The sequence below is a fragment of the Anaerotruncus colihominis genome, from assembly GCF_010206195.1.
GTDB lineage: Bacteria > Bacillota > Clostridia > Oscillospirales > Ruminococcaceae > Anaerotruncus > Anaerotruncus colihominis_A.
The window spans coordinates 1-200,988 of sequence record NZ_VIQT01000021.1; the positions used below are offsets into that span (position 1 = coordinate 1).

Below are 200,988 nucleotides of genomic sequence, written 5' to 3' on the forward strand. Positions count from 1 at the left end.
GTCTTCATCACAAGGACGGGAAAACCGCTCGACCGCTCCAACATCTGGCGCGATATGAAAGCGCTGTGCAAGCGCGCCGGCGTCAAGGCGGGCAAGGTATTCCCACACAACCTGCGCCATTTATTTGCACGTACCTTTTATTCTCTCGAAAAGGATCTGTCCCGGCTGGCCGACATTCTGGGGCACACGAACGTTTCCACCACACGCATCTATACGGTGGAAAGCGGCGCGGCGCACCGCCGGCAAATAGAACGCCTGGGACTTGTGATCACATAATTTCCGTTATGTTGTATTATGCGGGCTGTTGACTTCATTTAGAAGCTGCTTGCCGTTTCACCAACAAATAAAAAGGATACACACACAGACCGGCCGCAAAATTTCCTCGGCCGGTCTGGAATCTGTGTATGAAAGCTGACATGAAAGGATTTATTTGGAAAAGGGTATTGCTATTTTGACAAGCTATGTAGTATAATGACGATTGCGGGGCCCTGCGGAGCAGGCAAAGTACAACATAACGGAAATTATGTTGTTGACCGCGTTTGGCCGTTTTACCATTTCCAACAGCGTCCCCAGCCAAGCATGAAGCCCGCCCTCCATAACGCTGTATGCGGATGTGCCTGCCACATACCTGAAAACCACTCCTCTCTATCATCTGGCACAGTAAGCATGCCGCGTTTTGAGTTTGGGGTGCGGGCGATTGAACGTCGCCCGCACCCGCTTTCTTTTTTCGTGTACTGTCAAAACTGAACGCTGCACATGATCCAAAACAGCCCTCCGAGCCAGGCATGGTTCATGGTTCGGAGGGTACAACATAACGGAAATTATGTTGTTGACCGCGTTTGGCCGTTTTACCATTTCCAACAGCGTCCCCAGCCAAGCATGAAGCCCGCCCTCCATAACGCTGTATGCGGATGTGCCTGCCACATACCTGAAAACCACTCCTCTCTATCATCTGGCACAGTAAGCATGCCGCGTTTTGAGTTTGGGGTGCGGGCGATTGAACGTCGCCCGCACCCGCTTTCTTTTTTCGTGTACTGTCAAAACTGAACGCTGCACATGATCCAAAACAGCCCTCCGAGCCAGGCATGGTTCGGAGGGCTGTTTTGTTTTTTACAGGCCGGAGCACATATGGGTTCATAGATCCGCTTTGTCTAATATTGATAATTTTTATTACACAAATTGATTTATAATTACATCATTGACAATTTATTATTTTTAAGTTATTATTTTTAACACAAAAATAAAAAATATACCTAAAGTCAATTTTTTAAAGGAGTGTCAGAATTATGGAGCCTAATTTCCAGCACGCAGAACCTTTCCGCATCAAGGTTGTTGAACCCATCAAAAAGAGCACCCGCGCCGAGCGCATAGAGGCGCTCAAGCGCGCCCAGTACAACGCTTTCCGCCTGAAAGCGGAGGATGTGTACATCGATTGCCTCACCGATTCGGGCACATCCGCCATGAGCTCCGAGCAGTGGTCCGCCATGATGCTCGGCGACGAAAGCTATGCCGGCTGCAAGAGCTTTTACAAACTGGAGGCTTCCGCGCGCGATGTGTTCGGCATGCCGCATGTGCAGCCCACCCACCAGGGCCGCGCCGCCGATTATATTATGGCGCAGTATTACGCGAAGCCCGGCAAATTCGCTCTGGGCAACATGCATTTTGACACGTTCCACGGCAACGCCGAATTGATCGGCGCCATCGCGCAGGACTGCGTCATCGATGCGGGGCTCGACGCCTCCAGCGCGGCGGAACCGTTCAAGGGCAACATCGACATCAGCAAGATGCAGAAGATTGTCGACGAACACGGCAAGGATTCCGTCTCCGTGATCATCGTCACTGTCACCTGCAACAACAACGGCGGACAGCCGGTTTCCATGGCCAACATCCGTGCTGTCAGCGAATTCGCCAAAAAATATGGCATCCCGGTTGTGCTCGACAGCGCCCGCCTGGCTGAAAACGCTTACTTTATCAAGACGCGTGAACCCGGTTATGAAAACAAACCGATCAAGGAAATCACCCGGGAGATGTTCTCCTATTGTGAAACTGCCACCATGAGTTCCAAAAAGGACGGCCTTGTGAATATCGGCGGACTGATTGTCACTCGCAACGACGAATTCTTTACATATGCCAATCAGATGGCCATCGTCCATGAGGGCTTCATCACCTACGGCGGCATGTCTGGCCGAGATATGGAGGGCCTGGCCGTCGGCTTGCAGGAGGCCTGCACAGAATCCTATCTGGAATACCGCATCAATCAGGTCAAATATCTGGGCGACCGCCTGAAGGAAAAAGGAATCCCTATCGTGGAGCCGACCGGCGGGCACGGCGTATATGTTGACGGCCGCCGCTTCTTCCCGCATATCCCGCAGCATGAGTTCCCGTCGCAGCGGCTGGTTGTGGCTCTCTTTGAGGAAGCCGGTATCCGCGCCGTGGAAATGGGGGCCTGCGCTTTCGGTTCCAAGGACCCTGTCACCGGCGAGCCGATCTGGCCTTCCCTGGAAACCATGCGCATCTGCGTATCTCGCCGCGTCTACACAAACAGCCATCTTGACTGCATTGTGGATGCATTGGACTATATTTATCAGCACCGCGACTCGTACAAGGGCATGAAGCTGGTCTACGAAGGTCCCATTCTGGCCCTGCGCCACTTCACCGCCGGGTTCGAGCTGCTGTAAACCCTCTCTCTCACCCGCGCCGGGGTTTCAACCCCGGCGCGGCCACCAAAAGAAACAGAACCAAGAAGACCTGCCGGAACAAAGAGCTTACCCGCTTTGTTTGGATGAATACCGTGATGCATCCATCGAACGGCTTGGCGCAAAAAAACCGCCGGAAAGCTGGCACTTTCCGGCGGCGGAACGGGCAGAAAACCGGCGCTGCATCCACTGCCGGAGTTCTGATTTCCAAGAGACCATTATATGCCCGATACCATTGTCTGTCAAGCAGAGAAATATGCAAAGCGGCGCTTCCCCTTTGGATTGCCGCAAGCTCAATTGCTATTTTGTTCCCGCGCTGCGCCGGTCTTCGTGATCCTTATCGTTAAGGATAGGAGGGACGACAATGGGAAAGCCTGAAAACACACCGGCCGCTGGGCAGCGCGAACAATTCGGCAGCCGGATTTCCTTTGTATTGGCGTCGATGGGCGGAGCCATCGGCCTGGGCATCATCTGGAAATTCCCTTATCTGGTCGGCCGCCATGGCGGGGCCGCTTTTATCGTGGTCTATCTGGCGGCGCTTGTTCTGGTCGCGGTCCCTGTTTTGGTCACAGAGTTCACCATCGGGCGCAAAACCGGCACAAGCTATACAAGCGCTTTAAAAAAGCTGCTGCCCAAAAAGAAGTGGTACCTGGTCGGCATCCTGGGCGTCATTGCTCTGACGCTTACCCTGTCTTTTTACTGCGGCATCGCCGGCTGGACAGTGGCATACCTGCTCAAATCCGTCACCGGCGCATACAACGGCATGGCGGCGGACCAGGTGGTTACATTATTCAGCGATTTTACGGCAAATCCCTGGCAGATGCTGCTCTGGCTGGCCGTCATGCTGCTGATCACAACCGTGGTTGTCCTGCGCGGCGTCAAGGGCGGTATTGAAAAGGTCTGCAATATCCTGCTGCCGCTGATGTTTTTGTTTATCATCTTTCTCGCAGTCCGCGCAATTATGCTGCCCGGGGCGGGAGAAGGCATTAAATTTTATCTTCTTCCCGATTTCTCCAGCCTCAACGGTGAGGCGGTTATGGCGGCCATTGGGCAGTCGTTTTTCGCGCTCGGCGTTGGATGCGGAAATCTGGTTGTTTACGGCTCCTATCTGGACCGCAAAAAGACAATTGGCAGCAGCACGCTCATGGTTGTCCTTGGCGACACTGTTGTGGCGATCCTGTTTGGGCTGATTATTTTCCCTGCTGCCGCTGCTTTTAATATCGAAGCGGGCATGGGACCTCCGCTCGTTTTCATCACCCTGCCCGCAATCTTTTCACAGATGAAATTCGGCATGGTATTCGCCACAATCTTTTTCATCATGATGTTTTTTGCCTGCCTGACCTCCACCATCTGCATCATGGAGGCGATTGTGGGCTATCTGGTGGATGAATTTCATCTGAGCCGCAGGTTCTCCTGCTGGATTGTAACAGGTATTGTCTTTGCCATCGGTTCCGTGATGATGATGTCCTATGGTCCGTTGGCCAATGTTTTGATTATGGGGCAGACCATCTTCGATTTCTTCAACGACACCGTCGTCTCAGCGATCCTTCTGCCCCTGGGGGCTCTGCTTATGGTGCTGCTTGCCGGCTGGGTGCTCAAGCCAGGGACGCTTTTGGACGAGGCGAATATAGGCGAAGGGCTGAAAATCAACCGGTATTACACCATCACCATCCGTTATATTGCGCCTGTCGCCATCTTCTTCATGTTTCTCCAGCTCATAGGCGTTATCCGATTTTAATCTGAGCGCCCGGCCCTGCGCCGGGCGCTTAAATTTCGTCCAAATACTGGACAATCCTCTATAATTTTAGTACACTATAATAAAAAGTGGGTATCCCACATAAGAATCTGAGGTGAACCATCAATGGAGCGGAAGGAACATCTGGACGCGATTCTTCCTTTAATGCGTTTTTTTACAGAAATACTTGGTACAAATACAGAGGTTGTCCTTTATGACGTGGAGGACCGCGTGGTCTACCAGGTGCTCAATCCGCTTGACGATGAGATGGTCCCTGGGAGCGAAATGCGTTCCCTGGAACGGACCTTTCTGGAATCCCGCATCTATGAAAAAGAGGAATTCATTGTTGATTACCGCGCCATTTCACGCAGCAAGCACAAGCTGAAATCGGCTACCTTTTTTCTGAAAAACAACCCCGAAAAGAAGCTCCAGGGTATGATCACAGTCAACGTCAACGTCGAACGGCTCGTGGAGCTTCGCGATATCCTGAATGTGATGATTTCCGGCAGCCATCCCTATGAGGCGGAAACAGGCGCCCCCTTCTATAACAGCTTTGAGGTTTCGGTGGAAGGGCTTGTCACCAATACCATCCAGGAGGAACTCGCCCGCTTCGGTGTTGAACCGACCCGCTTGAGTTATCAGGAAAAAATGGAGGTGGTGCACACGCTCGATGAAAAGGGGATCTTTTTGGTCAAGGGAGCCATCGCCGAATTGGCGGCTGCTTTGAAAACAACAGAAACCAGCATCTATCGTTATCTGAGCAAGCTTCAGGAACAGCAGTCATAAATAGTGGGGACAGGCTTCGCCTGTCCCCACTATTTTAATCTCCGTTCATAAGATTGATCTTGCATCTTTGACTGTTTTTTAGTATGATGGTCAATATAAAAACCAATTTAAACAGTTGGTCATTAGGGCTTGTTTGAAAATAGAGGAATTGCCGGGTTGTTCGCAAACAGCAGGAGAACGCAAGGCAAAAAACGCAGGCGTCCTTTCGGATTCCGAGGCTTTTTCACGCAGCATTCACCCCTGTTTATAGAAAAGACAGGTATTTTGATTTTTTAAACAGTCCCTATACAAGGGACCGCAAGCGGATGTCTCCCACCGTTATTCACATTACTATCAGGGAGTCGATCGCCGTTGCCAATCTTACATAATGGGCGTCCGCCCGCAAGAGGGTCACATGGGAAACCAATCCGCAGCCGATAAGCAGCCATTGGCCGCGACCGATCAGCAAAGCCGTATTTCCGCCGCGGCCGTTCAGACCGCCGCAGCGTTGGCTTTGCCGCGGCCTTTTCCATCCCCGCAGTTTCTGCCCAGGCGGCGGAATACTGTGGGGATTTTTTATAGATTGCGAAGTGCAATCTATAAAAAATTGGCCATCCGCGCCGTCCCCGGCGCGGGGCCGCTTGATTAAAATGCGCCTGCCCGCAGAGCGGGCAGTTGATTGCCGCCTGTCCGCGGCAAACGCGGCGAAGGAAACGCTTTAAAAAGGAGGTGCTTCATATGAATCCGATCAGTGAGCTTTATACCGCATTTATGGAAAAGGCGTCTCCCTTTCTCTCAAGGCATTGGCAGCTCTTTGTCATCGCAGCCGGTCTGGTTTTTGTGTTCGGCGGCGTCTTTAACTGGCGATGGACATGGGACCCTACAGGGCATAAGCCTTTTGGACTCCACGCGTTTGCCTATCGCCATTTCGGCGAGAAGGGCGCGCGTGTGAGCACAGCTATTTCCGGAGTGGTCATTGCCGTGTGCGGCGTTGTTTTATGGGCGCTTTTGTAGGGCAGCGGTTCTTCCGCTGATAGGATTACATGTCGCGAACGCATCAGGACGATATGGGAGGAATCAATATGACCTTGATGGAGCAATGTCAGATCTGGAACGAAAACAGCGAATATCAGGCGATCATTGACGCGATCGAGGCGCTGCCGGATGCAAAGCGGACTCCGGAGCTTGACAGCGAGCTTGCCCGCGCCTATAACAATTTGGCGGATGTGGACGACGCGCCGCTTTTTAAAAAGGCAATTTCGCTGCTCAAGCCACATGAGGACTATTTTAAAGGGGATCACTATTGGAACTTCAGGATAGCCTATGCCTACTATTATTTGGATCAGGAAGGCCCGGCGCTCCATTATTTCAAACAGGCCCTGGACGCCCGCCCCGGCGACGAGGATACCGAACAATTCATTGACGACTGCCGTAGGCGGCTGTCCTTGCCGCGTTTTGAAAAGAATTTCCGACAGCGCACAGTTGACGCCTGGAACGCCTTTGTGCACGGCGAAGGTGAATTGCGCCGCCTGATGGATCAGAAGGACCAGGCGGCTATAGCCGGGGAATTAATCGCCAAATGCACAAAGCTTCTTTCCCCTGCCTTCGCGGACGTGAGCTTTGAACTCGGCTATAACGGCAAAAAATATGAGCTGATTCTCACACCGGAAGGCAACCGGGCCAAACTGTTCCAGCTTGTCTATTTTCAACGGCACGCACCGGCCTCGCTTTCAAGCAACTGGAATATACTGGTAGGCCGGCAGCTCTCCCATGGGTTTTACCTGCGCTCGTTCGGATTGGAGGTTTCGGCAAATCAGGTGCAGGCATGGGTGGAAAAGGCCGGAGATGACCGGCCGGTCGTCTCCCTGGAGCTTTATTGTGAAAAGCTGCTGCCTCTGCTTCGGGAGGATGACGGCAAGGTTTGGTGGCTGCTCTCTACCCTGACCGATCAGGTGTTGGGCGAAATCCCGGCAATGGCGCTGATCGACAGCTTTGACGTGCTCGGCGGGCCAAAGGACGCGCCCGGCATCCCGCTTTCAAAGCTTCCACATGCCTTGGAGGACTTGGGACTGTCCCTAAAGCTTGATCCGGAGCAATATCTGGAAAACGCGTATACCGCCTACCGGATGGAGCCGGATCGGGACCCGGACGCAGACTGGCGGATGGATGTATTTGCAGGCGCCACGCGCTGCCCGGCGCTTGTCAATGCGTATCTGAACGGTGAAAGCGGCATGATGGACGATTTTCACCGTGACGGTGCGGTTCCGGGCTTTTTGTGTTATCCGCTGGACTGCTTCGCGGATGAATCTGACCGCAGCAAGCTGATCCTCGATTTCCGCGATGCATTGGAAGCGGCGGTTGCAGAAACGGCCGGCACGGACGCAGCGACCTTCCTGGGCGGGGCTTCCGGTCATTTCTGCGGCTATCTCGATTTCATCGCCTGGGATCTGCCCGCTGTGCTCGACGCGGCCGCCGCATTTTTTAAAGACAGTCCCCTTGAATGGGCCAGCTTCCACACCTTCCGCCGGGATGTGGGCACAATTCGGCTTTTGGATCGCGGCGCAATCGGTGGGGACAGTGCAGAGGACCAAGACGGGGAGGACCTTACGGATCAGCCTGAATCCGACGGCGAGGGCGCAGCCGGTTCCTTTGTGGGCTTTGTGCTTCTGTCGGATGCACAATGGGAAAAGCAGAAATTGATCGACGATCTCAAGGCGGACTGGGGAATCGAGGCGGTCGAGGACGATGAAGGCGGCGAGCTGCACGACGACATGCTCGTCTTTTCCATCGGCGATATTATGGCCGCTGTCAGTATGACGCCTTCGCCTGTACCGGACGGCGAGGCGGAACAGAATGCCGCCAACAACTACATGTGGCCCGGAGCGGTTGATGCAGCCAAAGCGCACAAGGCTCAGATCATGGTAGCCATACTGGGCAAAGACGCCGGCCTGATCGAGCGGGGCAGGCTGTTTGTACAGGTGATGTCCTGCTGTTCCAAGCAGGCCGCAGCCACCGGTTTGTATACCAGCGGAACCGTATTTCAGCCGCGGTTCTATCAGGGCTTCGCGGAGATGATGAAACAGGATGAGCTTCCCATCTTCAATTGGATCTGGTTTGGACTTTATCGGACGGAAAACGGGGTATGCGGCTACACCTATGGAATGCCGGTGTTTGGCAAGGACGAGATGGAGGTGCTAGACGCCGGCGACAGCCCGGAGCAGGTGCGCGACTTTCTGGCCAGCCTGGTTTCCTACGTGCTGGAATACGATGTAGTGTTGCAGGATGGCGAAACCATCGGCTTCTCCGCAAACGACAAGCACACAATCACACGCAGCGAAGGCGTCTCCCTGCCGGGCATGACGCTGAAAATCAGCTATAACGCGGCGGACTGACAGGAGGAAGCCAGCATGGACAAAGAAAATTATACAGAGCCGGAGCAAGCGGGCTTTGACGCTATCTCCAGCGCGGCACGGGCCTTATACCCCGGTCAGGAGGGCGTTTATTACGGCACGCCCATCCCCTATGTCTTGGGCGGCGGCGATCCGCTGGACGGCGTGGAGATCTGGAAAAGCGAGCATGGCGTCCCGCACTGGCATTATATTACATACGGCTTTACCGAGCTGTATGAAAAGGAGAGCTGCGACCCAGATGAAAGCGGCTATGGGTTTGAGCTGACCTTTCGTCTTAGACGAGGCGTGGAGGACTCGCCGCCTGTCTGGCCGGTCAGCTTGCTTCAAAATCTGGCGCGCTATGTGTTCTCCAGCGGCAATGCCTTTGGACCCGGGCATCATATCAACTGCAACGGACCAATCGCCCTGGAAACAGACACGCTGCTTACAGCGCTCGGCTTTTGCGTGGACCCGGAGCTGGGGGCGCTTGACACGCCAAACGGCCATTTTATATTTTTACAGGCAGTGGCGATCACTGAGGATGAGATGGATGCCATGATGTGCTGGAATGGAGAAAAATTCCTGGCCTTGATTGCTCATTTTCTACCCTTGTGCGTTGCCGGCCTCGAACGGGATTCCCTGCTAAGGACGCCGACGTTTTATGACGCATGGCGCGCCGGGATGGAGCGCGACGGCTCCTCCACCGCGTTTTTGCACATGGATGAGCTTGGTCTGGAATGGGCGGACGGCCGCGGAACGCTGCGCATAGGTGCCGGCCATGCAAAAACACTGGCGCACATGCTCAAGGCGCGCGTCGGAAAAGGGCAAACGCTCTTTTTGCAGGGACAGCAAAGATCCGTACAGTTCCAGCCCGGCGCCAGGCCGGCGTTTGTATGCGCAGAGCAGATCCCTAAACTGACGCTGACAGGCGAAGCGTTGGAGGAGCTGTGCGGGCTGCTTACGCCTCATGCGGGAACATACGGCATGAAGGTTATGCCGCTGACGGTTGAGCTTGTCCCAACCCGTATTACGGACAGGGACGGAAATGTAATCAATATCATTGAATAACAAGGAGCATGAAAAATGGACCAGGCTTTTTTCGACCAATTGGAGCAGTGGCACCAGCAGGAGCAGTTCCAACAGATTATCGACGCGATCGAAGCCATCCCTCCAGAACAGCGCGGATATGAATTGACCGGCCTGCTGGCCCGGGCCTATGGAAATATTGGAGCGGCCGGCGAAACAGAACCATATGAAAAGGCCGTCTCCCTGCTGCGCTCTACCAAAGCACAGGGGACGGACGACCCTAACTGGCACTTTCGAATGGGATACGCGCTATATTATCTCAACCGCGAAGAGGAAGCGATCCCCTATTTTCGCAAGGTACTCAGCCTCATCTCCGACGACCCAAAGACACAGGCTTTTGGGGCTGATTGCCGCGAACTGCTGACAGCATGTCATACAGCTGTGGAAACCCGGGAAATCGTCGCCCGCTATGAAAGCGATCCGCTGGATGTACACAATGCTCTCGATTACCTGCTGCGGGTCAGCCTTCATGACTGCCTGGGGTGTGAAAATTCAGTCGAGGGCGACCATATCTGGTGCCCTGACTGGAAACTGACCATCACACCGGAGATCGAACAGATTACAGAGAACGGCATTGTGCTGAATTTTTATCTCTTTGCGCCGCAATGGGGCAAGGAACTGTTCGAATGCTCCGTCGGCATGGGCAGCAGCCCCAAGCAGGCCCTTGGCATGGCCTGCGGCTCGTTTTTATTTTCGTTTATACAGGGCGTCGGCCTGATGGAGCGGCGGGAACAGGCGCTGGAGCTGGAAACCAGCTTTGCCGGCAAACCGCATCGTTGGCGCGCCTACATCAGCGACGTGATTGGCATGGGCGATTCGCCAGATCTTGATAGCCCTTCCCATTACTGGGACATCCTCAGCGAACACATCGCCAAACGTCTTGGCAACCAGAAGCTGTGCTATGTCAAGGTGTACGGCGCTAAATCCGGGGACGACGTGACCGGCGAATGCCGTATTGACGATATCAAAAGCGAGGAGTTAAGCGCCCTGGTGGCTGGGTTGGTTGAGCAATGGGATGTTGAGGGCTTTGCATCCCACAAACAATTTTTCTTCATCCGGCAAGAGGAGGAAACCACCTTGCCAAACGCATATCTTGGCTGGGATGGCCGGGAACGGCTCAAGCACAAGGTGAAAACAGCAGCGCAGATGTTTCATGCCTGCGACAATCAGGAATTGTACGATTCTCTGCCCCAACGGCTGGAAGAAGCCCTGAAGGATCCGACTCTGGCAGCGGAGTGCTATGCCTTTCTGCCGGAAATCTGCGCAGAAAACGCCTTTGATGAAGTTACATATTCCGAGACGATCGATATCTCTGTTGGAGGCCGGCCGGCCGCGACATGCTATAAAAACCAGCTCGCGGATTATTGGCCCCTGCATCACGCGCTCTTTACACTGTTTGAGGAAGGGGCCTTTGGCGAGGAAGCCAATGCCATCTATCAGGAATACATCCGTGTCAGCTCTATTTATAATGCGATCTCCCAGATGCAAAAGAAGGAGACGCATCTCAAGGACGCCAAGTTGACAGCGTTGCTGTACCATGTAGGCGGCGGCTTTGAAATCCGATAGGATCGCGCGCCTGCTGATCTTTAAAGATTTTTTATCAGGAATCACATTGTAGCAAGGCCAGAACTTCGCTCTCATCGCTGGGGTCATTGGTGCCCAGCTCGCCGCGGAAAGCGCGGGCGAGGATGGCTTTTTTGATGAGGCCGATCTGCTCCAGCACCCCTTCGGCGGCTTCCTTGGCCTGCCGCTCTTTGGCAAGGAGATTGTCAAGGATACGGACGATCTCGGTTTGCTCGTCTAAAGAAGCAAATGATAGTGGGATAGTCTTAACTTTTCCTGCGCTCAGATTAAATAGCCCCGCAGTGGTTTTGGCTCGCTCCTGCATAACGGATTTTCCAGCTTGGCTATTTAGATAAGAAAGCACATACTCTGGCAAAACATCTGCTGTTTTATTTCTCATCCGAATAATGTGATTTTGATGAATACAGAGAGGTAATTCATTATGCCACATTGCACAGCGACCGATTTCGTTACCACTACCGTTTCCTTCTACGATAAGGATATCCTTATCCTGTAGTTTGAGTTTTTCAAGTTCTTCCGGAGTCACCTCGAAATACCGTATATCCGAAAGATCAATTTTGTCTCTATACACATTTGCTACTGCCAGATACGGGATTGGATTATCTCTGGGACTACGAGCAGGAGTTTTTTGAATTCCTGAAACGATTTCAAAACATTCTACTAACTTATGCGTTTTCCAACTTTCCATCCCTACGCCGTGTTCTCTCCTCCACTGGGCGGTGAGGTCGCCGGTGAAAGCTTTGTGGAGGATGGCGGCTTTGCGGGTTTCAAAGCTGTCCAACGCATCCTGTGCCTTTTGTTTGGCCTCGTCCAGCTTGGCAAACAGGCTTTCAATGCGGTCAACAATGCGCTGTTGTTCGGGAAGGGGAGGAAGCGGTAAAGGCATCTGCTGAAGGATTTGACTACTCACTTGAGCAAAGGTCGTCCCTGTTGCATTATCATACAAATATTGTTCAAACGCATTAAAAAAATATTTGTAAAACGATCGATCTCCTATACAAGGTCTAATAGCCGCCACGCCTCTGCCAAGGCAATATTCTTTATCCGAATACACAGGCTTTCCTAATGTTGCGCGTATACATAGAATTAAATCCTGATTAGTGGACACTTTAGTTGGCACCTTCGTATAACGCGTTGCCTTGGGATATGCATCACCCATGTCAGCAGCACCACCAATTAAAGGCGTGCATCTGCTGTCATCTGTTGTATCCGCTCCAGAAGGAGATTGCCCCATTATTATTAAAGTAGTGCTATCCAGTCTAACCCAACACCAATTCCCTGGCACCGGATACGGCTGCTCGCTCTCTGGCACCAACGCCGCCTGCAAGCGCTCTTCTGGCGTCAGGGTTTCTTTTTTTCGCCCTCTCGCCATCAGTCCTGCACCTCCAGCGCCCGCAGCTCCTTCACCACGCTCATCAGCAGGTCGACGGCCTCTTCCAGATTGGCGGCGGCCTCCTCGGCGCTGTCCGCCGGGTCGGGCAGGTCGTTGTAGTCCAACACCGAGTCATCCCGGATGAGGCCCAAATCCAGGCTGTTGCCCTTTTCAGCAATCTGCTCCCGGGTAAAGACGCTCCACCGCTCATCCTGCACAGCATGGCGCTCCTCAGCCTTGTAAGCCTTCTCAAAGTCTGCGAAATGTTCCCTTTTTAGCGGTGTGGTCTTGCCGAAGCTGGGCATATTGGTACGCAGATCGTAGAACCAGACCTCCTTCGTGTTGCCCTTGCCGCTCTTGCCCCGGGTAAAGAACAGCACATTGGTTTTGACGCCCTGGGCGTAGAAAATACCGGTGGGCAGGCGGAGAATGGTATGGAGATCACATTTGTCCATCAGGTCACAGCGGATCTTCTCGCCGTCGCCGTCCGCAAAGAGCACATTATCGGGCAGCACCACGGCGGCCCGGGCTTTGCCGCTCTGCTTCAGGCTGCGGTAGATGTGCTGGAGGAAGTTCAGCTGCTTGTTGCTGGTGGGGAAAGTGAAGTCGTCCCGGGTGGCGCGTTCGCCGCCCTTCTTGGTGCCGAAGGGCGGATTGGTGAGCACCAGATCAAAGTCGTGGAGGGCCTTGCCCTGATTGGACAGGGTATCTGCCAGCAAAATCTGGCCGTCGATGTCATGCAGCATGGCGTTCATCAAAGCAAGACGATGGGTATCATGAACCAGCTCGCAGCCGGTAAAGGCCTCGTCCCGTTCGAACCTGGCCTGGTCAGAATCCAGATTGTAAAAGTCGTCGGTGTGCTCCTTTACATACTGATGGGCGGCGATCATAAATCCAAAGGTGCCGCAGGCGGGGTCGTTGCACCGCTCACCGGGCTGGGGCTTCATCAGCCGTGTCATCACGTCGATAAGGACGCGAGGGGTGAAGTATTGACCGGCGCCGGACTTTTTCTCGCTGGCGTTTTTCTCCAGCAGTCCTTCGTACAGGTTGCCCAAACCCTCTTCCCGGGCCGAGTACCAATCCAGGCCGTCGATGGCGGTGATGATTTTTTCCAGGTTCTTGGGCTCGTCGATGTTAGTGGCGGAACCCTGATAGATCTCCCGCACCCGGCCGGTGCAGTTTTCTCCCAGATGAACGAGCAGCTCTTTATAGAACTTCTTCAGTTCAATGCCGCTTTTAGCGGTAAGCTCATTCCAGCGGTATGCGCAGGGGATCTGGCTTTCCGCGCCGGTCTCCTTTGCCATCTTCAAAAACAGGATATAAGTAAGCTCGGTGACATACTGGTGATAGGTAATACCATCGTCCCGCAGCACATTGCAGAGGTTCCAGAGCTTGGATACAATTTCCTGGGTGGTCATGGCCGCTCCTCCTGTGGTAAATATGCGCTCGCGTCTTGAGGCGTAAGCCCATAATAGTAAGTGCCAAAAATCTCTTTCGTTCTCTTTAAAATGTCAGAGTGATTTTCTTTTAATCGAAAAAGCAGATGGTCAATCCGGATACGGCCCAGATAAAACTCCTTTGTATTCCCGTTTATATAAACCATGCCATCTGTAACGCCCACAAAAAAGTCAGAAAGAAAAGCGTCTGGATTTTTTGGATGTCTTTTTTGCGCAATACCGGTTCCCTTAATGTAGTCCCTTTCATGCTCATTGATATTACGCCACTGCCGTATCTCTTCCCGTTGTTCTTTCGAGGCAATTGCATCTAAAAGAGCTTCTAGGGAGGGATCATCTTTTTTCTGCAACGCCCTTTGCAGTTCATCCAAATAACAAATTGTTTGATAGACCGCTGTGATCAGAAACTGTTTTTCCGCCTGTAGCAAACTGCTGATTTCGCCTTGCTCCCAAGGCAATTTCCCCTCAGTGGGCTTTTCACAGACATCTATAAAGCGCAAAAATTGATACAGGCACGCGTTACACCACTGTGCTGTGCGTAATGCCAACTCCCCAATACGTTGATTCCCGCTCTTTATTGGTGTATTCTCTATCAAGCGGTTCTCCCTCCGTCATCGTACAGATACTCGTTGAGTTCCAGCACGATGCTTTCTAACTTATTTTGGAAAATCCGGTCGATTTTCTTAAACCCGCCCTCACCTCTGAATCGGGTGTCCTCATCGAAAACGCCCACATTGAGCACGGATTCCTCCATGAGGTATTTTTCCATGCGGCCGATCCACTTTTGCTCGATAGCCGTGAATTTATGGGCCTTTTTCAGCTTGTCCACCGCCCGGCGGATACGGGCTTCGTGGCTGATGAGGGTAGAGCCGATGGCATACCGGCGAATCAGGCTGATAATGTCCGCCGTCATCTCCTCGTTGGTCAGCTCCGATATGGCGGTGTTAAGCTGCTGGATGGTGAAGCCCTCCCGGTCCAGCGTCAGGCGCAGGTCCTTTAAGCTCGCCCGGGTCAACTCCTTCGGCCGGGTGCAGACGATATTCAGCGCCGCCACCTCGTTGAGATGGGTCTGTACATAGCCGGCAAAGTCGTCCAAATAGTCCTCCGGGCGGCTGCCGGTACCGTAACCACGGGTATGGCTGACCAGTTCATCCGGCGTATCGGAGACGACTACCTGGCGGTCGCCGTTGGCCCGAGGCTCCCCCAGCAGTTCAAACAGGTCCCGATGCGCCAAAATGCGGCTGCGGGCCTGCTGAGGCGGCTCCTGTCCCAGCTGCTGAATAAACCGGCTGGGGTCCATACCGCCGGTCATGCTGACGAAATGCTCCATGGTCTTGCTGTCCAGTTTCTGCTTTTTCCTCTGGAGTTTTGCGATGATCTGGTCGATCTGGTACTCGATCTGTTTTTCCTCTTCCAGCACTTCCAGGCCGTCCAGCAGTTGCCCAAAAGAGACGGACGGATTGGCCGCCAACGGTTTCATGGTGTTAACCGCTTCCAGGGATTCATAGACGCCCACCGGGTCGTAAATCTCAAAATGGGTCTTATGGATCTTGGGGCACAGGCGGGTAGCACGGCCCAACATCTGCTCAAACAGGATGCGGGATTTCACCCGGCGCAGGAACACCAGGTTGGTGATCTCCGGCACATCGATGCCGGTAGTCAGCAGATCCACGGTGACGGCAATGCTGGGATAGCGCTCATTCTTGAACCGCTTGATGGCCTCCTGTACCTTTTTGGGATTGCCGCCGCCCACGCTGCCGGTGATCTTCATGATCGCGTCGTTGTCCACTCCGTATTCAGTGTAGATGTTCTTAAGGATGTCCACGATCATGTCGGCATGCTGATCATCCACGGCATAGATGAGCGTTTTGCCCTGTTCCTCCGGATTCTCCGGGTCGATGTCTTTGGCGATCTCGGCCAGCACCGCCTCGTTAAAAGGGCGGGTGATGACCTTCTTATTGAACTGCTCCACATCGAAGTCGAGTTCATCGTTGAGCAGTTCGCTGTTGGTGATTTCGCCGGTCACCGGGTCGTAGACGGTGACGGTATCGCCGGATTGATAGTGGATGCCCTCATCGCGCAGTCTGGTATGGAGATCGTGGGGCGCGTCGTGATCCACCAGATACCCCTCGATGACCGCTTCCCGATAGGTATACTTGAAGACCGGCTGGCCAAAAATCTTGGTAGTCTGGAGGGCAGGGGTAGCTGTCAGAGCGATTTTCACCGCATCAAAGTACTCGATCACGCTGCGGTATTTGCTCTGGTAGTCCCTCTGATCCCGATAGAGAAGTTCCGTGTCCCCCATCTCCTTGTCCAGAAGGTAGCCCCGGTGGGCCTCATCCACAATGATCAGGTCATAGTCGCTGACCGCAGGCATGGTTTCCCCGTCATTATAGAGAACGCGTTTCACCATCCCCTGTACGGTGGCCACCTGGATGCGGGTCTCCCGCTCGATCTCCTTGTCTTCCAGCCCCTTGATGTTATAGATGTCCGCCAGAGGCATCAGGTCCTCCAGCCTGACCTCTTTGAACACATCCAATGCCTGCTCGCCCAGGGCGGTGCGATCCACCAGGAACAGGATTCGTTTGAAACGGCCGGTCTTCAAAAAACGGTAGATCATGCCCAGCACTGTTCTGGTCTTGCCCGTACCGGTTGCCATAGCCAGCAGGGCCGTATTTTTCCCATCCATGATGGCTTGTTCGGCCGCCTGAATGGCTCGCAGCTGATAATCTCGGAGATTCAGCCCATCTTTATCCCGCAGCAGATCAAAGGCCATCTGCTCCAGTTTCCGATTGCCTGCATCGATATCCTTATCCATCAGCTCCAAAAGATTATCCGGACTCATCCATCCCCGCAGAGCCTTCGGTGCATTGGAGGGCTGGCGGAGATCCAGAAACCAGATACCGGACTTTGTTTTATACTGCTCCAGATATGGCCTGCCATTGGTCGCAAAGGTAAACGGCACTTTATAACTGCCCCAGGTCCCAACCTGGTACTGCCCATCTGCCGCGCGAATATTGCGGGGATAGTCCTTCCCCTGATAATCAATCACGGAGGGAATGTCCTTGTGCTCCGCCTTTGCTTCAATGATACCGACAAATTGCAGGCCTATAAAAAGAGCATAGTCGGCATAGCCATGATTTCCTACTGTGGAGTCCGTAGGCCATTCAGCGATGGCGATGTTCCGACCTTTGGCAGGGAGCGTTCCCTTTGAGAAGCGCAGGTTCTCCGTGTCGGCCTCCCAACCCACCTGCCGCAGCTGCTGGTCGATGAGGAACCGCGTCTCCGCCTCGGTCCTCTGGCGCTGGCTGGCCGTCTGGCTGGCCCGCTTGCGGCGGCTGTCTTTAGAAATCGCTTTTGTCTGTGCGGCTCTTGTCACGGCCTGCTGTGTCAAGCGGGTTTCGGTTTGCTCTTCCGCCGCCTGATCGATGGCCTTTGCCTGCCGCCGCGGAGCAGGCATCACAAATTCATGGTGTTGATAATTCCAGTCGCCATAAGTCTGCATGAACCATTCGCACAGGCTGTGCGCCATAGGCAGAAGCGCCGTTGCATCTGTGACAGAAGCATAATTCTCATGAACCGCCTTATTGCGCGCCTTGCGGAGAACGTGCAGAATATCCACCAGATCCTGTGTCAGCAAGCCCTCACAGTAGAGGGTATCAATCCGCTTTACCGCTGTATGATCGTCTGGAAGTGAAATCCGGTCATAGGTAAACATCAGATTGACGATTGTTTCGCCAATCATCCCCAGCTTCATTAAGCAGGAGTTGGGATCACTGTAACAGTATTCTTCTGCCAACTGGCCAAAGTTGAATAAAACAGGGAAATCTTTCTCTAAAAAACAAAAGTTGCTGTTCATGATATCCCTCCATTCTCTAAAGATAGGGCGTTTACATCTTTTCCCGTTCCCAAAACACCTTCACATTATAATGATTCATAGTGCTTCCTGATTTTTTGAGCCATAAGTTCCCGCCGCTTCTCCAAAAACTCGCCATAACGGCTTTCATCCATATCAAAGACCTCCAGGGGAATGCAGTTCATTTGCAGATTTTTCATCAATATATCCCGATCTGTGATGGAACCACAAGTGATTATCCCGGTATCACACTGGGCCAATGCTTCCCGGAAATACACGGTTGGCGCCTTCCTACCAATAGATTTATTAACCTGTGCATCCAAAAAAGCATAATTTGCAACTTGATTATACTTCCCTCTCTCATACCCCAGCGATTTAAGATATTCTTTGGAGAATACATGGTGGACGTCTGCGGCGGTTAAGAGGAGATCACGAATCTGAAGATTATTGGACAATAGGGAAATATCATTCATCGCAACCTGCGCCGCCAAGTAAACAAGATAGGAAGGATTGTTGGTCGACGTATTGCAGAGATTCTGCGGAACCGCTACTTTCCAAAATGTGTCAGACAATGTTGCCGCTTCAATGTCTTTTAAGGTTGAAAGCACACCGTTTTCATTAATAAGACGAATATCCCGAGCAAAAGCCGACTCAGGCGAGGCGCTATATCGTCCCGTTAACACAGATAATACGTACCATTTTTGTACTGTCCTCTTCACCTCGCCAGGAGATGCTTCTCTCGTTCGGGTAAGTATGAGATACAACGTATACGCAAAGTCTAAAGCCATTTGTGAACTAACCACCTTGCTGGAGACGAACCCTGCACCTCGGAGAGCAGCCATAAACTGCTTGAAATTATACTCGCTGAATACGTTCAGTACGCCCGCTTTCAGTTTTGCATAGGTGTCAGCAGTAATCTCTTCCCGATACTCTTTTGTATCGAAATCCCGGCCCGATAATAGGCTTACAAGATCAGACAATTTAGCGCGGGGAAACTTATGCATAAATGCCACTCGAAGGACATCATCATAATCCGGGTCATAAACATCGTCCCGTTCATCTTTTAGCCATGAAATCTTCGGCCAATACTCGGTAGCAGCGAACGTAGCGTCCTCCCGAGCGATGAACCTGGCAAAAGAGGGGTCTACCGCCAAGTGTGCAAAGTAATCGATAGCCTTACGTAAAGTGTTGCCACCGTATATCTCATCCGAGGCAATTTTAGACATAACAAAGTCGCCTTGGCTTAATGCAGTGCCTTTGGAATTGATACGGATAAATATGTCTGTGACCACATCAATATCCAAGTGCTCTGAAAGCTCAATCACACCAATGGACCGATTCCCAATAGCGCGAAGTTTTGTTATGATTCTGTCCAGCTTCTCTGGTTTCATTTCCGGATTGTCAGTACAATATTGGGTAATAAAAGAAAATACCGAAAAGTCGTTTTTGAATACATCCGCGATGTCCGGTATCCATCGCTTGCTCCTGAGATGGCTGGAGTCCTGTACTGCAAAAATATCCGCATCAGGAGCATCAGAAAATGCCTGAAATGGGTCAAATGCGATTTTGACGCGGTCTTCTTTGTAGCTGCTATTGATAACTGGTATTCCGGCAATAGCAGTCATTAAGGCGGTGACACGTTGTTGTCCGTCAATTAGAATTTTCTTCCCGGCAGAAACACTTCCGTCTTTCAATCGAACATTGGGATTTTTCCAGATAATCAAATAGCCGGTTGGATAGCCTTTATACAGAGAATCCAAAAGGTCCCGTACCTGTGTACGCTTCCAAACAAAAGGGCGCTGAATTTCCGGAACTGCAATGTCTCCCGATGCAATCAAACCTAAAATTGCGCTGACACTCAATGAATTGGGGGTGTACTTCTCTATTTCCATAATGCTTAATCTCCCTTTTCATCATCCAGTATTAAGATTGCGGGTAAAGCAAATCGGGCAAATATGCCCCAGCTGTCTTACGTTATAGTTCCTTCATAATTTCTACAAACTGCTCAAGTTTATAGGCTCCACCAATACCAAAATCCTTTTCTTTATTCTTGGATCGTTCACGTTGTCATTGTAGACCCAGCCCTCGTTGCCTGTGTTGTAGGGCGGATCAATATAAACGCACTTGACCTTCCCCTCGTGCTGGGGCAGCGGGGCTTTGAGCGCCTCCAGATTGTCCCCCCGGATAATCATGTTTTCGCTTTGGTCTGCGTTGTATGTATACTGTTCCTCCAGTACCCGGTAGGGAACCTCCAGGTGATGGTTGACGACTTTATCCTTGCCAATCCATTCAAGTGTGGACATAAATGAATCCTCTCTTACCTGCTGAACTTCTATAACAGTCATTTTTACACAGCAAGCGAATATAGAAAAATTATAGCGCATTGGTATCCAAATAGCAATTCATTTGAAATACCCTCGCTGATTTTTGACGTTCCCACCGCCTTCCTCACAACTGCAATGTACAATTCTGCCACAGAAGCGGGAGGAAACGGTATAGGTAGTTGCGCCGTTCCAGTGTGGCAGGCGGCACGGATTTTTTCCGAAGCTGAAACCGGCTTTGCCGGTTTCCCTGCCGCCTTGCGGCAGACAAGCCCGAGTGGTATAATCAAGAGGAAACAAATGGAATAGAAGTAGGAATGAATATTATGTAAGACCGCAGGGGGGTCAGAAAAGATAGCGAGCGGCAAATCGAAATTTGAGGGGACAATGTATGAAAGATATAAAGCGAAAAGGCGCCAGAACAACAAAGGATATTTCGCCGGAAATTCTAGAAAAGCTAAATCATGGCGAGATAGAAACTGCAAATATTGTAGAATGGTTTGCGATTGACAGGCGGCAATTACTTTCCATTGTGTTGCTGCAAAATAAGAGAGAAATCTATTTGCAGCCTATTTTAGAACACGTCAATCAACTGAAAAAACAGACATCTAACACCATAAGCGAAGCGATTGGAGAGGGGCTTTTTTTGCAGGCTGACAAACATTGCGACAAGGAATGTTTAAAAATAATCGCAAACCATTCCTCCGATTCGGTTCGTAGCTGGGGATGTTTTATGGTGGGAAAGAACAATTCCTTGAGTCTTAGCCAAATGCTTAAGGAAATAGAAGCTTTTGCAAGGGACAGTCATTTTAACGTTAGGGAAGAAGCATGGGTAGCTGTCCGCCCCTCGGTCATTTCTAATCTGCATGAGAGTATTAGCATATTATCAGAGTGGGCATTGGATGAGAATGAATATATTCGGCGTTTTGCAAGCGAGATTACACGTCCCAGAGGCGTTTGGTGTAAACACATTGAGGTATTAAAAACAACTCCTGAACTGGCTTTATCAATTTTAGAACCTCTAAAATCAGACAAATCCAAATATGTTCGGGATAGTGTTGCAAACTGGCTAAATGATGCAAGCAAAACACAACCGGAATTTGTTAGAAATCTCTGTGAAAGATGGAAAGAAGAAAGCAACACGGAGGAAACAAGATACATTATTAAGAAAGCTTTAAGAACGCTTCGTAAATCAGAGGAAGCGGTATAGAGGGAATCATCGTAGAGGAGATATGAAAATGGTGCATATAAGGAAAGCAAAAGAAACAGACCGTAATAATGTGGCGTTATGTATTGCAGAGGGATTTGAAAAGTATTTTTCAATATTATGTAAAGATTATCAAAAAGTGGCGGATGCTATCGCAATGGGATTGAATATAGAAAGATTTTATGTAGCAGATATAAAGGGAAATATTGCGGGAGTGTTGGCAATTTCTGATTGCAATGGCAGAGCCGCAAAAGCAGAAAAAGTATCTTTGAAGAAGCATTTTGGGTTTATTAAAGGAATTATTGGTACTTTTGTTTTGAAAGAAGAATTTGAAAAGCAACTTGAGTATCCTGTTACAACTGGATACATAGAATTTGTAGCAGTACGAAAAAAATACCGCAAACAAGGTATTGCTACAACTATGCTTCAAGAAAGTATGTTGCTTACAAACTATCAAGATTTTGTACTTGATGTTACTGATATAAATAATTACGCTATTAAATGTTATACGAGTATCGGGTTTGAGGAATTTAAGCGTATTCCAGAAAAACACGGTAAACAAAAAGGTTTTAATGAGAGGATTTTTATGCGGTATTGTCGCAATTGATGTAATAATTACATGGTGCTAGCACCATGTAGATACGGCAATCAAGGAGAAAATCTGTGATACCCGTATGATATCTGTTTGCTCTGAAACTGTAAATACGGCGTAAAATATGGATATTATGGCTATGAAAACCCTTAAAAAGCGATTAAAAATTTAACAATTATGTTATAGTTATAGGGAGATAAAATATGCTTAGCAGCTTACCGGTTGCCGGGAAGCTGCTAAGCTGGTCAACTGAGAAGGCCACAGCATAGCCGTGGCCTTCTCAGTACAAAAGACGGGCTATCAGCTTACCGCCGATAGCCCGTCTTTTGTTATCACATTCCGCTTGTCGGCTGCCCAATCTGAATGTTCCTCAATACTTCCTTATCAGGTGTCAACCTTTTGAACTGCGCCCTTTTTTATTTTTATATGTATCCTGTTGCTATCTTTTAATCAAATGGCCCCATGCCTGTCCTGCTGCTTTGGAATCAACCAGATGAATTTTTTCAAAGAACCAGAACAAAGCAGGTTACAATTGGAATTGGAACACATCCTGTGTTCCGTTGTAATCGCGTATAAATTCCTTGCTGTTATGCAGGCGCGTGACAGTGGCAAACGCCTTGCCGTCCTTGAGGTAGTTCAGGGTATAATCAATCGCATACGGCGCATTGGCAAGCGCATTGTCAATCAGATAGCTCGATTCAAAAGCTGTTATATCAAATAAATCGTCATCGCTCATGCCTTCAGAAGTTAGATTGAGAGTAAGAGACACATTATATATATTCTTCTCACTCCCCGCACTTACAGCACATTCATAATATTCGTCGCCTGTGATATCCGCAGACAGATTTTCGCTGATAAACGTATTGATCTCATTGATGGCAGCGTCAGATTTTTGGCCGCAGGCTGCCAGAGAGACGATTGTAAACATGGCCAAAAGCATGGCCAGGAATCGATTTTTCACTGTGATTGCCTCCTCATGGAAAAACGCGGGATGCACGCGCATCCCGCGTCCAATTTATAAATAAAAAATAGTTGTGAAGCAACTATTTTTTTGCGCATCCGCCAGCTCTGTGGGCAGGCGCATTTTAATCAAGCGGCCCCGCGCCGGGGACGGCGCGGATGGCCAATTTTTTATAGATTGCGCAGCGCAATCTATAAAAAATTACATCTCGCTGATTTCAACCGAGGTGATCGCAATATCCTCTTTCGGCTTATTTTCGCCATCGCGCTCGACAGCCGCAATCTTCTCTACAACATCCATGCCCTCGATCACCTGTCCAAACACCGTATCGCGGAAATCGTAATTTGGTACGCCGCCGGCATCCAGATACTTTTGTACCACCGATTCCGGGAATCCGCCGTCGAGCATTTCGTCGGCCAATTCCGTTGTGATCTCACTGTTCTGAACAATGAAGAAGCGGCTTCCATTCTGATTAGGCGCACCGCCGTTGTCCATTGCCACAGCGCCATTAAAATGCCACAGATTCAGACTGTATTCATCAGCGAATGCGCCGCCGGCATTGCTGTCCCCGCCGGTCCCATCGTTGTTCGGGTCGCCTGTCGTCATGCGCACGCCCGGCACGACCTCATAGAATTTGAGTCCGTTATAATATCCCTTTTCCGCCAATGCGATAAAGTTCTCAACCGCTTTTGGAGCCTCGTCGGGATAAAGCGCGATTTTAATATCACCGAGGCTTGTCTTGATGGTCGCGACCTTGCTGCCCGCAGCAGGCGTTTCAAACTGCTTTAAGCTGATCGTTGATTCATCGATCTGCATGTTGTGCCCATAGATTTCAGCTGGTGTGGACGGCATACTCGTTGCCTGTGACGCGCCGGCGGAAGCCGTAGACGAAGCGTCGCCCGCCGGTTCGGGGTTATCCTTACCGCAAGCAGCCAGCATGGAAATCATCAGAGCCGCGCAAAGGAGCATGGCTATTTTTTTCATAACGATTACCTCCGTAATGGATGTGTGATACGACGCCGCGCGGCAGTGCGCGACACCGTCTGTTCCCAAAAATCAGGCGCCGATACTCCTCATATTTTAACATAAATTTGGACGAAATCAATTCGATGCGCCGGATATTCATAGTAAGTTTACTTTTACAGCGTCCGGCAAATTGAAAACGGCGCCGGTTATCACCGGCGCCGTTGTTTAATTTTTACATTGGACTGCACCAATCGATACGAAGCCTCTTTCGGCCGTCGTATGCGATTATCTCGTGTGAATGGGTGTGTGAAAAACTCGTTCCTTTTATCTGCAAGTAACACTCTAAAAACATCACGCTGCGGTTACTGTCACAGCGGATGGGCATATTGGCCCTTGCTTTTGATTACTTCGTGCAAGTCAATCGGTCAGAGTTTCAGAATCCGCGGATTTTTCCGGCCTGCATACGAACCGTCTGGAGAAACAACCGCACGGATATCTATTCTGTTTTATCCCCTTCATTTGCGTCCCGCCAACATTTTCAGCCCTTCACCCGACTGATTATGCCAGCGGTGGGGAGTGCGCCGCTTTGCAGTCTTTCTTTACAATGCTTTGGATAATCCCATTTATGATTGGAACACTTTAATTACAGATTATTTGTCCGCATTGAAACGATCTCGCCTCTTGCGATTAGACATCTTCCTTTCGGTATTCTTTAGATGAGAATAGCCGTTAACAATTCCTGTTTTCCTGGGTTCAAAACTTTGGATTGTCTGAGGAGTTTATATTTTGTCTGGACGAAACCTGCAACCACATGGTCCGAAATTGTCATCTAGAAAGAATCGCTGTCCGGCGCACAGTCCCCCGACGCAAATGAGAAACTGTGTGAATCTTCGTACATGGGAACCACCGCCTTTCTTTCTGTGTTGCCTTTTTGCTTCCCTTCTCTGTACTTTTATTATATGCGCTGTGTCATAAGAAATCAATATATATTTTCAACAAATTAACAATAAATATATGCACAATATGCTGAAAAGAAAGCATTTGACATTTTTGAGCTGATGCATTATCATGTTAATGTAAACAAAATGCGGCACACGCAAAAAGGAGTATATTGCTTATGGCTGATCTGGGAAACGAGGAATACGGGCCGGAGCTGATCACGCTGATCGACGACGAGGGAAATGAACACGAGTTCGAGATCATCGACACCCTTGAGCTTGGGGAGCAGCGTTACATTGCGCTGATTGCCGGCAACGACGGGCCGCAGGGCGATCATGACGACGATGGCGAATTGGTCCTGCTCAAGTCTGTTATGGACGGCGGCGAGGAGTTTCTGGAGGCCATTGAGGACGAAGCTGAATTCGACCAGGTCGCGGCTGTGTTCATGGAGCGCCTGTCCGACAGCTTTGAGTTCACCGAGGGCGAAGACGGCGAATAAAACAGGATTTGTAAAACCTCCCTGCTGTACCCGACAGCCCTGCCCTTTATACTCCAACAACTGTACTTTGGGAGCTTCGTTTTCACGCGCGGAGTGCAGACCTCCCCTCTAAAGGGATGAAGGGAGCTGGAAACGCGTAAGCGGGCGTACCCACCTTGTCGTATGACGGGGGTTTACAGCTGGCAGGGCATCGATATGGCGGGGGTTTGATATGTCAATAAGGGCCGCGGCTGCTTTTAGGCAGCCGCGGCCTTCAGCGTGTCGAGTTTTTCGACACGCTGCTGGACGGGGAACCCGAATCGCTGCGGCTCACAGGCTCGCCTTGCTTACTTGTTTCCCCGCCAGTACCACCCCTCCTCTTGCCAAACCGCCCGCAGAGCGGTTTGGCGCTTCAATGTATTTTTGTCCGGCACATGTCTGGACAAAAATGGATTTTTACAGCAACAGCGCATTGTCAGGCCTGTCGGACTTTTTTGACAGTCAGAGGGCCGCGGCTGCCTGAAAGCAGCCGCGGCCCTTTCGGTTTGCAGAAATTTTTTGGCCGTCTGTCCCTTGTCCTCATCCCACTATCTGATAGCCGCCGGACAGCCCCTTTGTATCGACAAGGTACCGGCGGTAATTGCGCGGGTCGACAAGTACGCGTACCGTTGTACGCCCGTTTAAAAACGGCGCCGGGTCGCTCCACAGATACGCGCTGCGAAACCGATAGATCGTGCGCGTCTCCGCGTCGGTGTAGTGGCATTCGATCACATATGGGACGCGGCCGCAATAGCGCACCCCATATTCGCGGACACAGCCGTCCAACTGTGCATTGACCGGACGCCCGTTTTCAAGCAGCCACCGGTGTAGGCGCGCCCGCCGGGCAATGACAAGCAGTCCGGCCAGGCCGACCAGCAAGGGGATTGCACCGCACAGCAAAAACGGCAGCATTGCGACCACACCCATCCGGAGCGGAGCGGCCAGAATCACGCCCAACACTGAAAACAACAGCCCGACGCCCGAAAAAATCATAAAAAACAGCCGGAGAAATTTTATGAGATCGCGGCGCAAAGCGACGCCCCCTTTTTCATACGGATATATCCAACGCCGCGCTTTCCGCCGGGGCCGTCTCCACAGCGGCCTGTGCTGGTGCAAAGCCGTCCACAGGCGGCAGCGGCGCGGCGGCCTGCGCCGCCGCATTTTCAAAGAATCCGCCGCCTTGCGCAGCCGCACGATCCTTTGCGGTTTCCTTCATCGCATAATTTGCTTCCTCCCTGCGCCGCTTTTTACGCCGGCTGGCCAGCTCGCCGCGCAGGCTTTCCGCCTTTTTCTGTTCCTGCTCTTTTTCAGCGCGGCGCCTTTGGCGCTCCAGCTGGTCCTCCTTGTCAAGATGGCGGATCTTGACGCGGGTGCGCTTCATCAGCTTTTCCATCCGCGCGATCATCCGGTTGGCTCTCGCCTTGTCCTTGCCTTCGCAAAGCGCCGCCGCCATCCGCAAGCTTGCCAGCGCGCGCATAGCCTTCCCCGCGACCTGCTGCACATCAAACCGCGACCGCGCGTTGGCCAGCTCTGTCGCGAGCTGCCCGACCTGATCATCCGGCAGCGAGGCTTTCACCTTTCCTCCGGCGCTGCCGGCGGACGCCTCCGCGCCGGCAGATTGGCCCGCCAGGGTGTCCTTCAGGCGCTCCTGTGCGCCGGCCGCCTGCTGTTCCTGCCCGCTGGCTGCCTGCCGTTCCTGCCCGGCCAGTCCTGCCTGATATGCGTTCTGATAACCGCCTGTCTGCCCGATTCCTGTTACAATCCGCATCGCCGACGCTCCTTCTTACACAAAATCCGATCACATTTCTATAGTAGCGGCCCTTATGTCCTCCCGTTTTTGACTCTTGCCGCAGCAGGGATTGAAGCGCGTACATGCCAGGTTCTATTTATTCGTTACACGCTCACATCCATTGAACTGCCCGAAGAAGGTTTTTTCACAAGCACATTGCCGCTTTTCACCAAATTGGCTTCGACACGTTCTCTTGTAACGCTGTCCAGTATGCCGGGATCAAACGGCTGTCCCGGCGCCCATTTCGGATTTGCCGCCTTGACCGCCGCATACATCGCAGAACGGTATTTGCCTTCATACTGCTGCAACGTCCACGTCCCTTTCGCACGATCCTCTTTCTTTACGCTTAACTGGTATTCTCTGAAAACCTGTGACCTTTTCGTGGTATTTCCATTGGAAATCCCGTTTTCCTGAATAAATTCCCTTTTCACATTGTCGAACATCTTCTGCCGCATTTTGTCAGACACGGGTATCAGCTGCTGCCATGTAGAGCGGTCAACCTTTCCATCTTCCCCATGATACATCCCAGGAACAACAATCCCTCCCGGCCCGACAAAATCCCCGTCAGAATTATAATTCTGCATCACATTTTTCATATAAGCATTCTCGCCGCCGAACAGCTCATACATCAATTTTTCCTCGGGCGACATTCTGGCTACCTCTGCACGATGAGCCACCAGAAAGTCCTTTGCCGCAGCCTTGTACTGTTTACTGTTTGTGTTAATGCCTGTATAAGCAGTATTTCTGCCGGCACCGAATCCACGAATGCCCAATGACATCATATCATTCCTTTCCGGCCTTTGTTTGTCATTTATAATATTCGGATTGAACAAACAGAATAAAAGAGGCTTTGTGAAGAAAATTTGTGCATTGGCGTCGCAGGGCACGGACGATAAATTTAAGCCGCGCCGCCTTATACAGGCGGCGCGGCTTTTTAAGGGAAAACAGTCCGGCGACTATTTCTGTGCACGGTAATAATTGATCAGGCAGCCGGCCAGGATAATGGCGCGCTCGTCGTCGGTCAGATCGCCGAGCGTCAGCTCGAACGGCCTGACGCCGTCTTTGGTAAGCGCATAGGCTGTGATGGAGGCGCGTTTTTCAGCGACCGCACTGCGGATATGCGGGATAAAGATGCTGTCATATTTCTCAAACGGCGGCTCCCCGTCGATCAAAAACGGCAGCATCCCCCAGTTGATCAGATTGGAGCGGTAACGCTTTGTCGCATATTCGCGCGCGATATTCGCCCATCCGCCGAGCACCTTCTGGCAGGAGGCGGCCTGCTCACGCGCAGAGCCGTCGCCGGGCTTGACCGCGTAAACGAGCGAGCCGCGCCCGATGGAGCCGTTGTCCACATTGGCAAAGCCTTCGATTGAGCGGATCACATGGATGGGGCAGGACGGGTCGTTGTCATCGAACGACGCGCCCTTTTCCAGCCGCATCTTCTCCCGCTTCTGCGACGCCTTTGCCCGTTCCACATACGCGGGGTCCTTGCGCGAGAGCGTGAATTCCGCCAGCTTCAGGGGGTTGGAACGGTAGGACGACGTTTCGCCCGACGGGATCAGCTCGTCGGTCGTTGTGACCGGGTCGGTGATATACGCGTCGGCCTCCAAAAACAGATGCTCTGTCAGCGGCGGCATCTCCGGCCAGTCGGCGATGTTCGGTCCAAACTTGAGCGGCAGCTCCGGCTCAGGCTTGCCCCAACCGTCATAGACGCGGTTTTTATAAACCTCACCGTGGAAAAGATAGGTGGGCTTTGTGAATGTCGTGTCAAGGTCGGTCGCAGGCGTGAGCACACCGCCGTTGCGGGCTGTCGCCGCAATGGAACGCGCGTCCATCAGCGCGACCGAAGCGATCTGACCGTTTCCGGGCTTGGAGCCTTCACGGTTTGGGAAGTTGCGCGTCGAATGGCGGATGGAAAGCCCGCCGTTCGCCGGCACGTCGCCCGCGCCGAAGCACGGTCCGCAGAACGCCGTGCGCATCGTCGCGCCCGCCTGCATCAGCTTGGCCGCCGCTCCGTTCTCCACCAGGCTGATATAGACCGGCTGGCTTGACGGATAAACCGACAGCGCGAATTCATCGACGCCGATTGAATGGCCAGCCAAAATATCGGCCGCGTCGCAGATATTGTCATACGTTCCTCCCGCGCAGCCTGCAATAACGCCCTGATCGACGATCAGGCGCCCATCCTTCACCTTGTCGCGCAGCGTAAATTTCAGGCCGGGATTGTCAAGCGCACGCGCGCCGTCCGCCTCGACCTGCGCGAGAATATCCATCAGATTTGCGTTCAGCTCGTCGATCTCATATGCGTTCGACGGATGGAACGGCATGGCGATCATCGGCTTGACCGTGGAAAGATCGACATACACAACGCCGTCGTAATACGCCCCGTCCTTTGGCGCAAGCTGTTTATACGCCTCGGGGCGGCCATGCAGCGCAAAATAATCGGAAATCTGGCCGTCCGTCTCCCAGATGGAGGAAAGGCATGTCGTCTCGGTCGTCATCACGTCGATGCCGCTGCGGTATTCCACGCCAAGATTGGCAATGCCGTCGCCAATAAATTCCATAACCTTGTTTTTGACATAGCCGCGTTTAAACACCGCGCCGATGATCGCGAGCGCCACGTCCTGCGGCCCCACGCCGGGATGCGGCCGGCCGGTCAGATACACGGCCACCACCTGCGGCCGCCTGATGTCATAGGTGCGGTTTAAAAGCTGTTTGACCAGCTCCGGACCACCCTCGCCAACGGCCATTGTGCCAAGCGCGCCATAACGCGTGTGGCTGTCCGAACCGAGGATCATTTTTCCACAGCCGCTCATCATTTCACGCATATACTGATGGATGACCGCCTGATGCGCGGGCACATAAATGCCGCCGTATTTTTTCGCGGCGGACAGCCCGAACATGTGGTCGTCCTCATTGATTGTGCCGCCCACGGCGCACAGGCTGTTGTGGCAGTTGGTCAGCACATACGGCAACGGAAAACGCTCAAGCCCCGACGCGCGCGCCGTCTGGACGATACCGACATACGTGATGTCGTGCGACGCCATCGCGTCAAATTTGATTTTCAGCTCGTCCATGTTTCCGCTGGTATTGTGCGCCTCAAGGATCGACCACGCGATCGTGTTTTTCGCCCCGGCTTCCCGGTCAGCTGTCAGGCCGCGCGCGGCCAGCGCCCCGGCGGCGTTTTCGTCGTCCGGGATAAGCTTCCCGCCGGCGTAGTATGCGCCGGTTTCGTATAATTTTATCATCAAAATACCTCCCGTATAAAATTTTCCAGCTCACAGACAGAATACCGCCTGCATTTTCAGGACTTCTTGTCCCTAAAGCAGCATGATAAACCCGGCCATCAGGGCGGCAGCGGGCCGCGCCCGCGTATCGCACCGGCCATGAAAAAGTAAAATAACCGCTATGCGGTTATTTTACCATATGGACAGGTCCCATGCAATGAATAAGCTGTATACATTTGTGCCAATGCTATATGGGAACAAAATACAACAGGCGCGGCAGGGCGCCGGAGGGGAGGCCGTTCTATGCGGCGGACAGAACAGAACAAGGGGCGCGTATTCCTGCTGACGTTTGCGTTGGCGGCGCTTCTGCTTTCGCTGATTATGGTTGGTACTGTGCTGGCCGTGCAGCCGACCATGCCGCAGAATCATGCCGACGAGCTGCCCGCACAGGAGCCGTCCTACCGCCCGGCCGCTTCCGAAAGCCTGACCATGGCGATTATCGGAAAAAACGCCTCCGGCGGCGCGTCCGATTTTTTGTTGATCCGTTTCAACCCTCAATATGGTCAGGTTCCGCTGGCTATGCTCCCGTCGGAAACGCTCGTCCCTTACCAGGGCGAGACGATGACCCTTGCGCGCGCTTGGGCGCGTGGCGGCGGCGACGGCGTCAAGCAGGCGTTATCAGAACGATTTGGCATCACTGTAGACCGCTATGCCGCTCTGTCGCGCGATATCTTTATCCGCATCGCGGAAAAGACCGGTTCTGTCGTGTTTGAAATGCCCTATGCCGTTTCCTATCACAGCGATGGTTACGACATCAACATCCCGGCCGGACGCCGCCGTCTCGATGGGCGTGATGTCGCCGACCTCTTTGCGGCTCCGGCGCTTGAAGGCGGTCCGGTGGAACGCGCTGCCCTGCTCGGTGAGCTGACCGCCGCGATCGTCAACCAAAACATCGATTCCGCCGGCAAGGATACTTCTCCCGGACTGTTCAAATTTATTGTAAATCTTGTGGATACGGATCTTTCCTATGTCGATTTCGAGCTGCGCCGCGATGCCGCGGATTTCCTTTCCCAGCTCGGCGACATATCGGTTGCCGGCAGCCTGGCTCCCTCCGGCACGCTGATGCCCGAAAGCCTCACCTTCGAGCTGTCCGAGGAATATGTCTCCACCGTGCGCAAATACTTCGGCGCTTCCTCATAACCCCCGCTTTTTTGAAAAAAAGCTCGGCAAAAACTTTCCGGCCTTTTTGAAAAAAGGCCTCGGCGAAAAACTTTAGTCGGCTGCGCCGCGAACAGTGGGGCGGGTTCCGGTATTTTTACAGGCTGCGCCGCGAACAGTGGGGCGGGTTCCGGTATTTTTACAGGCTGCGCCGCGAACAGTGGGGCGGGTTCCGGTATTTTTGCAGGCTGCGCCGCGAACAGTGGGGCAGGTTCCGGTATTTTTACAGGCTGCGCCGCGAACAGTGGGGCGGGTTCCTGTATTCGCGGCGCATTGGAATATTTTATTGGAAAACCTGTTGACATCTTTCCCCTGGTATGCTAAAATAATATCCGTCGCTATGAAGGAGTTGCAGCCGCTGGTGTAGCTCAGTTGGTAGAGCAGCTGATTTGTAATCAGCAGGTCGGGGGTTCAAGTCCGTCCACCAGCTCCATTGTTTTTTCTGTATTTAGACAAGTTCATATGGGAGAGTTCCCGAGTGGCCAAAGGGGGCAGACTGTAAATCTGTTGTCAGTGACTTCGATGGTTCGAATCCATCCTCTCCCACCAAGACACAAAGAAGGATGCCATGCGGCTTTAGCCGCGTGGCATCCTTCTTTGTTGGGAAATCTGAGTGTCGAAATTTTACTGGCGAACAGTATCGCTCTTCCCCATTTCACGAGCAGAGTCCGGTTTCTCTTGCAAAATATAGATAAAATAGGTATAATATATAGTATTTCATATATTTATGATACTGCAAGTATACAATTTTAGAGTATAGAAACTGCCCAGGCATATACAAATCGCCTCACATTTCTTCCAGATGCTGAAGAAGTGATTCTTGAAAAGGTTTTTTCATGAGATTTTGGTCCTTTAAACAACCCTGAAACAAATTGGCAGCGAAAATTTTTCTAAGGCTGTTAATCACATTACCTTTGCTAAGCGCATTGAATTCAAGGACGCCACAAGCGAGACATGGCAGCTGCGATCCATGTGACGGCGCAGTATCTCATATTTGAATTCTGGCTACGGATATCTTGGCTGTTCGGGCGCGTTGCAAGCCGATGCAATGTTGGGAGGAAGATGATATGTCACTGTTTAATAAATCCGCGAATGAAAAACGCCGGCGCGCCGGCCGGCGTGTTGATCCAAAAACATATACGGCGGACGGCACGCCGGTTTACCGCTATGGGGATGCGCGTGAAACAGGCTGGCGGCCGCCTGCGCCGACGCTTTACTGCAAGGAAATCGAAGCGCATATGGACAGCGCCTTTTCAGGACGGCAGGTTCATGTGCTGCATGAACTGATATCGGATTTTATCCATATTGACCTGCATGTGATGCAGCCGGACACGGCCGGCGGATATTTTGTCCTTTATACGACCGGTATGAGCGATTTGCCCATGTCGGTGCCGCGCGATATCCAGGGACGGCAAAACCTGGAGCGTGCGGAGCTGATGATGCTGCTGCCGGGCGATTGGGACATGCAGGCGCTCGGCGGCGATGTGCGGGAAGGCTGCTGGCCTGCGCGCCTGCTCAAATTTCTCGCACGCTTCCCGCATGAATATGATACATGGTTTGGCGCAGGCCATACCATTCCCAATACAGCCGATTATTTACCCTATGCCGAGAATACAGCCCTGAGCGGAACGATCCTGATCGATCAGCCGGCGATTGCCGGCCCGCTTAAGACGCGTGACGGCGTCCATATCAATCTTTATATGGCGCTTCCTCTGTACCGTGAGGAGATGGAGTATAAGCTTAACTATGGATTGGATGCGCTGATGGAGCGCATGGAACGGTTTAAGCCGTTTATACTCGATATTGCGCGCGAGAATGTCTGCGCAGACAGCGTGCCGGAGGGCGTATGATGGATGGCAGAAACCGCGCCGATATAAAACCCGGCGCGCTTGTAGATATCGTTTTGAAAAAGGATCAGCCGACCGGGGCGCTGACGCGCGGCCGTGTGTCTCGGATTCTGACAAACAGCCGCACGCATCCGCATGGGATCAAGGTGATGTTGGCGGATGGCCGTGTCGGCCGCGTACAGGCAATTTTGGACGACGAATAAGGAGGAACGGCAGATGGTTTTATTTTTGGAATATCCCAAGTGCAGCACCTGCCAAAAGGCAAAAAAGTGGCTCGATGAAAACAGCGTGGCCTATACGGCGCGTCATATTGTTGAACAAAATCCGTCCGCCGATGAGCTGCGCGATTGGGCGGGGCGTTCCGGGCTGCCGCTCAAGCGTTTTTTCAATACCAGCGGCCTGCGTTATAAGGCGCTGGTATTAAAGGACAAGCTCCCCAATATGAGCGACGAGGAGCAGTTCGCACTGCTTGCGACAGATGGAATGCTGGTGAAACGTCCGCTTGTGATCGGAGACGGCTTTGTGCTCGCGGGCTTTAAGCCCGCCGAATGGGAGCGGCTCAAGGCATGACGCGCCGCCTGTTTTACGAGGACGCCTATATAAATGCGTTTGACGCTGTTGTAACCGGCTGCGAAATGATCGTTGACGCATGGTCCGTCACGCTTGATCAGACCGCGTTTTATCCCGAAGGCGGCGGCCAGCCCGGCGATACGGGCGTGCTTGGCGGCGTGCGCGTATGCGATACCCAAGATGGGCCGGACGGGGAGATCCGCCATATAACCGACGGGCCGCTTGCCGTCGGAACAGCGGTACACGGCCAGATCGATTGGCCGGCTCGCTTTTCACGTATGCAGCACCATACCGGGGAGCACATCCTTTCAGGATTGCTGCACAGCCTGTACGGTGTTGACAACGTTGGGTTTCATATGGGGCGCGACGCTGTGACGATTGATCTTGGCCGCGAGCTTTCATGGGATGAATTGCTGTGCGCCGAGCGGCTTGCAAATGAGACGGTCTGGCGCGATGTACCAGTGCGGATCGAATATCCGGACGCCGGGGCTCTGGCGGCGCTTGCTTACAGAAGCAAAAAGGCGCTTTCCGGTGCGGTGCGCATTGTAACCGTACCGGACGCCGATATCTGCGCCTGCTGCGGGACGCATACGGCACGCACCGGCGAGATCGGCATGATCAAGCTGTTGACAGCGCAGCGATATAAGGGCGGCACGCGCGTATGGCTCTGCTGCGGCGACCGCGCGCTCGGGGACTATGAAGCGAAGAACGCGTCGGTTCATGCGATATCGGCGCTGCTGTCCGCAAAGCCCGGCGAAGTCGCCGGCGCGGCCGCGCGTATGCGGGGCGAAAACGAGGCGCTCAAGCAGCGGCTTTCCACGCTGCGCAGGCAGCTTTTCGCATACCGTGCGAAAGAGGTTGAGCAGGGCGCGCCCTTCGCCGTTTTGTTTGAGGAGGCGATGGATCCGGCCGATCTGCGTCATCTGTGCATGGCGCTTACCGGCCGCTGCGGCGTGGCCGTCATTCTGGCGGGCGGCGAAGAGGACCGCTGGAACTATGCGGTCGGCAGCGAACAGACGGATGTGCGTCCGCTTGGCACCGCGCTCAACAAAGCGTTTGACGGCCGCGGCGGCGGGAAGCCCGGCCTGGTGCAGGGCGCCCTGACCGGCGCGCGCGCCCCCCTCTCCCGCTTTTTTGAAACTTACCTTTTTTGAAAAAAAGGTAAGCCAAAAAACTTTCCGGCCTTTTTGAAAAAAGGCCTCGGCGAAAAACTTTCCGGCTTTTTTGAAAAAAAGCCTCGGCAAAAAACTTTAGTCGGCTGCGCCGCGAACAGCGGGGCAGGTTCCGGTATTTTTACAGGCTGCGCCGCGAACAGTGGGACGGGCGCTGCATAATCGGATTTTACGCCGCGTCGATCAAAGGTTTTCGCCCGCCTTTTTCAAAAGGCGGTGGGTGAGGACGTGGCAAAGGCCCTGCGGGTCTTTGTCACGGACGAGGGCGAAGCCCTTTACTCCGGGCCGCAGCCCTCATAAAAGCGCGGCCCGCAGGCCGCAAGAGCCTGTTCAGAGGCAGCCCCTTTCGACAGCAAAATCCATGACAGACGCTGTGCGCCTGGCGTGGATTTTTCTGGCGCTAGCTTTTATAAAAAACGTTCCGGCGAAAAACACCAGCCCCGTGCGCAGTATGGAAATGGATGGTCTGATATGAATATACAAATTTATGGGAAGTCGAAATGCTTTGATACAAAAAAGGCTGAGCGGTATTTTAAAGAACGCGGCGTCAAATTCCAAAGCATCGACCTGCCGCGTTACGGCATGAGCCGCGGCGAACTGGATAGTGTGCGCCGCGCGGTCGGTGGGCTAAAGCCGCTGATCGACGAGAAATCAAAGGATTACGACCGCTCGTATGTCGCCTATCTGGCCAGCGAGGAGGCGGTGATCGAAAAGCTGCTCGAGCTGCCGTCCGTACTCAAGACACCGATTGTGCGAAATGGCCGTCAGGCCACGGTCGGGTACTGTCCCGAGATATGGAAAACCTGGGAATAGACATGGCTAAAAGCGGCCGGCATATTCCAGGCGATGAGGGAGGAGTATGATGGCGGATAAATTCAGCGCGCTTCAGGTGGCGCATGATTTCATCGCGCGGCATGTAAAGCCCGGGGACTTCTGCATCGACGCGACCGCGGGCCGTGGACACGATACGGCTTTTCTCTGTTCGCTTGTCGGCGAGTCGGGGCGCGTGCTTGCTTTTGATATTCAGCAGGAGGCGATTGACAGCACAACCGAACTGCTGCATACGCGCGGCTTTGCGGGAATTGGACGCGCCGTGCTCGACAGCCATGCCAATATGGCCGCGTATGCTGCGCCGGAATCGGTGAGCTGCATCACGTTTAATTTTGGATGGCTGCCCGGCGGCGATCATACGATCAATACGCGCGCCGAAAGCAGCATTGCCGCAATTACAGCGGGCCTTGGGCTCTTAAAGCCGCGCGGCGTCATGAGTTTATGCATCTACTATGGACGCGATACGGGCTTTGCCGAGCGCGACGCGCTGATGGAATATTTTAAAACAATCAACCATCGCGCTTTTACCGTTATTACGGCGCAGTTTGCCAACCGGCCGAATTGCCCGCCGATTCCGGTTATGATTATAAAGGATTCATAAACTTACCGTCCAGGCTGCCGGGCGGTCAGTCTCATTTTAATTCAATTGCCCCTTGCCTCTTACATTGTGTCATAGTGTATACTTGCGTTGCGCGCAAAGATTTAAGAAGGAAAGGGGCGGCTTTGTATGTTCAGGATCGGCAAATTTTCCCGTCTGGCGATGATCAGTATCCGTATGCTGCGCCATTACGATAAGCTTGGCCTGCTGCGTCCGGGGTATATCGACCCTGATTCGGGATACCGCTATTATGAGGCGGCACAGCTTTGTACAGCCGGACGTATCCGCGCCTTGCGGGCGCTGGGTTTTGGCCTGGCGGAAACGTCCGAAATTCTGACCCGGTATGGCGACGCGGACAGCCTGCGGCGCTATCTGATGCAGAGCCTTTCCCGCACGCAGGCGCAGGCGCGGGCGCTCGAGGCCCGCGCCGTGCTGCTTGCATCGGCCATCGAACAGGTGGGAAAGGACGAAACGTTTATGAATTATCCGGTTGAATGCAAGAAATTTTCTGTCAGAAAGGCGTACTGCCTGCGGGATATCATCCCGCGTTATGAGGATGAAGGGATTCTTTGGCGGCGTTTGGGCGAACAGGTCCCGGACGGGACATATCAGGCTGTATCGGTATATTTCGACGAGGGCTACCGCGAGTCGGATGTCGATGTACAGGTATGCATGGTTTCGGACGCGGCTGACCCGTCCCATCCGCTTTACCGTGAGCTTGCGGCGGTTGAAGCGGCGTCGACAATGGTGCATGGCCGCCATGATCAGACCTCAGCCGCCTGTGCGGCGCTCGGCGCATGGATCGAAGCGAACGGCCGCCAGATCGGCGGCTGCATGTTCTCAATCTATCATGTCAGCCCTGCGATGGATCAAAATCCTGACAATTGGGTGACGGAAGTCTGCTTCCCTCTCCAGCTCCGGCTTTTTTGAAACTTACCTTTTTTGAAAAAAAGGTAAGCCAAAAAACTTTCCGGCCTTTTTGAAAAAAGGCCTCGGCGAAAAACTTTAATCGGCTGCGCCGCGAACAGTGGGGCGGGTTCCGGTATTTTTACAGGCTGTGCCGCGAACAGCGGGGCGGGTTTCAGATTTTTACGGGCTGCGCCGCGAACAGCGGGGCGGGTTCCGGTATTTTTACAGGCTGCGCCGCAAACAGCGGGACAGGCTCTGCATAATCGGATTTTACGCCGCGTCGATCAAAGGTTTTCGCCCGCCTTTTTTAAAAGGCGGCGGGTGAAGGCGGGAGCCAAAGCTCCTTGCGGGCTTTGGCTCCCGCCGAGGGCAGCGCCCTTTTCTCCGGGCCGCAGCCCTCATAAAAGCGCGGCCCGCAGGCCGCAAGAGCCTGTTCAGAGGCAGAGCCTGGCCCCAGCAAAAGCCATGACAGACGCCGCGTGGCTGGCGTGGCTTTTGCTGGCGCCAGCTTTCCCTCTTTTTTGAAAAAAGCCTCGACAAAAAACTTTCGTCGGCTGTGCCGCGAACAGTGGGGCGGGTTCCGGATTTTTACAGGCTGCGCTGCTGACAGAGAGACATCTGCCGCGGATAAATGAGCGGCGCGCCGGCGGCTCCGGGCAGGCTGAAAGCATATGAGCAGGCAAAAAAGATCAGCTCCATGCCGGTTGGGTATGGGGCTGATCTGAATTTTTTAAAAAAGGGGTGCCCTTATGACGTTTGACGAAAGCGTTTACGCGGCTGTCCGGCTGATTCCGCGCGGCTGCGTGGCCACCTATGGCCAGATCGCCCTGCTGTGCGGCAATCCGCGCGCCTCGCGCGCGGTTGGCTGGGCTTTGCGGCGCAACCCTGCGCCGGGAACGGAGATTCCGTGCCATCGTGTCGTCAACCGCGAAGGCCGGCTTGCGCCGGCATTTGCGTTCGGCGGCCCGCAGGCGCAGCGCGACCTACTCGAGGCGGAGGGCGTCCCGTTTTTTGCGGACGGCCGTGTCGACCTGAATCGGTGCGTATGGTACGGCCCGAAGGAAAGCGGACCTGTTTAAGCCTCAGAGCACGGTCTGCCCGTTGATGACCAGGCGGAATTTAAGCCCCAGTCGTTCGGCCGCCTTGCGGCAGAGCAGCATACGGTCAAGGAAGATTTCGAAATAGTCCATGACGGAGGAAAGCTCCGTATCGATGTAGATTTGGAGCCTGATCGATTTTTTGTCGTCGGAGATTGCCGTCGACGATTCCTCGACAGCGTAGTTGACACGGTCATGGATGTCAAAGGTTGCCATATCGCGGTTACGCACGCGTGTGCGGCGCACATCCGTCTTGTCCGCCAGAATCAGCGCGGCGGCCACGGCGTCCACCGCCACGGCCGTGCCTTCATCGTGGTTGCCGATCGCGCTGATAATAGTGGCGATGTCCTCGGCGTCCGCGCCCATATTGTCCAATAGGCGAAACGCCATGACGGCGCCGCTTTGCGCGTGATCGACGCGGTTGATCACATTGCCGATATCATGCAGATAGCCCGCGATCTGCGCCAGTTCGGCGGTGTGCTCCGGATATCCGAGCGTCAGCAGGATATCGCGCGCCTGCCGCGCCACCTTGCCGACATGAGCGAAACTGTGCTCTGTGAAACCAAGCACCCGCAGCGCGTCGTCGGCCTTGCGTATGTAGGTTTTAATCTGTTCGTTTTCAAAGATCTGCTCAAAGGTAATCATCAGCCTGTCTCCATTTCATTCATCTGTTCCTATTTATTGTATCCCTGCTGCCTGTAAAAAACAATCATCCGCCGCTATCTTTATAAACTTTTTACAATGGGGCCGCCGAAACAGCCCGCCGGGTCCGGTTCCCCAGAAAAAGGTTGTGTTATCCGGAAAATCGTACTATAATAAAATGTATCTTTTGAGTATACGATAGGGAAGTGTTTTCATAATGGGGTACAGTTTCAAAAATGATTACAGCGAGGGCGCGCATCCGCGGGTGCTTGAGGCGCTCACGCGTACAAACGCTGAACAGACCGACGGCTACGGCACAGACGATTACTGCGCGCGCGCCCGCGAGCGGGTGCGGACGCTCTGTAACGCGCCCGAAGCCGCCGTGCATTTTCTTGTGGGAGGCACCCAGGCGAATATGACCGTGATCGCTGCGTCGCTCCGTCCGCACCAGGCGGTGCTGGCCGCACATACGGGCCATATCTGCGTGCATGAAACAGGCGCGATTGAAGCCACGGGACACAAGGCGATCGGCCTGGCTTCACTTGACGGACGCCTGTCTCCAAAGGTGGCGGCCGAGGCGTTTGCCGCGCATCCTGACGAGCATATGGTTCAGCCGAAGATGGTTTACATATCGGATACGACCGAGATCGGCACAACATATACGCTCAGGCAGCTTGAGGAGCTTTCCGCTTTTTGCCGTGCCAACGGGCTTTGGCTGTATTTGGACGGCGCGCGTTTGGCGATGGCGCTGGCCGATGGGCACAGCGGTGTGACGCTGCCGGATCTGGCGCGGCTGTGCGATGTGTTTACAATCGGCGGGACAAAATGCGGCGCTCTGTTCGGCGAGGCGGTTGTCATCACAAATGACGCTCTGAAACCGGATTTTCGCTATCACATCAAGCAGCGCGGCGGCATGCTGGCAAAAGGGCGCCTGCTTGGCCTCCAGTTTGAGGCGCTATTGGCGGACAATCTGTATACAGAGATTGGCGCGCATGCCAACGCGTTGGGCCGCCGCCTGCGCGACCTGTTCACGGAAAACGACTATCCCATGATGAGCGATTCTTTGACAAACCAGCAGTTTGTTGTGCTGCCCGACCGGCTGATTGAGGCGCTTCAGGCTGCGGATTACAGGTTTGAGCTTCAGATGCGCGTCGATGAAACGCATTGTGCAATGCGTTTTGTCACGTCCTGGGCGACGCCGGAAACGGCCGTCGAGCGGTTTGCCGACGATTTTCTGCGTCTGGCGCGCCAGATTGGCGCGTGAACGACGGAGCCGGGCCGCGCGCGCTGCGCGGCGGCCCGCTGGCGAACCTGCTTGCGGTGTGCGCCGTCTTTTTGTGGGGGACGGCGTTTCCGGCGGTCAAGCGCGGGTACGCGCTGTTTTTGCTCGCGCCGGACGATATGGCCGGGCGCATGGTCTTCGCGGGGGAGCGGTTTGTGCTCGCAGGGGCGCTGACGCTTGTCTGCGCGGCTGTGTTTACGGGGCGGCCGCCGTCGCTCCCGCGCGGCCGGTGGGGCGGCGTGGCGCTGCTCGCGCTTGTGCAGACAACGCTGCAATACCTGTTCTTTTACGCCGGCATGGCGCATACCACTGGCACGAAAGGCGCGATTATTGATTCGAGCGCCGCGTTTATCGGCGTGATCCTGGCGCATTTTTTGTGCGCCGGCGAGCGGATGACCGCACGCCGCGCCGCAGGCTGTGTCATTGGATTTCTGGGCGTTGTGCTCGTAAACCTCGGCGCGGACGGTGTGGGCGGCTTTTCGTGGCGCGGCGATGGGCTGATGCTGTTGGCTGCGGCTTCGTTCGCGTTCGGCGGCGTCATCAGCGGCCGTGCGGCGCGCGGCCTGGACCCGGCGGCCGTCACCGGCTGGCAGCTGCTCGGCGGCGGCGCGCTTTTGCTGGCGGGTGGTGCTGCGATGGGCGGGCGCGCAGTCCCGCCATCTGGGGCGGCATGGCTGCTGCTCGGATATCTCGCAATACTGTCGGCTGTGGCGTTCACAATCTGGACGCTTTTGCTCAAATACAACCCGGTCGCTAAAATCAGCATCTACAATTCGCTGACGCCGGTGTTCGGCGCGCTGTGCTCGGCGGTTGTGCTCGGCGAACGGTTTTTCAGCATAAAAAACCTGGCGGCGCTGGCGCTCGTCTGCGGCGGCGTTTATCTGGTCAACTGCGTCCCGGACGGGACGGGAAGGGGGAAAACGGAGCGTGTATGATCTTTTGATCAGCGGCGGCACGGTCGTCGATGGCAGCGGCAGCGCGGCCATGCTGGCCGATGTGGCGGTCCTGGACGGTAAAATCGCGGCGGTCGCGCCGCATATTGAGGGCGGCGCGGCGCGCCTGATCGACGCTGCGGGACGGCTTGTGACGCCGGGGTTTATCGACATTCACCGCCATGCCGATATGCGGCTGTTCTCCCCGGACTTTGGAGAAGCTGAATTGCGTCAGGGCTTGACGACGATCGTCAACGGCAACTGCGGGCTGTCGGCCGCGCCGTGCCCGGCCGCGCGGCGCGATGAAATCCATCGGTTTTTGCAGCCGGTGATCGGCGATATAAACGCGCCCGCGCCGTTTGAAACGTTTGCGGACTATCTGGCGCTTGTGCGCCAAACGCCGCTGCCGCTCAATGTCGGGATGCTGGTGGGAAACGGGACGGTGCGCGCCGCGGTACGCGGCTATGCGCCGGGCGTCCTGACGCCGGGCGAGCTTGCCGCGGCGCGCGGCCTGCTGGAGGACGCGCTTTCCGCCGGCGCGCTCGGCGTGTCGATGGGCATCGTCTACGCGCCTGAATACTGCTACGACGCCGGCGGCTTTGCACAGGTGCTCGCGCCCGTGCGCGGGAGCGGCGTGCCGCTGGTCACGCATGTGCGTGGCGAGGGCGACACGTTTCATCAGTCGCTTGACGAGGTGATCGATGTCGCAAGGCGGCTCGGAGCGCCGCTGCACGTCAGCCATTTCAAATGCATCGGGCGGCGCAATTGGGGGCATGGCATGGCACGTGCGCTAAAAATCCTTGATGAGGCGCGTGAAAGCAGCCTGTGCGTCGACTGTGACGTATATCCGTATACAGCCGGCTCGACGCAGCTTTTGCAGATTTTGCCGCCCTGGTTTCTCGATGGCGGCGCGCCCGCGATCGCGCGCCGCCTGCGCGATCCGGCGCAGGTCGACGCGCTGCGGGAGATTTTTGCAAAGCCTTCCGACCGGTTTGAAAACCTTGTGAATCTGGTTGGCTGGGAGAACATCCGCTGTACCACGTTTACACAGCCGGAGAACCAGGCGTATACCGGCATGAGCGTGGCGGAGATCGCAGCGGCGCGCGGCGAGGACCCGTGCGCCTGCGCCTGCCGCCTGCTTGCCAGTGAGGACTGCCGGGTTTCGATGATCGATTTCATCACCTTTGAGGAGGATATCCGCACGGTGCTGCGGTATCCGTACAGCAATGTGATTTCCGACGCGGTCTATCCGTCCGGCGGGACGCCGCATCCGCGGCTGTACGCGGCGTTCCCAAAGGTGCTGATTGATTATGTGCGCAGGGAGCCGGTGCTCACACTGGAGCAGGCTGTCCACAAGATGACCGCCCGCCCTGCCTCGGTGCTCGGGCTGCGCGGCAAGGGCCTGCTCCGGGAGGGATACGACGCTGATATCAATGTATTTGAACTTGGGTGTCTGGCAGCGGACGCCTCGTATGAGAACCCGGTTGTGTTTGCGCGCGGCTTTGATTACGTATTTGTTGGCGGTGCGGCGGCCGTGGAGCACGACCGGATGACCGGCGCGCGCGCCGGCCGGGTGGTGACGCGGTGAGCGCGCCGAAGGCGCGGGAGCCGCGGCGGCCTGAGCCGCCGCGTATGCCGGCGCTGTCCCCGGCGCCGCCCGGCGCGCTGCGCGGGCTTTGGGCGCACGGGGCGCCGGCCGAGGGGCTGCTGATCACGCAGGCGGCCGATTTGCCGGATGGACAGCCTGACTGCGAATGTACGGGATGCGTCCTGGAGGGCGTTTCGCTTGACGCTTTAGCGCTGCCGGAGGCCTGCTTTGCCGACACGGCGCTGCGCCGGTGCGGCTTTGCGGACGCGCGCCTAGAAAAAGGCGCGTTTACGCGCGTGCGGTTCGAGGGCGCGCGCTTTTCCGGCGCGTCGCTGGCCAAGTCGTTTTTTACGGACGTGTCGTTTATACGCTGCGATTTGTCAAACGCCGATTTGCGCAGCTGCTCCATGACGCGCGTTTCATTTGAGGACTGCCGCCTGACTGGCGCGGACTTTGGAGAAGCGGCGTTTACGGACGCGCTGTTCAGCGGGTGCGCCTGCGGCTATGCGCAGTTTTCGCGCGCGCAGCTTCGGGATACGCGCTTTGAACGGTGCGACTGTGACTGCGCCGCGTTTCATGAGACGCGGTGGCGCACCCTGACGTTTGAAGCGTGCTCGCTCATGGCTGCGGAGCTGTTTAAAACGCCGCTTGAGGGGATGGATTTGACAACCTGTCAAATTGACGGCCTGATCGTCGACCCGCCGAGCCTGCGTGGCGCGGTTGTCACCGCCGAACAGGCGTGCGGCCTGGCGAAGCTGCTGGGCTTGATTATCCGCTGAACAGAAGAACCGGGCGCTTTGGCGGACGGGACCCGGACACAGATCCCAGGGAGGAGATAGCATGGAGGAATTGATTTTATCGCTGCGCGACGTTCACAAGACCTTTGGAACGACCGAGGCGCTGACCGGCGTGAGCCTCGACGTACAGGCGGGCGAATTTTTGACGCTGCTCGGGCCGTCCGGCTGCGGCAAAACGACGACGCTGCGCATCATTGCGGGGCTTGAGGCGCCCGACGGCGGCCGCGTGCTGCTCCAGGGCAGCGACGTGACCGACTGGGAGCCGAACCGGCGCAATGTCAACACAGTGTTTCAAAGCTACGCGCTGTTCCCGCATATGAATGTCGCGCGCAACATTGGATATGGCCTGCGGCTGAAAAAGACGCCAAGGGATGAAATCCGCAGGCGCGTCGACGAGATGCTTTCGCTTGTGCAATTGCCGGGCTATGGCGCGCGGATGCCGTCGCAGCTTTCAGGCGGGCAGCGCCAGCGCGTGGCCATTGCGCGCGCGATTGTCAACGATCCGGCCGTGCTGCTGCTCGACGAGCCGCTCGGCGCGCTCGATCTGCAGCTGCGCCGCCAGATGCAGACGGAGCTGAAGACGCTTCAGAAAAATTTGGGTATCACATTTATCTATATTACGCACGACCAGGAGGAAGCCCTCAATATGAGCGACCGCATCGGCATCATGAACGAGGGGCGCATCCTCCAGCTTGGCACGCCGGATGATATCTATGAGCGCCCGCAGACGCGTTTCGCCGCGGAATTTATCGGGCAGAGCAATATTTTTACCGCGGCCATCACCGGCCGCGACGAGACAGGCGCGCTGACGCTGGCGTTCGCCGGCGGCGTAATCAAAGCGGCCGGCGACGGCGCGCCGGGCGAGCGCGTGACGCTCTCCGTGCGCACCGAACGTATCCGCTTCGGCGAGGAGAGCCGCTACGGCTTCGATTTGACGGGCGTCGTACAGGCGCACAGCTATACAGGCGGAATGCTGCGCACAACACTGCGCCTGGCTGACGGGCAGGAATTGACTGTCAGCGGCATGGGCGGCGGAGGCGACCGGGCCGAGGTGGGCGAAACGGTGCGCATCCATTGGAAGCCGGCTTGTGCCGTGATCGTGGAAAGGGGCGGTCATCCATGAACAAAAGATGCCGGTTCCCGCTGGCGGCTGCGCCGTTTATCCTTTGGACGGCGGTATTTGTGGCGGTGCCGCTGATCTATATCCTGTGCATGAGCTTTATGCGCCGCGCCGACACCTGGGGCGTTGAGGCGGCGTTTACGCTGGAGAGCTATCAAAAACTGCTCGACCCGAATTACTTAAGCGTCTTTGGACGCAGTCTGTGGCTGGCTGTGCTGACAACGCTGCTGACGCTTTTGATCGGCTATCCATTCGCTTATTTTACCGCCGGGCTGCCGCCGAAAAAACGGTCGCTTGCGCTGATGCTTGTGATCGTGCCGTTTTGGACGAATTCGCTTGTGCGTATTTACGGCTGGATGATCCTGCTGCGTGGACAGGGCGTTGTCAATTCGCTTCTGGCTGCACTCGGGCTGATTGACGCTCCGCTCAAGCTATTGTATAATTTTGGTGCGGTGCTGGTTGGCATGGTGTATGCGCTGATTCCGTTTATGATCCTTTCGGTTTACAACGCGGTGGCCAAGCTGGATCCCGCGCTCATTGAGGCGGCGCGCGACCTCGGCGCGGGCCGCTGGCGCGCGTTCTGGACGATCACCGTCCCGATGACGCGTGCGGGCATCATGGCCGGCTGCGTGCTGGTCTTTATCCCATCGATCGGGTTGTTTTTCATTTCCGACCTGCTCGGCGGCTCCAAAACCATGCTGCTTGGCAACCTGATCCGCGACGAGCTGCTCACCGCGCGCAACTGGCCGCTTGGCGCCGCGCTGTCCGTTGTGATGATGGCGGCGACCCTGCTTGTAATCGGCGGTTACCGCCGCCTGTCCGGCGAAAAAAGTCTGGAGGGGATCGTGTGAAAAAGCGTTCAAGGTTCCCCGGGATTTACGTCGTGCTGATTCTGCTGCTGCTGTACCTGCCGATCGCGGTTGTCATCGCTTATTCGTTTAACGATACAAAGCTGTTTCATTGGGCGGGCTTTACATTTTCCTGGTATGGAAAGCTGTTCCGCAACCGCACGCTCATCAACGCGTTCTTGAACAGTCTGGAGCTTGCGCTGGTCAGCAGCGCGTCGGCCGCAGTGCTTGGCACGCTTGGGGCGGTGGGATTGTCCGGCCGCCATTTCAAGGCGCGCGGCGCGCTTGAAAACCTCTCCATGATCCCGATCATGGTGCCGGAGATTATCCTCGGCATGGCGTATCTGTCGTTTTTTACGTTTGTGCGTCTGCCCGCCGGTATGCTCACGTTGGTGCTTGCGCATACGACCTTCTGCGTCCCATACATCTTTATCAACGTCAAGGCGCGCCTGTCGGCGCTCGACCCGTCGATCGGGGAGGCCGCGCGCGATTTGGGCGCGTCGGCGCAGCGCGCCTTTTTCGACATCACGCTGCCGCTGATCGCGCCCGCGATCCTGTCGGGCGCGCTGCTCGCCTTTGCCATGAGCATGGACGATGTGGTGATCAGCTTCTTTGTCACGGGTGCGCAGACAAGCACGCTTCCGCTTGAGATCTACTCAATGCTGCGCATGGGCGTCACCCCTGAAATCAACGCCCTGTGCACCGTCCTGCTCGGCGCCGTCTTTCTCCTCGTCGCACTCTCCGGCCTTCTTAAAAAGAGCTCCCGTTCCCGCTTTTTTGAAAAAAAGCTTGGCAAAAAACTTTAGTCGGCTGCGCCGCGAACAGTGGGGCGGGCGCTGCGTTTATGCAGGCTGCACCTGCCCCAGGGTTGGGTCCATGGGATAGGGGCGGCCCGCCCCTGCCCCGTGAGGCGCGCTGAGGGGCGCTGACGCGGATTTTGCTCCCCTGGCCTTTCCTGGGACAGACAATGTATAAAAACCGGCCGCGCCGCCGCTGCGAATGAAAGATCATTGCGCGTGAAATATAGGAACAGTTCGGCGGCTGGATACGGTTGACAATATGCAATAAAACAGAAGGAGAGAAGAAATGAAAAAGGCAAAACGAATTCTGGCGCTGCTGATGGCGGCGGTATTGGCCTTAGGGCTGGCGGCATGTGGCAAAAAGGCTGACGAGAAGGTCCTCAATATCTTCACCTGGGCCACATATTTTCCGGACGATGTGCTCGCCGAATTTACGGAGCAGACGGGTATCAAGATCAATTACAGCGTGTTCCAGTCGAATGAGGAAATGCTCATGAAAATCCAGCAGGGCGGAGATTACGACCTGGTGCTGGCCAGCGACTATATCATTGATATTGCGCGCAGCCAGGATTTGCTGATGAAGCTGGATAAATCGAAGATCCCCAATTTTAAAAATATCAACCCGGCTTTCCAAGGCAAGTTCTATGATGAAAACAACGAATATACCGTCCCATATTCAGCGGGCATTCCGCTGATCATCTACAATCCCGAGCTGGTCGGCGGTTTGGCGATCACCGGTTATGAGGATCTGTGGAATCCTGCGCTCGCCGACTCGGTTGTTGTGATGGACGACGCGCGCAATGTCATCGGCATCACGCTGAAAACGATGGGCAAGAGCTTTAACGAGACGGACCCGGCCGTACTCGACGAGGCCAAGGAAAAGCTTCTGACCCTGCGCCCAAATATTCGTGCGCTTGATTACAACACGCCGTATAACCTGATGTTAAGCGGAGAGACGTCTGTCGGTTATATGTTTACGTCGCAGGTGCTGACAGTCCTCAACGAGAACCCAAATTTTGAGGTCGTGTTCCCCAAGGAAGGGCTTGGCTTTGGCATCGATTCCTGTTTCATTCCGGCCAAAGCGCCGCACGCCGACAATGCGCACGCGTTTTTAGACTTTATTCTTGACGGCGAACGCTCGGCGCATATCACCGACCAGATTTACTATATCAGTTGTAATTCCGCCGCGACGCCGTATCTGTCCAATCAGGCGCTCGTCATCCCGGACGAGGCGATCTCCGGCGCTGAATTTATCATGGATGTCGGCGGGACAGCCGATCTTTATAACGACATCTGGACCGAATTTAAGCAGAACTAATCACATTTCGCAGAAAAGGCGTCCCCTGTGGGGGATGCCTTTTTTACGCGGCGGAATGAATTGCAACAAATGGAAAATGATTGCATTCGATTGTGCATCAGATACAATATGGCAATGAAAAATTTGTTAAAATTATAAGAACCTTTTGTCTACTAAAACGGTGTTTTTGTAAGAAATGAATGAGTTTCCTGTGAAAATGCCTAGACGTGGTCCTGTGAATCTGATATAATTATAACAATTACGTTGACCGCGCGCGGCCGCGCCGCGCGCAACCAGACTTGAAGGAGGTTTTCAATCGAATGGCGAACACCAAAACCGTGGTCCCGTTCACCGGCACGGCGGAGCAGGAGGCGAAGCTTTGCGAGGTGATCGCGGCTCACAAGGGGCAGAAAGGCGCATTGATGCCCGTGTTGCAGGGCGCGCAGGAAATCTACGGCTATCTGCCCATCGAGGTGCAGAAGATGATTTCCAACGGGCTCGATATCCCGCTGGAGGAGATTTACGGCGTCGCGACGTTTTATTCGCAGTTTACGCTTAACCCCAAGGGGCAATACAAAATTTCCGTCTGCCTGGGCACCGCCTGCTACGTCAAGGGTGCGGGCGATATCTTTAACCGCTTGCAGGAAAAGCTCGGCATCGAAAGCGGTATGTGCACGCCGGACGGCAAGTTCAGCCTGGACGCCTGCCGCTGTATCGGCGCCTGCGGGCTGGCCCCGGTTATGACGATCAATGACGAGGTCTACGGCCGTTTGACTGTGGACGATGTTGACACAATCCTCGCGAAGTACAGGTGAGCTTTGATGCAGGAATTGTCGTTGAATGTGCTGGATATCGCTCAGAACTCGGTGCGCGCCAGCGCCCGGTTGATTGAGATTATGGTTGATGAACAGCCCGGAAGCGATACCATGACGATCACAGTAGCCGACGACGGCTGCGGCATGACGCCCGAACAGGCCACGCATGTGACGGACCCGTTTTTTACAACGCGCACGACACGCAGGGTGGGGCTTGGCGTGCCGTTTCTGAAGATGGCGGCCGAGATGACAGGCGGCGGTCTGACAATTGAAACGGCCCCAGGATGTGGTACAACGGTGCGCGCCGTTTTTGGCCTGACACATATCGACCGTATGCCGCTGGGGGATATCGCCGCGACAATCTGCTCGCTCATCCAATGCAACCCGGAGATCGACTTTACATATACGTATCGCCGCGGCGAGTCCTCGTTTACGGCGGACACGCGCGAATTTTGCGCGGTGCTCGGCGACGTGCCGCTTTCCAATCCGGAGGTGGTCGCGTTTATCGGTTCGTTCATCCGGGAGAACACGCAGGAAATTACGGCGCAGGCGCAGTAGGCGCCGCGCTATGCGAACGGGAGGAAACGCTATTTATGAAAAGCTTGGCGGAGCTTCAGGCTCTCAGGGATAAGGTGAAAAGCAATATGGGTATCCGCGCCGACGACAGCGGCAATACGCGCGTCGTGGTCGGCATGGCCACCTGTGGCATCGCCGCCGGCGCGCGTCCGGTGCTCGCCGCCTTTACGGACGAGGTCGCGCGGCGCGGCGTCTCCAATGTGACAATCGCGCAGACAGGCTGCATCGGAATCTGTCAGTACGAGCCGGTCGTCGAGGTATTCGAGCCTGGCAGGGAAAAGGTTACATACGTCAAAATGACGCCGGAAAAGGCTGCGCGTGTTGTCGCCGAACATCTGATCAACGGCAAGCCTGTGGCGGAATATACCATCGGCGCGATGAATCAATAAAAAAGGAGGATCTGCATCATGTATCGTTCCCATGTGCTGGTCTGCGGGGGTACTGGCTGTACATCCTCCGGCTCAGTCAAAATCATTGAAGAGTTTGAGCGCGAGCTTGCCGCGACAGGTCTGACGGAGGAGGTCAAGGTCGTCAAAACGGGCTGCTTCGGCCTGTGCGCGCTCGGTCCGGTCGTCATCGTCTACCCGGAAGGCTCGTTCTATTCCCGCGTCAAGGCGGAGGATGTCAAGGAGATTGTCGACGAGCACTTGCTCAAGGGGCGCATCGTCAAACGCCTGCTGTACACCGAGACGGTTGCCGAGGATAAGATCAAATCGCTCGACCAGACCGACTTTTATAAAAAACAGATGCGTGTCGCGCTGCGCAACTGCGGCGTCATCGACCCGGAGGACATCAACGAATACATCGCCTACGACGGCTATCAGGCGCTCGGCCGGGTGCTGACCGAAATGACGCCGGACGATGTGATTGAAATCCTCAAAACGTCCGGCTTGCGCGGCCGCGGCGGCGCGGGGTTCCCGACGTGGCTCAAGTGGAACTTTGCCAAGGCGCAGCCCGCCGGCCAGAAATATGTCTGCTGCAACGCCGACGAGGGCGACCCGGGCGCGTTCATGGACCGTTCGGTGCTCGAGGGCGACCCGCACGCCGTGTTGGAGGCCATGACGATTGCCGGTTATACAATTGGTTCCAATCAGGGTTATATTTATGTGCGCGCGGAGTATCCGATCGCCGTCAAGCGCCTTGAGATCGCCATTGCGCAGTCCCGCGAGATGGGATTTTTGGGTAAGGATATCTTCGGCACCGGCTTTGACTTTGACATCGAGCTGCGCCTGGGCGCAGGCGCGTTTGTCTGCGGCGAGGAAACGGCGCTGATGACCTCGATCGAAGGCCATCGCGGCGAGCCGCGTCCGCGTCCCCCGTTCCCGGCGGTCAAGGGCCTGTTCGGCAAGCCGTCCATTCTGAATAACGTTGAGACATGGGCCAACATCCCGCAGATCATCCTCAAGGGACCGGAGTGGTTCGCGTCGATGGGCACCGAAAAGAGCAAGGGCACCAAGGTGTTTGCGCTTGGTGGCAAGATCCACAACACGGGGCTTGTGGAGGTACCGATGGGCACGACGCTGCGCGAGATCATCGAGGAGATCGGCGGCGGCATCCCGAATGGAAAGAAATTCAAGGCCGCGCAGACGGGCGGACCGTCCGGCGGCTGTATCCCCGCGTCGCTCATCGACACGGAGATCGACTATGACAACCTGCTCGCCATCGGCTCGATGATGGGATCGGGCGGCTTGATCGTCATGGACGAGGACAACTGTATGGTGGATATCGCCAAGTTCTTCCTCGAATTTACCGTCGACGAGAGCTGCGGCAAGTGCACGCCGTGCCGGATCGGCACCAAGCGCCTTTATGAGATGCTTGACAAGATCACCCGCGGAAACGCCACGCTTGAGGATCTCGACAAGATGGAGGAGCTGTGCTATTACATCAAGGAAAACGCGCTGTGCGGCCTGGGGCAGACCGCCCCGAACCCGGTGCTGTCCACGCTGCGCTATTTCCGCGACGAATACATCGCACATGTTGTCGACAAGCGGTGCCCGGCAGGCGTCTGCAAGCATTTGCTTCAGTACCGCATTGAAAAGGAAAAGTGCAAGGGCTGTACGCTCTGCGCGCGTCAGTGCCCGGTGGGCGCTATCAGCGGATCGGTTAAAAATCCGCATGTGATCGATCAGACCAAGTGCATCAAGTGCGGGGCCTGCATGGAAAAATGCAAATTCGGCGCGATCGTCAAGAAATAAGAAAGGAGTGTACCAACATGGAAAAAGAAATGGTAAATATAAAGATCAACGGTATGCCCTTCTCTGTGCCGAAGGACAGCACCATCCTGGAAGCCGCGCGGTACGCCGGCATCCAGATCCCGACGCTGTGCTACCTCAAGGAAATCAACGCGATCGGCGCGTGCCGCATCTGCGTTGTCGAGGTCAAGGGGGCGCGTTCGCTTGTGGCGGCGTGCGTGTATCCGGTGGCCGAGGGAATGGAGATCATCACAAACTCCAAGAAGGTTCAGCAGTCGCGTAAAATTACGCTCGAGCTGATTCTTTCCACGCATAAAAAGGAATGTCTCTCCTGCGTGCGCAGCGGCAACTGCGAGCTGCAAAAGCTCTGTCACGACTTCAAGGTTGACGACGAGCACCGTTATGACGGAAACAATCCCGAATGGCCAAAGGACGATTCCGCGGTCCATATGGTCCGTGACGACAACAAGTGCATCCTTTGCCGCCGCTGCGTTGCGGCCTGCGCCAAATGGCAGGGCATTGGCGTCATCGGCCCGAATGAACGCGGCTTCAATACGCATATTGCCTGTGCGTTTGAGCAGAACCTCGACGAGGTCGCCTGCGTAAGCTGCGGCCAGTGTATCGTCGTCTGCCCGACGGGCGCGATCTATGAAAAGGACCAGACGGATGAGGTTTGGGCGGCGCTGAACGACCCGGCCAAGCATGTCGTCGTTCAGACAGCCCCATCCATCCGCGCTACGCTCGGCGAAGCGTTTGGAATGCCGGTCGGTACGAACGTCACCGGCAAAATGGCTGCCGCACTGCGCCGCATCGGCTTTGAAAAGGTGTTTGACACCGATCTTGCCGCTGATATGACGATTGTTGAGGAGGCGCACGAGTTCGTTGAGCGCGTCAAAAACGGCGGTGTCCTGCCGATGATCACGTCCTGTTCGCCGGGCTGGATCAAATACTGTGAGCACTATCATCCCGATATGATCCCCAATCTTTCGACGTGCAAATCGCCGCAGCAGATGTTTGGCGCAACGGTTAAGACCTGGTACGCTGAAAAAATGGGATGGGATAAAAAGGATATCGTTGTTGTGGGCGTTATGCCCTGCACAGCCAAGAAGTTTGAAGTGCAGCGCGACGACGAGGATGCGGCCGGCTCCGGTATCCCGGATGTGGATATCGCGCTGACAACGCGTGAAATCGCGCGCATGATCGACCGTGCGGGCATCCAGTTTACAGAGCTGCCCGATGAGGAGTTCGATTCCCCGATGGGTGAGAGCACCGGCGCCAGCGTTATCTTCGGCGCGACAGGCGGCGTCATGGAGGCGGCGCTGCGCACGGCGGCGGAATGGGTCGGCGGCAAGCCGCTCGAGCAGGTCGAGTTTACCGATGTGCGCGGCACGGCCGGCATCAAGGAGGCCAGCTATCAGATCGGCGATCTGACGGTCAACGTGGCTGTCGTCTCGGGGCTTGCCAACGCGAAAAAGCTGCTTGAGCAGGTCAAGAGCGGTATGAAGAATTATCACTTTATCGAGATCATGGGTTGCCCCGGCGGCTGTGTCAACGGGGGTGGCCAGCCGGTTCAGCCAGCCAGTGTGCGCAATTTCGTCGACCTCAAGTCCATTCGCGCCAAGGCGCTCTATGACGCCGACGAGGCAAAGACCCTGCGTAAGAGCCATGAAAATCCGGCGCTGCTTACAATCTACAAGGAATATTTCGGCGAGTTCGGCAGCCACCTTGCGCACAGAATTCTGCACACGAGCTACACAGAGCGTTCCCGCTTCTAGGCTCCGGCCTTTTTCCGGCCTTTTTGAAAAAAGGCCCCGGCGAAAAACTTCATACCTTTTTTGAAAAAAAGGTATGCCAAAAAACTTTAGCCGGCTGCGCCGCGAATAGTGAGGCAGCGGCTTCTGAAAGGGTTTTTATGCGCCCGGCGGGCGGCAATAGCCGCCCTGCCGGGCGCGAGCCGTTGCGGTTGCGCTTGGAAGGTGCACTGCATAAAGGGGCAGGCCGAATCAGTCCCCCTTGTATGATTAAAAGAACCGCCAGCATAGCTGGCGGCTCTTTTAATCATCAAAAAACAGAGGAGCGCTGGGCGCTCCTCCGTTTTTTGTCCGAAAGGGCAGCGGGCTGCGCCCGCGTATCGCCCTGGCCATAGATGGAAAAAATAATCGCTTTGCGATTATTTTATCATGTCCGCAAAGCGGCATGATAAAATTGGCCATCAGGGCGGCAGCGGGCTGCGCCCGCGTATCGCCCTGGCCATAGATGGAAAAAATAATCGCTTTGCGATTATTTTATCATGTCCGCAAAGCGGCATGATAAAATTGGCCATCAGGGCGGCAGCGGGCTGCGCCCGCGTATCGCCCTGGCCATAGATGGAAAAAATAATCGCTTCGCGATTATTTTTTCATGGCAATGGCCTGTTTCGCCTTGGCGGCGATACCTTCAGGCGTAAGGTCATAGGCTTTCATAACAAGCGGAGCCTTACCGCTGCGGCCGAATTCATCGTTGACGCCGTGCTTAACCACCGGGGTCGGGCAGTTTTCAGAAAGGAATTCGCTGACGGCCGCGCCGAGTCCGCCGATCACATTGTGTTCCTCGGAGGTGACGATACAGCCGGTTTCCTTCGCGGCTTTAAGCACAATTTCCGTGTCAAGCGGTTTGATCGTATGCATATCGATCACGCGCGCGGAGATACCGTCAGCTTTCAGCAGCTCGGCGGCTTTGAGCGCCTCCTGTACCATCATGCCGACCGCGATGATCGTGACATCCTTTCCGCCGGCAAGCTGGACGCCCTTGCCAAGCTCAAAGCGGTAGCCCGGGATCGAATCGGTGACTGTTTCGACCGCAAGACGCCCAAGACGCATATAGGCGGGACCATCATAGTTGAGCAGCGCCTCGACAGCGGCTTCCATTTCATGCCCATCGCACGGACACAGGACCGTCATGCCAGGGATAACACGCATAAGTGCGAAATCTTCGATGCACTGATGTGTCGCGCCGTCCTCACCGACGGACAAGCCGCCGTGCGAACCGATAACTTTGACATTGAGACGCGGATATGCGACCGAATTGCGCACCTGCTCATAAGCGCGGCCGGCGGAGAACATGGCGAAGGAATTGGCAAACGGCATCTTGCCACAGGTGGCCAGACCGGCAGCAATGCCGATCATATCGGCCTCAGCGATGCCGATATTAAAAAACTTGTCAGGAAACGCTTTGGCAAAGCTGTTGGTCATCGTCGCACCGGACAGATCGGCGTCCAAGACAACCAGATTTGGGTTCTCACCAAATTTCACAAGCGCCTTCCCATAAGCGGCGCGCGTAGCAATGACTTCTCCCATGATTAACCCTCCAGACCTTTCAAAGTAGCCTCAAGCTCGGCTTTCGCGGTTTCATACTGCTCGTCATTGGGCGCTTTTCCATGCCAGCCGGCGTTGTTTTCCATAAAGGAAACGCCCTTTCCTTTGACTGTTTTGGCTAAAATCACGGAAGGCTTGCCCTTGCAGGCGGCCGCAGCGTCAAAGGCATCGGAAATAGCCGCGATATCGTGGCCGTCGCATTTGATGACGTTCCAGCCGAACGATTCCCATTTTTTATCGAGCGGCTCGGACGGCATGACATCGGCTGTTTTGCCGTCGATTTGCAGGCCATTGACGTCGACAACGCCGCACAGATTGTCCAAACCGAATTTAGCAGCAGCCATAGCAGCTTCCCAAATCTGGCCTTCCTCGATCTCGCCGTCGCCCATGACCGCATAAACGCGATAATCCTTTTTGTCAATTTTGCCAGAAAGCGCCATGCCGACCGCTACGGAAAGCCCCTGGCCCAAGGAGCCTGTCGACATATCGACGCCCTTGACATAACGCATCTCGGCATGTCCGGAAACATGACCGTCAATACTGCGGAACAGCTTGAGATCATCAACAGGGAAGAAGCCGCGCAGTGCAAGCGTGGGATACAGCGCAGGCGTGCAGTGTCCTTTGGACAACACGAAACGGTCGCGGTCCGGATCCTGTGGGTTTTGAGGGTCAATGTGCATTTTGTCAAAATAAAGAACTGTCAAAACATCCGTAACCGACAGCGAACCGCCGATATGGCCGGACGCCGCGGTATGTACCGCCTCAAGACCAGCAAGCCTGATCTTTGCCGCGGTGATTGTTAATTCCTTGGCGCGAGTTTGCTCCATTTTGCTCATCCTTTCACCTGTTCGGATACGATATTTCCCAGACGCTGCGGCCGGCAACGCCCGCATAAATACCTATCATAATAATAATACAAACAATTTGGATAATCAAGGTGTTTCATCGTTATCTTTTGATGATCGCTGCCGCGCGGCCCGATCGGGCCTGCCTGAAAATAAAAACGGATTTTTTTGATTGGAATCGATTGACAGGGGCGCCGTTATCTGATATAATAAAAATCTATTTGGAATGCTTAGACAGAGGATGGACAAGACACAGTCAGAATGTGTGCTGTTTTCCCGCGTTTTGCTTCCACAGCTTAAAATGCAGCGGTATCGAAGTGGTCATAACGGGGCTGACTCGAAATCAGTTTGCGAGCAATCGCACGAGGGTTCGAATCCCTCCCGCTGCGCCACCAGGCAAGGGCCCAGAGCCATTTCGCGCTCTGGGCCTTTTCCTATATCTAAAACAACTGCCCGTGTCCGGGATGGTTTTAAACTGGGCAGGCTTGCCAAAAAAGAACCGCGATTTTGATACGATAAGTATCAAAATCGCGGTTCTTTCTTTTCGCCTAAAAGTCAGAAAATAAAAGGCATTTGGGTTATCAGTCAGAAGCCAGGACAGGAGCGCCGGGATGCCGGCCTCCCCGCCCTGGCTTTTTTACGTCCATCTGTAAGGCCCATATTGATGATTAGGCCAAATCGTATTGCCCCCTGCGTGACCGTATGCTTGCTGCATTAGCGTTCCTTATTTCCAGCGGCTGCAAAAACCTGCTTGACAAAAGGATGACGCGGTGTTATATTTTAATTGACAACAACTTGTTATACATAAAGGAGGTTAAACCCGTGATACAGCAAATTTCCGATGCCGAACTTGAAATTATGAAAATCGTGTGGGGGAACCCGGAGGGGGTGACGCTCTTTCCCTACATCATGGACGGGCTGGCGGCCAGGGGCAAGCCGTGTCAAAAAAACACCTTGATTGTACTGCTGTCGCGGTTGATGAACAAGGGCTTTTTGAGCGCCAGGAAAATTGGGCGCCGCAATGAATATACCACGCTCGTTTCGGAAACGGAATACCAGACAGCGCAGACGAAAAATTTCCTGGATAAGATTTATGAGGGCAGCGCAAAAGGTCTGGTTTCTAATTTGATTTTGGGCGACTTGCTGGCAGAGGAGGAATATGAGGAATTGAAAAGGCTGCTGGAGAAAGGAAATGAGCAACAATGAACGCAGTTTTGAAAATCTTCCTGTCCATGTCCGTTTCCGGCGGATTGCTTATCCTGCTCCTGCTATTGGGAAAACGATTTTTCAAAGATAAAATCAGCCGGCAATGGCAGTATTATATCTGGCTGGTTGTTGTTTTGCGGCTGCTGCTCCCGTTCGGGCCGGAAGTAAATCTGCTGGGAAAGACCTATGAGGCTGTCGATCAGGCAATATCTCAGGCAGCTCCTTTACCGCCGCGGCAACAGCCCCCGCTAAACGTTCCGGGAGACAATCCCGCTTTCGCTGTTGGGGCGGATCAGCATAATGAAACTGTGAATAGTCCGGCAGAGGATGTAGCAGCAGCCCACTCATTTCAAGCTATTGGGATGCTGCTGATAAATTATATTTGGCTGGTTTGGCTGACGGTTGCGCTGGGCCTGCTGATACGAAAAATAACAATCTATCAGGGCTTTATACGGTATATCAGGGCTGGATTAACCCCGGTTTCTGACATTGAACGGTTAGACCGGCTTTCCATTGCCGCGGAGCAATCAGGCGTCAAAAAGCCGATTGAATTATGTGTCAATCCGTTGGTTTCTTCCCCGCTGCTGATTGGCTTTTTCCATCCATGTATTGTACTGCCAAGCGCAGATATTCCCGAAAAGGATTTTCGCTATATCGTCCTGCATGAACTGACGCACTATAAACGGCGGGATATGTTCTATAAATGGCTGGTTCAAGTTACCGTCTGCCTGCATTGGTTTAATCCCCTTGTACATCTTATGAGCCGGGAGATTACCAAGGCCTGTGAATTTTCCTGTGATGAAGCTGTACTTGCTAAAATGGGAAGCGGCAACGCGCAGGACTATGGGAAAACCCTGCTTGACGCAATGGCGGCAGTGGGAAAATACAAGGAAAATCTTGGGGCTGTCACTTTAAGCGAAAATAAACAGCTTTTGAAAGAGAGGTTGGGCGCTATCATGAAGTTTAAGGAGCCTTCAAAGGCGGTTAAGATTTTGACGATTATGCTGACTTTATTCTTGGCCGCGGGCGCGTCTTTTGTCGGGGTTTATACAGCTGGAACCGCTCAAGCCGCCCCTCTCCCCAATACACCGCTGGATATAACGGGCAGGCCCGCCTTATCACTGGATATCCGCAGTGCCGCCGTCAATGTGTTGGCGGCTCCCCGGGGCAGCAAGATCTATGCTGAGTTTAACGAAGATGTGTATCAGGTTGAGCCTCACATTGATGGACAGCAGGATATCTGGAGCATGTCGATCTCATGCAAGACAAATACAAACAACAATGATGAGACCATCAAACTGTATATTCCCGATATTGCGTATGGGGATGTAACTTTGAACGTGGACAACGGGCATTTGACTTGCGATCTTATCCGGTCTGGAAATATCGTAGGCAACTTCAATATGGCGTCCGTCTTTTTGACCCTGCCAGAGGGCTTCGCTGGCTCGGTGGACGCTACAGCCAACAGTGGGTATTTCCAGCTAATTTCCCAAGATGATTTCAAGAATACCACTACGACTATTACAGATCACGGCAGTTGGGGTGAGATATACAAACCGAAGAATTTCAAGGAAAATGGGAATACGGCCACGTTCACAGATGGCACAGGAAATAATGTAATCCGGGTAACAAGACAAGGCTCCGGCGTGATGGGGATTTATACCTCGAACGCATTTGACACGTCAAGCTTTCCTGATGGATGGAAAAATTTGTGGCGGAACGAATGGCAGGGTAAGCCCTGGGAAGATGATTGGCAGCAAAATACTTGGCAGGAAGATGATACCCCAAAGGTTCCCGCCGCACCTGGCGAGCGGCCTGAAAAAGCGGATGCAGCTTCTACAGACATAGAACGGTATTATGAGGCGGACAGCCTGCCGCTGTTTCAAATCGCTTTTTCCCGATTGGATGAAAGTACGCAAAAGAAATGGCTTGAAAAACTCTATGATGACGGCGACTCTGCATTTTTCTCTGTTGCTGCACAGGGACTTGACGAAAATTCTTCTCTGCTTACTGATTTTGCTGAAAAAGCGTATGCGGAGGAAGAAACAGCGTTTTTCTCCATCTTGACGGACTGCATGGAAGAAGCGGAGCTGGGGCTTTGGCTGGACCGGGCTTTGGAAGATGGGAACTGGGCGTTTCAATCCATGCTCTTTGATAAACTGGGTCGGAACGACGAATTTGACGAACTGGAAGAAAAGCGGGAGAAGGAATGGGACGAAGCGCGGAAAGCGGAATATGGAGCGGTAGGCGTTACGATCAATGGAAAAAACTATTACTACCAAGGGCAGTTAGTCGATATTTTCTTGGACATTGTGCAGCAAAATAAATCTTTCTACGTTTTGAGCATGAACCCCAAAGGAACGGTCAATATCAAAATTCTCCGTGATGCGGACAACAAAATCACAGGCGTTGCCTATATGACCGAGGCGGAGGTAACGCAACTGCTTGAGGACGGATGAAGATGATGTGAACGTTATCCCTGTCAATCGCAGTTCAGACAGGAAATATTCCGCCAGGGCGTGTATGTCTCCCATTGGTACAGCTTCTTAATCCTTGCTGTCGAGCTTGAGGACCGCTGTAAACGCTTCGGGCGGCACGGAGACGGACCCAAGCTGGCGCATCTTCTTTTTGCCTTCCTTCTGTTTTTCAAGCAGCTTCTTTTTGCGCGTGATATCGCCGCCGTAGCATTTGGCGAGCACATCCTTGCGCATGGCGCGTACGGTTTCGCGCGCGATCACCTTGCCGCCAATCGCGGCCTGGATGGGCACTTCGAACAATTGACGCGGGATATTGTCGCGCAGGTTTTCGCAGATGCGCCGCGCGCGCGGATAGGCCTTGTCGGCGTGCGCGATAAACGACAGCGCGTCGACCACTTCGCCGTTTAAGAGAATGTCGAGCTTGACAAGCTTCGAATCGCGGTAACCGCACATCTCGTAATCGAACGACGCATAGCCGCGCGTGCGCGACTTGAGCGCGTCGAAGAAATCGTAGACAATCTCGTTGAGCGGCAGCTCGTAATGCAGCTCGACACGGTCGGCGTCAAGATATTTTGTATCGATGTAAACGCCGCGCCGGTCCTGGCAGAGGTCCATGATGTTGCCGATATAAGCTGTTGGGGTAAAGATGTTCGCTTTGACAAACGGCTCCTGCGCGGCGGTGATCTGCCCAGGATCGGGATAGCTGGCGGGATTGTCGATCGAGATTTCCTCGCCGTTTGAAAGGATCAGCTTATAGACAACGCTCGGCAGCGTTGTGACGATATCGAGGTTGAATTCCCGCTCCAGCCGCTCCTGGATGATTTCCATATGCAAAAGCCCCAAAAATCCGCACCGGAAGCCAAACCCGAGCGCAACGGACGTCTCAGGCTCAAAGGAGAGGGACGCGTCGTTGAGCTGGAGCTTTTCAAGCGCGTCGCGCAGGTCGGGATATTTGGCGCCATCCTGCGGGAAGATGCCAGAAAAGACCATCGGCAGCACCTTGCGGTAGCCGGGCAGCGGCTCGGCCGCGGGATTGGCGGCGTCCGTGACGGTGTCGCCGACAGCTGTGTCGCGCACCGTTTTGATTGACGCGGTGATATATCCGACCTGGCCGGCAAACAGCTCGCCGCGCGGGACAAGGCTGGTCGCGCCCATAACGCCGCATTCCACAACGTCGAATTCCGCTCCGGTGGCCATCATGCGGATGCGCATACCCGGGCGCACGACGCCGTTTTTGACGCGGACATAGACGATAACGCCGCGGTAGGCGTCATAGTAGCTGTCAAAGATGAGCGCCTGAAGCGGCGCGGCCTCGTCGCCGCGCGGCGCGGGGATATCGGACACGACGCGCTCGAGCACCGCGTGGATGTTTTCACCCGTTTTTGCCGAGATGCGCGGCGCGTCCATGCATGGGATACCAATGATGTCCTCGACCTCCTGCGCGACGCGCTCCGGCTCAGCGGCAGGCAGGTCGATTTTGTTGACGACGGGTGTGACTTCAAGGTCGTGCTCGATCGCCAGATACGTGTTGGCGAGCGTCTGCGCCTCGATGCCCTGCGACGCGTCAACAACCAGAATGGCGCCCTCGCACGCGGCGAGCGAACGCGACACCTCGTAGTTGAAATCGACGTGGCCGGGGGTGTCGATCAGATTGAACTGATACTCCCCGCCGTCGTCGGCGCGGTAGGTCAGCGACACGGCGCGCGCCTTGATGGTGATGCCGCGCTCGCGCTCGATGTCCATATTGTCAAGGATCTGATCCTCCATATCGCGCTTTGAAACGGTTTCCGTCAATTCAAGGATGCGGTCGGCAAGCGTGCTCTTGCCGTGATCAATATGCGCGATGATGCAGAAATTCCGGATGTTTTTTCGTTTGTCCATGTTTTCCCGCCGTTTCCGCCACAGGGTGTTTGTTCCGATCAAAACCCCGGGCAACTCAAAATCACTATACTGTTAAATTATAGCATACCAGCCGCCGCCTATGCAATATGGGCGCAGGTTGTATTCATGATAACATGCTGATATCATCGCGATCAAAGAAACACGCGAATGCTTGATAAAATCGGGCTGTAAGAATATAATAGGAACGTTACAGGAAAAAAGAACCGCTGGATGGAGGAAGAATCGATGGACAGCAGGGTCGAACGCTTTTACAATGGATTGAAGGGTAAGAAAATCTCGATGATCGGCATCGGCGTAAGCCATTCCGATCTGATCAGCCGCCTGCGTGACTACGGCGCGAAGGTGACGGCGCATGACCGGCGCGCGCGCAGCGCGGTCGGCGAGGCGATCTGCAACAATTTTGAGGCGCAGGGCATCGCGCTGCGCCTGGGAGAGGATTATCTTGAAAACATCGACGCGGATATTGTGCTACGCACGCCCGGCATGTATTTTCATCAGCCGGTGATCGATGCGCTGCAGCGCGACGGCGTTGTTGTGACAAGCGAAATGGAGCTGTTTTTTGATCTCTGCCCGTGCCGGACCATTGGTATTACAGGCAGCGACGGCAAAACGACGACGACGACGCTGATCGCTGAGATTTTAAAGGAAGGCGGCCGCCGCGCGCACATCGGCGGCAACATTGGGCGTCCGCTGATGCCGATTCTGCGCGATATCCGCGACAATGACTTTGCCGTCGCGGAGTTGTCGAGCTTCCAGCTGATCTCCATGCGTGAAAGCCCCGACGTCGCAGTTGTCACAAACATCAGCCCGAATCACCTTGACGTGCATGGGAACATGCAGGAGTATATCGACGCCAAGCGCAACATTGTGCTGCATCAAAACGCATTTTCACGCACGGTGCTCGGCGTTGACAACGAGCTGGCCGCTTCCTTTGCCGCCGATGTGCGCGGCCGTCTGTTTGAATTTTCTGTCCGGCGCCCTGTGCGCACAGGCGCTTTTCTCGGCGAGGACGGCATCCTATACGCATCGGTCAACGGTGAACGCACAAAGATTATCAATCAAAATGAACTGCGTCTGCCGGGGATGCACAACATCCAGAACTATCTGGCGGCCATCTGTGCCGTGTGGGGTGTGGTCGATATTGAGGCCATCCGCAATGTAGCCATGGAATTCGGCGGTGTGGAGCACCGCATTGAGTTTGTGCGCGAAAGGGACGGCGTGCGCTGGTACAACGACTCGATCGCGACAACGCCGACGCGCACAATCGCGGGGCTTGACAGCTTCAGCCAAAAGCTGATTGTAATAGCGGGCGGATACGATAAAAAGGTGCCGTTCGATCCGATGGTCCCCAAGGTCGTTGAAAAGGTGAAAACGCTTGTCCTCATTGGTGCGACGGCCGACAAAATCGAGGCGGCTGTCCGGGCGGACAGCGGGTTTTCCGCCTCCGGGATGACGATTATCCGCGCCGGCAGCCTTGAGGAGGCGGTCGAACAGGCGGCGGCGGCCGCGCGCGCCGGCGATATTGTATCGTTGTCGCCGGCGTGCGCCAGCTTTGATATGTTCCCAAATTATGAGACGCGTGGACGCCGCTTCAAAGAGCTTGTCAACGCGCTGTAACCAGGAGGGTGCTATGACGACGAATGAACTGCTTTTAACGCTGAGCGGTGCGGCCGGCGTTTCGGGCGCGGAAAACGGCGCGCGGGACGCGGCGCGCCGCCTGCTCGAGCCGCTTGGCCCGTGTGAGACGGCCGCGCTCGGCTCGCTGGTCTGCCGCGTGAGGCCCGTCCCGGAGAGCGGGGCGCATCTGCTGCTGACGGCGCATATGGACAGCATCGGCATGATCGTAACGTTTATTGACGACAACGGATTTTTGCGTGTGGCTGGCTGCGGCGGCGTGGACCGCGCGGCGCTGCCAGCCGCGCAGGTGACGGTTCACACCGCGTCGGGCGCGCTGCCCGGCGTTGTCTGCACCGTGCCGCCGCATCTGACGGAGGATGACGGCGTACTGCCGAAAGTCGACGAGATCAGCGTCGATGTCGGACTTGCAGCCGAGGCGGCGCGTGCCCAAATCGCGCCTGGCGACCGCATAACGTTTGACTGCACGCCGTTTACGACGCCCTCGGGGCTTGTTTGCTCGCGCGCGCTCGACGACCGCGCCGGCTGCGCCGCCGTGATTCTGGCGGCGCAAAAGCTGGCGCGGCAGCCGCTCGCGTGCGGATTGAGTGTCGCGCTGACGGTGATGGAGGAGGTCGGCGGACAGGGGGCGCGCACGGCGGCCAACCTGTTGGCGCCGACGCACGCTGTTGCGGTCGACGTGTCGTTCGGCCACACGCCCGATGCGCCGCGTCCAAAATGCGGCGTTATGGGGGAGGGCCCGATGATCGGCGTATCGCCGATTCTCGATCATACGATGTTCGAGGGGATGAAGGCGTGTGCAAAGCGCCACAGCATCAATTTTCAGGTCGAGGTGATGGGCGGCAATACCGGCACGGACGTTGATGGGGTCGCCGTAGCGGGCGCGGGGGTGCGGTGCGCGCTTGTGTCGATTCCGCTGCGGTACATGCATACGCCTGCTGAATTGATCGACGCGCGTGATGTGGAACAGACCGCCGCGCTGATCGCGGCTTATGTGACGGATGAATTTGGGGGTGCGCGCTAATGCTGTATGAGAATATCGAACGTCTGAGCGCGCTGCCCGGCGTATCCGGGCGTGAGGAGGCTGTGCGCGCAGCTTTATTGGAGCTGCTTGACGGCCGCTGCGACTGTCAGGTTGACGCCTTGGGCAATCTGCTTGCTTTTAAGCGCGGCGCAAAGAAGCCGGCAAACCGCCTGATGCTTTCCGCGCATATGGATGAGGTCGGGTTGATCGTCACCTATATTGAAGACAGCGGCCTTCTGCGGTTTGCGACAGTCGGCGGAATAGACCGCCGTACAGTTGTTGGCAAGACGGTGCGCATTGGAAAGACACGCGGCGTAATCGGTACAAAAGCGACGCATCTGAAATCGGCCGAGGAGCGCGGCAAGGCGGCGGCGCTCGATGCGCTGTGCATCGACGTCGGCGCAAAAACGCGCGACGAGGCGGCGGCGCTTATCAGCCCCGGCGACTGCGCTGTATTTGATTCGCAGTACGCTTTGTTCGGCGACGGTTTCCTGCGCGGCCGCGCGCTGGACGATCGTGTAGGCTGCGCGCTGCTTGTGGAGCTGCTGTTGTCGGAGCAATTGCCATACGATGTACACATCGCCTTCACAGTCCAGGAGGAAACCGGCACGACCGGCGCAAAAACAGCCGCCGCGCAGATTTGTCCCGATATTGCGATTGCGGTTGAGACGACGACAGCCTGCGATATTCCGGGGACGCCGCCGGAAAAGACGGTCTGTTCACTGAAAAAAGGCCCTGTGCTTTCCTTTATGGATCGGGGAACGATTTACGACGCGACGCTGTACGCGCGTGCGATGAAGGAGGCGGCCGCTGCCGGGATCGCTTGTCAACCAAAGCAGGGCGTCTTCGGCGGCAACGAGGCGCGTTCGGTGCAGACAGCGGGAGACGGCGCACGCGTATTGGCGGTGTCCGTCCCGTGCAGATATCTGCACACGCCGTCATGCGTAGCCAATCGTTTCGACATCGACGAGACACTGCGCCTGCTGCGGCTTTTGATTGATGTGTTTGGCGCGTGATCCGTTTTGTAACGCTGGAGCTTGAGGCGCTGTTTTGTGAAAAATCCGCACAGTTTGGTATATTTGGAACAAAAATATACTCGCAGTATCAAACGTATGGCGCACAGAGCGGCATTCTCGATCTGTGGCTGTTGTTTAATGATACGCATGTAACCGGCTGCGTTTCCCGACTCGGCGGTCTGCTGACCGCCGCATGTGCGCCGCAGGCGGACATCGAGGAGCTGGCGGTGTTCCTGCGCGCTGTGGGCGGCCGCGCTGTGGAAGGGACACTGCCGCTGATCGAGAGGGTGCGCGCCGTAACACGCGGCGAACTTCGTTCGTCGCGCGTCATGCGTGCAGACAGCTGTGGCTGCCTGCACGCTCCCGCGCCTTGCGGCGCGGACGGCGCGCCCTGTCCCGCGGACCGCCTCGCCCCAGTCTATGCGCTGCTTTGTGCGGCCGACCCCATATTCGCAGCCAAGGCGGATGAAGCCGCTTGGCTGACGGAGCTTTCGCACAAAACACGGCATGATTTGGCGGAAATTTACATACTAAAAGTAGAAAATACTCTAATATCAACCTCAGGTATTTATTTTAAGGATGCAGACAGTGCGATTCTTGCCGGCGTGGCAACCGCTCCGGCCATGCGTGGGCGCGGTTATGGCCGCCGCCTGGTAGAATATACGGCTGCGGCCGCGTTGGCACAGGGCTTGACACCGTATCTGCTGACGGCGGACGACCGGCTCGGTGCGTTTTATACTGCCTGTGGATTTATGGACGCCGGCCGGTGGGCACGGTTGGAATGGTAAACGGAAAGGATAGTCAAATTTGATCGAACAGTTTTTTAAGATCGATCCACGTCTGCTGGATATCGCAGACGCTGCGCTTGGCGACTGCCGCGCGCCGTTTGAGGCGATCGATGAAACCGCGGAATACAATGCCTGCAAGGTGCTGGCGGCTTTTATTGACAACCGCGTGAGTGAAAGTCATTTTGCAGGAACAACCGGATATGGATACGGCGACCGGGGCCGGGACACGCTCGACGCTGTGCTCGCCCAGATCATGGGGACCGAGGACGCGTTGATCCGTCACAATTTTGTCTCCGGCACGCATGCGATCACAACAGCTTTGTTTGGTGTGCTGCGTCCGGGCGACCGGATGGTGTCGCTGACCGGCGCGCCATATGATACGCTTCAGCCGGTTATTGGGATTGTTCCGGGTGGGCACGGCTCGCTCAGGGAATTTGGGGTGCAGTATGAACAGCTTGATCTGCGCGCGGACGGTATGCCTGACTACGATAGCATCGCACAGGCGGCGCGTGGGGTGCGCGTGGCATATATCCAGCGGTCGCGCGGTTATACGCTGCGAGAATCCCTGCATATCGATGAGATCGGCCGTTTGATTGATGAGGTGCGCGCCGTCAATCCCGATGCGGTTGTCATTGTTGACAACTGCTATGGCGAATTTGTTGAGAAGCGCGAGCCAACGCAGGCCGGCGCCGATTTGATCGTCGGTTCGCTGATTAAAAATCCCGGTGGCGGCATCGCAAAGACGGGGGGGTATATTGCCGGGCGCGCCGATCTGATCGAGCTGTGCGCATGCCGGCTGACAGCGCCGGGCGTCGGCAAAGAGGTCGGCTGCACGCTCGGCGAATTGCGCGGGATGTATATGGGGCTGTTTCATGCGCCGACTGTGACAGCCGCCGCACTGAAAACAGCCGTTTTCGCGGCGGCGCTGTTTGAACGTCTCAGATTCGCGGTCTATCCGTCATACGCCGCGCCGCGCGCCGATATCATCCAAGCGGTGCGGCTTGATACGCCCGCGGGACTAGAGGCGTTCTGCCAGGGCATACAGCGCGGCGCGCCGGTCGATGCATTCGTGACGCCTGAAGCGTGGGACATGCCAGGATATGACAGCCAGGTGATTATGGCGGCCGGAGCGTTTACAATGGGCGCTTCCATCGAGCTGTCAGCCGATGGACCGATGCGCCCGCCGTATGCCGCCTGGATGCAAGGGGGGCTTACCTGGCCAAGTGGAAAAACAGGCGTGCTGTTGGCTGCCCAATCGCTTCTAGAGGCGGGGCAGATCGAGCTGTAATTGGCGTGCGGCGCTGCTTTGGGCAGTTGACAGACAGCGTGTGTGTATGGTATCATAGCCGCAGAACAAACGGTTCTGCCGTTTGCAGGCGGATGCCGTCTAACGGCAGGGGCGCCATAGCCAAACCGGCCGCAGCCGGTTTGACGCCGCGCGAAGCGCGGCGCAGCAAGCCCTATGGGCTTGCCGCTATGGCGCCGTCTACGTTTCGGCTTTTTGTGCGGGCGTGGCGGAATGGCAGACGCGCTGGTCTTAGGAGCCAGTCTTTCGGGGTGTGGGTTCAAGTCCCACCGCCCGCACCACCAGGCAAGGGCCTGGAGCCGTTTCGCGCTCTGGGCCTTTTTCCTATATCTAAAACAACTGCCCGTGTCCGGGGTGGTTCTAAGCTGGGCAGGCTTGCCAACAATAATCGGCACCGCTTTATAGAGCAGTGCCGATTATTAAAAATTTGCTTGGGAGGGTTCTGTATGCCAGATTACAAGGCGATGTATTATCACTTGGCGGGCCGCATGGCAACTGCTATTGATGCATTGGAAGCAACCACCAATGCGTTGGTCGACATTACCGAAAAGCTGAAGCTGGCGCAGCAGACTACGGAGGAAATGTTTATTTCCAGTTCTGACGACGATGTGGATTCCCCGGATAACATTTCAGAGAAAGAGCTGTAATCCGTAAATTCTATAAATATCGTCTACAGCGGCGGGATGTTACGTGTCGTCGCGGACTTTGTATCGAACGGATATCTATGCTATAGTGTTTCGCTATCACACCAGGCAAGGGCCTTGAGCCATTTCGCGCTCTGGGCTTTTTTCTATATCTAAAACAACTGCCCGCGTCCGGGGTGATTCCAAACTGGGCAAAGCAGGATTTCTTGTCCTGCTTTTTATTTTTCCCGCTAAACTGATTTCGAAAGCATATACTCCGGGTTCTGGGATATGTCCATTGGCAATCCCTGTATAACACAAAATCGGGAGCCGACTGGCTCCCGATTTTTCTTAACTTTGAAACGTGCCGGCGAAAACGCTATTCTTCTATTATCAAACAAGTCCTATCCTCCCTAAACCGATACTCAACCTCCGATTTTGACAACTGCACAGCGGAGTTTTATAAAAGAATCCCTATATAGCCGGCGGTTTGAAGCGGTCGCTTTCTTTCTCTGATTGTTTTTGCGTCAATTCGCGTCCTGGGCGCCGGCACGCTTCTTTCCACCATCTATTTTTTTCAGCGCCCTCTTAAACTGGAAGGTAAACAGGACCGCCGTAAAGCTGACTGCAAAAAAATCGGCGACCGGTTCCGCCAGATAGACCGCTGTTGTCCGGTCGGATGTAAAAATCTGCGGCAGCAGGAAGATCAGGGGGAGCAGCAGGACAAATTTGCGCATTACAGCAACAATAATAGAGGCCGGCGCGTTGCCCAGGGCTGTAAATGTCATCTGACAGGCCACCTGAACGCCGAACAACAGAAGGCATGCCGTATAGATGCGAAGCGCCGTCTTTGTAAATTCCAGCAGCGCCGGATCTGTGGTAAACAGGGCGGCGAACACCTGTGGGAAGGCCATAACAAATACCCACAGCAAGGTGGAATAGCAGAGGCTGGCTTTCAAAAGCAGTTTGAAAGCGCCTTTCACCCGTTCTGCGTTCTGTGCGCCGAAATTATAGCTGATGATCGGCTGTGCGCCCTGTCCCAATCCCTGAAGCGGCAGCATGGCGAACTGCATCACGCTGGTCAGAATCGTCATCGCGCCCACGGCGATGTCGCCGCCATAGCGGAGCAGTGAGGAATTAAAGCAGACGGAAATGATGCTTTCACTGGCCTGCATAATAAATACGGACAGGCCAAGCGCCAGGCTTGGCAAAATGATATTGGCCCGCAGACGCAGGTTTTTCAACCTGATTTTTAAGCGCGTCTTTTTTCCGAACAAAAAAGCCAGCACCCAGGCGCACGACATGGCCTGGGAGATAATCGTCGCCAGAGCCGCGCCCCGCACGCCCAACCTCAAGCCGAAAATGAAGATGGGATCGAGGATAATGTTGGCCACAGCTCCAATCAGCACAGAAAGCATCCCCGTCTTGGCAAACCCCTGCGCTGTGATAAACGCGTTCATACCGAGTGTGATCTGCACAAATACGGTTCCTATGGCATAGATGTTCATATAGGCGACGCCATATTCAATTGTGTTCTCACTCGCGCCAAATGCCATCAGAAAATCACGGTTCCACAGCAGCAGCGCCGCTGTCAAAAGAGCCGAGACGGCGATCTGCACAATAAAACAGTTTCCCAAGGTCTGTTCCGCCGATTTTTGGTCGTTCCTGCCCATAAAGATAGACGCCCGCGGCGCGCCGCCATACCCCACGAAGGCGGCGAATGCGGTCACAATCATGATCAGCGGCATACAGACACCCACGCCGGTAAGCGCCAGCGCCCCCACATCGGGGATATGGCCGATGTAAATGCGGTCCACGATGTTGTAAAGCATATTGATAATCTGAGCGGTCACTGTCGGAAGCGCCAGCCGCATCAGAAGCTTCCCTACCGGCTGCGTTCCAAGAAAATCCTTTTCGTCATTCATTTTCTTATCCTCCCTGCCATAGCCTGCCTGGTATTAGCGCTGATCCGGTCGTTGACCCGTTCAAATATTGCGCGCTCATCGCGCGACAGGCCAGCGAAAATCTCATCCTCAAACCGAGCCCAAAGGCGTTCCATCGATTGTATAATCGGTTCAGCGGCCGGCGTCAGAAACAGATGGATGCGCCTGCGGTCCGCCGCGTCCTGTTCCCGCCGGAGCAGGGACCGCTGGATAAGGCTTTCCACCGCCTGGGACACATTTCCCTTGGATAGCATCCGCAGCTCCACAATATCGGCGGCTGTATCCTTACCCGGATTGTTGTGCAGAAAGCTGACGATCGTCGCTTCAATCAGCGCAAGCTTATATTCTCCGCAGATTTCCCGCAGCATGCTCTCGTGCAATTTGATGATCGACCGGATATTTATCAAAAACTCCGCCGTGCGGCTCATCACAGGCGTCCCTCCCCGTAAAATCGTTTTTATTATAACTGTTTTATTTAAAACTGTTTATTAAAGATCTATTATATTCCCGCTATTTCGTTTGTCAAGAGCCGGCCAAAGTTTTTAACAGATTCTTAAAATTCGACCGGCGATATATACATATGTACACGCGCTAACAAAAACTGTATTAGGCGTAGCAGGAAAAACAAAAGGTATGGGTTGCCCGCATTTGGGAGTATGAAATAAAAGAATGGGTGCTGCTGGCCCACGCATCAGCGCCGCAAAGGTTTGACCTTACGCTGCACAATGAGCTGTTGGGGCGCGCTAAATACTCAAAAGATCAATTCGGGATGGTCTGGCTTGATTTTAATATCTACAAGAGCGAAACCGAAGACCATATCAGCCACAATATCCTTGTCAGCTATCTGCCGGAAGGTTTCCGCCCGAAAGATAACACGCTTATCCCGGTTTGGGTCGGCAAGAGCGAAGGCGACAACACAAAAATGATGGGGAACCTGATCCTTTATCCCAGCGGCGAAATCTGGTTCTATGTGGGATATGGCGTCACAGTCCGCAGTTTTACAGCGCAGTGCGGATTTTACATCTGATTATGGCGCGGCCAGATACGTAAGGCTGTTAATAAAGCACGGCGTATTGGCAGCTATATTCCCCGTTTTATAGACCGTCATAGCGCCGTTTGTTCCGATGCTGATTGTCCCGCCGCCTGAGCCGCGCATCCAAAAAGCGATCTCAAGCCGGGACGCAGGCCGGAACCCTTCCGGCAACGTCCCGATCACACTCTCATGCGCAATCTCTTTCGAACTGGTAAAAGACAGGTTTATGACAACCTCCCCATTTTGCTTTTTGTATATGGAATTGTTTGCAAACATGTTAATCCCGGAAGCAAGAGCCACTGTATATCCTTTCGGCCGTTCTGCCGTTGCTATGGGCCGCCACCCTCGCCAGAGGCCGTAGCTTTTACAGTTTTGCCACATAACACGCGTGAGGTTGTCGCAGACGATCAGTATCCCGTAGCCACTGCCTGTCTCCCAATCCTTACGGTCCAGCGCCAGCACAGACACATGGACCGTATTGCCAGCAGGCAGATCCGGCGGATAATTTTTTCCCGCGGGGATTTTTCCTTCATACCGGTATATCCCATTTTGCAGGGTAAAAATATCCACCGTCTCGTCAATATTAACAGGCATTGCTTCCGCCTTATTTGACAATTGCGTCTCTACAGCGGCAAAGTTGCGGTTGAGCATCTCGTTTGCGTCCTGCATCCCCTTGGTAAAAGTCTCAAAACTCATTTTTCCCTCTCTTTCCTGTGTTTAAAGGCGTCCATACAAGCGCATCTCATCCTTGCCCTGTAATTTTTGCCCCCTGCTCCCGGCTGATCCAGCCTGCGGCAACAAATACCTGCACCTGATCCGCGCCGTAAATCCCAAGATCATAATACATCTTGATCTGGTCATACCAATCAAACATGCCGCTTCACCCCTTCCTGCACTTGCAAAAGCTGCATCATCAACATGGAATTGGATTGCTGCAATTGTTTTATAGCAGCCTCCTGCTGCGCCAGTTTCAACGCCATATCGGCAAGTCCCTGTTCTTCCCGGCTCAGTGCCGGAGACGGCGGGGCCGGATACTCCGTCTCCCACACCGTAATTTCTTCATCCGTAGCGGATTCCATCCATTCCGAGCCTTCCCACACCGGCTTGATAAATCCATCCGCGCCAGCATGGGGGCGCATCACGGGCGGCGCTGTATCTATCAGGCGCTCCCCTTCCGAAAGCGTGTAGTACTGGGCTTTCTCTTGTAATTGGCCGGTTTCATCTGGTTCATTGAGCACCAGCACAAACATCTTGTATGCATTCTGCGCATCAACGACACAACAGTGTCTATAATTCATATGATCGACCCCTTTCATTGTCCGGCATATGTGATTACAAATGACAGAGCCGCACCGCCTGTCGATGTCGTAGCGCTAGTTGATATTTGTCCGTTGCCATGTACAAATATCATGACTGCGACCGGCGCGCCGTCCACAAATTTCATTGCTGGCGTTTCAAATGGAGCCGGCGGCCAAAACCCCCTGGGGAGCGTGGCAATTACGTCGCTTCTTTCGATCGCGGAATTTTTTTTTACCGACCCCCATATGGTTACTTCCCCGAATGCGTTACGTTGGTAATATGGCTGCTGATATTTAGTCCATCCCTCCGCCAATGGAAGTTCAAATTTTTGCGGCGCTGATGCGTGGGCCAGCAGCACCCATTCTTTTATTTCATACTCCCAAATGCGGGCGACCCATACCTTTTTTGCTAGGCGCGGTGATGTGACAATCAGTGTCCCAAACGCGCAGCCGCCGTGCTCTATGCCGAAACTTGTAAGAAGCTGGGCGTAAAAATCCCCGGCGTTATAATCCGTCATGGAATACGCCGCGTCGTCCAAATGGGCGTTTACTTCCGCCGTCATGGCGGCGATATGGTAAAGCCCCGCGTGCGGGAGCTGTCGGGGCGATGAGAATTCCGTTATCACAGTCCCGGCGTAATAGTCGGACTGCAATGTTTTAAACTCCCCAAGCGCCGCCTTATTAGACTAAGGCGGCTGTATAGGAGGCGGGAACCTGCCCGCCTCCTTTTTTCTTACAGGGAGACATCGAGATCGACGAGGATATCCTGTACCTGCTCCTTGAGCAGCGCCGGGACATCGTCCAGCGTCTTCTTACCTTTCACGATCAGCGTCGCGTAAACAACTGCCATTATGCATACCTCCTTCCGGCAGAATATTTTTGCGAGAACGAGAAAAAAACTACTCATTTTCGAGCAGCTCTCTCACCTCGGCCTGTAAGGCATTGGGTACGTCCCCGATTGCCTTTAAGCCCTTGCGAATCAGCTCCGCGTATACTTTAGCCATTTACTTCACCTCCCTCCAGTGCCGTCACACGCGCTTGCAGCGCAAGCATGGATTCGTACACTTCGGCCAGCGCGAGCAGGGCGTCCGTGTTCTGCCTGTCCGCTGTCTCATACGCTTCGGCCTGCGCCAGCATGATCGTCGTTGCCTGATCGTCCGCCGCCTCGTATGCCTCAACGAGCGCCATCTGTGTGTCTGTCATCTGCGTCTCCAGAGATGCGATGCGTTCACTTTCGGAAGGCGGCCCAGGAGGCGGGGCGGGGTGCTCCGCTTCCCATGCCTCGATTTCCTCGCTTGTGGCGGATTCTATCCACTCTGAGCCTTCCCAAGCCGGTTTGATAAATCCATCCGCACCGGCATGGGGGCGCATCACAGGCGGCGCTGTATCTATCAGGCGTTCTCCTTCCAAAAGCGTGTAGTACTGAACCCTTTCCTGTATCTCTCCGGTTTCATCCGATTCATTAACTACCAGCACAAGGGTTTTGTATCTGTTTTGTGCGTCAATGACGCAGCAATGTTTGTAATCCATGCTGTCATTCCTTTCTCATAAATGTTCGCCTTGGTCTAATAAGGCGGAGATCGGGAGCCGGCCTTTTTACTCTTTTCCGTTCCAGAGTGGATTTTTTGGTAGTCTGACATACTCAAAAAATCAATTCGGAGAAGTTATACTTAGAGGCGATATTGCAAGAGATGCCGGAGCCCCTTTTACGGCCGGCGACGACTATGTATTTGGCTGTCTGCCGGAAGGATACCGCCCCGGGAATAATGCGGGAGCTTGGATAGTGGTGGGGTTGAGAGCTGCGAACAATACCGCCAGTATATTAGGCTGCATACTTATTAAACAGAACGGTGAAGTATCAATGCACGCACCACGTGATACGACTGCAGAGTCAATCGTGCTTATTACAAGTATTTTCACTGTATAATATTGCTTTAGCCTTACGTATCTGCATAATCAGATGTAAAATCCACATTGCGCCGCAAAGCTGCGGACTTCGATACCATATCCCACATAGAACCAGATTTCGCCGCTGGGATAAAGAATCAGGTTTCCCATCATTTTTGTGTTGTCGCCTTCGCCCTTGCCAGCCCAAACCGGAATAAGCGTGTTATCTTTCGGGCGGAAACCTTCCGGCAGATAGCCAACAAGGATATTGTGGCTGATGTGGTCTTCGGTTTCGCTCTTGTAGATATTAAAATCAAGCCAGACCATCCCGAATTGATCTTTTGAGTATTTAGCACGCCCCAACAGCTCATTGTGCAGCGTAAGGTCAAACCTTTGCGGCGCTGATGCGTGGGCCAGCAGCACCCATTCTTTTATTTCATACTCCCAAATGCGGGCGACCCATACCTTTTTTGCTAGGCGCGGTGATGTGACAATCAGTGTCCCAAACGCGCAGCCGCCGTGCTCTATGCCGAAACTTGTAAGAAGCTGGGCGTAAAAATCCCCGGCGTTATAATCCGTCATGGAATACGCCGCGTCGTCCAAATGGGCGTTTACTTCCGCCGTCATGGCGGCGATATGGTAAAGCCCCGCGTGCGGGAGCTGCCGGGGCGATGAGAATTCCGTTATCACAGTCCCGGCGTAATAGTCGGACTGCAATGTTTTAAACTCCCCAAGCGCCGCCTTATTAGACAATTGCGTCTCTGTAGCGGCAAAATTGCGGTTGAGCATCTCGTTTGCGTCCTGCATCCCCTTGGTAAAAGTCTCAAAGCTCATAAAGTCAATCCCTCCCTATATCAGCCGGATATACAGGCTGTCCGTCTGGTTGTCGGGCCATGTCACCGTGTATTCCCGGTCGTTCATTTTGTGCAGCGTCGGGTTTGTGCCGAGCCGCGCAATGCTTTTTGTCGTCATGACGGTCAGCGACTGGCTGCTGTGATAAACCGCCCGCGCCGGATACTGCGCGGTGTCCGTGCCGCCCAGCGGGCCTTCGTCAAGCCCTGCCACGCCAAGCCCGTATTGCAGCGCGCCGAGCGTCACCTGCGGATACGTCCCAAGCCCGTGATCAATGCGCACCAGCTCGCCTTCTGTCTCCAGCGCCGCGGACAGCCGGTGCAGCGCATCGTCTGTTTTGTCGAACGCCGCTCCAAAGTCGTCCACATTGCATTCGTCATCCTGTTCCGGAATTCGAAGCCCATACCATTTGCTTTCTCTCAAGCAAGCACCTCCTCACGCAGCGCGCGGTGCGTCGTCCCGCGCAGCATCCTGTGCAGCCGCGGCCGGAGCATCCTGTGCGTGTTGTACCGCAGCTCCAGGTCAATGACCATGTTCGCCGGGACAACACGGCTAAGCAGCGCCGCCGCCTCGTCCATCGCCCGTTTTTCCCACAGATATACGCGTACAAACACGCGATACTCCCTATAAATGACTTCCAGCGTGTATCCATCCGGCCCGCAGACGCCGTCCAGCATCAGGCGCAGCGTCCGCTCGGTAAACGGGAGCTGTTCGTTGAGCCGGGCCAGAACCGCCGCCCGCCGCGCTTCCACGCTGTCGGTCCCACGCGGCCGGATACCGAGCATCCTCTCCCACCGCGCAAGCCCCTGCTCGAAGGAAATTCGCCTTATGCAGGCCAAGGCAGTCCCGCTGCGGATCTACGATGCATTTTTCATCCGCCATATGTGCGTTCCCTCCTTCTGTTATACAGCTTCCTCCCAGCCATATACGTTCGGTTCCCACACATTGTTGCCAGCCGTACTGACCCAGTGTTTCCCATTGTACGATACCTTCGCGCCGAGCGGGTAGGTATCGATAGCGCCTACAGGCTGACTCCACTCCGGCCATTCGCCGGTCGGGTCGCCAATCTCTTTCCACTGGCTCGGCGCGGCCTCGGGCGTCCAGGTTTCCTGAGAGGTGTGCGCCTGCAAGCATCGGTAGAGCCTGCCGTTATATTGGCAGATAGCGCCCTCAGCGTAGGCTATAGAGCAGGCCCACATAGAAAATTGTTCAGCATGTTCGGCGATCGTGGTATCGTCAAACGCGCCGTTCTCCGCCATGCGGACGAACATAAGGCTCGCCACTTCCGACGCTTTGGCCCTTGCCAGCGCGGCGCGGTTTTGCTCGGTCGTGTAGAACTCTCCGGCGTGATAGAAATAATAACCGGCTTTGACCTCAGGCGGAACAGCGTCCACCTCAACGAGCGTATGGCTCTCGTTGGCATACCCAAAAGGCGCGGTGGGCCAGAAGGTATCGGAATCGTTGGAATAGATTGCGTCTGCATCTTTCTCGTCGCTCAGGATAACGACGCCGTTGTCCTGCTGGCGCACATAGCTCGGGTGCTTGCAGATTTCCGCAATCAGATTATTAGAGTTAATGATTAGGTACATTGCGCATTCCTCCGTTTTAAACGCAGAAGCCGAAGCAAACGCCACGCGTGTCCCCGATGACCATCTCGTGGGGGGGTGGGGTGCTACCATCGCGGTTCGCATAGCAGAAACCGTTTCCGTTATACACGTCAGGAGAACGCGTCCACCAGGTATTGCCAGACCCTGTACCGTTGGCAAGTCTTTTGGCCCTATTCGCGGCGGTTGCAAAGTAGCTGTACTGCGCGCCCTCATTTCCAGCTGAATAGCCTTTTGCGCCGAAGATTTCCCACACAGAGAAGAGGAACAGCTTCATTGCATTTGTGTTAATAACGGTACTCACCTTACCGGCCGATGTCTTCTTGTTGACCATCTTAATAACGGCCTGCAGGTCAGAGGGCAGGCTGTTTAACAGAGTACTTTGCAGCCACGAGTACATAGTTGAACTGATAAAACTGTTGCGGCCCGAATCAGAACCATTCATCTGGCGGGTCGTCTTCATCAGGTTTTTCAGACCGAAGGTGATACCCGCCTTGCCGCCAGACTGTAAGTCGTCGTGATTAAAGCCCATAATAGCGAGCGTCAGCGTCTCGCCGCCCACGACAATGTCCTTTGTATCGCCGACCTTCCAGATGGAAGACGCCTTGCCTGCCGCGGACGCCTCGGCAATCTGCGCCCAACTGTTCGCCGCAAGCGTAGGGTTATACATCTGCACCGTCACAGCACAGGTCTTATTGGCAGGGGCGTTGTGGTTTGTGCCCGCCGCAACCTTAACCGTAATTGTGGCGCTGCCGGTCGCCTTCGCGGTGACGGTGATTGTAGTACCGTTCACGCTGCAAACGGCAATGCTTGTATTGCCGGAAGTCGCGGTAACAGCGCCGTTGCCGGCGCGGGTAACGACAATGGTACCGGTGAGATTTCCGGAGCCGAGCGACAGACTTGTTTTATTCAGGGACAGACTGCCTGCGGCTTTGGCAATACTCCATGTCACGCTCTTAGCCGTGACTGTGCCGTCGCTCCATCTGTAATTTGCTTTGGGCGTAAAAGCTGCGGTATAACTTCCGGCATTTGTTCCGGAGATCGTACTGCCGATGGTCATTTTATTTGCGTCGTAGCCGTTCCACGACGGGGACTGCGCCGAGCCGGAATAGGTCAGGCTGCCGCTTTGCGTTGGCACGGCAATACTCGCCCGGCCAATGCTCCATGTCACGCTCTTAGCCGTGGTCGTGCCGTCGCTCCACTTGTAGTTTGCTTTGGGCGTAAAGGTTGCGGTATAGGCGCCTGCGTTTACAGCAGTAGTCGTGCCGCCGATGGCCAGGGCGTTCGGGTCGTAGCTGTTCCAGGCCGGAGACAGCGACGCGCCTGTATAGGTTAAGCTGCCGCTTTGCGTCGGAACTGAGTTGATGGTAAAGAGCATATCGGTGACGGCCTGCAAAGCGTCGTCAGCGGTACGCTGGGCGGTCTTCGCCATTCTCGCAGTAACGTCGATTGCGTCCTGAACATTGGTAGCGCCGAGCTTTTCAGTGTCGGTGTAGCCAATATCCCGGGCAGCCGCGCCATGCGGATTCCCGTTCGCCTGGCTATGCTCATAGGCGGTTTTGCCGTGGTCGCCCCGATAAGCGGTATCGCTTGTTTCGCCGAGCTCCAGGTCAGAGCCGGACTCGGGAAGCTGTTCCAGGGGGATTTTTCCAGCCTCGTCAAGATCAGCTTTTTTAAGAAGCGCGCCCTCAAGCAGGTCCATATTTTCGTTGATGTCTGCAATGTCTGCAAAGTCCTCAGGCGCCGGCTTTTTCAGCTTGTATTTTTCTGTATAAGAAGCCATTCAGGGAAGCACCTCCTCTTTGATTTCTCTCCACGTAAACGCATTGAGTGCGCCCCAAGTAAACGGCTTTACTTTTACCCATGTGTTATAGATAATTTCGACCGTAAACGCCATATTGCACGGCAGGACGCGCTCAAGCATTTCACTGATAATTTCCGCCTGCTTTTTTACTGTGAGCGCCACTTTGACGTTGACCGTAAAGACTGATGTAATTACGACTAGCGTGTATCCATCCGGCCCGCAGACGCCGTCCAGCATCAGGCGCAGCGTCCGCTCGGTAAACGGGAGCTGTTCATTGAGCCGGGCCAGAACCGCCGCCCGCCGCGCTTCCACGCTGTCAGTCCCGCGCGGCCGGATTCCAAGCATCCTCTCCCACCGTGCAAGCCCCTGTTCGTTTGCATACCGGACAAACAGCGCGTCCAGCACCGTTTTCCACGCGTCCCACAACCCAGCCACTGCGGGCTGTTCGCCCTCCATGACCGCCTGCATCTCGCGCGTTTGCTGTAGTACCGGTGGAAGATAATCGATCAGTTTCCTATCCAACCACATCACCCCGCACCGGTATCTCATCCGCCCCAAGCGTTTTATTTCCCTGTACGCCGTCAAGCGCCGTATCGCCCACATCGATCACGCCGTCCAATTCCAACAGGCGCGTTTCAATCTGCGACACACGCACAACCAGCGCGTCCGAACCAGCCCACTGCTTTGCAAGCTCCTGGAAATACGCGTCAATTGCCTGCTCCGCATACGGCCTGACATCCTCAAACACCCAGCCCTCCTGCAAGGTCAGGCTGATTTTCACATCGATGCGCGCCGCCGTTACGCCGTCCACCGTCACTGTGTGCCCAATCGGCGCGATGCCGTGCCCCTGCCCGGACGAACCCTTTGGGTCAAGCGCCTCCTGTACCGCATCGATCAGCGTCTGTTTGGGCGGCGCAAAGGTGCTGTCGATGACCACAACGCGCACGCTGCCGCCGCCGTTCCAAACGGGATACACCTTGCAGCCGCCCACGCCGGCAATCGCGCCCACCTTATCCAGATAGTCCTGTACGTTTCCCCCGAACGCCTGCGACCGGAATGACGTAAGGTATCGCTTGCGCAGATGCTCCGTGTCCTCCTCATCCTCGCCGGGGATCAAAAGCTCCACAAGCTGCGCTTTCGTCAGGCCTGCGACGTATTCAATCGGTATCAGCCGCCCCGAAAGCGTGTTGCCGGTTTCGCCCGGCGTCTCGCATTCCAGCCGCGCGTCTGTCTCCGAGATGCTTTCCGTCAGGACATAGTTCAGACCCTCCAGGGAAAAGCGCGTGCCCACCGGCGGCGTCTTATTGAACTGTCCGCGCCACACCGCCGCGGTCGCCGGATACGGATGCATCCCGCGCTCGGCGCACCGCCGAATCAGAAAATCGCGCGACTGTGTGTCCGCGAACGCCTCGTCGAGCACGCTGTCCGCCATGATATACAGATTTGTCAGCTCAACGGCCGCCGGCGCCAGGGCGCTGAACAAAATCGACGCCGTGCGCGTATCCACCTCCGGCCGTCCTTCGACAGCCACGGCCATCATGCGCCGCAGAATCGCTTCATACGTCTGTTCCTCAAACATTCAAACCGCCACCTCCTTGTCCGCCTTTACATCGCCGAAGACCGTCGATACTGTAAAGGTACAGCTCACCTGATTGCGTGAAACTGTAAACGAAAAGCCGTCCACCGCCGTGACCCGGTCGTCCCACATAAGCGCCTCCCGGATACGCCGCTTTAATTCCGACTGTACATAATCGGGCGGCCGGCCGATCAAATCGCCTGTTTCAATCCCGTAATCCCACCCGTAGATCAGGTATTGATACCGCTCGGTCGACAGGATCAGGTAAATCGCCTGCATCATCGCGTCTTTTTCGTCCGTCGTCCCGGCAATCGTCCCCACGCTGGTATTCAGCTTCCAGGTCCGGCTTGCCCGCCGCGTTCCTGTCCTCAAGTTTTCAAATCCGCCTGTTGCCGGCAGCATTCCCCATCACCTCACACGATCCAGTATGTAATACTGCTGCCCGCCCTGCACGCGCAGCAAGGCAACCCTTTCACCGGGCGCAAGCCCCATCAGCACTTCAAACGTTTTTTTCCCCTCATACGCGTGCCTGTGCCCTTCCGCTTCCTCTGTCTCGTGCCGCACCTGCATCTCAACTGAAAAATTGCTTACGAGTGAAGAAAGCGCAAGCTGCGCAGGACCGAGCACGAGCTTTTCATCTACCTGCACCTGCAAGGGAGCGACGCCCAGCACTGTGCCATAGCACAGCGAACTGGGCTTCTGTCCTTCCACCGCACCGATCGCCAGCCGGCGCAGAGCGGCGGCGAGGTCCGTTTCGTTATACATTGATCTCCCCTCCCCTAAGCGTCAAATCCATCGTATGAAACTGCGTGTCAAATTTGTGGCTGACCTTTTCAACCACCATATAATTGCTCACCGTGACATCCCCCAGCTTCATGCGCACGACCACAGACGAACCGCCGCGCACACGCACGTCGCCAAGCGCCCCCTTGACCGTCAGGCTGCGGGCCGTGCGGTTATAAAGCTGGAGCAGCGCCGCCGCTTTTGCCTCGGCGTTCTCATCCTTCTGAACCTTCTCAAAGTATTGCAGCACGCCCCACCGTTCAATGTTTCCGGCGTCACGCGCGCCGGTGACCTCGCGCCGGCCGGCGTCCTGATTGTCATAGACCAGACTGATCTGATTGTATGTATCAGAATCGATGCTGGCCGTGTAATTGTAACCGGACGCCGTCTGCGCGTCGACGAGCAAGTCAAGCTTCATGTTTTCGATGTCGCGCAGCGTCAGCTTGCCGCATTCATCATAGAGGACAAACAGCCGTCCCGTGTTCTGGAGCGTCAGATCGAGCGCCGACAGGATGATGTCAAACAGCGACCGGTTGTCCTCCACACGGTTGCCGATCACCCACTTTGTGTCCTCCAGCACCCCTTTTTGAAGCATATAGTCGTCTGCGATCATCTCCACGACCTGTGTTGCCGTCAGGTTTTCATAAATATAAATGTCCTTGTTTTTCAGGTAGCGCAGCTGATCATACGCCGTCATTTTGACCTGGCCGTCCTGATCGTACTGCCGTGAGAACAAAAAACCGGAAAAAACCTCCGTCCCATCGACGGTCAGTTGTACGCGGTTGCCCTCCTCCACTTTAAGCGCGCTGTCGTCGATGGCAGTAAACGTAAGCTTTCCGGGCGCGCCGCGCCGTTCCAGATTGAGTGAAACCGCCCCTTCGACCGCCGGCTCATAGTAAAGGCCGCCGTTGCGAATCAACAGCTTTACATCCATAGCGCCGCCCCCTTTAAGCCGCGGGCAGCTTGAGGACCTGTCCCGGATAAATCGTATATTTCGGGTTGCCCGTACCCTCGTTGCCCTTATCTATAACGGATTGATTGAGGCGATATACCTCCGGATAGCGGCTGCCGTCCCCAAGATACCGCTGCGCGATGTTCCACAGGCAGTCGCCTGCAACCACCGTGTGCGTCCCCGCCGATGGCGGATTGTCGCCCGGCCGGGGCGCGCCGCTGTCCGGCGGGGTCAGCAAATCGTCCGGCACCGGGATGGTCTTGGTTCCATACGGCCGGTATTCCTTCAGCTTTAAGCCAGCTATCACGTCAAACCCCTCGCCCGCGTCCTCCTTGAGCGTGTAGTCCTCCAACGAAACCCGGATATTTGTATCGAACAGCATCCGTCCGCCCGGCAATGTACGTGTAATGATCAGCCGAAACGGCTTTCTTCTTTCCTTGAGCGTCTCAAGCCGGTCGATGTACGACGCCGCGTCATCATCGCGCGCAAACGGATAGGATGTCTGCGGCAGCCGCATATCAAACGACAGTTCCATCAGTCCGGGCGTCTTGAGCACATTGATCTCGTCGCCGTTGATGAGGCTGTAGGTCTTGTTTTGATTTCCGATCTGCGCTTGCAGCCTGCCGGGCGTCACCGGCAATTGTACGCCATCCAGGTAAAATGTATACGGCATTTATGCATACACCCCTTCCACACCCATTGCCGTGCCGCTGTTGATGGCCTCTACCATGCGGTGCGTCAGCGTCTCGGCATCCAGATATGACGCCACGTTCTGCGTTACGCCGCCCATATCTACACGGATTTCCGTCGTTGTAAAACGGTTGATCGCCTCCTGCTCCGCAAGGTCGCGCATCCATTCCAGCTCCTCGTTGTTCAGATCCAATGAATCCGCTGACGCCGCCGTGTTATCGGCGATTGTTTCAAGCACCTCTCCGTACGGGTCCTCCAAATCACCAGGCCCATTGCCTGAACCGTTTGCCCCGTTACCGCCCTGTCCCTTCAGGTCAATGCCCGACGGCAGATAGCTGTTCGCCTGTGCGTTGGCATTGGCCTGGTTGCGCGCCGCTTCAATTTCGCTCTGGCGCTTCGCCGCGTTTATCAGTTCCTCCGCCTTCATTTTATCCAGCGTCCGTTCCCGCTCGGCCCTCCGGTTTTCAGCTTCCTCTGCCGCTGCATTGAGCAGCTCATTGCGTTTCTGCTTCTCTGCTTCGTTTTTCAGCATTTCTTCCGTGCCAAACGTCACATGCTGGATTGTATCAATTGATACGCCTGGAATTTTATTTAACGCTCCGATAAACTTATTAATAATGTCAATCGCGCCGTTGATCATCCCTTGCAGAATCATCAGAATATTAGCCTTCATGTCGCCCGCTGTGTTTTGCAGATTCACAGCCATTGTCAACCACTTCAGCGCCATCTTGTCCATCAAATTCATAACCCAAAAAACGCCTGTAAAAAACGCAATTTTAATTACTCCCCAAACAGATAACAGCACATTTTTTACCATCAGCCATGCAACCTGTATCCCGCCGACGGACTGTATCCACGCGTAAATCAGAGTGATTACAATGCCAATAGCAGTTGCAATCATCAGGATTGGATTTGATTTCAATGCAGCGAATAAATCTTTGAACGCTCCGCTTGCCAACCATGATTTCGCCTCCATAATGCTGGAAAGAATCGTGTATGCTTGAAACGCCGCTACAACGCCAAAGATCACCGGAATCAAAATCTCCGCGTGCTGCGCAAGCCCGCTAATCGCCCCCAAAACCGGCTGTAGCGCCATCAGCAATTCATCTGTCGCCGCCGTCCACACGCGCGCCCAGGTAATCGGCGTCCCGCCGAACTGCGCGTTGATCTCGTCAGACGAGGCAAGCATCGCGTTTTTAAACAGCTCCGCCGTAAGCCCGCCGCTGGCAACCAGCTTATCAAGCTCGGCCTGACCGATTCCAAACGCGTTTGACAACAGCGTGCCGATTTGAGGAATCCGCGCCTCAAGCTCGGAGAACATGTCCGCTTTGATGACGCCCGCCCCCATTGCGTTCGTCAGTTTCCCCATGACCGCCGCCTGATCCTGCTGATCCGTGCCGCCTGCGACAAACTGCTTGTTCATCAGCTCCGTAAATACGACCGCCTCCTGATTCGAGGAGAACGCGCCGCCCGCCGAGGCGCTCAGCGCGCCGGCAGTCTTTACCACCTCCGAATAGGCCGTCGCGGAATTCTGTGCGGCTGTGAACAGCATCCCTTGAAGCTGATCCGCGGTCTGCAAGCCGTCGTTCATCTGCGCAATATATGCGTTCGTCCGCGCCGTTTGGTCGGCAAGCTCCGTGGTTTTCTTGATAATCCCCCCGATCTTTTCCGCATTTTTTTTTAAAGTATCCCATTGCTTTGCCGCGCCGTCCTGTCCGCCCTCGCCCGAACCGCCGCCGGAACCGCCACCGGAATCGCCGCCTGAATCGCCGCCCGACCCGCCGTCTGAATCGCCGTCTGAATCGCCGCCTGAGCCGCCGGATTGACCGCCGATTCGGTTCAGCCGTCTTTCAAGCTCGCCGGCCAGCGCGGCCAGACGTTCATACGACGATTCGGCGGCGGACAGATCCGCTTGCTGCGCAACCCGTTCAAGCGAAGCTGCGATGCCGTCAAGCTTCGCTTGAAACGCCGCTGCCGCCGATGTGTCAAACGCACGGTCCGCCGCATCGCGGATCTTCAAAAAGCCCTGCGCCACAAGCGCCTGCGCATTTTGTATCACACCTAAAGCCGGGCTCATCGCGTCAATCAATTGTACTGTCGTTACAATCGTCGCCGTATGCATCCCCTCCCCTCTGAAAAATCGTGTTCAGCGTTTCTTGCTTCTCAGCCTCTCGGCTTCCTTTTTATCAGCCGCCGCCTTTTTGCGGATGGCCGCGATCACAAACGCCTTTTCGCGCGCTGTCATATCCAGGAACCGGGAGGGCGGCCAGTGAAACTTATGCAGGCAGTAATACGCCACATTCGCCTCCCCGTCGCCCTCCTCAATCAGTTTTTTGCCTGTTCGGCCAGCTCCTCAATCGGCGTGAAGCCACAGACCTCCTGCGCCTTCTGAAAATAGTTGGCCGATTCTCCCGAGGTCAGCATCGCCTTGAGCAGCGCCTCGGCGCCCATCACGCCGTAGCTGTCCTGCAAGCCCTTGTCGTTGAGATTTGGGAACACCGTGCATCCCGCAGCCATTGCCGCCAGATACCCGTTTGAATCAAACTCCTGCCGGAACTGGCTGCTCTTGCCCGGCACCTGCACCATCCGCGTAAAACGCCTGCGCAGCGCCTCGTCTTCCTCGCTCATCAGCGGCCGCAGCTCCCACAGCATGGGCTTTCCGTCCTCATCCACAAAGCGGCGCGACGCCGCAAACCTGATATTTTCGGGCTTTACCGCGTTCTGCGCCAAAAAGGCGCTGAGTCCTCCCGCCATCTTCATCCGTCCTTTCTCTTACTGCATACCTTCCAGCACTGTAAATTTCTCCGGGATTTCAAAGTCCTCAAAGGTGAAATCCATTTCCTCATCAAGATACTCCGCGTCCGCGTCGAACTTGGCCAGGATACCGCCGTCCACATTGCAGTCGCGCAGAATCACCGTCTGCCGTCCCGAAGCGGAAGTTGCATCCTCGTTTGTGATCTGGATGTCGAAATAGACATCCGCCCCCGTCTGCTTGTAGCGGTACAGCAGCTCCCTGAACAGCGATGTATTGTAATGGAACGTTGCGCTGCCGGTGCCCTTCCAGCCGGCCGCTTTATTGCCGCGGCCGGGTTTTCCAAGGATCGGCACCTCGCTTTTGATCTTCTCAACCTTTGCCTCCAGGTTGATTGCCTGCATAAAGCAGTATCTATTACCGTCAATCGTGACATAGCATTCCGCCAAAGCCGCGCTGACAGTATCCTTCGCATGCATAATCGGCCTGTCAATCATCTGTCATCCTCCTTTTTAAGCAACAACACAAACCATATAAAGCTGCTCCATCGCGTTTACCGGCGTGACGCGGTCCGTCACAACGACCGATTTTTTCGTATCGCCCGCCTCCACCGTCACATCGTCCGGTTCAAACGCCTGAATGGCGCGCAATGTCTGCAACTGCTGGTGGTGGCGCACAACATCGTTCCACAGCGAAACGCGTCCGGCCGCATCGTTCGGCACCTGGCCGTTATATTTCGTATTGAACAGCGCGGCGATATCGTTACCGATCTGGTCGAGCACCCGAATCGTCTGATTGCTGCCAAAATCAGACGACCGCTCCTCTGTTGCTGAAACGAACGTGTTGATATCGGTCAGCACGCGCGTCTCGTCGCCGGCCCGATGCAGCAGGAACCCGCCGGATTGAACGCCTTGCTCAAGCTGCGCCTGTGTGTACTGCGTGTCGATCTCGAATTCGCCGTCATAGACGCGGTTTGTCAGGCTTCTGTTGACCGCACAGCCCGCCTGCGCGCCCGTCACCCACCAGACCGCCGACGTATCGTCCGCCGCGCCCGTCAGTCCGTTTTCGACTGAAATAACGCCCTCATAATCGGCCTGTCCATACTGGTGCAGCACCGTCTGGAACTTCACGCCTGATTCGTCGCGCATACGCTTTGTAAACGCTGTAAACAGCGCTTTGACCGCGGGCTTGTCCGACAGGCATCCGAGCGCGTGGAACGTATACGGCTCAATCTGATCCAGAAATGTCTGGTACGCCGCGTCGCTGGACGCTCCGTCTGTCCCACCCGTCAGATTCGCGCCGGCCGTCGCCGCAAGCGCCGCCTCGGCCTGAAAACGCACAAACGCGTTGTCACGCAGCTCCGTTGCCGTTTTCACCGTCTGAAGATCGACGCGCGTATCGTCCATCCAGGTTGAAACATCGTAAACCGGCGTTTCCTCTGTGGAAGCCTCGGCCGCCTCGATCACAATGCGCAGGCTGTTTCCACGCGCGCCGGCGTACAATGCGGTCGCAAAGTCGTTTTTCGCGTGTTCCCCACCGGTATTCAGCCGGTAAAAATAACCCTTCCTGATATTCCGGAACAGATCGCGTAGCCCTTTGAGCTTTTCATGCGTGTATGGGTAGCCGAACAGCTCCAGCGAACGCTTTTCAAATTCCTCCGGCAGGACAGCAAACACCGCACCCTCCGGCCCCCAGTCAAGCTCCGCCGGCATCGCCGCAATCCCACGGTCTGACAGCGCGGCCGACGCCCGCGGCGCCGATACGAAATTGATGTATGTTCCCGGCAGAATTTTGTTCATGGTTGTAAACGTGCCGCCTCCAAGCGCCATACAAATCACCCTTTCATAAATGTTTCAATTGCGGCGTCCGCCTGTTTTTGCGTATACGCCTTTCCATCCTCCAGCAGCGCCTCCAGCAAATCCCTCCGCCCCCGGTACCGCATGAATGTCACAAGCTGCGCCTTGCTGTGCAGCGGTTCGCCCGTCGCCGCGGCGCCGGAGGCTTCCCTGTTTCTTTTCGTCCCCAAGCCGATCCCCCTTTCATCCGTTCTTATCAGCTCTGCTCTGTCCGTGTACACGCCTCAAAACAATCCCGGAACCTGCCTGAATCGATACGCTTTCAGCATTTTTTACAGGCGCCGGTTTTTCAAGCATACACCCGAATCAATCAGACGTCTGCACACACTTCAGATCCTCCATCACAGGAATTTCCCGCCCGGCCGATACCAATCCTTCATACCGCACAAAAAAATGCAGCAGGCCATACGCCGCCTCGCACCGCATCCCACAGCCGCGCAGACACGTGCCGTCCGGCAGAGGCAGCAGGCCAAGAGCCGAGAACAACGTATCAGCCGCTTCGCGCATCTGTACCGCGCTTGTAAAGCGGCCGCGCACCTCAAATACAACCGCGCGCTGACCGCGGCCGTTCGGTCCCGGTTTCTGCGAGGCCTGTGACAGCATCACCGCTAGGCAAGGCGGTTCCATCTGTTCCGTTTCATCGCCGACCGCGCATGTCTCATCGAACGCCTCCTTGAGCACGCTGTGGATTGCCCTTGCCCATTCATCGATTGTCCCCATTCGCACCTCCGTTCCTGTCCTTTTTATAGGACATGTAATCCTGTATCATATAACTACAAAATATTTTCGAAGTGATTAACGCTACATTTTGTTTCTTCCCTGTATAGCTTCCTGCATCATCCATCTTCACTTCGAAACATTTCGTTGCCCTAATCGTACCATTATTTTTTCCGTTTGTCAACAGTTTGTTTCTAAAAACTATAAAACCACTAGAAAAAACAGCAATAACGAAACATTTTGTTACCAAACTTGCATATGCAACAAATAGTTGCTATAATGCAGGTGAGGTGGCTGCCATGACAAATCTCAAAGCACTGCGCGAGTCCAAGGGCGTCTCGCAGCAGACCGTCGCCAACTGCCTGGGGATCACCCGCCAGGCATACGGCAACTATGAAACCGGAAAGCGCCAGGCCGATTATGATACGCTGCTGCGCCTCGCGGCATTTTTTGGCGTGTCGGTCGACGCGCTTCTGCAGCCGGACCCGCCGGCGCAAACCAAAGAGCTTGCCTTTGACGATTTTACCTATGCCATGTATGAGGAAGGCAAGCAGTTGACAGAAGAAAACAAACAAAAGCTGCTTGAGATGGCAAAATTTTTCAAGCAGCAGCAGGAAAAAGAGAAGGGGTCGCCTTGAACAAAGCCCTCAGCCTCTATCGCGAGCTGCATGAAGCGGGCGTGTCCTGTTTCTCCTGGACGCTCGGTTCCGAAAAAGCCGCGACCATCGAACTCAAGGGCGCCTATGCCCTGTTCGTCGATTTTGACAACATCACATCCGCAGCCGAGGAAGCGGCTGTAATCGCGCATGAATACGGCCACATTGCAACCGGGACGACGCACCGCGTCTGCAGCCCCTATGACCTTGTGGAACGTCACGAGCACCGCGCCAACAAATGGGCGATCGAAAAGCTGCTCCCGCGCGACGAGCTGTACGCGCTTTACGCTGACGGCCTGACACAGCCCTGGGAAATCGCGGAACACGCCGCGCTGCCCGAGGACTTTGTGCGCCGCGCGATGGCCTATTACCACGAGCAGGACGCCGCGCGCCTGTGAGCGCACAAACCTTTATGCGCTGTGGGCGCGCCGCGATAGCAGGCAAAATTGGCGGTTCATGCAGTTTTTGCATGGCAAAAAAGGGACTGTCCGCGGGAGAAGCAACATAAGGAAGTGGCCTCTCCCACACTTTTTGTAGCCAGCCGAATGTGATTGATATGAATGCAGTTTGAAATTGTCCAATTCCCCTGTCACAAATCCAACTTACACCAGTCTAATCTTATTAGGAGGTGTCTTTAATGAGCACAAAAGAAAATCAAGAACTGCTTACATTGATTGAACAGGCTATCGCCGGGGACAAGTCTGCACTGGAAACAGTGCTGGCAGATATGCAGGATTTAGTATTCAATCTATCCCTGCGTATGCTGGGTACATTCCACGATGCAGAGGATGCATCCCAGGACATTCTTCTGAAGGTAATGACCCATCTATCTTCCTTCAAAGGGGACAGCGCCTTCACCACCTGGGTATTCCGTATTGCGGTGAACCATCTCAAGGACTACAAGAAGCATCTGTTCGCCCAGTTTCCCCTGAGCTTTGAGTTTTACGGGGATGATATCCGAAACGGAAAAACGCAGGATGTGCCCGACCTGACCCAAAATGTAGAGAAGGCGCTCCTGGCCGAGGAATTAAAGCTCTCCTGCACGAACGTCATGCTGCAATGTCTGGACCCGGAGAGCCGGTGTATCTTCATTCTGGGTACGATGTTTCAGGTTGACAGCCGGATTGCCGGGGACATCCTGGGTATCACCCCGGAAGCCTATCGCCAGCGGCTTTCCAGGGTGCGGAAAAAGATGGCTGAGTTCCTTTTAGAATACTGCGGTGAGTATGGGCAGGGCGCCTGCCATTGCGCCGGCCGGGTGAACTATGCGATACAAAATCGCCGGATCGCCCCTGACCGGCTGGACTTTACCACCGCCAAGCCAAGCGATACCGCCGTGGAGGTAACTGCGGCCATGGAGGAGATTGACGGCTACTCCCAGCAATTCTCGTTCTGCCGGACGTACCAGTCTACGGAGCGGCTAAAGCAGATGATTCGGGACTTTCTGAATGGTCCGGCCTTTTCCACGGTTGCGCAAGCATAGGGGGCGGAGAGATGAATACACAAATAATTTTGGACTATCTGACCAAACTGAGCGCCAACAATAACCGGGAATGGTATCACGCACATAAGGCCGCGTACCAGGAGGCCAACGCGCAGTTTGAGGAGCTGATACAGGCTCTGCTCCTTCAAATCGGGGAATTTGACGGCAGTATTCTCGGCCACGCGCCCAAGGAGCTGACCTTTAAGCTGGTTCGGGACACCAGATTCAGTCATGATAAATCTCCCTACACCCCCGCGTTCCGGGCGCACATCTCGTCCATGGGAAAACTGCCCATCCCAGTGGGCTACTACCTGATGCTCAAGCCGGGCGGCCAATCTTTCCTGGGCGGCGGCCTGTTCGCTGATATGTTCAAGGATGCCACCCGGATGGTGCGGGATTATATCTCGGAGCATGGCGGCGAGTGGGAGACGATCATCACCGCCCCGTCTTTCAAGGAGTATTTTACCGTGAACGGTGCGGCCCTGAAAAATGTCCCGGCTGGATACGAAAAGGAACATCCCCAGGCCGAATATCTGAAGTATAAGAGCTGGTACCTGGAATATCCGCTCCAAGATGAAGAGCTTGCAGACGGCGGTCTGTTCCTGCCCAAAGCGGTGGATATCTTCCACCGAATGAAACCGTTCAACGACTATTTGAACAAGGCCCTTTCAGAATTTAAAATGCCAATGAGATAAGCGGCAGGATATTGCGGCGCATTAACCCACGCTTTGCAAGGGCTATTGCGGCTATCCCGGAGATGGAAGCCAGTTTGGAGGCAGCCACAGGCAGGCCGCTGGCCTGCAACGGTTCATTGCGCGGGCTATATGGGCAACACGGCTGACGGAGTTAACGCCTGAGACCACCCACAAGTTTATTGACAAAATTGCGATGTCCAAGCCCGGCAAGATAGACGGCAAGCGGCGTCAATGGGCGGATATTTACTACAACGCCATCGGCCTGCGGGCAGCGCTGGAGCCGGAAACGCTGGAACAGGAATATGCGGCCTGCTATCAGTCCACGCAAAAGCGCAGGAAAAAGACGGCGTAGCAACCGCCACGCCGTCCTGATTGAACGATTTTCATTTGTGGGAACCGCCGCGAGGCCACTTTCATAGGAAAGTGGCCCCGCGGCGGCTTCTTTTTTTAATAAAAGAAAGCGGGCTTTTTGCCGGACGGCCCACCTTCACTTTATAACTTTTATGTTCCGTATACATCCGTATACTCCGCCTGTTCCCTGCCTGCACAGCGCGCCGCCGTCAACCGCACGGATGCCGCCTGCGCGAACGTTTGATCGCGCAGGTGAAAAACAGAAATCTGCTGCTTGAGCTGACCGGCGCGGGTGTGCAGCTCCTGGCTGGCGGCAGCACTCTGTTGCGCAGTCGCAGAATTTGTCTGAATAACAGCGGAAATCTGGTCGACGCCGATGCTGATCTGATGCAGGGCGCCCGCCTGATCTTCCGAATCCGTTGCAATGGAGTCGACATAGCCAGTGGAGCTACGGGCCTGTTCTACAGCTGTATTCAATGCCTGCGCCGTATCCTCCGCAAGCGCCACCCCCTGTTCCACCGCCTGGGCGGACTGTTGGATCAGCAGCGTTGTCTGCTTGGACGCCTCCGAGCTTTTATTTGCCAGATTGCGCACCTCGTCGGCGACCACAGCAAAACCCTTGCCCGCAGCTCCGGCCCGGGCGGCCTCCACAGCAGCGTTCAGCGCAAGAATATTGGTCTGGAACGCAATATCGTCAATCGTCTTGATAATATTGCTGATCGCCTCGGACGCCTCGGTGATATCCCGCATGGACTGCTGCATTTCCCGCATCTTCTCATCGCCAAGCTCAAGGGCATCGGCCGCCTGGCTTGTCAGCGCGCGGGCCTGTCCCGCATTTTTTGCAATCTCGGCCATCCGGTGCGTCAATTCCTGAACCGTCGCCGCCAGCTCCTGAACCGAGCTGGCCTGCTGAGTGGCTCCCTGCGCCAATGCCTGTGCGCCATCTGACACCTGTTCAGAATGTGCGGATACCTGCGCCGCTACATCATCGATACCCCTGATGGTCTTGTTCATGGAATCAAGGATAATCTGGAGCGATTGCCGGATCGGCTTAAAATCACCGATATAATCACAATCCATACTTAAACCCATATTCCCCTTTGACATCTCCTCCAAATGAAACGAGATATCATCTATATATTTTTTCAATTCACTCTTTGTTTTATGGATCGCATCCACCAGCATCCCAATCTCGGAACTGTCCGCTTCCAGCCTGAACACTGTGGAAAGATTCCCCCTGGACAGCTCCAGCATTTCATCCCTGATGTGGAGCACAGGACGAATCACCTTCCTTTTCACAATACAGACCTGAACCGCCTGGATAGCGACCGACAGCAGCAGAAAGACGTACACCATCCATTTGATCAGCATGCACATTACGCTCAGCTTTTGTACCTCACCGGCGGCCCGGATATCCAATACCTCTAAAAATTTTGTCTTGAGCTGGCTGATCTGCTGAATCGCAGTCATGTATTTTTCGCCGAATACATAGGTCTGCGCTTCCTGTATACGGCCTGCGGCAGCGGCAGCCATCGCCTTTTCCTCCAGCGGCACCAGATCATTCGACAGAGTGGACATCTCGGAAATCATCGCCTCCTCGTCCTCCGTGATGCCAATCTCCCGCAAATTGGCGACACCGATTTCCCGATTTTTCAGCTCGTTAACCTCTGTCATATAAGCGTCATAATACGTCTGATCCGCAGTAGCGGCATAGGCGCGCACAGCATTGGTGAGATTGGCCGAGCCGTTCATAAATCGGTTTGCATTATAAGTGAGGTTAAAACGGTCAGTATTCGCCTTTTCAATCTGCTTATTAAAATTTACAAACAAAAAAACAGAAGCTGCCACTCCCACCAGCAGGAGAATGGAGACTGTATTCAAAATTGCTACCAGGACAGATTGCTTCATCGCTTTCTTCATGACTGCTTCTCCTTCAGATATCCGGCCAAAACGGCGCCGTACCGATCACGGGCCGAAAAAGGCGTTATTTGTATCATATCCGGTTTGTACTGCGCGCAAAGGTCTACATCTTTCAACATATTCTCCAGGCAGACCAAACCATTTTGCCGCCGGAACATAAGTCCTTTCTTGATTTTTTTGAGCTATTTCAATAGTAGGTATTCATTCCCCCTGTTTTTGTTATAGATTTAAATAATTTCCATGTTTTCCCTCCATTATAAATAATCAGCGGCTTATATACAACACTGCACCAACAAAATCCATAAAAATCACAAACTTTAAATAGATTTTTTATAGATTGCGTTCCACAATCTATAAAAAATCCGCCAGCCGCGCCGTCCCCGGCGCGGGGCCGTTTGATTGAAATACGCCCTTCCCACGGTTCGCGGCACAGCCTGTATAAACGCAGCGCCTGCCCCTCTGTTCGCGGCGCAGCCTGTGTAAATGCAACGCCTGCCCCTCTGTTCGCGGCGCAGCCTGTATAAACGCAGCGCCTGCCCCACTGTTTGCGGCACAGCCTGTATAAACGCAGCGCCTGCCCCTCTGTTCGCGGCGCAGCCTGTGTAAATGCAACGCCTGCCCCTCTGTTCGCGGCGCAGCCTGTATAAACGCAGCGCCTGCCCCACTGTTTGCGGCACAGCCGGCTAAAGTTTTTTGGCATACCTTTTTTTCAAAAAAGGTATGAAGTTTTTTGCCGAGCTTTTTTTCAAAAAAGCGGGAGATTGACGCAGCGGACAATGATTGATAAAATAGGAAGCATTGATCTGAATAGGAGGCATGAGCATGAATCAGTCTATCGCGCAGCGCGTGACCGGTATACTATCCCTGGTGTCCGGCGCGGCCGCGCTCTTTACAGCAGGCGTGACTGTACTTGGCGACCGCCTGTTTGCCCATTTCTTTTTCCCGCATGAAATCGCCGCCAGTTCCATCGGCGTCATCGGCGGCGCGGATGGTCCCACAGCCATTTTTGTCACCACGTGGATCGACCCTAGTCTTATCCTGATCTGCTGGTCCGTACTGTTCGCGCTGCTTTCCGCTGGTGGATTCGCTGCGTATTGCCTCATGAAAATGAAGCACAGCTCTAATAACCAATAGTGTTTTTATCATAAAATTTTACGAATAGGAATTAACATCATGGATTGTACCGCGCTTCTCTCCAAGGAATTCAACATCGCACCGCCGCTTGTTGAAAATATCATCGCCCTGATTGACGAGGGCAATACCATCCCCTTCATCGCCCGCTACCGCAAGGAGCGCACCGGCTCGTGTGACGACCAAACCCTGCGCGCATTCGCCGACCGGCTGGCATATCTGCGCGGCCTGCAAAAGCGGCGCGAGGAGGTTTTATCCGCCATCGACGAACAGGGCAAGCTGACCGACGCGCTCGCCGCCGATATCGCCGCGGCTGAAACGCTCGCGCGGCTGGAGGATATTTACCGCCCCTATAAGCAGAAGCGCCGCACGCGTGCGACTGTCGCGCGCGAACGCGGGCTGGAGCCGCTCGCGCAATTGCTTCTCGCCCAGGATCAGACGTCCGGCAGCGTCGAGGCGCTTGCCGCGCCGTATGCCGGCGCCGAAAAGGATGTGCCCACAGCGGCGGACGCGATCGCCGGCGCGTGCGATATCATCGCCGAGCAGATTTCCGACAGCGCCGAGGGCCGCGCACGCCTGCGCGACTATTATTGGCGCAACGCGCGCCTGTGCAGCGTGGCCGCGGACCCGGACAAGGAGTCTGTTTATACCATGTATTATGAATACGCGGAGCCGGTTGCAAAAGCGCCGAGCCACCGCGTGCTCGCCGTCAACCGCGGCGAGAGCGAGGGCGTGCTCAAGGTGTCCGTCGATGTGGACGCCGACTATGCGACCGGCCTGTTGGCGGGCTTGTTCGTCAAAAAGGGGAGCATTACAACCGAAACGGTCCTGTCGGCCGTCGCCGACGCATACAAACGCCTGATCCACCCGTCGCTCGAGCGCGAGCTGCGTGCAGAGCTGACCGACGCCGCCAACGAACAGGCGATCAAAAATTTCGGCGTCAACCTCAAGGCGCTTTTGATGCAGCCGCCCATCAAGGGCAAGACTGTGCTGGCCATCGACCCGGCCTACCGCACCGGCTGCAAAATCGCCGTCGTGGACCCAACCGGAAAGGTGCTCGACACAGCGGTCGTCTATCCCACCCCGCCGCAGAACAAGGTCGCCGAAGCAAAGCGCGCGCTTGGCGCGCTTATCAAAAAACACGGCGTCCAGGTGCTTTCCATTGGCAACGGGACAGCCTCCAAGGAAAGCGAGCTGTTCGCAGCCGAGCTCATCCGCGAGCTTGACTGCGGCCTTTCCTATATGATGGTCAATGAGGCGGGCGCGTCTGTCTATTCGGCGTCAAAGCTGGGGGCCGAGGAGTTCCCCGAATACGACGTGTCCCTGCGCAGCGCCGTGTCAATTGCGCGGCGGCTCCAGGACCCGCTGGCGGAGCTTGTCAAGATCGATCCGAAATCTGTGGGCGTCGGCCAGTACCAGCACGATATGCCGCAGAAGCGCCTTGACGAAACGCTGACCGGCGTGGTGGAGGACTGCGTCAACAGCGTCGGAGTCGACCTGAACACCGCATCCGCCCCCCTACTCGGCTACGTGGCGGGGCTGTCGTCGGCCGTTGCAAAAAACGTCGTCGCCTTCCGCGAGGAAAACGGGGCGTTTACATCGCGCGCGCAGTTAAAGAAGGTACCGAAGCTCGGCCCAAAGGCATTCGAGCAGTGCGCCGGTTTTCTGCGCATCCCGCGCGCAAAGAACGTGCTCGACGAAACAGGCGTCCATCCCGAATCGTATGACGCCGCCAAAAAGCTGCTCGAGCGGTTCGGCTATACACTTGACGACGTGGCGGCCAAGTGCCTGGACGATTTGACGGCGCGTGTGAAGCAGGCCGGTGAAACCGCCGTGGCGGACGCGTGCGGCGTCGGCGTGCCGACGCTGCGGGACATCGTCTGTGACCTGTGCAAACCCGGCCGCGACCTGCGCGACGAGCTGCCGCCGCCGATGCTGCGCAGCGACATCATGGATCTCAAGGATTTAAAACCCGGCATGGAGCTGCGCGGCACCGTGCGCAATGTCATTGATTTCGGCGTCTTTGTCGATATCGGCGTCCATCAGGACGGGCTTGTCCATATCTCGCAGATCACAAACCGCTATATCCGCCATCCAAGCGAGGTGCTGCGTGTCGGCGACATTGTCACGGTCTGGGTGCTGTCGGTCGATGTGCCGAAAAAGCGCATCTCCCTGACGATGAAAAAGCCGAAGGACGCGGTTTGCTGACAGGGGGCGCGCTATGAACATCCTTCTGACCGCTGTGAACGCGCGCTACAGCCATACCAACCTGGCGGTGCGTTATTTGCAGAACGCGCTGATGCAGGCGGGCATTGTGTCGGAGATCGCGGAGTATACCATCAACGAACCGGTGCGCGCCATCCTTGCGGATATCGCGCGCCGCGCTCCTGATCTGCTGCTGTTCTCCTGTTATATCTGGAACATCGATTATATCCGCCGCATTGGCGCGGATTTTCGTCTACTGAATCCCGGCGCGGCCATCGTGCTCGGCGGGCCGGAGGTGTCGTTTGACGCACAGGCGCAGCTTGACGCGGCGCCCTGGGCCAACGCGGTCATCAGCGGCGAGGGCGAGCCAGTGATCGCGGAGATTGTGCGCATGAAAAAGCCGCGCGGCGTCTTTGCCGCGCGGTCCTTTGCCGATCTGAACGCCCTGCCGTTTCCCTACGGCGATCTCTGCGCCCTTTCAAACCGTGTGCTTTATTACGAATCGACGCGCGGCTGCCCATATGGATGCAGCTATTGCCTCTCATCCGCGGACAGAACAGTCCGCACGCGCGCGCTGCCGCTCGTCTTTGACGACCTGCGGCGCTTTCTTGACGCGCGCGCCATGCAGGTCAAATTTGTCGACCGCACCTTCAATCTGGACGCAGCGCGCGCCGAGGCGGTCTGGCGCTTTCTCATCGAACACGACAACGGCGTCACCAGCTTTCAGATGGAGCTTGGCGGCGACCTTTTGACGCCTGATCAGCTCGAACTGCTGCGCACGGCACGACCCGGCCTTTTTCAGTTCGAAATCGGTGTGCAGAGCACGTGCGTGCGCACGCTGGAGGAAATCTGCCGTAAAACAGACCTCGCGCGCCTGGCTGAAAATCTTCACGCGCTGCGGGACGCGGGCAATATCCCCCTGCACCTTGATCTGATCGCCGGCTTGCCGCTCGAGGGCTTCTCACGTTTCGCGCAGTCCTTTAACGATGTGTTCGCACTGCGCCCACATCAATTGCAGCTCGGCTTTCTAAAGCTGCTGCGCGGCTCCGCTCTGTACGCCGAGCGCGCACAGTATGGCCTCGTGCATAGCGAAGCGCCGCCGTATGAGATCCTGCGCACGCCGCAGCTTTCCTTTTTAGAGCTTGCGCGGCTGAAAATTGTTGAGGACATGACGGAGGTCTATTATAACAGCGGCCGCTTTTCCCATACGCTTTCCTATGCGCTCGCCCTGTGCCCGTCGCCGTTTGACGGGCTGCTCGCGCTGGGCGAAGCAGCGCCCGCGCGCAGCGTCAGCAAATATGAGCGGTACGACCTGCTGTATGATTTCTGCGTCGCCCGGGGCGGCGACCCCGCAGTCTGCCGCTGGCTTTTAAAATACGATTTGTGCCTGCATGAGCGCCCGCGCCGCCTGCCGGTATGCTGCCCCGAGACGGCGCCCGCCGCGCGGCGTGCCGTGCGTCCGGGAACAAATACGCATGTTGAGCTGTTCCCCTTCGACGTGACGGACCCGGCGCGCGCGCCGGGCGAAACGGCGCTTCTGTTCGATTACATGCGGCGCGATTTAAACGGACGCGCGCGCACCGAACGCATCCGGCTATAGCGTCTCGCCCGACAGCTCGATTTCATCAAGCGTCAGCTCATACGCCGGGAGAAACGTCTTTAAAAACTCGCCGGCCGCCGGCAGGCCGAGCGCGCGCAGCGCCTCGAGCTGGGCGTGCTTGGCGCTTTCAAAGTCGCGGTTCCCAGAACGTTCCTCCTCGATGCATTTGACGAGCGCCGACAGCTTGTCGGCCGCCTTCACAATGCGCAACACCTGCTCGTCCCGCTCGAAAAAGCTCGGCCGGTACGCCGCAGCCAGCGTATCGGGCAGCGCGGCCAAAAGCCGTTCAGCGGCCGCGCGTTCCACCTGCTTATAGCTGTCGCGGATGGCGGCGCTATCGTATTTGACAGGCGTGGGAAGATCTCCGGTCAAAATTTCGGCGCAGTCGTGGTAAAGCGCGCAGAACACCGGGCGCGCCGGGTCAATGCCGGACAAAAGCGCCAGCGCGTGCGCGAAATAAGCGACCTCCAGCGTGTGCTCGCTCAGGTTTTCCTGGCGCACATTGCGCATCAACCCCCACCGGGCGATGTATTTCATACGCGACAGCATCGCGAAAAAGCCGTGTGTTTTCATATCCGTTCCCCCTTTTTATGCAGTCAATTATAGCAAATCGCGCACTGAATGAAAAGAAGCGCGCCGGGGCAAAATTTCCCTGTACTGGCCGCGCGATCTTTTAAAACAGGAATTTGGTGGTATAATAACCGCAAAGCGGTTATTATACCGGGTTATGGCCAGGGCGATACGCGGGCGTTGCCCGCTGCCGCCCCGATGGCCAATTATACCATGCCGCTTCGCGAACATGGTATAATATGCGCAGGGCAAACGGCTGCGCCGTTTGCGGCCGCCATCCGGCGGCTACCGCTGCAAAACAGCGGGCTGCGCATGTTACACCACAGCCAAAACCAGCTCTGCTGGTTTAGCTGCCGCTTTGCGGCAGCCAAGCCCGAAAGGGCTTGCCGCTGTGGTATAATAACCGCAAAGCGGTTATTATACTGGGTTATGCCCAACGGCTCGCCGCTTACGCGGCAACCGCCTTTTGATGGGCAATTATACCATGCCGCTTCGCGGACATGGTATAATAACCGCAAAGCGGTTATTATACCGGGTTATGGCCAGGGCGATACGCGGACGCTGCCCGCTGCCGCCCTCATGGCCGATTATACCATGCCGCTTCGCGGACATGGTATAATAACCGCAAAGCGGTTATTATACCAGCTTATGCCCAACGGCTCGCCGCTTACGCGGGACCGGCGGTCCGGTATCATCCGATTTAAAACGATACCCATCCGCTTTATGGACAAGGAGAGATCGATGTTGCTTGTTTCACTGGAACAGAATAAAGGCGCGTGCCGCCGGGCGTTCTTGATCGCGCTGATCACGGCCGCGTTCATCTTCATACCCTTCATCATCTGGGACAAGGGGTACTTCTTTTTTTACGGAGATTTTAACGTCCAGCAGATCCCTTTCTATAAGCTCGCGCACGAGGCGGCGCGCAGCGGCGATCTGTTCTGGAACTGGTATACCGATCTCGGCGCGAACTTCATCGGTTCATACAGCTTTTATCTGCTCGGCAGCCCGTTTTTCTGGCTGACGCTGCCTTTTCCGACAGAATTTGTCCCGCACCTGATCGGCCCTCTGCTGATCCTCAAGCACGCCTGCGCGGCAGCGGCCGGCACACTCTATTTCAAGCGGTTTGTCGCCCCGCGTTCCTATGCGGTTTTCGGCGGTCTGCTCTATGCGTTCAGCGGTTTTACCGTTTACAATATTTTTTTCAATCACTTTCATGAAGCGATTATCTTTTTCCCGCTTCTTCTGGTCGGGCTTGAGGAGCTGATGGTCAACAACCGGCGCGGCGTGTTTGCGCTGGCTGTCGCAATCAACGCGTTTGTCAACTACTGGTTTTTCATCGGCGAGGTTGTCTTTGTCCTGATCTATTTTGCCTTCCGCGCCGCGTCGCCCGACTGGCATGTGACCTGGAAGCGTTTTTTCTGGACCGCTTTCGAATCGGTCGTCGGCCTGCTTTTGGCCATGGCGCTTTTTCTGCCGTCGGTGCTGGCAATCCTCGGCAACCCACGCACTGGCGCGAGCGAAACGCTCAACGGCTGGAATTTCTGGCTTTACTGGCATAATCAGCTCTATCCGGCCATTGTCAGCAGCGCGTTTTTCCCGCCGGACCTGCCAAGCCGGCCCAACCTGTTTCCGGACCGCGGCGCAAAATGGGCGTCGCTTTCCGCCTGGCTGCCGTTTATCAGCATGAGCGGCGTAATCGCCTATGTCCAGTCAAAGCGCGACTGGCTGCGCCGCATCCTTCTGTTCTGTCTCTTGGCCGCTTTGGTGCCGGGGCTGAACAGCATGTTTATCCTTTTTAATTCCTCCTACTATGCGCGCTGGTTCTATATGCCCGTCCTTTTGATGGCGCTGGCCACCGTGCAGGCGCTGCGCAGCCGGTCAATCGATCTGGCGCGCGGAATTCGCTGGACCTTTATTTTTACCGCCGGCGTGACAATCATCCTCGGCCTGACGCCGACACTCCAGTCGGACGGTTCGGTCAAATTCTGCCTTGCAAAATATCCCGACCGCTTTGCTGCCACTGCGGCGATCGCCCTGCTTGGATTGGGCGCGCTCTGGCTGATCGTTAAGCGCCTGCGCGATACGCCAAAGCTCTTTATGCGCGTTATGACAGCCGCCTGCTGCTTTGTCAGCGTCGTCTATTCAATTACCTTCATCGCCATGGGCAAAACGCATTCCGACGATACCGATTTTATCCGTGATATCGCGCTTGACGGCCGCTACCAATTGGAGCTGCCGGACGACGCCTTTGCGCGCTCCGATATTTATAAGGGCATGGACAACCTGGGGATGTACTGGCACCTGCCGAATATTCAGGCGTTTCACAGTATCATCCCTGTTTCAACCATGGAATTTTATCCGAAGGTCGGCGTCAAGCGCGACGTCTCCTCCAAGCCGGAAACACAGTATTACCAGCTTCGCCCCCTCCTGTCTGTGCGTTGGCTCTTTGTTTCAGAGAACAGCGACGAACAGGACGTGATGCCCGGCTATGAGCTGCAATCGACACAGCTTGGCTACAATGTTTATGAAAACCAGTATTTTATACCGATGGGCTTTACATTCGATTACTATATCACGGTGCGCGACCTTGAACAGATCCCGGAGGACGACCGCGCGGCGGTCCTGCTGCGGGCGCTCGTGCTCAAGGATGAAGCAGCCGCCCGCCACAACGATCTGTTGGAACGGATGCCCGAAAGCTACTACAGCAATCTGGGCGAGGATGAATATGATTCCGACTGTGAAAACCGCCGCGCGACAGCCGGCTACTCGTTTGAAATCGACAACCGCGGCTTTACCTCCAAAATCAATCTGCCGCGTGAAAATCTCGTCTTTTATTCTGTCCCCTACGACGAAGGCTGGTCCGCTACCGTCAACGGCGTCCCCGCTGAAATTGAAAAGGTCGATCTCGGTTTCATGGCGGTGCGCGCGCCTGCCGGCGACAATACCATCCGGTTCACCTACACGACACCGGGGCTCTATCCCGGTCTTGCCGTCAGCGCCGGTGCACTGATCATCCTGATTATCTATCTGCTGCTCTACAAAAAATACGGCGGCGTGAAAGGCCCCACTGAACCATATTCCGCGCACAGCGATTTTGACCGCCTCGACGGCAAGGAGCAGGAACCGCCCGCCGAATGGCTTGAAAACGATCAGCGCGGCGAACCGGACGGCGACGGGCTGCTGACGCCGCCCGCCGAATGGTTTGACGAACCGCAGCCGCCCGCCGGACCGGACGACGGGCCCAAGGAGGAACCCAAATGAACGAGACGCTTTATCTTGTGATCCCCTGCTATAACGAACAGGAGGTCCTGCCTGAAACGGCGTGCCGGCTTGATGAAAAGCTCAGCGGCATGATCGCGGCAGGAATCGTTTCGCCGGACAGCCGCGTGTTGTTTGTCGACGACGGCAGCCGCGACACGACCTGGGAGATCATCACGCGCCTGCACAGCGAAAACCCTCGCTTTTCAGGGCTGAAGCTGTCGCACAACCAGGGCCATCAAAACGCGCTTGTAGCGGGCTTGATGGAGGCGAAGCGGTTCTGTGACATCGCAATTTCACTCGACGCCGATTTGCAGGACGACGTGGACGCGATCGACCGGTTCGTCGCGGAGTACCAGGCAGGTAGCGACATCGTTTATGGCGTGCGTTCGTCCCGCAAAACAGATACGGTCTTCAAGCGGTCGACGGCGGTCGGATACTACCGGTTTCTGCGCTGGATGGGCGTCGAAATTGTGGAAAACCACGCCGATTACCGCCTGATGAGCCGCCGCGCGCTCGACGCGCTCGCCCAATACAGCGAGGTCAACCTGTTTTTGCGCGGCATTGTGCCGCTGATCGGCTTTCGCACGTCGGTCGTTGCCTACGAGCGCCATGAGCGGTTTGCGGGCGAATCGAAATACCCGCTCAAAAAGATGCTCGCCTTTGCTATCGACGGCATCACCTCTTTCTCCGTCAAGCCAATCCGCCTAATCACCGCCCTGGGTGTCATTATCTTTGCAGCCAGCGGGCTGTGCCTGCTCTGGCTGCTTATCACAAAGCTGTTTGGCTACACCGTGACCGGCTGGACTACGCTCATGGGATCCATCTGGGCGCTCGGCGGCATCCAGCTTTTGTGCCTTGGAATCCTCGGTGAATATATCGGCAAGATTTATAAGGAGGTCAAGCGCCGGCCAAAATATATTGCCGATGTGTTTTTAAACGACCAGTCATCATAAGAAAATGGCCGTCCCGCAGCAGCGGGACGGCCATTTTTATTTATTAAATACCTCACATGCGCCCGCCTTTACCGCGCAAGCAGATCGCGCACTGCACGGGAGGCCATCAGCATCCCCGCCGCGGGCGGTACAAACGCGATGCTTCCGGGGGCGTGGCGGCCGTGCTCACTGGGACAGACCGATTTGGACGGCTCCTCCGTGGAAAAAACAACCGCCTGCCGCCCAATACCGCGCCGCCGCAGCTCGCGGCGCATCACGCGCGCGAGCCCGCAGCCGCAGCCGGCCGTGTCGGTGATATCACCGGTACGCAGCGCCGACGGGTCGAGCCGGTTGCCGGTACCCAGGCACATGAGAAGCGGCACGCCTTGGGCCGCGCACGCACCGGCCAAATGCAGCTTGGCCGTAACGGTGTCGATTGCGTCGATCACATAATCGGGCTGCCAGTCAAACAAAAAAGCGCTGTTATCAGGCAGATAAAATTGCCCGGCGGGCGTGAAATCGCCGTCCGGGCGGATGGCGCGCAGACGCAGCAAAGCGGCCTGCGTCTTGGGCATCCCAATGACTGGCCGCGTGGCAACAAGCTGTCGATTCAGGTTTGTTTCATCCACTGTGTCATGGTCGATCAGCAGAAGATGCCCAACACCTGCGCGGCAGAGCGCCTCGGCCGCGGCCGACCCGACGCCGCCAAGCCCCAACACGGCCACACGCGCCCGATCCAGCCGGCCGACGCCATCCTCGCCGATCAGCAACGCCGTCCGCTTTTGCCAATTCTGCATACCGTCACCACCCCGAAACCTGGCCGCGCCGCATCGCGCCAAAAATACGTTTTGTTATGCCTGGATGATCTTTTTCCATATTGTATAAAAACTCCTTCGTCCATTGGCGCTCTGTACATCCATCCACCGGACAGGCGCTTTTGACGACCGGCAGGCCCGCACGGTTGACGGCGTTGCGGATTTCGCGTTCCGTGGCGAACACAAGCGGCCGGACCATCGTCAGGTCCTTACGCGACAGATACGTCACCGGAGAAAAACAGCCGATCCGCCCTTCATTAAACAGATTCATCAAAAACGTCTCGACTGCGTCATTATAATGGTGTCCAAGCGCGATCTTGTTGCAGCCGCTTTCCTTGGCCGTATCATGCAGCAGTCCCCGGCGCATACGCGCGCAAAGGCTGCACGGATTTGATTCGTTTCGCTCGTCAAAGATGATGCGTCCAATATCCGTGCGTTTTAATATATATTCGACCCCGAGCCGCTCACACAGCGCGGCGACCGGACCGTAATCCGTCTCGACGCCGCCGAACTGGTTGTCCAGCGTAATCGCCTTGAGCGTAAAGGCAATCCCAATAAACCGCCGCACGCCTGCCAATCCGGCCAGCAGCGCAACCGAATCCTTCCCGCCGGACACCCCGACGGCGACCGTGTCTCCATCCGCGATCATACCGTACTCTGTCACAGCGCGGCGGATATATCCCATAATTTCCTGCATAAGTACTCCCTTTCTGTGGCGCGTGCGACCTGTGCGCAGGCCGCTCACCGCCGGCCGCTGCGCTTGCCCGGCCGGCTATTCGGGGCTCTCCGGCGGCTATAGCCGCCGGGCGCTGGGGCGCGCGCGACCCGTGCGCGGGTCGCTCACCGCCGGGCGCTGCGCTTGCCCGGCCGGCTATTCGGGGCTCTCCGGCGGCTATAGCCGCCGGGCGCTGGGGCGCGCGCGACCCGTGCGCGGGTCGCTCACCGCCGGGCGCTGCGCTTGCCCGGCCGGCTATTCGGGGCTCTCCGGCGGCTATAGCCGCCGGGCGCGGACAAGCCGCGGCTGCGCCCCTCAGCGCGCCTCACAAGGGGAGGGTCGGCGACCCCTCCCCTTGTGTTATCCCCACCTTCGCTTGGCGCGGATTATTCGGGCGCATACCGGTGCGCTCTGTGGTAAAACCGTCAAGCTGTTTCCTGCCCCGGGGTTGAGGACTTTTCGGCGCGGATACGGGCGATGCGGCGATCCTCGACGAGCAGGACGGTAAAGCGCACGCCGGAAAGCTCCAAAGCAGGATGCTCGTGCGGTGAAGGAATGCGCTCCAACTTTTCGATCAGCAGCCCGCCGATCGTGTCATATTCCGAATCCTCATCAAGCTCAATGTCAAACAGACGCTCGACGTCCTCGATGGAAACAGCGCCGTCAAGCGTATAGACGCCATCCGACAGCTTGCAGATCTCCTCATCCTCATCGTCGTATTCATCCTGAATGTTGCCGACGATCGATTCCAGCAGGTCCTCCATTGAAGCAATTCCGGCCGTGCCGCCGTATTCATCCACGACAATGGCAACCATAACCTTTTTCTGCTTAAACTGGGCGAACAGATCGACACAGCTCATGCTTTCCGGGACAAACAGCGCGGGGCGCATATATTTTTGCGCGTCAAAATCAACGCCCGGCGTACCGATCAGGCATAAAAGATCCTTGACATAAACGATTCCCATGATATCGTCAATATCCTCGTCATAAACAGGAATACGTGAAAAACCCGCCTCAATCGCGATTGCGACGATCCTGTCAATCGTCACATCCTTGGGGACAGCCGTCATATCGGTGCGGTGCGTCATGACCTCGGAAACATTGCGGTCGTCGAATTCAAAGATATTGTTGATCATATCCTTTTCGCTCTGTTCAATCGCGCCCTTTTCATTGCCCACATCGACCATCATGCGGATTTCCTCCTCGGTGACGCGCTCCGTTTCATCGTCGCCGCGCGCGCCGAACAACCGTGAGAGCAGCTCGGCCGCGGCGGCGCTCGCCGCGGCAAACGGCCGCATAACAAACGCCGCCAGACGGCACAGGCCTACCAGCGCGAAGGCCGCGCCGCGCGGACGGCGGCTCGCGGCGCGGTATGGGAGCTGCGTGCACAACACATCGAGCAGAAAGATGACGATCATAAATACAAGCACATGCGTCAGCAATACCGCCCAAGCGGGCGCAGCGCCGGAAAACAGGCGCGGCAGCAGATGCACAACCGCACCGGAGAGCGTGTTGTGCACAAGCAGCACGACAGCGGCATTGCAGAAAAAGCACGCCAGCTTGACGCCGTCGAGCAGCGCAGCGGGCTTTTCAAGCAACCTGGCAATGGATCGCTCGCGGCGATCCTCCGAAGAGGCCATTTTCTTAACGCTTTGATCCTTCAGGACGGTCAGCGCCGTGCGTCCGGCGCACAGCAGGGCGGAAAGTAGCGCCGGCAGCAGCGCCATCATACTGGGATAGGGGTCCATGATTCTGTCATTCCTTTTGTGCCCGCATCGGTTTTATGCGGACAACTGTATTTTTGTTGGCATGCATATTGGGGCATAATAAAAATATGATAAACATTTTTTTCCCTGCTGTCAATTTCGCCACAGAAATTTACAAAAAATAGTTGTCCGGCAACTACGCAGCGAGGCAAATTTTTTATCAGAATCCATAATTTTCGGGTTTTTTTTATTTACAAGAAGCCCCAAAAATGATATCCTTTATAAGGATGGGCGCCCGGCGCTTTGTTTTGTTGTGCCGCCGCCCAAAATCTAGGGTTTGTTTGAAAACAGAGGGATTGCCGGATTGTTTGCAAGCTGCGGATGAACGCAAGGCAAAAAATGCAGAATGCCTTTCAGATTCCGAGGCTTTTGAACGCAGTATTCGCCGCTGTTTGCAGAAAAAGATGGTATTTCCAATTTTTCAAACCGTCCCTGAATATTTGGCATGGTCAATCTTGTGTAGGAGGAAGATAAAACATGGCAAGAAAAATGAAAACCATGGATGGAAACAACGCCGCGGCGCACGTATCATATGCGTTCACCGATCTGGCCGCGATCTATCCGATCACGCCGTCGTCCGTGATGGCTGAAGTCACGGACGAGTGGTCCTCGCAGGGCCGCAAGAATATCTTCGGCAATGAAGTCAAGGTTGTCGAGATGCAGTCCGAAGCCGGCGCGGCCGGAACGGTCCACGGCTCTTTGGCCGCCGGCGCTCTGACCACCACGTTTACCGCTTCCCAGGGCCTGCTGCTCATGATCCCGAACATGTACAAAATGGCCGGCGAGCTGCTGCCGGGCGTCATCGATGTTTCCGCGCGCTGCGTCGCTTCCCACGCGCTGAACATCTTCGGCGATCACTCCGACGTTTATGCCTGCCGTCAGACCGGCTTTGCCATGCTCTGCGAAGGCAGCGTCCAGGAGGTTATGGACCTGACGGCTGTCGCTCACTGCGCCGCCATCAAAGGCCGCGTGCCGTTCCTCAACTTCTTTGACGGCTTCCGCACCTCCCATGAAATCCAGAAGGTTGAGGTCTGGGACTACGAGGACCTCAACGAGATGGTCGACCACGACGCGATTGACGCGTTCCGCCGCCGCGCCCTCAATCCGGAGCATCCAGTCCTGCGCGGTTCCGCTCAGAACCCCGACATTTTCTTTACCGCGCGCGAGAGCTGCAACAAATTCTATGACGCTGTTCCGGGCATTGTTGAGGAATATATGGACAAGGTCAACGCCAAAATTGGCACTGACTACAAGCTCTTTAACTACTACGGCGCGCCCGACGCCGACAACGTCATCATTGCGATGGGTTCTGTCTGTGAGACGATCGACGAGACGATCGATTATCTCAACGCGCACGGCAAAAAGGTCGGCCTGATCAAGGTGCGCCTGTACCGTCCGTTTGCGGCCGACCGCCTGATCGCTGCGATTCCGTCTACGGTCAAATCCATTTCTGTGCTCGACCGCACCAAGGAGCCCGGCGCTTTCGGCGAGCCGCTGTTCCTTGATGTTGTCGCCGCGCTTAAAGGCACGCAGTTTGCCAATGTTCCTGTTTACGGCGGCCGCTACGGCCTCGGTTCCCGCGATACAACGCCGGCGCAGATCATCGCCGTGTACAAGAACGGTGAAACCGGCGCGAAGGAACGCTTCACCATCGGCATTGAGGACGATGTCACATTCCTCTCCCTGCCGGTTGACGAGAACCCGAATACCGCTCCGGACGGCACGACCGCCTGTAAATTCTGGGGCCTTGGCTCCGACGGCACCGTCGGCGCGAACAAGAACTCCATCAAGATCATCGGCGACCATACCGATATGTATGCGCAGGCTTATTTCGCTTATGACTCCAAGAAGTCGGGCGGCGTCACTGTTTCGCATCTGCGTTTCGGCCATACCCCGATCCACTCCACCTATCTGATCAGCAAGGCGAATTTCGTCGCGTGCCACAACCCGTCGTATATCACCAAGTACGATATGGTCGAGGATCTCGTCGACGGCGGCACCTTCCTGCTCAACTGCCCGTGGAGCGCAGAGGAGCTTGAGGAGCGCCTGCCCGGTAAAGTCAAACGCTTCATTGCGCAGCACAACATTCAGTTCTACACGATCGACGGCATCGATATCGGCCGTAAGCTCGGCCTGGGCACCCGCATCAACACAGTGCTTCAGTCCGCATTCTTCAAGCTGGCCAAGATCATCGACGAAGCCGACGCGATCAAATATATGAAGGACGCCGCGACCAAATCCTACGGCGCCAAGGGCGACAAGATTGTCAAGATGAACCACGACGCCATCGATGAGGGTGCAAAGGCTGTCGTCAAAGTCAACGTCCCGGCTTCCTGGGCGAACGCTGCCGATGACGCGACCGACGCGAAGGCTGTCGGCGAGCGCAAGGATCTCGTTGATTTTGTCAACAACATCCTCATCCCGGCAAACGCGCAGCGCGGTGAGCAGCTTCCTGTTTCCACGTTCGTGGGCGCCGAGGACGGCACGTTCCCGCAGGGTTCCGCCGCTTATGAAAAGCGCGGTATCGCTGTCGACACGCCGTGTTGGATTCCGGACAACTGCATCCAGTGCAACTTCTGCTCGTATGTCTGCCCGCACGCCGTCATTCGTCCGGCCGTCATGACCGCTGAGGAAGCCGAGAAGGCTCCCGAGGGCATGAAGATGGTCGATATGACCGGTATGCCCGGCTACAAGTTCGGCATGACAATTTCCGTGCTCGACTGCACCGGCTGCGGCTCGTGCGCGAATGTCTGCCCGGGCAAGCGCGGCAACAAGGCGCTCGAGATGAAGAAGCTCGATACGCAGCTTGCGCAGCAGGAAATCTTCGCTTACGGCCAGTCCCTGCCGGTCAAGACGGAAGTGAACGAGAAGTTCAAGGAGACAACGGTCAAGGGCAGCCAGTTCAAACAGCCGCTGCTTGAATTCTCCGGCGCATGCGCGGGCTGCGGCGAAACCCCGTATGCCAAGCTGATCACACAGCTCTACGGCGACCGGATGTATATCGCCAACGCCACCGGCTGCTCCTCCATCTGGGGCGGTTCTGCGCCGTCGACGCCGTATACCGTCAACAAGGACGGCCATGGCCCGGCCTGGGCGAACTCCCTGTTTGAGGACAACGCCGAATACGGCTATGGTATGTTCCTGGCTCAGAATACCCTGCGCCAGCAGCTTGTTTCCAAGGTTCTCGAGCTTTCCAAGAGCACTGACAAGGCCGATGTGAAGGCCGCCTGCGAGGCGTACCTCTCCACGGTTGATGACGGCAGCGCCAACAAGCTGGCGACCATCAAGCTGATTGAAGCGCTTGAAGCCTGCGGCTGCGACGCGGCTAAGGCGATTCTCAAGGATAAGGAGTTCTTGGCCAAGAAGTCCAACTGGGTCTTCGGAGGCGACGGCTGGGCGTTCGATATCGGTTACGGCGGCCTTGACCATGTCATTGCTTCCGGCGAGGATATCAACATCTTCTGTTTCAACACCGAGGTTTACTCCAACACGGGTGGCCAGTCCTCCAAGGCGACCCCGACCGGCGCTGTCGCGCAGTTCGCCGCGGCCGGCAAGACCATCAAACAGAAAGACTTGGCCGCTATGGCGATGAGCTACGGCTATGTCTATGTTGCGCAGGTCGCGATGGGCGCTGACTACAACCAGTGCATCAAGGCGATCACCGAGGCGGAAAGCTATCACGGTCCGTCGCTCATCATCGCTTACGCGCCGTGCATCAACCACGGCATCAAGGGCGGCATGGGCATTGCGCAGACCGAGATCAAGCGCGCTGTCGAGTCCGGTTATTGGCATATGTTCCGTTACGATCCGCGCCTCGAGCTTGAGGGCAAGAACCCGTTCCAGCTCGATTCCAAGGCGCCGTCCGCGGATTACAAGGCCTTCATCTCCAACGAGGTCCGTTACAGCTCGCTGGCCCGCTCCTTCCCGGATCGCGCCGAGGAACTGTCCGAAAGGGCCGCCAAGACCGCTGCCGATCGTTATCAGCACCTGCTCAAGCTCTCCAAGCTCTACGAGGTTGAGTAATATTTTCCCCGCTTTTTTGAAAAAAAGCTTTCCGGCCTTTTTGAAAAAAGGCCTCGGCGAAAAACTTAGTTCGGCTGCGCCCCCGCTTTTTTGAAAAAAAGCTTGGCAAAAAACTTTAGTCGGCTGCGCCGCGAACAGAAGGTTTGGCGCATCGCAATCAAAAGTTTTCGCCCGCCTTTTTCAAAAGGCGGCGGGTGAGAAAAAAGGCAAGGCCCCTCGCGGGTCTTGCCTTTTTTTGAGGGCGGAGCCCTGAACCCGGGCCGCAGCCCTCGTACAAAGCGCGGCCCGCAGGCCGCAAGACTCCCTGTTCAGGCGCGCCGCCCGCCTCCAGCAAAATCAGTGACAGACGCTGCGCGGCTGGCGTGGATTTTGCCAACGCCCCCGGAACTTCATGCGGCAGTGCACCAACCAAAAAAGCCCGGCCCTGCGCCGCCTTTCAAGGCGGCGCAGGGCCGGGCTTTTTTCATCCTGATATTCAAAAAAAGGAAGCAAGCCACTGCAAAAACAGTATCAGCAGCAGCGCACCGACCGGCAGTCCCACAAACAGGATCAGCGATGTGTATTTAAACGCCTGATCCTTTAAAAAGCTGTGCAGCGTCAATGTCTCGCCGATATCGTCGTCGTCCAAATCGTCGATATCAAAATCGTCGGCGTCAGGATCAACATCAGAATGCTTCTCCGAGCCTTGCCCGTCCGCACTGTTGGGAATAGCCGAAACGGAATCCTGCGCTTTTTCCTGCACAGCCGGCGCGTTTGCCAAAAAAGCGTCCAGCAGCTCATGTGCGCGCGCGGCCTGCCCCGGTTTTACAAACAAGGAATATCCAATGGCTGCACCGCCGCGCTGTTCGGCGTCGATACCATTTTCGGCCAACAGCCGAAACGCCAATTCCATCTGGAACAAATCGAAGAACAGCGCAAGCATACACCGATCATCGGCGGCTGGTTCGGAACCTGGCTGACCGGACGCATCATCCTGAACCGGCGCGGGCCTGCTGGCTTCCTGCGGCGCGGACGCCTGTCCGCTGTGCTGCCCATCCTTTTCCTGCGCATCATAAGCCGCCAAGCCAGCCCCTCCTTCATCCATCAAACACGCAGCAGCAAATCTGTATACGTTGGGATCGGCCAGCGTTCGCCGTCCATCACGGTTTCTGCGGCGTCACAGGCGGCACGCAGGCTCTCCATGCAGCTACGCAACGTCGTGCGCATAAATTCAGCGTGCGCGCGCGGCTGCTCGATTGATTGGCTGCGCGCATAGGCGTCGCGCAGCGCGTCAAGCTCGCTGTCAATCTGATCGGTCAGTGCGGCGAGCGCATCAAGCAGACGGATCGCCGAAGCGGACGGCGCACCTGCCGTGCGCATCGCATTGACAACGCCTGCGATCTCGCCGGCATAGCGCGCGACAGCCGGATAAATCTGGCGGCGCACCATTTCAATCATGGTTGCGGCCTCGATTGCCGTCGTCTTGACGTAATTTTCAAGCAGGATTTCACGCCGCGACCGGCATTCCGTCTCAGTGAACACCTGATGACGCTCAAAAAGCGCAATATTTTTCGGCGCGATCAAACAGTCGAACGCCTCCACTGTGGAATTGATGACCGGCAGGCCGCGTTTTTTCGCCTCCTGGACCCATGCGTCCGAATAATTATCCCCATTGAAGATCACGCGGCCATGATCGCGCAGAACATCCGCGACAATGGCCGCTAAGGCCGCATCGCGGTCCTCCGCCGTCTCCAGACAACCGGCGAACCGGCCAAACACCTCCGCGAGCGCCGTGTTGAGCACAACATTTGTCAACGCAATCGACTGGGACGAGCCGAGCATACGAAACTCAAATTTATTCCCTGTGAAGGCAAACGGCGATGTCCTGTTGCGGTCGGAATCATCCTGTTCCAAATCAGGCAGCGCGCTGACGCCGGTATGGATGTGCCGGCGCTCCTCACCGGCGGCACTGACGCCCTGCGCCAGGGAAAACAGCGCGCGCGTCAGGCTTTCGCCGAGGAATACCGAGATAATTGCCGGCGGCGCTTCACAGCCGCCAAGCCTCTGATCATTTCCTGCGCACGCGGCCGAAGCGCGCAGCAGATCGGCATATTCGTCGACCGCTTCGATGAAAGCCGCCAGGATCAGCAAAAAGCGCCGGTTGCACGCTGGATCATCGGACTGCGACAGCAGATTTTGTCCGTCGTTTGTAATCAGCGAATAGTTGTTGTGCTTGCCCGACCCGTTGATTCCTGAAAACGGCTTTTCATGCAGCAGGCACGCCAACCCCTTTTGCTTGGCAATAATGCGCATCAGTTCCATCGTGAGCTGATTGTGGTCGCAGGCGATATTTGCCTGATCGTACATCGGCGCAAGTTCGTGCTGCGCGGGCGCAGCCTCATTGTGTTTTGTCTTGGCGGGCACGCCAAGCGACCAAAGTTCCCCGTCAAGCGCGCGCATATAATCGGAAACGCGCAGGCGGATACGCCCACAGTAATGATCGTCAAGCTCCTGTCCCTTGGGCGGCTTGGCGCCAAGCAACGTGCGGCCGCAGATTTTCAAATCGAGACGCTTCTCATAAAGCGCGCGGTCAATTAAAAAATATTCCTGCTCCGAACCGACTGTCGGCGTAACGCATGTAACCGCTGGTTCCCCAAGCGCATGCAGCAGCCGCACCGCAGCCGCGCTGACCGCCTCCATGGAACGCAGCAGCGGCGTTTTCTGGTCAAGCGCCTCGCCGCCGTAGGAACAGAACGCCGTCGGTATGTACAGCGTCCCATCGCGCACAAAAGCCGGCGATGTCGGGTCCCAGGCGGTATATCCGCGCGCCTCAAACGTGGCGCGCAGGCCGCCGGACGGAAAGCTGGACGCGTCCGGTTCCCCGCGGATCAGCGCCTTTCCGGAAAAAGCCAGCGCCGCGCCGTCGCCCAATGGTTCTAAAAACGCGTCGTGCTTACCAGCAGTGATATTTGTAAGCGGCTGAAACCAATGGGTATAGTGCGTCGCACCCTGTTCGACAGCCCATTTGGCCATTCCCGCCGCGACCGCCTGCGCGATATCAGAATCAAGCGGCAGACCTTCCCGCTGTGTGCGCCGCAGGCTTTCATAAACAGCCGGCACAAGATATTTGCGCATTGCCGCGTCGTTAAAAACGCGGCTTCCGTATAATTCGATCAGATCCATACCCATCCTCCATTCACACATCCCATCTCTGGCGCAAAAGCCGTCCGCACATCCCAATTAAAGCAGATGTATCCCCGACGCGGCGCAGGCGTCGTGCATATCATCCGGCCAGACGGAGGCCTGCACCTCGCCGATGTGCGCCTTTTGCAGCAGCGCCATACAGATACGGCTTTGACCGATGCCGCCGCCCATCGTCAGCGGCAGGCGGTCCTCCAGCAGCATCCTGTGAAACGGCAGTCCGGCACGCTGCATACATCCCGCCGTCTCAAGCTGCCGTTTCAGTGCGGCGGCGTCCACACGGATACCCATCGATGAGATCTCAAGCGCACGCCCAAGCACCGGATACCAGATCAGGATATCGCCGTTGAGCGACCAGTCGTCATAGTCGGGCGCGCGTCCGTCGTGCGGCTTGCCGGAGCGCAGCGCGCCGCCGATTTGGGAGACAAATACCGCGCCATATTTTTGGGCTGCGGCGTTTTCACGTTCCTTTGGCGTCAGTCCCGGATATTCATCCTCAAGCTGCTGGCTTGTAACAAACGAAATCTGTTCCGGCAAAAACCGTTCAAGCGCCGTGAATGCATCGGCCAGGACATTCTGTGTTTTGCACAGCGCGCGCATAATCGACCTGACAGTGTCCTCAACTGTCTCCATGGTGCGCTGCTCGCGTGTGATCACCTTTTCCCAATCCCACTGATCAACATAAACTGAATGCAGGTTATCAAGCTCCTCATCACGGCGGATCGCATTCATATCAGTGTACAGGCCGGTCTGCGGAGCAAAGCCGTAGCGGCCGAGCGCCATTCGTTTCCATTTGGCGAGTGAGTGGACGATCTGCACATCCGCGCCAAGATCAAGGATATCAAACTGAACCGGGCGTTCGACACCATTGAGGTCGTCGTTCAGCCCTGTCTCCGGACGGACAAACAGCGGTGCAGATACGCGCGTCAGTGTCAGAGCGCGCGCCAATTCCCGTTCAAAGGTGTCTTTGGCCAGCTTAATTGCGATTTCCGTCTCCATAATGTCCAGCTTGGAAAAATAGTGCTCAGGCAGCATCAGGTTTTTGACTGACATAAATAAAAAATCCCCCATTCCGCCGCAATATGCGGCATAGAAAGAAATAAAATGCACCCCCAGCGAATAGAGGCCTTGCGTTCATCATTGCCGGCTGTCCTTCAAAAACGGACAATGGACAATCGCAAAGAGCGTGCAGTGTCCGCCCGGACAGACGGCACATTCAAAATTTTGCTTGATTTGTGTGCGTCCGTGCATCACTCCGCCTATAAATGATAAAATAAATATTCCGTGTTTATCGTATCATGCCCGCAGAGCGGCATGATACAATTGGCCATCAGGGCGGCAGCAGGCCGCGCCCGCGTATCGCCCCAGCCATGAAGGATAAAATAAACGCCTTGCGTTTATTTTATCACTCCGCACGCCGCCTTGCAAGGAAAATTTCTCCGGCCTGCATGCGGGTGTTGACGAAATCGCTCTCAAAGGGTAAAATAAAATGGATCTGTGACAGAGATAATGAGGGGGTGCGCCCAATGCAAAGAACCGTCTGGCTGGCAATCAGTTACAATGTGCCGATCAAGCCGTCAAAAGCGCGCGTCTATGTGTGGCGCAAGCTCAAGGAAATCGGCGCAGAATATTTTAAACAAGGCGTCGCTCTGCTGCCGAATACCGCGCAGAGTATGCAGCAGTTTTCTGCGCTTGCCCAAAAAATCCGCCAGATGGGCGGCGAAGCGTCGATTGTCGAGCTGCGTTTCACAGACCCCGCAGACGAGCTGCAAACGACGGCCCGTTTCAAAAAACAGGTGGACGACGAATATACGGAGCTGTTGGCTGACTGCGCCAACGTGCTCCTGATGCTCAAGCGCCCGAACCAGCCTTTGACCGCCGAAGAGACGGAAAAAATCCGTCAAGTGGTCAAGCGGTACCGCAAAACGCATTCGCGCGACTTTTTCAAGGCCGCTGCCGCCGGAGAGATCGAAGCCGGCATCAATGAAATTATCGACGGCGTGCGCGGCGTCGCCGCTGATTTTGGCAAGCAGCTACGCCGCCTGATGGATGCATAAGAACGCTATAAAAGCAGTTGTCCGATCACTGCGTTCGAGACAAGAAACCCCTGTGGCGTCAAACGCAGGCCGCGCATATCCGATACCAGCAGCCCGCCGGGAATCCGGCGGGCTTTTTCACGCAGCGCGCGCGCGTCATAACCGGGAAAGCGCGCCGCGAGCGTCTCCCATACAACGCCTTCTGTCAGGCGCAGGCGCAGGAGGATATATTCCTGTACGCCGCCGCCCGGGCCGTCTCCGACACACAACGCAAACGGCTCGTCCGCCTGCAAAAACGCCGCCAGGTCGCGCGGGAAAAAGAACCGCCGGCCGCTTATGAAGGAATGCGCCGCCGGCCCGACGCCAAGATATTCCCTGCCGTCCCAGTATTTGAGGTTATGACGCGCGATACAGCCCCCGCGTGCAAAGTTGCTGATCTCATACTGTCCATATCCTTGCCGCGCGAGCGCCTCAATAGCATAGAGGTAAAGGTCGGCCTGGCCGTCCTCATCCGGGCATTCCGCCTCGATATGGCGCGCTGCAAACGGTGTGCCAGGCTCGATCTTTAAAAGATACGCACTCACATGCTCCGCGCCAAGCCGCGCGCACAGCTTTACGGCCGATTCGATGTCGGCGTTTGTCTGTCCGGGGGTGGCAAGCATCAGATCAAATGAAAGATGTTCGAATCCGCACTGTTGGGCCGTTCTGACAGCAAAGGCAAAGCCCTCGGCTGTATGCCGCCGTCCAAGCGTGCAAAGCTGTTTGTCGTCAGCGCTCTGCATTCCAAAGGACAAGCGATTGACCCCCGCGCCGCGCAGTGCCCGCAGCACTGGCTCCAATGCAGAATGCGGGTTGCATTCCACCGTGATCTCCGCGTCCGGCGAAACTGCAAATGTCCGGCACACTGCATCCATCAGGCGCGTCAGCCGCCGCCCACCGAGCACCGACGGCGTCCCGCCTCCAAAATAAACGGTATCCAGCCGTCGCACCCTGTACGGCTGTGTTTTCAAAGCGCGTTCCAGCGCGTCTATGTAGCGGTCCATCAAATCGTCATCCGCTTTCACGGAATAAAAATCGCAGTACGGGCATTTGCTCTCACAAAACGGGATATGCAGATACAGGGCGTCACAGCACATAGGCAGTCTCCTTTTTATCCTTCATTTTCACGCTCCACCAGGCTGCCCCGCTGTTCGCGGCGCGGCCTGTAAAAGTACCGGAACCTGCCCCACTGTTCGCGGCACAGCCGACTAAAGTTTTTTGCCGAGGCTTTTTTTCAAAAAAGCCGGAAAGTTTTTTGCCGAGGCTTTTTTTCAAAAAAGCCGGAAAGTTTTTTGCCGAGCTTTTTTTTTCAAAAAAGCGGGGGAGCTTGCTTTTTCGGCTGAAATCAGGTACAATATTCCATGCTGCAAAGCAGCGGTCAGTTCGCAACATCCTGACCTAAAACAAAAACTAGGGGCGGCCGCAGCGCGGCAAGGCTCCGGAAAAGAGGAAAAAAGAATATGCAGAAAACCTTCACAACAAGGCGCATGGCCGCGGCGGCTATGCTCGCCGCGGCTTATTGCGCCGTCAGCCTCGCGCTTGCGCCGCTCTCCTTCGGCGTGGTGCAGATGCGCGTGTCGGAAGCATTCACGCTGCTGCCCGTATTCAGCCCCGCCGCTATCTGGGGCGTCACGCTTGGCTGTGCGCTGTCGAATGCGCTCGGTTCGTCGATGGGGCTGATTGACGTAGTCTTTGGCACCAGCGCCACTTTGATCGCCGCGCTGATGAGCTACGCGCTGCGCAATGTGCGTATCCATGGACTTCCCGTACTCTCGTCGCTGCCGCCCGTGCTTGTCAATGCAGTTGTCATCGGTGCTGAAATCACCCTTGTCTCTCCGGGCGGCTGGAACACCGGTGTATTTGTATCATCGGCACTGTCTGTTGGTATCGGGCAGATCGTCCCCTGCTGTGTGCTTGGCCTGCTTCTGGTGTGGGCGCTTGAAAGGAGCCATCTGGAAAACCGGATTTTCGGAACCCTCTAAAATAATTATAAAACAGCCGGCCGCGTCAGCGTCCGGCTGTTTTTTTGCCTACAACGGCCGGCCGGTGTGTTCGCCGGCGGCTGCAATGACATAATCGACAGCTGCGATCTCGCGGCCGCCCTGCATGTAAACGCGCGGAACGCGCCGGCCGATCAGACAGCATTCCTCGTAGTTGATCGTACCATTGAGCGCTGCAAAATCGTCAAGCGTAATCGCCGCGCCGCCGCTTTCGCCGATCAGCGTCACAACGTCGCCGCTTTGAACGCCGTCAATCGCGCTGACATCCACCATCAGTTGATCCATGCAAACCGCGCCTGTTATCGGCGCATATTGGCCCCGAAGCATAACACGGCCCTTATTTGTAAAATTGCGCCGGTACCCATCGGCATAGCCAATGGCGATCGAGGCAATCCGCCGCCCACCCCTGGGCGTCACATAGCGGCGCCCATAGCTGACAGCTGCATCCTGATCCAACGTTTTCACCATCGTAACCGTTGTATAAAGCGACATCGCAGGCAGCAGCTTTGCCATATCCGCACATTCCGGCGATGGCGACAGGCCATAGAGCACAACGCCCGGCCGCACCATATCAAGATGATATTCCGGGTATGCAAGCGTCGCCGCGCTGTTGCAGCAGTGACGCAGCTCAAACTCTACGCCCGCCTGCGTCAGCAGGCCGAGCGTTTCCATAAACACATCAAATTGATGCCGCGTAAAAGAGCGGCTGTCGCTGTTATATTCATCGGCGCAGGAAAAATGCGTAAATGCCCCCGTACACGAAAGCCCTGGCAGCGCGCAGACCTGAGCGATCTCACCGGCCGCCTGCGCCGCGTGGCCCTGCTGCGCAAAAAATCCGATACGGCTCATACCTGTATCGATTTTAATATGGCAGTCAACGGTCAATCCATGCGCCGCAGCCTGTTTTGACAGCGCGTGGGCATATTCGCCGGAATAAACGGTCTGGGACAGCGATTGCTCAACAAGAAGCCCCACCATCTCCGGCGGTGTATACCCCAAAACCAGAACCGGCCGTACAACCCCCTGCCGGCGCAGGGAAACAGCTTCATTGATATTGGAAACAGCGAACCAATCCGCGCCGTCCCGCTGGAGCGCGCGCGATACATAACCGTCCCCATGGCCGTATGCGTCGGCCTTGACGACCGCCATGGTCCGGCAGCCCGGCGCAAGGCGTTGCCTGATGATTCGGTGGTTATGTACAATGCGGTCAAGATCAATTTCCGCCCAGGTGCGGCGCAGATAATCCATCGCCCCAAAATCCCTCCAGTTTTTAGCAGGATCAAATCTATATATAACAGACGGCAAAACAGCCCCATCCATTCTCTCGCCAGGGCCTTTCATCAAAAAAGCCCCGGCGGAAACGATTAGAAGCTGTACCAATGGGGGAAAGCGCATGGATTGGCAAGAAAATTTTTTGTCCGGCAAGGAAGGAAAGCGTGGGAATCCCGGCGAATTTCAAGCTTTTCTGGCACGGTCCGGACAGGAAATTTTCCGCCAGGGCGTGTGCCTCTCCCATTGGTACAGCTTCTTAATCATCATCCGTACCATCCCGGACGCTGCGGACCATCAGGACGGATAGACCGATTGTGTTCAGGATGATCGAAAGGACCAGCGTAATCAAGGCCCAGGGTGAATTCGTATTGAATAAAAGCAGCAGGGCAACCAACAATATTGTTATGCCCGCGACAAGGAAAACGCGGCCTATTTTTCGTTTCGTCATTGTTTGCATCAATCCTTTTTTATTGTGGAAAGCAGCCTGAACAGCTTCCCGTTGCGGCGTGCAGCCACGGCCGTGTGAAAAGGAAACGGCTCTTATAATATACACCAACCGGCGTGTTTTTACAACCGCGCCGCGAAGTTTAACAGATTCGTAACATGCGCGGGGCCTTTTGCCCCGCCAAAGGAGGGACGCCCATGCGCCTGTACCGGACTGATCTGGCGGTCGAGGCAGCCGCCGAATTTGAGCAGCGCCTGCCGCACGGCGTATCCATGCAGGAGGAAACACGCGGCAGCGCGCGGATCACGCGGATCACCATCGATACAGACGACGCTGCGCGCCGGCTTGGCCGGCCGTGCGGACGCTATATCACAATTGAGACGCCGCCTGTCTGTGAAAGCAGCGGCGCGGACGACGCAACCCACGCCTGTGCGGCGGAGCTTCAATCCCTGCTCCCTAAAAGCGGGCCTGTGCTCGTCGTCGGGTTGGGAAACGACCGCATCACCCCGGACGCGCTTGGCCCGCGCGCCGCGCGGCAAATCCTTGCCACACGCCATATCCCGCGCGAGCTGGCGGCGCGCACGGGACTTGGCACGTTGCGGCCTGTCGCAGTGATCGCGCCGGGCGTTCTTGGCCAAACAGGGATCGAAACCGGTGAGATTGTCCACTCGGTGGCACGCGATCTCTCGCCGGCCGCCGTCATTGTGATCGACGCGCTCGCCTCACGTTCGCTCGACCGTCTGGGCCGAACAATTCAGCTCGCAGACAGCGGCATCTCTCCCGGCTCGGGTGTGTTCAACGCGCGGCGCGAGCTAAATGCAGCGACGCTCGGAGCGCCTGTTGTCTCCATCGGGATCCCAACCGTGGTCGACGGCGAAACGCTCGCGCGCGACATCCTGCACGATGCGGATGACCGCGCCGCCGCGCCGGGCGCGGACGCCATGATGGTCACGCCGCGCGACATCGATGCGGTCATTGACCGCGGTGCAAAAACGCTTTCCTTTTCCATCAACGCCGCGCTCCAGCCTCAGCTTTCGCTTGAAGACATCGTTTATCTGACCTCGTAAAAACACCCTTTCGCCGTCATAAAACCGCCGCGGCCTGAATAAAATGCATGTAAACGGTTCTATCCGAAAAGGGGGCGGCGAGTATGAATAGGCATGTCCGAAAACACAGACCGGCACGCCGCTCCCCATTTTTGCTGACCGCCATTTTTGTCCTGCCGCTGTCGTTGATCGCGGCTTTTTCGCTTTCTCCGGATGTTGGAGAGCTTACGGAAAAAGCGGCGCTGCTTTCTGCGATGGTGAACATGCCTGAAGGTTCTATCGCTCTTTTGGAGTCCCGATTTGCGGACAAGATCGACGAGAGCTATTACCAGGAGGGTGAAAACCAGGTCGCGTCCTATGTAGAGCCGTTTGACGATGGCGAAAGCGCGGACTCTCAGGCGCCCTCCGAGGAGTCCGCGCCCACCTCCTCCACTCCGGAAAGCGCAGACGGCCCAGTCAAAACAGCCAACCCCTCGCCAGCCAGGGATAATTCTCATAAAATCAGCGAGGAATACCGCGGCACAATTCTTCAGGAAAATATGGCCGGCTCCGGCACCAACCTGATCGCCTATGGCGAAGGGCTGCTGCGCAACTACACCGAGCTGCCGGCCAGCGAAATTGAATCGATCATGAAGCAGGGCATGAATATCCATCTGGAGGATACGCCTGAGCCGCAAGTGCTTATTTTCCATACACATGCCACGGAAAGCTATGAGCCATACGACAGTGAAAATTATGACATGCGGAATACCTGGCGTTCAACCGACAACACTAATAATATGATCGTTGTGGGCGACGCCCTGGAACAGGCGCTCAAGGACGCCGGTATTGGCGTCGTCCATGACCGCACGCAGCATGACTATCCCTCATACAACGGCGCCTATGAGCGCAGCGCCGAGACAATCAAATCGTATCTGGAAAAATACCCGACGATCAAGATCGCGCTCGATGTGCACCGCGACGCCATTCAGCGCGAGGAGGATCTGATTGTCAAGCCCACCATCGAAGTGGATGGTAAAAAGGCCGCGCAGCTCATGATTATCACCGGCAGCGACGACGGCACCATGAATGTGCCAAAGTGGCGTGAAAACCTGCGCTTTGCCGCTTCGCTTCAGGACGCGATCGAACAGGATACGCCTCAGCTGACCCGTCCGATTTTCTTCTGTTACCGCAAATACAATATGGATCTGACAACTGGTTCACTGCTTTTGGAGTTCGGCTCCAATGCAAACACGCTGGATGAAAGCGTCTATACGGCGCAGCTCGTGGGCAAATCGCTGGCACGCCTGCTGGATGAGAGCCGCGAAATGCAACAAGACGTTGAAAAATAAGGTGATTATACAATATGTTAACAAAGGATACCCGTCTGTTCGTCGCTTCTTTCTTCTCAACCCTTCTGCTTTCCGCCTGGCTTGTGCTCTTTTTCTTCGTGGATATCGAGAGCGCCCGCTATGAAAACAGCCCCGGACTCCATGCCTTCGAGCTTGAGCGTCCGGAATCACTGCGCCTTGACGTGACGCTGATGGGCAAGGAATATAACTTTACACTTGACCCGCTCAATGAATTTGAAGCCTGGCGCAAAAAATATGCCTGCCTCGTCACGCCGCGTGGCCTGCTCGCCTTGGAACAGCTTTATTCCCTCAGTGTCTATGGACGCGACACATTTAACGAATGGTATATGAATAGACAATATATACAAAACGTTGCAAAGTCTCAAGAAGGAGTTCCCATCGAACAGCCAAAAACATGACGCAGAAAGGACCCTTGCAGCCCAAAGCTGCAAGGGTCCTTTCTGTCATCAGAGCTTAAAGCTGTCCTTGAGTGTGACAATGCGGTTAAAGGTGTGCGCGTCATGGCTGTCCTTACAAAAATATCCCATACGCACAAACTGGAACCGGTCGCCGGGCTTCGCTTCGGCCAGGCTTGCCTCCAGCTTGCAGCCCTTCAGCGCGCGCAAGGAATCGGGATTGAGATAATCGAGGTAATTTGTCCCCTCCGGCACGGCGTTGACATCCTCAAGAGTAAACAGGTTGTCGTAAAGCATCACATCGGCGTCGACCGCGTGCGCCGCTGACACCCAATGGATGGTTCCGCGCACCTTGCGTCCATCCGCCGGCATCCCGTTGCCCGTCTCCAGATCAGCCGTGCAGTGCAGCTCGACGATCTCCCCGGCGTCATTTTTGACGATCTGCGCGCAGCGCACAATGTATGCGCCCATCAAACGCACCTCGCCATCTGGCTTGAGGCGCTGGAATTTCGGCGGCGGTACCTCGGCAAAGTCGGTTTTTTCGATGTACAATTCGCGCGAGAAAGCAACCTTGCGCGTGCCCGCTTCAGGGTCGACCGGATTGTTGGCGATCTCAAAATACTCAACCTTGCCCTCCGGATAGTTGTCGATGATCATCTTGACAGGCTCGGTGACGGCCATACGGCGCGGCGCATTCGCATTCAGCTCCTCGCGGATGCAATATTCCAGCAGGCGCTGATCGACAAGGCTGTTCGTCTTGGCGATGCCGGCGCGCTGCACAAACGAAAAGATTGCCGACGGCGTGTAGCCGCGGCGGCGCAGGCCGCACAGCGTCGGCATACGCGGATCGTCCCATCCGTCAACGCGCTTTGTCTCGACAAGCTCGCGCAGATACCGTTTCGACATCACCGTGTTTGTGATATTCAGGCGTGCAAATTCACGCTGCTTCGGCTTCGGGTCAAAGCCGATGTTGTCGACAACCCACTCATACAGTGGGCGGTGGTTCTCAAACTCCAGCGAGCACATCGAATGGGTGATGCCCTCAATTGCATCTTGTATAGGATGCGCAAAATCATACAATGGGTAGATGCACCACTTGTCGCCCTGCCGGTGATGGTGCGCGCGCACAATGCGGTAGATCGCCGGGTCGCGCAGATTTAGGTTGGGCGACGCCATATCGATCTTGGCACGCAGGGTACGGCTGCCATCCGGGAACTCCCCGTTTTTCATGCGCTCGAACAAATCAAGGTTTTCCTCCGGCGTGCGGCTACGGTATGGGCTTTCACGTCCCGGCTGCGTCAGCGTGCCGCGATATTCGCGCATTTCATCGGGCGTTAAATCGCAGACATAAGCCTTACCCTCGCGAATGAGCTTGACCGCATATTCATAGCACTGGTCAAAGTAATCGGAACCGTAAAAGATCGCCTCCGGGTTCGCGCCGAGCCAACGCAAATCCTCCTCGATCGACTCGACGAACTCCGTGTCCTCCTTGACGGGATTCGTGTCGTCGTAACGCAGGTTGAACAGACCGTTATATTTCTTTGCGATAAAATAATTGATAAAGATCGCCTTTGCGCTGCCGATGTGCAGATAACCGTTCGGCTCCGGCGGAAAGCGCGTGTGAATACGTTCCTTCAGACCGTTTTCAATATCCTCATCGATGATATCCGTTAAAAAATTTGGTGCGATTTCCATCATGCGCACGCCCCTTCCATCACAGTTTTTCCGCCGCCGCGCGCAGGCGTTCGATCGAACGCGCCGGGCCGAGCAGCTTCATGACCTCGCACAGGTCGGGCGAATTCTGCCGCCCAGTGATCGCAACGCGCAGCACCATGCTCGCGTCGGCCACGTTGCCCGGCCAGGCCGCGGGGTCCTTTTTGTATTCCTTCATATTGGTCGCATAGCCGACCGACTCAGCGAGCGTCTTGACGCGCTCAAACCACATCCCGCCGTCGTCGGCCGGGTCGTACATCGTCTGGTAATCGGTCAGCAGTTTTTTTGCGTCGGCTGCCGTCACATGCTCCGGATATGTCAGATCGGGCTTGAACAGCTCGTCAAAGAAAAACGATAAATACTCCTTCGCGCCGCTCCAGACCGTGATGTCCTTGCGCGGCTTTTTGCCGCCGCGTCCGATGGAAAGGATCGCTTTCGAATACGCGGGATCGCGCTCGAGCAGCGCGCAGAAATCGGGATCATACCGGCGCGCCCAATCGGTCAGATGCGTGTAGACCTCGCCGGCCGTCATGCGGGAAATGACATTTTTGGAAACGTCGTCAAGCTTTTCCATATCAAACAGCGCGCCGGAAACCCCCATCTTCTTTGTGTTAAACGGAAATTGATCGACCGGCGTTTCAGGATTGGCCAGCCGCCAATCCTCAAAATTGGAGTTTAAAAGCGTCAACAGGTATTCCTTGACCGCTGCGACGCAGTATCCCTGCCGCTGGTAAAAATCGAGCGCCAGCTCCGGGTCCTTGCGTTTGGAGAGCTTGCGTTTATTGCCGTTGTCCAGCTTCATAAGTTGCGCCGTATGGACATATTTTGGCATCCGCCATCCCATCGCGGCAAAGAGCTGGATATGGATAGGCAGCGTGGCAAGCCATTCCTCGCCGCGCACCACATGCGTTGTGCCCATGAGATGATCGTCGACAACATGCGCGAAATGATACGTGGGGATTCCGTCCGACTTGAGCAGCACAACGTCTTGATCGTTTTCCGGCAGCTCCATCGTCCCCTTCACAAGATCCGTGAATTTGACGCGCCGCGCGGGATCGCCCTCGCTGCGAAAGCGCAGCACAAACGCTTCTCCCGCCTCGATCTTTTCCCGGACTGCATCGAACGGCATATCACGGTGGACGGCCCATCTACCGTAGTAACCAAAGTTTTCCTTGCGTTCCGCCTGCTTCTCACGAATGGCCGCAAGCTCATCCTCCGTACAAAAGCACGGATATGCCTTACCCTGCCCGACAAGCCATTTGGCATACGTCTGATAGATTTCCGCACGCTGTCGCTGCCGGTACGGCCCGTAAAGACCGTTGTCTCCATCGGCGGCCGCTCCCTCGTCAAACGGCAGCTCATAGTCGGAAAAGACCTGCAAAATCGTCTCAACCGCGCCGGGTACCTCGCGCTTTTGGTCGGTATCCTCGATGCGCAGATAGAACACGCCGCCGCTCTGGTGGGCCAGGCGCTCGTCCGCGATCGCGCCGAACAGGTTGCCCAGATGCATAAAGCCGGTCGGGCTGGGCGCCATGCGCGTCACTTTCGCGCCCTCGGGCAGCGCGCGCGCCGGGTAACGCGCCTCAATATCGGCAGGCGTTGTGTCGATACCGGGGAACAGCAAATCGGCAAGTGCGGAATAATCCATGATTCAGACTCCTTCTATGTTGACTTCACAATCGTTCATAACATGCTGCAATGCGGGTCGCCTTATAAAGACAGCCCCTCGGCTCATTCGTCCACAGCGGCAAGCCCATTTGGGCTTGTCTGCTGCAAAGCGGCGGTTAAACCGGCAAAGCCGGTTTTAGCTCTGATGCCCCATGCGCAGTCCGCTGCTTTTCAGCGGCAGCCGCCGTCCGGCGGCTGCAAACGGCTTTGCCGTTTGCCCTGCGCATATGATACTATATCTGTGTGAAAAATTCTACAATATATACAAAAAACCTGTTGGTACATTGCGATCACGACTCCTGCGGATGATTTCTCCGATAGTTGAGATAGCTTTCCAAAATAATCGTAGCGGCGACCTCATCGATGACCTCTTTACGCTTTTTGCCGCGTGTATTCGTTGCGTTCAAGAATCCTGTCGCCGAAACGGTGGTTCCGCGCTCGTCCCAAAGGCGTACCGGCACAGTCACAAGTTTTGCAAGCTGCTCGGCAAAGTCGGCGCAAAGCTGCGCGCGCGGGCCTTCGGTACCGTTCATATTGATCGGATGACCCACAATGATCTCCTGCGCATCGTATTCGCTGGCGGCCGCGGCCACCTTTTGCAGGACACTCCCAAAGTCCTTATCATGCAACACGCCGATGGGCGAAGCGAGATATTCTGTCCGGTCGCAGCAGGCAAGCCCTGTGCGTGCGTCTCCAAAATCAACAGCAAGTATTTTCATATTGAAAGCTCCTATTCTTAGGGCTTGTTTGAAAAAAGAGGAATTGCCGGATTGTTCGCAGACATCAGGAGAATGCAAGGCAAAAAACGCCGGTATCCGTTCCGATTCGGAGGCTTTTTAAAGCAGCATTCACCCCTGTTTGTAGAAAAAGGCGGGAATTTTAATTTTTCAAACAGCCCCTAGTCAATGGCTTATTGAGGCTTCAAGAACCTGTATTCACAGCCGCCCGGCGCCGTCCAGACGGGCCTTTTGCCCCGCCCTGCAAAAATTTTTCCTTGATCGGGTACAAAACACCTCGCCTGCCCTGTATCCTCCGGCTGTGGATACAGGCTCTAAAAATCATTTTGATTATAGACGTTCTCCCCGCTTTATTGTGCGGCAGATGCAGCGTGCTGCTCTTCACGCCGCCACCAGGACTGTGTGGCAAACGTTGACGCATGCTCCGGCAGATGCGACGCGTCGCTCAGATAGACTATATGCGGCCGGAAGCTGTCGTCAAACTCAATCAGGCTGACTGCCGTATTATCGCACCAGCAGACATCCGCGATACGCTCCAACGGCCAGCCGAGCGCATAACAAAGATAGTTGCGGATAGCGCATCCATGCGAGGCCGCGGCGATCACCCGTCCCGGATTGGCACGCACAATGGCGTCGATGGCCGTCTGCATACGCTCGAACACATGCCGCATACTCTCGCCGCCCGGCGCTTGAAAGAGCCACGGTGTATTGTCCCATTGGGCGTTTTCCTCCGGATAACGCGTGGGTAGCTCCGCGAACGGCAGACCCTCAAACGCACCGCCGTCGATCTCCATCAGGCCGCGTTCCGGTGTAATGGGCAGCCCGGCAAAGCGATTCATCGCCTCGGCTGTCGCCCAGGCGCGTTTGAGCGGACTTGAATATACCGCGTCCAGATGGACCTGTTCAAAACGGCGCGCCAGATAGTCAAGCTGCATCCAGCCCTTTTCGCTCACCTTGCTGTCAATATGCCCCTGAAAGGTACGCTTCCAATTGCCCTCGGCCTCGGCATGGCGCACCAGATACAATGTGGTTGTCATCCTGCATCTCCCTAATCGCATTGATGCTTTGATGATATCACAAAATGCCCCTCTTTACAATCATCATCTCTTTTGTCCCTTTTAAGAAAAGTGTTGCTGGATTATCACTTTGGCAATTTCCACAAAGAAAGATTGTTATGGTAGTTACCTTGTGCTATAATCGATTCGACAAACTTGAATTTACGGAGGACAAGGATATGAAAATCATAGAGGTAACAGGCAGAAATGCACTTTTGATTGAGCAATTATTAAAAGTATGGGAAAGTTCTGTTAAAGCGACTCATTTGTTTTTATCAACCGATGAAATAAGCAATATTAAACAATATGTTCCCCAGGCTTTGCATAGTGTCCCTGTTTTAGTGGTTGCAAAAAATGAGAACGGAAATCCCGTGGGTTTTATGGGGATTGTAGACAAAATGCTTGAAATGTTATTTATTTCAAATGAAAGCAGAGGACAGGGAATCGGAACACAATTACTGCAATATGGCATTGATATTTATTCTGTCAATGAACTTGCCGTCAATGAACAAAATCCTCTTGCGAAAGGATTTTACGAGCATATGGGCTTTGAAGTTTATAAAAGGACGGAGTTGGACGAACAAGGGAATCCTTATCCATTGTTATATATGAAAAGAGATTGACAACTTTCAGTTTATCGGGTTGTCACCTTTCCATTTTTGAAAAAAGGTATGCCAAAAAAACTTTCCGGCTTTTTTGAAAAAAAAGCCTCGGCAAAAAACTTTCCGGCTTTTTTGAAAAAAGCCTCGGCAAAAAACTTTCCGGCTTTTTTGAAAAAAAGCCTCGGCAAAAAACTTTAGTCGGCTGCGCCGCAAACAGTGGGGCAGCCGCTGCGTTTATACAGGCTGCGCCGCGAACAGCGGGGCTGCCGCTACGTTTATACAGGCTGCGCCGCGAACAGCGGGGCAGCTGTTGTGTTTATACAGGCTGTGCCGCAAATGGTTGGCGGGCGCTTCGTAAAGCAAACCGCGCCAATCAATTTACATGCAGCATCCCATCGGCGCGGTTCGCGTCGAGGATGCGTCTGATCTGCTCCTCCCGTTCCTGCTTCGGACGGCTGCGATAGCGCGCGTAATCCTCTTTATATGTGCCGTGCGCGGCGTGCGGGCAGTGCTCGCATACAAGCGGATACAGCTCGTCAAGCTGCTTTAGGCTCGCCATCCAGAGCTGCCGCTCCTTGTCAAATCGGTCGTTGAGCATAATATGAAACTGCCGCGTCGTGCCGCGCCCAGGCCGGATACGCAGCAAATGATAATAATAGACGCCTGTGATACAACTGTATGGGATCGCGACGGCCTGCCGCGTAATGCCGGTATGGCCGACCAGCCAGTTTGCCGTAAGCGTTATATGGCGCGAATCGTAAAGCGGCACGGCTAACTCCCGGTCGAGCTCTGCCAGCACCTGATTCAGGTCCGTTTCGCCGCACTGTGCCATATATAGCGCGACAAGCTTTCCAAGCTTGCTGCCCGGCACATTCATCCCGCGCACAAGCGTCAGCAGGCCGGCTGCGCCGGCTGCTAAACCAAACAGCATCAATACCGGCGCCCACAGCCGGCGTTCCCTGCGCATCTGTGCGTTCATATTGGCGTCCATTTCCATGAGGCGCACGCGCTCCTTTTCCGGCAAAACCTGCCCGCGCTCCTTAAAAATCTTTTCCGTCTGCTCCAGATATGTATAGGAAGGGCCTTCAGTAAAAAGCATGTTAAAGCCATTGGTCAGCAGCGTCCCCGCCAGTATGAAAAACAGGATTGTGATAACAAGCATTCTTCCGTGCATACGCCGCTTAATATTTGCATACATATTCATCTCTCCCCGTAAAAAAGGAGACATCCACAGCGGATGCCTCCTTTTCTATATCCTCTGAACATCAAGCTCAGACAAGCTCGATGATCGCCATTTCCGCTGCGTCGCCGCGGCGAGGTCCGATCTTGACGATTCGCGTATAGCCGCCCTTGGTATCGGCATACTTCGGGGCGATTTCGTCAAAGAGCTTCTTCGCAACGTCCTCTTTCGTAACGAAAGAGAGTACCTGACGCTTGGAGTGGAGGTCGTTGGTTTTCGCCGTTGTAATCATCTTCTCGGTCATTGAGCGCACTTCCTTGGCCCTCGTGACAGTGGTTTCGATCCGGCCGTTTTCCAGCAAGAACGTCACCATTGCCCTGAGCATCGCCATCCTGTGGCTGGACGTTCTGCCGAGCTTTCTGGTTCCTGGCATCGAATTTCACTCCTTACCCATGCATTGTAACCCTGGCGGCGCGCCGCCGCCGGGACCACGGGCCGCTGCGGCCCATAGATTTAGTTATCGTCGTCCTTTGAAAGGTCAAATCCCAGAGACTGCAATTTCAGGATGACTTCCTCCAGCGACTTTTTACCGAGATTGCGCACCTTCATCATTTCGTCCGGCGACTTGTTGATAAGGTCCGCCACGGTATTGACGCCGGCCCGTTTCAGGCAGTTGAACGCGCGGACGGATAAGTCAAGCTCTTCAATGGTCATCTCAAGGAGCTTATCCTTGCCCGTGTCTTCCTTTTTGTCCATGATCTCAGTGGCACTCACCTCGTCGGAAAGATCGACGAAATGATTGAGTTGTCTATTGAGGATCTTGGCCGCCAGACTGACCGCCTCCTTTGCGGAGATCGTGCCGTCTGTCCAGACTTCCAGCGTAAGCTTATCATAGTCGGTTATCTGTTCAACGCGCGTGTTTTCAACCGTGTAATTCACCTTGAGGACAGGGGTGTAAATGCTATCGACCGCGATGGTGCCAACCGGCGCTTTTTCAAGCTCAGTATGCTTGTTGCGGTCGGCGGAAACATAGCCCTGCCCTTTTTTGAGCGTGATCTCCATGGAGAGCTTTGCGCCCGTGTCCAGCGTGGCGATGTGCATACTTGGGTCGAGGATCTCAACCTCCGAATCGCACTCGATGCTGCCGGCCGTGACCTCGCATTCGCCCTGCGCGTCGATCCGCACGGTTTTAGGCTCATCGCAATACAGCTTTGCGGTCAGCCCTTTGATGTTGAGGATGATTTCTGTCACATCCTCCTTGACGCCCGGGATTGTCGAGAATTCGTGCTGAATACCGTCAATCTTGACAGAAATGACTGCAACACCAGGAAGAGAAGAAAGCAGCACACGGCGAAGGCTGTTGCCAAGCGTAGTACCGAATCCCCTGTCCAGCGGTTCCGCTACAAACTTACCGTAACTGCCGTCCGATTTGAGCTCGACCGTTTCTATCTTAGGCTCTATGATCTTAACCAAATATGGACCCTCCTTCTGCGGCGGGGAGAACCCGCCCTGTCATTCCCGTTTCCCTGCAACCATAACGAACATGTCCGCGGCGCAAAATCGCCGCAAAGCAATTACTTGCTGTACAACTCGACAATCAGATGTTCCTCGACATCAAGGTCAATGTCCTCACGGTTCGGAAGCTCAATGACACGGCCGGTCATATTGGTCTTGTTGCATTCGAGCCATCTTGCGACCGGCCTGGAGCCGAACGCCTCGACGACGCCCTTGATCTTGTCGCTCTTGGAAGCAACCGCGACGACATCGCCGGCCTTGAGCAGGATCGAGGGGATATTTGCTTTTTTGCCGTTCACAGTGAAATGGCCGTGACGGACGAGCTGGCGCGCTTCCTTGCGGGATGCGGCGAAGCCCAGACGGTAGACGACATTGTCAAGCCTGCTCTCGCAGATGCGCAGCAGGTTTTCGCCTGTGACGCCGCTTTTGGACGCAGCCATCTCGAAATACTTGGAGAACTGGCTCTCAAGCACGCCATAGTAGCGCCTGGCCTGCTGTTTCGCGCGCAGCTGGACTCCATACTCGGAAGCCTTGCGGGTGCGCGCCTTGCCGTGCTGCCCGGGGACAGTCGCCCTGCGGGTGACGGCGCATTTATCGGTGTAGCAGCGTTCGCCCTTGAGGAACAGTTTCTTGTTCTCCCTGCGGCAAAGCCTGCATACAGCACCGGTATATCTTGCCATGAATTGCACCTCCAAAATGGTTTGCGGCTCCGCGCCTTTGCGCGTCGCCCTGATTCGTTAAACGCGCCTTCTCTTGGGCGGGCGGCAGCCGTTGTGCGGAATCGGCGTGACATCCTTGATCATGTTGACCTCAAGACCCGCGGCCTGGAGCGCGCGGATGGCGGCTTCACGGCCCGAACCGGGGCCTTTCACGAACACCTCGACCGTCTTGAGGCCATGCTCCATAGCGGCCTTCGCGGCAACCTCGGCGGCTGTCTGCGCGGCGAACGGAGTGCTCTTGCGCGAACCGCGGAAACCAAGCCCGCCGGCCGAAGCCCAAGAAAGGGCGTTGCCCTGGGTGTCGGTGATGGTGACAATCGTATTGTTGAAGGTGGACTGGATATGCGCGGCGCCACGCTCAATGTTTTTGCGTTCACGGCGCCTGCGGGTCGCCGTTCTTTTAGTAGCGGTAGCTTTCGCCATCGTTTATATCCCTCCCTTATTTCTTCTTGTTGGCGATGGTCTTTTTCGGACCCTTGCGCGTGCGCGCGTTTGTCTTGGTGCGCTGTCCACGGACAGGCAGCCCCTTGCGGTGACGCACGCCGCGGTAGCAGCCAATTTCCACCAGGCGCTTGATGTTCAGCGCGACTTCACGGCGGAGATCGCCTTCCACATGGACGTTGTGGTCGATATATTCACGCAGCTTTGAAACGTCGTCCTCGGTCAGATTCTTGACGCGCGTGTCCGGATTCACCCCGGTGGCTTCAAGAATCTGCTGCGCGGTCTTCCGGCCAATGCCGAAAATATAGGTCAGCCCGATTTCGACCCGCTTATCCTTGGGCAGGTCAACGCCAGCTATACGAGCCATACTTCTGTTGCACCTCCATTATTTGGTTTGCACACTTAGCCCTGACGCTGTTTGTGCTTGGGGTTTGAGCATATCACCATGATGCGGCCCTTGCGCTTGATAACCTTGCATTTTTCGCAAATGGGTTTCACGGAAGGTCTGACTTTCATTTGGAATTACCTCCTTCGTTCGGTAACGGTAGGGGTCTGATTATTTGGAACGCCAGGTGATGCGCCCCTTTGTCAGATCGTAAGGGGACATCTCCAGCGTGACCTTGTCTCCCGGCAGGATACGGATAAAGTTCATCCGCAGTTTGCCGGAAATATGCGCCAGCAACTGATGTCCGTTCGGCAGCTCGACACGAAACTGCGCGTTCGGCAGGCTTTCCACAACGGTGCCCTCAATCTCGATGACGTCTTCTTTAGACAAGCGGTTCTCCTCCCTCGTTTTCATAGAAGGGCCGAAGCGCCCTTCGCAGCATTTTGTTGGTGGCGGCGCCGGACAGCTCCAGCACCGTGTTGGTTTTCCGGATATGCCTGCGGCTTTTGCATTTTGGCCGCTCAAGCGGCCGGCGTTTGCCGTCCGCGAGCAGCACACGTCCGTTCCGGTCTTCAAGAACCACATAAAACACGCCTGCATCGCGTCCAGCGATGGAGCGCACGACGCGTCCTGTCCCGACCGGCATCCCAACCGCCCCCATCAGGGAAGCGTCAGGATCACCGGGCCGTCCGCGGTGATCGCGATTGTGTGTTCAAAATGCGCGGCCAGGCCGTGATCGTTCGTCACGACCGTCCAGTCGTCGTCCAGCACGTGTAAAGCCGGCGAATGCTCGGTGATCATCGGCTCGATAGCGATGACCATGCCCGGCGTCAGCCGCACGCCGTGGCCCGGCTTTCCATAGTTGGGAACCTCAGGCTCTTCGTGCAGCTTGCGCCCGACGCCGTGCCCGACATACTCGCGCACCACGCCGTAGCCGCGCGCTTCCACATACGACTGCACGGCATGGCCGATGTCGCCGATACGCGCGCCCGGCTTTGCGGCGGCAATGGCCGCAAGCAGGCTTTCACGCGTGGCGTCCATCAAAGCCTGCGCCGGCACGCTGATGGTCCCGGCCGCGAACGTGGCGGCCGTGTCGCCGTGATAGCCGTCGACAAGCGCGCCGACATCGATGCTGACGATATCGCCTTCCTGGATCACGCGTCCGCCCGGTATACCGTGAATAATCACGTCGTTGACGGACACGCACGCGCTGCCCGGAAAACCACCATACCCCAAAAACGAGGGGGTGGCGCCCCTGGAAACAATATAATGCTTGATGATGCGGTCGATCTCGCCGGTTGTAACGCCCGGCCGAACGGCCGCGCCGCCGGCCCTGAGGGCCTGCGCCGCGAGCGAGCCGGCTTTTCTCATCTTGGCCAGCTCACCCGAAGTTTTCAGCACGACCATACGTCACGCCTCCAAGGCGGCGAGCGTAAGCTTCGTCGTATCTGCGACTTCCGCCTGGCCCTCCACGATGCGCAGCTTGCCCTTGGATGCGTAGAAATCCTTGAGCGGCTCAGTCTGTTCGTGGTACGTTTTCAGGCGGCCGCGGACGGTTTCAGGCTCGTCGTCCTTGCGGATGATCAGCCCGCCGCCGCATTTGTCACAGACGCCCTCGGCCTTGGGGGCCTTGTAGTCAAGATGGTAGCTCGCGCCGCAGCCACCGCAGACGCGGCGGCCCGACATGCGCCGCTCGATCGCCTCGTCGGCAACCTCGATATCGATCACACGGTCGATTTCCACGCCCATCTGATCCAGCGCCTCGGCCTGCGGCACGGTGCGCGGGAAGCCGTCAAGGATGAATCCGTTTTTGCAGTCATCCGCGGCAAGGCGCTCCTTAATGATGCCGATGACCACGTCGTCCGGGACCAGCGCGCCGCTTTCCATATAGGATTTCGCACGCAGCCCCATTTCTGTCCCATTCTTGAGCGCCTCACGGATAATGTTGCCCGTGCTGATCGCGGGAATGCCGAGACGCTCACAGATGATTTCCGCCTGGGTGCCTTTGCCGGCGCCGGGAGCGCCAAGGAGTATCAGTTTCATATCGACGTCTCCTTTACTCTAAGAAGCCCTTATAATGACGCATCATCATTTGCGATTCAAGCTGCCTGAACGTATCAAGCGCGACGCCGACGACAATGATGATCGACGTACCGCCCAGCGCAATGTTCATCTTTGTGATCGCGCCGACGCCGATCGGAAGGACCGCGATGAGCGCGAGGAAGATGCCGCCGACCAGCGTGATCTTTGAAATGATGCGCGCGATAAAGTCGGAGGTTGGGCGGCCCGGCCGGATGCCCGGGATCGTGCCGTTGTTGTTGCGCAGGTTGTTCGACATCTCAATCGGGTTATACTGAATCGCCACATAGAAGTAATTAAAGGCGAGGATCAGTATAAAATACAGGACCGCGTACAGCGCCGTATCGTAATTGAAAGCGCTGAGGATTTTGCCGGCCAGGCCCGTCTTATTCGGCATAAAGCCGAGAACCGTGCCAGGGATTGCCAGCAAAGAGGATGCAAAGATGATCGGCAAAACGCCCGACATGTTGACTTTGATCGGAATAAAGGTCGACTGTCCGCCGTACAGTTTGCGTCCAACGACCCGCTTTGCGTACTGCACCGGGATGCGGCGCTCGGCGTTCGTCATGATGATAATGACGACAATCAGCGCCAAAAACAACACGACGATCAGCGGGACAGTGAAATAGTACATCGTTTCGCCCTCAGCTGCGAGCTTCAGATACGACCAGAGCGTATTGATCGCATTCGGCCCGCGCGAGACGATGCCGGCAAACAGGATCAGCGAGATACCGTTTCCAATACCCTTTTCATCAATACGCTCGCCCATATAGACGACGAGCATTGCGCCGGCCGTAAAGGCCGCAATGATAACCAGCGCGGAAAAGATTCCGGCGAAACCGCTGCGGTAAAGGACCGCACGGCTCTGGTTGCGCAGCAGGGTGTAATAAGCAAACGCCTGGAGCAGCGCGAGCGCGACGGTGACATAACGCGTGATCTTGTTGATCTTTTTGCGCCCGTCCTCGCCCTCCTTTGAAAGGCGCTCCAGAGCGGGGATCGCCACCGTAAGCAGCTGGATGACGATAGACGAGGTGATATACGGAGTGATTGACAGAGCAAACACAGTTGCGCGGGAGAACGCGCCGCCCGAAAGGATATCGATGTATCCAAGCAGGCTGCCGCTGCCGGTAACCATCGCCTGCAGCGCCGTGGAGTCAAGGAACGGCACCGGCACCGCCGAACCGATCCTAAACAGGATCAAAATCAGCAGCGTATAGCAGATCTTTTTGCGCAGCTCCGCAATATGCCAGGCGTTCTTTAACGTCGTGAACATGTTTACTTCACCTCAGCCTTTCCGCCCGCCTTTTCAATCTTCTCCTTGGCGGAAGCGGAAAAAGCCGCGCAATTGACCGTCAGTTTCTTTGTCAGCTCGCCGTTGCCGAGCACCTTGACGCCGTCAAGGACCTTCTTAATGAGGCCCGCATCGATCAGAGCCTGCGCGTCAACCACCGCGCCGTCCTCAAAGCGCTCGAGGGCGCCGACATTCACGGTCGTATACTTTGTGGCGAAGATGTTGGTAAAGCCACGCTTCGGCACGCGGCGCTGAAGCGGCATCTGGCCGCCTTCAAACCCGGGCTGTTTGGCGCCGGAACGCGCTTTCTGGCCCTTGTGGCCCTTGCCGGCCGTCTTACCGTTGCCGGAGCCATGGCCGCGCCCCTTGCGGAACACGTCCTTGCTGGCGCCCGGCGCCGGGGAAAGTTCATGCAATTTCATACCTGCACCTCCTTGCTTTATGCGTTCGTAACCTCGACGAGGTGGGAAATTTTCGCAATCTTGCCTTTGGTCGCGCTGTTGTCGGGCTGGATCGTCTCGCTGCCGATCTTGCGCAGCCCAAGGGATTCGGCGGTGGCGATCTGGTCGTCTTTTCTGCCGACAAGGCTCTTTACGAGCTTGATTTTAAGCTGTGCCATTTGCGCCAGCCTCCTTTAACCAATAATATCCTTCACGGATTTGCCGCGAATGGCCGCAACCTTTTCGGCGTCGCGCAGCGCGCAGAGTCCCTGAATGGTCGCGGAAACGACATTGCAGGGATTGTTGGAACGCAGGCACTTTGTACGGATGTCCTTGATGCCGGCCGTCTCAAGCACGGCACGGACCGGACCGCCGGCGATGACGCCAGTACCTTCCGGGGCGGGCTTCATCAGTACGCGTCCGGCGCCGTAAGCGCCGATGATCTCATGCGGGATCGTCGTGCCCTTGAGCGCAATCTTGTGCAGGTTCTTTTTGGCGTCCTCAATTCCCTTGCGGATTGCGTCGGGAACCTCGCCCGCCTTGCCAAGTCCGAAACCGACCGTGCCGTTGCCGTCGCCGACAACCACGAGGGCCGCGAACTTAAAGATACGACCGCCCTTCACCGTTTTGGAAACGCGGTTGATCGAAACAACTCTTTCCTTCAGTTCGAGATTCGCTGCATCTATCAAAGCCAAAAGTATCCCTCCTTCTTCAGAATTTGAGTCCGCCTTCACGGGCCGCCTCGGCAAGCTCCTTGACGCGCCCATGGTAAATATATCCGCCGCGGTCAAACACAACCTCGGCGATCCCCTTGTCGGCCGCGCGCTTTGCAAGCGCGGCGCCGACTTTCTTTGCCGCTTCCTTGTTGCCGCCGTTGCCCTCGAAATCCTTATCCATCGTGGAGGCCGAGCACAGTGTGACGCCGTTGACATCGTCGATGATCTGGGCGTAGATGTGTTTGGCGGAGCGGAAAACATCCAGGCGCGGACACTCGGGCGTGCCGCTGATCTTTGCCCTGACCCTCTTATGCCGTTTGAGTCTGGCGATGTTCTTGTCAGGCTTCGTTACCATTCTGATTTCACTCCTTTACTTCTTGCCCTTACCCGCTTTGCCTTCCTTGCGGATGATCACTTCGTCGATATACTTGATGCCTTTGCCCTTATACGGCTCGGGCGGGCGCTTCTCACGGATTTCCGCCGCGAACTGGCCGACCTTCTGCTTGTCGGGGCCGTGGACGATGATCTTGTTGGGAGCGGGCACGTCGATGGTGACGTCTGCGGTATCCTCCATAAACACCTGATGGGAGAAACCAAGCGTCATGACAAGCTGCTTGCCCTGCTTAGCGGCGCGGTAGCCGACGCCGTTGATCTCAAGCTCTTTTTTGAATTCCTCGGTCACGCCGTGGACCATGTTCGCAATCAGTGTCCGGGTAAGCCCGTGCAGGCTTTTTTCCGTTTTCTCGTCGTTCGGACGGGTGACAAGGATCTCGCCGTTTTCAAATTTGATGCCGATCTCCGGACGGAAGGTCTGCGTCAGCGTGCCCTTGGGTCCTTTGACCGTAACCGTGCTGCCGTCGATCTTGACATCGACGCCCGCGGGCACGGCGATGGGTTTTCTGCCGATTCTGCTCATCTTCCGTACCCCCTTACCAGATGAATGCGAGGACTTCGCCGCCGACGTTTTCCTTGCGCGCCTGGCGGTCGGTCATAACGCCCTTGTTTGTGGACAGAATGGCGACGCCCAGTCCCTTCATCACGCGCGGCATATCCTCACAGCTTGTATAAATGCGCAGGCCGGGTTTGGAAACCCTGCGAAGGCCCTGGATAACCGGGGACTTGCCCTGCCCGTATTTGAGGACAACGCGAATGTTGCCCTGCTTGCCGTCTTCGACGACCTGGAAACCCTTTATATATCCTTCATCCAACAAAATCTGAGCGATTGCTTTCTTCATGTTGGAAGCAGGAATATCGACCGTATCATGTTTTGCATTGTTTGCATTTCTGATACGTGTCAGCATGTCAGCGATCGTATCGGTGATATGCATGCCGTCAACCTCCTTTTAGCTCAGCTTTGTTCTTACCAGCTTGCCTTCCTGACGCCCGGGATCTGCCCTTTATACGCCAGTTCCCTAAAGCAAATGCGGCAGACGCCGAATTTGCGAAGGTAAGCATGTGGCCTTCCGCAGATTTTGCAGCGCGTATACTCGCGGGAAGAAAACTTCGCCGGGCGGCGCTGCTTGATTTTCATGGATGTTTTAGCCAAAATACTTCCCCCTTACTTGGCAAACGGAGCGCCCATGAGCGTGAGCAGCTCGCGGGACTCCTCGTCGGTTTTCGCAGTGGTGACAAAGCAGATGTCCATGCCCCGGACCTTGTCGATCTTGTCGTAATCGATCTCCGGGAAGATGAGCTGCTCGCGAAGGCCCATGTTGTAGTTGCCGCGGCCGTCGAAGCCGTTCGGGTTGATGCCGCGGAAGTCGCGCACGCGCGGCAGGGCCACGTTAAAGAGACGGTCGACAAACTCATACATGCGCTCGCCGCGCAGCGTCACCTTTGCGCCGATATTCATACCCTCGCGCAGCTTGAAGTTCGCGACGGACTTTTTTGCCTTGCAGATGACCGGGCGCTGGCCCGTAATCTTGGAAAGATCGGAGACGATCGCGTCGATGATCTTTGGATTATCGCGCGCCTCGCCGCAGCCGACGTTGATGACAACCTTATCAAGCTTGGGGATCTGCATGACAGAGGTATAGCCGAATTTCTTCATCAGCGCGGGAGCAAATTCGCTCGCGTACTGTTCTTTGAGTCTTGCCATGATTTCTCCTCCTTACTTAAAAAGTTTCACCGCATTTGGGGTTTTTGCAGACGCGCTCCTTGGAGCCGTCGTTGAGCATCTTATGCGCGATACGCGTCGGCTTGCCGCACTTGGGGCACACAAGCATCACCTTGCATGCATACATGGCGCCCTCGGCTTTCACAATGCCGCCCGGGTCGCCCGCCCTGCGGGGCTTGACGTGCTTGGTCACCATGTTGATGCGTTCCACAATGACCTTGCCCTCCTTGGGGCTTACCTCAAGCACCTTGCCCTTTTTGCCCTTGTCCTTGCCGGACAGGACAACGACTGTATCGCCCTTTTTCACGTGAAGCTTCTTCACTATCTGAGCACCTCCATTACAGCACCTCGGGGGCGAGGCTTAAAATCTTGAGGTATTCCTTCTCGCGCAGTTCCCTGGCAACCGGTCCAAAGATACGCGTGCCCCTCGGGTTTTTGTCTTCTCTTATGATAACCGCCGCGTTCTCGTCAAAGCGGATGTATGTGCCGTCGTCGCGCCGCACGCCTTTGGCGGAGCGGACGATGACCGCCTTGACCACGTCGCCTTTTTTCACCTGACCGCCGGGCGCAGCCTTTTTGACCGAAGCCACGACCACATCGCCGATATTGGCGTATCTCCTGCGGGAACCGCCGAGCACCCGGATGCACATAAGCTCCTTGGCGCCGGTATTGTCGGCTACTTTGAGATAGGTCTGCATCTGTATCACAGAGCGTTCCTCCTTTCAGCAAAACTGAATCTATTATTTCGCCTTCGTGATGATCGCGGTCACTCTCCACCGTTTGTCCTTGGACAGGGGGCGTGTCTCCATGATCTCGACCTTGTCGCCGACGCCGCAGGCGTTCTGCTCGTCATGCGCTTTAAACTTCACGGTACGCTTGATAATCTTTTTGTAAAGGGGGTGCCGGACATTGTCCTGAATGGCGACGACGACTGTTTTGTCCATCTTGTCGCTGACAACCGTGCCGACGCGTGTCTTTCTGAGATTGCGTTCACTCATCTGCTTTGTCCTCCCTTCCGCTTACTGCGCGCTTTTCAGCTCGTTGGCCCGAATTTGCGTCTTGACCCGCGCGATGTCCTTTTTGACGTCGCTTAAACGCTTGGGGTTGTCGAGCTGATTGATCGCGTGCTGGAAACGGAGGTTGAAAAGCTCGGCTTTGAGGTCGCGCAGCTTCTCGCCCAGTTCCTTGTCGCTAAGCTCTCTGATCTCGCTTGCCTTCATCACTCGTCACTCCCCTTTTCCTCAGATTCCTTGGCAATGAATTTGCATTTTACCGGCAGCTTATGCGCGGCCAGACGCATGGCCTCGCGGGCCAGCTCCTCGCTCACGCCGCCGATCTCAAACATCACGCGGCCGGGCTTGACGACGGCGACCCAGTACTCCGGGCTGCCCTTACCGGAACCCATGCGGGTCTCAGCCGGCTTTTCAGTGATCGGCTTATCCGGGAAAATCTTGATCCAGACCTGACCGCCGCGCTTGATGTAGCGCGTCATGGCGATACGGGCGGCCTCGATCTGATTGGAGGTGACCCAGGCCGGCTCGAGCGCCTGAAGGCCGAAGTCGCCGTAAGTGACCTTGTTGCCGCGCATGGCCTTGCCCTTGAGGCGGCCGCGCTGTACCCTGCGGTATTTAACCCTTTTCGGCAGCAGCATTACTTGTTGCCTCCTTCCCTGCGGGGACGCTTGGCATCCCCGAGCACCTCGCCGGCGTAGATCCAGACCTTGACGCCGATCCTTCCGTAAGTCGTGTTCGCCTCGGCGAAGCCGTAGTCGATGTCCGCGCGGATGGTCTGCAGCGGGATGGTGCCCTCGTGGTAATGTTCGCTTCTGGCGATTTCGGCGCCGCCCAGGCGTCCGGAAACCGCAACCTTGATGCCCTTGGCGCCGAACTTCATCGCGCGGCCGATGGCCTGCTTCATCGCACGGCGGAACGAAACGCGCGCTTCAAGCTGCGAAGCGATCGACTCGGCGACGAGCTGCGCGTTTTTGTCGGGCTGCTTGATCTCAACGACATTGATGAAAACCTGACGCTTGTCGGCGTCAGCCTTGCCCTTGTTGATCATCGCGTCGCACTGGCGGCGGACCTTTTCGATCTCCGCGCCGCCCTTTCCGATTACGATGCCCGGGCGCGAGCAATGCACATGGATGCGCACACGGGTCGCATCCCTCTCGATTTCAATTTTCGGGATACCTGCGTCATACAGGGTTTTCTTTAAGAACTTGCGCAGCTTGTAATCCTCGACAAGGATATCGCCGAAAGCATCGTCCTTAGCAAACCAGCGGGAATCCCAATCCTTAATTACACCGACACGAAGGCCGTGCGGATTCACTTTTTGGCCCATAGTTTACCTCCTCTTTCAGCTTTATTCCCGTTCCTTGACGGTGATGAACACGTGTGAAGTCCTCTTGAGCACCCTGAAGGCGCGGCCCTGGGCGCGGGGACGGATGCGCTTCATCGTCGGGCCCGGGGTCACATAGCACTCCGAAACATACAGGGAATCCCTGTCCATGTTAAAGTTGTTCTCCGCGTTGGCCATAGCCGATTTGAGCAGCTTGGACAGCGGCTCGCAGGCGGCCTTGGGGGTGTGGCGGAGTATCGCCATCGCCTGATCGGCGGGTTTATTCCTGATCAGATCAAGCACGATCTGCACCTTGCGGGGCGAGATGCGCGCATGTCTCAGCGAAGCTTTTGCTTCCATTGAATGTGTTCCTCCTTTCGGCCGCTCTTATTTTGTTTTCTTCGCGCCGGCATGGCCGCGGTACGTCCTGGTGGGGGCGAACTCGCCGAGCTTGTGGCCGACCATATCCTCGGTCACATAAACCGGCACATGCTTGCGGCCGTCGTGAACCGCGAAGGTGTGTCCGACAAAATCCGGGAATATCGTTGAAGCGCGGCTCCAGGTCTTGAGGACCTGCTTTTTCTCGCCGCTCTCGTTCATCTTTTGGACCCTGGCCAGCAGAACGGGCTGAACGAACGGTCCCTTTTTAACACTTCTACCCATAAATCGATTGCCTCCTTTCAGCCCGTCTTACTTCGCGTTGCGGCGTCTGACAATAAACTTGTCGGAACGGTTGTGGGTCGCGCGCGTCTTGTAGCCAAGCGCCGGCTTGCCCCACGGGGTGACAGGGCCGGGACGGCCGATCGGGCTTTTGCCCTCGCCGCCGCCGTGCGGATGGTCGCAGGGGTTCATGACGGAACCGCGGACGGTCGGGCGCCAGCCCATATGGCGGCGGCGGCCGGCTTTGCCGTAGTTGACGTTTTCATAGTCGATGTTGCCGACCTGGCCGATCGTGGCCACGCAGATCTCCGGGATGTTGCGCAGCTCGCCGGAGGGCAGGCGCACAAGCGCGTAGCCGTTCTCCTTGGCCATGAGCTGCGCCATGACGCCGGCGGAACGCGCCAGCTGCGCGCCTTTGCCGGGATAAAGCTCGATGTTGTGGATGAACGTACCCGTCGGGATGCTGGCCATCGGCAGGGAGTTGCCCGGCTTGATGTCCGCTCCCGGACCGGCAACGACGGTATCGCCGACCTTGAGTCCGTTGGGCGCGATGATATAGCGTTTTTCGCCGTCCTCATACTGCACCAGCGCGATGTGCGCGCTGCGGTTGGGGTCGTACTCCAGCGTGAGCACCTTGGCGGGCATCTCGGTTTTGTCGCGCTTAAAATCGATCACGCGGTATTTGCGGCGGTTGCCGCCGCCGCGGTGGCGCACGGTGATGCGGCCGTTGGAATTGCGTCCGGAATGCTTTTTGAGCGGCTCAAGCAGGCTCTTTTCCGGTGCAACCTTCGACAATTCGCTGTAATCGGTCACCGTCATCTGGCGGCGCGACGGCGTTGTCGGCTTATAGCTTTTGATAGCCATTCGGTTTCACTCCTCATAATTCTGGTTAGCGGGGCATATGAGATACCCCATACGCGGGCCCTGGCGGCCCTTGGAACCTGTACTCACAGTCGTTGTCGCCGTCTGTCCGGCATCCCCCGGCTATGACTACAGGTCCTTACAGCATGGTGTCGAAGAATTCGATCGTCTTGGACGCCTCGGTCAGCGTCACAATCGCCTTTTTCCACGAGGCGGTCATGCCCATCGTACGGCCCATGCGTTTCATGCGCCCGCGGCAGCTCACTGTGTTGACTTTCGCAACCTTCGTGCCGGGGAACAGGCTTTCAACAGCCTTTGTAATCTCGATCTTGTTGGCGTCTTTGGCAACGCGGAAGGTGTACTTCTTCTGCTGCACGTTGCCCATTGACGCTTCCGTGATGACCGGGTTAAGAATGATATCCTGCGGAGCTTTCATTACGCGTACACCTCCTCGAGTTTGGCGACCGCGTCCTTGCAGACAATGAACTTGTCGCAGTTGACCAGGTCGTAGACGTTGATGGTGTTGACCAGCGCCGTCTTGACGCCCGGGATGTTGGCGGCGCTCTTGACAAGCTTCCGATCAAGCTCAGGCATCAGAATAAGCGCCTTTTTATCGGCGCCGAGCGCCTTGAGCATCTCGACGACGGCTTTCGTCCTAAAGCCCTCGAGCGCGATGGAATCGACAACAATCAGGTTGCTGCCGGCGACCTTATCGGAAAAGACCGATTTGATCGCAAGCCTTTTAAGCTTCTTGTTGAGCGTATAGCGGTAGCTGCGCGGCTTCGGGCCGAGCGCGATGCCGCCCTTGCGCCACTGCGGCGCGCGGATGGAGCCCTGGCGCGCATGGCCGGTGCCCTTCTGCCTCCAGGGCTTGCGGCCGCCGCCGCTGACCTCGGTGCGGGTCAGTGTAGACTGCGTGCCCTGGCGCTGGTTGGCCAGATAGTTCACGACGCACGCGTGGACGGCCACAGGGTTCGGCGTAATGCCGAAAACGGCGTCGGAAAGCTCGATTTCGCTGACGGCCTTGCCGGCCATATCAAAAACTTGAACCTTTGGCATTGTGTGTATCCTCCTTCCCTTACGCCTTGACGCTATCCGTGATAAATACCACGCCGCCCTTGGCGCCGGGGATTGCTCCTCTGATAGCGATGAGATTGTTTTCCGCATCGATCTTTACGATAGAGAGGTTCTGAACCGTGACGTTCTCGGCGCCCATGTGGCCCGGAAGTCCCTTGCCCTTAAAGACCCTTGACGGCGACGAGCACGCGCCGTTGGAACCGGCGTGGCGCGCAACCGGACCGGAACCGTGCGTCTCCTTGAGGCGGTGGTTGCCGAACCGCTTGATGGTGCCGGCGTAGCCCTTACCTTTGGAAACGCCCGCAACGTCGACCGCGTCGCCGACGGCGAATGTATCGGCCTTGATGATGTCGCCGACGCTCAGAGCCGAGCAGTCGTCGAGCCTAAATTCACGCAGCACGCGCTTGAGCGCGACGCCCGCCTTGGCGAAATGGCCCTTGAGCGGTTTGTTGACGGCCTTTTCGGAGATGTCGCCGAAACCGAGCTGCACGGCTTCATAGCCGTCGTTTTCGGTTGTCTTCTTTTGAACGACAACACACGGGCCGGCCTCAACGACCGTCACAGGGATCATTTTGCCGCTTTCGTCAAAAAGCTGCGTCATGCCGATTTTCTTGCCTACGATGCACTTTTGCATACCTTTCTGTACCTCCTGAAGGTTATTGGTCGGCGCTTGGCCGACTTGACCTGACGGCGAAAAACCGTCGTCGGGGTTTGCCTAAATCAGAGCTTGATTTCAATCTCGACGCCGGCGGGAAGCTCAAGCCCCGTCAGAGCCTCGACCGTCTTGTTCGACGGACGCAGAATGTCGATCAGCCGCTTATGGGTGCGCATCTCGAACTGCTCGCGGCTGTCCTTGTATTTATGGACGGCGCGCAGGATGGTGACAATTTCCTTCTCGGTCGGCAGCGGAATCGGACCGGAAACGCGCGCGCCTGTGCGCTTTGCCGTCTCAACAATCTTTTCCGCCGACGCGTCGACGAGCTGATGATCGTAACCTTTGAGCCTGATTCTGATTTTTTCCTTGACTGCCACTGAAGATCGCCTCCTTAAATGTTTGACTAGACGACGCTTCATATACCGTAAATCCCAGCACACCCCTCCGGGTGTTCCGCGGACGGACATACAAAAAATCCGGTAAACCCGCAAGTTTATCCGGACTTCATACCGCCGCCCCGGCGCACAGCTTGCCCGCAAAACGCGTGCATGCGCCGCTTTATCAGTATTAAAGTCGCCCGGTTTAAAATCGGACATACTCCGCGGAAATTCCCCGCCTCAAGGGCGGCCACCTCCCGCATCTTCGCATATCTAGTGCAGTCGTGCCTTAGTATAATACCATATTCCCTGTCGGATTGCAAGTATTTTCCCGGCGCTTTTACAAATTTTTTTCGTCTTTTTTCATCACTTGTGACAATGGACTGCGCACGCCTGCGCCCCTCCGCCACAGCGCACGTGCGGCCATTAAAAAAACCGCCGGGGCGGCGCCCCGGCGGGGAAGGTTTCATCAGAAGGCCGGTCCGCCAACCTCTCCAGCGGCATGCCTGCGCCAGAACTCTTTTTTAAGCTGCGAGGAACCGACCAGGTAAAGAATGGGCAGGACCACGCCGCCGACAAAACTGATCATACCATTGAGCGAGAAAAGCCCGCCCGCGAACAGCATTCCAATGACGCCGAGCACCAGAAGCGTGATGCCCCAGCCAAGGAAAAATCCGCTTTTCTCCGGCCTGGACGCGCGCGACAGCCCCATAATACCCGCAATCAGACGCGGAATTGCCGCAATGGCAGCGACTACAATCATCATGGCGTACACAACGCCGAGCGTCGCGCCCATGATATCCTGAAACTCGTCGGTTTCAAGCACACGTTGCAGCTCTTCCGGGCTGGAAACGCCGGCGTCAGCCAAAAAGGCGGGATCGTCAAGCGCCATCTGCATCATCATACCGCCGATGCCGTCGACTCCGCCGATTTCACGGCCGACGCCCGCAGCCAGCATCACCGCCGACACAACACCGAGTATCGCCGATACGATCAGCAAAATGGCCGTGACCTTCAAAAGCGTATTCTTGTACCCGTTCTCCATAAATGCTCCCCCTTGTTTACAATTTGTTTCCCATACCTCGGCGCGGCCCCTGATAGGCAGCGCCTGCCCCACTGTTCGCGGCGCAGCCTGTATAGACGCAGCGCCAGCCCCGCTGTTCGCGGCGCAGCCTGTATAGACGCAACGCCCACCCCACTATTCGCGGCGCAGCCTGTATAGACGCAGCGCCTGCCCCACTGTTTGCGGCACAGCCGGCTAAAGTTTTTTGGCATACCTTTTTTTCAAAAAAGGTATGAAGTTTTTTGCCGAGCTTTTTTTCAAAAAAGCCGGAGGCGGAAAGCTGCCGCTTGCAAGAAGCGCGCCAGCCGCACGGCGTCTGTCACGCTTCCTGCTGGCGGAAGGCCCTGCGCCTGAACAGGCTCTTGCGGCCTGCGGGCCGCGCTTTTTATGAGGGCTGCGGCCCAAAGTTCAGGGCTTTGCCCTCGTCCAAGCCAAAGACCCGCGGGGCCTTTTGCTTGGACTCACCCACCGCCTTTTGAAAAAGGCGGGCGAAAACTTTTGATCGCCGCGGCGTAAATCATGTTATGTACAGCCCACCCCGCTGTTCGCGGCGCAGTCTGTATAAACGCAGCGCCCGCCCCACTGTTCGCGGCGCAGCCTGTATAAACGCAGCGCCCGCCCCACTGTTCGCGGCGCAGCCTGTATAAACGCAGCGCCCGCCCCACTATTCGCGGCGCAGCCGACTAAAGTTTTTTGCTGAGGCTTTTTTTCAAAAAAGCCGGAAAGTTTTTTGCTGAGCTTTTTTCAAAAAAGCCGGAAAGTTTTTTGCTGAGCTTTTTTCAAAAAAGCGGGAGGCTTAATAGGCTTTGCCCCAGATGATGCTGGTAACGGCCGGTTTGCCGCAGATCGGGCAGGTATCGCCGATGTGCTCCTGCTCGAAGGGCATACAGCGGGAGGTCAGTCCCGCCTCCTCCTTGACGCGCAGTTCGCACGCCTCGTCGCCGCACCACATCGACTTGATGAAGCCGGTTTTCTCCACGGCCAGCTGTTTAAGCTCATCGAATGTTTTTGCCGTCCAGGTGCGCGCCTCGCGGTTGGCAAGCGCCTTGTTGTAAAGGCCGTCGTGCACCGCGCGCAGCAGCTCGGGTATCCTTTGCTCCAGCTCGTCAAGCGCAACGACCGTCTTTTCGCGGTTGTCGCGGCGTACAACGACGCACTGTCCCGCCGCAATGTCGCGCGGACCCATCTCCAGGCGGAGCGGCACGCCCTTCATCTCATATTCGGCAAATTTCCAGCCGGCGCTGTTGTCGCTGTCGTCAATCTTCACACGGCAGACGCCTCCCAGGCGCTGCGCCACGGCGCGCGCCGCTTCGAGCACGCCCTCCTTGTGCTGCGCAATCGGCAGCACAACCACCTGAACCGGCGCGATGGCCGGCGGCAGCACAAGGCCGTCGTTGTCGCCATGCGTCATGATGATCGCGCCGATGATGCGCGTCGACATGCCCCACGAGGTCTGATGCGGGTATTGGGGCTTGTTGTCGCGTCCCTGGAATGTAATGCCGAAGGCGCGGGAAAAACCGTCCCCGAAATAATGCGACGTGCCCGACTGAAGCGCCTTGCCGTCGTGCATCATCGCTTCGATTGTGTAGGTCGCTTCCGCGCCGGCAAACTGTTCCTTTTTTGTCTTGCGGCCCTTCGTCACAGGGATGGCAAGGGAATTTTCACAGAATTCGGCGTATACGCCGAGCATCCGCTCCGTCTCCTCCATCGCCTCCTGCTGCGTCTCATGCATGGTATGGCCTTCCTGCCACCAGAATTCACAGGTGCGCAAAAATGGGCGCGTCGTCTTTTCCCACCGGACGACTGAGCACCATTGATTGTAGAGTTTAGGCAGGTCGCGATATGAGTTGATAATCTTTGCGTAGTGCTCGCAGAACAGCGTTTCAGAGGTCGGGCGCACACACAGGCGCTCCGTCAGCTTTTCCTCCCCGCCGTGCGTCACCCAGGCCACCTCCGGAGCGAAGCCCTCGACGTGATCCTTTTCCTTCTGAAGCAGGCTCTCAGGGATAAACATCGGCATCTGTACATTCTCATGCCCAAGCTCTTTGAAGCGTGTGTCAAGGATGCGCTGAATATTTTCCCAGATCGCGCAGCCGTAAGGGCGCACAATCATACATCCGCGCACGGATGAATAATCCGCGAGATCGGCTTTTTTTACAATGTCTGTATACCATTTCGCGAAATCCTCGTCCATCGAGGTAATCGCTTCCACCATTTTTTTCTGATCCGCCATTCGTTATGAACTCCTTCGCCACACAATGATATTATTTGCGTTTGCCAAGCAGACGCAACAGATATAAAAACAGATTGATAAAATCAAGATAGAGATTGAGCGCCGAATAGATGGAGACCTTATCAAGCATCTGCGCGTCGTTCTCATAAGCGTGGTAATAATCCTTACACTTCTTCGCGTCATAGGTGGTGACGCCGAGGAAGATTGCGATTCCAATAAAGCAGATGGCCGTATCGAGCACCGGCATATGGATAAACAGGCTGACAAGCTCCATGACCACCAGCGTGATCAGGCCGAACAACACAATCGGCGCAAAGCCTGACACGTCACGCTTGGTGATCAGGCCGGCGCCGGCCATCACACCGAAGAACAGCGCGGCCACACCGAACAGGAAAATAGCCGAACCGGCCTCATACATGAGCATCAGCGGCGACAGCGTCACGCCGGTCAGCACGGAAAAGCCGAGAAAAATCCCCCGCGCCGCACCGACGGACATTTTGTGAAGGCGCGCCGTCAAAAAGACGACAAGCGCCAGCTTTGCGACCAAAAGTGCAAACGGCAGCCACCATGTGATAAACAGCGCGATGACCAGCTTTGTCGCGTACAGCGCCATACAGGTCAAAAAGGTGAGCAGCAGCCCTAAAAACATCCAGGCATATGTTTTGGCCACATGCTTATAAAGCGGGCTTTTTGTGTGCATCTCCACATAGGACATATCCGCGTTTCCATTCGTATACATAGTATCTATCCCTCCATATCGGTCGCCGGTCCCGCCGGCAAAAGTCTTTGCTCTTATCATAGCCGAAAACGCCCGCAATTGCAAGCGGTCCGGCGCCATGTCGCTTTTAAAAAAGTGTTGCCGGATGATCGATTTGGCGGTTTCTATAAAGAAAGATTGTTATGGCAATTGCCTTGTGCCATAATCGGTTCAACAAATCGGAATTTTTATGAAAGGCGAACACAAAATTGAAAATCGTTATCCGGGAAGAAATATGCTGTGATGATCGTAATCTAAAAAAATATCTGCTGCGCGTTATGCGTCTTTGGTAAATAAAAACTATTACGAGCGAATTGTGACATTCGTTTGTTTTCCTGTTGAAAAAATGGCTGTCACAAGTAAAAATGTGGAGAAAGCTCTTAAAAAGATTAAAAACCAAAATGTCACTGCTCTATATTTTGCGCGGTGCTTTACACTGGAGGCTATAAAAATTATTAACGAAAAGCATGGCGTGACATTTGGCCTAATTGAGTATCCTTGGACTGACGATAGCTGTAATCAAATTCGTGGAGGTACGGAGTAAATTCCAGTTTATCGGCAGCCCTCCGGCAATGGGCGGCTTGCCCCCTTTGGCCTTTTTAACGAACGGCTTTGCAAAGCGGCTTTCAACAGCGCCAATCTGAAAAGGGAGCGCGCCATGAGACATTTTTCGTATGCAAAAGCCCCCGCCGCTGCGGGGGCTTTTATACAAACGCCTTACTGATGGTCCTCGATGTACTTGACAATGTCGCCGACAGTCTTGATGTTTTCAATCTCCTCGTCGGGGATCTCGCAGTCGAACTCCTCCTCGAGCGACATCACAAGATCGACGATGTCGAGCGAATCGGCGCCCAGATCGTTTTGGATGCTGGCTTCCATTGTGACGGCGTCCTCATCCACATCGAGCTGATCAACCAAAATTTCCCTTACTTTTTCGAATACCATAATTAGCAGCCTCCTGAACATACTTTTTGAATTATAAAAATCTTTATTTCAGATGCATGGAGCGGCGCGCCGCGCGCCGTCCCGTTTCCGACGAATTTTATCATACCTGTTTTGCCACGGTTTGGCAATAGGTATTTATACATAAATTTATATCTCCCCAGCCGGCCAATCTGGCGGGCGTGCACAAGGAATCTGCGCCGCGCTTGCTATTTGCCAAGTGCAAACGTGATTTCGGCCGTCACCGCGCGCTCGCCGTCGACCGTGGCGACGGCTTTTCCGACTCCGAAGCTGCCGCGCATCTTGAGCATTTCCACCTCCAGCCGCAGCGTGTCGCCCGGGAGCACCTGGCGGCGGAATTTCGCCTTGTCAATACCGGCAAAAAATGCGATCTTGCCCTTGTTCTCCGGCAGAGCCAGCGCGCAGACCGCGCCCGCCTGCGCGAGCATTTCAATAATCAGCACGCCCGGCGTAACCGGATGCTCGGGAAAGTGCCCCCGGAACCAGAATGAATCCGGCGCGATGAACTTTTTTGCTACGACGCGTTTTCCGATTTCAAGCTCCTCCACCTCGTCGATCAGCAAAAACGGATCGCGGTGCGGGATGATTTCCATAATCTGATTTTTATCAAGCAACGCCATTTGTATGCCTCCTGCCTTAACGTCATGATTACAGGCCTGTTCAGCCTTCGTATTTTTTCAGCAGCAGGCTCGCATTGTGCCCGCCGAACCCAAGCGAATTGGACATCGCATATTCAAAATCAACGCGGCGCGCGCCCTCGGTGACATAATCGAGATCGCAGTCCTCATCAGGCACCTTGTAGCCAATTGTCGGCGGTATCACGCCGTTGTGCAGCGCAAATGCCGTTATAATGGCCTCGACGCCGCCGGCCGCACCGAGCATGTGGCCGGTGACGGATTTTGTGGAACTGACGGCCAGCTTGTAGGCATGATCGCCGAAAGCGGTCTTGATCGCGCGCGTCTCGATCTGCTCGTTGAGCGGCGTGGAGGTGCCGTGCGCGTTGATATAGGCGACCTGCCCGGGCGCGACGCCCGCGTCGGCCAGCGCGTTTTTCATAGCCATCGCCGCGCCCATGCCCTCGGGATCCGGTCCGGTGATATGATAGGCGTCGTCCGTCGCGCCGTAGCCGACGACCTCCGCAAGGATCGACGCGCCGCGCTTTTTCGCGCGCTCAAGCTCCTCGAGCATCACAAGCCCCGCGCCCTCGCTCATGACAAAGCCGTTACGCTCCTTATCAAACGGGATGCACAGCCGGTCGCAATCGGTCGTGTCGGAAAGCGCCTGCATATTGTAAAAGCCCGCGATCGCAACATCGTTGATCGGCGCTTCCGTGCCTCCGGCAATTGCTAAATCAAGATAGCCGTATTTGATCTTTCGGAACGCCTCGCCGATCGAGTGGTTACCCGTGGCGCATGCGGTCACAACGGCGAAGTTATCGCCCTTAAACCCATATTCAATCGCAATCTGTCCCGCGGCCATATTACAGATCATCATCGGGATCATAAATACGGATACGCGGTCCGGCCCTTTCTCAAGGAATTTTTTGTGCTCAACCAGCGTCGTCTGGAACCCGCCGATGCCGCTGCCGACAATCACGCCCGCGCGAAAGGGGTCAAATTCCCCCAATTCGCCCGCGCCGTCCATAACCTGCTTGGCCGCAGCCATTGCAAACTGCGTGAAGCGGTCCATACGGCGCGCTTCCTTCTTATTCAGCCCCATCGCAACCGGGTCCCAATCGTCGATCTGCGCGGCGCATTTCACCTTGAGCGCCGACGTGTCAAACGACGTGATCGGCTTGAAATTGTGCCTGCCGTGGACAACACTGTCCCAGAAGGTCTTTGTATCCAGCCCGACCGGCGAAACGACGCCTGTCGAGGTAATCACCACTCGTTTCATATCCGCTCTCCTTTCAGCTCCGTCGCACGCCGTTCCCCCCGCCGCGCGCGGCCCTGCTTTTCTTCATTTTGGGTCTTTCCCCGAAAATATAATCGATCCGCCTTTTTGAAGGGCCAGGGGGGGCGCGCGACCCGTGCGCGGGCTGCCCACCGCCGGCCGCTGCGCTTGCCCCACTATTTGCGGCGCAGCCTGTATAAACGCAGCGCCCGCCCCACTGTTCGCGGCATAGCCGACTAAAGTTTTTCGCCGAGGCCTTTTTTCAAAAAGGCCGGAAAGTTTTTTGGGTTACCTTTTTTTCAAAAAAGGTAACTAGAAGCCGCCATCGACAGCGAGGATCTGGCCGGTGATGTAGGAGGCGCGGTCGCTGACGAGGAAAGCGACCGCCTCGGCGACATCCTCAGGACGGCCCATGCGCCGCAGCGCAACGCCGGAAAGAATCGCTTCCTTGGCCTTGTCGGGCAGCTTGGCGGTCATATCCGTCTCAATGAAGCCCGGCGCAATCGCGTTGACCGTGATGCCACGGCCGCCCAACTCTTTGGCCGCCGTCTTTGTCATGCCGACGATCGCGGCCTTTGAAGCAGAGTAATTAAACTGGCCGGCGTTACCATAGAGGCCCGAAACGGACGCCATGCTGACAATGCGGCCGCCGCGCTGCTTCATCATAACGGGCGTGACATGGCGCACCATATTAAATACGCCCTTCTGGTTGACGGCGATCACACTGTCATACTGTTCCTCGCTCATGCGCGCGATCAGGCCGTCGCGCGTGATGCCCGCGTTATTTACAAGCGCGTCGATGCTGCCAAACCGCTCCTGGACCGACTTAACCATCGCGGCGCATTCGTCAAATTTTGAGATATCGGCGACAAAGCACTCCGCCTGCACGCCGTGGGCGCGGCATTCCTCCGCGACGGCCTGCGCCTGCGCAAACAGGCTTCCAAGGCAGTTGACGGCAATATCAAAGCCGTCGCGCGCAAGCGTCAGGGCGATGGCGCGGCCAATTCCGGTCGCCGCGCCTGTAATCAAAGCTGTCTTATTCAATGGTAATACCCCTTTCCGAAAACAGGTTTTTCATCAGTTCTTCTCCCTCATGCATCAGGCGGTCAACAATCGCCTGCGCCGGCTCAACAGCCTTGACAAGCCCCGAAATCTGACCGGCCATGAACGTGCCCTCGTCGAGATTGCCGTCCTGCACTGCTTTGCGCAGGGAACCCGCGGCCGCCTTCTCAAATTCGATGCGGTCAATATTCTGGTTTTCCATCTTGAGCAGGCGGCGTGTAAATTTTGTCTTGATTGAACGGATCGGCGCGCCGCCCTCACGGCCCGTCACAATCGTATCGGTATCCTTCGCGTCAATGATCTGCCGGCGGTAAACGTCGCACGCGGGGCTTTCCTGGGCGCAGACAAAAACGGTGCCGCACTGCACGGCCTGCGCGCCGAGCGCGAACGCTGCGGCCACGCCGCGGCCGTCCGCGATGCCGCCGGCCGCGATCACAGGCACGCCCACCGCGTCCGCAACCTGCGGGACAAGCGCCATTGTCGTCAGTTCGCCGATGTGCCCGCCGGATTCACACCCCTCGGCGATCACGGCGTCCGCGCCCGCGCGTTCCATGCGCTTGGCCAGCGCGGCGGACGCCACGACCGGGATCACCTTGATGCCGGCGCCTTTCCAGGAATCCATGTATTTGCCGGGATTGCCCGCGCCCGTCGTAACGACCGCGACCCTTTCCTCGGCACAGATACGCGCCACATCGTCGGCAAACGGGCTGAGCAGCATCACATTGACGCCGAACGGTTTATCAGTAAGCGTTTTTGCCTCGCGGATCATGGCCTGCACCACGTCGCCGGGCGCGGCCGCCGCGCCGATCAGCCCCAGGCCGCCCGCGTTGGAGACAGCCGCAGCCAGCTTCGCGTCGGCCACCCACGCCATACCGCCCTGAAAGAGCGGATGCTGGATGCCGAGCATTTCAGTTATCTTTGTTTTTAACATGTTAAATCCTCCCTGTCATTCACCACATGGTTTTCCAGTCCGGCCAACGCGCCTTTGTTTGGCAGGCATAGCGCCGATGCGCGCGGGGAATCATAAAATCCTGCTCAAAACACCCGTCCATACGGAATTTTTGACAGATTTCAAACGTTATGTCGAAAGCTTTTTACTTTATGATACCTGCGCGCGCCGCCGATGTCCAGAAGGAAACGATATTTTGCCATCTTTGCAAAGCGGCATTGTATAACCGGCCGGCAGGGCGGCAGCGGGCTGCGCCCGCGCACCGCCCCGGCCATAATCAGGTGAAACGGCCGCTCCGCGATTATTTTACCATTCAAAAACGAGGCTTGCATAAATCAGGCCCGCGCCGAATCCAGAAAGCCCAATCTTATCGCCGCGCTTGACGCGTCCGGCGCGGTTCAGCTCGTCAAGGGCGATCGGAATGGACGCAGACGAGGTGTTGCCCGTATGATCGATGGTCATCCACGCTTTTTCCATTGGCAGCCCCAGGCGGTCCATCGCAGTCTGGACAATGCGCACATTGGCCTGATGCGGTACAATCCAATCCAGCTCCTCCGCCTTGACGCCGGCCTTTTCACAGGCTTGCAGCAGCGACTGCGGCATCACCTTTGTCGCAAATTTGTAAACCTCGCGCCCGCCCATGACCATATGTCCGGGACCCTCCGGACGGCTGTAAACAGCGTCCTGCTCCGGCGGGTTGTGGGTAAAGGGCGACGCGGGCGGCGGGTTTTTGCAGAACATCAGGCCGTAGCCGGTCCCGTCCGCGCCGAGCGAAGCGCCGTAAAGCGCGCCGGCTGCGCGCACCACAGCCGCGCCGGCGCCGTCGCCGAACAGCACGCAGGTGCTGCGATCCTCATAATTTGTCAGACGCGAGAGCATTTCTGCCCCAACAACAAGCGCATATTCGATATCTCCACAGGCGAGAAAGCGGCGCGCCATGTCAAGCCCATAGACATATCCCGCGCACGCGCACGCGATATCATAACACATTGCGTTTTTCGCGCCGACCGCCCCCTGGATGATACAGCTCATCGAGGGCGTTGCAAAATCAGCCGATACCGACGACACAATAATAAGTCCAATCTGTTCCGGAGAAATTCCGGCGTCCTCAATGGCCTGGCGCGCGGCGCGCTCGCCCAGCCTCCAGGTTGTTTCACCGTTTGCGATATGGCGCGTTACGATGCCCGTGCGCGGCCTGATCCACTCATCCGAGGTGTCCACAATCCTGGCATATTCGTTATTATCAACAATATTTTCGGGAAGGCAGCGGCCCGTTCCGCATATTTGAATACCTGCCATGTTTTCTCCCCACCGATTGCAAATTCCCTCTTGCATCCGGATTTTTGTTGTGTTATAATGAGTCCGAAATGTAACAAGTGTTATATTTCACAATTGCTATCATACAGGTTTCAGACACAATTTGTCAACTATAAAATTGTTAAAAATTCTTTTAATGGAAAAGATTTAAAAAGAGACAATCTAATTTGTACGCACAGGGGGATTTTTTGAGATGAACAAACTTGCTTTCGTTTTCAGCGGCCAGGGTTCCCAGTATCCCGGCATGGGCCGCGAGCTTTATGAGAACTTTGAGTCCGCGCGCAACGTTTATGAATGCGCCAACGACATCCTGGGTTTTGACATCGCCAAGCTCTCCTTCGAGGGCGACGCGGCCACGCTGGCGCAGACCAAGATCTCTCAGCCGGCCATTTACGCTGTTTCCATGGCGGCCTACTCCGTCGTCTCCGAGCTGTGCGAGCCGCAGGCTGTCGCCGGCCACTCGCTCGGCGAGTACGCGGCGCTCACCGCCGCCGGCGCTTTTTCCCTTGAGGACGGCTTTAAGATGATCGCGGCGCGCGGCGCGGCCATGCAGCGCGCGGCTGACCGCAATCCGGGCAGCATGTTCGCCATCATGGGCAGTGACGAGGAAACCATCGCGCGCGTCTGCCGCGAAACGGCCGGCTACGTGCTGCCGGTCAACTACAACAACGCCACCCAGACCGTGATCGCCGGCGAGAGCGCCGCCGCGCAGGCCGCCGCCGATACGCTCGCCGGCATGGGCTTCCGTGCGACGAAGCTTGCCGTTTCCAGCGCGTTTCATTCCAAGCTGATGTCCAGTGCGGCCGAGGAATTTTCCGAGGCGATCGCCGGTGTACGCATGAACCCGCTGAGCATCCCGTTCTATTCCAATCTGACCGGCCACATGCTCCCCGCCGGCGCCGACCTGCACGAGTATCTTGTCGAGCATCTGATCTCGCCGGTCCACTTCCACGAGGAGGTCCGCGGCATGGTCGAGGAAGGGATCAACCTGTTCATCGAGCTTGGCCCGAACAAGGTGCTTACTTCGCTGATTAAGCGCGGCTTTAAGCAGGTTTCCGCCTGCAACGTTGAAAAGCCAAGCGCCGTCGAGAAGCTCAAGGAAACGCTTTAATTTCAGGATAGTCCGGAAGGGACGCCCGCGCGGCGTCCCTTCTTTCTGTCCGGCCCGACGTCACCAAGGAGGTATCATCATGCAGTCTTACGCCCTGATTGGCCATCCGCTCGGCCATTCGCTTTCCCCTCAGATTCACGCGCGCCTGTTCGCACTCGAGGGCCTCGACGCGCGCTATGAGCTGACCGACATCGCGCCTGAAGATTTGACCGCGCAGATGCCGCTGCTACGCCGGCATCTGCGGGCCTTCAACGTAACGATTCCACACAAACGCGCGGTCATCCCGCTGATTGATTCGCTCACAGAAAACGCGCGCTTATACGGGGCGGTCAACTCCGTCTCGATCGGCGGCGATGGCCATGCCGAGGGCGACAACACCGACTGCGGCGGCTTTTTGCGCGCGATGCAGGCCGCCGGCATCGCTCTGGAAACTTCCGTGTGCGTGCTCGGTGCGGGCGGCGTGGGGCGCATGTTTGCAATCGAATGCGCACGGCGCGGCGCGCTTGTTACAATCGCCGTGCGTGGAACAAACCTGGATAAGGCGCAGGCGCTCGCCGCTGAAATCGAAACGCTCTGCGGCAAACGCCCCCGGACATGCGCACTTTCTGAGCTGCGCGGACATTACGGCCTTGTGATCAACGGCACGCCTGTCGGCATGTATCCCAAAATTGATGCGTGTCCGGTTTCCGAGGACTTTCTTGCCGGTGTGGACGCGGTGTTCGACTGTGTGTACAACCCTTCTGAAACGCTTTTGCTCGGGCGCGCACGCGCATACGGCAAAAAAACAGCCGGCGGCATGGCCATGCTGGTCTGGCAGGCGGCGATCGCGCATGAACGCTGGCACGGCACGCATTTTCAGGAGGCGGACGTCGCGCGTATCATCACGGATATGGAGCGGGCGCTCACGGAAAAGGAGCGCGGCCAATGAACAATATTCTGCTGTGCGGCTTTATGGGCTGTGGAAAGACGACGGTCGGAAAGCGGCTGGCCGCTTTGACCGGGCGCGAATACATCGATCTCGACCGCGAGATTGAGCTGGAAGCGGGCATGACCATCCCGGAGCTGTTCGAGCGGTTCGGCGAACAGGAGTTCCGCGACCGCGAACACGCGGCCGTCGCCGCGCTCGCCCGGCGCATCGGCTGCATCGTATCGACAGGCGGCGGCGCGATGACGTTCCCGCGCAATGTTTCGGCCGTCTCCCCCGACGACCGTATTGTCTTTCTCGACACGCCGTTTGATGTCTGTTACGAGCGAATCAGGGACAGCGACCGCCCTATTGTCCGCCGCAGCACCCCCGATGAGCTGCGCCGGCTCTTTGAGACGCGCCGCGCCGCCTATCAAACCGCCGCCTCCGTCATCCTTCCCGGCAATGACACCCCTGACAACCTCGCCCGCTTTTTTGAAAAAAAGCTTGGCAAAAAACTTTAGTCGGCTGTGCCGCGAACAGTGGGTTTGGCACTGCGTTTATACAGACTGCGCCGCGAACAGTGGGACGGGCGTTGCGCAATTAGTTTTGCGCAGCATCAATCAAAAGTTTTCGCCCGCCTTTTTCAAAAGGCGGTGGGTGAGGACGGTACAAAGGCCCTGCGGGTCTTTGTACCGGACGAGGGCGAAGCCCTTTTCCCCGGGCCGCAGCCCTCGTAAAAAAGTGCGGCCCGCAGGCCGCAAGAATCCTGTTCAGACGAAGTGCCTCCCGGCAGCAGAATGCGTGACAGACGCCGCGCGGCTGGCGCGTATTTTGCAGGCCCGCGGCATCCGAAAGACGGCGTTCCACGCAAACAGGGCCGCCACTCTACATCGCCGGACACATATAACTGAAATGGAGGAATGAGCATGGAACATGCAATGAAGCTCTGGCTTGAACAATTTACAGCAGCCGTCCGGCAAACCTTTGGCGCGCGCGTCGAGGCCATCGGCATTCAGGGCAGCCATGGACGCGGCGAAGCGACCGAACAAAGCGATATTGACATCGTGGTTATTCTGGATGCGCTGTCATACCGCGATTTAAAGGTCTATGACGCCGCCATTTCAAAGCTGCCGCGCAGGGCGATGATCTGCGGATTTCTCTCAGGCCGGGACGAACTGGCGCGGTGGGACCGCGCGGAGCTGTTCCAATTTTACCACGACACAACCGTTCTGTATGGCAGCCTTGATTTTCTGCCTCCATTGATCACCCGCGAGGATATCCAAAGAGCCGTTCTGACCGGCGCCTGCACTATTTATCACGCTTGCGTACATAATGTTCTGCACGAGAAGGATCCGGAGATCCTGCGTTCGCTTTTGAAGGCGGCTGTATTCACCCTTCAGGCCAAGCATTTTTATGAAACGGATACCTATATTAAAAGGCACGCTGATTTGGCCGGCGTACTGGAGGGGGACGAACGCGCGCTGCTTACGTATGCCCGCGGCGCGGCAACCGGCTTTGATACAGCTTCGGAGTCGCTGCTCACTTGGTCGTCCGGCGTTGTCAAAGCATACGGAAATCAATAAGCCCATATGTGTATGTGGAGCAAAAAGATGGGACGGCCTGCCGGCCGTCCCATCTTATATATTTTTTACGCGGGTATTTCGCAATCCTCAAAGGAACCGATCGCCTGACAGACAGGACATACATCCAAACGGTCCTCATAAATCGCGCCGCAGAACATGCAGCGATAACCGTGTTTTTTCTTGACCGGCTGTGCAGGCTTGGCGGGCTGCTCCTGCTGATCAGCCGCCGGCGTCTCCTTGTCGCTTTTAATCAGGCGGACCATCGCCTCCATGAACTGTTTTTCATGGCTCTTTTCAATCTCCGCAACCTTCTCAAACATCACTGCCAGCTGCTCAAACCCCTCCTCACGGGCGACCGCGGCAAACTGTGGATACATGTCCGACCACTCGTCAAATTCGCCGGCGGCCGCATCCTTGAGGTTTTCCAAATTGCCCTTGATTGCGCCGTTGAGCGTTGTAAACCAGATCTTGGCATGGACTGATTCATTGCCTGCCATTCTGTCGAACAGCGCGGCAAGCTCCTGGTTGCCCTCCTTGCGCGCTTGATCCGCATAATATGTATACTTGTTCCGGGCAACCGATTCTCCCATCAGCGCCGCTTTCACATTTTGTTCCGTTTTTGTCCCTTTTAAATCCATCTGTTAATCCCCTTTTATAAAAATAATAATAATTACTATTATTATAATCTATATTTTGGATTTGTCAACACATTCCTATGAAAAAATAGCTGCTTTGCAGCTATTTTTTGCGCATCCGCCCGCAGAGCGCGCAGATGCGTATTTTAATCAGACGATCAAATATTTATAGATTTGCGCTCCGCAATCTAAAAAAACCGCCGCGGCTTTTAGCCGCGGCACTTCCCTGCATTTCATTTATGAGTTTTATTTTAAAAGATACAAATGACCGTTGAAACGCATCAGGATAACATACGGTTTTCCGGAATAATCGATCAGACCGTAAGATTAGCATTATCCCGGCTCCCGTGTAACCATTCCTTTATAAACAGCTTCAAATCTTTCTGAATCACCGATACGGTTGATGGATACCAAAGGAAGCTGTCCCGAATACGTCGCCTGATATTCTTCATTATATTCCTCGCAATAGCGCGTTGTATCCGTTAAAGGAAGCAGCGGAAGCAAATCGCTCAAAGAATCGTATTCAAAACGGAATTCCTGTACATATCCGATATCTGGATTCACGGACGACGCTTCCGACGGTTCTGCATTCTGTGATTGCCCTGCCGAGGATGCACAACCTGTAAACGATATCAAAATGAGTACTGGGCACAACAGAGCACATAAAACACCTTTTACAGAAAATGTTTTTTTCGCCATCATATTCCCCCTTGATCTCAAAGCGGTCCCGCCCTGCGGACAGGGCGGGACCATCCATCTTTTAGCTGTCAGGAATGGCCTGCCAGTGTCCCTTCATAAAGGATTTCCCATCCGCCGGTTCCATCGGGATTGTTTATTTTGCGGACATCGCTGGTTTTATAAATATACCCCGAAAATTTAACGCCGCCGCGCGTTACCGTTACCGACTTGCGTGCCGGAGCATCTCCCGGACCAGAATAACGGTCATTGGGAAAATAAAAATATTCTGAGTATTCGATATACATCGGCGCTCTTGCAATCCCATCTTATTCTGCTATCTCAATGTTGGGTTCCGGGTTCCATTCTGTTGCCGCCATCGCTGTCACGCCCATTGTTATCAACAAAGCCGCTGCCAAAAAGACGCTCAAAAACTTTTTCATAATTTCCGTCCTTTCTCAGATGTTTCTGGTTCTACAGTCGGACTTTTTTCACGTACATTGGAATCACACCTCTCCTGATTATAATTTTTATTTGCTCTTACTTTATAAACCATTCGAAAGACATTTTGGGGACAACTTTTCCCAATTTTTTATTTTTATCAATTTAAAGTAATTTCTACTTCAAAAAAAGGCATGACCTATCGGTCATGCCCTCTATTATCCTTTCCCAGACGGGTCAACGATCCTTCAAAAAGAGGACGGCCGCCATCACTCCGCAGGTAATCGCAACGGATGCGCCCATAATAACGAGCGTCACAGCCGTAATACCGCGCCAGGGATTAAAAAGCCTCAAGCTGCGCATAGGCTTACTTGTTCAGGTTGCTTTCAAGGGTGGCCAGTTCGGACTCAAGCGCCTTCGGCAGCTTGTCGCCAAATTTGGCATAGAACTCCTTGATGCCCTTGACTTCCTCTTTCCAGAGGCTCTTATCGACGGAAAGCAGATCGCGGACCGTATCGGTCGTGATGTCCAGGCCCTCCACATCGATGTCCTCAGGTTTCGGCTCGTAGCCGATCGGCGTTTCTACAGCGTCAGCCTTGCCCTCGCAGCGGTCAACAATCCAGTTGAGCACGCGCATATTGTCGCCGAAGCCCGGCCAGATGAAGTGGCCTTCGTCATCGGTGCGGAACCAGTTGACATTGAAGATCTTCGGAGCCTTGTCGCCGAGCTTCTTGCCCATTTCAAGCCAGTGCGCCCAGTAATCGCCCATATTATAACCGCAGAAGGGCAGCATGGCCATCGGGTCGCGGCGGACAACGCCAACTGCGCCGGCCGCGGCGGCAGTCGTCTCAGAAGCCATCGTGGAACCGACAAACACGCCGTGCTGCCAGTCGCGCGCCTGATAGACAAGCGGAGCGGTCTTGGCGCGGCGGCCGCCGAAGATGATTGCGGAGATGGGCACGCCGTTGGGGTTGTTGAACTCGGAGGAAATGCACGGGCAGTTGATCGCCGGCGCGGTGAAACGGGAGTTCGGATGCGCGCCCTTGCTGCCATCGGTGCAATCCCACTTTTCGCCCTTCCAGTTGAGCGCGTTCTTTGGCGGGTTCTTGTCGAGTCCCTCCCACCAGACGGTGTTGTCGTCAAGGTTGTGGACAACATTGGTAAAGATCGTGTTCTTCTGCGTGGAGATCAGCGCGTTCGGATTGGACTTCATGTTGGTACCGGGCGCGACGCCGAAGAAGCCGTTTTCCGGGTTGATCGCCCACAGGCGGCCGTCCGGTCCGATGCGCAGCCAGGCGATATCGTCGCCGACGGTCCAGACCTTGTAACCAGCCTTCTTGAACTTCTCGGGCGGGATCAGCATGGCCAGGTTTGTCTTGCCGCAGGCGGACGGGAACGCAGCGCAGACATACTTGATCTCGCCCTGCGGGTTCTCAAGGCCGAGAATGAGCATATGCTCGGCCATCCAGCCCTCATTTTTCGCCTGATACGAGGCGATGCGCAACGCGAAGCACTTCTTTCCAAGCAGAACGTTGCCGCCGTAACCGGAGTTGACGGACCAGATGGTGTTGTCCTCCGGGAACTGGACGATATAGCGGTTTTCCTCGTCCATCTGCGCCTTGGAGTGCAGGCCGCGGACAAAGTCGTTGGATGTTTCGCCGAGCTGGTCAAACGCCTGCTGGCCCATGCGGGTCATGATATCCATGTTGAGCACAACATAGATCGAATCAGTCAGCTCGACGCCGACCTTGGAGAACGGGGAGCCGATCGGGCCCATGCAGTACGGGATGACGTACATGGTGCGGCCCTTCATCGCGCCGTCAAACAGCTTGCGCAGCTTGTCGTACATGACGTTCGGGTCCTCCCAGTTGTTGGTCGGGCCGGCGTCCTCTTTTTTGCGCGAGCAAATGAACGTACGTCCCTCGACGCGTGCGACATCGTTGACAGCCGTCCTATGCAGCAGGCAACCGGGCAGCTTTTCAGGGTTGAGGGCTTCCATCTCGCCGGTGGCGAGCGCCTGGTCGCGCAGCTCTTTAAGCTGCGCCTCGCTTCCGTCGATCCAAACAACCTTGTCAGGTTCGACAAGCGCCTTCATTTCCTCAATCCAGTTGAGGACATTTTTGTTGTTGGTCATGATTTTACTCCTCTCGATGTATTTGGAACGGTTTTTAAAACGATATAGAGGAAATAACAAACGCGGTTTTTTTCAGACTTTTGCGGCTTTATCCCGGAAAATCCGAAATCTCCCACGTTTAGCATTATACCCCTCGTCCGGCCCGATTGCAAGGCGCTTGACGCGCTTTCTGTTAAATTTTCGTCAATATCTGCAACCGCCACAAAAATCGCCGCCGGCACCGCCTCTTTTTTTATAGATTGCGCTGCAATCTGCAAAATCCACCGGGTCCATTTTGATCAATCCGCGCCGCCCGCGGGTCAGGCGGGGGCGCCAAAGGCCCGCCTTCCGCACGCCTGCGCAAAATCTTCGGCAATATCCATTGACGGCGCTGCATTCAGGTCCGCGCCCGCGCGCACGCCGGCCTGATATTCGTAATATGCCTGCGCGCCGATCATCGCGGCGTTATCCCCGCAGAGTGAAAGCGGCGGCGCAAAATACCGCCAGCCCTGCGTGCGGCACATCTGCTCCAATGCGGCGCGCAGGCCGCTGTTGGCGCTGACGCCGCCGGCTGCGGCGATTGTTGCGCAGCCGTGCGCACGCGCGGCTGCGCACAGCTTGTCCGTCAGCACTTCGCACACTGTGCGCTGAAACGATGCGGCCAGAGAATCGATATCCACAGTCTCCCCCTTCTGCCGCGCGTTATGCAGAAGGTTGATCACAGCTGTTTTCAGCCCCGAAAAGCTGAAATCATACGGCGCGCCGTCGACACGCGGCTTTGGCAGGCGGTACCGATCCGGATCGCCGCGGCCGGCCGCCTGATCGATGTACACGCCGCCTGGATATGCAAAACCCATCGCGCGCGCGGCCTTATCAAACGCCTCGCCGGCCGCATCGTCGCGCGTGCGGCCGATCACCTGAAAATCGGTATAGCCGTTTACCCGCACAATATGCGTGTGCCCGCCTGAGACGACCAGACACAAAAACGGCGGCTCCAAGCCGGGATGCGCCAGATAGTTGGCCGCGATATGCCCGCGGATGTGGTGCACCGGCACGAGCGGTTTTCCCGCGGCATACGCAAGCCCCTTGGCGTAATTGACGCCGACAAGCAGCGCGCCGATCAGCCCGGGCGCAGCGGTCACGGCCACGGCGTCGATTCCCGCGAGCGTGCAGCCCGCGTCGCCAAGCGCCTTTTTTACAACGGGTACGATGTTTTCACAGTGGCGGCGCGACGCGATCTCCGGCACGACGCCGCCGTAGAGCTGGTGCTCCGCCACCTGCGAATCGATTGCGGACGAACGGATTGTCCGTCCATCCGTCACAACGGCCGCAGCCGTCTCGTCACAGGAGCTTTCAATCGCCAGTATATTCATGCGTCGTCCCTCCTGCGCCCCTGCGGCGTTACAGTTAAAAAAGCGGTCATCAGCACGGCGTCCTCCGTCGGGTTGGCGTAGTAGCGTCTGCGCCGTCCCACCACGCCGAACCCGGACTTTTCATAAAAGGCGATCGCCGGCGCGTTGCTTTCACGCACCTCGAGCGTGATAAAGCCGAGCCGCGCGCGGCGCGCGAAAGCGAACAGCCGCTCCATCAGCCGTGTGGCCAGGCCATGCCGCCGCACTGGCTTTGCGACAGCGACATTGGCGATGTAGCCCTCGTCCAATACGCGGTGCATCCCCACATAGCCGAGCACTCGCGTTCCCGACACAGCCACAAAAAAGACGGCGTTCGGGTTGGCAAGCTCCGTTTCCAACACACGCGCGCTCCACGGCTGCGAGAAGCAGGCCCGCTCAAGCGACGCCACGCCCACGATATCCTCTGCCGTCATACGGCGACAGCGCACCGCGCGCATGCGGGCGCATGGATAGTCCGAAAACCGGCGTGTCCAAAGCCGCCGGCTATTTTGCTGCAAACCAGTTGTCTCCAACGTTTGTATCCGCTTCAAGGGGGACCTTGAGCGCAATGGCATGTTCCATTTCCTCCTTTAAGACGGCGCGTGCACGGTCAATTTCATCGTCCGGCGCCTCCACAAGCAGCTCGTCGTGCACCTGCAAGATCAGGCGCGCGCGCAGCCCTTCGCGGCGCAGACGCTCAAACACGCGTACCATGGCAATTTTAATGATGTCGGCCGCTGTGCCCTGAATGGGCGTATTGCGCGCAACGCGCTCGCCGAAAGCCTGCGTCACCTTGTTGGAGGCGGCAAGCTCAGGCAGGTAGCGCCGGCGGCCGAACAGCGTCTTGACATAGCCGTTTTCCCGCGCAAAGGCGATGGTATCCTCCATGTATTTGCGCACGCCCGCGTAGTGGGCCAGATAGCTTTTGATATAGCTGTCAGCTTCGGAAATCGTGACGCCGATATCCTGCGACAGTGAAAATGCCCCGATGCCATAGACGATCCCAAAATTAACCGCCTTGGCACGCGAACGCATCAGCGGCGTGACCGTCCCGCCCGGCATTCCGAACACCTGCGCCGCCGTTGTGGCATGGATATCCTCGCCGCTTTGGAATGCTGCGATCATATTCTGATCATCGGCCAGGTCGGCCAGCACACGCAGCTCGATCTGCGAATAGTCGGCGTCAACCAGCTTCCACCCCGGACGCGCTGTGAAAAAACGGCGCATCCGGCTGCCCTCCTCAGTGCGTATGGGGATATTCTGCAAATTTGGTTCGGTCGAACTGATGCGGCCGGTGCGCGTCTCTGTCTGCTGGAAGGTCGACCGCACGCGGCCGTCTGGACCAACCACCTTTAAAAGCCCGTCCACATAGGTCGATTTAAGCTTGGAAAGCTTGCGGTACTCCAATATCTCCCCGATGATCGGATGCTGCGGGCGCAGCGCCTCAAGCACGTCCACATTGGTGGAATAGCCAGTCTTTGTCTTTTTCTTAGCAGGCAGGCCCAATTTCACAAACAGCACGTCTCCGAGCTGCTTTGGGGAATTGAGGTTAAAGTCATAACCGGCATAGCCGACAATCGCCGCGTGCGTCTCATCGATCCGGTCGTCAAGCTCGCCACCGTAGTCCCTGAGCGCCTGGGCATCGAGCGCGAAGCCCTCGCATTCCATGCCCGCCAGCACGCGCGCCAACGGCATTTCAATCTCGTAAAGCAGCTTCTCCTGTTCATGCTCCCGGATTTCATCCGTCAGTTTATCAAGCAGCGCGGGCAGCGCCGCGGCCTGCGCCACAAGCGCCGCGTACTGCTCCGGGATTTCGCCTTCGAGCGCGCGCATTTCAGTCCTATACTGCGCACAGAGCTGAACGGGGTCATAGCCGGCGCTTGTTGGACTTAACAAGTAAGCGGCCAGCTCGCCGTCAAACGTCACATTTTCCAGATGCGCGCCGCGCCGGTACGCCATACGGTGCAGCGGTTTGCTGCTCCATACGCGCAGCTTCACACCAGCGGCAAGCAGCGGCCCGAGCGTCTCGCCGCCGGAAAGCAGCAGCGTCCCGTCAGGCAGGGCGGCGGCGACGGCGACGATGTCGCCGCCGCCGTCCAGGCCGAACGCCAGATCGGCCGCCCCGGCCCCGATCACCCGCTGCGCAAAATCGGGCGCGCCAGCAATGACCCGCATCGGCCTGGACGGCTCCCGCGCCGTTTCCGGCGCGGCGCCGCCGCCCCCCTCCGTCTCCCGCGCGGCTGACGGGTCGACGCCCCAACGCTCCATCATCTTGAACATCTCGAGCCGCGCGAGCAGCGCGGCCGCCTTCGCCTGGTCGACCGGCGCACGCCGGTATGCCGCGGGCGAAGCGTCGATGGGCGCATCGCAGCAGATTTCACCAAGCTTTCGGCTTGTATAAGCCATCTCTTTGCCCTCGCCGAGCTTTTTACGCACGCCAGGCTTGATCTCGAGCGTATCAAGCTGTGCATAAATCGCATCGATATCGTGGTACTGCCCGATCAGCGACAGCGCCGTCTTTTCACCGATCCCGGCAACACCCGGGATGTTGTCGGACGCATCGCCCATCAGCGCCTTGACGTCGATAAGCTGCGCCGGTTCAACGCCATACTTTTCACGAACCGCCGCCTCGTCATACAGCGTCGAAGCGGGCTGCCCCATCTTTGTTGTGGCCAGCCGTACCGATACATGCGGCCCGACAAGCTGGAGGCTGTCGCGGTCGCCTGTCGCGATCACGCAGTCCCATCCCGTTTCGGTGCTGCTGCGCGCAAGCGTGCCGAGGATGTCGTCCGCTTCATAGCCCTCGCAGGTTACAATCTGAAAACCGAGCGCGCCGAGCAGCTCTTTGAGCGGCTCAAGCTGCGACGCCAGCTCATGGGGCATCCCCTTGCGCTGCGCCTTATAGCCGTCATACAGTTTGTGCCGGAAAGTCGGCGCGCGCAGATCGAATGCGACCGCCGCCGCATCCGGTTCAACCTCGTCGAGAACACGCAGCAAAATATTTAAAAATCCATAGATTCCATTGGTAAATTCGCCATTTTTCGTTGTCAGCGCCTTGATGCCATAATACGCTCTGTTTAATATGCTATTTCCATCAACCGCCAGTAATTTCACTGCCGGCCACCCCCTCGTTCCATCCAGCTGCGTCTGAAGCCCGCACAAGCAGCTTTTTTCCCATCATTTTTTATGTTCCGCATGTTTTATTAGTATACCACAAAACGTTGCCTCATGGTCAAATTTCTGTTAAGATATTGCATGTGAACCATGAATTTTTTCCCGGAGGTTATCCATTGAGAATCGGTACAATTGAAATTGAACGCACCGCCGCGCTCGCGCCAATGGCCGGCGTGGCTGACAGCGCTTTCCGGCAGATCTGCAAGCAATTTGGCGCGGCCTATATGGTCGGCGAGATGGCCAGCGCCAAGGGGATGCATTATTCCGACCGCAAAACAGCCAAGCTGCTCGGCGTACACGACGCGGAGCGGCCTGTTGCAGTGCAGCTATTTGGCGATGAACCGGAAATTGTCGCGGAAGCGGCTAAAAAGGCGCTTGCATTTTGTCCAGATGTCATTGATATCAATATGGGATGTCCCGCGCCCAAGGTCGCCGGCAATGGCGGCGGTTCGGCGCTGATGAAAAATGTGGCGTTGGCTGCGCGTGTTACAGAGGCGGCTGTAAAGGCTGTCGACCTGCCAGTTACGGTCAAATTTCGTAAGGGGTGGGATGACGAGCATGTCAATGCCGTTGAATTTGCCCGCGCCATGGAGCAGAGCGGCGCGGCTGCTCTGACGGTTCACGGCCGCACCCGGATGCAGTATTATGCGCCGCCCGTCGACCTTGACATCATTGCGGCGGTTAAGGCTGCGGTATCGATCCCGGTGATCGGAAATGGCGACTGCACAGATATACAATCCGTTGTTAATATGTATGATTATACAAAATGCGATCTTGTCATGATCGGACGCGGCGCGCTTGGAAGTCCCTGGATCTTTTCACAGGTAGCCCGCTACTTAAAAGACGGCGTCACCTTGCCCGCGCCCGACCTGCAAACACGCATGGATGTTATGCTCCGGCATATTTCCCTGATCTGCGAAAACAAAGGGGAACGCCAAGCCATGCGCGAGGCACGCAAGCACGCGGCCTGGTATATGAAGGGGATGCGCGGCGCGGCCGCTTTCCGAAAGCAGGCAGGGGCGCTCACCGTTTTTGACGACGCCCGACGGCTGGCCGACGATGTGCTTGCGGCCAATTCGGATATTTTATAGAATTCTATACAAATTGTAATAAAAGGAGCAGCAATTATGCGCCCAAGAAAAAAACACAACCTGGCGCCGCGGCTGGCAGCATGTGAAGCGATCACTATTTTAGAGCCTGAATCCGAAAAAGGACACATTCGCGAACGATTCGCCGATCCATCGCTGCCTTTGCATGTAGAGCTTGGCTGCGGCAAGGGACTTTTTATCCGCACGCTTGCCGCCCGGCATCCGGAATGCAACTTTATCGCAATCGAACGCGAACCGAACGTCATAGTGACAGCGATGGAACAGGCGCTGCCGGCACAGCTTCCGAATCTGCTTTTTATTTTGGGCGACGCGGACCGCCTGCCTGGCATCTTTGAGCCGGGCGAACTTTCGCGCATTTACATCAATTTCTGCGATCCCTGGCACAAGCGCCGGCAATATAAAAAAAGGCTGACCTGGCGCGGCCGTCTGGAAATGTACAAGACGCTGCTGGCCCCCAACGGTGAGATCTGGTTTAAGACCGACAATTACATGTTGTATCATTTTTCAACATTTGAATTCGACGCCTGCATGGACCGCTATTTTTCCACCGGCGACCTGCATCACAGCGAATATGCCGCCGACAACATCATGACTGAATATGAAACCTATTTTTCCAATCTCGGCCAACCCATCTATTCCATCCGCGCCCGCTTTTTTGAAAAAAAAGCTTGGTAAAAAACTTCCCGGCCTTTTTGAAAAAAGGCCTCAGCGAAAAACTTCCCGGCCTTTTTGAAAAAAGGCCTCAGCGAAAAACTTAGTTCGGCTGCGCCGCGAATAGTGGGGCAGGTTCCAGTATTTTTACAGGCCGCGCCGCGAACAGTGGGGCGGGCGCTGCGTAATCAGGTTTTACGCCGCGTCACCGCCTGCCGATATGCCCGACCCCTTTTTGCAGGGCAATCATACCGGTGCGTGCGATCTCAACAATGCCGTAGGGCGTCACCATATCGATCAGCAGATCGACACGCTCCGGACGGTCGCACAGCTCGATCGTCAGGGTGGTGCGCGACAGGTCGACAATCTTCGCATCCATAATCGCCGCAATATCGATAATTTCGCCGCGCGTCTGCTGCGCGGCGTTTATTTTAATCAGGATCAATTCGCGGCGCGTGGAAGCGTCGTGTTCCAGAACGCGCACCTTGATCACATCAATCTGTTTATTGAGCTGTTTTTCGATCTGCTCAATCGTGCGCTCGTCGCCCTCGGCCACAATTGTCATGCGCGAAACGGATGGATCGTCCGTTTCGCCCACGGCCAGGCTTGCGATGTTAAAGCCCCGCCGCGCGAACAGCCCCGCCATGCGCGATAAAACGCCCGCTTTGTTTTCAACAAGCGCCGAAATAATTTCTTTCATCACGACCATCCCTTTCCGCTCAATGTGTGGCTGCGCGCGGGTCCACGGCGCACTCCAGGATACAGGAGCCCTCCGCGTCCAGAAAAGCGCGCACCGTTTCATGCGCATGTTCCATTGCATCGAGGCACAGATACTGCAAATGATATGCCTCCGCCAGCTTCTCGATCTCCGGACCGCCGCCAAGCGCCACGGCTGTTTCACGCCCGCCATAGCCGTCCCGCTGGATTTCACGCACCATACCAAGCATCTGATTATTCATCACAACCAGCTTGACCGTTACGCCGTGCTGATTGGCGGTCGCCAATTCCATCATTTCCATCTGAAACGCCCCGTCGCCGCAGACCGCCGCAACCTGCCGCTCCGGCGCGGCCAGGCGTGCGCCGATCGCGGCAGGCAGCGCGTAGCCCATGGTCCCCATGCCTCCCGTCGTCAAAAACAAGCCATCGCGCGCGTCGTAGTTTTTCGCCGACCAGATCTGGTTTTGGCCGACGTCCGAAACATAAACCGCGTCGTCGTCCAGCTCCTGCGAGAGAAGCCGTACAAACGCCTCCGGGTCAACAAATCCGCAGCCCGCGCCGGATGCCGCCGGCGGCGCTGTCCGCCGGGCGCAGAGCCAATCGCGCCATGCCTGCCAGTCGCCGTGCGGCTGCCGCTCGCAGAGCTGTGCCAGAACCGACGCCGCATCGCCAACCAGCGGGATTGTTGTGCCGACGTTCTTGCCAATTTCCGCTGTATCAATATCAATGTGGATCACAGTCTTATCCGCGCCCAGACAGCCAGGCCGGCCCACCGCCCGGTTGCCCGCGCGCGCGCCGAGGATCATCAGCAGGTCGCTTTGGCCAACGGCCTCGTTGGCGGCGTCCGAACCGCTCTGACCAAGCATACCGAAATAAAGCGGATGCTTTGACGGCAGCGTGCCAATACCCATCATCGTGGAAACAGCGGGCAGGCCGCACGATTCACACAGCGCGCGCACGCTGCCGCGTGCGCCTATCGCGCCGCCCCCCACAACCAGCAGCGGCCGTTTGGCCGCGCAAAGCGCTTTGGACACGCGCTCGATCTGGCCGGAATGCCCCTGAATGCGCGGCTTATATCCGCGGATGGAAACCATCTCCGGATAAACGAAATCGAGCTGCGCGCGCTGGATGTCGACGGGTATATCGATCAGCACGGGCCCCGGCCGTCCGGTGGAGGCGATGTAAAAGGCCTCCCTGAACACGCGCGGGATATCCCTGGCGTCCTCGACCAGATAGCTGTATTTGATAAACGGAGAAGCCGCGCCGGTCGTATCGACCTCCTGGAACACGTCGCGGCCGAGCAGGCTTGTCTCCACCTGCCCGGTAATCGCCACAATCGGGATGCTGTCGGCATACGCCGTAGCCAGCGCTGTAAGCAGGTTGGTCGCGCCGGGTCCGCTTGTCGCAATGCAGACGCCCGGCCTGCCTGCCACCCGCGCGTAGCCGCTGGCCGCATGGCCGGCGTTTTGTTCGCTGCGCACCAGGATATGGCGGATGCCGGACTGTGCCAGGCAGTCATAAAACGGGCAGATCGCCGCTCCGGGATAGCCAAACACGACGGTTACGCCCTGTGCCTCAAGACAGTTTACCATTGCCTGCGCGCCGCTGATCATAGCCGGCATCTCCTCCGATCGGTTATAAATCCCACGCCTCCTCAAAACCTCTGGACAGCGCGGTGAATAACCTTTATTATACGCGCCCGCTTTGGGCCGCGTCAACCCGCAGAGCCGCCAAGTTTTTATGTAAAACGGGAAAAGCCCTCGCGTCCTACTGTATCATCTGCTATAATAAGGAAGGGCGTCTCACTCCCGCAAGGCACGTGAAAAAGCATGGAGGTAAACAACGATGGATGAATCGCCAAATACCCCGGTCCTGTCCGACGATACGCGCGCAAACAGGCTCTCCGGGCTGATGAACAAAAATCACCGCATGATTTCAACAGCTTTCGGCGCGGCCGTCTTTATTGCTGTGATCAATACGCTGATCGGCATAGCCGCGATCTTCACGCCCAATATTTTAAACATCCTGGAATTCGGCGGCCTCGGCTGGTTCTACTGCCTGAGCGGCTTTATCATGTTCGCCGTCGCCGCCGGTATCCACTATAAAAGCCGCGTCTGTGTCATCATCGGACTTCTGTTTATGGTTGTGGATACCGCCCTTTCCGATCTGCCCGCCCTGCTCAGGAACGGCAACATCGCTTATTTCATCATGCGCGGCTTCATCCTTTACGCGCTGATTATGGGGCTTATCGGCGCGTTCCAATACCATTCCTATAAGCGGCGGTTTTCCGGCGACCCCAACCCGACGATCGCCGCGCTGTTTTCCCGCGGCCATTTTCGTATTTCAGCGGGAACCATTATTTTTTTGCTGCTCTCAGCCTCGGTCCTGATTGCCGGTATCTATAGTTTTTGGATAAGCGGCCGCGTCAGCTATGACCCTTCCACCTGGGAAACCTATACTACCACAGACGGCCTTGTGACAATACCAATACCTGGCGCGCCCGAATTCAGCATGGCTGATGGTATACAGAGCGTCCGCAGCTATTCAAATAAAACATTCGCCGGCCTTGACCGCATCGCCGGCGACGGCCTCTTTTCCGACCTGAGCGCCAAAGAGATGGAGGATATCGTTACACAGGCGCTTGAATCGGGGCTGACCGGCCAGCAATTTTCCTACAAGCCGGACGCCGCGCCCGACGGCGCGCAAGCGTGTATCATTGCAGACGCCTATCATGAGGGCGTCCTCGCGCGTTATCAGGCATTCTTTGCGGACGGCGCCCTGTATATTACAATGCTTGCGATAGACGCCGATCAGGATGATAAACGGGCGCTCGCGCTGCTCGACGCATTCACCGACGCCATCGTAATCAACAGTTGATAAAGCAAAAACAGACCCGGCAGCGGGTCTGTTTTTTTGCAGCGTATTCATTTTAATCAACTTAGGGGCTGTTTGAAAATCAAAATTACCGTCTTTATCTACAAACAACGGCGGACGCCGCGTTAAAAAGCCTCGGAATCCGGAAGGATTCCTGCGTTTTCTCCCTTGCGTTCTCCTGCTGTTTGCGAAAAATTCGGCAATTCCTCTATTTTCAAACAAGCCCTAATCAATAATCTGCGTCGCGCCGTCAATATCAAGCATTTCACTTCTGGAGGAGGCGGCGTCCTCTGCCTGCGGCATGGAGGCAGACGCGTGCCCATCCGCGTCCGGTTCATGGCCGAGGGGCGGCGTCCCAACGGATACATCGGGATAAACCTGCGCGAACATCCGCTCCAATTCCTCAAACATACGCGCGCTCTGGCGCTCCAGCGCTACCGCGTCAACCGGATACAACCGTCCATTCAGATAAGCGTCCGTCGTGCTGTAAATCTGCGTGCCGGAAAAATACGCCGGATCGATGGACGAATCATAAAAGATCACATCCGGATAAAGATTGACCGCCTCGTCGGCCGGATAATCCCAGCCTGTAAATGCGGCTGCGTCATTGTCGACGCCAATCGCCTCTAAAAGCTGCCCTTCAAATGTATCGCCCGTTGCGATCAGCAGAGGAGCCGCGCGCAGATAGATGCCGGATACACGATCCGCAATCCCGCGGGCGGCGTCTGTAAGCGCGTCATAGCGGGCGCGCAGCGCGTCAAACACGCGTCTGCCATTTTCGGCGCCGTCCCGCATCCCGTCAAGAACCGTTGCGGCTGTGACATACGTCGTCTCCAACGCGTCAATGTTTTCGGCGCGCGGCAACACAATCACCTCCGCGCCCATCTGCTGGAGCGCGATTGTATGCTCCTGCGCCATCGGTGCGGACACGAATACCACATCCGGATTCAGCTCGCGCAGACGGTCAAGATCGGGCGACTGAGCCGTACCGCAATCGGGCAGAGCCCCAATGTCCATAGGAAAGTCGCAGTTAGCGCTCACGCCGGCCATCCGGTCCCCGCCGCCAAGCTCATAGAGCACCTCTGTCAGCGCGGGCGACAGCGAAACGATCCGCTTTGGCTTTTCCGTCACGCGGATATCGTCAATCGCAACCGGCCAGTTCGGGTCCGGCTCCTGCTGCGCCTGCGACGGGGATGAGGACGTCTCCCTACGTTCCCCGCCGCCAAAGCACGCGGTCAGCGAGCAGGCCAGCAGCGCGGCAAGCAACAGCGCCATAAAGCGCAAATGATTCATATCGATACCTCTCCGGCTAAAGGGTTATTTTCAAGTGGTTTTTAAGCGTTTTCATACCCCATTTTATCCTATCAGAGTATCGCTGTCAAATGCGCGGGCGCGCCCAGGAGCCCCGCTGTTTGCTGCATAGCCTGTATAAACGCAGCGCCTGCCCCATTATTCGCGGCGCAGCCTGTATAAATACCGGAACCTGCCCCACTATTCGCGGCGCAGCCGACTAAAGTTTTTTGCCGAGGCTTTTTTTCAAAAAAGCCGGAAAGTTTTTTGCCGAGGCTTTTTTCAAAAAAGCCGGAAAGTTTTTTGCCGAGGCTTTTTTCAAAAAAGCCGGAAAGTTTTTTGCCGAGGCTTTTTTCAAAAAAGCCGGAAAGTTTTTTGCCAAGCTTTTTTTCAAAAAAGCGGGGGTTTCTCCATGAGTTTGACCATGACGGCTTTCTGCGCGTGCAGGCGGTTCTCGGCCTCGTCAAAGATTTCATCGGCATGCGCCTCGAACACGGACTCGGTGATCTCCTCGCCGCGGTGCGCGGGCAGACAGTGTTGCACCATAACGTCTTTGGCGCATACGGAGAGCAGCTCGTCGTTGACCTGATAACCGGCAAAGGCCGCGCGGCGCTGCTGCGCCTCGCCCTCCATGCCCATCGACGCCCAGACATCTGTAAACACAACATCCGCGCCGGCGGCGGCTGTGTGGATATCGTCAGTCAGACTGAATTTGTCGCCATATGCCGCCGCGAACGCAAGTACCGTTTCATCCGGCTGATATGCTTTCGGCGTGGCGACCGACACATGCATCCCCACCTTTAAGCCGCCGACAATCAGGGAATTGGCCATATTGTTGCCGTCGCCGATATAGCAGAGCTTCAGGCCCGCCAGCCCGCCCTTATGCTCGCGCACCGTCATCAGGTCGGCGAGCACCTGGCAGGGATGGCAGAAATCGGTCAGGCCATTGATGACCGGAATGGAACCGAATTTTGCGAGATCTTCGACCTCCTGCTGCGCAAATGTGCGGATCATGATGCCGTCGAGATAGCGTGAAAGCACGCGCGCCGTGTCCTGCACCGGTTCGCCGCGGCCGATCTGGAGATCATTGGCCGAAAGGAACAGTCCCGTGCCGCCGAGCTGGTGAATGCCTACCTCGAACGATACGCGCGTGCGCGTGGAGCTTTTCTGAAAGATCATACCGAGCGTCTGACCCTTCAATCTCTGATGGTCAATCCCATGCTTCTGCTCATATTTGAGCTGGTCGCCCAGGTTGAGCAGCTCCGTGATCTGTTCGCCGGAAAGGTCGAGCAGCTTTAACAAATGCTTCATTGTGACAACACCTCTCTTAAACTCTGTAGCCCTTCGTCAATTTCCGCATATGTAATCGTCAGCGGCGGTAGCATCCGCAGCTTTTCCTTTGCGGTCAAAATGATCAGCCCACGCTCCAGGCAGGCTGCCGCGGCCGTTTTACTGTCTATGCCGTCGAGCGTTACGCCAAGCATCAGCCCCTTGCCGTCAACGCGTTTGACGCGCGGCATTGCAAGCGCCCGCTCCGTAATGTAAGCGCCCTTTTCTTCGATCTCGCAAAGCAGCGCGCCGTCAAGGCGGCGCAGCACCTCGCAGGCGCCGGCGCACGCGACGGGATTGCCGCCGAAGGTTGATCCGTGCGCGCCCGGCCCGAGCGTATCCTCACATTTTTCGCCGAGCAGCACCGCCCCAACCGGCAGCCCGCCGCCAAGCCCCTTGGCGAGCGAGACAAGATCCGGCGTCACGCCATAGTGTTCGCAACAAAGCAGCCTGCCCGTGCGCCCGACGCCGGTCTGCACCTCGTCGGCCATAAACAGGACGTCGTTTTCGCGGCAGAGCGCGGCGGCCGCGCCGACAAACGCCCCGTCAAGCGGCACGACTCCGCCCTCGCCCTGGATCAGCTCGAGCAGCACGCCGCAGACGCCGCCTGCCTCTACAGCCGCGCGCAGCGCGTCGATATCGCCCGCCGGGATAAAGCGAAACCCCTCGGTAAAGGGATCAAAATACTGGTGGAAAACGTCCTGCCCCGTGGCCGACAGCGTTGTGACCGTGCGTCCATGGAACGAATTGACAAGTGAAACAATTGTATGCCGGCCCTTGCCGTAGCGGTCAAAGCTGTATTTGCGCGCAGCCTTAATCATTCCCTCGTTCGCCTCCGCGCCCGAGTTGGCAAAAAACACCTTTTTTGCGAATGTGCGCGTACAGAGCAGCTCAGCCAGATCCACCATCGGCCGGGTATAGTATAGATTTGATAAATGCTGGAGCTTTGCCGCCTGGCCGCTGACAGCTGCAACCCATCCGGGGTCGCAGAAACCGAGCGAATTGACGCCGATGCCGCTTGAAAAATCGATATACCGCCGTCCGTCTGCGCCGGTGCAGACAGCGCCCGCGCCGCTGACCGCCTCCAGGGGCGACCGCGTGTATGTCGGCGCGATATACTGTTGATCGCGTTGTTCAACACTCATTTTTAAAACCGCCTTTCCGCCGCCGCAGCGGCAAGCCTGGGCATCATCCGACAAACATGGTGCCGATACCCTCGTTTGTCATCAATTCAATGAGCAGCGAATGCGGGATGCGCCCGTCGATGATAAACGCACGGCGCACGCCGCGGCGCACGGCCTCGACGCAGCACTCCACCTTTGGAATCATGCCCCCTTGAATAATCCCCTGACGCACAAGCTGCGGCACGTCGCTGACGCAAACCTCGGGAATCAGCGTACTCTCGTCTGTGCGGTCCCGCAGCAGCCCGCGCACATCTGTCATTGAAACGAGGTTTTCAGCCCCAAGCTCCGCCGCGATGCGCGCCGCGGCAGCGTCGGCGTTGATGTTGTAGACCGTGCCGTCGCCGCCGCAGCCGAGCGTGGCGATTACGGGAATGTAACCGCGCTCGAGCGTATCGAGAATCGGTTTTGTGTCCACCCCTGTCACTTCTCCGACAAACCCGATGTCCTCGCCGTCCCTTGTAACGCGCTGCGCATGGATCATGCCGCCGTCAATGCCGCACAGGCCCAACGCGTGGCCGCCCTGCCGCTCAAGCAGATTGACAAGGTCCTTGTTCGTCTTTCCGGCCAGCACCATCTGTACGATGCGCAGCGTCTCGGCGTCCGTGTAGCGCAGCCCGCCGACAAACCGGCTCTCTTTGCCGACAGCGCGCAGCGCCTCGTTGATCTCAGGCCCGCCGCCATGTACCAGCACAATGCGGATACCAACGAGCGACAACAAAACCAGATCGCTCATGACGGCCGCCTTGAGCCGGTCGTCAATCATGGCGTTGCCGCCGTATTTGACAACGACCACCTTGCCGCTGTATTCCCGGATATATGGAAGCGCCTCGGCAAGCACCTGCGCTTTCTCCTGATTTGCAATCTGCACTTGAATCCCTCCCCTGCCGTCAGGTGCGGTAATCGCCGTTGATTTTCACATAATCGTATGTGAGATCGCAGCCCCATGCCGTGGCGGTTTCACCGCCCTGAGCCATATCGATCTCAATGCGGATTTCCGGCTGTGCCAGGATTTTGGCGGCCTGTTCCTCGGAAAACGGCACGCCTGCCCCGTTCGAACAGACAGGTACGCTGCCCGCGGCGGATGAAAGCGTTACGCCTACACGGCCCACGTCAAATTCCGCGTCCGTATAGCCGATGGCGCACAGCACACGTCCCCAGTTGGCGTCGCCGCCGAACATCGCCGCCTTAAACAGGCTCGAGCAGATCACTGACTTTGCAACCTTTTTGGCAGTCTGGCAGTCGGGCGCGCCTATCACGGCGCATTCAAGCAGCTTGGTTGCGCCTTCGCCGTCGGCCGCCAGCTCACGCGCCAGACGCCGGCAGACGATCATCAGCCCCTGCTGAAAGTGATCGTATTCCCTGCCGGGGGATTTAATCGGCTCGTTGCCGACCGCGCCGCTGGCCAAAACGGCGAGCATATCGTTCGTCGATGTATCGCCGTCGACCGAGATCATGTTGAACGTCTCGTCGGCCACATCCTTGCACGCCTTCTGCAAAAGCTCCGGCGCGATGTCCGCGTCCGTCGTGACAAAGCAGAGCATCGTCGCCATATTGGGGTGAATCATGCCGGAGCCTTTTGCGACGCCGCCGATCGTGCACATCTTCTTCCCGATCGGAAAGCGCACAGCGACCTGTTTAAGCTTCGTATCGGTCGTCATGATCGCCCTGGCGGCGTCCGCGCTGCCGCTCGCGGAAAGCGACGCCACAAGCGCGGGCATGGCGTCCGTAATCGGCCCGATCGGCAGCGGTTGGCCGATTACGCCCGTCGATGCGATCACCACGTCGTCCTCCTCAATTTTCAGCGCCCGGGCGGCGCTTTTGCACATTGCGTTGGCAATATCGACGCCGTCGGCGTTGCACGTGTTCGCGTTGCCGGAATTGCACAAAATCGCGCGCGCCCGGCTATTTTTGAGGTGCTCGCGCGTCACAATGAGCGGCGCGCCCTTGACCTTGTTCTGTGTGTAGATGGCCGCCGCATTGCACATCCGGTCGGCGAAGATCAGCGCCAGGTCCTTTTTATCGTGGTTTTTGCGGACGCCCGCATGGACCGCGCCCGCCGAAAACCCCTGCGCGGCGCAGACGCCGCCCTCCACAAATGTAAAAGCCATAAAACGGTTTCTCCTTCTGTTAAAATGCGGGCGGCACAATCGAAAGGCCTGCGGCCTCAGGCAGTCCGCACGCGATGTTCATGTTCTGAATCGCCTGGCCAGCCGCGCCTTTGACCATGTTGTCGATGGCTGATACGACAATCAGGCGGCCGGTACGCGTGTCGGCGTGCAGCGAAATGTGACAGAGATTAGAATATTTGACATTTTTGATGTTCGCAACCGCGCCGTCGGGCAGCACGCGCACAAACGCCTCGTCACAGTAAAAATCCTCATAGAGTGCGCGCACGCGCGCCAGATCAAAGCCGGGCACGAGCGAAGCGTAAGCCGTGGAGACAATGCCGCGGTTCGCCGGTAGCAGATGCGGCACAAACGTCACTGTCAGAGGCGCGCCCGCTACGCCGCCAAGCACCTGCTCGATCTCGGGCGTATGGCGGTGCGCCGCGACCTTGTACGGCGCGAACGCCTCATTGCATTCGGCGTAATGCGTGTTCAGCGCCAGCGAGCGTCCCGCGCCCGTCGCACCGGATTTGGCGTCGATCACAATCGTTGTGGGATCGACCGCGCCGGATTTTACGGCCGGCGTCAGCCCCAGGCACGCCGATGTGACATAACAGCCGGGATTCGCGATCAGCTTCGCACCGCGCGCGCGTGCGCGGTGCAGCTCCGGGATGCAGTAGACAGCCTGCTGATGCAGCGCCGGGTCGGCGTACTGCCCGCCGTACCACTGGCGGTAATCGGCTTCGTTTTCCAAACGGAAATCGGCCCCAAGGTCAATCATCAGCTTTCCCGCGTCAAAACACCGGCGGGCCAACGGCTCCGCGTGGCCGGCCGGCATCGATGTGAACACCACGTCGCACGTGTCGATCACGCCGCCATCGTCCGTCAGCGTCAGATCGCACAGCCCTGTAAGCTGCGGATAGACGGCGCTGATCGCCTGTCCGGTATAGCTGACCGAGGAGACGGCCGCTACCCCCGCGTGCGGATGCGCAAGCAGCAGCCGCACAAGCTCAAGACCCGCGTAGCCGGTCGCGCCGATCACGCCCGCTTTGATTGTTTTCATTCCTTACCCCTCCAAACCGCCGGCCGCAGCTTCACGCTGCAAAAACGCCCGCGCCGACGCGATCTGCGTTTTCACCGCCTCCGGCGACGGACCGCCGGCGCTCGTGCGGCCGCGCACGCAGGTTTCCAGCGCGATGGCCTCATAAATATCCGAATCAAACGCCGCGCTGGCCGCCTTGTAATCGCCGAGCGGCAGCGTCTCCAGCGTCAGCCCGCGCGCAATACACTGCGCCACAAGCCCGCCCGTGATCTTGTACGCATCGCGAAACGGCACGCCCTTTTTCGTCAGATAATCGGCGCAGTCGGTCGCGTTGATAAAGCCGCGCGCAGCGGCCGCGCGCATATTTTCCTTTAAAACCGTCATCGTGCGCAGCATCGGCGTGAAGGTCACAAGGCACAGCTTCACAGTGTCGAGCGCGTCGAAGATCGCTTCCTTGTCCTCCTGCATATCCTTGTTGTAAGCCAGCGGCAGGCCCTTCATCATTGTGAGGAGCGTCACCAGATCGCCGTAAACGCGCGCCGTCTTTCCGCGTACCAGCTCGGCCACGTCGGGATTTTTCTTCTGCGGCATGATCGACGATCCGGTTGCAAACGCGTCGTCTAGCTCGATGAACTTGAATTCCCACGAACACCATGCGATGATCTCCTCCGAGAAGCGCGACAGGTGCATCATCACCGTGGAAAACGCGGCGGCAAGCTCGATGCAGAAATCGCGGTCGGACACGCCGTCGAGCGAATTTTCCATGGGCCCGGCAAAGCCGAGCGCCGCGGCCGTCATCGCACGGTCGATCGGGTAGGTCGTACCGGCCAGCGCGCCCGAGCCGAGCGGACAGACGTTCATCCGCGCCGACGCATCGGCGATGCGCCCCACGTCGCGCATAAACATTGAAGCATACGCCATCAGATGATGCGCCAGCGTGACCGGCTGCGCGCGCTGCAAATGCGTATAGCCGGGCATCACTGTTTCCAGATGCTCGCCGGCCAGGTCGCACAGCGTTTCCAAAAGCTTTAAAAGCAGCGTGCGCACGGCGGCGGCCTCGTCGCGCAGATACAACCGTACATCCAGCGCAACCTGATCGTTGCGCGAGCGCGCCGTATGCAAGCGCTTGCCCGCGTCGCCGATGCGCTTTGTCAGCTCCTGCTCAATGAACATGTGGATATCCTCGGCCTGCGGATCGAACAACAGCGCGCCGCTTTGCAGATCGTCGTAAATGCCGCCAAGCCCGTCGCAGATCGCATCGGCGCTGGCGCGCGGTATAACCCCCTGCGCGCCGAGCATCTGCGCGTGCGCCATCGAACCCTTGATATCATGCGCATACATGCGCGAATCAAACCGGATTGACGAGTTAAAATCGTTGACCCGCTCATCCGCCTCCTTGGAAAAGCGTCCCGCCCACAGCTTCATTTGATTTCCTCCATACAGTCAGCCCTCCGCAGACAGCGGACGGCGAAAGTAAAACGGCCGCGATGCGGGGTTGTGTCCCCGTACCGCAGCCCCGTTTTTGCTATCCAAAAGATGTTCACTTAATCTTCTTTTCGTCGAGCAGCGCCTTGACCTTGATCGGCAGACCGAACAGGTTGATAAAGCCCGCGGAGTCGGCCTGGTCATAGACATGGTCCTCGCCGAACGTAGCGATCTCCTCCGAATACAGCGAATGCGGCGAAGTCATGCCGGCGTTGATGATGTTTCCCTTGTAGAGCTTGAGCTTCACATCACCCGTGACCGTCTCCTGCGTCTTGTCGACAAACGCGCTCATCGCCTCGCGCAGCGGCGTATACCACTGGCCGTTATAGACAATCTCGCTGAATTTGATGGCCATCTGCATTTTATAATGCTGCGTCTCCTTGTCGAGCGTGATCTCCTCAAGCGACTGGTGCGCCGCATAAAGGATCGTGCCGCCAGGCGTTTCGTACACGCCGCGGCTTTTCATGCCGACAAGGCGGTTTTCAACCATATCGACGATGCCGACGCCGTTTTTGCCGCCCAGGTCGTTGAGCTTTTTGACAATCTCCGTCGCAGTCATCTTCTGCCCGTCCACCGCGACCGGAACGCCCTTTTCAAAGCTGATCGTGACATACACCGGCGTATCCGGAGCCTTCTCCGGCGAGACGCCCATCTCCAGGATCTTGTCGTAATCCGGCTCGTTGGCGGGGTCCTCCAGATCCAGCCCCTCATGCGACAGATGCCAGAGGTTTTTGTCCTTCGAATAATTCGTTTCGCGGTTGATCTTCAGCGGGATATCGTGCGCCTCGGCATAGGCGATTTCTTTTTCACGGCTGTTCAGTTCCCAAAAGCGCCACGGCGCGATGATATCCATATTCGGCGCGAACGCCTTGATGGTCAATTCAAAGCGCACCTGGTCGTTGCCCTTTCCGGTACAGCCGTGCGCAATCGCGTCGGCGCCCTCCTTTTTGGCGATTTCAACAAGGCGCTTTGCAATGATCGGCCGGGCAAACGAAGTGCCAAGCAGGTATTTCCCCTCATAAACCGCGCCGGCCTTGAGCGTGGGGACGATGAACTCGTCGACAAACGCCTCGGTCAGATCCTCGATATAAATTTTGGAAGCACCGGTTTTAATCGCCTTCTCACGCAGGCCGTCAAGCTCGCTGCCCTGGCCGACATCAGCGGCGACGGCGATCACCTCGCAACTGTAATGCTCTTTGAGCCATGGGATGATGACGGATGTATCCAAGCCGCCCGAATAGGCGAGCACAACTTTTTTATACGTTTTCTGCTCCACAGTGATTCCTCCAATATCGGCGTTATGTGATCTGTACCCTATTATACATTATATTTATGCAATTGCAAGCCCTATTTTTGCATAAATATTCATGTTGAGAGTTGACGAATTGGGTATTATTGCACAAACAGACAGGGATTTCACCCATTGTATCGCTTTCTTCCAGCAGTGGAAATGATAAAATATGCATTCATATGCATATTGCTGACAGTTCTTTTTCCCGCCGGGGCGTGCTATAATATAGTCAACGCCCCAAAAAACGCAATTTGCGTTTTTCACCCGGCGGACCAATGATCCGCCGTTCCCGCTTTGCGGACATGGAGACGGCATCCCGCTGCGCAGGTATACCGTCAAAGCAATATCAGAAGCCGGCAGCTGGACGGCACGCCGGTTCAATTGACGAAAGGATGCGAATTTATGCAAAAACTTTCCCCTTATGAACTGCCGCTCAACGCTTTTGAAGCCATTGGCAAGCAATGGGCCATGATTACGACGCAGCGCGGCGATACGGTCAATACTATGACCGCCAGTTGGGGCGGCGTCGGAATCCTTTGGAACAAACCCGTCACCTACGTTTTCCTGCGCCCACAGCGTTTCACACGCGAGCTGCTCGACGGCAGCGAGCTGTTCTCCGTATGCTTTCTGCCCGAAGATTACCGCAAGCAGCTTAGCTATTGCGGCGCGCACTCCGGACGCGACGGGGATAAGCTCGCCGCCTGCGGTTTTTCGGCGCTTCATCTCGACGGCGCGCCCGTGCTTGCCCAGTCGCAGACGGCGCTGACCTGCCGCAAGCTGTTTTGCCAGCAACTCGACCCAGCCGGCTTTATCGACCCGGCTCTCGACGCCGCCAACTATCCGCAAAAGGACTATCATTTTATGTATGTATCCGAGATCCTCAGCGCATACCTTTTTTGAAAAAAAGGTATGCCAAAAAACTTTAGTCGGCTGCGCCGCGAACAGTGGGGCAGCTCCCGGCATTTATACGGGCTGCGCCGCAAATAGTGGGGCAGGCGTTGTAATTAGTTTTACGCCGCGTCGATCAAAAGTTTTCGCCCGCCTTTTTCAAAAGGCGGCGGGTGAGAAAACGGCCAAGGCCCCTCGCGGGTCTTGGTCGTTTTCGAGGGCAGCGCCCTTTTCCCGGGCCGCAGCCCTCACAAAAAGCGCGGCCCACAGGCCGCAAGACACCCGTTGGGGCGCTCTGCCTTCCCTCAGCAAAATCCGTGACAAACGCTCTGCGGCTGGCGCGGATTTTGCCAGCGCCCGCTTTTTTAAGCTTCGGCCTTTTTGAAAAAAGGCCTCAGCGAAAAACTTTATACCTTTTTTGAAAAAAGGTATGCCAAAAAACTTTCCGGCCTTTTTGAAAAAAGGCCTCAGCGAAAAACTTCATACCTTTTTTGAAAAAAAGGTATGCCAAAAAACTTTAGTCGGCTGCGCCGCGAACAGTGGGGCGGCTCCCGGCATTTATACGGGCTGCGCCGCGAACAGTGGGGCAGCTGCTACGCAAAAAACAGCGGGTCCGCAATCGCGGACCCGCTGTTTTTATCAGACGCGCCATTGGGAGACCTTGTGAAGCAAACGCACGTCAACCAGCGCATCGACGCGCGTCCCTTCAGGCTCATACGTCTGCGCATATACTTTGCCGGACGCCATGATCTCGCTGATAAGCCCTGTCCTGTCATACGGCAGCATCAGCGTGACGCGCCGATGCGTTGGGGCAAGCAGCTCCGAGGTCTTTTGCAAAAGCGCGTCAAAGCCAAAACCGGTCCGCGCCGAGATCAGTGCCGTCTGCTGATTAAGCGCGCGCGGCGCATCAGCGATCAGGTCGCATTTATTGAGAATCACAAGCATCGGGATATCTCGCGCGCCCAGCTCCTGCATCAATTGGCGCGTCACCTCGACCTGTTCGGACATTTCATCGCTGGCCGCATCGCACACGCACCACAACAGGTCGGCGCCCGCCGCCTCCTCCAGCGTCGATTGAAACGCTTCTACAAGCTGATGCGGCAGGCGGCGGACAAGTCCGACCGTATCGATCAGCATGACGGAGCGGCCATCCGGCAGTGTGAGCGCGCGCGAAGTCGGATCAAGCGTGGCGAACAGCTTATCCTCGGCCAGCACGCCCGCACCGGTCAGCGCGTTGAGCAGCGTGCTTTTGCCGACATTTGTATAACCGACAATCGCCACTGTCGTCACGCCCTCCTTTTTGCGGCGCGCCCGCAAAAGGCCGCGGCGTTTTTTCAATTCCGCAAGCTGCTCCTGTAAAGCTGCAATCCGCCGCCGGATATGGCGCCGGTCCGTCTCAAGCTGCGTCTCGCCCGGCCCCCGCGTACCGATGCCGCCGCCCAGGCGTGAAAGCGCCTTTCCCATGCCGCTAAGCCGCGGCAGCCGGTACCGCAGCTGCGCCAGCTCGACCTGGAGCTTTCCCTCGGCTGTTACGGCGCGCTGCGCAAAAATATCAAGAATCAGCGCCGTGCGGTCAACTACAGCCACGCCGCATGCGTTTTCAATGTTGCGCAGTTGGGCCGGGGACAGCTCGCAGTCAAAGATCACCAAATCCGCCCCGTCATTTTCACATAGCTGCGCCAATTCCTCCAGCCGTCCACTTCCGATTACGGTTGCCGGATCGCAGGACGGGCGCTTTTGAACCAGCTTTGCGACAGTCTGTGCGCCAGCGGTCTGCGCAAGCGCCTCCAGCTCGTCCAGCGACGCCTGTACGTCATATTCGCCTGTATCAACCGCGACCAGCACAGCGCGCTGAACCGTTTCCTTTTGATTATCGAACATAGCCTCTCCTTTGCCCCAGCGGGCCTTTTACCAAATTCTTTGCATTGCACTTCTCGCGCAGATGGGATACACTCATAATAGAAATTCATGAATTGGATGTGAACGATCGATGAAGCTTCTTCTCGCGGCCAGCGCGCCTCTGCGGCCCTATCTCGAACGGATGCTGCCCGCCTCCCCGCACCGGATCGATCCGGTCTATCTGCCGGCGGCGCCGGACGAACAGGCCCTGCGCGGACTGGCTGCCGACGCGGCTGCCTATGACGCGCTGCTGCTCGCAGACGGCGAAATCTGGCTGCCGGAGGACGGCGCGCCGATCGCCTCCTGCGCGCGCCCAATTATTCTGCCCCGTGTACATAGCGCCGCTTCCCTGCTGCTTGGCCCGGCCCGCTACCGCCGCCTGTTCCGCCGGTTTGACGGCGGCGTGTGCTGGCGGCTGCCGCTCTGCCCCGAGCCGCTGTTTGACAGCGCGCGCGGCGATTGCGCGTGTCTTTGTTATATTGCGGACGCCTCGCTCGGCCTGCCCGATGAAAGCCTTGCCGCACGCGCGGCCGCACAGGAAAACAACTGGGATTTTTTCGAGGAGGAAAGCGATTTGTCTCTGCTCGCGCGTCTTCTTTCAGGCGCATGGGACACGGACGCGTTTGACACGTTCGGCGCCTTGAGTGACCGCGCATAATGCAAAGCGATCCTGGAAAGAAAAACAGGGCGGGTCTAAAACCCGCCCTGTTTTCGCCATGCGGCGCGGTTTACTTGTCGGTCACAAACTCCTTAAACGACGTAGCCAGCCCCGCAAGCGACTGGATCTCGCTTGGAATGATGATCTTGGTGGCTTTGCCGTCCGCGGCCTTGGAGAACGCCTCCAGGCCCTTGATCCTGATGACGTTGTCGCTCGGATTCGCGTCGTTTAACATCCGCAGCGACTCCGCAAACGCCGTCTGAACCATCTTAATCGCTTCAGCCTCGCCCTGCGCTTCCCGGATTTTCTGTTCGCGGACGCCTTCCGCACGCAGGATCGCCGATTCCTTTTCAGCCTCGGCGCGTAAAATCGCAGATTCTTTTTCGCCCTCGGCCACCAGGATCTGGCTGTGTTTTTCACCTTCAGCACGCAGAATCGCTTCCCGGCGTTCGCGCTCCGCTTTCATCTGCTTTTCCATCGCGTCCTGGATTTCACGCGGCGGCAGAATATTTTTTAATTCGACGCGGTTGACCTTGATGCCCCATTTGTCCGTCGCCTCGTCGAGCGTGGCGGTGATCTTTGTATTGATGGTATCGCGTGAAGTCAGCGTGCTGTCAAGCTCCATCTCGCCGATGATATTTCTCAGCGTCGTCGCCGTCAGGTTTTCAATCGCGGACATCGGCCTCTCCACGCCATAGGTGAACAGCTTGGCGTCCGTCACCTGATAGAACACAACCGTGTCGATCTGCATGGTGACGTTATCCTTTGTAATCACAGGCTGCGGCGCAAAGTCGACCACCTGCTCCTTGAGCGAAACCTTTTTGGCGATGCGGTCGATAAACGGCACCTTGATGTGAAATCCCGTTTCCCATGTCCCGGCATATGTCCCCAGCCGTTCAACGACATAAACGGACGCCTGCGGGACAATTTTAATATTGCTGATTACAATGATCAGGATAATCAGCAGCAGAATCCCCAAAACGATCGGCATAATACAATCCTCCTCAATGTTTGTTTATTCACAAGGTTCAACGATCAATTTCACGCCGTCGATCGCAAGCACGCGCACTTTCGTATTTTCCGCGATGGCGTCTTTGCTTGTGGAGCGCGCGCTCCAGTCCAGGCCGTTCACCTTGACGCGGCCGGCGGCCAGGTCATTGTCGATCGCCTGGAGCACCACGCCCACCTGGCCAATGACGCTGTCCGCGTTTGTGCTCTGCTTTTTGACATGCAGCAGCTTTTTGGCGAGCGGGCGTGTCGCTGCCAGCAGCACCCCGGCCACAATTACAAAGATCAAAAGCTGCGACGGCCAGGGGATGTCGATCAAGGCTGTTACAAGGGCCGTTACGGCCGCGCCGATCGCCAACCAAATGGAAACAAGCTGGACGGTCAGGCCCTCCGCGACCGCAAAGGCGATCCCAAGCGCGAGCCAGATGATCGGTACATAGTTTAATTCCATGCTGGCAATCCTCCCTTCCTGATATACGGCCGGTCCCCACAGGAACCGTTGTGTTTATGATACCATGTCCGCGAAGCGGCATGGTATAGCTGTTTGCCCTGCATATATTGTACCACATTTCATGCTTATTTCACAATACGCGAATGAATTCCTATTCTGAAATTTCTGCCTACACGGATTTTTCGCAGCGCGTCATTGCGCTCTATCTTGTCCGATCGAACGCGCACGCGCCCAATCGCCCCCATACGTCCGACTGGCCGTTCTTGCCGGAGCATTGCCCTGCATGCTGTGTGGCCTTTCTTTCAAAAAAGCCCCCGCGTGAAGCGACATGCTTTGCGCGGGGGCTTTGATATATGTGTTTTAACGATAGATGGTCACGCGGATCACATCCTCAACGGCGCGCAGCTTGGCGGCCAGCTCATCGGTCGGCGCGCCCTTGAGATCGATCATCGTGTACGCGTAGTTCTGACGCGATTTATTTGTCAGATTTTCAATATTCATACCCGCGTCGGAAATCAGCACAGAAATTTTCGTCAGCATCGCGGGAATATTCCGGTGAATCAGCGCAACACGGAAATCACCGCTGCGCGGCATTGAAACGGACGGCATATTGACGGAATTTTTGATGTTCCCATTTTCCAGATAGTCGACCAGTTCCTCCGCCGCCATACGGGCGCAGTTATCCTCGCTTTCCGGTGTGGATGCGCCCAGATGCGGAATCGCCATAACGCCGGGATGGCCGAGCAGCTCGTCGCTCGGAAAATCTGTGAAATAGCAGCGGATCTGTTTTTCCTCCAGCCCGGCGAGCAGATCCTCATTGATAACCAGATCGCCGCGCGCAAAGTTGAGCAGGCGCACGCCATGGCGCATCATCTGAATGGACTGCGAATTGATCATGCCCTTTGTTTCCGGCGTGGAAGGAATATGCAGCGTGATAAAATCACAGTTTTCATAGATCTCCTTCAGGCTGGCCGCGCGGCGGATGCTGCGCGAAACGTTCCAGGCTGTCTCAACCGACATATACGGGTCGTATCCCCAGACCTCCATATCAAGATGGCGGGCAAAATTCGCTATGCGCGCGCCGATCGCGCCCAAACCGACCACACCGAGCGATTTTCCGGCCAGCTCCGGACCAACAAACTGCGATTTTCCCTTTTCAACCAACTTGGGCACCTCGTCGCCCTGTCCTTTGAGCGTCTGCGCCCACTCCATCGCTGGGTATACCCTGCGTGCGGACATCAAAAGCGCGCAGATCACCAGCTCCTTAACAGCGTTGGCGTTGGCGCCGGGGGTGTTGAATACGACGATGCCCTGCTCGCTGCACCGCTCCACAGGGATGTTGTTGACTCCCGCGCCGGCGCGCGCGATGGCCGCAAGCTCGGGACCGAGCTCCATATCGTGCATTGCGGCCGACCGGACCAAAATGCCGTTGGGAATCTCGACATGGTCGCCGCAAACATATTTGCTGCGGTCAAATACATCCATTCCATAGGGGCTGATCTTATTAAGCGTTTTAATATGATACATATCAGGCGTTCTCCTTTTCAAAGCGCGCCATCAGCGCAGCCAGCTTTTCGACGCCTTCAACCGGCATCGCATTGTAAATGGAAGCGCGCATACCGCCCACGGAACGATGGCCCTTCAGGTTGATAAATCCGGCTTTTTTCGCCTCAGCGACAAATTTGGCGTCAAGTTCGTCGCTGCCTGTCACAAACGGGATGTTCATCAGCGAGCGGTCCTCGGGGACGACTGTACCTTTAAACAGCTTTGAGCTGTCCAGGAAATCATAAAGTAGTTTCGCTTTTTTCTCATTGACCGCCTGCATGGCTTCCAGCCCGCCAATTTCGTGCTTTAGCCATTCGAGCACCAAGCCGCAGATGTAAATTGCATATGTTGGCGGCGTATTGTACATGGAGCCATTCTCAACATGGGTTGTGTAATTAAACATAGTCGGCGTTGTTTCACGCGCGCGTCCGATCAAATCCTCGCGTATAATCACTACCGTCAGTCCAGCAGGCCCCATATTCTTCTGTGCACCCGCATAAAGCAGACCGAACCGCCCGACATCGATCGGCTGCGACAGCACGCACGATGAAATATCGGCGACAAGCGGCACGTTTCCCGTTTCCGGGAGCTCATGCCAGAGTGTTCCATAGATCGTGTTATTCAGACAGATATGAAAATAATCGGCGTCCGGCGTAAAGGAAGCCGGGTCCAGCTTGGGGATATAAGAGAAGGTTCGATCCTTGGAGGAAGCGATCGCCTTACAGGAGCCATAACGCGACGCCTCCTGGTACGCTTTCGTCGCCCACTGTCCGGTCAGGACAAAATCAGCCTTCCCGGAACCGTTTAACAGATTGAGCGGGATCATCGCAAACTGGCTTGACGCGCCGCCCTGTAAAAACAGCACCTTATAATTGTCCGGGATATTCATAACTTCGCGCAGCAGCGCCTCGCAATGGTCAATGATGGCCTGATACTCCTTGGAACGATGGCTCATCTCCATGACCGATTCGCCCGTTCCCTGATAGTCGAGCATTTCAGACGCTGCGCGCTTGAGCACCGCCTCCGGCAGCATCGAGGGGCCTGCCGAGAAATTGTAAACCCTTCCCAATATAATTACCTCCCTGTGTTCAAATTTGGCCCAACATCCATTTTATATGGACCATACCCGAAAAAAATCATTACCGTCATTATATTTCGATTTCGCGTATTCGTCAATCCTGCTGGGCGCGGCGTAACGATTCCCCTCCAGACGTTCCGGCGTGCGCCGGATACGCTTGCACCAAACAGGGGTGGGGATAATATAAGGGGAGGGGCAGTGACCCTCCCCTTATGAGGCGCGAAAAGGGGCGCTGCCGCAGCCTGTCCGCGCCCGGCGCTATAGCGCCGGAAGGCTCCGAATAGCCGGCGGGCAAGCGTAGCGGCCGGCGGTGAGCGAACCGCACACGGATTGCCCACGTCCCCGGTCACGCGCCTGCAATCCGCCCCCGGTCCATCACAATTGTCTCGTCGCACAGGCCCGCAGCCTCGTCGGCGTCCGAAGTCAGCCACAGCACAGCCGCGCCGTTTTGCAGCAGTTTGTTTACCTCAAAATAGAGGCGCATCCGCGCCGGGATATCGACGCCGGCCGTCGCGTCACAAAGAATATAAACAATACCGCGGCGGCGTATGGCGCGTTCGACCAGCTCGCGGCGGCGGTTGCCGCCGGTGATGTATTCCCCGCGCTCGCGCATACCAATATAAGCGCCGAAGGTGCGGCCCAGCCGCTTGGTAAAGATTTCCCATCCAACGCTTGCGCGCACGCCCAGTCCGTCGCGCCGGCCGCCCTGCGAAGCCTGATCATAGGAGCGGATCAGCGCTTCATCCTGTGCGTCGAGCGCAAGCACGACGCCTGCGTTCATTGCCGCGACCGGCGAACGCGGCTCCAGCGGCCTGCCGCCGACATACAACGTTCCCGTATATTCATACAGCCCCGCCAAAGCGCGCGCAAGCCCCTCCTTGCCGCACCCCGCTGCGCCTGTCAAAGCAATGATCTGCCCGCGCCGCAGCGTCAGTGATACGTCCGAAAAGTCCGGCCCGCACAGATGTTCGGCGCGCAACGCCTCGTCTCCCAATTCAACCGGTTCCCGTTTGTAGAGATCTTTGGCTTTGATGCCATAGACCGCTTCGATCAGCGCAGCCTTATCAAATGTACTGGCCGGAGCCTCGCGCACAAGCGCGCCCTCCTCCATCACACATACCGTATCTGCCACGGCAAGCACCTCATCGAGATCGTGCGAGATAATCAAAAACGATTTGCCGCGCGCTTTCAGTCCGTTGACCGCATGATACAGGCATTGCTTTTCCTCTGCATTCAGATGCGTCGACGGCTCATCCAGTAAAAAAATCTTTGCATTCTCAGAGATGCACGCGCGCGCGATCTGAATCAACTGGCGCTGTGCCGGACTGAGCGCAGACGCCGGCGCGCGCGGATCAATCGACAACCCCATATCACGAAACAATTCCTGCGCGGCGGCGATCATACGCCTGTTGCTGATCACCGGCAGGCCCGATGCACGCAGCTCCTGCCCAAAAAAGATGTTTTCATAGACCGACAGATTCATAAATAACTGCTGGTTCTGCGCCGTCAGGATCAGACCATTGGCGGTGGCCTCCGTCGTATTGCGGATCGCTGTGCGGCGGCCATCTATATATATCTCTCCGCTATCCGCCTCAAATACGCCCATCATTACCGAAAACAACGTGCTTTTACCCGAGGCATTGCGCCCTACGATGGCGCATACCTCCCCTTCGCGCAGCGTCAGGTCAATATCATGCAGATAAAATTCACTGTTGATCCGGCGGCATAAACCGCGCAATTCCAGAATCGTGCGTTTTTCCATCGGTACCATCACCCCTTGGCCGCCCCGCTATCGGCTCGCGGCTTCCAAAACCGCCGCGGCTTTTGCCACGTCAAGGCCCTTGTCCTCGTCAAATTTCCCGCGCCCCAGATAGGCGCCGAGCTTTGAAAGCTTAATGACGTTGTCCGCCTTGAGAAAGCTTTCCGTTTTTTTGCCGCCGACAGTTATAACAGCGACGCTGTCGACGTTCACCCTGTATCCCGCCTCGCGCAGCAATGTGATGACGCGGCCGGAGCACTGCTGCGCATGAATACGCGGATTGTCGGCGGCATACCGCTTGCCGCCGTCGTTGATAATCCATTGCTTGTCGTCGTTGGCGCCGTAATATTCGCCGCCATAGCACAAATCATATACAAGCAGCACGCCGAAATAACCCACCAACACATGATCGGCCCAACCGGACAGCCCTCCTGAAACAAGCCGCACATTGTCCAGCACGCGAAAGCCGCGCGGCGCTGCAAATGTACGCAGCCGTTTGGATACTTTACGCTTTTCATTTTCGACCGTATCGGGATGCGCCTTTTTATAAATAAAAAGCGCGACGCCAATGATGAACACCACGGCGCAAAGCGCCAGAAAAATCATTTGTCCTGTTTGCATAATGTGTCTCCCCCCGCATATTGCGCAATGATCTGCACAACGCCGGACCGCGCAAAACCATCCGCAGATCATCCAGCCCCTTCACCGGTATGGCCGGTTATGATGAAGCTATTGTATCATAGATTGCCCCGCTTTGGCAACCGCATGGCTTCCAAAAGACGGCGCTTGACGAATCGCGCTGATGCGGTATACTATTAACAGCCGGTTTCAGTACGCCTGCAAAGGCGAAAGCGCCGCCTCTGCGGCTGCTAGCCATGGCGGCCGCAAGTCTGTCCCTGGCCACGGCGCTTTTATTTCTGTTTATGCCGCGCAAGTGCGGCGGAATGGGGGATATTTATGATTCAATATATACGGCGTCTCGCGCTGTGCTGTGCGCTGCTCGCCAGCCTGAGCCTGGCCGCCTGCGGCGGCAATCAGCCTGCCGCCGACAGCGGCGTGGCCGTCATGCGGACAGGGCCTGTTGTCAGCGAGCCCGACCCGGAGGCCGCCATTGAAAAAATTTATGAAACGGTTGCGATCGACGGCCTGTCCAATGCTTCCGAGGAGGATTTGACGGACAAGTTCTTTATTGATACGTTGCTTCTGGATGAGTTTTATGTTCGTTATTCCTCGGGCCGGTTCGGCGTGGCTGATGTGTTTATTCTCAAGCCGTCAAGCCAGAACGACGCGCCCAAGGTGCGCGAGATGCTGGAAAGCGTCAAGCTTTCACGGATTAAGGAATTTGAAAATTATGATGTTTACGATTCCTATCAGATCGCGCAGGACGCCCAGATATTTGAGCAGGGCGGCTATATTATCATGCTGACGCTTGCTGATACCGAGCGCGCGCGCACGATCATTGATCAGTATATTCCGCGCACCTGATAACGGCGCGCCGAAAGGAGCCGACCCATGTCCAAAGCGAATCCGGCCGGCCGCGTCGCCCTCTTTGACGAGGTGCGCGGCCTGTGCCTGATCCTGATGGTGTTTTATCATGCCATGCTCGATCTCGTTACAAGCGGCCTCAATCTGACATGGTTTTTTTCACCGGTTATGCAGCGGTTTTTGCAGCCGGCTGTCGCCGGTACCTTTATCTTTATTTCCGGCGCGGTCAGCCGCTATTCGCGCAGCAACCTGCGGCGCGGGATGGCGGCGCTCGCCTGTGCCTTCTCTGTGACGGCCGTCACCTTCTTTGCCATGCCGGCCACGCCCGATCTCTTCGGCATTCTGCATCTTTTGGGCGTGTGTATGCTGCTGTTTATTCCGCTGCGGCCGCTGCTTGACCGGATCCAGCCCGCCGCCGGCGTTTGTCTGTTCGCAGTCTGCTTTTTGGCAACGTACAATCTTCCCTGGCATATCGCTGGTATGGGGCCGCTGTCCGTGCGGCTGCCGGACGCGCTGTATACAAATCCGTATCTGTTCTGGCTCGGCCTGCCTGCGCCGGGATTTGTCTCCGCTGATTATTTCCCGTTTTTCCCATGGGCGTTTGTATTTTTCGCCGGGTCCTGCTTTGGCGTTTTGGCAAAGAAAAAACGCCTGCCGGCGGTGTTTTACCGCGGGCATTGCGCCGCGCTTTCATGGATTGGGCGTCATTCCCTGTTGATCTATCTGGCTCATCAGCCCCTGCTGATCGGCCTGTTTGCCATCGTGCTCCCGCTGTTCGGCTATCAGGTCGCGTTTTAACAGCCTGTAACCATTTTTTACGCACGGGATTTAAGGGTTGAAGGAGCTGACTTTATTATGATTATTGAACGGCTTGACGGTTGCTTTTCGGTCTGTAAGCTTCCAGATTTTTCACTGGTCGATTGGTCAGACCCTCTTCTCTTTCTGGCTAGGACGGACGCCGAATACTCCCTCGTCTGTTCGACTGGCCGGGCGCCTGCGAACGCTTGCTCCTGTGAACATGGGTGGCGCGCGCTGCGCATTGCGGGGACGCTTGATTTTTCACTGACCGGTGTGCTTTCCAGACTTACCGCGCTCCTGGCCGCTGCCCAAATTCCTGTCTTTGCAGTATCAACATATGACACGGATTACATCCTGACGCGTGAAACTGATTTTGACCGCGCCATTCACGTGCTTGCCAACGGAGGCTACACGATCGCATGTCAACAGAACACTGCGGACTGTTTTTAGGGGGCGCACTCCCCTCCCATGGACAAAAAAAGGGACCGGATGTCCTGACATCCGGTCCGAATCTGTTTGAGGTGTGTTTTGAGGAGGGTAGAGATACTCAAGATATTTGCGGCTAATCTTGAGTACGTTTTTATTATACCCCAATTCAAAATTTGTTTGTTACGGACTTATGTCTGAATTATAAAAAAAAGTGATATCTTCTCTTAACAAACTATAAATACCGGTAACATATGTTTCAAAATTGTGCGCTGTTTTACCTGTGGCGTCAGCGATAGCAGGAAGGAATTTGCATTCTATTTTTCTCTTTGTTATAATATCTTCTGGATGCTTTTCCAAAAGCTCGACAGCTCAACGCTTGCAGGCAGCATGCCAGCCACGCGGCGTCCGTCACGGATTATTTTGCCGGTGGAACAGCCGCCTCTGAACAGGCTCTTGCAGCCTGCATAAACGCAGTATCTGCCCCACTGTTCGCGGCGCAGCCGACTAAAGTTTTTTGGCATACTTTTTTTCAAAAAAGGTATGAAGTTTTTCGCTGAGGCCTTTTTTCAAAAAGGCCGGAAAGAAGGAGGGGCCATGCGGGATCTGAACGCCAAGGAAGCAGCTGTGCTCGAGGTTGTCCGTGACGCAATCGATCACGGGCTTGCCCCAAGCGTGCGGGAAATATGTGCACGCCTTGGTATGAAATCTACATCGACCGCACATCGCTATTTAAAAAGCCTTGAAGAAAAAGGATATATTGAACGTAAAGGCCGCCTTAATAGGGCGATCCGCCTGCCATGCGACGATGTGACGCGCGTCCCGCTTGTTGGCACAGTGACAGCCGGCCAGCCAATCCTTGCTGTTGAATCCATTGAAGCGTATCTTCCCGTACCGGTACGCAGCGACGCCAAGGAGCTGTTTGCGCTGCGTGTGCGCGGCTCCAGCATGATCAAAGCAGCTATCCTGGACGGCGACATTGTTATAGTACAGCGGCGTGACAACGCCGATAACGGCGATATCGTAGTTGCGCTGATCGGCGACGAGGCTACAGTCAAGCGGTTTTTCCGTGAAAAAAACCGCTACCGCCTCCAGCCGGAAAACGACGCGATGGAACCGATTTATACGGATCATGTGACAATTCTCGGCCAGGTGGTTGCACTGATCCGTGAATTTTGACAGACCCCGCGTTGGGCAGCCACAGCTCATACAGCAGCCTTTGAAAGGACTGAACAGAATTTGATTAAAGCAATTTTTTTCGATATTGACGGCACGCTTGTCAGCTTTCAAACGCACACCATTCCGGAAAGTGCCAAGCGTGCGCTCTGCACTGCGCATGCACATGGCGTGCGTCTTTTTATTGCAACGGGACGTCACAGGCTACTTTTAAAGGAAGGAAATATCCTGGGGGATCTTCCGTTTGACGGATATGTGACCTTAAATGGGCAGTACTGTTACACAAGGGACGGTCAGATGATCCATGAGCAGTGCGTCGATCCCACGGACATCGCAGGTCTGCTCGCGCGCCTTGAGGAAAAATCGAGCGCTTGCCTGCTGATCGAACGTGACCGGATGTATGCTAATCTGATCAATGAACACGTCAAACGGGCCTGGTCGGCGGTTAAATTTTCCATACCTCCGATAGGGGACGTCCGCCAAGCTCTGCACAATCATATCTATCAAATCAATCTATTCCTGCCGCAGGAGCAGGAAGCTTTCTATATGGACGCTATGCCGCACAGCATTGCGACGCGCTGGAGTCCATATTTCTCAGATATCGGGCCGCGCGGTGGTTCCAAAGCAGTCGGAATTGAAAAGCTTGCTGCACATTTTTCCATCCCGATGTCGGATGTCATGGCGATTGGCGACGGGGAGAATGACATCGATATGTTACGCGCAGCTGGTATTGGCGTCGCTATGGGTAATGCCAGCGACGCTGTTAAAAAAGTGGCCAACTATGTAACGACTGATGTTGATCATGATGGTATCCTCAACGCCTTTAAACAATTCCTGCCGTTTATTTTTTAACAGAACCAATCTCCTATAAAGATAATAATTATTTTTGATTGAATGAGCATCTGGGATCTTCGGCCTGGATGCTCATCATTTAGATCATTTTATATAATAAAAAGCCTTCACTATAAAGTGAAGGCTTTTTGTGCTGGCGAAGACCTATCTTCCCAGGTAGTCACCCACCAAGTATTGTCGGCACAACTGAGCTTAACTACTGTGTTCGGGATGGGAACAGGTGGGACCTCAGCGTAATAAACACCAGCAATTGGCTCCCCAAGTTGGACTCGAACCAACGACCCTGCGGTTAACAGCCGCATGCTCTACCGGCTGAGCTATTGAGGAATATAAAAGAAGATGGATGCCGCAGCATGAGAAACATACTGCGGCAAGTGCTGGCAAAGACCTATCTTTCCAGGCAGTCACCCGCCAAGTATTGTCGGCACAACTGAGCTTAACTGCTGTGTTCGGGATGGGAACAGGTGGGACCTCAGCGTAATAAATACCAGCTATGGAAACGACATATTTCACCGACAGAAGTACCCTTCCGCATCGCCTGCCGTAAAGGCTCTGTATATATCATCCACCGCACATAGGCGGCTATGACCTCTGGTGACCCGTGCGGGAATCGAACCCGCGTTACCGGCGTGAGAGGCCGGTGTCTTAACCGCTTGACCAACGGGCCGTCTCGTGCGTCCCCTCGAAAGGATTGCCTTCCTCCGGTACCGCTCTTCTTTGGCCCCCTTCGGCCGGAACCTCTATCGCAAGCGCCCTAAAGGCACAGCTTCTTCTGGTGCGCCATCAGGGACTCGAACCCGGGACCCGCTGATTAAGAGTCAGCTGCTCTACCAACTGAGCTAATGGCGCATGTCTCTTCACACACCCTCAAAATCGAACAATGAAACTTCCCTGCTTTCAAAACCAAGCTTCGCCTGGTCAAGCCCTCGACCGATTAGTACCGCCTTGCTGCACGCCTCACGACGCTTCCACATGCGGCCTATCAACCTTGTAGTCTTCAAGGGGTCTTACCTGATTACTCAGTGGCATATCTTATCTTGAGGCCGGCTTCACGCTTAGATGCCTTCAGCGTTTATCCGATCCGTACTTAGCTGCCCAGCTGTGCCGTTGGCACGACAACTGGTGCACCAGAGGTACGTCCATCCCGGTCCTCTCGTACTACCACCCTCAAAATCGAACAATGAAACTTCCCTGCTTTCAAAACCAAGCTTCGCCTGGTCAAGCCCTCGACCGATTAGTACCGCCTTGCTGCACGCCTCACGACGCTTCCACATGCGGCCTATCAACCTTGTAGTCTTCAAGGGGTCTTACCTGATTACTCAGTGGCATATCTTATCTTGAGGCCGGCTTCACGCTTAGATGCCTTCAGCGTTTATCCGATCCGTACTTAGCTGCCCAGCTGTGCCGTTGGCACGACAACTGGTGCACCAGAGGTACGTCCATCCCGGTCCTCTCGTACTAGGGACAGCTCCTCTCAAATATCCTGCGCCCACGACAGATAGGGACCGAACTGTCTCACGACGTTCTGAACCCAGCTCGCGTACCGCTTTAATTGGCGAACAGCCAAACCCTTGGGACCGAATTCAGCCCCAGGATGCGATGAGCCGACATCGAGGTGCCAAACCTCCCCGACGATGTGGACTCTTGGGGGAGATCAGCCTGTTATCCCCAGGGTAGCTTTTATCCGTTGAGCGATGGCATTTCCACTCACATACCACCGGATCACTAACTCCAACTTTCGTTACTGCTCGAACTGTCGCTCTCGCAGTTAGGCTGGCTTTTGCGTTTACACTCTYTGGCATGGTTTCCGTCCATGCTGAGCCAACCTTTGAGCGCCTCCGTTACCTTTTTGGAGGCGACCGCCCCAGTCAAACTGCCCGCCTAACACTGTCCCCCGACCGGATTCACGGCCGCAGGTTAGAATTTCAGCACCTCAAGAGTGGTATCCCAACGTCGGCTCCAGCAACACTGGCGTGCTGCCTTCTCTGCCTCCCACCTATCCTGTACATGAAATACCGAAATCCAATATTAAGCTGCAGTAAAGCTCCATGGGGTCTTTCCGTCTTGTCGCGGGTAACCGGCATCTTCACCGGTACTACAATTTCGCCGGGCGGGCTGTTGAGACAGTGTCCAGATCGTTACACCATTCGTGCGGGTCAGAACTTACCTGACAAGGAATTTCGCTACCTTAGGACCGTTATAGTTACGGCCGCCGTTTACCGGGGCTTCAATTCAGAGCTCTCACTCCTCCTCTTAACCTTCCGGCACCGGGCAGGTGTCACCCCATATACGTCATCTTTCGATTTAGCATAGAGCTGTGTTTTTGCTAAACAGTCGCCTGGACCTATTCTCTGCGGCTCCCTTTCAGGAGCACCCCTTTTCCCTAAGTTACGGGGTCAACTTGCCGAGTTCCTTAACAACCCTTCTCCCGTTGGCCTTAGAATTCTCTTCCTGTCTACCTGTGTCGGTTTGCGGTACGGGTGCCTCAGATATTCACAGAGCTTTTCTCGCCTGCCGCCAAGTATGCTTCCCTACTATATTTCAGTCCCTTTCGCCCGGGGCTACCAACGCCCGGGTCATACCCTTTGACAGTGTCCCTCTGCTTAAATCCTCCGGCAGCTACGGAATCTCTACCGTATGTGCATCGGCTACGCCTTCCGGCCTCACCTTAGCTCCCGGCTTACCCGGAGCGGACGAACCTTCCTCCGGAAACCTTAGACTTTCGGCCAATATGATTCTCACATATTTCTCGCTACTCATTCCGGCATTCTCACTCGTATACAGTCCACATGCGCTTCCGCTCATACTTCACCCCGTATACGACGCTCCCCTACCATCCCTTTCGGAATCCCAAGCTTCGGTTACACGTTTAGCCCCGTTGAATTTTCGGCGCAGAGTCACTCGACCAGTGAGCTATTACGCACTCTTTTAATGAGTGGCTGCTTCTAAGCCAACATCCTGGTTGTCTGTGCAACTCCACATCCTTTTCCACTTAACGTGTATTTGGGACCTTAGCTGTGGGTCTGGGCTTTTTCCCTTTCGACCACGAGACTTATCTCACGTAGTCTGACTGCTGTACATCAATTATCCGGCATTCAGAGTTTGATAGGGTTCAGTAACCTCTCGGCCCCTAGCCCATTCAGTGCTTTACCTCCGGTAATCTAATACAACGCTAGCCCTAAAGCTATTTCGGGGAGAACCAGCTATCTCCGGGTTCGATTGGAATTTCTCCGCTATCCACACCTCATCCGCCGCCTTTTCAACGGAGGTCGGTTCGGTCCTCCATGGGATTTTACTCCCACTTCAACCTGGACATGGATAGGTCACCCGGTTTCGGGCCCTATGCATGCAACTCTACGCCCTATTCAGACTCGGTTTCCCTTCGGCTCCACGCCTTAAGCGCTTAACCTTGCTGCATACATACGCTCGCCGGACCATTCTACAAAAGGTACCATATCACACTTTGACGTGCTCTATGTGCTTGTAGGCGCAGGGTTTCAGGTGCTMTTTCACTCCCCTCCCGGGGTGCTTTTCACCTTTCCTTCACAGTACTATTCTCTATCGGTCACTGGGGAGTATACTTACGGAATCTCGGTTGATTTCTCTTCCTCGCCCTACTTAGATGTTTCAGTTCAGGCGGTTCCCCTGACATACCTATGGATTCAGTATGCCATGACGGATCGTTACATCCGCCGGATTGCTCCATTCAGACATCCACGGATCAAGGCTTATTTGCAGCTCCCCGTGGCTTTTCGCAGCTTATCACGTCTTTCGTCGGCTCCCAGTGCCAAGGCATTCACCCTGTGCCCTTTGTAGCTTGACCATGCTTGAATCTTGGTTCTCTTTCGGCTTTATTGTAGTGCTTATACCCTTCTTTTATGATATTTGCATTACATAAAACTTTCTTGCAGTTTTGTTTCATTGTTCAATTTTCAAGGTGCGTTCTTCAAAGCCTTTCGGCTTTGTTGGTGGAGATGAGGAGGATCGAACTCCTGACCCCCTGCGTGCAAGGCAGGTCCCTGTCTGACCAGAGTCCGCCGGCTCTCTGCCGGCTTCGCTCCTTAGAAAGGAGGTGATCCAGCCGCACCTTCCGATACGGCTACCTTGTTACGACTTCACCCCAGTCATCAATCCCACCTTCGACAGCGCCCCCCTTGCGGTTAGGCTACTGGCTTCGGGTGTTACCGACTCCCATGGTGTGACGGGCGGTGTGTACAAGGCCCGGGAACGTATTCACCGCGGCATGCTGATCCGCGATTACTAGCAATTCCGACTTCATGCAGGCGGGTTGCAGCCTGCAATCTGAACTGAGACACTTTTTCGGGATTCGCTTCACCTCGCGATGTCGCCGCCCTCTGTTTAAGTGCCATTGTAGTACGTGTGTAGCCCAGGTCATAAGGGGCATGATGATTTGACGTCATCCCCACCTTCCTCCGTTTTGTCAACGGCAGTCTCATTAGAGTGCTCTTGCGTAGCAACTAATAATAGGGGTTGCGCTCGTTGCGGGACTTAACCCAACATCTCACGACACGAGCTGACGACAACCATGCACCACCTGTCTGGATGCCCCGAAGGGCTTCACCTATCTCTAGGCTATGCATCCGATGTCAAGACCTGGTAAGGTTCTTCGCGTTGCTTCGAATTAAACCACATACTCCACTGCTTGTGCGGGCCCCCGTCAATTCCTTTGAGTTTCAACCTTGCGGCCGTACTCCCCAGGTGGATTACTTATTGTGTTAACTGCGGCACGGAAGGGGTCAGTCCCCCCACACCTAGTAATCATCGTTTACAGCGTGGACTACCAGGGTATCTAATCCTGTTTGCTCCCCACGCTTTCGAGCCTCAGCGTCAGTTAAAGCCCAGCAGGCCGCCTTCGCCACTGGTGTTCCTCCTAATATCTACGCATTTCACCGCTACACTAGGAATTCCGCCTGCCTCTACTTCACTCAAGAACGGCAGTTTAGAACGCAGCCACCGGTTGAGCCGATGGATTTAACATTCTACTTGCCATCCCGCCTACGCTCCCTTTACACCCAGTAATTCCGGACAACGCTTGCTCCCTACGTATTACCGCGGCTGCTGGCACGTAGTTAGCCGGAGCTTCCTCTTTGGGTACCGTCATTTTCTTCCCCAAAGACAGAGGTTTACAATCCGAAGACCGTCTTCCCTCACGCGGCGTCGCTGCATCAGGCTTTCGCCCATTGTGCAATATCCCCCACTGCTGCCTCCCGTAGGAGTCTGGGCCGTGTCTCAGTCCCAATGTGGCCGTTCAACCTCTCAGTCCGGCTACCGATCGTCGCTTTGGTGGGCCGTTACCCCGCCAACTGGCTAATCGGACGCGAGCCCATCTTTCAGCGGATTGCTCCTTTGGTTGCAAGGACATGTGTCCCCGCAACTTCATGCGGTATTAGCAGCCGTTTCCGGCTGTTATCCCCCTCTGAAAGGCAGGTTGCTCACGTGTTACTCACCCGTCCGCCACTAAGCTTACACTCGTCCATCCGAAAACTTCAGAATGTAAGCCCCGTTCGACTTGCATGTGTTAGGCGCGCCGCCAGCGTTCGTCCTGAGCCAGGATCAAACTCTTTGATAATGGATAATGG

At 56.0% G+C, this 200,988-nt stretch carries 197 protein-coding genes, 7 tRNA genes, 4 rRNA genes and 1 pseudogene; 78 read left to right on the forward strand and 131 right to left on the reverse strand.

Going from position 1 to position 200,988, the window contains the following annotated elements:
- From FMM72_RS14285 to FMM72_RS14320, 8 genes are all read left to right on the forward strand, one after another.
- On the forward strand, positions 1-276 hold a 276-nt coding region (locus tag FMM72_RS14285; protein WP_162221817.1), incomplete at its 5' end, for a tyrosine-type recombinase/integrase.
- A gap of 1,010 nt (positions 277-1,286) precedes the next feature.
- Positions 1,287-2,678, forward strand: coding sequence for a tryptophanase (locus tag FMM72_RS14290; protein WP_160211080.1), 1,392 nt, complete (start codon positions 1,287-1,289; stop codon positions 2,676-2,678).
- Positions 2,679-3,060: 382 nt separating this feature from the next.
- On the forward strand, positions 3,061-4,434 hold the full coding sequence (locus FMM72_RS14295; protein WP_162221818.1) for a sodium-dependent transporter: 1,374 nt from the start codon (positions 3,061-3,063) through the stop codon (positions 4,432-4,434).
- Positions 4,435-4,557: 123 nt separating this feature from the next.
- Positions 4,558-5,217: a helix-turn-helix domain-containing protein gene (locus FMM72_RS14300; RefSeq protein ID WP_162221819.1), complete on the forward strand. Its 660-nt coding sequence runs from the start codon at positions 4,558-4,560 to the stop codon at positions 5,215-5,217.
- A gap of 717 nt (positions 5,218-5,934) precedes the next feature.
- The gene (locus FMM72_RS14305) at positions 5,935-6,210 is read left to right on the forward strand and encodes an immunity 17 family protein (protein WP_207710360.1); all 276 of its coding nucleotides are present in this window, start codon (positions 5,935-5,937) and stop codon (positions 6,208-6,210) included.
- Positions 6,211-6,278: 68 nt separating this feature from the next.
- Positions 6,279-8,588, forward strand: coding sequence for a DUF4261 domain-containing protein (locus FMM72_RS14310; protein WP_243157834.1), 2,310 nt, complete (start codon positions 6,279-6,281; stop codon positions 8,586-8,588).
- 15 nt (positions 8,589-8,603) lie between these two features.
- On the forward strand, positions 8,604-9,653 hold the full coding sequence (locus FMM72_RS14315) for a suppressor of fused domain protein (protein ID WP_160210637.1): 1,050 nt from the start codon (positions 8,604-8,606) through the stop codon (positions 9,651-9,653).
- Positions 9,654-9,668: 15 nt separating this feature from the next.
- Complete coding sequence (locus tag FMM72_RS14320) at positions 9,669-11,237, forward strand: DUF6348 family protein (protein WP_162221821.1); 1,569 nt, start codon at positions 9,669-9,671, stop codon at positions 11,235-11,237.
- A 34-nt stretch (positions 11,238-11,271) separates the two neighbouring features.
- On the opposite strand, the gene FMM72_RS14325 is transcribed toward FMM72_RS14320, so the two are convergent.
- The 6 genes from FMM72_RS14325 to FMM72_RS14350 form a co-directional block, all read right to left on the reverse strand.
- Positions 11,272-12,627: a restriction endonuclease subunit S gene (locus FMM72_RS14325; RefSeq protein ID WP_162221822.1), complete on the reverse strand. Its 1,356-nt coding sequence runs from the start codon at positions 12,625-12,627 to the stop codon at positions 11,272-11,274.
- Positions 12,627-14,045, reverse strand: coding sequence for an N-6 DNA methylase (locus FMM72_RS14330; RefSeq protein WP_162221823.1), 1,419 nt, complete (start codon positions 14,043-14,045; stop codon positions 12,627-12,629). Before FMM72_RS14330 ends, FMM72_RS14325 begins: the two co-directional genes overlap by 1 nt.
- Positions 14,042-14,677, reverse strand: a complete 636-nt coding sequence (locus tag FMM72_RS14335; protein ID WP_162221824.1) for a hypothetical protein — start codon at positions 14,675-14,677, stop codon at positions 14,042-14,044. The genes FMM72_RS14330 and FMM72_RS14335 overlap by 4 nt, the downstream gene beginning before the upstream one ends.
- Positions 14,674-17,940, reverse strand: coding sequence for a type I restriction-modification system endonuclease (hsdR, locus tag FMM72_RS14340; RefSeq protein ID WP_162221825.1), 3,267 nt, complete (start codon positions 17,938-17,940; stop codon positions 14,674-14,676). Before hsdR ends, FMM72_RS14335 begins: the two co-directional genes overlap by 4 nt.
- A gap of 65 nt (positions 17,941-18,005) precedes the next feature.
- The gene (locus FMM72_RS14345; RefSeq protein ID WP_162221826.1) at positions 18,006-19,829 is read right to left on the reverse strand and encodes a GmrSD restriction endonuclease domain-containing protein; all 1,824 of its coding nucleotides are present in this window, start codon (positions 19,827-19,829) and stop codon (positions 18,006-18,008) included.
- Positions 19,830-19,931: 102 nt separating this feature from the next.
- On the reverse strand, positions 19,932-20,240 hold the full coding sequence (locus FMM72_RS14350) for a site-specific DNA-methyltransferase (RefSeq protein WP_243157835.1): 309 nt from the start codon (positions 20,238-20,240) through the stop codon (positions 19,932-19,934).
- Positions 20,241-20,649: 409 nt separating this feature from the next.
- On the opposite strand from FMM72_RS14350, the gene FMM72_RS14355 reads away from it, so the two are divergent.
- Together FMM72_RS14355 and FMM72_RS14360 are read left to right on the forward strand one after the other, a co-directional pair.
- The gene (locus FMM72_RS14355) at positions 20,650-21,468 is read left to right on the forward strand and encodes a DNA alkylation repair protein (RefSeq protein WP_162221827.1); all 819 of its coding nucleotides are present in this window, start codon (positions 20,650-20,652) and stop codon (positions 21,466-21,468) included.
- A gap of 22 nt (positions 21,469-21,490) precedes the next feature.
- Complete coding sequence (locus tag FMM72_RS14360) at positions 21,491-22,072, forward strand: GNAT family N-acetyltransferase (RefSeq protein ID WP_162221828.1); 582 nt, start codon at positions 21,491-21,493, stop codon at positions 22,070-22,072.
- 511 nt (positions 22,073-22,583) lie between these two features.
- On the opposite strand, the gene FMM72_RS14365 is transcribed toward FMM72_RS14360, so the two are convergent.
- Positions 22,584-23,018 carry an LptM family lipoprotein gene (locus tag FMM72_RS14365; protein WP_162221829.1) on the reverse strand — a complete coding sequence of 145 codons (435 nt, stop codon included), beginning with the start codon at positions 23,016-23,018 and terminating at the stop codon, positions 22,584-22,586.
- Between the two features lie 201 nt (positions 23,019-23,219).
- On the reverse strand, positions 23,220-24,002 hold the full coding sequence (locus FMM72_RS14370; protein WP_207710361.1) for a peptidylprolyl isomerase: 783 nt from the start codon (positions 24,000-24,002) through the stop codon (positions 23,220-23,222).
- A gap of 1,099 nt (positions 24,003-25,101) precedes the next feature.
- Here FMM72_RS14370 and FMM72_RS14375 point away from each other — a divergent pair.
- Entirely contained in the window at positions 25,102-25,422 is a 321-nt protein-coding gene (locus FMM72_RS14375; RefSeq protein WP_160210627.1) for a DUF1292 domain-containing protein, read from the forward strand.
- Between the two features lie 558 nt (positions 25,423-25,980).
- Here the strand turns inward: FMM72_RS14375 and FMM72_RS14385 are convergent.
- The 4 genes from FMM72_RS14385 to FMM72_RS14400 form a co-directional block, all read right to left on the reverse strand.
- The gene (locus tag FMM72_RS14385; RefSeq protein ID WP_160210626.1) at positions 25,981-26,472 is read right to left on the reverse strand and encodes a hypothetical protein; all 492 of its coding nucleotides are present in this window, start codon (positions 26,470-26,472) and stop codon (positions 25,981-25,983) included.
- Positions 26,473-26,488: 16 nt separating this feature from the next.
- On the reverse strand, positions 26,489-27,208 hold the full coding sequence (locus FMM72_RS14390) for a hypothetical protein (protein WP_160210625.1): 720 nt from the start codon (positions 27,206-27,208) through the stop codon (positions 26,489-26,491).
- Positions 27,209-27,333: 125 nt separating this feature from the next.
- Positions 27,334-28,011: a DUF3879 family protein gene (locus FMM72_RS14395; protein ID WP_243157836.1), complete on the reverse strand. Its 678-nt coding sequence runs from the start codon at positions 28,009-28,011 to the stop codon at positions 27,334-27,336.
- Positions 28,012-28,185: 174 nt separating this feature from the next.
- Complete coding sequence (locus FMM72_RS14400; RefSeq protein ID WP_162221830.1) at positions 28,186-30,477, reverse strand: hydratase; 2,292 nt, start codon at positions 30,475-30,477, stop codon at positions 28,186-28,188.
- A 282-nt stretch (positions 30,478-30,759) separates the two neighbouring features.
- On the opposite strand from FMM72_RS14400, the gene FMM72_RS14405 reads away from it, so the two are divergent.
- The 11 genes from FMM72_RS14405 (at position 30,760) to FMM72_RS14455 (ending at position 38,680) form a co-directional block, all read left to right on the forward strand.
- Positions 30,760-31,656 carry an LCP family protein gene (locus FMM72_RS14405; protein ID WP_162221831.1) on the forward strand — a complete coding sequence of 299 codons (897 nt, stop codon included), beginning with the start codon at positions 30,760-30,762 and terminating at the stop codon, positions 31,654-31,656.
- Between the two features lie 375 nt (positions 31,657-32,031).
- A tRNA-Thr gene (locus tag FMM72_RS14410) sits at positions 32,032-32,107 on the forward strand.
- A 31-nt stretch (positions 32,108-32,138) separates the two neighbouring features.
- Positions 32,139-32,223: transfer RNA gene (locus FMM72_RS14415), tRNA-Tyr, on the forward strand.
- A gap of 518 nt (positions 32,224-32,741) precedes the next feature.
- Positions 32,742-33,524 (forward strand): suppressor of fused domain protein, encoded by a 783-nt coding sequence (locus FMM72_RS14420; protein WP_160210622.1) that lies wholly within the window; start codon positions 32,742-32,744, stop codon positions 33,522-33,524.
- Complete coding sequence (locus FMM72_RS14425; protein WP_160210639.1) at positions 33,524-33,724, forward strand: YwbE family protein; 201 nt, start codon at positions 33,524-33,526, stop codon at positions 33,722-33,724. The genes FMM72_RS14420 and FMM72_RS14425 overlap by 1 nt, the downstream gene beginning before the upstream one ends.
- Positions 33,725-33,737: 13 nt before the next feature.
- On the forward strand, positions 33,738-34,091 hold the full coding sequence (locus tag FMM72_RS14430; RefSeq protein WP_162221832.1) for an arsenate reductase family protein: 354 nt from the start codon (positions 33,738-33,740) through the stop codon (positions 34,089-34,091).
- On the forward strand, positions 34,088-35,245 hold the full coding sequence (locus FMM72_RS14435; protein ID WP_162221833.1) for an alanyl-tRNA editing protein: 1,158 nt from the start codon (positions 34,088-34,090) through the stop codon (positions 35,243-35,245). Before FMM72_RS14430 ends, FMM72_RS14435 begins: the two co-directional genes overlap by 4 nt.
- Before the next feature lie 489 nt (positions 35,246-35,734).
- Positions 35,735-36,076, forward strand: coding sequence for an arsenate reductase family protein (locus FMM72_RS14440; protein WP_160210619.1), 342 nt, complete (start codon positions 35,735-35,737; stop codon positions 36,074-36,076).
- Positions 36,077-36,122: 46 nt separating this feature from the next.
- On the forward strand, positions 36,123-36,695 hold the full coding sequence (locus FMM72_RS14445) for a tRNA (mnm(5)s(2)U34)-methyltransferase (RefSeq protein WP_160210618.1): 573 nt from the start codon (positions 36,123-36,125) through the stop codon (positions 36,693-36,695).
- Positions 36,696-36,821: 126 nt separating this feature from the next.
- On the forward strand, positions 36,822-37,622 hold the full coding sequence (locus FMM72_RS14450) for a MerR family transcriptional regulator (RefSeq protein ID WP_160210617.1): 801 nt from the start codon (positions 36,822-36,824) through the stop codon (positions 37,620-37,622).
- 728 nt (positions 37,623-38,350) lie between these two features.
- A complete protein-coding gene (locus FMM72_RS14455; RefSeq protein WP_162221834.1) occupies positions 38,351-38,680 on the forward strand; it encodes an MGMT family protein in 330 nt (109 codons plus the stop codon).
- Positions 38,681-38,683: 3 nt separating this feature from the next.
- Here the strand turns inward: FMM72_RS14455 and FMM72_RS14460 are convergent, their stop codons facing one another.
- A complete protein-coding gene (locus FMM72_RS14460; protein WP_180322938.1) occupies positions 38,684-39,343 on the reverse strand; it encodes an HD domain-containing protein in 660 nt (219 codons plus the stop codon).
- Between the two features lie 214 nt (positions 39,344-39,557).
- Between FMM72_RS14460 and FMM72_RS14465 the strand changes: the two genes are divergently transcribed.
- From FMM72_RS14465 to FMM72_RS14525, 13 genes are all read left to right on the forward strand, one after another.
- Positions 39,558-40,604 carry a threonine aldolase family protein gene (locus FMM72_RS14465; protein ID WP_162221835.1) on the forward strand — a complete coding sequence of 349 codons (1,047 nt, stop codon included), beginning with the start codon at positions 39,558-39,560 and terminating at the stop codon, positions 40,602-40,604.
- Positions 40,601-41,557, forward strand: a complete 957-nt coding sequence (locus FMM72_RS14470; RefSeq protein ID WP_162221836.1) for an EamA family transporter — start codon at positions 40,601-40,603, stop codon at positions 41,555-41,557. Before FMM72_RS14465 ends, FMM72_RS14470 begins: the two co-directional genes overlap by 4 nt.
- The gene (locus tag FMM72_RS14475; RefSeq protein ID WP_162221837.1) at positions 41,550-43,142 is read left to right on the forward strand and encodes an amidohydrolase family protein; all 1,593 of its coding nucleotides are present in this window, start codon (positions 41,550-41,552) and stop codon (positions 43,140-43,142) included. Before FMM72_RS14470 ends, FMM72_RS14475 begins: the two co-directional genes overlap by 8 nt.
- Positions 43,139-43,921 carry a pentapeptide repeat-containing protein gene (locus FMM72_RS14480; RefSeq protein WP_162221838.1) on the forward strand — a complete coding sequence of 261 codons (783 nt, stop codon included), beginning with the start codon at positions 43,139-43,141 and terminating at the stop codon, positions 43,919-43,921. Before FMM72_RS14475 ends, FMM72_RS14480 begins: the two co-directional genes overlap by 4 nt.
- Positions 43,922-43,982: 61 nt before the next feature.
- Entirely contained in the window at positions 43,983-45,062 is a 1,080-nt protein-coding gene (locus tag FMM72_RS14485) for an ABC transporter ATP-binding protein (protein WP_160210610.1), read from the forward strand.
- Complete coding sequence (locus FMM72_RS14490; protein ID WP_160210609.1) at positions 45,059-45,910, forward strand: ABC transporter permease; 852 nt, start codon at positions 45,059-45,061, stop codon at positions 45,908-45,910. Before FMM72_RS14485 ends, FMM72_RS14490 begins: the two co-directional genes overlap by 4 nt.
- Positions 45,907-46,713: an ABC transporter permease gene (locus tag FMM72_RS14495; protein WP_160210608.1), complete on the forward strand. Its 807-nt coding sequence runs from the start codon at positions 45,907-45,909 to the stop codon at positions 46,711-46,713. The genes FMM72_RS14490 and FMM72_RS14495 overlap by 4 nt, the downstream gene beginning before the upstream one ends.
- Before the next feature lie 280 nt (positions 46,714-46,993).
- Positions 46,994-48,025, forward strand: coding sequence for a polyamine ABC transporter substrate-binding protein (locus FMM72_RS14500; RefSeq protein WP_160210607.1), 1,032 nt, complete (start codon positions 46,994-46,996; stop codon positions 48,023-48,025).
- A 299-nt stretch (positions 48,026-48,324) separates the two neighbouring features.
- Positions 48,325-48,819 carry a complex I 24 kDa subunit family protein gene (locus tag FMM72_RS14505; RefSeq protein WP_160210606.1) on the forward strand — a complete coding sequence of 165 codons (495 nt, stop codon included), beginning with the start codon at positions 48,325-48,327 and terminating at the stop codon, positions 48,817-48,819.
- Positions 48,820-48,825: 6 nt separating this feature from the next.
- Entirely contained in the window at positions 48,826-49,377 is a 552-nt protein-coding gene (locus tag FMM72_RS14510) for an ATP-binding protein (RefSeq protein ID WP_431603342.1), read from the forward strand.
- Positions 49,378-49,412: 35 nt separating this feature from the next.
- The gene (locus FMM72_RS14515; RefSeq protein ID WP_006876822.1) at positions 49,413-49,784 is read left to right on the forward strand and encodes a (2Fe-2S) ferredoxin domain-containing protein; all 372 of its coding nucleotides are present in this window, start codon (positions 49,413-49,415) and stop codon (positions 49,782-49,784) included.
- Between the two features lie 18 nt (positions 49,785-49,802).
- Entirely contained in the window at positions 49,803-51,590 is a 1,788-nt protein-coding gene (locus tag FMM72_RS14520) for an NADH-quinone oxidoreductase subunit NuoF (RefSeq protein ID WP_160210604.1), read from the forward strand.
- Between the two features lie 17 nt (positions 51,591-51,607).
- On the forward strand, positions 51,608-53,362 hold the full coding sequence (locus tag FMM72_RS14525) for an NADH-dependent [FeFe] hydrogenase, group A6 (protein WP_160210603.1): 1,755 nt from the start codon (positions 51,608-51,610) through the stop codon (positions 53,360-53,362).
- Between the two features lie 615 nt (positions 53,363-53,977).
- Here the strand turns inward: FMM72_RS14525 and FMM72_RS14530 are convergent.
- Positions 53,978-54,922 carry a transketolase family protein gene (locus FMM72_RS14530; protein ID WP_160210995.1) on the reverse strand — a complete coding sequence of 315 codons (945 nt, stop codon included), beginning with the start codon at positions 54,920-54,922 and terminating at the stop codon, positions 53,978-53,980.
- Positions 54,923-54,924: 2 nt separating this feature from the next.
- A complete protein-coding gene (locus FMM72_RS14535; protein WP_160210994.1) occupies positions 54,925-55,767 on the reverse strand; it encodes a transketolase in 843 nt (280 codons plus the stop codon).
- 321 nt (positions 55,768-56,088) lie between these two features.
- Here FMM72_RS14535 and FMM72_RS14540 point away from each other — a divergent pair.
- The 3 genes from FMM72_RS14540 (at position 56,089) to FMM72_RS17255 (ending at position 59,450) form a co-directional block, all read left to right on the forward strand.
- Positions 56,089-56,177 (forward strand) — tRNA-Ser (locus tag FMM72_RS14540).
- 430 nt (positions 56,178-56,607) lie between these two features.
- Entirely contained in the window at positions 56,608-56,991 is a 384-nt protein-coding gene (locus FMM72_RS14545; protein ID WP_160210993.1) for a BlaI/MecI/CopY family transcriptional regulator, read from the forward strand.
- A complete protein-coding gene (locus FMM72_RS17255; RefSeq protein ID WP_243157837.1) occupies positions 56,988-59,450 on the forward strand; it encodes a M56 family metallopeptidase in 2,463 nt (820 codons plus the stop codon). Before FMM72_RS14545 ends, FMM72_RS17255 begins: the two co-directional genes overlap by 4 nt.
- An 87-nt stretch (positions 59,451-59,537) precedes the next feature.
- On the opposite strand, the gene lepA is transcribed toward FMM72_RS17255, so the two are convergent.
- Complete coding sequence (gene lepA, locus FMM72_RS14560; RefSeq protein ID WP_160210992.1) at positions 59,538-61,349, reverse strand: translation elongation factor 4; 1,812 nt, start codon at positions 61,347-61,349, stop codon at positions 59,538-59,540.
- Between the two features lie 246 nt (positions 61,350-61,595).
- On the opposite strand from lepA, the gene murD reads away from it, so the two are divergent.
- From murD to FMM72_RS14595, 7 genes are all read left to right on the forward strand, one after another.
- Positions 61,596-62,987, forward strand: a complete 1,392-nt coding sequence (gene murD / locus FMM72_RS14565; protein ID WP_162221840.1) for a UDP-N-acetylmuramoyl-L-alanine--D-glutamate ligase — start codon at positions 61,596-61,598, stop codon at positions 62,985-62,987.
- A gap of 13 nt (positions 62,988-63,000) precedes the next feature.
- The gene (locus tag FMM72_RS14570) at positions 63,001-64,029 is read left to right on the forward strand and encodes a M42 family metallopeptidase (protein ID WP_162221841.1); all 1,029 of its coding nucleotides are present in this window, start codon (positions 63,001-63,003) and stop codon (positions 64,027-64,029) included.
- Positions 64,029-65,045: a M42 family metallopeptidase gene (locus FMM72_RS14575; RefSeq protein WP_162221842.1), complete on the forward strand. Its 1,017-nt coding sequence runs from the start codon at positions 64,029-64,031 to the stop codon at positions 65,043-65,045. The genes FMM72_RS14570 and FMM72_RS14575 overlap by 1 nt, the downstream gene beginning before the upstream one ends.
- Entirely contained in the window at positions 65,042-65,833 is a 792-nt protein-coding gene (locus FMM72_RS17545; protein ID WP_162221843.1) for a GNAT family N-acetyltransferase, read from the forward strand. Before FMM72_RS14575 ends, FMM72_RS17545 begins: the two co-directional genes overlap by 4 nt.
- 19 nt (positions 65,834-65,852) lie before the next feature.
- On the forward strand, positions 65,853-67,121 hold the full coding sequence (locus FMM72_RS14585) for an aminotransferase class I/II-fold pyridoxal phosphate-dependent enzyme (RefSeq protein WP_160210987.1): 1,269 nt from the start codon (positions 65,853-65,855) through the stop codon (positions 67,119-67,121).
- Between the two features lie 217 nt (positions 67,122-67,338).
- A tRNA-Leu gene (locus FMM72_RS14590) sits at positions 67,339-67,420 on the forward strand.
- Positions 67,421-67,585: 165 nt separating this feature from the next.
- Positions 67,586-67,786 carry a hypothetical protein gene (locus FMM72_RS14595; protein WP_160210986.1) on the forward strand — a complete coding sequence of 67 codons (201 nt, stop codon included), beginning with the start codon at positions 67,586-67,588 and terminating at the stop codon, positions 67,784-67,786.
- 503 nt (positions 67,787-68,289) lie between these two features.
- Here the strand turns inward: FMM72_RS14595 and FMM72_RS14600 are convergent.
- Together FMM72_RS14600 and FMM72_RS14605 are read right to left on the reverse strand one after the other, a co-directional pair.
- The gene (locus FMM72_RS14600; protein ID WP_162221844.1) at positions 68,290-69,687 is read right to left on the reverse strand and encodes an MATE family efflux transporter; all 1,398 of its coding nucleotides are present in this window, start codon (positions 69,685-69,687) and stop codon (positions 68,290-68,292) included.
- Positions 69,684-70,133 (reverse strand): MarR family winged helix-turn-helix transcriptional regulator, encoded by a 450-nt coding sequence (locus FMM72_RS14605; RefSeq protein WP_162221913.1) that lies wholly within the window; start codon positions 70,131-70,133, stop codon positions 69,684-69,686. The genes FMM72_RS14600 and FMM72_RS14605 overlap by 4 nt, the downstream gene beginning before the upstream one ends.
- 341 nt (positions 70,134-70,474) lie before the next feature.
- On the opposite strand from FMM72_RS14605, the gene FMM72_RS14610 reads away from it, so the two are divergent.
- Positions 70,475-70,732 (forward strand): hypothetical protein, encoded by a 258-nt coding sequence (locus tag FMM72_RS14610; protein ID WP_162221845.1) that lies wholly within the window; start codon positions 70,475-70,477, stop codon positions 70,730-70,732.
- Here FMM72_RS14610 and FMM72_RS14615 read toward each other — a convergent pair whose 3' ends face one another.
- The 25 genes from FMM72_RS14615 to FMM72_RS14725 form a co-directional block, all read right to left on the reverse strand.
- Positions 70,733-71,434 (reverse strand): hypothetical protein, encoded by a 702-nt coding sequence (locus FMM72_RS14615; RefSeq protein ID WP_162221846.1) that lies wholly within the window; start codon positions 71,432-71,434, stop codon positions 70,733-70,735.
- A gap of 46 nt (positions 71,435-71,480) precedes the next feature.
- Positions 71,481-71,612 (reverse strand): XkdX family protein, encoded by a 132-nt coding sequence (locus FMM72_RS14620; protein ID WP_162221847.1) that lies wholly within the window; start codon positions 71,610-71,612, stop codon positions 71,481-71,483.
- The gene (locus tag FMM72_RS14625; RefSeq protein WP_180322939.1) at positions 71,605-72,036 is read right to left on the reverse strand and encodes a hypothetical protein; all 432 of its coding nucleotides are present in this window, start codon (positions 72,034-72,036) and stop codon (positions 71,605-71,607) included. Before FMM72_RS14625 ends, FMM72_RS14620 begins: the two co-directional genes overlap by 8 nt.
- Before the next feature lie 14 nt (positions 72,037-72,050).
- Positions 72,051-72,689, reverse strand: a complete 639-nt coding sequence (locus tag FMM72_RS14630) for a hypothetical protein (RefSeq protein WP_162221848.1) — start codon at positions 72,687-72,689, stop codon at positions 72,051-72,053.
- A gap of 80 nt (positions 72,690-72,769) precedes the next feature.
- The gene (locus FMM72_RS17425; RefSeq protein ID WP_347561302.1) at positions 72,770-72,886 is read right to left on the reverse strand and encodes a CD1375 family protein; all 117 of its coding nucleotides are present in this window, start codon (positions 72,884-72,886) and stop codon (positions 72,770-72,772) included.
- 49 nt (positions 72,887-72,935) lie between these two features.
- Positions 72,936-73,040, reverse strand: coding sequence for a CD1375 family protein (locus FMM72_RS17430; RefSeq protein WP_257431548.1), 105 nt, complete (start codon positions 73,038-73,040; stop codon positions 72,936-72,938).
- Positions 73,033-73,566: a hypothetical protein gene (locus FMM72_RS14635; protein ID WP_160211112.1), complete on the reverse strand. Its 534-nt coding sequence runs from the start codon at positions 73,564-73,566 to the stop codon at positions 73,033-73,035. Before FMM72_RS14635 ends, FMM72_RS17430 begins: the two co-directional genes overlap by 8 nt.
- 426 nt (positions 73,567-73,992) lie before the next feature.
- Complete coding sequence (locus FMM72_RS14640) at positions 73,993-74,757, reverse strand: hypothetical protein (RefSeq protein ID WP_162221849.1); 765 nt, start codon at positions 74,755-74,757, stop codon at positions 73,993-73,995.
- A 15-nt stretch (positions 74,758-74,772) separates the two neighbouring features.
- The gene (locus FMM72_RS14645) at positions 74,773-75,198 is read right to left on the reverse strand and encodes a hypothetical protein (RefSeq protein ID WP_162221850.1); all 426 of its coding nucleotides are present in this window, start codon (positions 75,196-75,198) and stop codon (positions 74,773-74,775) included.
- Positions 75,195-75,614 carry a putative phage tail protein gene (locus tag FMM72_RS14650; RefSeq protein ID WP_162221851.1) on the reverse strand — a complete coding sequence of 140 codons (420 nt, stop codon included), beginning with the start codon at positions 75,612-75,614 and terminating at the stop codon, positions 75,195-75,197. Before FMM72_RS14650 ends, FMM72_RS14645 begins: the two co-directional genes overlap by 4 nt.
- Positions 75,615-75,677: 63 nt before the next feature.
- On the reverse strand, positions 75,678-76,364 hold the full coding sequence (locus FMM72_RS14655; protein WP_162221852.1) for a carbohydrate-binding protein: 687 nt from the start codon (positions 76,362-76,364) through the stop codon (positions 75,678-75,680).
- Positions 76,365-76,380: 16 nt separating this feature from the next.
- Complete coding sequence (locus FMM72_RS14660; protein WP_162221853.1) at positions 76,381-78,162, reverse strand: DUF6273 domain-containing protein; 1,782 nt, start codon at positions 78,160-78,162, stop codon at positions 76,381-76,383.
- Positions 78,163-78,705: a putative phage tail protein gene (locus FMM72_RS14665; protein ID WP_162221854.1), complete on the reverse strand. Its 543-nt coding sequence runs from the start codon at positions 78,703-78,705 to the stop codon at positions 78,163-78,165. It lies immediately after the preceding gene.
- Positions 78,698-79,762, reverse strand: a complete 1,065-nt coding sequence (locus tag FMM72_RS14670) for a baseplate J/gp47 family protein (protein WP_162221855.1) — start codon at positions 79,760-79,762, stop codon at positions 78,698-78,700. Before FMM72_RS14670 ends, FMM72_RS14665 begins: the two co-directional genes overlap by 8 nt.
- Positions 79,763-80,131 (reverse strand): DUF2634 domain-containing protein, encoded by a 369-nt coding sequence (locus tag FMM72_RS14675; protein ID WP_243157838.1) that lies wholly within the window; start codon positions 80,129-80,131, stop codon positions 79,763-79,765.
- Between the two features lie 36 nt (positions 80,132-80,167).
- A complete protein-coding gene (locus tag FMM72_RS14680) occupies positions 80,168-80,524 on the reverse strand; it encodes a DUF2577 domain-containing protein (protein WP_162221857.1) in 357 nt (118 codons plus the stop codon).
- Positions 80,517-81,476 (reverse strand): XkdQ/YqbQ family protein, encoded by a 960-nt coding sequence (locus FMM72_RS14685; protein WP_160210846.1) that lies wholly within the window; start codon positions 81,474-81,476, stop codon positions 80,517-80,519. Before FMM72_RS14685 ends, FMM72_RS14680 begins: the two co-directional genes overlap by 8 nt.
- A gap of 13 nt (positions 81,477-81,489) precedes the next feature.
- A complete protein-coding gene (locus FMM72_RS14690) occupies positions 81,490-82,167 on the reverse strand; it encodes a LysM peptidoglycan-binding domain-containing protein (RefSeq protein WP_162221858.1) in 678 nt (225 codons plus the stop codon).
- Positions 82,168-84,306 (reverse strand): tape measure protein, encoded by a 2,139-nt coding sequence (locus FMM72_RS14695; protein ID WP_162221859.1) that lies wholly within the window; start codon positions 84,304-84,306, stop codon positions 82,168-82,170.
- Positions 84,307-84,330: 24 nt separating this feature from the next.
- The gene (locus tag FMM72_RS14700) at positions 84,331-84,483 is read right to left on the reverse strand and encodes a hypothetical protein (protein ID WP_243151732.1); all 153 of its coding nucleotides are present in this window, start codon (positions 84,481-84,483) and stop codon (positions 84,331-84,333) included.
- Positions 84,484-84,509: 26 nt separating this feature from the next.
- On the reverse strand, positions 84,510-84,944 hold the full coding sequence (locus tag FMM72_RS14705) for a phage tail assembly chaperone (protein WP_160210843.1): 435 nt from the start codon (positions 84,942-84,944) through the stop codon (positions 84,510-84,512).
- 12 nt (positions 84,945-84,956) lie between these two features.
- Positions 84,957-85,433 (reverse strand): phage tail tube protein, encoded by a 477-nt coding sequence (locus tag FMM72_RS14710; protein ID WP_160210842.1) that lies wholly within the window; start codon positions 85,431-85,433, stop codon positions 84,957-84,959.
- 15 nt (positions 85,434-85,448) lie between these two features.
- A complete protein-coding gene (locus FMM72_RS14715; protein ID WP_162221860.1) occupies positions 85,449-86,765 on the reverse strand; it encodes a phage tail sheath family protein in 1,317 nt (438 codons plus the stop codon).
- A 5-nt stretch (positions 86,766-86,770) separates the two neighbouring features.
- The gene (locus FMM72_RS14720; RefSeq protein WP_162221861.1) at positions 86,771-86,962 is read right to left on the reverse strand and encodes a hypothetical protein; all 192 of its coding nucleotides are present in this window, start codon (positions 86,960-86,962) and stop codon (positions 86,771-86,773) included.
- Between the two features lie 136 nt (positions 86,963-87,098).
- Complete coding sequence (locus tag FMM72_RS14725) at positions 87,099-87,512, reverse strand: phage tail terminator family protein (RefSeq protein ID WP_160210839.1); 414 nt, start codon at positions 87,510-87,512, stop codon at positions 87,099-87,101.
- A gap of 296 nt (positions 87,513-87,808) precedes the next feature.
- On the opposite strand from FMM72_RS14725, the gene FMM72_RS14730 reads away from it, so the two are divergent.
- From FMM72_RS14730 to FMM72_RS14750, 5 genes and pseudogenes are all read left to right on the forward strand, one after another.
- The gene (locus FMM72_RS14730) at positions 87,809-88,147 is read left to right on the forward strand and encodes a helix-turn-helix domain-containing protein (protein WP_160210838.1); all 339 of its coding nucleotides are present in this window, start codon (positions 87,809-87,811) and stop codon (positions 88,145-88,147) included.
- Positions 88,144-88,563, forward strand: coding sequence for an ImmA/IrrE family metallo-endopeptidase (locus tag FMM72_RS14735; RefSeq protein ID WP_160210837.1), 420 nt, complete (start codon positions 88,144-88,146; stop codon positions 88,561-88,563). Before FMM72_RS14730 ends, FMM72_RS14735 begins: the two co-directional genes overlap by 4 nt.
- 239 nt (positions 88,564-88,802) lie before the next feature.
- Complete coding sequence (locus FMM72_RS14740; RefSeq protein ID WP_162221862.1) at positions 88,803-89,648, forward strand: RNA polymerase sigma factor; 846 nt, start codon at positions 88,803-88,805, stop codon at positions 89,646-89,648.
- Positions 89,649-89,659: 11 nt separating this feature from the next.
- On the forward strand, positions 89,660-90,343 hold the full coding sequence (locus FMM72_RS14745) for a DUF2461 domain-containing protein (RefSeq protein ID WP_162221863.1): 684 nt from the start codon (positions 89,660-89,662) through the stop codon (positions 90,341-90,343).
- Between the two features lie 97 nt (positions 90,344-90,440).
- Positions 90,441-90,695: pseudogene (locus FMM72_RS14750) on the forward strand (DUF4368 domain-containing protein); the annotation flags it as partial.
- Positions 90,696-90,844: 149 nt separating this feature from the next.
- Here the strand turns inward: FMM72_RS14750 and FMM72_RS14755 are convergent.
- Complete coding sequence (locus FMM72_RS14755) at positions 90,845-92,614, reverse strand: methyl-accepting chemotaxis protein (RefSeq protein WP_162221864.1); 1,770 nt, start codon at positions 92,612-92,614, stop codon at positions 90,845-90,847.
- An 822-nt stretch (positions 92,615-93,436) separates the two neighbouring features.
- On the opposite strand from FMM72_RS14755, the gene FMM72_RS14760 reads away from it, so the two are divergent.
- Genes FMM72_RS14760 through FMM72_RS14770 form a run of 3 tightly spaced genes read left to right on the forward strand, consistent with a single transcriptional unit; the run spans position 93,437 to position 97,550 of the window.
- On the forward strand, positions 93,437-93,748 hold the full coding sequence (locus tag FMM72_RS14760) for a sodium ion-translocating decarboxylase subunit beta (protein WP_180322940.1): 312 nt from the start codon (positions 93,437-93,439) through the stop codon (positions 93,746-93,748).
- Between the two features lie 39 nt (positions 93,749-93,787).
- The gene (locus FMM72_RS14765) at positions 93,788-95,953 is read left to right on the forward strand and encodes a Tex family protein (RefSeq protein WP_162221865.1); all 2,166 of its coding nucleotides are present in this window, start codon (positions 93,788-93,790) and stop codon (positions 95,951-95,953) included.
- A 13-nt stretch (positions 95,954-95,966) separates the two neighbouring features.
- The gene (locus tag FMM72_RS14770) at positions 95,967-97,550 is read left to right on the forward strand and encodes a B12-binding domain-containing radical SAM protein (RefSeq protein ID WP_162221866.1); all 1,584 of its coding nucleotides are present in this window, start codon (positions 95,967-95,969) and stop codon (positions 97,548-97,550) included.
- On the opposite strand, the gene yfbR is transcribed toward FMM72_RS14770, so the two are convergent.
- On the reverse strand, positions 97,545-98,123 hold the full coding sequence (yfbR, locus tag FMM72_RS14775; RefSeq protein WP_160210830.1) for a 5'-deoxynucleotidase: 579 nt from the start codon (positions 98,121-98,123) through the stop codon (positions 97,545-97,547). The two genes, FMM72_RS14770 and yfbR, sit on opposite strands and share 6 nt — an antisense overlap.
- 738 nt (positions 98,124-98,861) lie before the next feature.
- Between yfbR and FMM72_RS14780 the strand changes: the two genes are divergently transcribed.
- The gene (locus FMM72_RS14780; protein ID WP_243157839.1) at positions 98,862-101,381 is read left to right on the forward strand and encodes a YfhO family protein; all 2,520 of its coding nucleotides are present in this window, start codon (positions 98,862-98,864) and stop codon (positions 101,379-101,381) included.
- Positions 101,378-102,334 carry a glycosyltransferase family 2 protein gene (locus FMM72_RS14785; protein ID WP_162221868.1) on the forward strand — a complete coding sequence of 319 codons (957 nt, stop codon included), beginning with the start codon at positions 101,378-101,380 and terminating at the stop codon, positions 102,332-102,334. Before FMM72_RS14780 ends, FMM72_RS14785 begins: the two co-directional genes overlap by 4 nt.
- 68 nt (positions 102,335-102,402) lie before the next feature.
- Here FMM72_RS14785 and FMM72_RS14790 read toward each other — a convergent pair whose 3' ends face one another.
- The 3 genes from FMM72_RS14790 to FMM72_RS14800 form a co-directional block, all read right to left on the reverse strand.
- Positions 102,403-103,110, reverse strand: coding sequence for a tRNA threonylcarbamoyladenosine dehydratase (locus FMM72_RS14790; protein WP_160210828.1), 708 nt, complete (start codon positions 103,108-103,110; stop codon positions 102,403-102,405).
- 4 nt (positions 103,111-103,114) lie between these two features.
- Complete coding sequence (locus FMM72_RS14795; protein ID WP_162221869.1) at positions 103,115-103,825, reverse strand: tRNA 2-thiocytidine biosynthesis TtcA family protein; 711 nt, start codon at positions 103,823-103,825, stop codon at positions 103,115-103,117.
- 443 nt (positions 103,826-104,268) lie between these two features.
- Positions 104,269-105,591, reverse strand: a complete 1,323-nt coding sequence (locus tag FMM72_RS14800; protein ID WP_162221870.1) for a hemolysin family protein — start codon at positions 105,589-105,591, stop codon at positions 104,269-104,271.
- Between the two features lie 495 nt (positions 105,592-106,086).
- Between FMM72_RS14800 and nifJ the strand changes: the two genes are divergently transcribed.
- Positions 106,087-109,632, forward strand: coding sequence for a pyruvate:ferredoxin (flavodoxin) oxidoreductase (gene nifJ / locus FMM72_RS14805; protein ID WP_162221871.1), 3,546 nt, complete (start codon positions 106,087-106,089; stop codon positions 109,630-109,632).
- 475 nt (positions 109,633-110,107) lie between these two features.
- On the opposite strand, the gene FMM72_RS14810 is transcribed toward nifJ, so the two are convergent.
- The 3 genes from FMM72_RS14810 to asnA are packed head-to-tail and all read right to left on the reverse strand — an operon-like array spanning position 110,108 to position 113,865.
- The gene (locus tag FMM72_RS14810) at positions 110,108-110,695 is read right to left on the reverse strand and encodes a hypothetical protein (RefSeq protein ID WP_162221872.1); all 588 of its coding nucleotides are present in this window, start codon (positions 110,693-110,695) and stop codon (positions 110,108-110,110) included.
- A gap of 20 nt (positions 110,696-110,715) precedes the next feature.
- Positions 110,716-112,794, reverse strand: coding sequence for a glutamine synthetase III (locus FMM72_RS14815; RefSeq protein WP_160209773.1), 2,079 nt, complete (start codon positions 112,792-112,794; stop codon positions 110,716-110,718).
- A 57-nt stretch (positions 112,795-112,851) separates the two neighbouring features.
- Positions 112,852-113,865, reverse strand: coding sequence for an aspartate--ammonia ligase (gene asnA / locus FMM72_RS14820; protein WP_243151632.1), 1,014 nt, complete (start codon positions 113,863-113,865; stop codon positions 112,852-112,854).
- 473 nt (positions 113,866-114,338) lie between these two features.
- Here asnA and FMM72_RS14825 point away from each other — a divergent pair, with 473 nt between their 5' ends.
- On the forward strand, positions 114,339-114,869 hold the full coding sequence (locus tag FMM72_RS14825) for a Chromate resistance protein ChrB (RefSeq protein ID WP_160209771.1): 531 nt from the start codon (positions 114,339-114,341) through the stop codon (positions 114,867-114,869).
- Between the two features lie 5 nt (positions 114,870-114,874).
- On the opposite strand, the gene hemW is transcribed toward FMM72_RS14825, so the two are convergent.
- Complete coding sequence (hemW, locus tag FMM72_RS14830; RefSeq protein ID WP_160209770.1) at positions 114,875-115,984, reverse strand: radical SAM family heme chaperone HemW; 1,110 nt, start codon at positions 115,982-115,984, stop codon at positions 114,875-114,877.
- A gap of 363 nt (positions 115,985-116,347) precedes the next feature.
- On the opposite strand from hemW, the gene FMM72_RS14835 reads away from it, so the two are divergent.
- The gene (locus tag FMM72_RS14835) at positions 116,348-116,869 is read left to right on the forward strand and encodes a QueT transporter family protein (protein ID WP_160209769.1); all 522 of its coding nucleotides are present in this window, start codon (positions 116,348-116,350) and stop codon (positions 116,867-116,869) included.
- 48 nt (positions 116,870-116,917) lie between these two features.
- On the opposite strand, the gene alr is transcribed toward FMM72_RS14835, so the two are convergent.
- Positions 116,918-118,135: an alanine racemase gene (gene alr, locus FMM72_RS14840; RefSeq protein WP_162221873.1), complete on the reverse strand. Its 1,218-nt coding sequence runs from the start codon at positions 118,133-118,135 to the stop codon at positions 116,918-116,920.
- Positions 118,136-118,280: 145 nt separating this feature from the next.
- Here alr and FMM72_RS14845 point away from each other — a divergent pair, with 145 nt between their 5' ends.
- From FMM72_RS14845 to FMM72_RS14860, 4 genes are all read left to right on the forward strand, one after another.
- Complete coding sequence (locus FMM72_RS14845; protein ID WP_162221874.1) at positions 118,281-118,466, forward strand: hypothetical protein; 186 nt, start codon at positions 118,281-118,283, stop codon at positions 118,464-118,466.
- 335 nt (positions 118,467-118,801) lie between these two features.
- A complete protein-coding gene (gene gpr / locus FMM72_RS14850; RefSeq protein WP_243157840.1) occupies positions 118,802-119,671 on the forward strand; it encodes a GPR endopeptidase in 870 nt (289 codons plus the stop codon).
- An 83-nt stretch (positions 119,672-119,754) separates the two neighbouring features.
- A complete protein-coding gene (gene spoIIP, locus FMM72_RS14855) occupies positions 119,755-120,981 on the forward strand; it encodes a stage II sporulation protein P (protein WP_160209765.1) in 1,227 nt (408 codons plus the stop codon).
- Between the two features lie 14 nt (positions 120,982-120,995).
- A complete protein-coding gene (locus FMM72_RS14860) occupies positions 120,996-121,400 on the forward strand; it encodes a hypothetical protein (protein ID WP_162221876.1) in 405 nt (134 codons plus the stop codon).
- 48 nt (positions 121,401-121,448) lie between these two features.
- Here FMM72_RS14860 and FMM72_RS14865 read toward each other — a convergent pair whose 3' ends face one another.
- The 4 genes from FMM72_RS14865 to FMM72_RS14880 all read right to left on the reverse strand — a co-directional run bounded on the left by FMM72_RS14865 (position 121,449) and on the right by FMM72_RS14880 (position 126,552).
- A complete protein-coding gene (locus FMM72_RS14865) occupies positions 121,449-123,095 on the reverse strand; it encodes a glutamine--tRNA ligase/YqeY domain fusion protein (protein WP_160209763.1) in 1,647 nt (548 codons plus the stop codon).
- A 16-nt stretch (positions 123,096-123,111) separates the two neighbouring features.
- A complete protein-coding gene (gene gltX / locus FMM72_RS14870) occupies positions 123,112-124,758 on the reverse strand; it encodes a glutamate--tRNA ligase (RefSeq protein ID WP_160209762.1) in 1,647 nt (548 codons plus the stop codon).
- 310 nt (positions 124,759-125,068) lie between these two features.
- Positions 125,069-125,497 (reverse strand): Holliday junction resolvase RuvX, encoded by a 429-nt coding sequence (gene ruvX / locus FMM72_RS14875; RefSeq protein ID WP_162221877.1) that lies wholly within the window; start codon positions 125,495-125,497, stop codon positions 125,069-125,071.
- Positions 125,498-125,865: 368 nt separating this feature from the next.
- A complete protein-coding gene (locus tag FMM72_RS14880) occupies positions 125,866-126,552 on the reverse strand; it encodes a histidine phosphatase family protein (protein ID WP_160209760.1) in 687 nt (228 codons plus the stop codon).
- Positions 126,553-126,749: 197 nt separating this feature from the next.
- Between FMM72_RS14880 and FMM72_RS14885 the strand changes: the two genes are divergently transcribed.
- The gene (locus FMM72_RS14885) at positions 126,750-127,193 is read left to right on the forward strand and encodes a GNAT family N-acetyltransferase (protein WP_160209759.1); all 444 of its coding nucleotides are present in this window, start codon (positions 126,750-126,752) and stop codon (positions 127,191-127,193) included.
- Positions 127,194-127,545: 352 nt separating this feature from the next.
- On the opposite strand, the gene FMM72_RS14890 is transcribed toward FMM72_RS14885, so the two are convergent.
- From FMM72_RS14890 to FMM72_RS15095, 42 genes are all read right to left on the reverse strand, one after another.
- On the reverse strand, positions 127,546-128,370 hold the full coding sequence (locus FMM72_RS14890) for a hypothetical protein (protein ID WP_162221878.1): 825 nt from the start codon (positions 128,368-128,370) through the stop codon (positions 127,546-127,548).
- A gap of 73 nt (positions 128,371-128,443) precedes the next feature.
- Entirely contained in the window at positions 128,444-128,785 is a 342-nt protein-coding gene (gene rplQ / locus FMM72_RS14895) for a 50S ribosomal protein L17 (protein WP_024729497.1), read from the reverse strand.
- An 80-nt stretch (positions 128,786-128,865) separates the two neighbouring features.
- The gene (locus FMM72_RS14900) at positions 128,866-129,825 is read right to left on the reverse strand and encodes a DNA-directed RNA polymerase subunit alpha (protein ID WP_160209756.1); all 960 of its coding nucleotides are present in this window, start codon (positions 129,823-129,825) and stop codon (positions 128,866-128,868) included.
- Between the two features lie 101 nt (positions 129,826-129,926).
- Positions 129,927-130,547, reverse strand: a complete 621-nt coding sequence (gene rpsD, locus FMM72_RS14905; RefSeq protein ID WP_160209755.1) for a 30S ribosomal protein S4 — start codon at positions 130,545-130,547, stop codon at positions 129,927-129,929.
- A 57-nt stretch (positions 130,548-130,604) separates the two neighbouring features.
- A complete protein-coding gene (rpsK, locus tag FMM72_RS14910) occupies positions 130,605-131,009 on the reverse strand; it encodes a 30S ribosomal protein S11 (RefSeq protein ID WP_006873259.1) in 405 nt (134 codons plus the stop codon).
- A gap of 16 nt (positions 131,010-131,025) precedes the next feature.
- The gene (gene rpsM / locus FMM72_RS14915) at positions 131,026-131,394 is read right to left on the reverse strand and encodes a 30S ribosomal protein S13 (protein WP_160209754.1); all 369 of its coding nucleotides are present in this window, start codon (positions 131,392-131,394) and stop codon (positions 131,026-131,028) included.
- 35 nt (positions 131,395-131,429) lie between these two features.
- The gene (gene rpmJ / locus FMM72_RS14920) at positions 131,430-131,543 is read right to left on the reverse strand and encodes a 50S ribosomal protein L36 (protein WP_160209753.1); all 114 of its coding nucleotides are present in this window, start codon (positions 131,541-131,543) and stop codon (positions 131,430-131,432) included.
- Positions 131,544-131,583: 40 nt separating this feature from the next.
- Complete coding sequence (infA, locus tag FMM72_RS14925; RefSeq protein ID WP_006873261.1) at positions 131,584-131,802, reverse strand: translation initiation factor IF-1; 219 nt, start codon at positions 131,800-131,802, stop codon at positions 131,584-131,586.
- Positions 131,795-132,058 (reverse strand): KOW domain-containing RNA-binding protein, encoded by a 264-nt coding sequence (locus FMM72_RS14930; protein WP_180322941.1) that lies wholly within the window; start codon positions 132,056-132,058, stop codon positions 131,795-131,797. The genes infA and FMM72_RS14930 overlap by 8 nt, the downstream gene beginning before the upstream one ends.
- Positions 132,059-132,072: 14 nt before the next feature.
- A complete protein-coding gene (gene map / locus FMM72_RS14935) occupies positions 132,073-132,819 on the reverse strand; it encodes a type I methionyl aminopeptidase (RefSeq protein ID WP_162221879.1) in 747 nt (248 codons plus the stop codon).
- A gap of 3 nt (positions 132,820-132,822) precedes the next feature.
- A complete protein-coding gene (locus FMM72_RS14940; protein ID WP_162221880.1) occupies positions 132,823-133,455 on the reverse strand; it encodes an adenylate kinase in 633 nt (210 codons plus the stop codon).
- A gap of 13 nt (positions 133,456-133,468) precedes the next feature.
- The gene (gene secY / locus FMM72_RS14945) at positions 133,469-134,764 is read right to left on the reverse strand and encodes a preprotein translocase subunit SecY (protein ID WP_160209750.1); all 1,296 of its coding nucleotides are present in this window, start codon (positions 134,762-134,764) and stop codon (positions 133,469-133,471) included.
- A 2-nt stretch (positions 134,765-134,766) separates the two neighbouring features.
- A complete protein-coding gene (rplO, locus tag FMM72_RS14950) occupies positions 134,767-135,204 on the reverse strand; it encodes a 50S ribosomal protein L15 (protein WP_160209749.1) in 438 nt (145 codons plus the stop codon).
- Between the two features lie 17 nt (positions 135,205-135,221).
- Positions 135,222-135,401 (reverse strand): 50S ribosomal protein L30, encoded by a 180-nt coding sequence (rpmD, locus tag FMM72_RS14955; RefSeq protein WP_160209748.1) that lies wholly within the window; start codon positions 135,399-135,401, stop codon positions 135,222-135,224.
- Positions 135,402-135,416: 15 nt separating this feature from the next.
- Positions 135,417-135,917: a 30S ribosomal protein S5 gene (gene rpsE / locus FMM72_RS14960; protein WP_024729492.1), complete on the reverse strand. Its 501-nt coding sequence runs from the start codon at positions 135,915-135,917 to the stop codon at positions 135,417-135,419.
- A gap of 16 nt (positions 135,918-135,933) precedes the next feature.
- On the reverse strand, positions 135,934-136,293 hold the full coding sequence (rplR, locus tag FMM72_RS14965; protein ID WP_160209747.1) for a 50S ribosomal protein L18: 360 nt from the start codon (positions 136,291-136,293) through the stop codon (positions 135,934-135,936).
- Between the two features lie 15 nt (positions 136,294-136,308).
- Entirely contained in the window at positions 136,309-136,854 is a 546-nt protein-coding gene (gene rplF / locus FMM72_RS14970) for a 50S ribosomal protein L6 (protein ID WP_160209746.1), read from the reverse strand.
- Between the two features lie 13 nt (positions 136,855-136,867).
- Positions 136,868-137,266 (reverse strand): 30S ribosomal protein S8, encoded by a 399-nt coding sequence (rpsH, locus tag FMM72_RS14975; protein WP_160209745.1) that lies wholly within the window; start codon positions 137,264-137,266, stop codon positions 136,868-136,870.
- A 32-nt stretch (positions 137,267-137,298) separates the two neighbouring features.
- Positions 137,299-137,484 (reverse strand): type Z 30S ribosomal protein S14, encoded by a 186-nt coding sequence (locus FMM72_RS14980; protein WP_160209744.1) that lies wholly within the window; start codon positions 137,482-137,484, stop codon positions 137,299-137,301.
- A gap of 12 nt (positions 137,485-137,496) precedes the next feature.
- Positions 137,497-138,036, reverse strand: a complete 540-nt coding sequence (gene rplE, locus FMM72_RS14985; protein ID WP_024729490.1) for a 50S ribosomal protein L5 — start codon at positions 138,034-138,036, stop codon at positions 137,497-137,499.
- A 16-nt stretch (positions 138,037-138,052) separates the two neighbouring features.
- The gene (gene rplX, locus FMM72_RS14990) at positions 138,053-138,376 is read right to left on the reverse strand and encodes a 50S ribosomal protein L24 (RefSeq protein WP_180322943.1); all 324 of its coding nucleotides are present in this window, start codon (positions 138,374-138,376) and stop codon (positions 138,053-138,055) included.
- A gap of 16 nt (positions 138,377-138,392) precedes the next feature.
- Positions 138,393-138,761: a 50S ribosomal protein L14 gene (rplN, locus tag FMM72_RS14995; RefSeq protein ID WP_024729488.1), complete on the reverse strand. Its 369-nt coding sequence runs from the start codon at positions 138,759-138,761 to the stop codon at positions 138,393-138,395.
- 33 nt (positions 138,762-138,794) lie between these two features.
- Complete coding sequence (gene rpsQ / locus FMM72_RS15000) at positions 138,795-139,052, reverse strand: 30S ribosomal protein S17 (RefSeq protein WP_006873276.1); 258 nt, start codon at positions 139,050-139,052, stop codon at positions 138,795-138,797.
- 21 nt (positions 139,053-139,073) lie between these two features.
- A complete protein-coding gene (gene rpmC / locus FMM72_RS15005; protein WP_006873277.1) occupies positions 139,074-139,274 on the reverse strand; it encodes a 50S ribosomal protein L29 in 201 nt (66 codons plus the stop codon).
- Positions 139,274-139,705, reverse strand: coding sequence for a 50S ribosomal protein L16 (gene rplP / locus FMM72_RS15010; RefSeq protein WP_006873278.1), 432 nt, complete (start codon positions 139,703-139,705; stop codon positions 139,274-139,276). Before rplP ends, rpmC begins: the two co-directional genes overlap by 1 nt.
- Entirely contained in the window at positions 139,705-140,394 is a 690-nt protein-coding gene (rpsC, locus tag FMM72_RS15015) for a 30S ribosomal protein S3 (protein WP_006873279.1), read from the reverse strand. Before rpsC ends, rplP begins: the two co-directional genes overlap by 1 nt.
- A gap of 21 nt (positions 140,395-140,415) precedes the next feature.
- Positions 140,416-140,751 (reverse strand): 50S ribosomal protein L22, encoded by a 336-nt coding sequence (gene rplV / locus FMM72_RS15020; RefSeq protein WP_006873280.1) that lies wholly within the window; start codon positions 140,749-140,751, stop codon positions 140,416-140,418.
- A 27-nt stretch (positions 140,752-140,778) separates the two neighbouring features.
- Positions 140,779-141,054: a 30S ribosomal protein S19 gene (gene rpsS / locus FMM72_RS15025; protein WP_006873281.1), complete on the reverse strand. Its 276-nt coding sequence runs from the start codon at positions 141,052-141,054 to the stop codon at positions 140,779-140,781.
- Between the two features lie 27 nt (positions 141,055-141,081).
- Entirely contained in the window at positions 141,082-141,915 is an 834-nt protein-coding gene (gene rplB / locus FMM72_RS15030) for a 50S ribosomal protein L2 (protein ID WP_006873282.1), read from the reverse strand.
- Positions 141,916-142,051: 136 nt separating this feature from the next.
- On the reverse strand, positions 142,052-142,348 hold the full coding sequence (gene rplW / locus FMM72_RS15035) for a 50S ribosomal protein L23 (protein WP_006873283.1): 297 nt from the start codon (positions 142,346-142,348) through the stop codon (positions 142,052-142,054).
- Complete coding sequence (gene rplD / locus FMM72_RS15040; protein WP_160209741.1) at positions 142,348-142,971, reverse strand: 50S ribosomal protein L4; 624 nt, start codon at positions 142,969-142,971, stop codon at positions 142,348-142,350. The genes rplW and rplD overlap by 1 nt, the downstream gene beginning before the upstream one ends.
- A gap of 19 nt (positions 142,972-142,990) precedes the next feature.
- Complete coding sequence (gene rplC / locus FMM72_RS15045) at positions 142,991-143,623, reverse strand: 50S ribosomal protein L3 (protein WP_006873285.1); 633 nt, start codon at positions 143,621-143,623, stop codon at positions 142,991-142,993.
- An 86-nt stretch (positions 143,624-143,709) separates the two neighbouring features.
- Positions 143,710-144,021 carry a 30S ribosomal protein S10 gene (gene rpsJ / locus FMM72_RS15050; protein WP_006873286.1) on the reverse strand — a complete coding sequence of 104 codons (312 nt, stop codon included), beginning with the start codon at positions 144,019-144,021 and terminating at the stop codon, positions 143,710-143,712.
- 469 nt (positions 144,022-144,490) lie between these two features.
- Entirely contained in the window at positions 144,491-145,066 is a 576-nt protein-coding gene (locus FMM72_RS15055) for a hypothetical protein (RefSeq protein WP_162221881.1), read from the reverse strand.
- A gap of 814 nt (positions 145,067-145,880) precedes the next feature.
- A complete protein-coding gene (gene proS, locus FMM72_RS15060) occupies positions 145,881-147,317 on the reverse strand; it encodes a proline--tRNA ligase (protein ID WP_162221882.1) in 1,437 nt (478 codons plus the stop codon).
- A 31-nt stretch (positions 147,318-147,348) separates the two neighbouring features.
- Complete coding sequence (locus tag FMM72_RS15065) at positions 147,349-148,056, reverse strand: Bax inhibitor-1/YccA family protein (RefSeq protein ID WP_162221883.1); 708 nt, start codon at positions 148,054-148,056, stop codon at positions 147,349-147,351.
- Positions 148,057-148,791: 735 nt separating this feature from the next.
- Positions 148,792-149,019 (reverse strand): acyl carrier protein, encoded by a 228-nt coding sequence (locus FMM72_RS15070; protein ID WP_024729485.1) that lies wholly within the window; start codon positions 149,017-149,019, stop codon positions 148,792-148,794.
- Between the two features lie 206 nt (positions 149,020-149,225).
- Positions 149,226-149,657, reverse strand: a complete 432-nt coding sequence (fabZ, locus tag FMM72_RS15075) for a 3-hydroxyacyl-ACP dehydratase FabZ (RefSeq protein WP_160209737.1) — start codon at positions 149,655-149,657, stop codon at positions 149,226-149,228.
- Between the two features lie 40 nt (positions 149,658-149,697).
- Positions 149,698-150,933 carry a beta-ketoacyl-ACP synthase II gene (gene fabF, locus FMM72_RS15080; protein ID WP_160209736.1) on the reverse strand — a complete coding sequence of 412 codons (1,236 nt, stop codon included), beginning with the start codon at positions 150,931-150,933 and terminating at the stop codon, positions 149,698-149,700.
- Positions 150,934-151,242: 309 nt separating this feature from the next.
- Entirely contained in the window at positions 151,243-151,974 is a 732-nt protein-coding gene (gene fabG, locus FMM72_RS15085) for a 3-oxoacyl-[acyl-carrier-protein] reductase (RefSeq protein ID WP_162221884.1), read from the reverse strand.
- Positions 151,967-152,923 (reverse strand): enoyl-[acyl-carrier-protein] reductase FabK, encoded by a 957-nt coding sequence (gene fabK / locus FMM72_RS15090; RefSeq protein ID WP_162221885.1) that lies wholly within the window; start codon positions 152,921-152,923, stop codon positions 151,967-151,969. The genes fabG and fabK overlap by 8 nt, the downstream gene beginning before the upstream one ends.
- A gap of 324 nt (positions 152,924-153,247) precedes the next feature.
- Entirely contained in the window at positions 153,248-154,240 is a 993-nt protein-coding gene (locus tag FMM72_RS15095; protein WP_243157841.1) for a 3-oxoacyl-ACP synthase III family protein, read from the reverse strand.
- Between the two features lie 211 nt (positions 154,241-154,451).
- On the opposite strand from FMM72_RS15095, the gene fabD reads away from it, so the two are divergent.
- The 4 genes from fabD to FMM72_RS15115 all read left to right on the forward strand — a co-directional run bounded on the left by fabD (position 154,452) and on the right by FMM72_RS15115 (position 157,859).
- Positions 154,452-155,369, forward strand: a complete 918-nt coding sequence (gene fabD, locus FMM72_RS15100) for an ACP S-malonyltransferase (RefSeq protein WP_162221887.1) — start codon at positions 154,452-154,454, stop codon at positions 155,367-155,369.
- A gap of 79 nt (positions 155,370-155,448) precedes the next feature.
- Entirely contained in the window at positions 155,449-156,297 is an 849-nt protein-coding gene (locus tag FMM72_RS15105; protein ID WP_162221888.1) for a shikimate dehydrogenase family protein, read from the forward strand.
- Positions 156,294-156,797 carry a shikimate kinase gene (locus tag FMM72_RS15110; RefSeq protein ID WP_160209730.1) on the forward strand — a complete coding sequence of 168 codons (504 nt, stop codon included), beginning with the start codon at positions 156,294-156,296 and terminating at the stop codon, positions 156,795-156,797. Before FMM72_RS15105 ends, FMM72_RS15110 begins: the two co-directional genes overlap by 4 nt.
- A gap of 405 nt (positions 156,798-157,202) precedes the next feature.
- Positions 157,203-157,859, forward strand: coding sequence for a nucleotidyltransferase domain-containing protein (locus tag FMM72_RS15115; protein WP_243157842.1), 657 nt, complete (start codon positions 157,203-157,205; stop codon positions 157,857-157,859).
- A gap of 65 nt (positions 157,860-157,924) precedes the next feature.
- Here FMM72_RS15115 and FMM72_RS15120 read toward each other — a convergent pair whose 3' ends face one another.
- The 7 genes from FMM72_RS15120 to polA form a co-directional block, all read right to left on the reverse strand.
- Entirely contained in the window at positions 157,925-158,497 is a 573-nt protein-coding gene (locus FMM72_RS15120; RefSeq protein ID WP_160209728.1) for a rubrerythrin family protein, read from the reverse strand.
- Positions 158,498-158,827: 330 nt separating this feature from the next.
- The gene (locus FMM72_RS15125; protein ID WP_162221890.1) at positions 158,828-159,196 is read right to left on the reverse strand and encodes a hypothetical protein; all 369 of its coding nucleotides are present in this window, start codon (positions 159,194-159,196) and stop codon (positions 158,828-158,830) included.
- A 781-nt stretch (positions 159,197-159,977) separates the two neighbouring features.
- Positions 159,978-161,744 carry a phosphoenolpyruvate carboxykinase (GTP) gene (locus tag FMM72_RS15130; RefSeq protein ID WP_160209727.1) on the reverse strand — a complete coding sequence of 589 codons (1,767 nt, stop codon included), beginning with the start codon at positions 161,742-161,744 and terminating at the stop codon, positions 159,978-159,980.
- Positions 161,741-162,001: a hypothetical protein gene (locus FMM72_RS15135; RefSeq protein ID WP_160209726.1), complete on the reverse strand. Its 261-nt coding sequence runs from the start codon at positions 161,999-162,001 to the stop codon at positions 161,741-161,743. The genes FMM72_RS15130 and FMM72_RS15135 overlap by 4 nt, the downstream gene beginning before the upstream one ends.
- A gap of 42 nt (positions 162,002-162,043) precedes the next feature.
- Entirely contained in the window at positions 162,044-163,096 is a 1,053-nt protein-coding gene (gene tsaD / locus FMM72_RS15140) for a tRNA (adenosine(37)-N6)-threonylcarbamoyltransferase complex transferase subunit TsaD (protein WP_162221891.1), read from the reverse strand.
- Positions 163,093-163,632, reverse strand: coding sequence for a ribosomal protein S18-alanine N-acetyltransferase (gene rimI / locus FMM72_RS15145; protein ID WP_243151628.1), 540 nt, complete (start codon positions 163,630-163,632; stop codon positions 163,093-163,095). Before rimI ends, tsaD begins: the two co-directional genes overlap by 4 nt.
- Positions 163,619-166,228 (reverse strand): DNA polymerase I, encoded by a 2,610-nt coding sequence (gene polA / locus FMM72_RS15150; RefSeq protein WP_162221892.1) that lies wholly within the window; start codon positions 166,226-166,228, stop codon positions 163,619-163,621. Before polA ends, rimI begins: the two co-directional genes overlap by 14 nt.
- A gap of 176 nt (positions 166,229-166,404) precedes the next feature.
- On the opposite strand from polA, the gene dusB reads away from it, so the two are divergent.
- A complete protein-coding gene (gene dusB, locus FMM72_RS15155; RefSeq protein WP_160209723.1) occupies positions 166,405-167,379 on the forward strand; it encodes a tRNA dihydrouridine synthase DusB in 975 nt (324 codons plus the stop codon).
- 36 nt (positions 167,380-167,415) lie between these two features.
- Positions 167,416-168,072, forward strand: coding sequence for a tRNA (guanosine(46)-N7)-methyltransferase TrmB (trmB, locus tag FMM72_RS15160; RefSeq protein WP_162221893.1), 657 nt, complete (start codon positions 167,416-167,418; stop codon positions 168,070-168,072).
- Between the two features lie 181 nt (positions 168,073-168,253).
- Here trmB and ilvN read toward each other — a convergent pair whose 3' ends face one another.
- A complete protein-coding gene (gene ilvN, locus FMM72_RS15165) occupies positions 168,254-168,748 on the reverse strand; it encodes an acetolactate synthase small subunit (RefSeq protein ID WP_160209721.1) in 495 nt (164 codons plus the stop codon).
- A gap of 19 nt (positions 168,749-168,767) precedes the next feature.
- Positions 168,768-170,378: a biosynthetic-type acetolactate synthase large subunit gene (ilvB, locus tag FMM72_RS15170; protein ID WP_160209720.1), complete on the reverse strand. Its 1,611-nt coding sequence runs from the start codon at positions 170,376-170,378 to the stop codon at positions 168,768-168,770.
- 232 nt (positions 170,379-170,610) lie between these two features.
- Between ilvB and FMM72_RS15175 the strand changes: the two genes are divergently transcribed.
- A complete protein-coding gene (locus FMM72_RS15175; protein ID WP_162221894.1) occupies positions 170,611-171,642 on the forward strand; it encodes a hypothetical protein in 1,032 nt (343 codons plus the stop codon).
- A 222-nt stretch (positions 171,643-171,864) separates the two neighbouring features.
- Here FMM72_RS15175 and FMM72_RS15180 read toward each other — a convergent pair whose 3' ends face one another.
- The 9 genes from FMM72_RS15180 to FMM72_RS15220 all read right to left on the reverse strand — a co-directional run bounded on the left by FMM72_RS15180 (position 171,865) and on the right by FMM72_RS15220 (position 181,350).
- Positions 171,865-172,932, reverse strand: a complete 1,068-nt coding sequence (locus FMM72_RS15180; protein WP_162221895.1) for an ABC transporter substrate-binding protein — start codon at positions 172,930-172,932, stop codon at positions 171,865-171,867.
- A 217-nt stretch (positions 172,933-173,149) separates the two neighbouring features.
- Positions 173,150-173,323 (reverse strand): hypothetical protein, encoded by a 174-nt coding sequence (locus FMM72_RS15185; RefSeq protein WP_162221896.1) that lies wholly within the window; start codon positions 173,321-173,323, stop codon positions 173,150-173,152.
- Entirely contained in the window at positions 173,320-174,240 is a 921-nt protein-coding gene (gene argF, locus FMM72_RS15190) for an ornithine carbamoyltransferase (RefSeq protein ID WP_160209717.1), read from the reverse strand. The genes FMM72_RS15185 and argF overlap by 4 nt, the downstream gene beginning before the upstream one ends.
- On the reverse strand, positions 174,237-175,403 hold the full coding sequence (locus FMM72_RS15195; protein WP_162221897.1) for an aspartate aminotransferase family protein: 1,167 nt from the start codon (positions 175,401-175,403) through the stop codon (positions 174,237-174,239). The genes argF and FMM72_RS15195 overlap by 4 nt, the downstream gene beginning before the upstream one ends.
- 43 nt (positions 175,404-175,446) lie before the next feature.
- Positions 175,447-176,310, reverse strand: coding sequence for an acetylglutamate kinase (argB, locus tag FMM72_RS15200; protein WP_160209715.1), 864 nt, complete (start codon positions 176,308-176,310; stop codon positions 175,447-175,449).
- Between the two features lie 19 nt (positions 176,311-176,329).
- Complete coding sequence (argJ, locus tag FMM72_RS15205) at positions 176,330-177,550, reverse strand: bifunctional glutamate N-acetyltransferase/amino-acid acetyltransferase ArgJ (RefSeq protein WP_162221898.1); 1,221 nt, start codon at positions 177,548-177,550, stop codon at positions 176,330-176,332.
- Between the two features lie 19 nt (positions 177,551-177,569).
- Positions 177,570-178,610 carry an N-acetyl-gamma-glutamyl-phosphate reductase gene (argC, locus tag FMM72_RS15210; RefSeq protein WP_162221899.1) on the reverse strand — a complete coding sequence of 347 codons (1,041 nt, stop codon included), beginning with the start codon at positions 178,608-178,610 and terminating at the stop codon, positions 177,570-177,572.
- Between the two features lie 3 nt (positions 178,611-178,613).
- The gene (gene argH / locus FMM72_RS15215) at positions 178,614-180,014 is read right to left on the reverse strand and encodes an argininosuccinate lyase (protein WP_162221900.1); all 1,401 of its coding nucleotides are present in this window, start codon (positions 180,012-180,014) and stop codon (positions 178,614-178,616) included.
- Positions 180,015-180,129: 115 nt separating this feature from the next.
- On the reverse strand, positions 180,130-181,350 hold the full coding sequence (locus FMM72_RS15220) for an argininosuccinate synthase (RefSeq protein ID WP_162221901.1): 1,221 nt from the start codon (positions 181,348-181,350) through the stop codon (positions 180,130-180,132).
- Positions 181,351-181,767: 417 nt separating this feature from the next.
- On the opposite strand from FMM72_RS15220, the gene FMM72_RS15225 reads away from it, so the two are divergent.
- Positions 181,768-182,265: a flavin reductase family protein gene (locus FMM72_RS15225; RefSeq protein ID WP_160209710.1), complete on the forward strand. Its 498-nt coding sequence runs from the start codon at positions 181,768-181,770 to the stop codon at positions 182,263-182,265.
- A gap of 627 nt (positions 182,266-182,892) precedes the next feature.
- Here FMM72_RS15225 and hflX read toward each other — a convergent pair.
- Positions 182,893-184,134, reverse strand: a complete 1,242-nt coding sequence (gene hflX, locus FMM72_RS15230; RefSeq protein ID WP_162221902.1) for a GTPase HflX — start codon at positions 184,132-184,134, stop codon at positions 182,893-182,895.
- 109 nt (positions 184,135-184,243) lie between these two features.
- Here hflX and FMM72_RS15235 point away from each other — a divergent pair, with 109 nt between their 5' ends.
- Positions 184,244-184,810, forward strand: a complete 567-nt coding sequence (locus FMM72_RS15235) for a hypothetical protein (protein WP_162221903.1) — start codon at positions 184,244-184,246, stop codon at positions 184,808-184,810.
- A 70-nt stretch (positions 184,811-184,880) separates the two neighbouring features.
- Here the strand turns inward: FMM72_RS15235 and FMM72_RS15240 are convergent, their stop codons facing one another.
- The 6 genes from FMM72_RS15240 to FMM72_RS15265 all read right to left on the reverse strand — a co-directional run bounded on the left by FMM72_RS15240 (position 184,881) and on the right by FMM72_RS15265 (position 191,272).
- Complete coding sequence (locus FMM72_RS15240) at positions 184,881-185,801, reverse strand: SPFH domain-containing protein (protein ID WP_162221904.1); 921 nt, start codon at positions 185,799-185,801, stop codon at positions 184,881-184,883.
- A gap of 24 nt (positions 185,802-185,825) precedes the next feature.
- A complete protein-coding gene (locus FMM72_RS15245) occupies positions 185,826-186,269 on the reverse strand; it encodes an NfeD family protein (RefSeq protein WP_160209706.1) in 444 nt (147 codons plus the stop codon).
- Positions 186,270-186,629: 360 nt separating this feature from the next.
- Positions 186,630-187,796 carry a 3-phosphoglycerate dehydrogenase family protein gene (locus tag FMM72_RS15250; protein ID WP_160209705.1) on the reverse strand — a complete coding sequence of 389 codons (1,167 nt, stop codon included), beginning with the start codon at positions 187,794-187,796 and terminating at the stop codon, positions 186,630-186,632.
- 1 nt (position 187,797) lies between these two features.
- On the reverse strand, positions 187,798-188,883 hold the full coding sequence (gene serC / locus FMM72_RS15255) for a 3-phosphoserine/phosphohydroxythreonine transaminase (RefSeq protein ID WP_162221905.1): 1,086 nt from the start codon (positions 188,881-188,883) through the stop codon (positions 187,798-187,800).
- 355 nt (positions 188,884-189,238) lie between these two features.
- A complete protein-coding gene (locus FMM72_RS15260) occupies positions 189,239-190,663 on the reverse strand; it encodes an ATP-binding cassette domain-containing protein (RefSeq protein WP_243157849.1) in 1,425 nt (474 codons plus the stop codon).
- Positions 190,664-190,681: 18 nt separating this feature from the next.
- Positions 190,682-191,272, reverse strand: coding sequence for a nuclease-related domain-containing protein (locus FMM72_RS15265; RefSeq protein ID WP_160209702.1), 591 nt, complete (start codon positions 191,270-191,272; stop codon positions 190,682-190,684).
- Positions 191,273-191,608: 336 nt separating this feature from the next.
- Between FMM72_RS15265 and FMM72_RS15270 the strand changes: the two genes are divergently transcribed.
- The 5 genes from FMM72_RS15270 to FMM72_RS15290 all read left to right on the forward strand — a co-directional run bounded on the left by FMM72_RS15270 (position 191,609) and on the right by FMM72_RS15290 (position 195,388).
- Entirely contained in the window at positions 191,609-192,136 is a 528-nt protein-coding gene (locus FMM72_RS15270) for a DUF4358 domain-containing protein (protein ID WP_162221907.1), read from the forward strand.
- A 27-nt stretch (positions 192,137-192,163) separates the two neighbouring features.
- Positions 192,164-192,934 (forward strand): heparan-alpha-glucosaminide N-acetyltransferase domain-containing protein, encoded by a 771-nt coding sequence (locus tag FMM72_RS15275; protein WP_160209700.1) that lies wholly within the window; start codon positions 192,164-192,166, stop codon positions 192,932-192,934.
- Between the two features lie 57 nt (positions 192,935-192,991).
- Entirely contained in the window at positions 192,992-193,384 is a 393-nt protein-coding gene (locus FMM72_RS15280; RefSeq protein WP_162221908.1) for an ACT domain-containing protein, read from the forward strand.
- Between the two features lie 573 nt (positions 193,385-193,957).
- Positions 193,958-194,539 (forward strand): transcriptional repressor LexA, encoded by a 582-nt coding sequence (lexA, locus tag FMM72_RS15285; RefSeq protein WP_162221909.1) that lies wholly within the window; start codon positions 193,958-193,960, stop codon positions 194,537-194,539.
- 60 nt (positions 194,540-194,599) lie between these two features.
- Positions 194,600-195,388 (forward strand): Cof-type HAD-IIB family hydrolase, encoded by a 789-nt coding sequence (locus FMM72_RS15290; protein WP_162221910.1) that lies wholly within the window; start codon positions 194,600-194,602, stop codon positions 195,386-195,388.
- A 131-nt stretch (positions 195,389-195,519) separates the two neighbouring features.
- On the opposite strand, the gene rrf (FMM72_RS15295) is transcribed toward FMM72_RS15290, so the two are convergent.
- From rrf (FMM72_RS15295) to FMM72_RS15325, 7 genes are all read right to left on the reverse strand, one after another.
- Positions 195,520-195,636 (reverse strand): 5S ribosomal RNA (gene rrf / locus FMM72_RS15295).
- 3 nt (positions 195,637-195,639) lie between these two features.
- Positions 195,640-195,715, reverse strand: a tRNA-Asn gene (locus FMM72_RS15300).
- 48 nt (positions 195,716-195,763) lie between these two features.
- Positions 195,764-195,880, reverse strand: a 5S ribosomal RNA gene (rrf, locus tag FMM72_RS15305).
- A 100-nt stretch (positions 195,881-195,980) separates the two neighbouring features.
- Positions 195,981-196,055 (reverse strand) — tRNA-Glu (locus FMM72_RS15310).
- A gap of 106 nt (positions 196,056-196,161) precedes the next feature.
- A tRNA-Lys gene (locus FMM72_RS15315) sits at positions 196,162-196,237 on the reverse strand.
- A gap of 365 nt (positions 196,238-196,602) precedes the next feature.
- A 23S ribosomal RNA gene (locus tag FMM72_RS15320) occupies positions 196,603-199,211 on the reverse strand.
- Positions 199,212-199,453: 242 nt separating this feature from the next.
- Positions 199,454-200,978, reverse strand: a 16S ribosomal RNA gene (locus FMM72_RS15325).
- The 16S, 23S and 5S rRNA genes sit together here with 3 tRNA genes alongside, the layout of an rRNA operon.
- Positions 200,979-200,988 lie beyond the last annotated feature (10 nt).

Excerpts from the sequence above, each read along its gene's own strand:
- FMM72_RS14290 (WP_160211080.1), top strand. The coding sequence starts at position 1,287 with ATGGAGCCTAATTTCCAGCACGCAGAACCTTTCCGCATCAAGGTTGTT.
- FMM72_RS14295 (WP_162221818.1), top strand. The coding sequence starts at position 3,061 with ATGGGAAAGCCTGAAAACACACCGGCCGCTGGGCAGCGCGAACAATTC.
- FMM72_RS14300 (WP_162221819.1), top strand. The coding sequence starts at position 4,558 with ATGGAGCGGAAGGAACATCTGGACGCGATTCTTCCTTTAATGCGTTTT.
- FMM72_RS14305 (WP_207710360.1), top strand. The coding sequence starts at position 5,935 with ATGAATCCGATCAGTGAGCTTTATACCGCATTTATGGAAAAGGCGTCT.
- FMM72_RS14310 (WP_243157834.1), top strand. The coding sequence starts at position 6,279 with ATGACCTTGATGGAGCAATGTCAGATCTGGAACGAAAACAGCGAATAT.
- FMM72_RS14315 (WP_160210637.1), top strand. The coding sequence starts at position 8,604 with ATGGACAAAGAAAATTATACAGAGCCGGAGCAAGCGGGCTTTGACGCT.
- FMM72_RS14320 (WP_162221821.1), top strand. The coding sequence starts at position 9,669 with ATGGACCAGGCTTTTTTCGACCAATTGGAGCAGTGGCACCAGCAGGAG.
- FMM72_RS14325 (WP_162221822.1), bottom strand. The coding sequence starts at position 12,627 with ATGGCGAGAGGGCGAAAAAAAGAAACCCTGACGCCAGAAGAGCGCTTG.
- FMM72_RS14330 (WP_162221823.1), bottom strand. The coding sequence starts at position 14,045 with ATGACCACCCAGGAAATTGTATCCAAGCTCTGGAACCTCTGCAATGTG.
- hsdR (WP_162221825.1), bottom strand. The coding sequence starts at position 17,940 with ATGAACAGCAACTTTTGTTTTTTAGAGAAAGATTTCCCTGTTTTATTC.
- FMM72_RS14345 (WP_162221826.1), bottom strand. The coding sequence starts at position 19,829 with ATGGAAATAGAGAAGTACACCCCCAATTCATTGAGTGTCAGCGCAATT.
- FMM72_RS14350 (WP_243157835.1), bottom strand. The coding sequence starts at position 20,240 with ATGTCCACACTTGAATGGATTGGCAAGGATAAAGTCGTCAACCATCAC.
- FMM72_RS14355 (WP_162221827.1), top strand. The coding sequence starts at position 20,650 with ATGAAAGATATAAAGCGAAAAGGCGCCAGAACAACAAAGGATATTTCG.
- FMM72_RS14360 (WP_162221828.1), top strand. The coding sequence starts at position 21,491 with ATGAAAATGGTGCATATAAGGAAAGCAAAAGAAACAGACCGTAATAAT.
- FMM72_RS14370 (WP_207710361.1), bottom strand. The coding sequence starts at position 24,002 with ATGAAAAAAATAGCCATGCTCCTTTGCGCGGCTCTGATGATTTCCATG.
- FMM72_RS14375 (WP_160210627.1), top strand. The coding sequence starts at position 25,102 with ATGGCTGATCTGGGAAACGAGGAATACGGGCCGGAGCTGATCACGCTG.
- FMM72_RS14390 (WP_160210625.1), bottom strand. The coding sequence starts at position 27,208 with ATGCGGATTGTAACAGGAATCGGGCAGACAGGCGGTTATCAGAACGCA.
- FMM72_RS14395 (WP_243157836.1), bottom strand. The coding sequence starts at position 28,011 with ATGATGTCATTGGGCATTCGTGGATTCGGTGCCGGCAGAAATACTGCT.
- FMM72_RS14400 (WP_162221830.1), bottom strand. The coding sequence starts at position 30,477 with ATGATAAAATTATACGAAACCGGCGCATACTACGCCGGCGGGAAGCTT.
- FMM72_RS14405 (WP_162221831.1), top strand. The coding sequence starts at position 30,760 with ATGCGGCGGACAGAACAGAACAAGGGGCGCGTATTCCTGCTGACGTTT.
- FMM72_RS14420 (WP_160210622.1), top strand. The coding sequence starts at position 32,742 with ATGTCACTGTTTAATAAATCCGCGAATGAAAAACGCCGGCGCGCCGGC.
- FMM72_RS14425 (WP_160210639.1), top strand. The coding sequence starts at position 33,524 with ATGGATGGCAGAAACCGCGCCGATATAAAACCCGGCGCGCTTGTAGAT.
- FMM72_RS14430 (WP_162221832.1), top strand. The coding sequence starts at position 33,738 with ATGGTTTTATTTTTGGAATATCCCAAGTGCAGCACCTGCCAAAAGGCA.
- FMM72_RS14435 (WP_162221833.1), top strand. The coding sequence starts at position 34,088 with ATGACGCGCCGCCTGTTTTACGAGGACGCCTATATAAATGCGTTTGAC.
- FMM72_RS14440 (WP_160210619.1), top strand. The coding sequence starts at position 35,735 with ATGAATATACAAATTTATGGGAAGTCGAAATGCTTTGATACAAAAAAG.
- FMM72_RS14445 (WP_160210618.1), top strand. The coding sequence starts at position 36,123 with ATGATGGCGGATAAATTCAGCGCGCTTCAGGTGGCGCATGATTTCATC.
- FMM72_RS14450 (WP_160210617.1), top strand. The coding sequence starts at position 36,822 with ATGTTCAGGATCGGCAAATTTTCCCGTCTGGCGATGATCAGTATCCGT.
- FMM72_RS14455 (WP_162221834.1), top strand. The coding sequence starts at position 38,351 with ATGACGTTTGACGAAAGCGTTTACGCGGCTGTCCGGCTGATTCCGCGC.
- FMM72_RS14460 (WP_180322938.1), bottom strand. The coding sequence starts at position 39,343 with ATGATTACCTTTGAGCAGATCTTTGAAAACGAACAGATTAAAACCTAC.
- FMM72_RS14465 (WP_162221835.1), top strand. The coding sequence starts at position 39,558 with ATGGGGTACAGTTTCAAAAATGATTACAGCGAGGGCGCGCATCCGCGG.
- FMM72_RS14485 (WP_160210610.1), top strand. The coding sequence starts at position 43,983 with ATGGAGGAATTGATTTTATCGCTGCGCGACGTTCACAAGACCTTTGGA.
- FMM72_RS14490 (WP_160210609.1), top strand. The coding sequence starts at position 45,059 with ATGAACAAAAGATGCCGGTTCCCGCTGGCGGCTGCGCCGTTTATCCTT.
- FMM72_RS14500 (WP_160210607.1), top strand. The coding sequence starts at position 46,994 with ATGAAAAAGGCAAAACGAATTCTGGCGCTGCTGATGGCGGCGGTATTG.
- FMM72_RS14505 (WP_160210606.1), top strand. The coding sequence starts at position 48,325 with ATGGCGAACACCAAAACCGTGGTCCCGTTCACCGGCACGGCGGAGCAG.
- FMM72_RS14510 (WP_431603342.1), top strand. The coding sequence starts at position 48,826 with ATGCAGGAATTGTCGTTGAATGTGCTGGATATCGCTCAGAACTCGGTG.
- FMM72_RS14515 (WP_006876822.1), top strand. The coding sequence starts at position 49,413 with ATGAAAAGCTTGGCGGAGCTTCAGGCTCTCAGGGATAAGGTGAAAAGC.
- FMM72_RS14520 (WP_160210604.1), top strand. The coding sequence starts at position 49,803 with ATGTATCGTTCCCATGTGCTGGTCTGCGGGGGTACTGGCTGTACATCC.
- FMM72_RS14525 (WP_160210603.1), top strand. The coding sequence starts at position 51,608 with ATGGAAAAAGAAATGGTAAATATAAAGATCAACGGTATGCCCTTCTCT.
- FMM72_RS14530 (WP_160210995.1), bottom strand. The coding sequence starts at position 54,922 with ATGGGAGAAGTCATTGCTACGCGCGCCGCTTATGGGAAGGCGCTTGTG.
- FMM72_RS14535 (WP_160210994.1), bottom strand. The coding sequence starts at position 55,767 with ATGGAGCAAACTCGCGCCAAGGAATTAACAATCACCGCGGCAAAGATC.
- FMM72_RS17255 (WP_243157837.1), top strand. The coding sequence starts at position 56,988 with ATGAACGCAGTTTTGAAAATCTTCCTGTCCATGTCCGTTTCCGGCGGA.
- lepA (WP_160210992.1), bottom strand. The coding sequence starts at position 61,349 with ATGGACAAACGAAAAAACATCCGGAATTTCTGCATCATCGCGCATATT.
- murD (WP_162221840.1), top strand. The coding sequence starts at position 61,596 with ATGGACAGCAGGGTCGAACGCTTTTACAATGGATTGAAGGGTAAGAAA.
- FMM72_RS14570 (WP_162221841.1), top strand. The coding sequence starts at position 63,001 with ATGACGACGAATGAACTGCTTTTAACGCTGAGCGGTGCGGCCGGCGTT.
- FMM72_RS14575 (WP_162221842.1), top strand. The coding sequence starts at position 64,029 with ATGCTGTATGAGAATATCGAACGTCTGAGCGCGCTGCCCGGCGTATCC.
- FMM72_RS14595 (WP_160210986.1), top strand. The coding sequence starts at position 67,586 with ATGCCAGATTACAAGGCGATGTATTATCACTTGGCGGGCCGCATGGCA.
- FMM72_RS14600 (WP_162221844.1), bottom strand. The coding sequence starts at position 69,687 with ATGAATGACGAAAAGGATTTTCTTGGAACGCAGCCGGTAGGGAAGCTT.
- FMM72_RS14605 (WP_162221913.1), bottom strand. The coding sequence starts at position 70,133 with ATGAGCCGCACGGCGGAGTTTTTGATAAATATCCGGTCGATCATCAAA.
- FMM72_RS14610 (WP_162221845.1), top strand. The coding sequence starts at position 70,475 with ATGGTCTGGCTTGATTTTAATATCTACAAGAGCGAAACCGAAGACCAT.
- FMM72_RS14615 (WP_162221846.1), bottom strand. The coding sequence starts at position 71,434 with ATGAGTTTTGAGACTTTTACCAAGGGGATGCAGGACGCAAACGAGATG.
- FMM72_RS14620 (WP_162221847.1), bottom strand. The coding sequence starts at position 71,612 with ATGTTTGATTGGTATGACCAGATCAAGATGTATTATGATCTTGGGATT.
- FMM72_RS14625 (WP_180322939.1), bottom strand. The coding sequence starts at position 72,036 with ATGAATTATAGACACTGTTGTGTCGTTGATGCGCAGAATGCATACAAG.
- FMM72_RS17425 (WP_347561302.1), bottom strand. The coding sequence starts at position 72,886 with ATGGCAGTTGTTTACGCGACGCTGATCGTGAAAGGTAAGAAGACGCTG.
- FMM72_RS17430 (WP_257431548.1), bottom strand. The coding sequence starts at position 73,040 with ATGGCTAAAGTATACGCGGAGCTGATTCGCAAGGGCTTAAAGGCAATC.
- FMM72_RS14635 (WP_160211112.1), bottom strand. The coding sequence starts at position 73,566 with ATGGATTACAAACATTGCTGCGTCATTGACGCACAAAACAGATACAAA.
- FMM72_RS14640 (WP_162221849.1), bottom strand. The coding sequence starts at position 74,757 with ATGAGCTTTGAGACTTTTACCAAGGGGATGCAGGACGCAAACGAGATG.
- FMM72_RS14655 (WP_162221852.1), bottom strand. The coding sequence starts at position 76,364 with ATGTACCTAATCATTAACTCTAATAATCTGATTGCGGAAATCTGCAAG.
- FMM72_RS14660 (WP_162221853.1), bottom strand. The coding sequence starts at position 78,162 with ATGGCTTCTTATACAGAAAAATACAAGCTGAAAAAGCCGGCGCCTGAG.
- FMM72_RS14670 (WP_162221855.1), bottom strand. The coding sequence starts at position 79,762 with ATGTTTGAGGAACAGACGTATGAAGCGATTCTGCGGCGCATGATGGCC.
- FMM72_RS14680 (WP_162221857.1), bottom strand. The coding sequence starts at position 80,524 with ATGTATAACGAAACGGACCTCGCCGCCGCTCTGCGCCGGCTGGCGATC.
- FMM72_RS14685 (WP_160210846.1), bottom strand. The coding sequence starts at position 81,476 with ATGGATGTAAAGCTGTTGATTCGCAACGGCGGCCTTTACTATGAGCCG.
- FMM72_RS14690 (WP_162221858.1), bottom strand. The coding sequence starts at position 82,167 with ATGCCGTATACATTTTACCTGGATGGCGTACAATTGCCGGTGACGCCC.
- FMM72_RS14695 (WP_162221859.1), bottom strand. The coding sequence starts at position 84,306 with ATGCATACGGCGACGATTGTAACGACAGTACAATTGATTGACGCGATG.
- FMM72_RS14705 (WP_160210843.1), bottom strand. The coding sequence starts at position 84,944 with ATGAAGATGGCGGGAGGACTCAGCGCCTTTTTGGCGCAGAACGCGGTA.
- FMM72_RS14710 (WP_160210842.1), bottom strand. The coding sequence starts at position 85,433 with ATGATTGACAGGCCGATTATGCATGCGAAGGATACTGTCAGCGCGGCT.
- FMM72_RS14715 (WP_162221860.1), bottom strand. The coding sequence starts at position 86,765 with ATGGCGCTTGGAGGCGGCACGTTTACAACCATGAACAAAATTCTGCCG.
- FMM72_RS14725 (WP_160210839.1), bottom strand. The coding sequence starts at position 87,512 with ATGGGGACAATCGATGAATGGGCAAGGGCAATCCACAGCGTGCTCAAG.
- FMM72_RS14730 (WP_160210838.1), top strand. The coding sequence starts at position 87,809 with ATGACAAATCTCAAAGCACTGCGCGAGTCCAAGGGCGTCTCGCAGCAG.
- FMM72_RS14740 (WP_162221862.1), top strand. The coding sequence starts at position 88,803 with ATGAGCACAAAAGAAAATCAAGAACTGCTTACATTGATTGAACAGGCT.
- FMM72_RS14745 (WP_162221863.1), top strand. The coding sequence starts at position 89,660 with ATGAATACACAAATAATTTTGGACTATCTGACCAAACTGAGCGCCAAC.
- FMM72_RS14755 (WP_162221864.1), bottom strand. The coding sequence starts at position 92,614 with ATGAAGAAAGCGATGAAGCAATCTGTCCTGGTAGCAATTTTGAATACA.
- FMM72_RS14760 (WP_180322940.1), top strand. The coding sequence starts at position 93,437 with ATGAATCAGTCTATCGCGCAGCGCGTGACCGGTATACTATCCCTGGTG.
- FMM72_RS14765 (WP_162221865.1), top strand. The coding sequence starts at position 93,788 with ATGGATTGTACCGCGCTTCTCTCCAAGGAATTCAACATCGCACCGCCG.
- FMM72_RS14770 (WP_162221866.1), top strand. The coding sequence starts at position 95,967 with ATGAACATCCTTCTGACCGCTGTGAACGCGCGCTACAGCCATACCAAC.
- yfbR (WP_160210830.1), bottom strand. The coding sequence starts at position 98,123 with ATGAAAACACACGGCTTTTTCGCGATGCTGTCGCGTATGAAATACATC.
- FMM72_RS14780 (WP_243157839.1), top strand. The coding sequence starts at position 98,862 with ATGTTGCTTGTTTCACTGGAACAGAATAAAGGCGCGTGCCGCCGGGCG.
- FMM72_RS14785 (WP_162221868.1), top strand. The coding sequence starts at position 101,378 with ATGAACGAGACGCTTTATCTTGTGATCCCCTGCTATAACGAACAGGAG.
- FMM72_RS14790 (WP_160210828.1), bottom strand. The coding sequence starts at position 103,110 with ATGCAGAATTGGCAAAAGCGGACGGCGTTGCTGATCGGCGAGGATGGC.
- FMM72_RS14795 (WP_162221869.1), bottom strand. The coding sequence starts at position 103,825 with ATGCAGGAAATTATGGGATATATCCGCCGCGCTGTGACAGAGTACGGT.
- FMM72_RS14800 (WP_162221870.1), bottom strand. The coding sequence starts at position 105,591 with ATGGACCCCTATCCCAGTATGATGGCGCTGCTGCCGGCGCTACTTTCC.
- nifJ (WP_162221871.1), top strand. The coding sequence starts at position 106,087 with ATGGCAAGAAAAATGAAAACCATGGATGGAAACAACGCCGCGGCGCAC.
- FMM72_RS14815 (WP_160209773.1), bottom strand. The coding sequence starts at position 112,794 with ATGGATCTGATCGAATTATACGGAAGCCGCGTTTTTAACGACGCGGCA.
- asnA (WP_243151632.1), bottom strand. The coding sequence starts at position 113,865 with ATGTCAGTCAAAAACCTGATGCTGCCTGAGCACTATTTTTCCAAGCTG.
- FMM72_RS14825 (WP_160209771.1), top strand. The coding sequence starts at position 114,339 with ATGCAAAGAACCGTCTGGCTGGCAATCAGTTACAATGTGCCGATCAAG.
- hemW (WP_160209770.1), bottom strand. The coding sequence starts at position 115,984 with ATGTGCTGTGACGCCCTGTATCTGCATATCCCGTTTTGTGAGAGCAAA.
- FMM72_RS14835 (WP_160209769.1), top strand. The coding sequence starts at position 116,348 with ATGCAGAAAACCTTCACAACAAGGCGCATGGCCGCGGCGGCTATGCTC.
- alr (WP_162221873.1), bottom strand. The coding sequence starts at position 118,135 with ATGGATTATCTGCGCCGCACCTGGGCGGAAATTGATCTTGACCGCATT.
- FMM72_RS14845 (WP_162221874.1), top strand. The coding sequence starts at position 118,281 with ATGGATTGGCAAGAAAATTTTTTGTCCGGCAAGGAAGGAAAGCGTGGG.
- gpr (WP_243157840.1), top strand. The coding sequence starts at position 118,802 with ATGCGCCTGTACCGGACTGATCTGGCGGTCGAGGCAGCCGCCGAATTT.
- spoIIP (WP_160209765.1), top strand. The coding sequence starts at position 119,755 with ATGAATAGGCATGTCCGAAAACACAGACCGGCACGCCGCTCCCCATTT.
- FMM72_RS14860 (WP_162221876.1), top strand. The coding sequence starts at position 120,996 with ATGTTAACAAAGGATACCCGTCTGTTCGTCGCTTCTTTCTTCTCAACC.
- FMM72_RS14865 (WP_160209763.1), bottom strand. The coding sequence starts at position 123,095 with ATGATGGAAATCGCACCAAATTTTTTAACGGATATCATCGATGAGGAT.
- gltX (WP_160209762.1), bottom strand. The coding sequence starts at position 124,758 with ATGGATTATTCCGCACTTGCCGATTTGCTGTTCCCCGGTATCGACACA.
- ruvX (WP_162221877.1), bottom strand. The coding sequence starts at position 125,497 with ATGAAAATACTTGCTGTTGATTTTGGAGACGCACGCACAGGGCTTGCC.
- FMM72_RS14880 (WP_160209760.1), bottom strand. The coding sequence starts at position 126,552 with ATGACAACCACATTGTATCTGGTGCGCCATGCCGAGGCCGAGGGCAAT.
- FMM72_RS14885 (WP_160209759.1), top strand. The coding sequence starts at position 126,750 with ATGAAAATCATAGAGGTAACAGGCAGAAATGCACTTTTGATTGAGCAA.
- FMM72_RS14890 (WP_162221878.1), bottom strand. The coding sequence starts at position 128,370 with ATGTATGCAAATATTAAGCGGCGTATGCACGGAAGAATGCTTGTTATC.
- rplQ (WP_024729497.1), bottom strand. The coding sequence starts at position 128,785 with ATGCCAGGAACCAGAAAGCTCGGCAGAACGTCCAGCCACAGGATGGCG.
- rpsD (WP_160209755.1), bottom strand. The coding sequence starts at position 130,547 with ATGGCAAGATATACCGGTGCTGTATGCAGGCTTTGCCGCAGGGAGAAC.
- rpsK (WP_006873259.1), bottom strand. The coding sequence starts at position 131,009 with ATGGCGAAAGCTACCGCTACTAAAAGAACGGCGACCCGCAGGCGCCGT.
- rpsM (WP_160209754.1), bottom strand. The coding sequence starts at position 131,394 with ATGGCTCGTATAGCTGGCGTTGACCTGCCCAAGGATAAGCGGGTCGAA.
- rpmJ (WP_160209753.1), bottom strand. The coding sequence starts at position 131,543 with ATGAAAGTCAGACCTTCCGTGAAACCCATTTGCGAAAAATGCAAGGTT.
- FMM72_RS14930 (WP_180322941.1), bottom strand. The coding sequence starts at position 132,058 with ATGCCGGTCGGGACAGGACGCGTCGTGCGCTCCATCGCTGGACGCGAT.
- map (WP_162221879.1), bottom strand. The coding sequence starts at position 132,819 with ATGGTCGTGCTGAAAACTTCGGGTGAGCTGGCCAAGATGAGAAAAGCC.
- FMM72_RS14940 (WP_162221880.1), bottom strand. The coding sequence starts at position 133,455 with ATGAAACTGATACTCCTTGGCGCTCCCGGCGCCGGCAAAGGCACCCAG.
- secY (WP_160209750.1), bottom strand. The coding sequence starts at position 134,764 with ATGTTCACGACGTTAAAGAACGCCTGGCATATTGCGGAGCTGCGCAAA.
- rplO (WP_160209749.1), bottom strand. The coding sequence starts at position 135,204 with ATGAAATTGCATGAACTTTCCCCGGCGCCGGGCGCCAGCAAGGACGTG.
- rpmD (WP_160209748.1), bottom strand. The coding sequence starts at position 135,401 with ATGGCACAGCTTAAAATCAAGCTCGTAAAGAGCCTTGTCGGCAGAAAA.
- rplR (WP_160209747.1), bottom strand. The coding sequence starts at position 136,293 with ATGGTAACGAAGCCTGACAAGAACATCGCCAGACTCAAACGGCATAAG.
- rplF (WP_160209746.1), bottom strand. The coding sequence starts at position 136,854 with ATGAGCAGAATCGGCAGAAAACCCATCGCCGTGCCCGCGGGCGTCGAT.
- rpsH (WP_160209745.1), bottom strand. The coding sequence starts at position 137,266 with ATGCATATCACCGATACGATCGCTGACATGCTGACACGTATCAGAAAT.
- rplE (WP_024729490.1), bottom strand. The coding sequence starts at position 138,036 with ATGGCAAGACTCAAAGAACAGTACGCGAGCGAATTTGCTCCCGCGCTG.
- rpsQ (WP_006873276.1), bottom strand. The coding sequence starts at position 139,052 with ATGAGTGAACGCAATCTCAGAAAGACACGCGTCGGCACGGTTGTCAGC.
- rpmC (WP_006873277.1), bottom strand. The coding sequence starts at position 139,274 with ATGAAGGCAAGCGAGATCAGAGAGCTTAGCGACAAGGAACTGGGCGAG.
- rplP (WP_006873278.1), bottom strand. The coding sequence starts at position 139,705 with ATGCTGCTGCCGAAAAGGGTTAAATACCGCAGGGTACAGCGCGGCCGC.
- rpsC (WP_006873279.1), bottom strand. The coding sequence starts at position 140,394 with ATGGGCCAAAAAGTGAATCCGCACGGCCTTCGTGTCGGTGTAATTAAG.
- rplV (WP_006873280.1), bottom strand. The coding sequence starts at position 140,751 with ATGGAAGCAAAAGCTTCGCTGAGACATGCGCGCATCTCGCCCCGCAAG.
- rpsS (WP_006873281.1), bottom strand. The coding sequence starts at position 141,054 with ATGGGTAGAAGTGTTAAAAAGGGACCGTTCGTTCAGCCCGTTCTGCTG.
- rplB (WP_006873282.1), bottom strand. The coding sequence starts at position 141,915 with ATGGCTATCAAAAGCTATAAGCCGACAACGCCGTCGCGCCGCCAGATG.
- rplW (WP_006873283.1), bottom strand. The coding sequence starts at position 142,348 with ATGAAAGCTCCGCAGGATATCATTCTTAACCCGGTCATCACGGAAGCG.
- rplD (WP_160209741.1), bottom strand. The coding sequence starts at position 142,971 with ATGCCAAAGGTTCAAGTTTTTGATATGGCCGGCAAGGCCGTCAGCGAA.
- rplC (WP_006873285.1), bottom strand. The coding sequence starts at position 143,623 with ATGCAAAAGTGCATCGTAGGCAAGAAAATCGGCATGACGCAGCTTTTT.
- FMM72_RS15055 (WP_162221881.1), bottom strand. The coding sequence starts at position 145,066 with ATGGAGAACGGGTACAAGAATACGCTTTTGAAGGTCACGGCCATTTTG.
- proS (WP_162221882.1), bottom strand. The coding sequence starts at position 147,317 with ATGGCGGATCAGAAAAAAATGGTGGAAGCGATTACCTCGATGGACGAG.
- FMM72_RS15065 (WP_162221883.1), bottom strand. The coding sequence starts at position 148,056 with ATGTATACGAATGGAAACGCGGATATGTCCTATGTGGAGATGCACACA.
- FMM72_RS15070 (WP_024729485.1), bottom strand. The coding sequence starts at position 149,019 with ATGGTATTCGAAAAAGTAAGGGAAATTTTGGTTGATCAGCTCGATGTG.
- fabZ (WP_160209737.1), bottom strand. The coding sequence starts at position 149,657 with ATGGCGTTGCTTGATAAAAATCAGATTATGGAAATCATCCCGCACCGC.
- fabF (WP_160209736.1), bottom strand. The coding sequence starts at position 150,933 with ATGAAACGAGTGGTGATTACCTCGACAGGCGTCGTTTCGCCGGTCGGG.
- fabK (WP_162221885.1), bottom strand. The coding sequence starts at position 152,923 with ATGTTAAAAACAAAGATAACTGAAATGCTCGGCATCCAGCATCCGCTC.
- FMM72_RS15095 (WP_243157841.1), bottom strand. The coding sequence starts at position 154,240 with ATGGCAGGTATTCAAATATGCGGAACGGGCCGCTGCCTTCCCGAAAAT.
- fabD (WP_162221887.1), top strand. The coding sequence starts at position 154,452 with ATGAACAAACTTGCTTTCGTTTTCAGCGGCCAGGGTTCCCAGTATCCC.
- FMM72_RS15105 (WP_162221888.1), top strand. The coding sequence starts at position 155,449 with ATGCAGTCTTACGCCCTGATTGGCCATCCGCTCGGCCATTCGCTTTCC.
- FMM72_RS15110 (WP_160209730.1), top strand. The coding sequence starts at position 156,294 with ATGAACAATATTCTGCTGTGCGGCTTTATGGGCTGTGGAAAGACGACG.
- FMM72_RS15115 (WP_243157842.1), top strand. The coding sequence starts at position 157,203 with ATGGAACATGCAATGAAGCTCTGGCTTGAACAATTTACAGCAGCCGTC.
- FMM72_RS15120 (WP_160209728.1), bottom strand. The coding sequence starts at position 158,497 with ATGGATTTAAAAGGGACAAAAACGGAACAAAATGTGAAAGCGGCGCTG.
- FMM72_RS15125 (WP_162221890.1), bottom strand. The coding sequence starts at position 159,196 with ATGATGGCGAAAAAAACATTTTCTGTAAAAGGTGTTTTATGTGCTCTG.
- FMM72_RS15130 (WP_160209727.1), bottom strand. The coding sequence starts at position 161,744 with ATGACCAACAACAAAAATGTCCTCAACTGGATTGAGGAAATGAAGGCG.
- tsaD (WP_162221891.1), bottom strand. The coding sequence starts at position 163,096 with ATGAATATACTGGCGATTGAAAGCTCCTGTGACGAGACGGCTGCGGCC.
- trmB (WP_162221893.1), top strand. The coding sequence starts at position 167,416 with ATGCGCCCAAGAAAAAAACACAACCTGGCGCCGCGGCTGGCAGCATGT.
- ilvN (WP_160209721.1), bottom strand. The coding sequence starts at position 168,748 with ATGAAAGAAATTATTTCGGCGCTTGTTGAAAACAAAGCGGGCGTTTTA.
- ilvB (WP_160209720.1), bottom strand. The coding sequence starts at position 170,378 with ATGATCAGCGGCGCGCAGGCAATGGTAAACTGTCTTGAGGCACAGGGC.
- FMM72_RS15175 (WP_162221894.1), top strand. The coding sequence starts at position 170,611 with ATGGATGAATCGCCAAATACCCCGGTCCTGTCCGACGATACGCGCGCA.
- FMM72_RS15180 (WP_162221895.1), bottom strand. The coding sequence starts at position 172,932 with ATGAATCATTTGCGCTTTATGGCGCTGTTGCTTGCCGCGCTGCTGGCC.
- argF (WP_160209717.1), bottom strand. The coding sequence starts at position 174,240 with ATGAAGCATTTGTTAAAGCTGCTCGACCTTTCCGGCGAACAGATCACG.
- FMM72_RS15195 (WP_162221897.1), bottom strand. The coding sequence starts at position 175,403 with ATGAGTGTTGAACAACGCGATCAACAGTATATCGCGCCGACATACACG.
- argJ (WP_162221898.1), bottom strand. The coding sequence starts at position 177,550 with ATGGCTTTTACATTTGTGGAGGGCGGCGTCTGCGCCGCGCAGGGGTTT.
- argC (WP_162221899.1), bottom strand. The coding sequence starts at position 178,610 with ATGAAAACAATCAAAGCGGGCGTGATCGGCGCGACCGGCTACGCGGGT.
- argH (WP_162221900.1), bottom strand. The coding sequence starts at position 180,014 with ATGAAGCTGTGGGCGGGACGCTTTTCCAAGGAGGCGGATGAGCGGGTC.
- FMM72_RS15225 (WP_160209710.1), top strand. The coding sequence starts at position 181,768 with ATGCAAAAACTTTCCCCTTATGAACTGCCGCTCAACGCTTTTGAAGCC.
- hflX (WP_162221902.1), bottom strand. The coding sequence starts at position 184,134 with ATGTTCGATAATCAAAAGGAAACGGTTCAGCGCGCTGTGCTGGTCGCG.
- FMM72_RS15235 (WP_162221903.1), top strand. The coding sequence starts at position 184,244 with ATGAAGCTTCTTCTCGCGGCCAGCGCGCCTCTGCGGCCCTATCTCGAA.
- FMM72_RS15240 (WP_162221904.1), bottom strand. The coding sequence starts at position 185,801 with ATGCCGATCGTTTTGGGGATTCTGCTGCTGATTATCCTGATCATTGTA.
- FMM72_RS15245 (WP_160209706.1), bottom strand. The coding sequence starts at position 186,269 with ATGGAATTAAACTATGTACCGATCATCTGGCTCGCGCTTGGGATCGCC.
- FMM72_RS15250 (WP_160209705.1), bottom strand. The coding sequence starts at position 187,796 with ATGTATCATATTAAAACGCTTAATAAGATCAGCCCCTATGGAATGGAT.
- FMM72_RS15260 (WP_243157849.1), bottom strand. The coding sequence starts at position 190,663 with ATGGTACCGATGGAAAAACGCACGATTCTGGAATTGCGCGGTTTATGC.
- FMM72_RS15265 (WP_160209702.1), bottom strand. The coding sequence starts at position 191,272 with ATGCAAACAGGACAAATGATTTTTCTGGCGCTTTGCGCCGTGGTGTTC.
- FMM72_RS15270 (WP_162221907.1), top strand. The coding sequence starts at position 191,609 with ATGATTCAATATATACGGCGTCTCGCGCTGTGCTGTGCGCTGCTCGCC.
- FMM72_RS15275 (WP_160209700.1), top strand. The coding sequence starts at position 192,164 with ATGTCCAAAGCGAATCCGGCCGGCCGCGTCGCCCTCTTTGACGAGGTG.
- FMM72_RS15280 (WP_162221908.1), top strand. The coding sequence starts at position 192,992 with ATGATTATTGAACGGCTTGACGGTTGCTTTTCGGTCTGTAAGCTTCCA.
- lexA (WP_162221909.1), top strand. The coding sequence starts at position 193,958 with ATGCGGGATCTGAACGCCAAGGAAGCAGCTGTGCTCGAGGTTGTCCGT.